The following is a 184,697-nucleotide window of genomic DNA, read 5'->3' as shown; positions in this document are numbered from 1 at the left end:
TGCCGGCGTGCTCCAAGATCTCCTTCTTCCATTGCCCAACTTGAACCGGGTGCACACCGTGCTCCTGGCCAATCTCGTTGACGGTTTTCACCCCACGGATGGCCTCCAAGGCCACTTTGGCTTTGAACGCGGCGGCGTAGGTTTTGCGCTTTGCTTCACCCATTGTGATCAACCCTTTCGTGCCGGCCTGACAACTTAAATGACTGTCCGATTTTTAGGGTCCACTTTAATGCGCCGACTATCGGCGTGCAATTAATTGTACAACTACGATTAGAAGGCCAGGCCAATGAACACAATGACGTACTCCGAAGCCCGCAGCAAGTTGGCTGATACGATGGAAAAAGTATGTGATGACCATGCGCCGATGATTATTACTCGGAAAAATTCCCGCTCGGTAGTTATAATTTCCCTTGATGATTACCAAGCCCTTGAAGAAACAGCTTATTTGATCCGTAGCCCAAAAAACGCACGGCGCTTGCTGGAATCTATTGCCGAGCTTGAGAGTGGTGGTAGCTCGGAGAGGAATCTCCGTGAATGAAGCTGATTTTTGCAGAGAACGCGTGGGACGATTACCTCTATTGGCAATGCGCCGACAAAAGGCTACTGAAACGGATCAATTTGCTCACTCAAGACATTCAGCGCTCCCCGTTTGAAGGGATTGGCAAACCGGAACCTTTGAAGCACGCGCTGTCTGGCTACTGGTCGAGGCGCGCAAACGACGAACACCGCATTGTTTACAAAGTCGAAGATAACTCCCTTTTCATCGCTCAACTTCGACATCACTACTGATTCTGTCTGCACATAAAGAATAAGAGGTAGGGTGTCAGGCGCAAGCCAAGAACCGTCCCCCACGGCCACCGCGCCTGCGGCGGCTACACGTTGAAGGTGATTCGCAAGCACTTCGGCCTTTCGCATCGGCCGACTCGAGCATCGCCTGACCAAACCCAGAACCCCACAGACCAATGGCACGGTTGAGCGTTTCAATGGGCGCATCGCCGAGGTGCTGGCCACCACACGGTTCGACTCTTCACAGAGCCTGGAGCAAACCATCACCCGCTACGTCCAGGTCTACAACCAACACATTCCGCAAAAAGCACTCAGGCACATCGCCCCGATTCAAACCCTCAAGGATTGGGCCAAGAAGCGCCCAGAACTATTCAAAAAACGGGTATATAATCTTAGGGGACTTGACATTCTAGATCTAGAAACTTTGGCTGGGCGGCTGCGCCGTCCATTGCATGTTAAGCGTTGAACAATGCTGTAATCGGCGAACCTTCTCAAACTAAGCGAATAGGAACCTTGATGATGCGAAAGAGCAACGTTTCACTTAGTCTTCTCGCCTCCGCCATCATTTCTAACATGGCGCCAGCGGACTACTTAGGGCCATCACCTTATCTATCATTCGATGACGTATCTGCTGGCGCTTCGATTAGCCCCTTTTCCGATACCACTTTCCTGAACTTCTATATAGAAAATTTTGAAGACGGCAATCTAAATACACCTGGTGTAACTTTGCGTGAGTTTGCAAGCACCAATATTACTACTGCGTATAGTGATTCCGTCGATGGAGATGACGGGACAATTGATGGGCTCGCAACTGGCTCGACTAGAAGCCTCTTTTCAGATTTCAAAACCAGTAGTCTTACCTTCGATTTTTCTGCTAGCGCGCTTGATGGCTCGTTGCCTACGCATGCCGGCATTGTTTGGACTGATGTAGGCAGAAACAATGGTGGAACACCTCTCTCATCGGATTTAAGCGAAAACACTATATTCGAAGCATTCGACCAATTCGGAAACTCCTTGGGAGTATTCGGCCCTTTCTCCCTTGGTGATTCGAGTATCTCACGGACGACAAGTGAGGATCGTTTCATTGGAGTTGTTAACATAAACGGTATTTCGGCAATTAGAATCTCAATGCCCGGAAAGAACAACTGGGAGGTGGATCATCTACAGTATGGGACCGTATTACTGCCAGATACTAGCAGCAAAAAGCCCGAAATCAGCGTTAAGGGCGGCTATATCAAACTTGATGTTATAGATGGTCGTTCTCCACCTGACGAGGACTGCACGGCTACGGATCACTATGGAAGAATGATATATGATCCAACCAACAACGCGCTGTTTCTTTGTGACAAGTTTGGGTGGCAAGAGAAGTAGAATTGAAGTAACCATCCCCCGGCAGAGCCGGGGGATGGTTACTTTCTGGCCCGTTAGATTCCGGGCTCGTCCAATAACGGTTCAGCTCATAGCTCGCTTCACTCGAACGATCACCTTATTCGTTCGCGAACGGCCCGAGCAGCATCGGGATGCTGTTGATGGCGGCATCGCGGGTGCTGTCGTTGGTGGTCACTCCGTGCAGGATGTTGCTGCCGATTTCGCGCAAATACTGCTGGTTCGCTCCGCTCATTTGGCTGTAGACAATGCCGTTCTCCGCCTGATAACGGGCGAAAGCCAAGGCGACCTCAATACGATTGGCAAAACGCTGCATGTCTGAGAGGGCGTCCGGGCTAGGATTCTCCCAACCGCCGTTAATCATAGCGATGATCATGTGCTGACGAGCGATCTGTCCGGTTTCGAGCTGCTGGAGCCAGTAGGTGTAGCCTTCTTGATCGGCGCCGCGACCGAACAGGTTGCGGTAGAGGGCGTCGATGAAAGAGCCATAGCCGGCCTCGGGCGGGTAAACAGATTGGACCAGAGGTTGGTCGAAGAAGCTCCCGGCGACGGTTTCTGGTGTCCATTGCGGCAGGGTGTCGATGTTGGTGACCCAGTATTGCAAGCCTTCGTTGTCGGGGGCATAGCCCATGGTGGCCATGTAGATTTCCGCGACTTTCCAGGCGGTGGACTCGCCGCGCGTTGCTGAAGAGCCAAAGGCGGCAACCGCTAGAAGAGTCTCGTCCATACTCAGGGTACAGGTAGCGGTGGTACTGCTGTCGATGCAGGCGCCACCCCAACCGATGAAGCTACTGCCGCTGGCAGGCGTGGCGGTGAGCGTGACACGGGTGCCCTGGATGTAGCTGTCCTGGCAATCGGTGCCGCAGTTGATATCACCAGGAGTGCTGGTGACCGAGCCGAGACCCACCACGACCACGTCGAGCGTTTCCTCGCCCTGAACGGTCTGGGGCTCGAAAGTGGCGATGGCCGTATTGGGGCTGGTCAGGCTCAAGGTGCAGGTGGAGGAGGTGCCAGCACAGGCGCCTTCCCAGCCTGCGAATGTCCAACCCTCTGCCGCAGTGGCGGTCAGGGTCAGACCGGTGCCGTTGGCGAAACGACTCAGGCAGAGTCCGGTGCAGTTGATACCATCTGGGCTACTTTGGACTTGCCCCTCGCCGACGATGTTGACGACCAGTGGCAGATCATCGGCCGAGACGGCCGTGAACTGAGCCAGGACGTTGCGAGCCTGATCCATGGGTACGATACAACTCGCGTTGGTAACGCTGCAGGCGCCGCTCCAGCCGCTAAAGCTGGCCCCAAGATTCGGCAAGGCGGTCAGCGTGACTTGAGTCCCGGCGGGGAAGTCCTCCTGACAGTCAACTCCGCAGAGGATGCCGGCCGGGGCGCTGGAGACGGAGCCGGGACCGGAGACGCTAACGCTCAGTGATTGCATGCCGACGGGCTCTTGGATGAAGGTCGCGGAGACGCTTTGATCTTCGGTCATGCTCAGACGACAAGCGCCAGTGCCCGTGCATGCGCCACTCCAGCCGTTAAATTCCCAAGCAGTGTCAGGGGTGGCTGTAAGGGATACACTGGTGCCTTCGTTAAACTGTGCACTGCAAGTCGTGCCGCAATCAATACCAGCTGGATTACTGGTGATGCTTCCATTTCCGATTGTTGAAGCCGCTAGGTCATAGGTGATACCAGCGGGCTCATTTCCATTCAGCGTAAGTTGGTAAGCATCATTCGTTAATTGACCACCAGCAACTACTGTGATCTGAATGTTTCCAACTATATTCTGATCCTGAGTTAGGATAACATCCTCATCGATGATCAGTTCGCCTTCACCAACTATTCCTGATGTCCAATTTGAACTGACATTGTAATAATCGATAAAAGGAGTCGCAGAGTAAGCGACCCCTGAAACCGTGAATAATAATAGACTGACAATTAGTTGTTTCATTTTACAACTCCGCTTTTGGTATCCGCATTTAACAGGTTTAAGGTTACAATTTAACAGCTTGCCATGCTTTTAGTTTTAAATGCGTCTAGAATATTAATGTAGTGGCTATAATGTGCTTACTTGAGTGGATCCGCCAAGCCCTATGATCTCTCTAACAGCATCTGGCGAAGCGTCCACATTACCGCCGACATATATGCTTTCAGGATTACAAAGATTAGATGCGCCATCTATATTTGTATTTCCAGCAACCTCTACCGAATAGCTTATAGCAATGGAACATAATACTCCATAAGCCTCATCTGGACTCCCTAAATGAGCTTCATTTTAGTCAAGCCATAAAGTTTCTCCATATACTATTGAGGTTACCGCAAGAGGTAATAAATTAGTAAGAAGAAAGGCGATAATAACATCCTCTTCCATAACGACCTCCTATTGTTTTGGACGTAAGTCGTTTAACGACAAGCAGCAGCCGCCCACAATAAGCGGAGCGAGGAACGAGCGGCGCTTATTGTGGGCGGCTAGATGCGCTTGTTAGGCTTGCGATGCTTACGTTTTCAAACCGGCTCATTTTCAATTTTCATTTAACCCTTTTAGCCGTTTTGATATTTTTGACTAATGAATATCCCATCCTGCTTGGGTACAGATATAAAGGATGGAATTTACCTCATCAACAACCAATCGGCCATAATGATGGTCATCTTTACAGTATGAGGTATCTGGATGTAACCCATTTGTAATATCTAAATCCACAAATCCTTTTCCTATAGTAATGCCGCCTCCTGTAGAAATCTCTGGTGGATCTATGACATCTGTAAGACAAGGCCCTCCAAGACACGACAAAGAGAAGCTATATTGATTGCCTCTGTTATAGTTGTTAGTAACTATCGCAGTATATAACCCAGTAGTGGAGGCAGAACTTTCAAAGACCGCAGTTGTATCGCGCTCAAGCCAGTCCAGTACTTCCGTGCCATCGGGGGCTATAACCTTCAAAAAGATACTAAAACTGCCTGTAAGTTGAGTGGCTTCTATACGAAATTTATCTCCCTCCTGAAGGTAAACGCGATAATAATCAGACTCAAGTGCTGGATAGGTCGTGCAAATCACATAATCTCCATAACGTAGAGTTTGATCGGTTGGCTCTGGCTCACAAGTATCTTCCACAGCCAATGAAACCCCCCCATACATCAAAAAATAGCTGGCCAATAATCCAGGCAGTATTGTCTTTAGTTTACATTCTAAGTAACATAACGCCCCAAATTTCATCGCATTTATCTCCACGCCCTGTTGAAGAAATTGGCTAGGCACCGGGCGTTGATGTGCCTAACCGTTGAGTTAAGCCGCCCCTGGCAGGGCCAAAAAAATCCGCTCCGTGCTTTGGCTTTGGGCTGGCCGCTCCTGCGTCAATGGGGCGGCTTGAACTCCTTGTTGAACAGTGCCACCGAGGTTGGAACAGGCCGTATTCCTTAGATAGGAAATTTGACGGCGGACGCTGACCCGATGAAATAAGGGGTGCCCGCAGTAAGGGCACTGACGGGATTGAGGTTCGGTGGCCGGCGGTTCCTGCTCGGGCAAGCCGAGCTGGTCTCTGACCTCTTGGCGCTTGTGGGCGGCGCCCGTGCTGTAGAGGCCGTAGTAGCGCACGCTGTGCTGGCCTTTGACCGGCACGTGCCAGAGCACGCGGGATAGGAACTGCTCTTGGGTGAGCGCCAGGGTCTTCTCGTGATTGTCGTGATGATCGCGGTAGCGAAAGGTCACGCGCTCGGACGAGGCCGACACGATGCGGTGATCTTTAATGGGACCACCCCGCAGGTAGCGCGAGAGGTAGTTCGCGACTCCATGACCATGACGATAGGCGCCCTGGATGCGGACATTCCAGTCCTTGCGCGCGATCGTTCGCAGGATCTGTCTCCAGCGCTCCAGGGTCCAGTCCGGTGGCAAGGTGAGCGCACCGGCGGCGTAGGCGTGATTGAGCCAGGTGAGCCATTTGCCGCGAAATTTGGCCTTGATAACCCCGACGGGAACCAGGTAGTCCTTCTTGGCCGGACGCCACGATTCACCCTGGAGCCCCCCGCCCGTGACGAGGACATGCACATGGGGATGTGAGCTCAAGGTCCGCCCCCAGGTGTGCAATGCACTGAGCAGACCCACTTCAGCCCCCAGATAGCGCGTATCGGCCAGCAGCTCTTTCAGTGTTTCTGCGGAGGCCTTGAACAGGTGATCACTGCTCCATTCGCGGTTGTATTGCCACAGCGCATTGAGCTCATGAGGCAGCGTGAAGATGACATGAAAGTGGTCGCAGGGAAGCAGCTGTGCCTGAGTGCGCTCCAACCAGTCATGCGTCAGGGCACCATGACAGCGCGGGCAACTGCGATGACGACAGGAGTGATTCTGCTGTTCCGTATGTTTGTCATTCAAAAAGATCCATTCTTCATAGCCGAGCGCTTCACTTTGGCACAGCATGATGGCCTGCGCGGCGCGTCGTTGATCGACGCTCAGGCCATGCGTTTTCTGATAGGATTCAAACCCATATATGAAGATGCCTTGTACTGTCGCTTCCATCGCAGCCATCACCATTTCATTCCTGGTTCATTGGTCACATGTCCGCACCAGACCTATGCTTACCGCCGTTTTTCCTTTTATTTGTTCAACCATGATTAGCCTCTACGATCTTGCGTTACTTCGAAATCCAACCAAACGGACCACAAATGTATAGAATGCCGTTCAATTCATCAAACATCGCTCTACCGTAATCTCTCTCAAGTTGGCAATCTTGGTTTTCTGGTAGGTTTCCCGATAAAGTAGAAAAGTTAAAATATCCGCCTTTAATGGCAATTTCGGGTTTTTCCACTCTTTCACCCTCAACATTTGCAAAAGAAAAACTTAGATCATTGTAATCAAAACCGTCGGGAATGCCGTCATACAGGTCCTCGAAACTCACAAGTGCTTCGTTTGGCTGCCAATCATTTTGGACCCTGGCATGCGTATGATCATCTGGATTTCTCCCAGAGGGCCCAGTATAAAAACTATCGCCGTTGCAATATAGAGAGCTACTCGAATTGACAAAAATTCTGAATATTAGCTCTGTACCGACTGGGAACTGACCAAGATTAACTTGGCTTCCAAGTTGGGATCCGTGATTGTTGAATATAAATAAATCGTTCGAAAAATCTCCGTCATCGCCGGGGGTTCCATTCTCCTTTAGCATAAGATATAGATCATTACTACATGTCGCACTATTTCCCTGGTATGTGGCGATAATATTTGAATTTGTGTTTACAATAACTTTAAACCCTTCGGTTACTTGTTCTGCAATAGGAAATGATAACGCGGAAAAGCTGGAGAATAATCCAGCAATTAAAGCAATGAAGTTACAAGTTTTTTTCATCGCGCCATCCTCTTATTAGGGGCTAACGTGTTGCCTAGTCGGCCCAATACTGCGCTGGCACGACCTTGAAGTCCTGCGCTGAATTTGATGCGCAGTATTGGGTCGGCGCTGAGGCAAGTGTTATGTTCCGAAAAACAAGTTTGCAAATGACAAACCCTGCAGATCCGCTGCTTCGATAAAGCCAAATGCCACTAGCGCAAGCGAAGAATAGCCGAGGATAAAGATGTACGAGCCGCCAAATAGAACAAGATCAGTAGCCAATACCCCGCTATGTCTCGTATGCCGTTGAATGGGCTTGCGGAACGGCTTACCTTTACTGAATCCCCACAAGGTCATAAACACAAATGCTATCGAGGCAATTTCTTCCGGATAGCTACTTGTTATTGCAGTCGTAGCAATTGTAAAGCTCAACACCCCGATTGCACCATTAAGAACACTCACCCATTCTTCTAGCTCTTTTTCTGCTCTAGCCCAAGGATCCATGTTGTTCTTCTATTCTCCAACATAACGCCAGCCTCAGACGCCGCCTAAAGTGGCGCGAGCGGCACTTTGGGCGGTCGGCTGGAGGCACTCGTTATGCGCATTTACTTTAAGACCCAGCCTGCCGGAGAGCATATATACAAAAGCTGATTAACTTCATCAAACACCATGCGCCCATAATCATTTGAAGCCGCACAATCAGCTTCAGGAGGGTTGTAACCGCCTGTAACAGAGAGATTAAAATAACCGTTATTAACTTTAATCTCAGGCTTTTTGGTAGATTCAATCGAGCTTATAGCGCCTACGGCATCAATATCAGCACCTTCGTATGGATAGCTAGATTGGTTAGGTAATAGGTCAATCAATTTAACGTACGAATATCTTTCTCCTTCAATAATTCCTCCCCCAATGTAGTAATCAATATCTATTCCATAAACGCCACCTGCAGTACTACCCACATAAATCCATTCTCCTCCCTCTTGCTTGACATATACATCAGTAGGCTCAACAGCACCGCCAATTTCAAATATCCATAAGTCAGGACTATAATCGCCGGATGTAGTTAAAGAATTGTCCGCAAACTTCAAAGTCAATACACCTTCATCACCTAATGCAACGTCATCTGAATCTGGTATACCTAACGCACTATTTGGATCGTCATAAGGAGAAGCAACATTGTTACTAGGTAAATATTCAATTACCTCGTCTGCAAATGAACTTGCCCCTCCAGGGAATTCAACACCGCCAAATTCTTCCGCAAAAATTGGCGCTGAAAAAATGATTAGCGTCATCATTAATGCAGGAATACGTATTAAGCAATTCATAAATACCTCTACAATTTCAAAATGAAGCACGAATTCTGCTACGCATACGCATAACGTCACGCATCACCGGCGCGAACGCAGTGAGCGTCGGTGCGAATGCGCTTGTTGGGCCATTTATGTATATCGATAGCACCGATGGTTGTGTAGAAACTAGGTCAAGTGCTTCCGGAGCTGTTTAACGTGGTTACAGGAAATGGAAAAATCTTGAAGTAAACGAGTTGAATTCTTTCATTCTCCGAGCCTATGTTTAGCTGGGCTTTGAGCTTTGGTGCACCTACAACGCCTTCCAGTTCATACGCTTGCTTAATAGTCAGCTCTCCATAATATGCGGCGACAAGTTGAAACACTCTCTCGGTCGATACCATTGGCAGGTATTCTTTCCTGCATATCGGACCGTTTGCGATAAGTCGCCGCATTTCTTCTGCATCGTCCACGAAGATTTCCCTCTTACGCGGCTTCTTCAACTCCAATTCGAACAGATATTTCGCCCCACTTCGTGCCGTAATTCCTACGAACTTAAGAAATTCCACATCGAGCGATCCATCAAGGACGAGCTTCCTTCGCTCGCTTGTAATCCCAGAAGGCTCGTCAGCTATTAGAACGTCATCTAAATTGTGACCATCAACTGTCGCACATAACTTCTGTATAATCTTGGCAGACGTATTCGGGGAATTGTATGCTTCGGGGATGTAGTATAGAGCCCCAAGCTCTAGCTCAGGAGTAATACGTTTGCCGGTAATGGAGCGCTCCACAAAATCACCGACTTTCAACCTCGTCTCCTCCTTGTCGACAACCTTTCGCACGTTCGGAACTCGCACGTTCCCGAACCAGCCTTTGTCGACCACCCCGATAATAAGCATTCCACCTTGGTCACCAAAATCCTCCAGGGAAGACAGCTTCTGAGCCTGCGGAAGATTTACCGGAGCGGAGTTCTTAGTGGTGGTAAGTAGGCATCCAGCTAATGACAAGGAAACTAGAAATGTTGCAGTACTTCGTAGCATTCTCTCGATCCCCTTCTCGTGGCTATATATTTCCTGCGCGCCAGGATCTAAACAGATCAGATTTGCTTTTCGCGCGCAACGCAGCAGTTCCATATACAAGCAGAACATACCGGAGCTGGCTGAGTTGCACCCGCTCTTCGACTGGCGTCAAGTGTCATTTTGTGCATCGGATTCCTACGACATTGTTCACCACGCCTGCAGGTGAATCTGCCGCACGCCAGCGAAATATACCCGGGGCAATGAAGATCAGCTGCCAAGTTTCTGGATGGTTCTGAGGGAGTTCGCCGGCATCTGCGTTGTATTGAATAGTAAAGGTATGATCGGTAAGATTGATAACGGTCGCGGAATAGTCCTCCACTTCACGTCCCGTAGCAATCTGCGCCGTGCGATCAAGATGAAAGGTTAGTGTCCTTTCGTCGTCGCTTAATTCAAGCTGAAAATGTGTGTTCTCTTGCCTGCACGCTAGCTGGTCGTTGCTGCTCTCAGCCCAAACGCCAGCGAGAACTTACCGAGCAGTCTGTTCCTCGGTACATCCGCCGCAAAGAAGAAGTATCGAAACCAGTTGCAAGAGTCTCACGCTCATACTCCGTACACCCAACGTTTGGATCAGCCGACCGCCCAAAGCGCTGCCGCGCTTTGGGCGGTCGGCTGTATCCATTTGTTGGGCAATTTCATTTTGTTATCGGTAAATTCCTACAATTAAGCAAACTGTTCCCTTAGCTCATGGGATAACGTTCAACTCTAGGTTCTAAGGCGTTCTGCAAACTCTTTCGCCGTCGTCATTCTATTCTTCTCCCCGGCGATCGCATCCTTAATTATCGGATCGATCCAGCGAAGTTCCGGACGTGATTCACCAACATCCAAGTAGTTCGCTGGGTCGGGCCTACGCCCGCATACAGCCTCGTACAACATTACACCGCAAGCATAAATGTCTTGAAGCGCACTTCTTTTCTTTGGGTCTGCAAGTACCTCGGATGGAATATAGCCTATTGTCCCGACCACGGCTGTTGTTAGACTGGCAGAACTCAGGTGATCAAGAAGATAGGCCGAACCAAAATCCAAAATTACCGGCTGCGTATCGGTGGTGCGTACTAAAATATTTGACGGTTTAAGGTCACGATGTATAACGCTGCTCGCATGAGCATACGACAAGCCCGTTAGAACCTCAGCAAATAACTGAACAATTAGATCTGCACCAGCCTGCCCACACCTAGTCCTGATGTCCAAGCCCCGAATAAGCGGCATCAATAGATAGGGCTTGTCTTGGCTTGTTACTCCAGCCTCCACATATTGAATAATAGCCCTGTGATCTAATGCTTGGATTGCCTTTACTTCACGCTGAAATCGCTTTAATGCCTTGGACCTATCAGAAACAAACGGACTCGGATCAAGAAGTTTGACTGCGAACTCGAACTTTGAAACGCTTGTTGATCTTGTTGCTTTAAAAACAACTCCGTACCCTCCCTGTCCTAGTTTGTCACCAATTTGCAACCTCTGTATATTCTCTTCGGAATTACTTCCTTGGTCATCATCAGCGACAATAAGCGTGTCGATATTCGTTTGCTCTAAGTTTCCTTCTTCCGAAACGCTTAAAGGCACCTGATGTTTTTGAAGAATCTTGTTGAGTGTGGAATACGGCGGCACCTGAGCCCCGCTATTTTCAGATGTTCGGAGCGCAAGCCAAAGAGAATCCATGAAAAAAGCTGCGTCGTTGGAACGTTCTCGCATGTTCTGCTGCAAATCGCTGGTTGCCCAACCATAGTCTGAACTCTGTCCAACTCCATTAAAGGAAATTTGAAAAGACTCGATTCGTCTCTTCGAACCACCAGCGATTTTCTCAAGAAGATCAAAGAAATCGTTGACCGCTCCGACCGGAATGTCGAAACCGATGCCCTCGAACTTCGAATCTCCAGGCAGACCTAGATTCTCTCTGTACTGTTCATCCATTCGTCGTACTAAGCCTTATTTGCCCAACCATGATTATCTGAGCCATTCGGCCCGGATAACCCGATATTACCCCAGTTTTCAGGCGTTTCCGCCCAGATTTTCGCGCCTCAGTCACTTGTCAAAGCACCCACGCCCTGATACCCAGATATTTCCGGCTAATCGAGGCGAATTCGCTTGATAACCCTGTCGAAAAGCACATATCAGGGCGTGCGTGACAGGATAAGTTGATATTGCCGGGATTTTCGGGCCAGAATCCGACGAATAGCCCGACCCAGCGGGCATCGCACGGACAAGGGAGCGTAGCCATGGCGGGACCCAGACTGATGGATGAGGTGCGGAGCACGATGCGCCGACTTCACTACTCAATCCATACGGAGCGGAGCTACTGCGATTGGATCACGAGGTATGTCCGGTTTCATGGGATGCAGTCGCGCGAAGCGCTGCTGAAGGCCGGAGCACCGGAGGTCGAGGTGTTTTTGACGCACCTCGCTGAGGATGGAAAGGTGGCGGCGTCGACGCAGAATCAAGCGATGAATGCCCTGATCTTTTTCTACAAGCGCGTACTGGAACGCCCGCTGGAAGGCCATATCGACGCTGCACGATCCAGCAAAGAGCCGCGCGTACCGGTTGTGCTGACCCGCGAGGAGGTCGCACGAATCCTGCCGATGATAGAAGGTCAGGCGGGGCTCGTGGTGCAGTTGCTTTACGGCAGCGGGTTGCGCATCACGGAGGCGGTGCGGCTGCGGGTGCTGGATGTGGATTTCGGCTACAAGCAGATCACGGTCCGGTCCGGCAAGGGCAACAAGGATCGCGTGACGACCTTCCCGGAGAGGCTGACGGACCCGCTGAAGTTACACCTGGCGAAGGTGCGGGAGATCCATGAGCGGGATCTGGCGGATGGATTGGGTGAGGTCTATCTGCCATTCGCCCTGGATCGCCGCTTCCCGAACGCCGCGACCGAGTGGCGCTGGCAGTATGTCTTCCCGGCGGCCTCTCGTGCCGTAGACCCTCGGAACGACTCGGGCAAGGTTCGGCGCCATCATGTCGACCAGAGCGTGATCAACAAGGCGATCAAGCGGGCGATCAATCTGCTCGGCATGGACAAGCGCGTCAGCGCGCATACCTTCCGTCACAGCTTCGCGACCCACTTGCTGGAGCGCGGAACGGATATCCGCACAATTCAGGCGCTGCTCGGGCACAAGGACGTGCAGACGACCATGATCTATACCCATGTGCTCAAACAGGGTGCGCAAGGGGTGCCCAGCCCTCTGGACGATCTGTTATAGCCCGCGAGGAAGCAGAGGCGGAAGAAACTCAAACTCGCAAATGCAAACGTCGTGGCCCAAAACGTCGGGCGGAGGTCGCAAAATGGCACCACGCCGCACAGCCTCTCCCCACTCACATTGCGACACCCATTCCCCAAGACGCAAACACCATCCCCACACCAAGCGCAAGCGGATAGCAGATCAACATCAGCATCAGCGCGCGTCTGAGATCGTTCCCATCCAGATCAGCCGGCCAGTCGGGGTCGCCGATATAGTCATTGGTCAACAATTGACCATTACGCCAGACCGGCCCCAGCAGACGCACCCGCAGCGCTCCGGCGCAGGCGGCCTCGCTCCAGCCGGAGTTGGGGCTCGGCAATCGGTCGCGATAGAGGAAGGGTGCCTTGAGCGCGAGCCAGGGATGACCTCGGAGTGGAATCGCGGCGATGGCGATCAGGGGGACGGACAGACGCGCCGGCAGCCAGTGCACCAGGTCGTCGCTGCGTGCGCCGGCCCAGCCGAAGCGGGCGTAGCGTGCGTTCTTGTAGCCGACCATGGAGTCCAGGGTCGAAACGGACTTGACCAGGATGAGCCCCGGCAAGCCGAACAGACAGAGCGCCCAGAGCGGTGTCAGCACGCCATCGGTCAGGTTTTCCGACAGGCTCTCGATGGTGGCGCGCACCATGCCGTCGCGTTGAAGCGGCTTGGTATCCCGCCCCACCAACATCTTCATGTGCTCGCGCACGGCGCCCAGGTCGTCGAGATCGCGCAGCACGCGCCAGCCCTGCTCGACCAGACCGCGCAGACAGAGCAGGCTATAGGCGATGTAGAGATCCCAGACGAAGGCTAGCCCTGGATGCAGCGCCTCCAGCCCGAGATGGACGCCGAGCCAGACGGCGAAGGCGGAGCCGACGACCAGCACCCAGTGCAGCACGCCGCCCAGACGTCCATCGAGCCCGAGGGCGAACAGGGGACGCTCGAACAGGCTGCTGGCATCCCCGATCAGCCGCACCGGATGCAGACGATAGAAGGGATCGCCGAAGACCGCGTCGAGCACGCAGGCCCCGACGATCAGCAAGAGATGCTCGGTCACGGCCGTCGGTGTCCGTCATACGCCAAGACGCGAGCGATCATGTCAGTTGGCATCCGAAGCGGAATCCTCGGCAGCCTCGCCAGGCAGTCGCTCCGGGCGGAACCGACGCGGGAAGGCGGCATCGTAGAGCTTCGAGGTCTGGGCGCCGATGCGACCGCGCGCACCCAGGGCGGGGCTGACCAGAATGAGGGCCTGACGGTCGATGCCCTCGGCACGACAGCGCGCGGCGATGTCCTTGAGGGTGCCGCGCAAGATACGCTCCTCGCCCGGCCAGGTCGCCTTATGCACCACCACCACCGGCGCCGTCGACGACCAGCCTGCCTCGCCGAGCTTCTCGACGACCATCTCGATCCGCTCGATCGAGAGAAAGATGCAGAGCGTGCAGCCGTGGGCCGCCAGCGAGACGAAGGACTCGGTCTCCGGCATCCGGGTGCGTCCCGAGAGCCGGGTGAAGATGACGGTCTGGGTGACCTCCGGCAGGGTCAGCGATTCGCCGGCCACAGCGGCCGAGGCCATGGCTGAGGAGACGCCGGAGACGATGCCGACCGGAATGCCGGCGGCATCGAGCGGTTGGGCCAGCTCGGCCACCACGCCGTAGAGCGTCGGGTCGCCGGTTTGCAGCCGCACCACCGTCTCGTGACGACTCGCCCGGTCCAGCAGCCAGTCGGTGATCTGATCCAGGGACATCGACTTGGAGTCGGCGATATCGCAATCCTCGGCGGCCCATTCGAGCACCGTCTCGGCGACCAGCGATCCCGTATAGAGGATGGCGCCGGCCTCGGCCAGCAGACGCGAGCCGCGCACCGTGATCAGATCCGGCGCGCCCGGCCCGGCCCCCACGAACCAGACCTTACCCATGACAGCAGCTCCGATAGGAAGCCGAACGGCCGAGGCATGGAAACGGATGCTGTTGCATACTGGATAACCCTTTCGTATGGTTGCGAACGCAAAGTTGAGCATTTTTGTAGCCAGCTTTGAGGATTGTCAAACGCCGACCACGCCCGCGTCCATTGACCCACGCTCGCCGCCGCTCGCGGCCATCCAGCCCAGGACAGACACGCATGCATCGACCGGATGTCCTCATCATCGGCGGCGGTACGGCTGCGCTCTGCGCGGCCATCGCCGCGCGCCGAGCCGGCGCCTCGGTGCTGCTGGCCGAAGCCGCGCCTAGGACGCTGCGCGGTGGCAACACACGTCACTCGCGCAACCTGCGTTTCATGCACGAGAGCTCGACGCCGCTCTCCTCCGGGATCTATCCCGAGCAGGATTTCCGCTCCGACCTCGATCGGGCCACCGGTGCGAGCGGCGATCCAGCCCTGTCGCAGCTCCTGGTGCGCGCATCGGCCGACGCGACCGATTGGCTGAGCGAGGCGGGCGTCCATTTCCAGCCGACCGCCGGCGGCCTGTTGCCCGTCTCGCGCAGAACCGCCTTCCTGCTCGGCGGCGGCATGTCCATGCTCAACGCGCTCTATACGACGGCCGAGCGCCTCGGGGTCGAAATCCGCTATGGCTGCGCGGTCGGGGATCTGCGGATCGGCGCGCAGCGCCTGGAGCAGGTCCAGCTCATGGAAGACGGTGCCGGCCATTGGATCGAACCCCGCGCCAGCGTCGCCTGCTGCGGCGGCGCCCAAGCCAATCGCGACTGGCTGCGCCGTCACTGGGACTCAGCTGCCGACGGCTTTCTCAATCGAGGCACGCCGTTCGCCACCGGAGGGGTGCTGGAGTCTCTATTCGCCCAGGGCGCACGCCGAGTCGGCGATCCCACGACCGCCTATCTGGTCGCGGTCGACGCGCGCTCGCCGGCCGACGACGGCGGCATCGTCACCCGCATCCGCTGCATGCCGTCCGGCATCGTAGTGGATCGCCATGGCCGGCGCTTCCGCGACGAAGGCGGCGACACGGCCTCGACCCGCTACGCGGTCTGGGGTCAGCGACTGGCACACTGTCCCGATCAGATCGCCTATCTGATCCTGGACGCGCGGGCGCTACGCAGCGCACCGCCCTCGCTCTATCCGCCGATCCAGGCCGACAGCCTGGCGTCGCTCGCCGAACGACTGAAACTCCCGCCGAGCGTGCTGGCCGCGACCCTGGCCGACTACAACGCTGCGACCGAGCCGGGCGAGGACGCCCAGGATCCGGTCGGCTGGCACACCCGCGATCTTGATCCACCCAAGACGGCATACGCATTGCCGCTGACCGAGCTGCCATTCGCCGCCTATCCCATGCGACCAGGGATCACCTTTACCTACGAAGGGGTCGCGGTCGATCGGTACGCGCGTGTGCTGCGCGAGGACGGCGACGCCATCCCCAACCTCTTCGCCGCCGGGATGATCATGGCACCCAACATCGTCCCGCGCGGCTATGTCTCGGGTCTGGCGCTCACCATCGGGATCGTGTTCGGGCGCATCGCCGGAATTGAGGCGGCACGTCATGCACTCCAGTGAACACCGCGACGAGGCGCGTCGCGTCCTCGGCATCTGCGATGCCTGCGGTTACTGCAACGGCTTCTGCGATCTGTTCGAGGCAGCCAGACGCCGTCCGGCACTCGGCGACGGTGATCTGGCCCATCTCGCCAATCTCTGCCACGCCTGCCGCAACTGTCTCTACGCCTGCCAGTACGCGCCGCCGCATGTCTTTGCGGTCAATGTCCCGCGCACCCTGACCACCCTGCGTCAAGACACCTATGTCGAGCATGCCTGGCCCAAATGGCTCGCCCTGCTGCTGGAGCACAGTCGGCTGTCGACGCTGATCGTCACGCTCGTAGCAACCGGAATCATGATCGCGCTGATCCTGGCCTATGCCCCGCCCGATGCCCTCTTCGACCGACACCTGGGCGCGGGCGCCTTCTACCGCGTCCTGCCCTGGGGAGCGATGGCGGCGATCGGAGCCATCCCGCTCGCCTGGTCCTGCCTGGCGATCGGCATCGGGTTGCACCGCTACTGGCGCAGGATCCGAACAGCCCCCGTCCCGCTGACGACACGCGCGCTCGCCGACGCCATGCGCGATGTCGTCCTGCTGCGCAATCTGCGAGGCGGAGGTCCCGGCTGCAACGACCTGGACGACCGTCTCTCCCACGCACGCCGCCGACTGCACCAGACTCTGGCGGGCGGTGTCCTGCTGAGCTTCACTGCCACGCTCGTCGCGACCCTGTACCACCATACATTCGGCTGGGAGGCGCCCTACCCCATCCTGAGCCTGCCCGTGATGCTCGGCGCTCTCGGCGGAATCGCCATGACGCTCGGGGCGCTGGGATTTTTATGGTTGAAGCAACGCGAAGACCCCGAACCCACCGCCCCCGAGGCACGCCGTTCCGGCGCGGCCATCCTGGGTCTGCTGCTCTGGGTCGCGCTGACCGGACTCGCCCTGCTGATCTGGCGTGCCAGCGCGGCAATGGGCCTCCTGCTCGCCCTCCACCTCGGCAGCGTCCTGGCGCTCTTCCTGCTGCTGCCCTACAGCAAACTGGTGCATGCCGGATACCGGTTCCTCTCGCTCCTGATCGAGGCGATGGAACAACAACACAAACGAGCAAAGTAGCCTGAGCGAAGCGCAGCGACACCCAGGCGCAACGCCAGACCGCGAGGCGATGCCCTCTGGACCAAGATTTGCTATCTCATTCCACCCGCATTCATACAGGTCACCGAACATTCGATGGGCGAACACATCCTCTTTCTGACCGGCCAGCTCGCGGAGAAACCGCTCACACGCATCCTGACCGAGATGGATCTGCCGGAGCGCACCTGGTCGATACGCCAGATGGGGGTCAAGGTAGCGGCATTGATGACGGCCGAGATGATCCAACGCCGCCTGACCGACACGGAGCATGCGGACTGGATCATGATTCCCGGACGCTGCCGGGGGGATGTGGAAGCACTGAGCCGGCACTTCGGAATCCCGGTCCGGCGCGGCCCTGAGGAGATGATGGACCTGCCCCGCTATTTCGGGCTGGAGGGCAAGCCGGCGGACCTAGGTCAATACGATGTGCGCATCTTCGGCGAGATCGTCGATGCGCCGCGCCTGACGGTCGACGCGATCCTCGATCGGGCCGAGCGCTTCGCCGCCGACGGAGCCGATGTGATTGATCTCGGCTGTCTCCCAGACACCCCCTTCCCGCATCTGGAACAGTGCATCCAGTATCTGAAGGAGGCCGGACACCGGGTCAGCGTCGATTCCATGAGCCCGAACGATCTGCTGCTGGCCGGCAAGGCCGGTGCCGATTATCTGTTGAGCCTGAACGAGCAGAGTCTCTGGGTGGCCGAGGAGGTGGACGCGGTCCCCATCCTCATCCCCCACCCACAAGACGATTTGGCCTCGCTGGAGCGCGCGATGGCGCACATGGATCGGCTCGGCAAGCCCTATATCGCCGACCCCATCCTAGACCCCATTCATTTCGGTTTCGCAGACTCCATCGTGCGCTACCACAGCCTGCGGCGTGCCCACCCGAATGCCGAAATCCTCATGGGCGTGGGCAACCTGACCGAACTGACCGAGGCCGATACCGCCGGCATCAACGCCCTGCTCATGGGGCTCATCTCGGAGCTGGGCATCACCAACATCCTCGCCACCCAGGTCAGCCCCCATTGCCGCACGGCAATCCGCGAGGCCGATCGGGCACGGCGCATCATGCACTGGGCGCGACGCGAGAACAGCCTGCCCAAACAGATCGACGGCGGCCTCACCGGGCTGCACGAGCGCGATCCCTTTCCCTACGGGGCCGACGAGATCCGCGAACTGGCCGGAGCGATCCGCGATCCCAATTTCCGCATCCAGGTGAGCGACGAGGGCATCCACGTCTACAACCGAGACGGACTCCACACCCACACCGACCCCTTCGAGCTCTATCCCTATCTGGGCGTGGAACAGGACGGCGGGCACGCCTTCTATCTGGGCGTCGAGCTGGGGCGCGCCCAGATCGCCCATCAGCTCGGCAAGCGCTATGTACAGGACCGCCCGCTCGATTGGGGCTGCATGGTCGAGCGCCCACCGGAGGACATGACCAGCTACGCGGAGCCGGCTACGACGAAACGCAAGGCGCGCAAGGAGTGAACCATGGTTTCATGGAAACGCGGGGAGAGATGCCCCCGCCCGGATCGATGGAGTTCAGCCAGGCTTGACTGCGCTCGTCATGATGTAGTCGAGACCCGGATAGACGCTGGCCGCGTCGAGTCGAAGTGCCATGCGGGCGAAGCCTCGGGCGAGCGGATGCAGCCGGCGCAGCGACTCCGGATGTGCCCGCAGATAGTCGTGCAACGGCGCGTAGACCCGGTCGCGGATCGATTCGATCCGGACCGATTCGAAACCCTGACGCGCCAAGCGCTCGCCATAGCCCTCGACGCCGTAGACGTTCTCATCCGGCACCGCGAACTTGTTGGCCATCAGGCGCCAGGACAGCCGCTGCAGCAGACGATCCCGCCAGCCACCGGTCAACGGCATCGGCAGGATGTCCGCAGTCACCAGACGCCCGCCGGGACGCAGCACGCGCCATGCCTCGCGAAAGAAATCCTCGCGGCTCACGAAGTGGAAGGCGCATTCGAGCGCCAGCACCTTGTCGACCGAGGCATCGGCGATCGGCATTTGAGTCGCCGACCCCAGGCGCAGATCGACCCGGTCCTCAAGCCCCTGCTCGGCGACACGGCGTTGGGCCACGGCGACCTGCGAGGCGGTGCGGTTGAGCCCGACGATCCTGCGCGGACTACGGCGCTGCGACCAGAGGATGTCCTGGTCGCCGAAACCGTAACCGACGTCCAGGACCTGATCGGACTCGGAGAGGTCGGCCCAGTCCGCCATAAGCATGACCAGCGCCTCGCTCGCCTCGTCGGCATCGCCGGCGTCGGGCCAGTACCCCAGGTTCAGATAGAAGGTGCGCTCGGTGACAGACCCCATCGAAAGCAGGTCGTAGATCTGGGGTACATCGAGTCTCTGAAAGGGGTTGAACAACCAATTCAGATGGCCAAGCACCCTCCCTCGGGGAGGTGTCGACGCAAGCGAGTCTGAAGTCACGGGATGCGGTTCCTGTTCGTTGGCGGATCGAGGATCCGAGCTGACTTCCAATGGTGGCTGAACGCAGCCACATCAACCACATATCGAAAGGGACAATATGACGAAATGATGTCGACCAGACCCTTGAGGTCTTAAGATAGCGCCTCGCCACGAGGCCCGAAGATCCTGTCTCACACACCCCAGCATCGATCGCAAGGAGAGAATTTAGGAATGAACCGATATACACTATTGCAACGGCTAATCCATTGGCTGGTCGCCCTGATGGTCCTCGGACTGCTCCTCGGCGGCCTCGCCTTCTGGGCGCTGGATTACGAGGGATTGTCCAAGCTGCTTGGAGAGGACACGACCAACATGCTCTTCATGGTGCACAAGAGCGTCGGCATCCTGATTTTGGTACTGACCCTGCTGCGCATCTGGCTGCGTAAGCGCACGCCCGCGCCACCCTACGATCCACCGCTCGGCCTGATCGAGCGCATGGTCGGCGGTGGAGTCCATCTGCTGCTCTATCTGTTCCTGATCGCACTCCCGATCGTCGGCTGGGTCGCCACCGCCGCCTCCGGATATCCGATCCAGTTCTTCGGCACCCAGTTGCCGGGACTCATCGGCGAGAACAAGGAACTCGGCGCGATGCTCTTCACCTATCACGGTATCGGCGGTCTGATCGTCGCCGGCCTGCTGCTGATCCACATCGCAGCCGGACTCAAACATTGGCGCCTCAAGGACGGCATCATGACCCGCATCTCGCTGCCCTGAGATCAGCCGGCCAGGGACGGCCGATGAACCCAGTCGACATCACATTCACGAGAACATCCAGCATGAAGGAACGAATCCTGATTCTCGGCGGTACCACGGAGGCCTATGTCCTCGCCGAAGCGCTCGCCGCCCATGACGATCTGCGGGTCACCAACTCGCTCGCAGGCCGCACCACCGACCCGCGTCTACCAGCCGGCGAAACCCGCATCGGCGGTTTCGGCGGACCCGAGGGGTTGATCGACTATCTGCACGAGCAGCGCATCCGCGCGGTCTTCGACGTCACCCACCCCTTCGCCGCCAGCATGGGCTGGAACGCCTATCAGGCCTGTCATGCGGCCCGCGTGCCACTGCTCAGATTGGAACGTCCGGCATGGACACCCGAAGAAGGCGATCGCTGGGACCAGGTCGAAGGCTGGGACGAGGCGGTAAACACCCTGATTCAGGGTGGACCGCAGCGGGTTCTGCTGGCCGTCGGCCGGCAGGAGCTCGTGCCCTTTGCCGGACTCGATGACATCTGGTTCCTCATCCGCGCGGTGACGCCTCCGGACCCGATGCCCGAATTTCCCTTGGCCGAATTGCTGCTCTCGCGCGGCCCGTTCGATCTGGACAACGAGCGCAAACTGCTCGACGAGCATCGAATCGACACCATCGTGTGCAAGAACAGCGGCGGCTTAGCAACCTCGGCCAAACTGATCGCCGCCCGTGAACGCGGAATCCGCGTCATCATGCGTCAACGCCCACGACGACCGGAGACACCCTTGGCGACCTCGGTCGAAGGGGCACTCAACTGGCTGGAAATGCGCAAGACGCAATGGCGATGCGAACGCGAGCCAGCGCGGGCGGCCGGCTGAGCTCAGAACGAGGAATCGAACCGCGAAGGCGCAAAGCGCGCAAAGGACGCCGAGAGCGTGCTTGTCTTCGCGTCCTTTGCAACTTTGCGGCTCAAATATCCCGGTCAGCTGCCCGGAGCCTCCGGGTACCAGCGCGGGGTGTAGACCCAAGCACCGCCGTCTCTCCGTGGGAACTGGCGGGTCAGCGAAGACCCGACGATGACCATCGTGCGCATGTCCACCTGATCGGGACGCACCTCGGCCAGCGTCGTCACCAACACCCGCTCGGCCGGACGCCCCACATCCCGCCCCAGCACGACCGGCGTCTCTGGAGCGCGATGACGACGCAGCAACTCCAGCGCCTCTCCCAGCTGCCAGGGACGCGCCTTGGAGATGGGGTTGTAGAGTGCGATGACGAAATCGGCCAGCGCGGCATGCTCCAGACGCAACAGGATCTGCGACCAGGGCTTGAGGTTGTCCGAGAGTGAGATGACACAGAAGTCGTGCCCCAATGGAGCACCGATACGCGCGGCCGTCGCCTGGGCCGCCGAGATGCCGGGCAGGATCGCCAGATCCACGTCCTTCCAGCTCGGATCGGAGGACTGATCCAGCGCCTCCATCACCGCCGTCGCCATGGCGAAGACCCCTGGATCGCCCGAGGACACCACCACCACGCGACGCCCCTGAGCGGCCAGCTCGAAGGCCAGCCGGGCACGATCCATCTCGCACCGGTTGTCCGAATCCAGGGTGCGCTGATCGGGACGAAAGGGTCCGGCCATCTCGACATAGGTCGTATAGCCGACGATGTCCTGCGCCCGGTCGAGTTCCTCGCGCACGGCCGGCGCCATCAGTTCGGCGGCACCTGGACCCAGACCGATCACGGCCAACCGTCCTGAGTGCGATGCGCTCACCGTACCGGCCGTGTCATTCGGTGACCCGACCATCTCAGCCCTGCCACCGTTCGCCGGGGATGAGGACCATCGAGAAATAGGGCACGGTCTCGGGCGCAATCTCGGTGAAGGGACGCACGCATTCGCCGTCCATGGTCGCGCGCTCGACATAGAGTGCGCGCTTTTCGAGCCCGAGCTTGGTGATGACGCGTCGGATCTTCTCGAAGTTGCTGCCCAGCTTCATGATGGCCGCCGCCTCGACGCCGTCGAGCATCTGGGTCAGGGTCTCTTCGGGAAGCGTACCGGGCAGCACCTGGAGACGCTGATCGCGATAGACCAGCGGGGTGCGCAGCACCGAGGCGCTGGCGACCACCGAGCAGACGCCTGGGACCACCTCGGTCTCGAAGCGGCCGGCCAGGCGGTCGTAGAGATACATGAATGAGCCGTAGAAGAGTGGATCGCCCTCGCAGAGCACGGCCACGTCGCGCCCTGCCTCGAGATGCACGGCGATCGACTCGGCGGATGCATCGTAGAAGCCGCGCATCGCCCCTTCGTAATCGAAGGGCGGCGGCGGCTTCTTGCCGGTGACCGGATAGATCAGCGGTAGACGCAGCTGCTCGGCGCCGAGATAGTCCTCGACGCTGGTCAGCGCGTTGCCGCGCTTCTCCTTGGCCGCGTAATAGGCCACCACCGGCGCCTCGCGCAGATAGCGCAGGGCCTTGAGGGTGATGAGTTCCGGATCGCCCGGGCCGACGCCCAGGCCAAATAAACGCCCTTGTGCCATATGGATCAGTGGTCCCGCCCGAGTGCGTTGACAGCAGCGGCGGCCATGGCGCTTCCGCCACGACGACCACGGACGGTGACGAAGGGCACGCCGCGACTATCGGCCGCAAGCGCCTCCTTGGATTCGGCCGCACCGACAAAGCCCACCGGGAAGCCCAGAATCAGCGCCGGCTTGGGCGCCCCCGCGTCGAGCATCTCGAACAGCCGGAACAGCGCGGTCGGGGCATTGCCGACCACCACGATCGAACCCGCGAGATGCGGACGCCAGAGTTCCAGGGCCGCTGCGGTGCGGGTATTGCCGAGCTGCTTGGCAAGCTCGGGAACACTCGGATCCTGCAGGGTACAAATGACGGCGTTCTCGGCGGGAAGACGGGCGCGGGTGATGCCCTCGGCCACCATGCGGCTATCGCACAGAATGGGCGCGCCGGATTCGAGCGCCGCGCGACCGGCGGTCCCGGCACCCTCCGAAAAGACCAGATCCTCTACGACATCGGGCATGCCGCAGGAATGGATGACCCGCACCGCCAGCGCTTCCAGATCGGCCGGCAGACGATCGAGCTTCGCCTCGGCACGGATGATGGCGAAGGATTGACGATAGATGTCGTGAGCATCGCGATTGTATTCGATCATTGTGGGTCTCTAACGCGCGGTGATACCGATCGACACGGACTCGGGCGAGCCCAGACGGAGGCGGGACGAATAGGGTGGCCGACAGGTAAGCGTAAGCGGTGGATGTACTCTCTGGTGAAGAGCGGGATTATAATGCCGCCCAAAGAGATATACCACTCTAGCCACGCCCCTCCCCCACTCCGATCGAGTCTCCGACGCATGACCCATCGCCGCCAACCCGCAGATACCGAATCCCCCCCACCCTGGCTGACCATCGTCGGGATCGGCGAGGACGGACTGACCGGACTCGGCGAGGAGGCCCGGCGCGCGCTCTCCGAGGCGGAGATCCTCTTCGGCGGCGAGCGTCATCTCGCCCTGGTTCCGGAACGGCCGGGACAAGACCGCCACCCCTGGCCGAGCCCATTCAGCGCCGCCTATGAACGACTGCTGTCGCATCGGGGCCGTCCGGTCTGCGTGCTGGCCAGTGGCGACCCCATGTTCTACGGCATCGGCGGCAGCCTCGCGCGCCGGATCGCGCCCAGTGAGATGCGCATCCTCCCCGGCGCCTCCTCGGTCTCGCTGGCTTGCGCCCGACTCGGCTGGCCGCTACAGGACAGCCGCGTCATCCCCGCCCACGGACGACCGCTGGAACGGGTCAATCTGCATCTGAGCGAGGGTGCGCGCCTGCTGATCCTCTCGGCCGACGGCGAGACACCCGCCCAACTCGCCGCACTGCTCTGCGAGCGCGGATTCGGCGCCAGCCGGCTCGATGTCTTCGAGCGCGTCGGCGGACCCGAAGAGTGCAGACTGAGCGGCATCGCCGACGCTTGGACTCACCCGAGCTGTGCCGCGCTCAACCTGATCGCGCTCGAATGCCACGCCAGCGCGAACGCCCGCCCGCTGTCGCGCCGCTGCGGACTGCCGGACGACGCCTTCATCCACGAAGGCCAGATCACCAAACGCGATGTCCGCGCGGCCTCGCTAGCCCGATTGGCGCCACTGCCCGGCGAGCTACTGTGGGACCTCGGTGCCGGCAGCGGCTCAATCGGCATCGAATGGATGCGCGCCGAGAGCGGCTGCCGCGCCATCGCCATCGAGCCCGACGCCAAGCGCCGCGACCTCATCGACCAAAACCGCAACCGGCTCGGCGTGCCCGAACTCCAGATCGTCGCCGGACGCGCACCTGAGGCACTGGAAGGGCTCCCGATGCCCGACGCCATCTTCATCGGCGGCGGGCTCACGGCCGAAGGCGTCGCCGAGCGCTGCTGGGCGGCACTGAAACCGGGCGGACGCCTGGTCGCCAACGCCGTCACCCTCCAGAGCGAGGCCTTCCTGGTCACGCTACGCGAACGCATCGGCGGCGAACTCGCCCGTCTCTCGGTCGCGAACGCGGCCCCTCTCGGCCGCTTCGACGGCTGGCGCACCGCCATGCCCGTCACCATCCTGAGCGCCGAAAAGCCGGCATGAGCTCAGCCTCCGAGCTGAGACTCAATCCCCATCCGGTCGCGTCCTGAAGCGCGGCAGACCGATATCCCAACGGATGGCGACGACGCGCAGCAGAAAAATAATAGCGCCGGCCGCGACGGCGGCGAACCGGGGATCGATGTCGAGCAGGGAAAGCCCGATGAACACCAGTGCACCAACCCAGGCGGCGGTGGCGTAGAGCGATCCCTGGAACACCAGGGGCTCTTCATTGCAGAGCACATCGCGCAGGATGCCGCCCACCACGCCGGTGATGACGCCCATGAAGCTGGCCACCAGCCAGGGCGCGCCCCAAACCAGCGAAACCTTGGTGCCGGCGATGGTGAAGAGCGCCAGTCCGGCGGCGTCCGGGATCAGGAACAGCCGCGCCGGGAGCACGAAGCGCCGGGCGAGGAAGAAGGTGGCCAACGCGGCCAGGAGCGCTGCGATCAGGAAGGTCTGATCGGCGACCCAGAACACTGGCCGATCGAGCAACACATCGCGCAGCGAACCGCCGCCGAGCGCGGCGGACAGGGCGACCACGACCATCCCGAAGAGATCGAAACGCTTGCGCCCGGCCTCCAGCACGCCGGCGGCCGCCATCGTGGCGACGGCGCCGAGGCTGATACTGTGCATAACCTGATCGAGAGGAAGATCCATCGAGGGCTCGGAATGTGGTTCGTGAAACGTGAAGGCGAGGGAAACGGCATCTTACTCAAGCCGACAGGAGACGCCACGCCCAGCGCCGAACGGTTACCATCGGCGCCTTTCCAGTCAACGCCACGCATTTCAGGATCGCCCCCATGGCACTCAAGGCAACCATCTTCAAGGCACAGGTCCAGATCTCGGATCTGAATCGACACTATTACGAAGGCCACGCGCTCACCCTCGCCCGTCATCCGTCCGAGACCGATGCGCGCCTGATGGTGCGGCTGCTCGCCTTCTGTCTCTACGCCAACGAGCGCCTGGTCTTCACCAAGGGAATTTCGACCGACGACGAGCCCGACCTCTGGCAGCACAGCCTGAGCGGCGAGATCGAGCGCTGGATCGAGCTGGGCCAGCCGGACGAGCGCCGTCTGCGTCAGGCCTGCGGACGTGCGCGCGAGGTCATCGTCATCAACTATGGAGGGCGCAGCTCGGACATCTGGTGGGACCAGAACCGGGACGGACTCAAGCGTCTGCGCAATCTACGGGTGCTGGATCTGGATAGCGACACGGTTCAGTCGCTCTCCGAGTTGGCTGGACGCAACATGGAACTGCAATGCACGCTCGACAGCGGACAGATGTGGCTCGGCAATGCCGACAGCACGGTCGAGATCAGCCCCACGGTGCGCCAGGAGATCGAATCGAACTGACGGCGTGCGTTGAACCGGGAAGGACTTACAGCCCCCGCGTCCAGGCCGCACGCAACGGGGCGGCGTCGGGGCGCTCGATCGCAGACCGCACCTGCGCCAGCAGACGTTCCTTGTCGGCACCGAGCGTGCCCTTGAGCACCAGCCAATTCGATGAATGATCGGCGCGAAAGATGGTCTGACGCAGTTCGAGCGCGGACAGGAACCGCTCCATCTCGCGGAACAGACCGTCCGGCGACAGAGGACTCCACTCAGGCCAGGACGCGCGATAGCGCGCGCCGCCATCGTTCAGCATGAGCACCAGAGTCGAGAGATAGTCGGGCTGGGTCGCGTTCATGAGACGCGCCGAGTTGTCGGCATGCTGGTCGCTCAACGACTCGCCTCCGAGTCCGTTGATGATCATCACCGAGCGACGGATCCCGGCCTCGCCCAGCTTGTCGAGCGCCTCGCGGGTCGACTCGAAGGTCTCGCCCTTGTCGATCCGTTCCAGCAATGCGTCGTCGCCCGACTCGGCCCCCAGATAGGCGAGCGTCAGACCGGCATCGCATAGCTCGCGCAGCTCGGCGACGCTCTTCTTTTTCAGGTTGCGTGCCAAACAGTAGCTGGAGACCCGATGCACCGAGGGCAGATGGGTACGGATCGCCTCCAGATAGACCAGCAGACGCCGCGTCGGCAACACCAGCGCATCGCCGTCGGCCAGAAAGACCCGCCGCACCTCGTCACCGAACCGCTCGCCGACCTGGCGGATGCCCTCAAGCACCTCGTCAGTCTCACGCGCGCGAAAACGCTTCTGCGGCGGCCGGTACATGTCGCAGAAGGTGCAGCGATTCCAGGAACAGCCGTCGGTGACCGGCAGAATCAGCGACTGGGCCTCGCTCGGCGGACGGTAGACAGGCTCGACGTAGCGGATGGGTGACTGAGTGCTCAGAACGAAATCCTCCTCGAAAAGCGTGCGGTTGGAGGCTGAAAGCGCTACACGAACAAGGCCGCAGCCGCCTCGGGCGCCGACGGGAAATAGAGGTGCAAATAGCTCGCGCGCACCGCGCCGTGCCGGTAGAAGGGCTCGCCGGCGCGGCCGTCGCTCTGGCGCCGGCCAAATGCGATCGGCTCCACGGGCGTCTCCATGGTGGAATGATGAAAGCTGTGACCGCGCAGACAGCCGTGCGGCGTGTCGAGCGACTGCATGCCGAGACCGGCTAGACGCTGACGCATCATCCCATCCCCGGGCAGAAGGCCGGTCATCTCCGCCGAATCGCCCGATTTGTCGGTGAGACGGTCGAGCAGATAGAGCATGCCACCACATTCAGCGAAGAGCGGCCGCCCCTCGGCGACATGCCGCGCCAGAGAGCCCTTCATCGCCCGGTTGGCCGACAGGGCCTCCAGATGCAGCTCCGGATAGCCGCCTGGGAGATAGACGGCATCGGCGTCGACCTGGCTGTCGGCGATGGGGGAGAAGAAATCCAGCTCCGCTCCGAGCCGCTCCAGCAGCCGCAGATTGTCCCCGTAGATGAAGGAGAAGGCGGCATCGCGCGCGACCGCGATCCGCCGCCCGGCGAGCGGCCGCGGCATCTCGGCGGTATCGTCCGACGGAACGAATTCGACCGGTTCCGGCAGCTCGGCGAGCGCCGTCTCGCCCAGCCGGTCGGCGATCCGGTCGAGCCGGGCGTCCAGATCCCCGACCTCCTCGGCCTGGACCAGCCCCAGATGCCGGCTCGGCAGCTCGGCGTCGACGAGTCGCGGCATGGAGCCCAGATAGCGCAGATCCGGCGGGAATCCGCTCCGGATCATCTCCTCGTGACGAGGACTCGCGACCCGATTGGCCAGGACACCGGCGAAACGAAGAGCCGGACGATAGGTCGCGAGCCCCAATGCCAGCGCACCGAAGGTCTGACCCATACCCTTGGCGTCGATCAGGGCCGCGACCGGGATGTCGAAGGTCTCCGCCAGATCGGCGCCGCTCGGCGTGCCGTCGAACAGCCCCATGGCGCCCTCGACCAGGATTAGATCCGCCTCTCCCGCCGCCTCCCACAGCTTGCGTCGGCACTCCGCCTCGCCCACCATCCAGAGATCCAACGGCCCGACCGGCGCACCGCTGGCTCGGCTCAGGATCATGGGATCGAGAAAATCCGGCCCCGTTTTGAATACCCGCACCCGCCGCCCGAGACGCGCGTGATAGCGCGCCAAACCGGCGACCAGGGTCGTCTTACCCTGCCCCGAGGCGGAGGCGGTCAGGAAGAGCGCCGGACAGCGGCGAACGGCGGATGGGTTGTTTGAGGCATTTTCTGACATGAAGAGATCGACCGACTCGATGAATCTTAAAACGCTATCGCACTCTTGGCGTCTTTGGCACCTCTGCGGCCCCAATCCCTGGATCCCAAGATGACACCGAGAGGACGGGCTTTCCATATCCGGCTGGATGCGTAAATGAAGATGTTGGTCAGCACTGGCGCTGCGGCGAGCGCCTCGCGCAGCGCACGCCTAGTCGATGAAGCACCGCTCATGATACTGACCACCCACCAGACAACCGGCCATCCGATCAGGACAGGGCGCGTCGAAAAACAGGTCGTATAGATCGCCCTCACGGTCGGCGATGTCGATCAGGCGCGTCCGGACAACTCCTCGGCCAAGGCTTTGACCTGAGCGAAGGCGTCAACCAATCGTGAACTACCTTTCGTTTCGAGCGGATGACTCGCCAGAGGATTGGTCTATTCTAAAGGCGTGTCGATCAAAACTGCGTTAGACAATTACCCGTCGACACGACTCGCCCTAGATCAGCATTTCTCGCATTTACGGAGCTACTCGACATGGCAACACAAAGACCGGCCGACTATGGATCCTTCGAGCGCGTTCTTGAGATCTATACCGGCCTATTCAAGGCTGCCGCCGACGCTCAGGGCACCGATTATTGGGTCGGAAAAGTGGAAGACCCGGAAACCCCCTGGACCTACGATCAGGTCGCCGACAGCTTCTTCGATCAGGCATACGTCCAGGCTCTGTACCAGAATGGCGATGGCAGCCCGCTGGCTGGGAATGCATTCCTCTTGGCCCTTTATCAGAACATCTTCAAGGTCGAGACTCCGGATGCCGGCGGTTTTGAATACTGGCAGGGTGTCATGTCCAACATGGGCATCACCGATTACACCAGCGAAGGCGTCGGCAGCCTAGTCCTACAGATGCTCGACGGTATGTGGGAAGAGCCTGGCGCGGACGATACGCCCGAAGAGATCGCCCTCAGAGCTGACACCCAAGCATTCTATTCGAACCTGATCGATGCGTCCGTCGCCTTCTACAACTCGCAAGAAGGCATGACCCCATTCGATGAACTGTCCGCAGAAGATCAGGCAGCGTTCCTCGCGGCGTCTTCCAGTCTGTTCGACGCCATCACCGCCGAGTCGACGCCGGAAGAGATCGACGCGGCTGTTCAGGATGCCACCGACGCCATCACTCCGCTGTCCTTCGAGCTGACTCAGGACGCGAACGCCGGCCAAGCCCTTGAGGGCACCACGGTGACCTACAGCGTGACGGCAAGCAAGGCGGTCGACGCGGACACCACCTTTACCTACTCCCTCTCCAGCAGCAATTCCAACGTCACCGGTGATGACTTCACCACCGCCACCGCTGGCACGGTCACGATCCTCGCGGGCGAAACCTCTGGCACCTTCGAGATTGGCCTGGCTACGGGCGACAGCCCCGAGTTGGCCGAGAGCTACACCATCACCCTGAGCGGCGCGAGCACGAGCACGACCATCGCCACCACCATCGTCGATACTTCGACCGCTGATACCGAGGCCCCGGTCGTCACCGTCGACCAGACCTTCGACTATGCCGAGAATCAGGAAGCTGGCGCCCTCATCGGCACTCCAATTGAGGCCAGCGACAATGTTGGTGTCACAGGATTCGGGATCGCCAGCGGCAACGACGAAGGTTACTTCGCCATTGATGCCATCACCGGTCAAATTTCTCTGACTGCGGCCGGTGCCGCCGCCGCCAGCAACGATTATGAGACCACGCCCAACAGTTTCACCCTAGCTGTCACCGCGACCGACGCCACCGGCAACACCTCCGCAGCGACCGATGTGGTGCTCAATGTCACGGACGTCGACGACGTCGCACCGCAGTTCGATACAGCAACTCGTGCCTCCTCCAGTATTACACTCTTCTTCGATGAGACGATGGACCCTGATTCGGTACCGGCCGCCTCAAGCTTCATCGTCATGAAGGGTGGCAGTACCGCTGTCACTGTGAGTACGGTGACCGTATCCGGGAATACTGTCGTCCTTGGGCTGGCGGCTCCGCTAGCCGATGCGGATGTAATCGATGTGACCTATACGCCACCGGCAACAACACCGCTGCAGGATGTGGCGGGAAATGATGCAGCCACTTTCGCCGTGACGGGTGTCGAGAAGGATGTCACACCGCCAACCATTGCGGCCCAAACCTTCGCCTATCAGGAAAATGCGACAGCCGCAGGTGCCGTCGTGGCGAGCGTGGTTGCGGAAGGTGGTGATGTGGCTTCGTTTGCCATTACCTCGGGAAATGGTAACAACTTTTTCGAGATCGACAGCGCGGGCAACATTTCGCTGACGACCGCAGGCTTGTTGGCAACAGCGGCCTCGAACGATTTCGAGACCACGCCTAATACCTTCGCGCTAGGTGTGACGGCGACCGACAATGCTGGCAATACATCCGCTGAGGGGACGATCACTCTCGATGTCACCGATGACGCGAGCGACAACCTGGACGCACCGATCATCGCCAGCCTGACTACCGGCGCGGATCCACAGCCAGGTGTTGTGCTGGGCAGCAACAATGATGACATCATCAGCGGCTTGGTGTCCGCTAACCCGGGTGAGACCACCTTCTCGTCGGCCGACTTCATCAATACCGGCGATCAGGGCACCAATGGGGATACGCTCAATATCGAGCTGCGGGGCGCCAACTACACTGGCGGCGCCACACTGCAGAATATCGAAAACCTCCAGCTGACGGCATCGACCGCTGCCGCGACGTTCAATGCCTTAGGACTCACATCTTTCAATAAAGTGATCAACAACGCGAGCCCCTTCGCGCTGACAGTCACGAACCTGGGCAGCAACATCCTGAACTTCGATGTTGGCAACATCGCTTCAGGGTTTGGCGCTGGTATCTACACCTATGTAGCAGGCACACTGACAGGCTCGGAAGTCTCAACTTTGACAGTCACCGCGAACGTTGGACTCGCCACTGCCTTTGAAAATATCACCTTCAATGACGCGGTTGCGACGAGTCCCAACAGCTTCGGAGAGATCGTTGTCGATGCCAAGAACGGTGCGGGTTATTTCAACATCATCAGCGATGCCCAGCAGACCAGCATCAATACAATCACTGTCAAGGGAACCAATGCCGTTGGCTTGAACGTCGCGGATGTAGCCGGTAATTTGGAAGTCACGGCGTCGACCATCGAAGCGAGTGCCAACTCCGGTGGCGTGTGGGTGACCGGCCTGGGAGCAACGGGGCACACCGTGACCGGCGGTGTGGGTAACGATCGCTTCGACTTCGCGGCCAATCTGGATTCGACTGACACCATTGATGGCAATGGGGGCATGGATACCCTCTCGGCCAACGGCGCCCAACTGGCAGCGGTGACCTCTGCGGTGAAGCCAACCGTAACGGAGGTCGAGACCCTGATGGTCGCCGACGACGTGGGGGCTGTTGCGACGACGGTGAATGCCGCACTGTTCGGCGGGGCCGTGAACAATGTCCGGATCGCGGATCAAGGGGCTGCAGGCGCCGCTGTGACTGTCTTCAATGGCCTCAAGGCAGCGGCGAGTGGTAGCGCCAACAATATCCGCTTTGATGGCGACTTAGGTGCAAACGGTGGGTCCTACACATTCAATATCCTCAACGCCTCGGATGCCGGAACCGATAACTCCGTAAACCTGGATATGCGCGGCGGGGCGACAACAGCAACCTCCACAGTCGTGCTGAACGGCGTCGAACACATCAGTATCGATACCAGCAAAGCGACAGGGATTCAGACCTTCAACATCACGGATACCGCTCTAACCGACTTAACGGTTACAGGTGGGCAAAACGTCGTGATCAATGGCGCTGCGCTCGATGGCGCTGTTTCTTCCATTGATGCATCAGGACTCACCGGAACCGCGTCTCTAAACGTTCAGCTGAATGCCGCAGCGACCGTTGGTGCCGCCGTCACCACCGCAGGCGGAGCGGACACCATCGTTGGCTCCTCCCTAAATGACAACATCAGCACCGGCGGTGGTATCGACACCATCACGGGCGGTACGGGTGCAGATAAGCTCAACGCGGGTATTGGTAATGACACCTTTATTTGGGCTTCCGATACCGATTCCGGAGTGATGACCGCAGGTACCACTTCTACCTCCACCTCAACGCTGGACATCGTGACGGTGAACGCAGGCGATACCATCAACCTCGCTGCGAGTAACGTCACGCTTGCAACACTCGGCACCCTACAGGTCGCTGGCAATCTCACGACAACGGTGACAGCATTTACCGAGCTCCAGCGCGTTGTCGGCGTGTTTGATGAGACTGCCAACACCTTTACCGCAGGAGCAACCGGTGCCAATGCAGTCATGCTGAGCTGGGATGCCGCAGCGGCGGACACGACGGTCGATCAATCGATCGTCCTGGTGGGCGTCACGGATGTCAGCGCCATCGCGGCGGGTGTGGTGACGGTCTGACCTGCCGATTTGGCGGAGCTGCTTGAGTCTGCGTAGCAATCTTGAACGCCCGCGGGACACCGAGGGCGTTTTTCATTGGGGGCAAATCCAAAGTCGATCCTAAATGACTCTCACAACACCTGTCGTCATCGGGATCGGCTGCCAGCGCGGAACCGCGCTCGAAACGCTCGAAGGGGCCATCGCCGAGGCGCTGCGCGGACTGGGCGCGGTGGAGGTACGCTGTATCGCCAGCCATGCCCGCAAGGCCGACGAGCCCGCACTGCTGGCGCTTGCCGAGCGGCATGGCTGGCCATTTCTCACCTACCCCGCCGAGCAGCTTGACGCAGTCGGGGTGCCCAATCCATCCATGCGAGTCGCCGAGGAGGTGGGTACCGCCAGCGTCTGCGAGGCTGCCGCCCTGCTCGCCTCGAATGCATCCCAGCTCCTGGTCGAGAAGCTCCGCCATATCGGACCCGACGGCAAGGGGGCGACGATCGCCGTCGCACGCTGGCACCCCAGCAAGACCGACTGACCGAACGGACACTCCCTCATAAGTACCATGCCAGAAATGACGTATTCCAGACTGGATGAGGTTTAGACGGAAGATGAGACGGGTCGGGCCAGGAAGGTGCGCCAGCCACCATAGTGGCTGATGTCTTCGGCCTTCGCCACGGCATGACCCTCGCAGATAAAGCCAGTCTCCCAGGTGCCGTCGGCCAATTCCACCTTGCCCAAGCCCAGGGGTGCGGGGATACCGACCAGGAACGAGCCCAGTTCGGAGCTGGGAAGCTCCCAGACCTCGACCTCGATCGCCGTGCCGCCGCAGTCCACACGCACCAAGCCGGGGCGCTGCGGTGGCCCGCCGGCCAACGCATGCAGACGGTATGCCGGCGCGGTCGTGGTCCTTTGGAGCAGCCGGCCGCCGCGCGCGCGCAGTTGCCAGTTCAGCGGCAGGCCATCCATGTGGGCACCGCAGACGACAACCCGTGCGCGGTCGTTGCAGCCGCTGGCAACCGGTGCGGGCGTGTTGAACGTGCGTGCGCCTGCCAGCGGCAATGCGTGGGCGCGCTGCAGCGCATCGGCCAGGCCGAGCAGCCATTGGTCGGTGAAGGCCCGACCGAACAAGGTGACACCCCATGGCAGGCCGTTGGCCATGGTGCCGGCCGGCACCGCCACTGCGGCATAGTCCAGAAGGTTCATGAAATTGGTATACCAGCCCAGGTCGGCGTTGCGGCGCACCGGGTCTTGAGCCAGCTCGATGAGCGTGACGGGCCGGGGGTAGGCCGGCGTGAGCACGCAGTCGAGGCCGTCGAGAACAGGGTCGCACTCTGCCTTGATCGCCTGCAGCCGATACTGCGCGCGGAAGGCATCGACCGCCGTGGCTTGCGGCGCCGCGCGTAGCACATCCCGGATCACCGGCAACACCGCGTCAGGCTGCTGCTCGATGAGTTCGCCCGCCACGCTGTAGCGTTCGGCCACCCACGGGCCTTCGTACAGCAGCCGCGCCGCTTCGAGAAAGCGATCGAAATCGATCTCGACCGGCTCGCCGCCCAACGACCGCAGATACTCCACCGTGCGCTCGAACAGCGCAGGACTCTCTGGACAGCCGAGGAATTCGAGTTGGCGCGGCACGCCAAAGCGGAAGCCGGCGCGCGGTGTGCCGAAGGCGTCGGCGTCGTTCCACATCGGGTTGGCACGACTGTAAGCGTCGCGCTCATCGAGCTGGGCGGTCAACGCCAGCAGCCGGCTGGCCTCTGCGGCGGTGGCCGTGAAGAAGGTGGTGCAATCGAGCGTGCGGCAGGCGGGCACCACGCCGGCGGTGGACAGCAGACCCTTGGTGGCCTTGAGTCCGACCAGGTTGTTCAACGCCGCTGGTACGCGACCACTGCCGGCCGTGTCGGTGCCTAGAGCGAAGCTGGCCACGCCCAGCGCCACAGCCAACGCGGAGCCGGCGCTCGAACCGCCGGACGGGTAGTCCGGATGCACGCTGTTGCGGCAGGCACCATACGGGGAGCGGGTGCCGTTAAGGCCGGTGGCGAATTGATCGAGGTTGGTCTTGCCGAGCGGCACCGCGCCCAGCGCGATCAAGCGCTCCACCAGCGTGGCGCTGCGTTCCGGCGTGTAGGCGTAGGCCGGGCAGGCAGCGGTGGTGGGGACGCCGGCCAGGTCGATGTTGTCCTTGATGGCGAAGGGCACGCCATACAACGGCAGATCGGCCGGAGAGCAGTCGTCCAGAGCGGACAGATAGGGTTCCAGCTCGGTTTCGCTCAGTACGTGGATGAACAGGTGGAACTCAGGGTCGAGCGCCAGCGCCGCCGCACGCAGCCGGGGGATCAGGGTGCGCGGCGTCAAGTCGCCCCGGGCATAGGCGGCGGACAGGATGTCCAGGCGCAGGTCGATGGGGTGTTTCATGGCATGGATCCTCAGACTTCCTCGATCACGACGACGCACTGGCCGGCGCGTACCGGCGAGCCGGGCTGTACGCGCACTTCGCGCACGATGCCCGCGCAGGGCGCGTCCAGGGCGATCTCCATCTTCATGGACTCCAGAACCACCAGCACATCGCCGGCACCAACCCGCTGGCCGACCTCGACACTCACCTGCCAGAGGTTGCCGGCGATGTGGCTTTCGATGGCGTGCTGGCCCGCGCTCAGGGGCTCGTCCGCGCCGATGTCTGGGGCGACTTCCTCGCTCTCGAAATGTGCCTGACCGGTGGCGATCCAACGCTGACGCTCAGCGTCGAAGGCGGCGCGCTGCTGCGCCCGGAAGGCGGCAATGCCCTCTGCCTCACGCGTTAGGAAGGCCTGGTAGTCGGCCAGGTTCAGCGTGCTGTGCTCGATACGCAATGGATGGCGGCCCAGCGGAAAGTCGCGGCGGATGCGTTGCAGCGCGTCGGCGCTGACCGGGTAGAAGCGGATCTGATCGAAGAAGCGCAGCAGCCAGGGATTGCCCTCGAAGGCATCGACGGCGCGGTAGCGGTTCCACATCTGCAGGGTGCGGCCGACGAACTGGTAGCCGCCAGGGCCTTCCATGCCGTACACACAGAGGTAGGCGCCGCCGATACCGACCGAATTCTCCGCCGTCCAGGTGCGCGCCGGGTTGTATTTGGTGGTGACCAGGCGGTGGCGCGGATCCAGCGGCGTGGCCACCGGCGCGCCGAGGTAGACGTCGCCCAGCCCCATCACCAGGTAGCTAGCCTCGAAAACCGTGCGATAGACCTCGTCAAGGTTGGGCAGATCATTGATGCGGCGGATGAACTCCAGGTTGCTCGGACACCAGGGCGCGTCCTTGCGCACCGTGGTCATGTACTTCTGGATCGCCAACTGGCAGGCCGGATCGTCCCAGGACAAAGGCAGATGCACGATGCGCGAGGGCACGCTCAGGTCGTCGGTCGCGCAGACGCCATCCCACAACTCGACGATGGCGGCCAGCAATTTCGCTAGCGGCAGCACCTGCGGCTGGTAGTGGACCTGCAGCGAACGGATGCCTGGCGTCAGGTCGATCACGCCGGCCAGCGCGCGGGACTCCAGCGCCTGCATCAGGGCGTGGGCGCGAAAGCGCAGCACCAGGTCCAGCTCAGGTTCACCGATCTCCAGCAGCAGGTGGGTGTCGCCCGACAGCCGCGCCATCAGATGCTTGCTAGCACTGCCGATGTCCAATGCCACGGGCGAAGCCAAGGCGGCCGGCCGCCAGTCCACCGGCGCGAGCGCCAGACTGTTCACCTCCTGCGCACGTGCCTCTGCCAAACGACGCGCAGTGGCAATGTCCACTGGCACGAAGCGCACCTTGTCGCCAGCTTTGAGCTGGCCGAGCTGCCACAGATCGGCCTCGATCACGGTCACCGGGCACACGAAACCACCCAGGCTGGGTCCGTCCGGCCCCAGGATGACCGGCATGTCGCCGGTGAAGTCCACCGCGCCGACGGCATAGGGGTTGTCGTGGATGTTGGAGGGATGCAGACCGGCCTCGCCGCCGCTGTCGCGCGTCCAGTCGGGCTTGGGGCCGATCAGGCGCACGCCGGTGCGGCTGGAGTTGAAATGCACCTCCCAGTCTGTGGCGAAAAAGGTCTCGATAGAGGCCGGGGTGAAGTATTCCGGTGCACCGTGGGGGCCATAGATCACGCGCAGTTCGCGCACGGCCGGCAAGGGCAGACACAGTTCGTCCCTCAGTGCCGCGCCGGCCGTATCATCGACCAGCGGCGCCAGATGCAGAACGTCTCCGGCGCGCAAGGCGCGGCCACCATGGCCGCCGAATTGGCCGAGGGTAAAGGTGCTCTTGCTGCCCAGGTAACTCGGCAATTGCAGTCCGCCGCGCAGCACCAAATAGCTGCGTGCGCCAGCGCCGACGATGGTACCCAACGCCAGGGTACTACCAGCGGCAACGAACAGCGCGGTGTGCAGCGGCTGCTCCACACCATCCACGCGCAGCGGGATCTCGGCACCGGTCACAGCCACCACGGCGTCGGCATTGAAGCGCAACGTCGGGCCGCTCATGGTGATCTCCAGCCCAGCGGCGCTCTCCGGGTTACCAACCAGGCGGTTGCCCAGGCGCAGCGCACGATCGTCCATCGGACCGGACGGCGGCACGCCCACCGCCCAGTAGCCGAGCCGGCCCGGGACGTCCTGTACGGTGGTCTGGGTACCCGCCGACATCACCTCGACGGTGTCGGCCCGGTAGACCAGCCCTTCGAGGCAACGCGTCCAGGGCGCCCCGACGACGAACGGCATGTGGGACAGGATCTGCCGCAGGTAGTCGCAGTTGGTCTCCACCCCATACAGCACGCTATCGGCCAGCGCCGCGTCCAAGCTCAGGCGGGCCTGCTCGCGCGTGGGGGCCCAGGCGATCAGTTTGGCGATCATCGGGTCGAAGTACGGCGGAATTTCGCAGCCGGCCTCGACCCAGGTGTCGATACGCAGGGCCCGGCCGACGGCTTCAGGGAAAGCCACTGCAGTGAGCAGCCCCGGACTGGGCTGGAAATCACGGCCCGGGTCCTCGGCGTACAGCCGCGCCTGGATGGCATGCCCACTGGGGTGCAGGTTCTTGCTCAGCTCGGCCAGCGGCGCCAGCGTACCGGCCGCCAGCTCGACCATCCAGCGCACCAGGTCCACGCCCCAGACCTGCTCGGTGACGCCATGCTCGACCTGCAGCCGCGTATTCACCTCCAGGAAATAGAAGCGCTCAGCCTCGCTATCGTAGACGAACTCGACCGTTCCGGCGCTGCGGTAATTCACCGCGCGGGCCAGCTTGACCGCAGCGGCGCACAGCGCATCGGCCATGCCCGCGGGAAGGTTGGACGCCGGAGTTTCCTCCAACACCTTCTGGTTGCGCCGCTGGACCGAGCAGTCGCGCACGCCCAAAGCGATGACTTCACCATGCCCGTCGCCGAATACCTGCACTTCCAGGTGGCGAGCACGTTCGATGTACTTCTCGATGAACACACCGGCGTCGCTGAAGTTGTTCTGGCCCAGACGACGCACGGTGTCGAAAGCGTCGGTCAGTTCCTCGGACGAGCAGCACACCCGCATGCCGATACCACCGCCGCCGGCGGTACTCTTGAGCATGACGGGATAGCCGACCTGCGCGCCCGCCGCCAGCGCAGAGTCGAGGTCTTCCAGTAATTCGGTGCCTTCGAGCAAGGGTACGCCTTGTTCTCGGGCCAGCGCGCGGGCGGTGTGTTTGAGACCGAACACCCGCAGCTGAGCGGGCGTAGGGCCGACAAAGGCGATGCCTGCGGCCTCGCAGGCTTCGGCAAAGGCCGCGTTCTCCGACAGGAAGCCGTATCCCGGATGGATGGCTTGCACGCCGCTATCGCGCGCGGCGGCGAGAATTTTGTCCACCGCCAGATAGGTCTGCGAGGCGGGACCGTCGCCCAGACTGATGGCGTGGTCCGCCTGCTGCACATGCAGGCTGGCCACATCGGCTTCGGAGTAGACGGTCACACCCTGGACCCCGAGGTTGCGCAGGGTACGCAAAACACGGCAGGCAATGGCACCGCGGTTGGCAATAAGAAGTTTGTTGAACATCAGCTGACTCTCAGCATGCAGGCCGTCCCGCGTTGGTCAGTAAGCGACGCACCGTGGTCGTCCACGGCGGGAGGTGCTGGATCCGGCAGCCCATCGCGGACCGCCAGGGCGGCCCTTTCCGGCCTGGATCATCACCTCATAGAGATTGGCGCGTACGTCCTACAGCGCGGACGCGACATGCAACCGCCTTCGCCAGGAGTGTCCCCATGCACCGGTTCTGCCGACGTCTGTCAGTTCCATACCAGCACCTCGGCAGGTGTCGGGTTCCAGCCGTTGCATGGGTTGTTAAGCTGCGGACAGTTGGAAATCAGCACGATCACGTCGGTGTGTGCCTTCAGTTCCACGTATTTGCCGGGTGCAGAGATGCCGTCTTCGAAGGTGAGCCCGCCCTCGGGCGTGACCGGGACGTTCATGAAGAAGTTGATGTTGGCGCCGATGTCGCGCTTGTCCAGCCGGCCGTCGTGCAGGCAGGCGCACAGGAAGTTGTCACGGCAGCTGTGCATGTAGCGCTTGTCCAGCGCATAGCGCACGGTGTTGCTCTCCTGCGCGCAGGCACCGCCCAGCGTGTCGTGGCGACCGCAGGTATCGGCGGTGATGGTCAGCAGCGGGTTGCCCAGGTTCGAGTACAGCACGCTGCCGGTGGTGAGATAGGCATTGTTCTGGCGGCGCAGGGTGCGCTGCGGATCGTAACGCTCGCGCGGGTTGGGCGCGCTGTAGAAGAGCGTGTCGATGGCCTGATTGCCTTCGAGGTCGAGCAGGCGCAGGATCTGCCCGGCCTTGATCTCGAACAGGTAGGGCTCGCCCGCCGGGATGACGTGGCGAAAGGTGGCGTCTGCCGCTGCCAGAGGACTGGTCGTCAGTGTCATGGCCGTCTCCTTATAGGTAGAAACGTTCGGTGTTGTGGAAGGCACGCGCGTTCTCCGGGCGGGAGGTGCGACATACGACGCTGATGCCGTCACTGCGCTCCTCCCGCCAGGACAGCTGAACCGATCGCGGGGCGTATTGCGGATTCGGGTCCAGCGGGTGCTGCAGCGCGGTCAGGATCACCAGGGTGTCCATCGGTGCATACAGTTCGACGTAATCGCCTGCCTGGCCGTGATCCTCTTCGAAGTGGAAGCCGCCGTCGGCATCGACAGTGACCTTGCTGAACAGGTTGACCACCATGAGCAGGTCCTCCAGGCCCAAGTTCCACTTGCCCATCTCCACCAGCAGGTTGTCGGTGCCGTTGCGAAAGAACCCGTTGTGCAGTTCCTGATAGCGGCCCTCGCCATATTTCTCGCGCACCTCCTCGGCGTTGAGCACGCCGCCGAAGCTGTCATGCCAGCCACGGGTATCGGCAATAATCGCGGCCAGCACTCGGCCCATGTCGGAGTAAAGGCAATGGCCGGCGGTCAGACGCGCGGTGTGCTGCCCCTTAAGGGTGTCGGGCAGGTTCAGCCGCTCGCTGGGCTGGCTGGCATTGAGCAGCATCAGACTGACGTTGGCACCGCCTTCGATGTCGGTGAGGCGCAGGGTTTGCCCGCGCTTGAGGATGAAGGACGTATGCCCGCCGCCGGGGACGGTTTCTTCGTACAGTGCGCTCTGTACTGCCATGGGATCAGCGCTCATCATGGTTCTCCTGAGAAACGGGGTTGATGGCATCGAGGACATGCGGCGGCAATGCGGCGATGGCCTCTCTTGTCTGCCGACGGTCTGAGTTCAATGGGATGTCGTAGGTGATGCGTGCGCCGTAAGCCTGTGGGGCTTGCGGGTCAATGCGGACCTTGTCGAATACCAGCAGACGCGTGCCGAGATGAAAGCCCTCGTAGAGGTCGTGGGTGACCATGAACACGGTCAGCCCGCTCTCGCGCCACAGCTCCAGCAGCAGCGCATGCATGTCCTTGCGAATGCCCGGGTCCAGCGCGCCAAAAGGCTCGTCGAGCAGCAGCACCCGCGGACGAGCGATCAGGGCCTGCGCGATGGCCAGACGTTGCTGCATACCACCCGACAACTGGCTGGGGTATTGGTGAAACGCGGCCCCCAAGCCCACTTTTTCAAGCATCTGCGCCGCCTCTTCCCGGGCGCGCCGTTTGGCGCTTCCCCATAACCGCCCGGTCAGATGAGCACGCGGCAGCTCCAGGCCGATGGTCACGTTGTCCAGTACCGTCAGATGCGGAAAGACCGAGTAGCGCTGGAAGACGACGCCTCGGCTGGCATCCGGTTCGGCGGGAAAGGGCTTTCCTTGCAGCAGCAGCTGACCCTTGCTGGGACGCTCCTGCCCCAGCAGCAGTCGCAGGAAGGTCGACTTGCCGCAGCCCGATGCGCCGACCAGGGTGCATAATTGGCCTTCTTCCACCGTGAGCTTCAGACGTTCGAGAACGACATGGTCGCCATACGCCTGCCATACGTTGCGGATCTCGATGAAGCTCATGCGCGTCCCCCTTCCGACCAGGGGAACCAGTAGCGGTGAAGCCGGCGTAGGCCCCAATCCATGGCCCAGGCCAGCAGCGTGATCCAAACGACGTAAGGCAGGATCACGTCCATCGCCATGTAGCGACGCACCAGGAAAATGCGATAACCCAGGCCCGCCGTGGCCGAGATCGCCTCTGCTGAGATGAGAAACAGCCACGCGGAGCCCAGCATCAACCGCAGCGACACCAGCAACCGGGCCAGCAGTTGCGGCAGGATCACCCGCAGCACCAGCGTCCAGCTGGTGGCGCCCAACGTCTGGGCTTTGATCAGAACCTCTTGTGGGATCTCGCGGGCACGCTGTTCCAGATCGCGCGCCAGCACCGGCGTCAAGCCAATAACGATCAGCATGATCTTGGATAGCTCGTCGAGCCCGAACACGATGAACAGGATCGGCAAAATGGCCAACGGCGGCACCATGGAGGCAATCGCCAGCAACGGTGATAACGAGGCCCCGAGCAGCGGAAACACGCCTGCCGCCGTACCCAACGCCAGACCAGCCAGGGACGCAATGGACAGCCCGAGCCCGAGGCGCTCCAGGCTGGCGAGGGTGTCGCTCCACAGCAGGTACTCACCGGTGCGCTTATCCTCGGTGAAGCCCAGGCGTACAACCGCGTCGGCCATTTGCGGCAGGCTGGGCAGCAGCCGATCATCAGGGTTGTCCGCCAGCCGCAATGTAGAAGCGGTGCCGTAGATCAGCGCGAGCAGGATCAGCGGCAGCAGTGCAAGCAGCAGCCGACCTCCCAGGCCAGGGTGGCGATTGATGAAACGCATGAAGGCCTCCTGGCGCTCAGAGCTGGCCGTCAGCGGCTTGGCGTAGGTAGGTGGCGTCGAAGCGCAACTTGATGTTCTTTGCGTTGCCGTTGACCGAGCCGTCCGGGAACGCCACCCCGATTGCGTCCGCACTGCGCGCGCCTTCGCCCAGTAGTCCCTTGTCGAACGAGAATTGCGCAACGCGCTTCATCGTTTCCGCTAGGTTTGCGCTGGTGACAAAATCCAACGCTTCGGCGGGCGTGTGCAGCAATGCTGTGGTGTTGAGTTGGGCTTCGTAGCTTGGGAGTGTGGTACCTGCGCTCCGGGCCATGGCATCCAGGACCTCGGCATCCTTTGCCTTCATCAGCGCCATCACCTCGAACCAGGCGCCAGTCAGCGCCTTGCCCAGCTCGGGGGTATCGCGCAGCGTCTCCGTGTTGACCACCATCAAATCGATGATTTCTCCAGGTATTTTGCTGGAGTCGAATACCTCGGTGATATCGGGCATCGCTACGAGCGTCGACAGCTGAGGGTTCCAGGTTACGGCAGCCTGCACCCTCGGTGCGTTGAAGGCGCCGACGATATCGGCGTCAGACGTGTTGACGACTTTGATGTCACGCTCGCGCAGGCCCACGCTGTCCAGAGCACGTGCGAGCAAATAATGCGAGACGGAGAATTGGACCAGATGAACGTCCTGGCCCTCAATGTCGGCCAGCGTCTTGCCCTGACCCTTGAGCACGACGCCATCGTTGCCGTTGGAATAGCTGCCGGGGATCAATGCCGTGCTGTCGACACCGCTTGCCGCTGGCACCGTCAGCGCATCCATGTTGGTCATGGTGCAGCCGTCGAACTGGCCGGCCGTGTACTGGTTGATGGACTCGATGTAGTCGTTGAGCTGGGTGACCTTGATCTGGATGCCGTATTTCTGTGCCCACTTGTCGACGATGCCCTGCGTTTGGGCATAGCCCCAAGGCATCCAGCCGGCATAGATCGTCCAGCAGACGTTGAATCGTTTTTGGGGAGCGGCGTTGGCCACGCTTGCGAGGCAGAGGGCGAGGGCGAAAGCGCCCAGAATGCGGCGAGTAGTCATGCGGATCTCCAGTCGAGGTGAACAAAAGGCGGGAGCAGCGCAGCACCATAGGTGCGGCTATCTCCCGGGCTTTTGTCCCGCCGTGTAACCTCTACTGGAGGTCGCCAGCTCTCGGACCAGACATCCATTTGCGATGGACCGGAACCCTAGCCAGCTTTTTCAATGACTCGCAGCACGTTGGCCATGCTGCTCCGCCATCGAGAAAAAGCAAACCTCATGCCAGCATCTTTTCTTCCAGGAAAGCCGCTAGATGCCGTGTTCATCCGGAAGAGTGACATGCATCTGACGCGCCAATGTTGTGCAGAATTGACGCGGGCGCACCGAAATGGTGCTTAAAACGGTGAGTGGGTGGTCAGCTGACTACGCTTGTCAGAACAGCGTTGTCCGATACCAGCGACCCATCAGGATCGCAACGGCTCGGACGTGTCCCAGGGCACGACGTATCCCTGCCCATCGTGTTCGCCCATGACGGCTCGCACACCATAGGTTCGAGCGAGATTCTCCGCCGTCAGCACCTCGGTGGGCGTGCCGGTCGCAATCAGCTCACCCCGATCCATCATCACCAGACGATCGCAGAAGCGGCTGGCGAGGGTCAGGTCATGGAGCACCACCAGGACACCCCGCCCGCTCTGACAGGCCGAGCGCAGGAGCTGCATCACCTGCAACTGATGCCTGGGATCCAACGCCGCCACCGGCTCGTCGGCCAGAATCAGCGGCGCCTCGACGACCAGCACCCGGGCCAGACGGGCACGCGCCCGCTCACCGCCCGACAGCTCGGTGACGCGACGCTCGCGCAGCCGCCAGACATCGGTCAACCGCATGGCCGACTCGATCGCCTCCAGATCGCCCGTCCCCGACCGACCGGCGCCACGCCACCAGCTACCGCGATAGGGATGACGCCCGAGCCCGACCAGATCGCGCACCGAGATGGGCCATTGAACCGGATCCTCCTGGCTCAGATAGGCCAGACAGCGAGCCCGTTCGCGCGCCGAGAGGGCATTCAGCGGCCGTCCCTGGAAACGGATCTCGCCGCGATACTCGAGCAGTTGGGCGACGGCCTTGACCAGCGTGCTCTTTCCCGCACCGTTGGGACCGACCAGACCCAGCAGTTCGCCCTCACCGATCTCGAACGAGAGCCCGCGCACCAGCGATTTGCCGCCCAGCACTACATCGAGCCCGGCGATATCGAGCAGACTCACAGCATGTCCCTCCGCGAGCGCAGCACCAGGGCCATGAAGAAGGGCGCACCGATGAGCGCCGTCACCACGCCGAGCATCAGTTCCTTGGGTGTGTCGAGCAGACGCACGGCGATATCGGCGGCGAGGATCAGCACCGCTCCGCCGAGCGCGCTCGGCAGCAGCAGACGGCCCGGCCGATAGTCGACGAAGCGCCGCAGCAGATGCGGCACCACCAGACCTACGAAACCGATCGCGCCAGACACCGCGACCGTGGCCCCAACGCTCAACGCCGATCCCAAAATGATGAGCCCGCGCAGACGCCCCAGATCCACACCTAGAGTGCGTGCCTCGCCCTCCCCCAGCGCCAGCACATCGAGCGATGGCCCGGTCAGCAGCAGGAGCGCCAACCCGACGATGACGAACGGCAGACAGAGCCACACATCGTCGAAACTGCGGTCGGCGATCGAGCCGAGCAGCCAGAGCACGATGTCTTGGACCCCACCCGGATTCGGCGCCAGATTGAGCGCGAGCGAGGTCAGAGCCGTGGCCAGCGAGGAGAGCGCGATGCCGGCGAGGATGAGCGTCAGGTTGGTCGATCCGGCGCGGGTCAGCGCGTAGAGGACAGCGGTCGCCAGCAAGGCGAAGCTCATGGCGGCCACAGGAAGCGCCCAGAGACTCAGGGCGGTGAGACCGAAATAGAGCGCCACCACGGCGCCCAATCCGGCGCTCGCCGAGATGCCGAGCAGACCCGGCTCGGCGAGCGGATTTCTCAACAGACCCTGCAGCGCGGCACCGGATGCACCGAGCGAGCAGCCGACCAGCCAGGCAAGCAGCACGCGCGGCAGTCGAATCTGCTGGACGATGAGACGCTGTTCCTCGGTCCCCGTGCCGAGCAGTCCGCCGACCACCTCGCCGAGCGACAGGGGCGCCTCGCCGAAACAGAGCGAAGCCAGACTGAGCCCCAACAGGGTCAGCACCAGAACGAGGGTCAGCGAACGCGGTCGAATTTGAAACATGGATGGAGTCAGGGCTGACCTACAGCGATAGGGCCGGATCCGGTGGGAAGCGCTTCGATCTGGGCGACGATCCGCTCGGCGGCACCAACCAGCTCAAGCCCGCCGCAGCCCCACAGCGTTCCGGACACACGCACGGCCGGGGTGCGTTCCAGCATAGACCGCAGCAGCGGATGGCGACCGTAGGCCGAGGCGACTCCCGGTCGGACCCGATCGAAATAGCCCAACAGAAAGAGATCGGGTGGTGACGTCACCAGTCGCTCCAGCGGGAAGCGTCCCCAACCGGACAATCCCTGCTCGGCGGCGACGTTGCGCAGACCCAGCAGGCGCAACAGATCGTCGACATAGGTCCCGGACCCCGCCGTACCGCCGCTCGGTCTCAAATAGAGCGCTCGATAGGGCCGGATACGCGCACGCAGCTCCCGCATGCGCTGCTTGGCCTCGGCGATCCGTATCTCACCGGCCTCGACGCGTCCGATGCGTGCCGCGATCTCGCGGGTCGTCTTCAGCGCATCCGACCAGGTCGCCGGATAGGGAAGCGGCAGGATCTCGATCCCCCGCCCGGCCAGCAGCTCGGCATGGCCACGCCCGTTCCAGCCGGTATAGACGAGCGCGATATCGGGCTTCAGATACAGCAGATCCTCCACCCCGCCGCGATTCTCCGGATAGGCACGTGCAACCTCCACGATCGACGAAACGCGGGGGTCGCGGCTCTGATAGGACAGCGAAACGATCTGGGCGGGATCGGCGATCTGCACCAACATCAGATCGGCGCAGAGATTGGTGCTCGCAACCCTCGGCAGAGACGCCGGATCGGCCATGGCGGTGCCCGAAATCAAGATTGGAACCGCAAAGGCGCAAAGAAGGAGCGCTGTCAGCCTCCAGCGACCAGCCTCCAGTTTGAGAACGTTAGGCACTGAGATTCGTTTTCCACTGAACAGCCCACCCATTGGGCGAGAGGCAAAGCACCAGAAAGTCGCTCCAACACACAGCTTCACGCTGACAGCTGGCGACTGGTAGCTTTTTCAAACCGGCTTACCGAGGAGCGAGAGATCGAGCGCATACCCACCGGTCACCAGATAGTTGGACGCGCAGCGCGGACCGAGTCGACGAATCAGGTTGCCGAGCCGGTCGCGGAAGGTCCGTCCGATCGGATAGGCCGGGATCACACCCCAGCCGGTTTCCTCGGCGACCAGGATCAGAAGGGCCGGACAGGCGTCGACAACGGCCTCCAGACGCTCGACCCGTTCGCGCCACTGCGCATCCTCGAGCTCGATCAGGTTGGCAACCCAGGTACCGAGCGAGTCGATCAGCAGACAGCGATCCGATCCGCCGTGCTCCACCAGGGCCGCTTCCAGCTCGGTCGGTGCGCAGACGGTCGACCACTGCTCGGGACGACGGCAACGGTGGGCCTCGATCCGGGCGCTCCAGTCGGCGTCCTCGGGATCCTCCCTAGCGGTCGCGATATAGACGACCGAGCGGCCCGATTGATGGGCCAGACGCTCGGCCCATTCGCTCTTGCCGCTACGGGCGGGACCGCAGACGAGAACCGCCGAGGATTCCGTCGATGGATTTTGCTGTGCTCGACCCATCCTACGCGGGATCGTATCCGAGCACGGGGGCGAGCCAGCGTTCGGCCTCGGCCAGGGTCATGCCCTTGCGCGCGGCATAGTCCTCGACCTGATCCTTCTGGATCTTGCCGACGCCGAAATAGCGCGCATCCGGATGCGAGAAGTAGCAGCCCGAGACTGCGGCGGTCGGCAGCATGGCGAAGTTCTCGGTCAGACTGATGCCGACCCGACGATCCGGCTCCAGGAGCTCCCAGAGGATGCCCTTCTCGGTGTGATCCGGGCAGGCCGCATAGCCGGGCGCCGGACGGATACCCTGGTATTTCTCGGCGATCAGCTCTTCGTTGCTCAGGGCCTCGTCCGCCGCATAGCCCCAATAACGGGTACGCACCAGCTGGTGCAACCGCTCGGCGAAGGCCTCAGCCAGGCGATCGGCCAGGGACTTGAGCATAATGGCGCTGTAGTCGTCGTGATCGGCCTCGAAGCGGGCCAGATGCGCGTCGATCCCGACACCGGCGGTGACGGCGAAGGCCGCGATCCAGTCGTCCTGGCCAGTGGGCGCGATGAAGTCCGACAGACAGAAGTTGGGCTGATTGCGCGAGGCGTCGCGCGGCATCTGCTGACGCAGATGGTGCAGCATGGCCAGCGTCTCGCCACGCGAGGCGTCGGTATAGAGCGCGATATCGTCATCGCCCACCGCATTGGCCGGGAAGAAGCCGAACACGGCACGCGCCTCCAGCCAGCGCTCGCTGACCAGACGCTCCAGGAAGGACTGGGCATCGGCGTAGAGCTTGCGCGCCTCCTCGCCGATCACGTCGTCGTCGAGGATATCGGGGAAGCGTTTGTGCGCCAGCTCCCAGGCATGGAAGAAGGGCAGCCAGTCGATGCAGCCGACCAGATCGTCGAGCGGGAAATTCGCGATGGTCGCCACCACACCGCCACCGACCGGCTCCAGCTGGAGCGACCAGGGGCCCGAATCACTGAAGCCCTCGTCGAGCAATGCCGGACGTGGCGGCACATAGCTCGACCAGTCGATCGGGACCCGATTGGCGCGTGCGGCGGTGATCGGCATGAATTTGCGAACCGTTGACTTGCCCTCGCGCTCGGCACGAACACGGGCATAGTCCTCTCGGATCGAGGCGAGATAGGCCGGGCGCAGATCGTCGCTGAGCAGGTTGGAAGCCACGCCGACCGCCCGCGAGGCGTCGGGCACATAGATGACCGGCGCCTCGCGCTGGGGCGAGATCTTGATCGCGGTATGGAGCTTGGAGGTGGTGGCGCCGCCGATCATGAGCGGCATCGCCATCCCGGAGCGCTCCATCTCCTTGGCGACATGGACCATCTCGTCGAGCGACGGCGTGATGAGACCGGACAGACCGATGATGTCGACATTCTCCTCACGCGCACGCTGGAGGATGGTGTCGGCCGGGACCATGACCCCGATGTCGATGACCTCGTAGCTGTTGCACTGCAGGACCACGCCGACGATGTTCTTACCGATGTCGTGCACGTCACCCTTGACCGTCGCCATCAGGATGCGGCCGTTGTTCTTGGCGGCCTCGCCCGAGGCGGCCTTCTCGGCCTCCAGATAGGGGAAGAGATAGGCAACCGCCTTCTTCATGACCCGCGCCGACTTGACCACCTGGGGCAGGAACATCTTGCCGGCACCGAAGAGGTCGCCGACATGGTTCATGCCGGCCATCAACGGCCCCTCGATGACCAGCAGCGGACGCCCGAGCTCCAGGCGTGCCTCCTCGGTATCCTGGTCGATGTAATCGGTGATGCCCTTGACCAAGGAGTGCTTCAGACGCTCCTCGACCGGCCAACTGCGCCATTCCTGTTCCTCCGGGCGCGCCTCGACCGCACCGCCACCCTGATAGTTGGGCGCGATATCGAGCAGACGTTCGGTCCCGTCGTCGCGGCGATTGAGGATGACGTCCTCGACCGCCTCGCGCAGATCCTCGGGCAGATCGTCATAGATGGCGAGCTGGCCGGCGTTGACGATGCCCATGTCCATCCCGGCATGGATCGCGTGATAGAGGAAAACGGCGTGGATCGCCTCGCGTACCGGGTTGTTGCCGCGGAAGGAGAAGGAGACGTTGGACACGCCGCCTGAGATCTTGGCGTGCGGCAATGTGCGTTTGATCTCGCGCACCGCCTCGATGAAGTCGACCGCGTAGTTGTTGTGCTCCTCGATACCGGTGGCGACGGCGAAGATGTTGGGGTCGAAGATGATGTCTTCGGCCGGAAAGCCGACCTGCTCGGTCAGAATCTTATAGGCACGGGTGCAGATCTCGATCTTGCGCGCCTGGGTGTCGGCCTGACCGACCTCGTCAAAGGCCATGACGATGACCGCCGCGCCATAGCGTCGGCACAGATGCGCCTGGTGCAGGAACTTCTCCTTGCCTTCCTTGAGCGAGATGGAGTTGACGATCGGCTTGCCCTGGACGCATTTGAGCCCGGTCTCGATCACCTCCCATTTGGAGGAGTCGATCATGACCGGAACCTTGGCGATGTCCGGCTCGGCCGCGACCAGATTGAGAAAGCGCTGCATGGCGGCGACCGCGTCCAGCAGACCCTCGTCCATGTTGACGTCGATCACCTGGGCGCCGTTCTCGACCTGCTCCTGGGCAACGCTCAGCGCCGTGTCGTAGTCCTCTTCCTTGATCAGACGCTTGAAGCGCGCCGAACCGGTGACGTTGGTGCGCTCGCCGACGTTGACGAAGAGTGTCTCGGCGCCGATGTTGAAGGGCTCCAGCCCGGACAGCCGGCAGGCCGGTGCGATGTCCGGCAGCGGACGCGGCGCCATGCCCTCAACCGCCGCAGCGATGGCGCGGATGTGGTCCGGCGTGGTACCGCAGCAGCCGCCGATGATGTTGAGGAAGCCGGAGCGCGCCCACTCGGCGATCTCGGTGGCCATCTCCTCCGGCCCCAGATCGTAGCCGCCCAGCTCGTTCGGCAGACCGGCGTTCGGGTGCGTCGAGACCCGACACTCGGCGATCCGCGCCAACTCCTCGACGTACTGGCGCAGCTCGGAGGGACCCAGCGCGCAATTGAGCCCGATCGAGAGCGGATCGGCATGACGCAGCGAGTTGTAGAAGGCCTCGGTGGTCTGGCCAGTCAGTGTGCGTCCCGACTGGTCGGTGATGGTGCCCGAGATCATGATCGGCAGCTCGACACCGTCCTCGTCGAAGACCTTGCGCACGGCGAAGACGGCCGCCTTGGCGTTCAGGGTGTCGAAGATGGTCTCGATCAGGATGATGTCGGCGCCGCCCTCGATCAGTCCCCGGGTCGAGTCGGCATAGGCCGTGACCAGGGTGTCGAAGTCGATGTTGCGGTAACCGGGATCGTTGACGTCCGGCGAAATGGACGCGGTGCGGTTGGTGGGACCGAGCACGCCAGCGACGAAGCGCGGCTTGTCCTCGGTGCCGATCGCATCCGCCGCCTGGCGGGCCAGACGCGCGGCGGCAACGTTGATCTCGTAGGCCAGCGCCTCCATGCCGTAGTCGGCCATGGCGACGCTGGTTGCGTTGAAGCTGTTGGTCTCGATGATGTCGGCCCCGGCCTCCAGATACTGGCGGTGGATGCCTTCGATCACGTCTGGTCGGGTAAGCGCCAGCAGATCGTTGTTGCCCTTGAGATCGCTCGGCCAATCCACGAAACGCTCACCCCGATAGTCGGCCTCGGTCAAGCCGTGACGCTGAATCATGGTGCCCATGGCGCCATCGAGAATCAGAATTGAGCGTTCGAGACGCTCGCGGATGAGAGCGGTGGAATAGGTCATGACTTCTCGCGGATAGTGTCTGTGGGGCGTACCCGAACGGGCGAACACGCGAACAGGCGGCGGACATTCACTCTGTGCCGACCTAATGAGGATCCTGGCAACTCGAAACAGCAAACGGAACGCAGAGGAATCACAGAACGCAGCGTGTCCATTAACCTGCTTCGGTCAATGGGAAACGATAACAGAAATAGCCGCTGGCTTCTCGCCCGAGAGCAGCGGCTTCAGATCGGAGGGACGGTGTTTCTCACCCTGCCAGCAGCTGAGCCCGCTCTTGGCGCAGCTTCGCAACCTTGGGCGAAATGACGACCTGGCAGTAGCCCTGGCCTGGATTGCGACGGAAGTAGTCCTGATGATACGCCTCCGCCGGATAGAAGGGCGGCGCCGGCTCGACGAGGGTAACGATCGGATTCGGCCAGATCGCAGCCTCGTTCAGCTCTTGGATCACCTCATTGGCGGTAAGCCGCTGTGCGTCCGAGTGGTAAAAGATCACCGAGCGGTATTGGGTGCCGACGTCCGCGCCCTGCCGATTGAGGCTGGTCGGGTCGTGCATGCCGAAGAAGACCCGCAGCAGGGTAGCAAAGTCGATCTGGTCGGAATCGAATTCGACCCGCACCACCTCGGCATGACCGGTGGCCCCGGTACAGATCTGCTGATAGGTCGGATTGGCGCGTTCGCCTCCGGCATAGCCGGAGACTAGAGATCGCACCCCCTTCAGCTCGCGCAAGACGGCATCCAGACACCAGAAGCACCCGCCACCCAAAGTCGCTGTTTCGATCCCCATCGCATTCTCCCGTCACCTCGTGAATTCCGAACCACGGCCGTCGTCCCGAATCTGACCAGAGACCGATGCCGTGCGCTGGAGATAGGGTCGGAAGAGGCCGCGCGAAAGGGCGCCGGGCGAATCAGCCCTCTTCGGTCGACAGCTCCGTGCCATTGGACGGAAGCAGGCCATAACGCTCCAGCTTGGCGCGCAGGCCGACCCGCGACAGGCCCAGCTCCTCGGCGGCCTGGGTCTTGTTCCAGCGGTGACGGATCAGGGTCTCGCGCAAGATGCTGGACTCCAGCGCCTCCACGCGCGCCTTGAGCGACACGGCCTGACCGCCCGCTCCAGATATGCCGGAAGCGCCCATGTCGTCGAAAGTGCTCGCGCGCAGGATGCGGGGATCCAGCAGATCGGCGCCCAGCATGCGCCCGGCGGGCGCCAGCACCAGCACCCGCTGGATCTCGTTCTGCAGCTCGCGCACATTGCCCGGCCAGGCGTAACGGCTCATGCAGTCCAGGGCCTCCTGGGTGAAACCCTCGACCGGCTTGACGAAATCGCGCTGAGCGGCGTCCAGTATATGCCGAGCGATGGGAACGATATCCATTGGACGATCGCGTAACGGTGGCAGATGGATGCGCACACCGGCGAGTCTGTAATAGAGATCCTCGCGAAAACGTCCCGCGCGGATCTCATGCTCCAGGTTCCGGTTGGTCGCGGCGACGACACGCACATTCACCTTTCGGCGGCGATTGGATCCGAGCGGACGCACCTCCTGTTCCTGCAGCAAACGCAGCAGCTTGACCTGAAAGGCGGTCGAAACCTCGCCAATCTCGTCGAGAAAAATGGTCCCGCCGTCGGCCTGGTCGAAGAGTCCGACCCGAGGGTTCACGGCACCAGTGAAGGCGCCCTTCTCGTGTCCGAACAGCTCGCTTTCGAGCAGTTGGTCCGGCATGGCGCCCGTATTCTCGGCCACAAACGGATTGTCGGCGCGCGGACTGTTGTAGTGCAGGGCGCGCGCAAACAGCTCCTTGCCGGTCCCCGACTCGCCGGTCAAGAGAACCGGGATGTCATAGGGGGCAATGCGCGCGATCTGATCGCAGACCTGGTTGATGGGGCTCTCCGGGCTGCGCACGATGCCGTCGAGACGAAAGTTGCGCTTGAGCCGCTCGCGCTGCTGGGCGATACGCTGCTCCAGCGTCTGAGCGGTCATCTTCATCTCGAGCGCCAGCAGGGCGTTCTCACGCTGCAACTGGACCAACCGGCAGGCGTTGCGCACGATCAGCAACAGATTGTCCGGATGCCAGGGCTTGGTGATGTACTGATGGATACCGCCCCGATTGATGCCGTCGATGATGTCCTCGGCATCCGTGTAGCCCGAGATGATGATCCGTGCCAGGTCGGGCCAGCGCTCGCGCACCCGCGCCAGGAACTCGACCCCGGTCATCTCGGGCATGCGCTGGTCCGAGATCACCACCTGGATCCAGTCCTCATCCAGGATGCGCTCGGCATCGACCGTGTTGGTGGCGGTGCGGACCTCGAATTCCTCGTCCAGGGTACGCGCCAAGGTGTCGAGCGAGAGCGGCTCGTCGTCGACGACCAGGATGCTCGGTCGACTCATTCCTCGGCACCGTGCAACGGCGACTCGTCGTGGATGGTGATGTGCAGACGCGGCTCGTCTCCCGTATCGCGCACGATATCCCCACTGCGCATCTCCCGATCTCCCGTCAACCGATCACGGAAGAAGAGCTTGAGCGTCTCGCGGATGGGGTGAAAGGCCAGTTCGTCCCAGGGGATCTCGCGTTCGGCAAAGAGCCGTACTTCGAGGCTCTCCTCGCCCGGAGAGAAATCGAGATCGAGCAGGCGCGCCCGAAAGAGCATGTACACCTGGTCGATATGGGGCAGATTGAACAGGCCATAGAGCCGCCCGACCTGAACGCGGGCATTGGCCTCTTCGAGCGTCTCGCGCGCAGCGCCATCGCGGGTGGTCTCGCCACGCTCCATGAATCCGGCCGGCAGGGTCCAGAAACCGAGACGGGGTTGAATGGCGCGTCGACAGAGGAGAATCTTGTCCTCCCACTCGGGGATGCAGCCCACCACCATTTTCGGGTTCTGATAGTGGATGGTTCCGCATCGGCTGCAGACATGGCGCTCGCGGTTGTCGCCCTCCGGCACCTGCAAGGTCACGGGCGCGCCACAGTCGCTGCAATAATTCATTGGGTGTCCTTCCGGATCTTCTGCCAAATCAGCCCTCAGATAGACAGAATCGGCAGCAAATTTCAAGCCATGAGGAAGCAAACGCATGCACGGCGAACGGATACGGGTACGCGGACTGGTACAGGGTGTCGGGTTCCGACCGACCGTGTGGCGTCTGGCACGCGAATGTGGACTGATCGGCGACGTCTGCAACGATGGCGAAGGGGTGCTGATTCGGGCGCAACCAGCCGCAGAGATCGATCCGAACGCTATCGAGCGCTTCTGCGAGCGCCTGCGCGCCGAATGCCCGCCACTGGCCCGCATCGACGCGATCGAGCGCCAGACGCTGACCGAGCCGATCCCACACGATGACTTTCTGATCCGCGACAGTCAGATCACCCAGGCGCGCACCGCTATCGTCGCCGACGCCGCAACCTGCCCGGACTGCGCCCGCGAGATCGGCGACCAGCAAGACCGACGCCACCGCTACGCCTTCACCAACTGCACCCATTGCGGACCGCGACTCACCATCGTTCGAGGTATTCCCTACGACCGCTCGCGCACCAGCATGTCGGTCTTCCCCATGTGCCCGGCCTGCCGTGCCGAATATGGCGATCCGGCGAATCGACGCTTCCACGCCCAGCCCAACGCCTGTCCCGACTGCGGTCCGCGACTCTGGTTGGTCGACGCCCAGGGACGGGAGGTCGACACCAACAAGACGGGCGATCTCGACCCCATCGCCGCCGCCAGCCGTCTGCTGCATGAGGGCCGCATCCTGGCGCTCAAGGGGATCGGCGGCTTCCATCTCGCCTGCGATGCGGCCAATGCGGACGCGGTCAGCGAGCTGCGACACCGCAAGCGCCGTTACGCCAAGCCGTTCGCGCTCATGGCCCGCGACCTGGAGGTGGTCGAACGCCATTGCGCGGTCAACGAAGAGGCGGCGCGAATCCTGACGACAGCGGCGGCCCCCGTCCTGCTGCTGGACAGGATCGAACCGGATCCCTGCCGCGAAAGGACACTTGCCGAGGCCATCGCGCCCGGCCAAACCAGCCTGGGCTTCATGCTGCCCTATAGCCCGCTCCACCATCTGCTGCTCGAAGACTGGGATCGGCCCTTGGTCATGACCAGCGGCAATCTGAGCGAGGAACCCCAATGCATCGACAACCAGGACGCCGTCGCGCGTCTGAGCCCACTGGCCGACTTCGCGCTCCTGCATGACCGCGCCATTCTCAACCGGGTCGACGACTCAGTGGTCCGCGTCATGGCCGGCGCGCCACGCATGATCCGGCGCGCGCGCGGCTATGCACCCTCCCCCATCGCGCTGCCGCCAGGCTTCGAGACGACCCCTGACGTGCTGGCGCTGGGAGGAGAGCTGAAAAGCAGCTTCTGTCTGCTGCGCCAAGGGGAGGCGATTCCCTCGCAGCACCTGGGCGACCTCGAAGACGCCCGCACCGCGCGTGAGTACGAAGCCACGTTGGATCTCTATCTCGATCTATTCCAGCATCGCGCCCAAATCCTGGCCGTCGACCGGCATCCGGACTATCGCTCGACCCTCATCGGCCGCGACCGCGCGGCCCGCTGGCAAATCCCCATGGTCGGCATCCAGCACCACCATGCCCATCTTGCCTCCACGCTCGCGGACAACGCCTGGCCACTGGACGGGCCTGCGGTCCTCGGCATCATCCTCGACGGACTGGGATACGGTGACGACGGCACACTTTGGGGCGGCGAATTCCTGATCGGCGACTATCGCGACGCTCGCAGGGCCGGCCACCTCAAACCGGTCGCCATGCCCGGAGGAACGCAGGCGATCCTCGAACCCTGGCGCAATCTCTTCGCCCAACTGGAGAGCGCCGGCGGTCTGGATGCGATGAGAAGACACCATCCGAATCTGACGACGCTTGAGGCACTTGCCTCACGCCCGCTCGGTGTGCTGAGAACGATGCTAGAGCGCGGAATCAACGCACCGCTGTCGAGTTCGGCCGGACGTCTGTTCGACGCCGTCGCAGCAGCAGTTGGCATCTGCGATGAACGCATCCTCTATGAGGGACAGGCCGCGATCAAGCTGGAGTCGCTGGCCGCCAGATGCCCAACCGGCGCCGAGTCCGGCTACCCGTTCCAGGCCAGCGAGAGCCAGTTCGGCATCCAACTGGACGCCGCGCCCATGTGGCCGGCACTCTTCCTGGATCTTTCCCAAGGTGTGGAGATCGCGCGCATCTCTGCGCGCTTTCATCGCGGATTCGCCGCAGCCATCGTCAAGCTCGCGCTGGAGCTCGCTCGCACGCACCAGATCGCGGCGATCGCGCTCTCCGGTGGCGTCTTCCAGAATCGGCTGCTCTTGGAGTCGGTTTTCAAGGATCTGTCGGATACGGGCATTCAGGTCCTGCTGCAGCGCCAGGTTCCATCCAACGATGGCGGACTCTCGCTCGGGCAGGCGTGCATCGCCGCCGCCCGAGCAATACGTCCGTAGTCCGCAGCCCGGATGGGGCAATGTGCCATCCGGGGCACTGGACCGACCGAAGGGGATCAATCCTCCGACAGTGCCTCGGCGAGTTCGTCGGCATTCGCAATCGGTCTGGAACGACCCGTTTCGTCGACGGCAACATAGGTGAAATTGGCAGTCGCGACCTGTTGGCGGCTATGGGGATCGGGCTCGCGTTGCGCCCAGATCTGAATCTCGATCGTCATCGAGCTGGTGCCGATCTTGACCAGGCGGGCGAAGCCCTCGACCAGGTCTCCAACCAACACCGGAGCCATGAACTGGAACTCCTTCACAGCGATGGTCGCGACCCGGCCTCGAGCGACTTGGACGGCGATGACACCGCCCGCGAGATCGGCCTGCGACAACAGCCAGCCGCCGAAGATGTCGCCATAGGCGTTGGTGTCCTTGGGCATGGCGAACAGCCGCGCGGTCAGTTGCCAGGCGCGCGGATCGGTCAGGCGCGGCATTGCGGGGTCGACTCTATCCATTTGTTAACGCTCCTCAGTGGGTTGAATACGGACGTTTTAAGATGATGTGAGCGGTGGCGGCTGGCGCCCAAGACGATTAGCCGTCAAGCAACCCAAGCCAGCGCAGTAGGCCCGGCAACAGCAAGGCGCTGACGATCGCCGACAGCGCCATCGCGAGCCCGGACATGGCGCCTTCGCGATTGCCGAGCTGGAAGGCGCGCGCGGTACCGATGCCGTGCGCAGCGGTCCCCAAGGCGATCCCGGTGACCGCCGGGTCGCGGATCCCGATCCGGCGCAGCAGATCGACACCGAAGAGCGCGCCGACCAGACCCGTGAGCACCACCAGCGCGGCGGTCAGTGCCGGAATTCCGCCCAGTTTCTCCGAAATACCCATGGCGACCGGGGTCGTAACGGACTTGGGGGCGAGCGAAAGCAGAATGGTGCGATCCGCGCCGAACAGAGAGGCCAACTCCACCGCACTGACGGCGGCAACCAGGGCGCCGACCAGCAACGCGGCCAGGATCGGAATCGCCAGTGCGCGCAGGTCCATACGCAGCCGATAGAGCGGGATCGCCAACGCGACCGTGGCAGGCCCGAGGAGGAAATGGATGAACTGGGCGCCATCGAAATAGACGCCGTAGGGCGTTCCGGTGAGCGATAAGAGCCCGATCAACAGACCGATGGTCATGACCACCGGATTGAGCAGAGCGCGACTGCCGCTCAACCGGTGCAGCTTCAGCGCCCCGATCCAGGCGAGCAAGGTCGCCGTCAGCCAGAACAGCGGCGCCTCGGCCAGATAGACCCAGAGCGTTTGGAATGGCGCCTCGTTCACGACGGATCGCCCCCGCGCAAACGACGCAACAGCCACTGGGTCCCGCTCATGGTCAGGGCCGTGACCACCAGAGTGATCAGGGTTCCGAGCAGAAGCGCTACCGTCAGGGCTGGCCAGTTATCCCGCAAGAGATCCCAGTGCGCCATGACACCCACCCCGGCCGGAACGAACAGCAGCGGCAAATGACCGAGCAGTGTGGCGCCGGCCCGCTCGACCTCGCTCGGAATGCCGCCACGCACCGCCAGCCCGAGAAAGAGGATGAGCATCCCGGCGACCGGACCGGGCAGCGGCAGACTCAAGAGACGCACGAGGCTCTCGCCCAGCAGTTGGCAGAAAAAGATGAGTGTCAGCGCTTCAAGCATGGATGATTCTCGCTGATCGATCGGCGGAGGGACGGATTCGGCGTCTCGACATCAGGGTTCGCGTCGCCGGGTCTTGGCGTATGGCTCGCGCTGCGGGTGACCGCTCCAGATTTGCGGGCGTTCCAGCCATTTCTGGATGAAGGCCCAGGAGGCGCTGTGGCCATCGTGCGGAAGACGGCAGTCGGAACAGTCCTTGCGCGTAAGACCGTTCTTGTCCGTATAGAGACGATAGGGACCTGGACATTCGTAGGCGATGAGCGGGCAGTAACAGAAGAGGCAATTGAACGCGCGCTTCACGCCCCGGTGGCAGGGATAGAAGGGACAGGCGTCGTTGGTGAATCCCTTGAAGGACTCGTCGTGAGTGGTGTCTTTCGGCTGCATGGCATCAACTGAAACAGGGCGGAGATGATAGGGGCACTCGATGCGGCATCGCCGTCATGGCGTTGTCGTCTGACGCCGACTGCACCCACACAGTCGGCGGTTATACTGGACACAGAATTCGACCTGGCATCCGAGGTATCGACATGAGTCTGGCCGCGCACATCCTTGACATCGATCCAGACGACTATCTGACCAGCGAGCAATCGAGCGATATCCGGCACGAATATGTGGCCGGCCGACTGTTCGCCATGGCCGGGGCCGGAGAGGCGCACAACCGCATTGCCGGCAACGTCTTTTTTCACCTGCGAGGCGTAACACGCGGAACCACTTGCGCCGCCTTCATCAGCGACATGAAGGTTCGCGTGCTTAAACACGACGCCTTCTATTACCCCGATGTGCTCCTGACCTGCGACCGAGACGATAGTGCCTCGCTTTACAAGCAGGCGCCCTGCCTCATCGTCGAGGTGCTCTCGCCCTCCACCGAGGTCATCGACCGTCGCGAAAAGCTCATCGCCTACCGCACGCTCGGCTCCTTGCGGTACTACATGCTGATCAGCCAGGAGCGCCGCCAGGTCGAGCTCTACAGCCTGGGAACGGACGGGCTGTGGCGACACCAGGTCTTCGATCAGGAAGGAGACCTGAGGTTCCGGTGCGGCGACCTCGACATCGCCTTCTCGCTCACCGATATCTACGAGGATGTCGCGTTGGCGCAACCGGAATAGCGTCCGACGCGCATCGGTCGCCGGGGAGCGAGCCGATCTTTTTGGTTACCGCGCCAACTCCAACAGCGCATCCAGATCCAGATTGGCCTCGAAGTGCTCGGCAAGTTCGTCCAGGGCGGCCTCGATGCGGGCCTCGAAGTCGATCCGCGCGGCCTGGGCGCCGACCTGCTCCAGCCAATGGGTGCGGAAGGCGTCGGCACCAAAGATGCCGTGCAGATAGCCACCCATGACGCGACCGTCGGCCGAGATGGCGCCCTCGTGTCGCACCGCGCCCTTGCCATCGTCGAGCACCAGCCAGGGGCGCTCCAGTCCCGGCCCGGTCGTGCGGCCCATGTGCATCTCGTAACCGCTGACGTGGCAACCGCTACGCTGGTCGGTGACTTCGAGGTCGATCAGACGCTTCTCGCCGCCGATCTCGGTCTCGATGTCCAGCAGGCCCAGTCCGGGCGTCTCGCCCGGCTCACCCTCGATACCCTGCGGATCGCGCACCATGCGGCCCAGCATCTGATAGCCGGCACAGAGTCCGACCACCCGACCGCCACGGCGCACGTGGGCGAGGATGTCGATGTCCCAGCCCTCGCGGCGCAGAACCCCCAGATCGGTACGAGTCGCCTTGGATCCGGGCAGGATGACGACGTCGGCCTCGGCCGGGATCGGGTGCCCGGGTTCGATCCAGCGCAGATTGACGCTCGGCTCGGCAGCCAGCGGATCCATGTCGTCGAAGTTGGCCACGCGCGACAGGCGCGGGATGACGACGTTGAGCGTGCCGCCGCTGGTCTCGGCCGGACGCTCCAGGGCCAGCGAGTCCTCGGCCGGCAGACGGCTCGCGCCTTCGAACCAGCGCACGACCCCTCGAAAGGGCCAGCCGGTGATCTCGGTAATGGTCTCGCAAGCCGGCTCGAACAGCGAGAAGTCGCCTCGGAACTTGTTGACGAGATAGCCCACGACCCGGTCGCGGTCGGCCTGATCCAGCAGCAGCCAGGTGCCGACCAGGGAGGCCATGGTACCGCCCTTGTCGAGATCGCCCAGTATCACCACCGGGATGTCGGCACGCTCGGCGAAATGCATGTTGGTGATGTCGCACTGGCGCAGATAGATCTCGGCGCCGCTGCCCGCACCCTCGACCAGCACCAGATCGGCCTCGGCGCAGAGACGCTCGAAGCTGTCGAGCACCGCCGGCATCAGGCCCTGGCGCATCTCGTGATAGACCCGCGCCGGACAGTTGCCGAGCACCCGTCCGCGCAGCACCACCTGGGAGCCGATATTGGTCTGGGGCTTGAGCAGGACCGGATTCATGTGGATCGAGGGCCGCACGCCACAGGCGCGCGCCTGCAGCGCCTGAGCACGCCCGATCTCGCCGCGCGGCTGCTCGCCGTTCGGTCCAGGGGCGGCGTCGGTGTCGAGCGTCACGGCCGCGTTGTTGCTCATGTTCTGCGCCTTGAAGGGGCGCACCACGAGCCCGCGGCGATGATAGGCGCGGCACAGTCCGGCGACCAGCATGCTCTTGCCGACGTCCGAGGCGGTACCCTGGATCATGAGCACGCGGGCGCGACGCGGCCCGTGCTCGACGAGGGGCGGCATATCGATGGAGATGGAGGGAGCGGGATCGGTCATGCGGTCAATCGTCCTAAACGGCAAGACCCGCATCCGTCATCGAACGAATGCGGGCCAGGATCAATGGATAAGCTATCAGCCTCCAGCGGCCAGCTTTCAGCGTGTTGCAGTCACCCCAATGCTTCGCCCAGACATAACCGAAGAAGCGAAAACCTCGGCAAACAACAGCTGGAGGCTGAAAGCTGGTAGCTGACAGCTAACAATCAAGCATTGTCGTACTGCTTGATCTGCTCCTCGGTCATCTGCTGATCGCCACCACCGCATGCCTTGGGACCGCCACAGGCCTGAGGCGCGGCGCCCGCGACGCTGACCGCCGGACGCTTGGCCGGAGGCGCCTTCTTCCAGGCATTGTGATCCGGCTCGACGATCTTGGACTTGCTCTTGTCGTAGTCGAACTTGATGAGCTTCTTGAACAGCGGCCCCCAGTAGTTCTGCTTGCCCAGCTGATAGAAGCGACGCTCCATGGCGCTCTTGAGGAAGGCCTTGATGCAGCCCATCAAATAGCGACGACGGAAGGGGTCCTTCACCCAGGGATACTGGAAGAACATCCGCTTCATGTAGAAACGCCGGTAATTGGCCATCACGCCGTCGAGCAGCTCGGCACGGTCGATGTTGTCGGGCTTCATGATCGGCGAAACGAAGTTGTACTTCGAGTAATCGAAGACCTCGACCCGATCGCCCATCTCGGCAAACATGTCGGCGAACGGCCAGGGTGTGTACATCGACCAGTTGGCCATGTCCGCGCCCCAATCCATGACCATGTTGTAGGTCTCTTCGAGCGTTTCGCGGGTCTCGTTCTCGAGACCGACGATGAACTGCGCCTCGGTGACGATGCCGTTCTCCTGCAGGAGCTGGATGGCGCGCTTGTTCTGGGCGACCGTGGTCTCCTTGACGAAGCGATCCAGATTGAGCTGCGCCGCCGCCTCGGTGCCGAGCGAGATGTGGACCAGACCGGCCTTGCGGTAGAAGGGCAACAGCTCCTCGTCGCGCATGACGTCGGTCACACGGGTATTGATGCCCCAATGGATCCCGAGATCGCGGTCGATCAGTTCCTGACAGAACTCGACGAACTTGTTCTTGTTGATCTGGGGTTCTTCGTCGGCAAGGATGAAGAAGCCGACGCCGTGGACCTTCACCAGCTCCTCGATCTCGTCGACCATGCGCTTGGGATCGCGCACGCGATAGTCGCGCCAGAACTTCCACTGCGAGCAGAAGCTGCAGGTGAAGGGACAGCCGCGCGCCATGTTGGGGGTTGCGACCGGCACGCCGAGCGGGATGTAGATGTACTTCTTCCACTCGAGGATGCCCCAGTCCGGCCAGATGGAGTCGACGTCCTTGATGGACGGCTCGGCCGGGGTGGCGACGACCTGCTGGTTCTCGTCAAGATAGGCGATGCCCTGAACCTTGGCGCGATCGCCCGGCCAGCCGGTCTGGTCGATGCTGCGCACCAAATTCAGGGTGACGGCCTCGCCCTCGCCGCGGATGATGGCGTCGATCCAGGGGGCCTCGTGCAGCACCTGATCGTACATGAAGGTGCCGTGGATACCGCCAAGCACCGTGATCGCGTTCGGACACTCTTCCTTGGCGATCTGCAGCAGACGCTGCGAGGCGTAGATCATGGGCGTCATCGCCGTGGTCGCGACGATATCAGGCTTCGCCTCTCGGATGGCCACGCGCAGCTGATCATCGTCCAGCTTGTCCACCATGGCATCGACGAATTGATAGTCTTGGTAGCCTCCCGACTTCAGATAGCCCGCCAGATAGGCGACCCAGGCCGGCGACCAGTTGCCAGCGATATCGGCGGCACCGGCGCTATAGTTCGGGTGGACAAAAAGGATTCGCATTGTCAGCTCCGGGTAATCAAGAACAGTCGGTCAGCAGGCGCACCACAGGACGGCGACAACGAGGCATCAGCGCATCGCGGCCAGGAGACTGCATCAATTCTGCTGACCCAAGCAACCTCTAACCGAGTAGGGGCATTCGTTGAACAGGCGCATTCGCCCCGCAAACAGCACAGCAGGCGAAATCCGAATCAAGTTGGCGATCATACCAACGACTCATTAGAATCGCCACGCTATCGGTCCACGTCCGGACCCCGCCCGATGACAAGCGGGCAGCCCATCCCGCCCGAGATCGCGCGCGTATCCACGCATCGCGGCGGAATCCCCGAATCACCGCACTCCACGGCACCGCGACGACGCCGAGCGAGCGCCCAACTGTCTGGCACAACAATGAAGAAGCTGTATCTGATCGGCATGGGTCCCGGTCTCCCCGAATTCCTCACGGTTCAAGCGATCGAAGCGCTCAAGCGCATCGACGTCTTCTTCATGCTGGAAAAGGACGGACGCGGCAAGGAAGAACTGCTGCAAATGCGCCAGGACATCCTGCATCACTATATCGGCGAGAGCGGCTACCGCGTCGTGGTGGCGAACAGTCCGACACGACGCATGGCGAGCGGCGATTACAAGGAAGACGTCAAGGTCTGGCACGAGGAAAAGCACGCACTCTTCCAGCGTCTGATCGACGAGGAACTGGAGGACGGCCAGAATGGCGCCCTACTCCTCTGGGGCGATCCGGCGATTTACGACCAGACGGTCTCGCTCGTGTCCGATCTCGTCGCCCGATCCGAGGGCCAGCTCGATTTCGAGATCATCCCCGGCATCACCTCCGTTCAAATGCTGGCCGCCCAACACAAGATCCCGCTCAATCGGATCGGCGAGAGCATCACCATCACCACCGGCCGTCATGCCGAGACATGCGACCCGTCCGAGATCGACAACGCCGTGGTCATGCTCGACTACAACGCTTCCTTCCAACGCTTCCGCAATCAGAATATGGATGTCTACTGGGCCGGCTATCTCGGCTGTCCGGACGAGATTCTGTTCTCCGGACCAGTGGACGAGGTCACGGACGACCTGCTCCGCCTCAAGGCCGAGACGCGCGAGAAAAAGGGCTGGCTGATGGACATCTATCTGCTGCGCCGACGCAGGAACGAAGCCTGACCCATGCCACCCGTTCGGGCCGACTCGACCCCGAGGGACGCATATCGCATCATTGACTGCATCATGATCCTGTCAGCCATCGATTCTGCCATGAGACGACTCCCGTCACTTGCCCTCTGCCTGCTCCTCCTGACGAGCCAAACGACGCTCGCGGGAGAGAACGCATTCGTCAACGACCCCGAACCACCGGGGCCGTCGAATTTCAAGGAAGGCACGCCCTGGACCGAGATCCAGCGCCCGCTGCCGCCCTGGCCGAAGGATTCCGATCTCGTTGAGTTCCAGGTCGACAGCCCCACCAAGCAACCCTTCCGCTTCTATATCGACGCGGCCCACCTGGAGATCGGCGCGGACGAGGTGGTGCATTACACACTGGTCGCCGAAGCGAGCAATGGGGCACGCAATCTCTCGGTCGAGGGCCTGCGCTGCACACCGAGGGGGAAATACAAGATCTACGCCTTCGGCGCGGCGAAGCGCTTCACTCCCATCGAGGGAGCGGACTGGCAGCCGCTGTCCTTCGAACCGTCCGAGCACTACCGCGCGGATCTGTGGCGTTATCATTTCTGTATCCCTCGCGCATTCAAGCCCAGACCCAAGAAGGACATGCTGCGCTCCCTGCGGGGGCATATCGCCCCCCGACAGAACAGCGGCTTTCTGACCGACTGACCGTGCCCACGCCCCATTGAAGATGCAACCGAACCCCGCATCTGATTGGAAAGAACAATCGGGTGGCACACAACCATCGACTGGAGGGCGAACAGAAACGGTTCCACGCCCACCGCGTTCCCGCAACACGCGGGCCCGGCGCCGACGCGGACTGTGCACATTCAGCCCAGCCGCCGCCCACACCATTCATTCAAGACCCGAGATCCATTTCATCACGCCATGTCCAATCCATTGCTCGAACAGGCCGGCTTACCAGCCTTCAGCCTCATCCGCCCCGAACACCTCGAACCGGCTATCGATGCCCGCCTCGCCGCTTGCCGCGAGCAGATCGAGCGTCTGACCCAGAACGCGGAACTCCCGACCTGGGAGAACTTCATCGAGCCGCTCGAAGAGATGGACGACACACTGAATCGCACCTGGTCCCCGATCGGACATCTCAACGGGGTCCTCAACAGCGACGCGCTGCGTGCCGCCTACAATGCCTGCCTGCCCAAACTCAGCGAATACGGCACCGAGGTAGGACAGAACGAGGCGCTGTTCCGCGCCTATCAATCCGTCGCCGCCCAGGAACATCTGGACGCGATCCAGCGCAAGCTGCTCGACAACGCCTTGCGTGACTTCCATCTATCCGGGGTGGACCTTCCGGCCGAGAAGAAGACCCGTTACAAGGAAATCAGCCAGGAGCTTTCACGGCTCACCAGCAAATATTCGGAAAACCTGCTCGACGCGACCAACGCCTGGAGCAAGCTGGTTCAGGATTCGGCCCTACTGTCCGGGCTTCCCGAATCCGCGCTGGGGCTCGCCCGTCAAAACGCCGAGAACCAGGGCAAGGACGGATGGCTGTTCACGCTCGACATGCCCTCCTATCTGCCCGTCATGACCTACGCGGACGATCGCGACCTGCGCTTCGAGTTCTATCAGGCCTACGGCACCCGTGCCTCGGACCAGGGACCGCACGCGGGGAAATGGGATAACGGCGACCTCATGGAGGATATCCTGGCGCTGCGACACGAGCTGGCCCAGCTGCTCGACTTCCCCAATTACGCCGAACGCTCGCTGGCGACCAAGATGGCGCGTTCGCCCGAGGAGGTCCTTCAGTTCCTCAACGACCTGGCCGAACGCTCGGTCGAGCAGGCCCGCCAGGAGTTGCGAGAGCTTGAGGCGTTCGCCCAGGAACAGCATGGCGTGACCGGGCTCGAACCTTGGGACATCGGCTATTACGCGGAAAAGCTGCGCGTCCATCGCTATCAGATCAGCCAGGAAGAACTCCGTCCCTACTTCCCCGTGTCGCGGGTACTCTCCGGGTTGTTCAGCGTGGTCGAGCGTCTGTTCGGCATCCGCATCCAGGAGGCAGAGGGCTTCGAGACCTATCATCCGGACGTGCGCTTCTTCGAGATCCGCGACCTGGAATCGGGCGTGCTGCGCGGCCAGTTCTATCTCGACCCCTTCGCACGCCAGAACAAACGCGGCGGCGCCTGGATGGACGTCTGCACCAACCGCATGCACATCACCGGTTGCGACCAGATTCCGGTCGCCTACCTGGTCTGCAACTTCACCCCGCCGGTCGGCGACACACCCTCGCTGCTGACCCATAACGAGGTCGAGACCCTCTTCCACGAGTTCGGCCACGGCCTGCATCACATGCTGACCAAGGTCGACTATCCCGCCGTCGCCGGAATCAACGGCGTTCCCTGGGACGCGGTCGAACTCCCCAGCCAATTTCTGGAAAACTGGTGCTGGGAGCGCGAGTCTCTGGATCTGTTCGCCGCCCACTGGGAAACCGGCGAGCCTATTCCCGAAACACTCTATCAGCGCATGCTCGCCGCCAAAAATTTCCAGTCGGCCATGCAGATGGTGCGTCAGCTCGAATTCGCACTGTTCGATTTCCGCATCCATCTGGAATACGACCCCGAACGCGGCGGACGGGTCTACGAGATCCTGGACCAGGTCCGCGACCAGGTTGCAGTCATCCGACCGCCCGCCTTCCACCGTTTCGCCCATGGCTTCTCGCACATCTTCGCGGGCGGCTACGCGGCCGGCTATTACAGCTACAAATGGGCCGAGGTACTCTCAGCCGACGCCTTCTCGCTGTTCGAGGAAAAGGGCGTATTCGACCCTGAAACCGGCCGTTCCTTCTTGGAGAACATCCTGGAGAAAGGCGGATCGGAGGAGGCCATGGATCTCTTCGTCCGGTTCCGCGGCCGCGAGCCCAACACCGACGCCCTACTGCGTCACACGGGCATTGCCGCCTGATCGAAAAACAATGACGCAGACATGAAATATCAGGATCTACGCGACTTCATCGACCAACTCGAACAGCGGGGAGAGCTCAAGCGTATCCAGCTGGAGGTCGATCCCTATCTGGAAGTGACCGAGATCTGCGACCGCACCCTGAGGGCCGGCGGTCCGGCACTTTTGTTCGAGCGACCGAAGGGGTCTGACATTCCGTTGCTGGGCAACCTCTTCGGCACGCCCCGCAGGGTGGCGCTCGGTATGGGCGAAGAATCAGTCGAGGCGCTGCGCGAGGTCGGCAAATTGCTGGCCTTCCTCAAGGAACCCGACCCACCGAAGGGCATGAAGCAGGCCTGGGAGACCCTGCCTATCTTCAAGAAGGTGCTGGACATGGCCCCCAAGGTCCGGCGCAACGCACCCTGCCAGGAGGTCTCCTTCACCGGCGACGCGGTCGATCTCGGCCGCCTGCCCATCCAGCACTGCTGGCCGGGCGACGCGGGGCCGCTCATCACCTGGGGCCTGGTGATCACCCGAGGTCCCGAGAAGTCGCGCCAGAACCTTGGCATCTACCGCATGCAGGTGCTCGGACCCAACCGCGTCATCATGCGTTGGCTGGCGCATCGCGGCGGGGCCCAGGACTATCGGGACTGGCAACGCGCCCATCCGGGCAAGCCGTTCCCGGTCACCGTGGCGCTCGGCGCCGATCCGGCCACCATCCTCGGCGCGGTCACGCCGGTGCCGGACTCGCTCTCTGAATACGCCTTCGCCGGCCTGCTGCGCGGCAGCCGCACCGAATTGGCCACGTGCATGGAATCGGACCTTCAGGTCCCGGCCAGCGCAGAGATCGTCCTCGAAGGCCATATCCATCCAGACGACATGGCACCGGAAGGTCCCTTCGGCGATCACACAGGCTATTACAACGAGGTCGATCACTTCCCGGTCTTCACCATCGACCGCATCACCCAGCGCCGCGATCCCATCTATCACAGTACCTACACTGGGCGCCCCCCGGACGAACCGGCCGTTCTGGGCGTCGCGCTCAACGAGGTCTTCGTCCCGATCCTGCAGAAGCAGTTTCCCGAGATCCAGGACTTCTATCTGCCGCCCGAGGGCTGCTCCTACCGGCTTGCCGTGGTCAGCATCAAAAAGCAGTATCCGGGTCACGCCAAGCGGGTGATGATGGGCGTCTGGTCATTCCTGCGCCAGTTCATGTACACCAAGTTCGTCATCGTGGTGGACGAGGACGTCTGCACCCGGGACTGGAAGGATGTCATCTGGGCCATGACCACGCGCATGGATCCGGTGCGGGACACGGTGATGATCGAGAACACGCCGATCGACTATCTGGATTTTGCCTCACCCGTCTCCGGGCTGGGCTCGAAGATCGGTTTCGACGCCACCAACAAATGGCAGGGCGAGACCACTCGCGAATGGGGACAGCCCATCCGAATGGATGATGCCGTGAAGGAACGCGTGGACCGAATCTGGAGCCTGCTCGGAATCGGCCCAACCGCCTAGCGAATCATACCGCTCGAAAGAATGCAGGCTCCCGAGGGAGCCTGCATCTACATCATCGAAGTAAACTCAGTAACGACCGCCACCACCGCCTCGCGGACGCTCGGCCCGTGGACGGGCCTCGTTGACGGTCAGCTTGCGCCCCTTCATATCGGATTCGTTCAGGGCCTTGATAGCCGCATCCGCGTCTGAATTGCTGGGCATGTCCACAAAGCCGAAGCCTTTGGATTGACCGGAAAATTTATCCTTAATGACCTCTGCGGCCGCCAACTCCCCGAATTCGGAGAAGATGGTCCGCAAATCGTCGTCTGTCACGCTATAGGGCAGATTGCCTACGTAAATCCTCATCTCTCATTCTCTCGCGCTCTTGTGCATTGATCGAACCAATGCCGTCGCTGGCCAACACACAAGCCGACACGACGGCCACGACACCGATCCCGGGGGACGCATCCCGGCAACATCAATCGCGGGCGGAACTTGGACCAACCGACAAACGCGCGTCTGGCTCACGAAAATACCCGTGACAACCGGAGACGAGAACAAGGGGGTGGATAGGGAGGTCGTCCAATTCCTCCAACCGAAACACGCATCAGCGATCGATTTCGGCGAATCTGTGGGCGGGCTCGGATCCCCAAGTCAAACCCCGGAGACACTCCGGAGAGGCATTGGCGCTTGATACTCGCTCGGGCGGTTAGGGATCCTGGCAGTTGCCGCGATTAGGTCTGAAGGAAAAGCTAGTGGATCAGCCGCATTGCGTCAACAGCGCGAGAGAGAAAAAACCCAACAACCCTAATGACATTCATTGGCTCTCGGCATCCGCAGATTTAGCATCGAATCCCGCCTTGCGAATCGCCTCGACCAGCGCGGCCGCGTCCAGGCGGTCGTCGCGCACACGCACCAAACCCGAACCAAGCTCCGGCATCGCCTCATCGACCGCATCAATCGCACGCCTCACACTGAACACGAAATGCTGACGAGTCATACCCTGAACCTTGAGCACCAGAGCGGCACTCGGCGCTTTCGCGGGATACAGACGCCGCAGCACGCGCCCTGTCGATCAGACCGCGATGCACGAATCCGGTCGGCAGACAGACATGCATCAGACCGGCGACCAGCAGACCCAGCAGCAGTGAGGGAGAGAGTTCGACCAGCACCTGCCAGAAGGCAGGCAGAAAGGATTCCACGAACATAATTCGACCTCGACGAACTGAAAATCGTCAGGCGAGACCGCAGGCGCAGAGCCCTTCAATCAGGGTTGGGTAACGCAGCTCGACGCCCAGTTCCTCGCGCAACTTGCGGTTGGACAGACGTCGCGACTCGCCCATATAGGACATCATGCCGGCCGACAGTTGGCCATCGGCCTCGGCTAGCGAAATGAGCGGTGGAGGCTCCAGACCGGCCGCCTCGGCGACTTGCATGAAGTAATCCGTCATGCTGCTGGGATGGCCGTCACTCACGTTATAGATGGCACCGTCAACGCCATTGTCCATCGCCGCCACACAGACCTCGACCAGATCCTCGACATGGATGCGGTTGGTATAGGGGGCCTCATCCGCGCGCACCATGGGCACGGCACGACGGATACGGTCCAACGGCAACCGTCCCGGCCCGTAGATCCCACCCACGCGCAACACCACCAATTCAGCGCCGCTCGAACGGCTCCAGGCACGTAACCGATCCTCGGCATTCAGACGCCGCCGCGAGCGGTCCTGGGTGGGTTCGGTCGGATGGGTCTCATCGACCCAGGCGCCCTGGCAGTCACCATAGACGCCCGTGGTACTGAGATAGAGAACGCGCTTCGGATGGCCGACACGCTCGAAGGCATCCACCAGACGACCGAGCGAGGAATCCTCGACGCCCTGATTGGGCGGCGGCGCGAGATAGAATAGCTGAGCGCCCTCGAACGGCAGAGCGTCCGGTTCATCCCGGGCGAGATCGCAGCGCCGAGCCGGAATACCTTCAGCCACGAGACGGGCGACCCCGTCCTCGCTCCGAACCACGCCGGTGACGCCCAATCCCCGATCGAGATAGCGGCGCGCGAGCCGGCTGCCCACATATCCACAGCCGACGATGATGGTATCTGTCATGGTATGTGCCCGTCTTGAGTCCTGGCGGATGTGCTCAAGGCGCGAGCCACGAGCGCACTCCAGCCAATGGAGCGCCCTTGCCGCGCCGATATCGTGCCGGCAAAATCCAACGTCCGATCAGAATCTCCGTGGTTTCAGAGGAACCCATCCATGGCTCCAAGCCTGCGCGCGCTGGCGCTCGGGACGCTCATCCTGATCACGATGGCGTCCTGTTCGACCGGACAGGTCAACTCGGTCTGGAGCGATACCTCTCGCCCCCCCACACCCTACCGCAGCCTCGTCCTGTTCGGACTGACCAACAGCGCCAAGGTGCGACAGGCCATGGAAGACAACTTCATCTCGGCGCTGGAATCACGCGGCGTCGATACGCACTCAAGCTATCACCTGATCCAGAATTCGAGCCTCAGATACATAACCCGGGTCCGGCGCGCTATCCGCATGTCGGGCGCGAAAGGCGTCGTCGTGTCCCATCTGATTGCCGAAGAGACAGCGTCGAGCACGCCGCCCCCGCGTCTGAGCGTGATCCCCGACCACTATCCGAGCCTGAAGGATTACTTCAAGCGCACCTACCGTGAGGTCTGCGCGCCCGACTATTACACCGGTTATCGCGCCCTGCGCCTGGAGAGCAACCTCTACGACGCCGAGAGCGGAAGGCTGGTCTGGTCCGGACGCTCCCGTCGACTCGATCCCCACTCAGAGGAGACCACCATCGGCGAGGTCATCGCCACACTGGTCTCTCGGATGGGAGCGGACGGATTCCTGCCGGCCTCAACCAAGTCCGGCGGCCAGTTCGCTGAGTGAGTCCAGGATCGCACCGTCCTCGGCGCGCTCGGCGACCTGCACGACCTCGAACCCGAGCCGCTTGGCGGTCTCACGGGTCCGCTCGGCGATCACCACCAGAGGCGTCGCGATCAATGGATCGCGCCCCTCCGGACCCAGCATCTCGGCGAGATTGAGCAGGACCTCGTCACTGGTCGCCATGACCAGATCCACATCCCGCGACCAGGAGGCCAATAGCGGCGTCGGATCCACCGTGGGACGCACCCGTCGGTAGACCTCGGCAAAGCGCACCTCCGCCCCGCGCTCGACCATGGCCTTGGCAAAGAGCCCACGCCCGCCCTCCCCGCGCACGATGAGGACACGACGGCCCCGCATCTGCGCAAGCTCGGGCATCTCCAGCAGCGCCTCGCTCTCGAAACGATCACTCGGCACCAGATCCGGCGCACGACCGGCCGCGCCCAACGCCAGCGCCGTCCCGCGACCGACCGCAGCCAAACGGGCCACATTCGGCCAGGTCCCACCCGGAACCAGCGCCAGCGCCTGCTCGACCGCGTTGCGGCTGACGAAATACATCAGATCCCAGGACTCGGCCAACAGGGCCTCCGCCTCCGGGTCCCGTGTCGGCTCGATGTCGATGGTCGGAAAGCGCAGCGCACGCCCTCCGGCGGACTCGATCAAACGACAGAGTCCATCGGACTGACCCGCCGGACGGGTCACCAATACACCGCGACCTGCCAGATCAGAGTGGGCGTTCATTCAATGCTCCATCAAGGCGCTCAGAATCTCATCGGCGCCCTGGGACAGCAGATCGTCGGCGACGCGAGTCCCGATGGATTCAGCCTCGGAGCGCGGCCCCTCCAGCTCGGCACGCAGGATGCGGCTGCCGTCCGGGCTGCCGACCAGACCGCGCAGGAGAAGACGGTCGCCGTCGAGCACCGCATGCCCGGCGATCGGAACCTGGCAGCCGCCGTTCAGACGCGCGTTCATACCGCGCTCGGCCAGCACCCGGTCGGCGGTGTCGAGGTGGTGGAGCGGCGCGATCAGATCGTTGACGCGCGGGTCCTCGCTGCGGCACTCGATGCCGATCGCACCCTGACCGATCGCCGGCAGACTGAAATCGGTCGCGATGCGGCTGCGGATGCGGTCCTCGAACCCGAGACGCACCAGTCCGGCCGCAGCCAGGATGATGGCGTCGTAATCGCCTGCGTCCAACTTGGCCAGACGGGTATTGACGTTGCCGCGCAACGGCTCGATGCGCAGATCCGGACGCCGATCGGCGATCTGGCACTGGCGACGCAGACTGGACGTACCCACGCAGGCCCCATGCGGCAAGGCATCAAGATCCTCGTAGTTGTTGGATACGAAGGCATCGCGCGGATCCTCGCGGTCCATGATGACGGCGAGATGCAATCCTTCCGGGAAATCGACCGGAACGTCTTTCATGGAGTGCACCGCGATATCGGCATCACCGTCCAACATCCCCTGCTCCAGCTCCTTGACGAACAGGCCCTTGCCACCAACCTTAGCCAGCGGCGCGTCGAGGATCTTGTCGCCCTTGGTGGTCATCCCGATGATCTCGATCTCGAGATCCGGATAGCGCGCCTTCAGGAGTGCGGCGGTGTGTTCGGCCTGCCACATGGCCAGAGGGGATTTGCGGGTGGCGATACGAATGCTGTTCGACATGTTGAATCCTGGAACTCACTTCAGAAAAAAACGCCCTCTGCGCAGCGCTAACGCGCTGGCGAGGCGAGATTGTGTCACATGACCGAGCAAAACGCCTCACTATCCGGCCACCTCTCGGCGTGCAACCACACAATGTGACGCTGAAAACCCGGATAGGCCGGCACGGCGATCAAGGCGCTGGAGCGGGTTCCGAAGCCATCCTCGCGCTCCTCCAGCCACATGGCGGATTCCGGTCTTCCAGGCTCGGCTCCCGTTCTGGATCCCAGCAAGGTCCGCCATTCGGCCCAATCCCCGGATTCGGGATCCGGCACCGCAGCGGCCGCGAAACGCGCCTGGTAGACCGCGATGCGTGGATGGGCCGCATCGTCGAGCTCGGTGCTACTGAGCATGTGTAACCCGGAAACGATCGGATGCACCTCGATCCCGCGCTCGCCGTCATGTCGGATCCAATAGGCCGAGCGCGGATCCGCGACCACCAGGTTGAATGGGCGATAGGCGTCGGGATGCAGATCGGCCAGCGCCTCGGCGGCCGCCTCCGCCTCTGCGTGATCCAGCGCCTCCAGTACCAGTTCACCGCGCGAGCGCTTGCCCTCCAGAGGGCCGAGCGTCCCTTCGCGATTCATGACGGCGGCCAACAGACCATGGTCGTTGATCCCGAGCCAGCTACCGCCCCCGAGCAGATCGAGACCGGCGAGCGTCTCGGGGCGATCCGGCCAGTGGCGGGCGGGCTCGCGCGCCGGGCGCGCACGATGCTCGTCGCGATTGGCCGCGACCACGAGTGGCCAGGAATGATTTGGACGTCTGAGGATGACGAGTGTGCACATGAATTTAAGCCTCCGGCCGCCGGCGAGCAGCCTCAAGCTCGTGTTCTCCCAAGGGTTTCAAAGAGGGTTAAGACCTAGCGGGCGTCACGCCATAACCCGCTATCCGACCCCAAAAGCTGGCCGCTGAAAGCTGGAGGCCGGCAGCTAGATAAGGCACTCAATTCAATTCGGCGAAACGCCGTTTGACCTTGAGGATTTTGGTCGCGACCGTCTTGTGCAGCAGGCCGAAGACCTTGCGCTGTGCGGCGCGATTGTTGCTGTTTGGCTCGCCGAGCAATTCGAGACGGGCCTGGAAATAGGCCATGTCCGCCTCCAATCGAGCAAGGCGGATACGCTGACGTTTGCGCTCGTCGGCCTCGGCCGAGGTGTCTTTATTATCCATTTGCCAGCGCGTGCTCGCAGGCGGATCTGGAACCGGATTCGATCATGGACGGTCTCGGGTTCGGCGAAATCCAGAAGGGGCGTGCTTGGAGCCGGCAGAAATCGCGAAGACAACTACCGACAGGCCCAGACGCGGTCGAGGCTCCCACTTCGGCCTCGCGCGCCTTATATCTAGTATGCGGGAAAGCGTCCCCTTGTGCGCGCCTTCTACCCACTCCGGTCTATTGGGGCATCGTGCCCAGAAATCGTAAGATTATGTTATAAACCGACGCCTTACCGGCGAGATCCACCAAAGGAAAACCAATACATAGCATGAGCACCATTCTGGAATTGTTTAGGAATTCCGGCGCCCTCTATGGGGGTAATGCGGATTTCATCGAAGATCTTTATGAGCGTTATCTGATCGACCCCGACAGCATCGATCTGGCATGGCGCGCGCGATTCGACGGCATACGCCAGGAAGCGGCCAACGAGGCGAGCGGTGCCGAGGCGCCCCACGGACCCGTCCGCGAGAATTTCCTGCGGCTCGCCCAGGAAAGCCGCTCGCGCGCACGCACACGGTCCGTCGCACACCTGGAGCCCGCCGCTGCAGAGAAACAGTCGGCGGTTCTGAGCCTCATCAACGGCTACCGCTACCGTGGCCACCAGGTCGCGAACATCGATCCGATCCAACTGCGCCAACCACCAAAGATCGCCGATCTCGACCCGGCCTATCACAACCTCGGCACCGAGGACATGGAGCAGGTCTTTCATACCGGCTCGCTCTACGCGCCCGACCGCATGCCGCTGCACGAGATCATCTCGATGGTCGATGAGACCTACTGCGGCACGGTCGGCTCCGAGTACATGCACATCACCAACACCCAAGAGAAGCGCTGGATTCAGAAGCGCCTGGAGGGCTATCGCGCCAAGCCCGAGCTGGACACCGCCGACCGCCGCTGGCTGCTGACCCTGCTGACCGCCGCCGAGGGCATCGAAAAGTATTTGCACCAACGCTATGTCGGCCAAAAGCGTTTCTCGCTCGAGGGCGGCGACGCGCTCATCCCGATGCTCGACGAACTCATCCAGCGCGCCGGACGCAAGGGCCAGAAAGAGATCGTCATCGGCATGGCCCACCGTGGCCGCCTCAACGTTCTGACCAACATCTTCGGCAAGCCGCCACACGACATCTTCGACGAGTTCGAGGGACGCGTGAAGATGGACTGGCGTCAGATGGCCGGCGACGTCAAATACCACATGGGCTTCGCCACCGACGTCGAGACCCCCGGCGGGATCGTCCATCTGGTGCTCGGCTTCAACCCCTCGCACCTGGAGATCATCAATCCGGTGATCGAGGGCTCGGTGCGTGCGCGCCAGCGCCGCTGGCGCGACCACACCGGAGATCTGGTGCTGCCGGTCCTGATCCACGGCGACGCCGCCTTCGCCGGCCAGGGCGTGGTCATGGAGACGCTACAGCTCTCGCAAACCCGCAGCTACTCCACCGGCGGCACGGTCCACATCGTCATCAACAACCAGATCGGCTTCACCACCAGCCACCCGCTCGACACCCGCTCGACACCCTATTGCACCGACGTCGCCAAGATGGTCCAGGCGCCGGTCTTCCACGTCAACGGCGACGACCCCGAGGCGGTCATCTTCGTCACCCGCCTCGCACTCGACTTCCGCAACCAGTTCCATAAAGACGTCATCATCGACCTCATCTGCTATCGCAGACTCGGCCACAACGAGGCCGACGAGCCCTCGGTCACCCAGCCGATGATGTACAAGAAGATCCGCCAACATCCGACCCAGCGCGCCGTCTACGCCGAACGCCTGATCGCCGATGGCCTGATCACCCAGGAGCAGGCACAGGGCATCGTCGAGGACTATCGCGATTCGATCGAGCAAGGCGTCGTCATCGCCCGCCCGGTACTCTGCGGCCTGGACCACGCCTCGCGGGTCGACTGGTCTTTCTGCCGCGCCACCACCTGGGACCAGGACGTGGATACGGGAGTGCCGATCGAAAAGCTACAGGATCTCACCGAGCGCATGCTGCGCCTGCCCGAGGGCTTCGAACTCAATCCGCGCGTGGAGAAGATCTGGGACGAGCGGCGCAAGATGATCCATGGCGATCAGCTGCTCAACTGGGGCTTCGCCGAGAATATGGCCTATGCCAGCCTGGTCGATGCCGGCATCCCGGTGCGACTCTCCGGGCAGGACGTGGGACGCGGCACCTTCTTCCATCGTCACGCCAAGACCCACGACCAGGTGAGCGGCGACTCCTACACCCCGCTGCAGCACATGGGCGAGCATCAGGGCGCCTTCATCGCCATCGACTCCATCCTCTCCGAGGAGGCGGTGCTTGGCTACGAGTACGGATTCGCGACCGCCGAGCCGCACGCGCTCACGCTCTGGGAGGCCCAGTTCGGCGACTTCGCCAACGGCGCCCAGGTCGTCATCGACCAGTTCATCACCTCCGCTGGCACCAAATGGGGCCTGTGCTGCGGGCTGGTCATGCTGCTGCCGCACGGACTCGAAGGCCAGGGCGCCGAGCACTCCTCGGCGCGACTCGAACGCTTCCTGCAATTGTGCGCCGATCACAACATCCAGGTCTGCGTCCCAACCACGCCCGCGCAGATGTTCCATCTGCTGCGTCGTCAGATCGTCCGCCCCTACCGCAAACCGCTGATCGTCATGACGCCCAAGAGCCTGCTGCGTCACCGGCTCGCCGTCTCTTCGCTGGAAGAGCTGACCAGCGGTCAGTATCAGGCTATCCTGCCCGAGATCGACCCCATCGATCCAGCCGGTGTCGAGCGGCTCATCTTCTGTAGCGGCAAGGTCTATTACGATCTCCTGGAGGCACGTCGCGCGCGCGGTCAGACCAACGTGGCGATCCTGCGCATCGAACAGCTCTACCCCTTCCCGAAGGAGCAATTCGCCACCTTCATCGAACAGTACGCCGCCACAGAGGAAATCGTTTGGTGCCAGGAAGAACCCCAGAACCAGGGGGCCTGGGACCAGATCAAGCACCGCTTCCATACCCTCATCCAGGATGGAAAGCGTCCCTACTACGTCGGTCGTCCCGCCTCGGCGGCTCCGGCCGTCGGACATCGTGCCGCACATATCGAACAGCATGAGTGCCTGATCGATGAAGCTCTGAGCGGCCGCTACAACCCGAGCATGAATAAAAGGATCCCGCCCCAATGACCTGTGAAGTCCGCGTACCCGCCCTCCCCGAGTCTGTCTCCGATGCCACGGTTCTGACCTGGCACAAACGGCCAGGCGACAGGGTCGAAGAGGCCGAGAACCTGGTGGACCTGGAAACCGACAAGGTGGTTCTGGAGGTTCCCGCGCCAACGTCCGGCGTGCTGAGCGACCTCCAGGCCAAGGAAGGCGATCTGGTCCAGGCCGACGCACTGCTCGCCCTGATCGAGGAAGGCGCAGCGGCCAGCGCCCCCGCTAGCCCCAAGGCATCCTCCGCTCCAGCGGCAAAGACCCCCGCGCCCCAGCCGACGAGCGAAACCCCGCCGCAGGTGACACCCTCGGCACGTCGGCTGGTCAAGGAAATGAACCTGGATCCGCAGCAGATCCATGGCAGCGGTCGGGACGGCCGCATCCAAAAGGCCGACATACTCGCCTTCCTCGACGAGCGCGAGGAGACGACGCCGCCAAGCCCGTCGACAGAGATGGATCAAGACATCCCCGCCCTGCCACGGCCCAGTCTGTCCGGCGAGGCCGGCCGGCCCGAGCAGCGGGTCCCCATGACCCGTCTGCGCGCCCGCATCGCTGAGCGCCTGGTCCAGGCCCAGCAGCACGCGGCCATGCTGACCACCTTCAACGAGATCAATCTGAGCGCGGTCATGGAGCTGCGGACCAAGTACCGCGACCAGTTCGAGGCACGTCACGGCGTGCGTATGGGCTTCATGTCCTTCTTCGTCAAGGCCGCGGTCGAGGCACTGCAGCGCTTCCCGGCCATCAACGCCTCGGTCGACGGCAGCGACATCATCTATCACGGCTATTACGACATCGGCATCGCCGTCAGCTCGCCGCGCGGACTGGTGGTCCCCATCCTGCGCAACTGCGACCAGCTCAGCATGGCCGACATCGAGCAGGGCGTCGCCGAGTTCGGTCAGAAGGCCAAGGACGGAAGCCTGAGTTACGAAGAACTCACCGGCGGCACCTTCTCCATCACCAACGGCGGCGTCTTCGGCTCGCTACTGTCGACGCCCATCCTGAATCCGCCGCAGAGCGCCATCCTCGGCATGCATAAGATCCAGGAACGCCCCATCGTCGAGAACGGCCAGATCGTCGCCGCGCCCATGATGTACCTGGCGCTGACCTACGACCACCGCATCATCGACGGTCGCGAGGCGGTCCAGTTCCTGGTCGCCATCAAGGATGCACTGGAAGACCCGGCGCGCCTGCTGCTGAAGGTCTGATCCGGATCCCGGGTGCCCCAATGTCGGGCACCCGCCCCATACCGAATCGAACCGCTTGTCATCGCAGCCCTTTTCGGTGACACTCGGATCATGAGTCACCCCTTCCCCAAACCCATCCACCTCGACGTCCCGAGCCGCGTCCGCCGCTGGCCCAGTCGTTTCCGCGTGCCCTGGTGACCTAGAGCCCCTTCCGAGCGCTCAGCAGATTCTCCCCCAAGGCCGCGGCATCGAACCCGCGGCCTTTTTCGTTCCCCAACCACCTGCAGGAGGTATCAAGTGTCCGTACCGGCGGCCTTCATCGGCGTGGTGCTCATCTGGGCCACCACGCCACTGGCGATCAAATGGAGCGGCGAATCCGGCGGATTCCTGTTCGGCGTCACCGCGCGCATGCTGATCGGCGTCTTCGTCTGTCTGGTCCTGATCGCACTCATGAGCCGCCGCATGCGTTGGCACCGGAACGCGAGCCTCACCTATGCCGCCGCCGGCTTCGGCATCTGGGGCGCCATGACCAGCGTCTACTGGGCGTCGCAGTTCATTCCGTCCGGGCTGGTCTCGGTGCTGTTCGGACTAAACCCGGTAGCAACGGCCCTGATGGCGGCACTCTGGCTCGGAGAACGCGCGCTCACCCCGGCTCGGCTGCTCGGAATCGGACTGGGCATCGCCGGACTTACGCTGATCCTGAACCAAGGCATCACGCTCGGCGCCCAGGCGATATTCGGCATCACGGGCGTACTGATCTCGGTGCTGATCCATTCGGCGAGCGCGGTCTGGATCAAGCGCATCGGCGCGCGGCTGCACCCGTTGGAGACCACGACCGGAGCGCTGCTGATCGCCGTGCCGCTCTTCGTCGCGACCTGGTGGCTATTCGACGGCCAGCCACCGACCACGCTGAGCCCACGCGCCTTCTGGGCCATCATCTACCTGGCGGTGTTCGGTTCGGCGATCGGCTTCGTGCTCTACTACTTCGTGCTGCACCGCATCCAGGCCAACCGAGTCGCGCTCATCACGCTCATCACCCCCGTGCTGGCACTGCTGCTGGGCCAGACGCTCAATGACGAGGTCCTGATGCCGAGCACCTGGATCGGCAGCGCCCTGGTCCTCTTTGGGCTGGCCTGCTTCGAATGGGGAGAGACTTGGCAACGTCGTCTGATCCAGTCATAAGTCACGCGAACCGGGCGGCACGCGTTGCCGCCCCGTCATTCCGTCGGTCGATACAGGAGCAGAATCAGGCAGGATGCGGCGCCGAGCACAATCGCATGCCCGGACTCGCCCCCGACGAAGACCAACACCAATCCCAGTATCGCCGGCAGATCGGCCAGGGCAAATAGGATCAGCCAGCGCACGAGCGAAGGTGGGGTATCGCGGGTCCCGTCCGTGAGTCCCCGAATCTCGCGCACCCGGACGTCACGCCGCCGACCGAGTCCCAAAAGACGACCGATGACGATAATCGCAAGAGCACTCGCGCCACCCGCGATCAAGATCGGCATCCGCAGTTCGGGGAGGGACTCGACCACATCCAGAGAAGGCAGGTAGAGCGCGATAGCCGTCAGCAACAGGACGGAGACCAACTGAGCGAACCACAGCATCCAGAGGTTCACAGTTGGAGCGGTATTGGGTATGACCATGTGCTCAACCTCGTTGATAGAATCTCGATCTTGAGTGGACAAACACACGCCCCTTGCGGGCTCGACGTGAACTCAGAAACGCCGCAAAGCGAAGGGCCGCGGCCACATCTCCAAACCGCCAAGAGGACTGCGTCATGCCCAAAACAGACACCCAGGCCAAGCGGCTGCGCGCACTCCTCGCCGAAGACCGTCTGCGGATCATGCCCTGTTGTTTCGACGCACTTTCCGCCCGACTGGTCGAGCAGGCAGGATTCCCCCTGACCTTCATGAGCGGATTCGCGGTCTCGGCCGCGCGCCTGGCCGTGCCCGACACGGGACTCATCTCGGTCACGGAGATGATCGACCAGGGACGCAACATCTGCCAAGCCGTCGATATCCCGGTGATCGGCGACGGCGACACCGGTCACGGCAATCCAGCCAATGTGCGCCGCACGCTGGAGCAGTATGCGGCGGCAGGATTCGCCGGGATCATGATCGAGGATCAGGTCGCCCCAAAACGCTGCGGTCACACCGGCGTCAAGGAGGTCGTCGAGCGCGCCGAGGCGCTGCGCCGCATGCGGGCTGCGGTCGATGCACGCGAGGCCGGCGCCGATCTGGTCATCGTCGCCCGCACCGACGCCCGCAGTGCGCTCGGCCTCGACGAAGCGCTCTGGCGCCTCAACGCCTTCGCCGACCTGGGCGCCGACGTCCTCTTCCTCGAAGCACCGCGCGATGAAACGGAAATGGCCCGTTTTTGCGACCAGGTCCCCGGCATCCGCATGGCCAACATGCTGGAGGACGGCATCACCCCCCTGCTCCCGCCCGAGCGACTGAACGCGCTTGGCTATCGCATCGCCGCCTATCCGCTGACACTCCTGAGCTGCGCGGTACGGGCAATGCAGACGGCACTCGACGACCTCGCCCAGGGCCGCACGCCGACGAACCGAACACGCTTCTCAGAACTGCGTCAGCTGGTCGGTTTCGACGCGTACGACGCCTTACTCGACCGCTACGCCGATTCGGATTGACCGCATGCCCCGCAAACGCGCATATCGCCCTTTTAGGTCAAACGGGCGCCACCATCCACGACCGAGACCGTGCCCGTCGTATAGGGATTGGCCATGAGCCATAGATAGGCCGAGGCGACCTCCTCCACGGCGGCCAGCCGCTTGAGCGGAAACCGGTTGGCTTCCTCCTCCAGGCGCGCCGGCTTGGGCGCCACGAAGCCGGGGCTCACGCAGTTGACCCGCACGGGGGCAAGCTCGACCGCCAGGGTCTGGCAGAGCGTCTCGGTCGCACTATTGATGAGCGCCATGGTCGAGGCACCCGCATAGATCTTCTCGCCCGCGATCCCGCTCGTCAGCGTGATGCTGCCGGATGCACGCAGATAGGGATGCGCGGTCTGAATGAGTCGGTAAAGCCCCCAAAACTTGGTCTCAAAGGCACTTTTCGCCTCATCGACAGGGATCTCAAGAAAGGCGCCCGAGCGCACATCTGACCGCACCGCCACGACCAGATGATCGAACGCCCTCAGCGCCTCGAACAGCCGCACATGGTCCGCTGGAGCAAGAATGTCGAAGGCATGGGCCTCTATCGAGTCCAGCGGGGAGGGCAAAGCGGCCATCCGCTCGGGCGCGCGGCGGGAGGCGACGACGACACGCGCACCTTCACGCCGGGCAAGCTCCGCCACCGCAAGTCCGATGCCCGAACTGCCACCGACGACCAGCACGGTCGCCTGCTTCAAGGTCGATTCGATCATGGTCAAGGACTCCGAACCCAACTGGTTACCCTGGATCTCGTGCCGTCAACACACCGACACGCCCTCACTTCGAGAGAAGGATGCGGATAAGTCACCGCACCCACAGACAGATAACCACGCGCAGACATTCGCGTCTACCGGAGCGAGCGCTTGAGCCACCTCAACCCGGCGCCGGGTCGGAATGGAACGCAAGGTCTACAGAGACCGAAGCCAGGATTCGCGCGCAAGACGGTACAGCACGTGCTCGCGAAGCGGGCTGCCGAGGGGGACGGCAGGATGCTCGAAGGTAGCGTTGGATGGCTGCATTCCGAGACGATGCATGACACCCCGCGATCGCGCATTGTTCACCGCCGTGAACGAGACGATCTCGGTGAGACCGATGTGCTCGAAGCCAACCCTCAGAGCCGCCCTCGCCGCCTCCGTTGCCAGACCGCGCCCCCAATGCGAATACGCAAGCCGCCAACCGATCTCGACGCAGGGCGAAAAAGGAAGCTCCAATTCGGGCACATGCAGACCCACGAAACCGATGAATCGCCCGCCCTCCTTGGCTTCGAGCGCCCAGAACCCCCATCCACGACGTGCGATCAAGGCTTCGCAGCGATCGGCCATCGTATCGCTCGCGCGCCGATCGAGCGTCGATGGAAAGCAGGCCATCACCCGTGGGTCCGCATTGAGCGCGGCGAACGGCTCGCGATCTTCCGCGCGCCACTGACGCAAGCGAAGACGCTTGGTTTCCAATTCGATTGGATTGACCATTCTCAAGGCACCGTGACCACAGACAACCAAAATCGCAGCCAGACCGACTGTACTTTGAAGGACTCAGACGCTGCAGGCGGGTTCGACGACCACTCCTTTCCGCCAATCCCGCCTAACTCGCCTGGCCCCCATTCGCCGCTCCCATGGAGCGACCGGAGAACTGCCGCTCAAGCACAGCCGAGAGCACGAGGCTGGCGAGGACAAAGGACAAAAAGAGATAGAACCCCAGATCCAGCGTCGTGCCGTTCGTGGTCAGGACGGAGGTGCCGAGCGAGGCGGAGGCTGAGCCCGGCTCGGCACCGACCTTGGTCAGCCCGCGCAGTTGACTGGCGACCAGGCCGTCGAAGCCGATGTAGGCCATGAAGAGCGCGACGACCATGACATCGGCCATCGACCACTTGCCCGAGCGTAGGGCGAAAAAGCCGATGACGGGATTCTCCCGCGCGCCCCTACCCCGTCTCCAGCCGATATCGAAGTAATAGAGATAGGTCGAGACGAGTTTCAGCGCCGGGAAGAGGATACTGAAGAGCGTGATGAGCACCGCCACCAGGGCCATGTCGGGCTTGCCGGTCTCGGTCAGGATATGGACCACATCGAAGATGCTCTTGCTCTGGAAATAGAGCACCTGATTGCTGAAGATCACGGGCTCGCCCCAGAATTCGAGCCGCAGTTCGGCGATACGCGCCTCGATCTCCATCATGGGCGTCAGGATGCCGCCAGCGAGCAGGGCCAGGGTCGCCCCGGTGAGGATCAGTAGCGCAAAGGCGTCCAAGGGGCCGTGCCGCGATGGAGACATCCCCTCGGCCACATCGGGTCGCACCTTGCCCGATCGCGCCCCGTTCCCAACCAGACAGATCGGGAAGAGCACAACAAGCAACCCGATCAGAATCCAGAGCCGCTGGCGCAAGGGCGCCTCCGCGACCTGGAGCTGGGTCTCCAGTTGACGCGAGCAGGCCTCGGTCTCCGTGCAGCCATGACGGTCGAGCACAACCGCGAGCGCGGTCCGGTCCATCTTGGCGAAGGTGGAGTTGGAGGTCTGACGGATGAGTTCGGTCAGCTGTTTTTTGATCTCCTCCTTGGACTCCGGTTTGCTCAGTTGGTCGACCACCGCCTCGGCATATTCGGGGACCTTCTTGCGCAGTTTGTCGAAGTCGATGAGCAGATCCTGTAGTCCCTGCTGCAAGGCCCCCTGGAGCTGATCCATCCAGCTGTTCCCGCCGCGCAGATTGCGTCGGCGCAGATAGCGCTCGATCTCGGACAGCATGCTGTCCAGAACCTGGGAGACCGCCTTGACGACCTGAGGCCGGTTGGCCTCGGTCAGCTCGAAGGTGTCGATGCGCTTGGCGACGATGCCAGAGAGGCGCTCGACCCACTGATCCGCATCCAGCAGGCCGTAGCGGACGTGATGTATCTCGGCGAGATCTGTCTTCAGCACCTGAGTCCGCTGCGCGTCCTCGATCAGCTCGACCAGGAGCAGGAGCGCTGCGGCAAACACCAGCACGGCCGTGACGCGCCGCAACAGACGAACCAGAGAACCGGAGTCTACATCGAACATAGCTGCCATCCTGTTTACCTGGGCTCAGGACACGGCCATGAGCTGTGGCATCTGCGACTCGCTCGGCGGCGCAGGCAGTACCGGACGCTCGTAGGACACGACCACCTGATCGGCGCCCAGCAGTACGCGCAGCTGTTTGAGCAAGGCATCGGTCGGTCGCACCCGCCAGGTATCTGAGAACACCAGATCCCCCATCGCCCCTGGACGCAGATAGCGCAGCCGGACCGGGAGATCGCCGTCGCGGAAGGCATTGAGCGTCTCGCGCAGGGCCGCGACTCTGGCCGCGCCCTGGGCGTGATCGGCCGGTTTGGAGAGATCCAGCGTCAGGGCCAAGTGATCGGCCATGGTCTCGCGCGCCTCCTCGAAGGTGCGCACGCTGTCGGCGCGCAGCGACCAGGCGTCGCGGAATTCGTCGAAATTCAGGCTGCCGGTGATGCTCAGGATCTGATCTGCAACCAGGAGCTGACGCACCTGATCGTAGAGCTCGGAGAAAACGGTCGCCTCGATCCGCCCGGTGCGATCGTCCAGAACCACGGAGCCCATGCGACCACGTTGGGTCTTACCGTGCCGCACGCCCATCACCAGCCCGACCACCGTGCGCTTCTCGCGGTCGCGGCGATCGCGCCGGCCCTGCTCGCGATCCGTCTCCAGCAATTTTGCGATCCGCGCACCGCCCATGCTTCGAAGCTCGGTCTCATAGCGGTCGATGGGATGGCCGGTGAGATAGAGCCCCAGGGTGTCCTTCTCGCCCTGAAGGCGTTGTTCGTCCTCCCAATCGAGATGCACGTCACTGACCAACTGGGGATCGGGCTGCGGCGCCGAGGTCGGCTCCAGCGCGCCGAAGAGATCCACCAGACCCGCCGCCTGGCTGGCGTTGTGCTGCTCGGCCGCCTTGAGCGCAAGCGGCAGATGGGCCATCAGGGTCGCGCGGTTCGGGCCGAGCTTGTCGAGCGCGCCGGCACGCACCAGCGCCTCCAACACACGACGATTGACCTTGTGCAGATCGATCCGAGAGCAGAAATCCCAGAGGTCCCGGAAGGGACCGCCCGACTCGCGCGCCACCACCATGGACTCGATCGCCGATTCGCCCACTCCTTTGATCGCACCCATGCCGTAGATGACGGTGCGCTCGTCGGCGATGGTGAACTGGTAGGAGGAGCGGTTGATCTCGGGCGGCTCGACCTCGAGCTTCATCGCCCGGCACTCGTCGATCAGGGTCACCACCTTGTCGGTGTTGTCCATATCCGCCGAGAGCACCGCCGCCATGAAGGCCGCCGGATAGTGCGCCTTCAGCCAGAGGGTCTGATAGCTGACCAGAGCATAGGCGGCACTATGGCTCTTATTGAATCCATAACCCGCGAATTTATCCATCAAATCGAAGATATAGGTCGCCGTTTCCGGCTCGACGCCGCGCTTCCCGGAGCCCTCCATGAAGATGGCGCGCTGCTTGTCCATCTCGGACTGCTTCTTCTTGCCCATGGCGCGGCGCAGCAGGTCGGCGCCGCCGAGCGAGTAGCCGGCGAGGACCTGGGCGATCTGCATGACCTGTTCCTGGTAAAGGATGATGCCGTAGGTCGGTTTGAGGATGGGCTCCAGGTCGGGGTGCGGATAGGCGACGTCGGCGCGTCCGTGCTTGCGGTCGATGAAATCGTCCACCATGCCGGACTGCAGCGGGCCGGGACGGAACAGAGCCACGAGCGCGGTGATGTCGCCGAAACTGTCGGGCTGGAGCTTTTTTATCAGCTCCTTCATGCCGCGCGATTCGAGCTGGAAAACGGCGGTGGTCTCGCAGCGTTTGAGCAGGGCGAAGGCATCCCCGTCGTGCGGATCGATCAGATTGATGTCGAGCGGGTCCTCGCCCTTGAGTGCGCGTCCTTCATTGATGGTCTTGAGCGCCCAGTCGATGATGGTGAGGGTCCGCAGTCCGAGGAAGTCGAACTTGACCAGGCCGACCTGTTCGACGTCGTCCTTGTCGTACTGGGTGACCAGGTTGTCACCACCCGGCTCGCAGTAGAGCGGTGCGAAGTCGGTGAGCAGGGTCGGGGCGATGACCACGCCGCCAGCGTGCTTGCCGGCGTTACGGGTCAAACCCTCCAGCTTGAGCGCCATGTCGATGAGGACGCGCACCTCCTCGTCCGTGTCGTAGGCGCGCTTGAGGTCGTCGCTCTCCTGGAGCGCCTTGTCCAGGGTCATGCCCAGCTCGAAGGGCACCATCTTGGCGATCTTGTCGACGAAGCCGTAGGGATGCCCCATGACGCGGCCGACGTCGCGCACCACCGCCTTGGCGGCCATGGTGCCGAAGGTGATGATCTGCGAGACCGCCTCGCGTCCGTATTTGCGCGCCACATAGTCGATGACCCGGTCGCGGCCCTCCATGCAGAAGTCGACGTCGAAGTCGGGCATGGAGACGCGCTCGGGGTTGAGGAAGCGCTCGAACAGCAGATCGTGCTCGATGGGGTCCAGGTCGGTGATCTTGAGGGCGTAGGCGACCAGGGATCCGGCGCCCGATCCGCGCCCGGGGCCGACCGGGATGCCGTTGTCCTTGGCCCACTGGATGAAGTCGGCGACGATGAGGAAGTAGCCGGGGAAGCCCATCTGGAGGATGACGTCGAGCTCGATCTGCAGACGCTCGTCGTAGACCTTGCGCCGCTCGGCGAAGTCGGGCGCATCGCGGTCGAAGGTGCGGTCCAGGCGCCATTCGAGACCCTTGCGCGACTCCTCGGCGAAGAAGCTGTCGATCGTCATGCCCTCGGGCACGGGGAAGACTGGCAGATAGTTGTCGCCGAGCTTGAGTTCCAGATTGCAGCGCTTGGCGATCTCGACCGAGTTCTCCAATGCCTCGGGCAGATCGGCGAAGAGCTCCGCCATCTCCTGCGGTGTACGCAGATACTGCTCCTCGCTGTATCCGCGCGGCCGGCGCGGATCGTCCAATGTGCGACCCTCGAAGATACAGACGCGCGCCTCGTGGGCCTCGAAGTCGGAGCGGGCGATGAAACGGACGTCGTTGGTGGCGACGACCGGAACGCCGTGGCGGATCGCCAGGTCCACGCTCTTCTCGATCAGCTCGCCCTCCTGCGCGCGTCCGGTACGGAGCAGCTCCAGGTAATAGCGATCGCCGAAGACCTTGAGCCAACGGTCGAGCCGGCGCTCGGCCTCCTCGTCCGCCCCCTTGAGCAGCGCCTGCGCGACGTCGCCGCGCGGACCGCCCGAGAGCGCGATCAGGCCCTCGGCGGACTCGGGGATCCAGTCCGGGTCCACCTGCGGCATGCCCATATGCTGCCCATCGACATAGCTGCGCGAGATGAGCCGGGTCAGGTTTCGATAGCCGAGATCGTCCTGGACCAGCAGCACCAGACGATGCGGGTGATTGGGATCGCCTGGATCGCGCACCCAGAGATCGGCGCCAACGATCGGCTTGACCCCGGCAGCGATCGCCGCCTTGTAGAAACGCACCAGCGAAAAGAAGTTGCCCTGATCGGTCACGGCGACCGCTGGCATGCCAGCAGCCACCACGGCCTTGGCGAGTGGCTTGATCCGGACCAGCCCATCGACCAGGGAATACTCGGAATGAAGGTGCAGATGAACGAAGCTTGGATCCACGGGAGCCCTGCGTGTCAGTGATCGGGGAGAAGACAGTATCGTGCGAGGGGGATTAGTCTAACCAGCGCGCCGGTCCGCGCCGAGTTGGAAATTCCCATCGTCGGACGCCTCGGGATAGGCGCCCGGACACATGGAGCGCCGATCCCGCTCAGGGACGCTTCAATGCACGAATCTGGTCGAGCACGGCTGGTGCGTCCCATTGCAGTTCGCCGGTCGCGATCAGCGCCAGCCGGCCATCGGGGTCGATAACGAAGGTGGTCGGCAGACCGACCAGCGGATAGCCTTGAGCGACCTGAGTATCGTGATCCATCGGCAGCGGAAAGCGAACGGGCGAGATGGAGAGAAAGCGGGCGATGGCCTCGGGCTCCTCGCCGACATTGATCGCCATCAGGCCGATCCCCTCCGGTGCGAGCTGTTCGTAGGCGCGCTGCATGGAGGGCATCTCGGCACGACAGGGCGGACACCAGGTCGCCCAGAAGTTGAGCACCAAGGGCCTGCCGCTGTAGTCCGACAGACGGTGAACCTCGCCATCGATCCCTGTCAAAGCGAATTCGGGCGCGCGCGGCGTTCCAGGAACCCGCGTCAGGAGATCCTGCGCCTGGAGGGCGAGCGGCAAGAGACAACAGATCGACACCAGGATTCGGCGAATGGTCGGTGGCATGGCGTCACTCCAATGCAACGGAAACAGGGGGCTCGGCACATGAAGCCGAGACAGGGAACGATCGAGAACGAGGTCATGACATGAACGCGCATTCGAGGCTATCCGAACGGTTGCACATCGCACTCTGGGGGCAACCGCTCGACGGACTCCCGGACTGGAAGATCAAGCTCATCTGGTCCGGGCGACTCCTGTACGCCCTGGCGCGGGACATGACGCGGAGCAATCTCTCACTGCACGCCATGAGCCTGGTCTATACCACGCTCTTGTCGCTGGTCCCGCTACTTGCGGTCAGCTTCTCGGTGCTCAAGGGGTTCGGCGTTCACAATCAGATCGAACCCCTGCTCGGCAACGTCCTGTCACCGCTCGGCACCAACGGACGCGAGATCACGACCAAGATCATCGGCTTCGTCGACAATATGCAGGTCGGAGTCCTGGGATCCGTGGGTCTGGCGATGCTGCTCTATACCGTCATCAGCCTGATCCAGAAGATCGAGCAGGCATTCAACTACGCCTGGCGCGTCACCGACGTACGTCCCTTCGCCCAACGCTTTCCGCAATACCTGAGCCTGCTCACGCTGGGCCCCGTGCTCTTCTTCAGCGCGCTGGGGCTTTCGGCCTCGCTCGGCAACAACCAGTTCGTCCAGTCGGTGATGCACATGGCGCCGATGGGCGTGCTCATGGAAACGTTGAGCCTGGTTGCGCCCTATCTCATGATCTCGCTCACCTTCGCCTTCGTCTATCTGTTCGTGCCCAGCACCCGGGTCCACCTTTCATCGGCCATTCTTGGCGCCCTGATCGCCGGACTGCTGTGGGAGAGCGTAGGCTCGCTGTTCGGCAAGGTGATGGCGGGCTCGACCCAGTACACCGCCATCTATTCGAGCCTGGCGATCCTCATTCTCTTCATGATCTGGGTCTATCTGGGCTGGCTGATCCTGCTCATCGGCACCACGATCGCCTTCTATTATCAGAATCCCGAGTATCTCGCCACACGGGATCGCGACGCCCGGTTGAGCAACCGGGTACGCGAGCGTCTGGCGCTTGCGATCGGCGTCTCGATCGCCGAGCGTTATCTCAAGGGCGAGCCTCCGCCGAATGCCGAAATGCTGGCGAAACAGCTACGTCTGGCGCGCAACCAGGTCGCCTGCATGCTGGAGATGCTGCAACGGACCCATACCATCCTGCCGACACTGCCGGACGACCCGCCATCCTACGTGTTGGCCCGAGCGCCGGAGGGAATCGGGATCAAAGACCTGCTGGACGCGGTCCGCGCCTTCGAGGAAGGGAACGGCCGCTATCAAGAGCCAGCTCAGAGCGAGGCGGTTCGCGAAATCGAGTCCAGAATCGATGCCGCGCTCGCCGATTCACTGCGCGGCATCACGCTCCGCGACCTGGCCGTAGCAGAGACAACCGCCACTCCAGTGTCACCTCACCCCTGAGACTGCGACTGGCTTTCCATCCCGAACGGCGGCGGAAACCAGGTACGGGCGATCTCGTCGTGCAGTTCGCCGATGCCGACCTGCAGATCGTCGACGAAGAGCTTGAGCTGCTGCTGATTGAGCCGGCGCGGCTCGACCCCTTCGAGCGTGCGCTTGAGACGTCCGGCCACCCGCAGCGCACCCTCGTTGCGCGGCAGCTTGGTGAGGTTGCTCTGCAGCGAGTCGACGCAGAAGCACACCGAGCGCGGAAACTCGGGACGCTGGACCAGAAAGCGCAGCACCGGACCGCGCTGCACGCGCACCTGCTCGCTGCGCCGATAGGCCTGATAGCCGGTGAGCGACTTGAGCACGCTGACCCACTGGATGGTCTCGAATGGACGCAGTTCGGTGGTCTCCTCGGGCAGCAGATTGGCCGAGCGCACGTCGATGATGCGGGTGGTCATATCGGCGCGCTCCAGGAAGCGCCCCAGATGCAGGAAGTCGTAACCCTGATCGTGCAGCATGGTCCCCGAGAGCATGCCGGACATCGTCTGAATACTCTGCACCAGATGCTTGAGATAGGCATGGCGACCACTCTTGGTCGTCCCTTTCGAGACCTCGCCACGGGCGAAGAGGTAGAGCTCGTTGAGCAGCTCCCATGCCTCGCGCGGGACGAAATCGCGGATGGTGCGACAATTCTCGCGGGCGGCGGCCAGGGCGGACAGGATGGAGCCGCTGTGACGCTCGTCGCCGATGAGGAAACGCACCACCTGGCGCTCGCCATAGTCCTTGTAGTGCTCCTCGAAGAGGGGATTGGCGCCGGTGATATCGACCAGCGGACGCCATCCGGGGGCGATACCCTTTGGCAGGTCCATCAGCAGATTGGCATTGACCGTAACGATACGGGCCGTATTCTCGGCGCGCTCCACGTAACGGGACAGCCAGTAGATATTCTCAGCGACACGCGACAGCATGGATCCGCTCCTCAGACTCTAGGAAGATGCCGATCAAAGACCACCATGGCACTTGATCGGCTCGCAACTCTAAAACCGCTTTTCGAGTCGCTTCATTTTCCACGACCGACAGCCATGGGAAATGTCGGGGCATCCCTGCCCCGCAAGGGAAACGCGATAGATCAGCATTTCTCTAGTTGCCTTCCGACTGTTCGGGCAGGATCCAGGTGTCCTTGCTGCCGCCGCCCTGGGATGAATTGACCACCAGGGATCCCTTGCGCATGGCGACCCGCGTCAGACCGCCCATGGTGACCTGCTGACGATCAGAGGAGAGAATGAAGGGTCGCAGATCGACGTGACGCGGCTCCAGCTTGTTGCCGATAATGGTTGGCACGGTCGAGAGCTTGAGCGCCGGCTGGGCGATATAGTTGCGGGGGTCCTTCTTGACCAGCTCGGCGAAGGTCTCGCGCTCGGCCTTGGTCGAGGCCGGACCGACCAGCATGCCGTAACCGCCCGACTCGTTGGCCGGCTTGACCACCAGCTTCTCCATGTTCTCCAGGGTGTAGGCAAGTGCATCGACCTCCATGCAACGGTAGGTCGGCACGTTCGGAATGATGGGCTCGGCGTCCAGATAGTAGCGGATGATCTCCGGCACGAAGGCGTAGACCACCTTGTCGTCCGCCACGCCCGCGCCCGGCGCATTGGCCAGGGCCACCTTGCCCGCCTGCCAGGCCCGCATCAGCCCGGGAACACCCAGAGCCGAATCGGGATGAAACGCCTCCGGATCCAGAAAGAGATCGTCGATACGACGATAGATGACGTCGATCCGTGCCGCACCGTCGACGGTGCGCATATAGACGCAGTCGTCGTCATCGACGAAGAGGTCGCGTCCCTCGACCAGCTCGCAGCCCATTTGCTGCGCCAGATAGGCGTGCTCGAAATAGGCCGAGTTATAGATGCCGGGCGTGAGCACGACCACCTCGGGATAGTCGGCCGGACGCGGCGAGAGCGCCGCCAGGGTATCGAAGAGCTGCGAGGGATAGTCGTCCACCGGCAGCGGGGCATAGTGCTCGAACAGCTCGGGGAAGACCCGCTTGGTGACCAGCCGGTTCTCCAGCATGTAGGAGACCCCGGAGGGCACGCGCAGATTGTCTTCGAGGACGTAGATGGTCCCGTCTCCGTCGCGCACCAGGTCCGAGCCGCAGATATGGGCCCAGATCCCGAGCGGCGGAGACACCCCGACGCACTGAGGCCGGAAATTGACCGACTTGGCCAGCACCTCATGCGGAAAAACGCCGTCCTTGATGATCTTCTGATCGTGGTAGAGATCGTCGATGAAGAGATTGAGCGCCTGAACGCGCTGCTTCAGCCCGGCCTCGACACGATCCCACTCGGACTGGGGGATGATGCGGGGAATGATGTCGAAGGGCCAGGTACGGTCGATGGTGCCCCCTTCCTCCGAATAGACGGTGAAGGTGATCCCCATCTCCTTGATCGAGACATTGGCCGCCTCCTGGCGTGCGACCAGCTCGTCCGGCCCGAGCGCTTCGAGATCCGCCAGCATTCCGGCGACGGCCGAACGCCCGCGACCCGGCTCGGCGACCAGCTCATCGTAGAAATCGTCGCAAGGATATGTATTCCAATCGATACTCATGGCACCTACTCGCTCGCTGAATCCCAATCCCAGCCGGAAGACGAAACGCTTCGGAGATACTTGAGAGGATCCGGCATGCCCAAGGCAGCGGGACGATCCCGAGGTTCTAGCGACCCTGATCGGTCGCGATCTGGAGTTCCAGTATGCTGGACAGCGACCGATCAAGTCTATCCCGAACGCCCGACGCAACGCGGTCCAGGCGATACGGAACTCTCACTCGGAGACGGACTCGACGGCGGAATACTGTCCCCAAGGCGCCTTCTCGCGCCCGAGCAGAAAGGACTTGGCCGGATCCACCAACGCTCGGCCCGCGACCGCCGTTCGTCCCAACAGCATGCGAAACAGCATGGTCTCGCGGTTGGTCAGGGTCACCTCGATCGGCCAGCCGTTTCCGCCCAGCATCAGGCGGGTCTGAATCAGGTAACGCACCTCGCGATGACCACCCGAATCCGTCACCTGGCGCTGGTCGATCACCGGGGCCTCGCAATGGACCACCAGATCGTCCCGATGCTGCAGTGGATGCACACCAAAGCGCACCCATAGACGACCCTCCACCTCGAAGGGCTCGACATAGAAGGCGTGCAATGTCGAGCTGCGCGCCCCGGTGTCCACCTTGGCTTTGATGCAGGGCAGCCCCAGCTCGGGCAGCGCCAGCCATTCGCGCCAGCCCAGGCACAGAGACGCGGTGTTCGTCGATGTCTCAATCATCCTTTTACCGCTCCCAAAAGACCGTATCGAACATCCCATAGAACCCATTTTTCAACACGTAAAAGAACGCCTCTAACCAACCGAAAACACAGGGATCAAAACGCCTTTCGTGCTCGGCCCGCATGCTGTCGAATAGACGTCGACGCCACACCGGACCCGGCCTAGAATCGCGGCCACTTCAACCCCCTGCCTCTTATTCGAGCACCCTGGAGCCATCCATGCGCAGCCTGACCTTGCCTCAGGTCTGCTCGGCACCGGCCCGGGTCAACCGAGCGATACGCAGCCGGATAAGTCAGAGGCACCGCGCTGAGTCGCGGATCGACCGGGACGCCCAGACCGGCGCATCAGGGACTCTCTGACCCGGGCTCGAAATCGAGCGACACCGAGTTGATGCAGTATCGTAGCCCGGTCGGACGCGGGCCGTCGGGAAAGACGTGTCCGAGATGGGCGCCGCAGTTCGCACACTGGACCTCGGTGCGGCGCATGCCGTGACTGTTGTCCTCCTGGGTGGCGACGGCGTCCGCCCCAACCGACTCCCAGAAACTCGGCCAACCGGTTCCCGAATCGAATTTCTCATCGGAGCGAAACAGGGGCTCGCCGCAACAGGAGCAGCGGTAGAGTCCCGCCTCCTTGAAGGCGTGATAACGTCCGGTGAAGGGCGGCTCGGTGCCCTTTTCTCGGCATACCCGATATTGTTCGGGGCTGAGTTCGTCGCGCCACTCGGCGTCGGTCTTGTCGGTCTGTCGAGACATGCTGCCCTCTACCAGAGAGGCGATGGGATCGAGCGCGTATTGCCTTGAGCCGCGCTGGGCACGGACTCTATACTCGACCGTTCATCGCGAAAAATTCGATCGAAACCCAGCGATCGACTGGGATCGCCATTACCACCGACAGAATTCCGGAAGGCAACATCATGATCCGTTCCTTCAACCCGCCGGTCCGAACCCTAATGGGGCCGGGCCCAGCCGATGTCCACCCCCGTGTCCTGGCCGCGCTGGCCCGCCCCACCATTGGCCATCTGGACCCCGCGTTCGTCACCATGATGGACGAGCTCAAGGACCTTCTGCGTCTCGCCTTCCGTACCGAGAACGCCCTGACCATGCCGGTCTCGGCGCCGGGCTCCGCCGGCATGGAGATCTGCTTCGTCAATCTGGTCGAGCCAGGTGACGAGGTCGTGGTCTGCATCAACGGCGTCTTCGGCGCACGCATGAAGGAGAACATCGAACGCACCGGCGGCATCCCGATCGTCGTCCAGGGGCAGTGGGGACGCGCGGTCGACCCGAACCAGGTCGAGGAGACCCTGAAGGCCCATCCGAACGCCCGTCTGCTCGCCTTCGTCCAGGCCGAAACCAGCACCGGCGCCAGTTCGGACGCCCAGACGCTCGCCGAGATCGCCCACCGGCACGATTGCCTGACGATCGTGGACGCGGTCACCGCGCTCGGCGGTTCGCCGCTGGAGGTCGACGCCTGGGGGCTGGATGCCGTCTATTCCGGATCGCAGAAGTGTCTCTCCTGCACCCCGGGGCTGGCGCCCGTCACCTTCGGCGAACGCGCACTGGAGAAGGTCCGCCAGCGCAAGACCAAGGTCCAAAGCTGGTTTCTCGACCTCAATCTGGTCATGGGTTACTGGAGCGGCGAGCAGAAACGCACCTATCACCACACGGCGCCGGTCAACGCACTCTATGCACTGCATGAATCTCTGGTGATGCTGGCGGAGGAAGGCGTCGAGCAGGCCTGGGAGCGCCACGCCCATCACCATCGCGCGCTGCGCGCCGGATTGGAGGCGTTGGGGCTGGAGTTGATCGTGCCCGTGGACGAGCGCCTGCCGCAGCTCAACAGCGTGGCGGTCCCCGGCGGCATCGACGAGGCGCTGGTTCGGTCCCGACTGCTCCAACACTACAACCTGGAGCTCGGTGCCGGCCTTGGGGACCTGGCGGGCAAGATCTGGCGCATCGGACTCATGGGCTACAGCAGCCGCCCGACGAACATCCTGCTCTGCGTGGGCGCGCTGGCCAACGAACTGTCGGCGCTCGGACATCGGACCGACGCCGGGGCCGCGCTCGAAGCGGTCCGCACCGTGCTCGATCAGAAGACACCGGCCCCTTAGCGAAAACACCGACCATGCTCCTTCGCAACAGACATCGCCTCTGGATCCGCCTGCTGATGGCGCTGGGGGCCATGTCGCTCTTTCTATTCGGTTATCAGTGGGGCAACCAGCGCCAACAGGGAGACGCCGAGATCCCCATGATCAACGGCGTCCTGCTGCAACCGCCGAGCGACCTGCCCAGCTTCAGCCTCCATGATGCACTCGGTCAACCCTTCGACCATCAACAACTCGCGGAGCAATGGACCCTGCTCGGTTTCGGCGACCTTGCCCAGGCGTCCGGACAACGCGGTGTCCAGCGTCTGATCGAGGTCTACAACCGCATCGCCGACCAGAACACACTGCGTAAGCAGCTGCAACTCGTCCTGGTGACCACGACCGACCAAACCCTGCTGGCCCGGCGCTTCGCCACGCTCTCACCCGCACTCCACATCCTCGGCGGTGACAGCGACGAGATCGCCCGACTGCAAGGCGCGCTCGGCGTCAGCCCCGACGCCCCGCTGACGCTCTTCGTCCTGGGTCCGGGCGGCTATCTGCTGGCGCTGTTTCCAGATCGAGAGGATGGCGCAGCAATGGCCGAGGACCTCAAGGCGCTCGTCGCCAACGCCAGGGCACTGCTCCCACCGGAGAATTCATGACAGACTCGAACGCCCCGACCCCGACCCAGCGTCTCTTCGTCGGGCTCCAGCACATCCTGCCTCAGCGCACCCTCTCGCAGCTCATGTATCGGCTGGCCCGGGTGCGCTGGAAACCGCTCAAATCACTCCTGATCCATGGCTTCGCACGACTCTATCGGATCGACATGAGCCAAGCGGTCGAGCCGAGTCTCTCCGCCTATCCGCACTTCAACGCCTTCTTCACCCGTGCGCTCCGACCCGATGTGCGTCCGCTGGATCCAGATCCGCGCGCGATCCTCTGCCCCGTGGATGGGGCCATCAGCCAGATCGGGGCCATCTCCGACGGCCGGCTCATCCAGGCCAAAGGGCACGATTACCGTGTTCAGGATCTGCTCGGCCTGGACCCCGAGGCATTGCACCCGTTCGACGGCGGACAGTTCGCGACCATCTATCTCTCGCCGAGCGACTACCACCGCATTCACATGCCGCTCTCGGGCGACCTGAGCCAGATGATCCATATCCCCGGACGTCTATTCAGCGTCAACGCGACCACGGCCAAGGGCGTTCCCGGACTCTTCGCCCGCAACGAGCGGGTGGTCTGCCGCTTCGACAGCGAGGCTGGCCCCATGGGGCTGGTGCTGGTCGGCGCCATCTTTGTCGGCGGCATGGAGACGGTTTGGGCGGGAGAGATCACCCCGCCCCATTCGGGCAGCGCCATCCTGAGCTGGGACTACCCGGACGACAGCCACCACATCCATCTGGAGCGCGGCGCCGAGATGGGACGCTTCAATCTGGGCTCGACGGTGATCCTGCTCTTCCCGCCCGACCGGATCGACTGGGATCCAGACCTGCGACCCGGCCACAAGGTACGGCTCGGCCAGCGGATCGGAGGTCTGCGCTGACCGAACCCAACCACCCCATCGCCTGCCGCCCCGGCTGCGCCGCCTGCTGTATCGCACCCTCCATCAGCAGCCCCATCCCTGGGATGCCGAGCGGCAAGCCGGCCGGCGTACCCTGCACCCAGCTGACTTCCGAGCTTGGCTGCCGATTGTTCGGACGCCGCGAACGGCCGCAGGTCTGCGGATCGCTGGTCCCGATGCCGGAGATGTGCGGGGCCGACCGCCATGAGGCTCTGCGGTATCTGGAGGAGTTGGAGCGACTCACCGGGCCGGCGTGAGCGACACATTCGACGCGCCGTGCAAAAAAGGGATGCCTGGCGCCATTCCACGACACCCCAAGGAGCCCATATGGAGGCCGCGAATTTCGACCTCGATCGCTACTGTCAGCGCATCGGTTATAGAGGCCCGCTCGCACCCGACCTGGCTACGTTGGCGGCGCTGATGCGCCATCAACTCTTCAGCGTCCCCTTCGAGAATCTCGACGTCCAGGCCGGTAAGGTCGTCTCGCTGATCCCAGAGGAGATCGTCGATAAGATCCTCGTCCATCAACGCGGCGGCTACTGTTACGAGGTCAACGGACTCTTCGCCATGGCCCTGCGGGCGCTCGGCATCCACTACCAATTCGTCGCCGCCCGACCGATGTTCTACCCGGTTCGTCGCCCCAGAACCCACGCCGCGATCGTCGCCCAGCTCGACGGGCGCGAATGGCTCTGCGACCTGGGATTCGGCAGTCACGGAATCCGCGCGCCAATCGCACTGGACGACCTGGATCGGGAGATCGAGCAGGACTTCGATCGTTTCCGACTGACCAAACTCGACGAACGGGGATATCTGCTCCAGGCGCTGGTGGAGCAGGAATGGCTGAACCAATATGCCTTCGATCTCTGGCCGCAGGAATGGATCGACTTCACCCCCGCCAACTATCTCAACTCGACCCACCCGGACACCATCTTCGTGCAGAAGCTTCTGGTCGTTCTGCACCATCCGACCGGCCGGGACACCCTCCTCGGCGACCGCCTCAAACAGGAACGCGAAGGACGGACCACAACCGAAACCATCGCCCCCGAACGCCTGGACTCGGTCCTCAGCGCACGATTCGGACTGAAGAGGGCCTGAACCGAAACGCCCCTCAGACCCCGGACCGGGTCACCATGACAGCATTCAGGACGGCGCAATCCCGCCCGCTCGACTTGGCCGCATAAAGACACTGATCGGCCGCCGACAAGGCGGTGGCGACATCGGCCGACGACGGTACCCCCTGATAAACGCCGATGCTGATCGTGACATGATGCCCGGCCTCGGACCGGGCGTGCGGAATCGCCAATGCCTCGATATTGGAGCGTATCTTGTCGATCATGCTCCGCGCGCCCTTCTCATCCGTATCCGGCAATACCACCGCGAATTCCTCGCCACCGTAGCGCGCGACCAGATCGGCCTTGCGTCCCGCCGCCGCATCAAGGGCGCGGGCGACGCCGACGAGGCACCGATCTCCATCCAGGTGCCCGTAGGTGTCGTTGTACTGTTTGAAGTAGTCGATATCGCAGAGGGCGATGACCAGAGGCAGCCCATGTTTGAGGTGACGCCTCCACTCGCGCCGCAGATAGTCGTCCAGATAACGGCGATTCGCCAGCTGGGTCAGTCCATCGGTCGTGGATAGCTGGCGCAGCTCTTCGTTCGCCCGCCGCAGCTGATCGTTGACCTGGCTCAGCTCTTCGGTGCGCTCCGTGACCAGGGATTCGAGGCGGCGATAGAAGTCCGCGTTCTGGATCGAGATGGCGATCTGAGTCGAGAGCAGACCCAGAATGCGCAGCAGCTTGTCCGTGAAGGCATCCCTGACGAGGCTGTTCTCAACGTACAGCAGACCGGCCAGCTCGCCACGCAACAGCAAAGGCACACAGAGCGCCGAGCGCATAGCGCTCGCCACGAAATAGGGATCCTGGCTGTAGCCATCCTCCTCACGGGCATCGGCGAGCACGACTTGCTGGCGGGTTCGCGCGCAATACTGGATCAGGCTCAAGGGAAGCCGGTCGCCGGCATCCTCGACCGCCAGATCCTGCGGCATGGACACCTGTCGCCGATCGGCCTGCGTCTCAGCCCGGAGGTATAGACGGGCGTCCTGAACCGCGATGAGCAGACAGCGGTCAGCCCCTGCGTGCTCCATGACGATCTCCATCATGCGGACCAGAAGCCCGTCCAAATAGATCTCGCTGGCCAGGCTCTGAGATGCCTCGACGATGGAGAAGACCTCCAGGGTCTCGGCCTGCTCGCTGATCTCGAAGGTCCCGGTCTCCAGGATCGTGGTCCCCATCGAAAGACGATCGCCCCGCCGCGAATCATCCCAGGCATGCGCGAGCAGCGCCCGATAATCCCGATCGAGCTGCGCGATCTTCGCCGCCGCTCCCCATTTGAGATAGGCGTAACGGGCCTCCCGCATGTAGAAGGCGGCGGACCGATCCAGCCCCCGGTCGAGATAGAAGCGGGCGAGTCGTTCGTAGGCAAGCGCCTCGTTGTTCAGATAACCACCCTCGCACGCCGCGTCGATCGCCCGCTCATAGAGGACCAAGGCCGTCCAGGGGTCCCCATCGACCCGGGCCAGCTCGGCCTCGACCAGATATCGTTTGTGCCGGAAATTGGCCGGGCTCTCCTGCGCCCAGCGCAACATCCGCGCCTGATACCCCTCGATCTTCTCGCGATAGCCCGCCCTCTCGTCGAACGAGATCTGCGGATACTGTTCCAGAATCGTCAGACAGGCGAAAAAATAGATCTCGGGAACCTTGGCCTGGGCCAGGGCGACGCCGGCGACGAAGTCGGCCTTGTCGACCATAGCCAGGGCGGCATCCAGATGGCCGAGCCAGTAGAGCGCACGCAGTTTGGCCGTGTAGAAATAGGATAGGGCGAGCGGGTTGTCGCGATGAGAATCGAGAAAAGCGGCCTCCGAGAACGTCCCATCGTCGAAGGTCGCGTCGCTCTGCGTCAGGGCCATCAGGTGCAGCAGCGGATTGAGACAGGCCGGACGGAAGAAGGAATCGAGAACGACGGGCGCGTTGGTCTGCAGGAAGGGGATATAGCGTTGGGCCTCTTCGTAGAGGCTGTGACAGGAGTGTCCGCAGATCATGGGATCCGAGATCACGAATTCGGCGCAATAGCCGGCGTAGGTCCAGTCGCCGCTCTCCACCAGCAGCGGAAAGGACTTGAGGCTGTAGTCGAGCGACTCGATGAGCGGCGCACGCCAGTGATTCACGAAGACGGCGAACAGCAGATAGACCTTGCCACGAATCAGCCGGTCTTCGTAGCGGTCCGAGAGACGGATCGCGACCTGACCGAAGCGATGCCCCCGCGCATATTCGTCCAGCAGGGCGACACACACGAACCCGTAGTTCATGTAGGCATAGGAGGTCAGGTGATTGTTTCCATGCTCCAGCGAAAGATTGGTCATGCGGCACGAGGCCCAGGCGACCAGTTCCGGCTGTGAATCCAGATAGGCGCTGGTCCATAGGCCCATGAGGATGTCCATGACCGTCTGATGATGGCCCGAGCGCATCGGCCGCGCATCGACGAGGCTCTCGATTGAGCGCTCGCCAAGCAGACGCGAGACATCCTGGATCTCACGCTCGAGAAGCGCCTGCAAAGACGCGGCCTCCTTCGGGACATCGATTCCGAGCAGGTGCAACGCCTCCCTCTGGATCTCGACCGCACGGGCATACTCGCCGCGCAGGTGGTAGTGCTCCATCCGGATGCGGTGCACGGCGACCTCCTCTTCCGGACCCCGCGCCCACTCCAACAGCCGGGCGAAGAGCGGCTCGATCTCATCGGTTTCGCCGGCGAAACAGAGACAGACGGACAGCTCGCAGAGTAGCGCGAAGGCCAGATCGCGCTGTTCGCTCCAAGACGCGGGCGAAAGCAGCTCGCAAGCGACGCGGAGATAGCCGACGGCCGCGGCAAAGGCGGCGGCATCCTTGGCCTTGGTGGCGGCCTCACGATTGAGCCGAGTCAGCTCCAGACGCTCCTCGGGATCGAGGATCAGACGCCGACCCGCATTGAGCTGGTCGACGATCTCGAAGATCCGCCCCGAACGATCGGACGTATCGCAACCGCGCAACAGCAGACGCCCGATCTCAAGGTGACGGGACGCGCGCTCGGTCTCGGCGATCAGCGAATAGGCGGCCTGCTGGATTCGGTCATGCGAGAATCGGTAGAGCCCCTCTCCATGCCGAATCAAGAGCCCCTCGGTCACGCCCTCGTCGAGGGCGCGATCCACCCCTGGTCCCTCGGACGCGGCGATCAGGGAGAGCGTCCCCTGGTCGAAGCGGTTGCCGATACAGGCCGCGAGTTCGAGCATCCGACGCGTCTCTGGAACCAACGACCGGATCTTCGCGGCCATCAACTCCACCACGTTGTCGGTGATATCGCGCCGCTGGATCGCCGCCAGATCCCAGGTCCAGGCGGTCGCGGCCTGATCGTAGCGAATCAAGCCTTCCGCGTGAAAGGCGCTCAGACATTGACTCACGAAGAAGGGGTTTCCGAGCGTCTTGCGCTGAATCAGCGTCGCCAGCTCTTCGACCGAGTCACTCTCAGAGTGCAACACATCACGCGCGAGCAGGGTCACATCCGCGAGCGAGAGGTTCCCAATCCGGATCCCTGTGGGCTCGAACCCACCTTCGCTCATGCGATCGATCATGAGCGCCAGCGGATGCGACGGATCGACCTCGTTGTCGCGATAGGCGCCGATCAGCAGCAGATGCCGGATGTCGGGATCCGTGATGAGTGCGCCCAACAGATTGAGCGAGGCCAGATCGGCCCATTGCAGGTCGTCGATGAACACCACCAGCAGATGTTCGGCGGCCGCCTTGAAAAAACGACGGCAGACGAGGCTGAAGCGGTTCTGGGATTCCATCCCCGACAGGGCCGGAACGGCCGGCTGAGGTCCAAGAATCAATTCGAGATTCGGTGCGACCTCGAACAGCACCTGCCCAAGATCGCCGATCGCCTCCAGGATTTCGACTCGCCGACAGGCGAGTCTTTCGTCCGAATCCGCGAGCCAGACGTCCACGAGCCCGACGATCGCCTGACGGATGGCCGAATAGGGCGTGGCACGCTGGTATTGATCGAACTTGCCCTCGATGAAATAGCCCCGCAACCGCGCGATCGGCTTGTGGACCTCCTTGATCAGCGAGGTCTTGCCGGTTCCCGAGTAGCCGGAGACCAGGAGCCAGGCACCCTCGCCCTGCGCGCAGCGCTCGAATGCATCGAGCAGGGTGGCAATCTCCCGGTCTCGGCCATAGAGCTTCTGCGGCAGATAGAAGACCTCCAGCCGATCGCGCTGTCCGAGGACAAAAGGGCTGATCTCGCCGCAGCGCTCCAAACGGCTCAGGCACTCCTCCAGGTCGTGCGCGAGCCCGGCCGCGCTCTGATAGCGCGCCTCGGCCGTCTTGGCCATCAACCGATCGACGATGCTCGACAACACGCAGGGAAGCTCTGGCCGAATCTCGCGAACCGGGCGTGGGCTCCTGGCGATGTGGGCATGCACCAGTTCGAGCGAATGGTTGGCACTGAACGGCAGCGACCCGGTGAGCAACTCGTAGAGCGTAACTCCGAGCGAATAGAGATCCGAGCGGTAGTCGAGCGAACGGTTCATGCGGCCCGTCTGCTCGGGGGAGATATAGGCCAGGGTACCTTCGAGCAGACCGGTGTCGTCGCGATGCGGATTGCTCGGGGACACCATCGCGGCGATCCCTAAGTCGATGAGCTTGGTCTGTCCGGACGCCGGATTGTGAACGATATTGGACGGATTGATGTCCTTGTGGATGATCCGAGTCCCATGCAACTCGCTCAGCCCGCGCGCCACGTCGATGGCAATGCGGAGCAGATCCGGGAGCGCAAAAGGACGGACTTGAAGCAGGGATTTGAGGGATTGGGCACCAAAATCCTCAAGCACCAGAACCAGCGTATTGCCATACTCGATCAGGCCGATGGAACCGATGATGCGATCGCTGCGGAGCTGACCCAGCATCGCGTATTCGTGCCGATAGCGGGCCAGATCGCGCGCGCTCGGATAGGCGTTCTTGAGGATCTTGAGGATGACCGAAAGCCCATCCTCCTGTCGGCGAGCCCTCAGCACTAGCGATACCTGGCTCTCGTAGATACGAACCGCCTGATCGTATCCGGGAATATCGATCATCTACCTCATCTCCGCCTCGCTCGCGCTGCCCAATCGAGCGCCCTCAAACGTTCCAGCTTTTCGCGGATACGGATCTCCAGACCACGCTCGACCGGCTGGTAATAGCTACGCTCGCCCATCTCCTCGGGGAAATAGACCTCGCCGGCGGCGTAGGCGTCCGGCTCGTCGTGGGCATAGCGGTAGGCACGGCCGTGGCCCAGTTCCTTCATCAGCTTGGTCGGAGCGTTGCGCAGATGGACCGGCACGTTCAGCGAACCCGAGGCATTGGCGTCGGTCAACGCGGCCTTCCAGGCGACGTAGACGGCGTTGCTCTTGGCCGCGCTGGCGAGATAGACGACAGCCTGGGCGAGCATCAGCTCGCCCTCCGGAGAGCCGAGTCGCTCCTGGGCCTCCCAGGCATCAAGCGCTAGGTGCAAGGCGCGCGGATCGGCGTTGCCGATGTCCTCGCTGGCCATGCGTACGATCCGTCGGGCGATATAGAGCGGATCGCAGCCGCCGTCGATCATGCGTGCGAGCCAATAGAGCGCCGCGTCCGGCGACGAGCCGCGCACCGATTTGTGCAGTGCCGAGATCTGGTCGTAGAAGATATCCCCGCCTTTGTCGAAGCGTCTCACGGACGCCGTGGCCACCTCGGCGACCACCTCGGGTTCGATGCGACCAGCCTCGGCCAGTTGCGCGGCGAGGTCGAGCAGGTTGAGCGCGCGACGCGCATCGCCGTCGGCGGCCTGGGCCAACAACCGGGCGCTCTCGTCCGGCAATTCGAGGCCCTGTCCACCCAGGCCACGCTCCGCATCACTCAGTGCCCCGACGAGCACCTGACGGATGTCGTCGGCCGTCAGGGATTTGAGGACGTAGACCCGTGCCCGCGACAACAGTGCATTGTTCAGCGAGAAGGAGGGGTTCTCGGTGGTGGCACCGATGAAGGTCAGGGTGCCGTTCTCGACATGCGGCAGGAAGGCATCCTGCTGGCCCTTGTTGAAGCGATGAACCTCGTCGATGAAGAGGACCGTGCCACGCTGCTCCAACCGGCGCACGTTCTGGGCCTCGGCGACCGCCTCGCGAATCTCCTTGACCCCGGACAGGACCGCCGAGAGCGTGATGAAGTGGGCGCCCGAGTTGCGCGCCACCAGACGCGCGACGGTCGTCTTGCCGGTCCCGGGCGGCCCCCAGAAAATCATCGAGTGCAGACGACCCGACTCGATGGCCTTGCGCAGCGGCTTGCCGGGCGCGAGCAGTTGCTCCTGACCGACGAAGCCATCCAGATCCGCCGGGCGCATGCGGTCCGCGAGCGGTGCCTCGTCGAGCTCCGAGGTCATGCGCGGATCAATCTACCTGGAGGAAGTCGTCGACAGCGCGCGGGTCGATCTTGAACAGATCAGGCTTGAGCGGAATGTTGCGCTGCGCGTTCGAGAAGTTCAGCCGCGTCTCCTGACCGAAACTGTCCTGCATGATGAGGCTGTCAAGCGTCTTGCCACTGAATCCGACCTCGATCTTGACCACGTCGGTATCTTTCTGCTTGGGGATCAGCTGGACCCAGTCGCGCCCGTCCGTGCTCGGGATCGATTTGGCCTCGAAATAGGTCTGAATCGGCTCCTCGTTGGCCAGTATGAGGGCTGGGGTTCCGCGCAACGCATCTTTCTGATTCTGGTGAGAGACCTGTTTCAGATCCAGATCGTGCAGATAGACCCGCTTGCCGTCCGCGATGATGACCTGCTTGTTGGGTGCGTCGTATTCCCAGCGAAAGCGTCCGGGACGCTGCAGATAGAGGGTTCCGTGGCCCTCCATCATCTGGGTGTGGTCGGCGTTGAAGGTGTACTGCTGGAAGCTGGCCTTGAGACTGTTGAGTCCGGCGAGATAGTCATCGATCCGCTTGGTCGCATCGGCGGCCGATGCGCCAAGACTCCAGACCAAGACTATGAAGACGACTGAGATCAGAGACAGCGGGCGAACGAACAACGAAGCGCGAAGCATGGTTAGGACACCGAAGCGAGTGAGATTGATTGCGGAGACCCTGGATTCAGGGGCAGAGACAGCGGTTTCGCGCCGAAGTGCCCGAGCATCCCGGCATGATGCCGCAACGCGTCATGCCACTCAATCGTCGATCGGCGGCGGAGCCAGCACCTCGCGATTGCCGTTGGTCTCCGCCGCACCGACGATACCGATCCGCTCCATCTCCTCGACCATGCGGGCGGCCCGGTTGTAGCCGATCTTGAAGCGGCGCTGGACCCCCGAGATGGAGGCGCGTCGGCTCTCGACCACAAACTGAACCGCCTCGTCGAACAGCGGATCCGTGTCCTCGGTATCGCCGCCGCGTGGCTCGGGATCGATGCCGGGCAGCATCTCGGTCGGCTCGCGCAGCACGTCGTGGATGTAGTCTGGCTCACCATAGTGAGTCTTGAGGAAATCCACGACATGATGCACCTCATGGTCGTCGACGAAGGCGCCATGGACGCGCTGCGGGATATTCCCGGACGGCGGCAGATAGAGCATGTCGCCGTTCCCCAGCAGTTGCTCGGCACCCATCTGGTCGAGGACGGTGCGCGAGTCGATTCGCGAGGAAACCTGGAAGGCCATGCGCGTGGGAATGTTGGCCTTGATGAGCCCCGTCAGCACGTCGACCGACGGACGCTGGGTCGCGAGCAGCAGATGGATGCCCGAGGCGCGCGCCTTCTGGGCGAGCCGCGCGATCAGCTCCTCGACCTTCTTGCCGACCACCATCATCATGTCCGCCAACTCGTCGATGATGACGACGACATAGGGCAGATGGGTCAGCGTCGGCGGTTCCATGTCCGGGTCGATGGCATCGGCCGGATTGAAGGTCGGATCGGGAATCGGCGTCCCGGCCTGTTCGGCCTCGGCGACTCGACGGTTGTAACCGCCGATGTTGCGCACCCCGAGCTTGCTCATCAAACGATAGCGACGCTCCATCTCGCCAACGCACCAGCGCAGGGCGTTCGCGGCCTCCTTCATATCGGTGACGACCGGGGTGAGCAGATGCGGAATGCCCTCGTAGACCGAGAGCTCCAGCATCTTGGGGTCGACCATGATGAGACGCACGTCCTCTGGCTTGGCCTTGTAGAGCAGGCTTAGGATCATGGCGTTGATGGCGACCGATTTACCCGAGCCGGTGGTTCCGGCGATCAGGGCATGCGGCATGCGCGCCAGGTCGGCAACCACGGGCTCGCCCGAGATGTCGGTTCCCAATCCCAAGGTAAGCGGCGAGCCGGCATTCTGATAGGCTGGCGAACCGAAGACCTCGCGCAGGAAGACCGTCTCGCGCTGCTTGTTCGGGATCTCGATACCGATCACCGACTTGCCAGGAATGATCTCGACCACACGCACGCTGACGGTGGTGAGCGCGCGTGCCAGATCGCGCGCGAGCCCCGTAATCTTGCTCGCCTTGACGCCGGGCGCCAACTGGAGCTCGAACAGGGTCACGACCGGCCCTGGATAGACCGCGACCACCTCCACGACGACCCCGAAATCGGACAGGGTCTGCTCGACGTCCCGCGAGAGGTCCTCGATCTGCTCGGGCGAGTATCCCCGACCGCTCTTGCTCGGCGGATCCAGCAATTCGAGCGGCGGAAGCGGACTGTCGCCCCAGTCCGCAGACCGCAAGGCGGGACGCAGTGATGGTGGCGGTGCCGGCTTCGATGCGGGAACCTTGGGCGGCGGCGCCTCGAATGGCGCCTCGAATAACTCCTCGTCCAGAGGAGGCTCGGGGACCTTGGGCGCCGTCCTTTGAGCACGCGCGACCCGAGGTGCAGGCTCCGGTCGCTGAGCGCGTATAAGGTCGGTCAAGGGCAGGGTGTCGTCGGTGGTCTGCTCCGAATCCGGGGCGAAAGGCGCCGGATCCGTCATGGCATCCTGCAGCGCCTGAGGGAGGCGCCCGGAGGGTTTACGCGAGCGGCGCGCCGAAGCGCGAGGCCGGCGCGTCTCCAGGTTTGGAACGGACTCCGGATCGATGAGATTCAGCGCTGCGGGCAGACCCTGCACGCCCTCATCGCTGGAATGCGATCTGTCCGCGCGCGAGAAGGACAGTTGCGCGCCGACGCCGCTCAACACCGACCAGAGTTGACGTCCGCCAGTCAGGGCGGCCGCCCCTAGATTATCGAGCAGCTTGAGCCAGGAAATCCCGAAAAAGAGCGTGAGGCTGACCAGAAGTGTCCCACCCAGCAGCAGATTCGCGCCCGTAAAATTGAAGGCGGCGAGCATGCGCTGACTGACCAGGAGCCCAATGCCCCCACCGGGGCCATTCGGTAGCTTGTCCGCCAGATCGGCGAGATGAATCGACGCAAAGGCGCAACCGGCGGCCAAGGTGACCAGGAATCCAATCCAGCGCAATGACAGCATCCAGGTTCGCACACCGAGATCTTCGGCGCGCCCCCGAAACACCAGCCACGCGCTCCAGGCCACCATAAAGGGCAACAGATAGGCGAAATAGCCGAAGAGATAGAGCGCCACATCGGCGAACCAGGCACCCGTGCGACCGCCTGCATTGGTGACCTGAGAGGCATCTCCGACATAGGACCAACCTGGATCGGTCGGCGAGTAACTCAGCAGCGACAGCGAGAGATAGATGGCCACGCACACCAGAGCCCACATGGCTCCTTCGCGCAGAGCGCGCTCCACGTAATCGCTGAATGTCAACTGCCCGTAACGTGTTGCCTGTGCCATGCGCCTCTCCAAATGTTGCAGCGCATTATAGCCTTACAGAAGATTTTTCGTGCGATTTCAAGACGCCGAGACCCCAACGAGGAGGGGGCCTGGAGACAGAGATCGATCAGTGCCAACCAAGGAAGGAGGGTGACGCCATCGATATCCAGCGCGGAATCCGATACGGCGAACGCCCCGAAAACAGGACGCTCACCGATCAGAATACGACGGCCGATGCACGACAACCGTGCCCGACCGAAGACTCGATTCAATTCGGAGTCACATTCTCCGCTTGCGGACCCTTCGGACCCTGCGTGACCTCCATGGTGACGTGCTGACCTTCCTGGAGGGTCTTCCGACCCGCGCCATTGATCGCACTGTAATGAACGAAGACGTCCTTACCGCCCTCACGTTCAATGAAACCGTAGCCCTTCTCGTCGTTGAACCACTTCACTGTGCCGGTAACCAAATCGCCTGCCATATCAACCTCATCACAAAAAACGCACCAACCTTGGTTGGCAATACTCGACCCAGCCTCTTCATTGAGGCCGGTATCGCTTTCCACTCCCAATCGAGCGGAAATTCTCGCAAAAATCCAAGGCCCCCCTAATTAACCGACCATTCGAATCAACATCATTCGAAATGAATCCGTAGACCCTGGGTTCACTTATTGTCGCAGCGCATCACGCTCGATCGTCAGACGCCAAATCAATCGGCATCGATACCATCGATCTTCAATAGATATACCCCACCCTAAGCCTCCGATACCACGCACTCAGACATATCGGCTCTAACCGATCTGACCAAAACACCATCCAAAGAATGTGCTTGACGTCTGAATTTATATGGAAAACAAAAAGGTGGGAAACGCTATTGCGGAAATTACGAATCTAATAATGCTAATCAGTGCAAGAACCTGTACTGCGAAACGCTCCAAAACTCGCTTAAAACGGGCCAGTCCGATTGTCCGTTCTCTCTCGCGCACCATTGTACAGCAGAGCGAAACCAGGTGCGAGAGGCGAATGATCAATCAGCGTCATGCGCATGCGGACCCGTTTCGATATGTCGCACGCTGGGGTACACGAGATCGGGATTCGGCATACTCATGAAATTACCCTGGATGGCATCGACCCCGGCCGCAAACAGCATTGGCATCAATTCCGCATTATCCACGGCCAACGCAATGACTCGAACCCCCTCTTTATGCGCACAGCGGACAAAAGCATTGAGCGCGCTCTGCGAGGCTCGACCCTCGACCAGTCCTTGGGTGATGGCGCGGGAGAGCTTCACATGGGTGATGAGATCGCTGTTCGCTTCCAGAAAGGCACAATCCTCGAGCTTCAGATCCTCGACCAGCAGACCATGCTGGCGCGACCGAAGCAGTGCCGCCAAACGCATCAGGCCATCCCTCGCATCGTCAAAGGCCGCCTTGCGAACCTCGGCCACAACCGAGCCTGGGGACAGGTGGGCTGCAGAGGCGAAAGCGCCCAGCGCACGCACGGTCTGCTCGGAATGCAACGTTTCCGTCGCCACGTTGACGAATAAAATCGCGTCCGGAGCGCCCCCCGACTGCATCTCCTCCAGTACCGACAGTGCCTGACGAAAAATCCAAAGATCGATCTTATCCATCCAACCAGCCCCAGCCAGGGTTGGAAGGAAGTTGTCCGGCATCAAGAGACCGCCCGACTCGTCCTTGAGACGAACCAGGGTTTCAAACATGTTGCGGTGATCCTCATTCGTCCTGAACGACACGATCGGCTGATACTCGAGCGTCAGCCCACCCGCATCAATGAGCGCGCGGAGCCGATCCTGGTCCAACACAGGAGACGACAGGGCCTCCGACGCCCCCGCTGCTGCGGCCTCTTCCGCGTGCCGCAGCCTCATCGACCGGCTGAGGTCGTTGACGGTCGCGACCGAGAAGCCCGCCTTGAGCTCAGGATCGAAAACGGCGGCCGAATAGCGCACCTCCCGGAGCTGCTTGCGAACGACCGCGTTCCGGATCTCGCGCTCGCAGACCATCAGCAGATGATCCGTATCCTCCCGATCGACCAGATCGCAGGCGCCGCGCCTGTATCCCTCGGCTGGGGCGAGCGTGAGATCGGATGATTTTAGGAGCACTAGCGAGGCGTCGATCTTCTCCCTGACCGCATCGATCTCGACCGACACCTCACTGCCGAGATAGGTGGCGGCATCGCAGAGGATGAGATCCCACCAATGCGGCTGCTCAAGCGCGGAATGCAATGCATCTGCCCGAGACACCTCGGTCAGATCGACCACGATGCCATGCCGGTTCAATAGCGCACTGATCCTCAACTCGGCAGGTTCAGGATAGATGCAGAGTATCTTCTTGACTTTGCTCATCCGGCGTCGACGGTATCGAGTTGTGATACGCAATCCTATTCGTAGCCGAACCTTACGTCGAGGCAGGGAAAAGCGCAAGCACTCGAAAAGCCGCGTTGCAGGAGCAATGCCTTGAGGTCGAGCAGGAACCGAACGCGCATCTCAACACGCGTGTTACTGACATCTGCCCGTGCCCGATCGCAACCAAAAGCCACGGCAAACGCCCACCTCCGCCATCAATCGAGATGAAAGCAACGGGCCGAGTGCGAATCGCTCAAGCCAATCTCGGGGGGATAGGCGCGCGCGCATTCGGAGCTCGCCAAGGGGCAACGTGGATGGAAGTGACACCCCTGGGGAGGGTGACTTGGAGAAGGCATATCGCCCTCCAACCGGATCACGGCCCGGCGCTTGCCGGGAGCGACAGAAGGAACGGCGGAGAAGAGCGCCCGGGTGTAGGGATGCCTTGGATCGTCCAGGACCTCGTCGACGCTCCCCCGCTCCACGACCCGCCCCAGATACATGACCGCCACCTCCTGCGCCAGGTAGGCCACGACCGCGATGTTGTGGGTGATGAAGAGATAGGAGAGGCCGAGACGGACCTGCAGATCCTTGAGCAGATTGAGGATCTGCGCCTGGACCGAGACGTCGAGCGCACTGGTCGGCTCGTCGCAGACGATGAGGCGCGGCTCGACCGCCAACGCCCTGGCGATACAGATCCGCTGACGCTGACCGCCCGAAAACTCGTGCGGATAGCGTCTGGCTGCCTCGGGATCCATGCCGACCAGTTCGAGCAGTTCGGCCACCCGACGCGCCCGCCCCGCCCGACTCGGCTCGATCCCCAGCGCCTGAAGCCCCTCCCCGACCACATCGCCGACCAGCATGCGCGGATTCATGGAGGCATAGGGGTCCTGAAAGATGACCTGTAATTCCTTGCGGTACGCGCGCATCTTTCGATGCCCAAGCCCGACCAGATCGCGATCCCGATAGAGGACCGAACCGCCCGTCGGTCGAATAAGCTGCAGAATGCCCTTACCGGCAGTCGTCTTGCCACAACCCGATTCACCAACCAGGGCCAGGGTACGACCACTGTGCAGATCGAGCGACAACCCATCCACGGCCTTCACCTGCCCCACGACCCGACGGAAGAGACCGCGATGGATGGGAAAATGCACCTTGAGATCGATCGCGCGCAGCAAGGGCTCACGCGCCTCGTCCCGAGACATCGCCGCCACACCGGAATGGCCGGATGCCGACTCGTCGTCAACGGACGTCTCGAAAGCGGGCGGCACATCCGTATCCCAGAGATGGCAGCGCACCCTGCGCCCGCGCTCCAGCAGGTGCCATTCCGGAACCGTCTCGCGGCAGATCGGCATGACTGAATCGCAACGATCGGCGAAGCGGCAGCCCTGGAAAGCCTGATCGAGCGTCGGGACACGACCGGAGATCATGGCGAGACGACCGTGACGCTTCTCCGCCGAAGGCAGGCTTTCCATCAGCTTGCGGCTGTACGGATGCGCAGGGCCGGCGAAAAACTCGGCGACCTCGGCTGTCTCCACGATCTGGCCAGCGTACATGACCGCCAGACGATCGGCGGTCTCCGCGACAACCCCGAGGTCGTGGGTGATGAGCAGCACCGCCATCCCGGTCTCACGACGCAAATCCTTGATCAAGCTCAGCACCTGGGCTTGGATGGTGACGTCCAGTGCCGTCGTCGGTTCGTCGGCGATCAACAGCCGAGGGTCGCCGGCCAAGGCCATCGCGATCATGACACGCTGCTTCATGCCGCCAGAGAGCTGATGCGGATACGCCTCGACCCGTCGCTCAGGCTCGGAAATACCAACAGACCGCAGAAGGTCGACCACGCGCTCGCGAATCCGCGCCTGGGAGATGCCTTCATGCACGCGCACCGCCTCGGCGATCTGAGCTCCGACGGTCAGCACGGGATTGAGCGAGGTCTGGGGCTCCTGAAAGATCATCGCCATCCCGCCACCGCGCACCCGCCGCATCTCGGCCTCGGTGAGTCGCAACAGGTCGGTCCCGGCGAACCGAACGCCCCCGGACAGGATGCGTCCGCCTGGCGGCAGCAGTCGCATCAGCGACAGCGCCGTCATCGACTTGCCGCAGCCGGACTCGCCGAGCAAGGCGAAGGTCTCGCCGGACGCGATTTGCAGATCCAGGCCATCGACGACTCGCGACGGACTCGCTTCGTCGCCGAGCTGAGTCGTCAGCCCTTCGACCTCCAGAAGGGGTTCAGTCATGAGTCGGCTCCGAGCAAGAACAGGGCACGCGCGCATGCATTCCGATCATCGCGTGGCGCGGATACGCGGATCGAAGGCATCGCGCACCACATCGGCGAAGAGATTGGCGGCGAGCACCAGAACGAACATAAACAGGAAGGCCGCCGCCAGCGACCACCAGACGACGGGGTCGCGCGCCAATTCGAGCCGGGCGCTGTTGATCATGTTGCCCCAGCTATTCATGGTCGGATCGACCCCGATGTTGACATAGGAGAGCACGGCCTCGGCCAAGACCAGACCGCTGAAGTCCAGCACCAGGGTGATGATGACGATATGCATGACGTTAGGCAGGATGTGGCGTGTAATCAGGGTGAAATGCCCGACCCCGAGCGCCAGCGACGCCTGAACATAGTCGGCCTCGCGTAGCTTGAGCGATTCGCCGCGCAGTAGCCGACAGAGCCCGGTCCAACTGGTCACGCCCAGAATCACGCAGAGAAAGAGCAGACGCAGATCCGCCCGCTCCACCAGGCTGGAGAAGGATTCGGCATGGTTGCTCATGTAGACCTGGAGCATGAGGATGGCGGCGGCGATGAGCAGCACGCCCGGGATCGAGTTCAGCGTGGTGTAGAGATACTGGATGAGATCGTCCACCCAGCCGCGAAAATAGCCTGCGGCAATCCCCAGCAGAATCGCCGCAGGCAGCATCACCAGCGTGGTGAGGGTGCCGATCAGCAGCCCGGTACGCACGCTCTTGAGCGTCTGGTAGAAGACGTCCTCGCCAACCTTATCGGTCCCCAGGATGTGATATTCGGCCGCCAACTCCCCGGCCACGCACCCGAGCACCAGCAGCCCACCAAGCACGGCCAGCGCCGTCGTCCAGGGAATCTCCGTTCCGGGGGAGCGCCATCCCGCCCAGGTCACTCGCCAGGACTCAGCGCGCCGCCGTCCGCTCAGCCATAAGAGCGCCCCCACGACCGCCATCCAAAGCAGCAATCCCTTCAGCATACCGACCAGGACGCGCGTCAGGATATCGCCCACACGATCTGCAGCCGGATCGGCCAGATGGGCACCGCCATGAATCAGCCTCGGATAGGCGCGGGTCACACCGCCGCCAGGCAGGTCGACCGCCTCCTTGACGTACAGATGGGTCGCGAACGGGGCCGAATAGGTCACTTCCTGGCGTTCGCGTAGACCGCTCAGGGCTAGGTCGAACAGGCTCAGCACCTCAGGGGCATAGACCGGCTCGCCACCCGGCCGATCGACCTTCAGCCGAAAATGGACGCTGTCCAGCACGGCGATCGAGGCATAGCCCGCCAGCACGATAAGGGTCGCCATCCCAATCCGAGATCTCAGGACACGCCGCCAGGGCGCTCGCAGATGCTCGTGACGCGCTGCATAGAGACCGAAGGCGATCGCGATGACGAGCAGCAGATAGATCAGCGCATCCGTCCAAAGCAGAACCGGGGTCATCGAATTCTCCCCTTGCCGTTCATTGCAACCGAACCCTCGGATCGACCAGCGTGTAGGAGATGTCGGTCAGGATCAGTCCCAGGATGTAGAGCACGGCGCCCAGAAAGACCATCGAGCGCACGATCGCGAAATCCTGATTGCTGATGGCGTCGATGGTATAGCTGCCGAGTCCGGGGATGCCGAAGAAGGACTCGCTGATGAGGCTGCCCATGAAGAGCAGGGGCAGCACCACCACCACGCCCGTGAGGATGGGGATGAGGGCGTTGCGCAGCACATGGCCGAAGAGCACACGTCGCTCGCCGAGACCCTTGGCCCGCGCGGTGCGCACATAGTCCTGGGCGATTTCCTCCAGGAACAGCGTCCGATACCAGCGCGTTCCCGAACCGATGCCGCCGATAACGCCGACGATGACCGGCAGAATCAGAAACTTCCAGGCATTCAGCCCCGTGTCATAGCCTGAGATGGGCACCAGATGAAAGAGCTTACCGAGAACGAACTGGCCGCCGATGATGTAGAAGAGGCTCGAAATCGACAGCATGGCCACCAGCAGGACCACGCTGGCGAGATCGACGTAGGTCGCCCGGAAGAAGACGATGAAGAGCGCAAAGCTGATATTGAAGGCCAAACCGACGATAAGGACCGGCACTGCGATCGCCAGACTCGGCCACATACGCTGCGAGATGTCGTAGCCGATATCCCGCCCTTCGTCCGAGGAACCGAACTGGAAGACGAACAGCTTGGCCGATTTTTCGAAAAAGATGGTGTCGGTGAACCGGGCCAGTCCCTCCCCGCCCGCGTTGTAGAGCAACGGCTTGCCATAGCCATGGTCATCTTTCCAGGCCTGAACCGCCTCCTCGGTCACCCGCTTCTCACCGAGCTGCATGCGGGCCATGTCGTCGGGGGAATTGACCACGAAGAAGAGCAGGAAGGTGATGAGATTGACCCCGACCAGAATCGGAATCGCATAGAGCAGACGACGAACGATGTAGGCGATCACAGCGCGGTACTCCGTTCGCGTCGGCGCACCATCCACCAGGCAGGAATCACCAGCAGCGTAACCAGAGCACCCAATGCCCACAGCGGCCAGGTGACGGGGCGATTCCACTCATCCCTCAGATGCGCGCGCAGAACCGGATCGATGCGGCGATATTTGAGCGTATTGTTCGCCATCTGATTCGGATGGGCGTTCATGAGCCAGCGATGATGCAGACTGAATGCCTTGGGATAGAAGCCCCAGCTCCAGGGGGCATCGGCACGGACGATCTCCAGCATGCGATCCACCACGGCCTGACGCTCGGGCCCCGATTCCATGTATTTCATCTGATCGAAGAGACGGTCGAACTCTGGATTGGCGTAGTTGGAGGTATTTTCGCCCTGATGCGCCACCTTGCCGTTGGGGCCATAGAGCAGAAAGAGGAAGTTCTCCGGATCCGGATAATCGGCATTCCAGCCCCACATGTAGACCTGACCAACCCCAGTGCGCATCTTTTCCTGGAAGCGGTTGTAGTCGGTCGCGCGGATCACCAGCTCGATACCGAGCTTGGCGAACTGCTTGCGCAGCCAGTTGAGCCGCGCCTTGTCGTCCGGGCCGGTCGCCACCTCCTCATAGTTGATCGCAAGCGCGCGACCGGTTTCCGGATCCACTCCCCCCGGATAGCCCGCCTCCTCCATCAGCCGTTTGGCCTCGTCGAGACTCCGACGCACCGCCCGGCCATTGCGCCACTCGTAGACATAGTGGTTGATCCCTGCCTCACCCTCGCGATACCCGAAGATTCCCGGAGGAATCGGCCCCTGCGCGACCGCCCCCCGGCCATTGGTGAAGATCGAGACGAATTCCTCGAAATCGACCGCAATCGAGATCGCCCGCCGCAGCAGTCGCGCACGCTCCGAGTCGCCCCCGACGACGGGGTCGAGCATATTGAAGCCCATGTAATAGACGATGGGCTCGACGCTCGTGAGGAGCGAAATCCCCCGTTCGCGGATCTGAGGCGTGAGGATCGGCTCGCCCCGCGCATCGATCTGCACCGCCTGATCGAAGGCATCCGAGGTGATCCCAGAGCTGTCGTAATAGCCCTGGAGAAACTTGTTCCAGCGCGGAACATTCTCCTTCTCCAGGCTGTAGATGGCCCGATCGATGAAGGGAATCGGTTTACCGGCATCCGCAAGGATGCCCGACTCGGCGTCGCCCGGCATACCCTCGACCGGATAGCGCTCGCCGTGGAAATTGGGATTGCGCTCCAGCACCATACGCAGACTCGGGTTGTTCTCGGTCAGCATATAGGGACCCGTGCCCACCGGGCTCCAGTCGAGCAGAATATTGCGCTCGGCCAGCCCGGGCTGGGCATAGAAGAGATCGGCCTCCCACGGCATGGGTGCAAAAAAGGTCATCGCCAGCCAGTAATTGAACTGCGGATACTTGCCATTGAGGCTGATCCTGAAGCTGTAACGATCGATCACCTCCACGCCCGAGATCCGCGCACGACGCAACGCCTCGACATGCTCCAACGCGCCCTGCCCTTCAACGGCACCCAATTCATCCGCGAGGACACCGAAGCCGCGAATGTGCTCGCGCATCAGGCCGGTGATCGGCGAATGCAGCCAGGGCGCGGCCAGCCGCTTGATCTGATAGAGGAAGTCGTCGGCCGTCAGTTCGCGCGTACCCGTCTCTCGAAAGTCGGTGACATGCGCGATGCCGTCGAGGTCGGCCCGAGTCAGGGCATGGTAGAGATAGCGGCCCTCGGCATCGCGCGCGAAGGCCGGATGCGGCTGGTAGCGGATGCCGGGCTTGATCCGAACGAGATAGTCGCTGCGCGCGATCATGTCGAGCGGCGCATCCTGCGGCAAGGGATTTCCGGCGGCATCGAAGTAACGGGGCACCGGCACCTCGGCTGCCGACAGAGGCACCAACCGATAGGGCTTGAGCAGGAAATGGTATTGCAGCGGTGGCTCGTAGATCTGAGCCAGAAAGATGGTCTCGTCCGAGCCGTAGGAGCGCGCCGGATCCAGATGCTTTGGACGCTCGTAAAAGGAGCTGTAATAGGTGTTGGAATCGACATCCGAGGACGGGTAGGGAGAATTCCAGGAGGAATCGCCGCACCCAACCAATGCAAACAGCACGATCACGAGGATCGCGGTCTGGATCAACCTGATCAATGACTTTGGCTCCCACCCACACGTTTAGCCCAAATCCGACAACAGACACCCCAGCCGCACAACAGAGTGAAATCCTTGGCGCCCTGTGTGCGCGTTAGGGTTCGACTGCTCTTTTGAGGTTTAACCAAATAGCAAGATTGGGTACTGTAACCGCCCGGCTGGGCTTGCTTGTTCGGATTCTATCCCGAGGCTCGCGCCAAGCGCATTGGGGACAACCCCCGGCATCCCGCATCTGCGTTGCGCCTGAACGTCAGTCCGCGACCGCTGCACATCATGGAGTTCGAAGCTTCGGTTCTCCTACCGAGCGCAGGCAGAGCCGCGAGGTCGAAAACACCTGCGGCGGTTCCAGCCCAGAACACGACCGGCGCCGCGATGCGCCGACAACAGAATGGAAAGAGACGAAACACCATGGGTTTTCTAGAAGGCAAAAAGATCCTCGTCACGGGCGTGGCAAGCAATCGCTCGATCGCCTGGGGCTGCGCCGAGGCCATGCACAAGCAAGGCGCCGAAATTGCACTGACCTATCAGAACGAGAAGCTGAAGTCGCGCGTCGTGGAGATGGCGAGCAAGTGCGGATCCGATATCGCCCTGCCGCTCGACGTCGGCAAGGACGAAGACATCGAGGCGCTGTTCGCCTCCTTGGCCAAACGCTGGGACGGTCTCGACGCCATCGTGCACTCCATCGCCTTTGCGCCGCGCGAGCAGCTTGAGGGCGACTATGTGGATGCCGTCACCCGCGAAGGCTTCGCTACCGCCCACGAGATCAGTTCATACAGCTTCGCGGCTCTGGCCAAGGCCGGTCGCGCCATGATGGAGGGGCGCAACGGCGCGCTGTTGACCATGTCCTATCTGGGCGCGGTGCGCGCAGTGCCGCACTACAACGTCATGGGCGTGGCCAAGGCCAGCTTGGAGGCCAACGTCCGTTATCTCTCGGCCTCGCTCGGCCCACAGGGAACACGCGTGAATGCCATCTCGGCCGGCCCGATCCGGACCCTCGCCGCAGCCGGTATCTCCGACTTCCGAGATATGCTGAAGAAGGTGGAAGAGCGCACGCCGATGCGCCGTAACGTGACGATCGAGGAGGTCGGCAACGCCGCTGCCTTCCTCTGCTCGGATCTGTCATCGGGTATCACGGGCGACGTGCTCTACGTGGATACCGGATACCACATCCTCGGGCTGGGCTGACTCCGGTCTAGGCCGGTCTCGGATCGGATCGATCCGCTGAGACAGATGGCGCCGAATCGTTCGGCGCCATCATCTGGAAGGGCTTTCGAGCGAACGGGAGTGGCCTCATTGCGACGCCATCCCGCCCGGATATCGGATCAGGGCGTCTCTTCGGCCCCGGTGGTATTGCGCTCAATGTCGGCGCGGCGCTCGATGTCGTCCATCATCGCCGTATAGAGCTGGCGCCCCATCAGCTGAGAGAGCATGGAGGCATCGGGAGACGGCTTACCCTTCTCCGCCACCTTAGCCTCGCCATCCTGAACGGCGGTGACACGCACGACAGCCGCATCCCCTTCATCCAGTGAGGCCGTCCCGACGCTGGCCTGCCCGGCCTCAGGCGCCGGGAGCTTGAAGGCCGCATCCAGCACGGAGGCCGGAACCTTGGGATCACTCCGTCCGACGAGCGCCGGAGCCTCGGCCTTTTCAGCCAAGGTCGCCCAGTCGCCACCCTCTTGGAGTTGCTTGGCCAACGCATCGGCCGCCTTGGCCGCCTTGGCCTCGGCACCTTCCTGCTTGAGTCGAGCGACGATCTCATCGCGCACTGCGTCGAGCGGCTTGGTCGCTACCTCGCGATGATCCGCGACACGCAGCACGATCGCCTGAAGCTGATCGCGATCCGGCTCGATCATATCGCTATTGGAGCCAGCGTTGAGCACCTCGTCGCTGAAGGCGGCGGCCATCACTTTGGGATTGGCGAAGATACCCGTACCGCCCTCACGGCTCATCCAATCGCTGTGCTGCACACTGAGCCCCAATTCCTCTGCCGCTGGCTCAAGGCTGTCTGGGGACTCGTACACGATATTGGCCAGACGTTCGCCCAGATCGTAATAGAGCGAATCCGTTTTCTGCTTGGCGACCTCCGAACGAAGGGTATCCTTCACCGCCTCGAAGGGCTGCACCTGCGCGGGAATGATCGAGGTCACTTCGATCAGATGGTAGCCAAAGGGCGTGCGCACCGGCTCGCTCACCTGATCGACCGGCAAATCAAAGGCAACGCGCTCGAAGGCAGGATCCATCACACCCTTCTCGACGGTCCCCAAATCCCCGCCCTTGGCCGCGCTTCCAGGATCCTTCGAACTTTCCTTCGCCACCTCCTCGAAGGACTCACCGGCCAGGATGCGCTCACGCAGCTTCTTGATCGCTTCGAGCACCCCGTTCGCGGTCGCCTCGTCGGCGTCCTTAGGCACCGTCAACAAGATGTGGCGCATCTGGCGACGCTCCGGCACAACGAAACGCCCCTTTTCGGACGCATACTGCTGACGCAACTCGTCATCGCTGACCGACACCTTGGATGCAAGGGTCGTGGAGTCGAGCAACAGATAATCCAGCTTGACCTGTTCGGGGGTCTGGAAGTCGTTCGAATGCGTCTTGTAATAGGCGTCGATCGCAGCATCGTCGACCTTGACCCCATCGACGTAATCGTCCGAGGCGAAACGCAGGAAGGAAATCTCGCGCTTTTGATCCGCGAGCCTTTGATAATCAGAAAGTTCGGAAGCGGTTACGAACGCGCTCGCACCAACCGCTCGCACCAACTGCATGCCCGCCAATTGCTGCCGCAACTGGTGCTCGAACATCGCCGGCGACATTCCTTGCAGCTGTAGGACCCGATTGTAGGCATCCTGATCGAAACGCCCGTCGCGCAGAAAGGCCCGCTCGGACAGGATTTGCATCTGGACCTCTTGGTCCGAGACGCGCAAACCGAGCTGTTGAGTCGTATCGAACAGCAAGGCATCTCGGATCATCTTGTCCAAGACCTCGGAGCGTAACGTCTTGTCGTCGAAACCCGCCGTGTCGTAGGCGGCACCGAGACGCTCGCGCAGTTCGTACCTTGCCTGTTGCACGCGTTTGTCGAGATCTCTCTGCGAGATTTCAGCCCCGTTCACCGTCGCGGCGATCGGCGCGCCCCCGATGTCGAGATAGGACTGAATACCCCACAACGCGAATGGAATACTGATGAGAATGACGATCACCCAAGCGATCCACCCTTGAGCACGGTCACGGATAGTCTGAAGCATGGCGAGTACGCAGAAGTGTATGGGATTCAGAAAAAAGAAAGGGGCATCCAATGGATGCCCCGATTCTAATCAAGATGGCGGAGCGGACGGGGCTCGAACCCGCGACCCCCGGCGTGACAGGCCGGTATTCTAACCATCTGAACTACCGCTCCAAATTTTGGTGGGTGCTGCAGGGCTTGAACCTGCGACCCTCGCCTTGTAAGGGCGATGCTCTCCCAACTGAGCTAAGCACCCTTGCAATGAGCAGTTATTGTACTGCATCCTTCAGTGCTTTACCAGCTTTAAATGAAGGATTTTTCGAGGCCTTAATCTCGATGGCCGCACCCGTTTGAGGATTACGGCCAGTCCGGGCGGCACGCTCCTTAACAGAGAAGGTTCCAAACCCGATGAGCGATACAGTATCGCCGTTTTTCAGCGCGATTGCAACCTCATCTGTAAAAGTATCCAGCGCACGTGCTGCAGCGGACTTGGAGATATCTGCGGCATCAGCCATCTTTTCGATGAGTTCCGACTTGTTCATCTGTTTCCCCTGTTGATAACAGCTTTCTTTATTCGCTAATTGAACTGCGGTGTCGCTTTCGGCTGGACCACCGTCTCGCAACCTGAGAGGCGACCACACCACCCTGCCACGAACCCCTTCAGTAGTCGATGCATGCTATGACGGAGACATCGGAAGGGCAACCCGCATTTGATCATGTAAAGCGAGCCGGACGACCAGAAAGAGCACTATGCCCCCAAGGAACGCCCTGCCAATCGCTCAACGCAACACAATTTCCGCTGAAAACCTCGGAAAGAACGAACAGAGATCCGCAGCCCCCGAAAAACGCCCGAGGAACTGCGGATCGAAGAGGGCTCGAACGATGCCCTAGTGATGCAAACGCGCATTCTGATCGCGCGCGGCATCCGTCCCGGAATCATGTGCCTCCTTGTCGTCCGTCCTGGGCTCACCGCCATCCATAACGGCCTCCTTGGGCTCCGGACGACCGACCAGCGCGAGATCCAGCACCTCATCGATCCAACGCACCGGGTGGATCTTGAGATGCTGCTTGATGTTCTTCGGGATCTCGGTCAGATCGCGCTCGTTCTCCATCGGAATGATGACGGTCTCGATACCGCCACGATGCGCTGCGAGCAACTTTTCCTTGAGCCCACCGATCGGCAACACCTCGCCGCGCAGGGTGATCTCGCCCGTCATGGCAACGGTCGACCGTACAGGAATTTTGGTCAGAGCGGACACCAACGCAGTGCACATGGCAACACCCGCGCTCGGACCATCCTTTGGGGTCGCCCCTTCCGGCACGTGAATATGCACATCGAACTTGTTATGAAAGTCGAGCGGAACGCCGAGGGCATCGGCGCGAGCGCGCACTACGGTCATGGCCGCCTGAATCGACTCTTGCATAACATCGCCAAGCTGCCCCGTGTAGGTAAACTTGCCCTTGCCCGGGACGAGCGCCGATTCGATACGCAACAATTCGCCGCCAACCTCGGTCCACGCCAAACCCGTAACCTGTCCGATCTGATCATGTTCGTCGGCGCGTCCGTAGCGGTAGCGCTGGACACCGAGATATTTCTCCAACGATTTGGAGGTCACGACCGTCGGCGTATCGCGCTTCTTGAGCAACACCTCCTTGACGACCTTACGGCAGACCTTGGAGATCTCGCGCTCCAGATTGCGCACACCCGCCTCACGCGTGTAGTGCCGGATGATGTCACGCAACGCCGCCTCGCGGATCACCAGTTCGCCCGACTTGAGGCCGTTGTTCTTGACCTGCTTGGGCACCAGGTAGCGCTCGGCGATGGCGACCTTCTCATCCTCGGTATAGCCGGAGAGACGAATCACCTCCATGCGGTCCAGCAGCGCAGGCGGGATGTTGAGCGTGTTGGCCGTGCCGACGAACATCACCTCTGAGAGGTCGAAGTCGACCTCCAGATAGTGATCCGCGAAGGTGTGGTTCTGCTCGGGATCCAGCACCTCCAGGAGGGCCGACGCCGGATCGCCGCGGAAGTCCATCGCCATCTTGTCGATCTCGTCGAGCAGGAAGAAGGCGTTGCGCGAGCCAGCCTTGGACAGGTTCTGGATGATCTTGCCCGGAAGCGCACCGATATAGGTGCGGCGATGCCCTCGAATCTCGGCCTCGTCGCGCACGCCACCGAGCGACATGCGCACGAACTTGCGATTGGTCGCACGCGCAATCGACTGGCCGAGCGAAGTCTTACCGACACCCGGAGGTCCGACCAGACAAAGAATGGGCCCCTTGAGCTTGCGCACCCGCTGCTGCACGGCGAGATATTCGAGGATGCGCTCCTTCACGCGCTCCAGACCATAGTGATCCTTGTCCAGAACCGACTCGGCGACCTTGATGTCGTTGCGGATGCGGGTGCGCTTCTTCCAGGGAACGTTGACCAGGGTATCGATGTAGTTGCGCACCACCGTGGCCTCGGCCGACATAGGCGACATCAGCTTGAGCTTGTTCAGCTCACCCTGGGCCTTGTCCTTGGCCTCGCGCGGCATGCCGGCGGCCTCGATCCGGTTGGCGAGATCCTCGATCTCATTCGGCGCATCCTCGAGTTCACCCAATTCCTTTTGGATGGCCTTCATCTGCTCGTTGAGATAGTACTCGCGCTGGTTCTTCTCCATCTGACGCTTGACGCGCCCACGAATGCGCTTCTCCATTTGCAGGATGTCGTTCTCGGACTCCATCAGCCCCATCAGATGCTCGAGACGCGCCTGAACATCGACCATCTCCAGCACATGCTGCTTCTCGTCGATCTTGAGCGACATGTGCGCGGCCATGGTGTCGGCGAGACGCCCCGGGTCATCGATGCTGGCCAGAGACGACAGCACCTCAGGCGGAACCTTCTTATTGAGCTTCACATACTGATCGAACAGCGCCATCGCCGAGCGCATCAGAACTTCCTGCTCACGCTCATCGACATCCAGCGTTTCCGGGAGCGGCTCGATCAAGGCCGAAAACGCCTCTTCCGTCGTGAGGAATCGCTCGATATGCGCGCGCTGATTGCCCTCGACCAGAACCTTGACGGTTCCATCGGGCAGTTTCAGCAATTGAAGAATATTCGCCAGGGTGCCGATCTGATGGAGATCCTTAACCGCCGGATCGTCGACTTCGGCGCTCTTCTGCGCGATAAGCAGGATCTGCTTGTCGCTCGACATCGCGCTGTCGAGGGCGTGAATGGACTTATCACGCCCGACGAAGAGCGGGATCACCATGTGTGGATACACGACGACATCCCGAAGCGGGAGCACCGGCACTTCCTGGAGGTTGGAGGTATCAGCCGTGGAAACAGTATCGTGTTGCGACATGAAAACGTATCTCGTCAAAGCAACAGTCCACGCACTGGCGACGCGAGTATCCACCGGCCTACTCGCCGAATCGCCACCGTAGATGTCGGTGTGGTGGGAATAATGACAGGGTCGGGGCGAAGGTCATCGAGTTCAACGATGACCCGAACCGCCCAACCTGGATCTATCCAGACGACCTCACCAGGACTGCATGCCAAGGTCCGAACGTGCGAAGATCAATCCGCAGCAGCGGCTTGTTTCTCGACCCCGTCATAAATCAGGAAGGGTTTGTTTTCACCGGCGATGACGGAGGCATCGATCACCACCTTGCTCACATGTTCCATTGAGGGCAGATCGTACATGGTGTCGAGAAGGATCTGCTCCATGATGGTGCGAAGGCCACGAGCACCCGTCTTGCGTTCCATCGCCTTGCGGGAGATTTCACGCAGAGCGTCTTCGCGGATCTCGAGCGTCACACCTTCCATTTCGAACAAGCGCGCGTACTGCTTGACCATGGCGTGCTTCGGCTCGGTCAGGATGAGCATCAGCGCGGCTTCGTCGAGTTCCTCCAAGGTCGCCATGACCGGCAAGCGGCCGACGAACTCGGGAATCAAACCGTACCGGATGAGATCCTCCGGCTCGACCGCACTCAACAGCTCGCCGATCTGACGTCCATCGCTCACGCTGTGGACCTCGGCCGAGAAACCGATCCCCGTCTTGCGCGAGCGGTTCTGAATCACCTTATCCAGCCCCGCGAAGGCGCCACCCACGATGAAGAGGATGTTGGACGTATCGACCTGCAGGAACTCCTGCTGTGGATGCTTACGCCCGCCCTGCGGAGGAACGGAGGCAACCGTCCCTTCTATGAGCTTCAGCAGCGCCTGCTGAACGCCCTCGCCCGAAACATCGCGGGTAATCGACGGATTGTCCGATTTGCGCGAGATCTTGTCGATCTCATCGATGTAGACGATGCCGGTCTGCGCCTTATCGACGTCGTAGTCGCACTTCTGCAGCAGTTTCTGAATGATGTTCTCGACATCCTCGCCCACATAGCCAGCCTCAGTGAGAGTCGTGGCATCGGCGATGGTGAAGGGCACATTCAGCAATCGTGCCAGCGTCTCAGCCAAAAGCGTCTTACCGGAACCGGTCGGCCCGATCAGGAGGATATTGCTCTTGGCGATCTCGATGTCTTCCTTGGCCTCGGCCACCTCAAGACGCTTGTAATGATTGTAGACAGCGACGGACAGGACCTTTTTCGCCTTCTCCTGACCGATAACGAACTCGTCCAGGCGCGCATTGATCTCACGCGGCTTGGGCAGGTGATTGGTCGTTTCACCGACACTTTCCTGCATTTCCTCACGGATGATATCGTTGCAGAGTTCGACGCACTCGTCGCAGATGAACACGGAAGGGCCGGCGATGAGTTTGCGGACTTCGTGCTGACTCTTACCACAGAAGGAACAATAGAGCAGCTTACCTTCGTCGCTCTTGCCGTGGTTGTTTCCGCTCATCGGGGGTAGATCTCCGGGGGGGCTATGAGGGACGCACATCCAGCAGTCCCGACTGAGGCAACCTCAATCATAACCGTTTAGGCATATATGGCAAGACGGTTAAACACAGGGTTTGCCGGGTGTCACAAATCTGGACGCGAATCACTTTGAGGTGTGCGTCGTCGGGCGCTGGCACCCGACGACACGTCGTGCGAGATTCAGCTTTTTGCCGCCGGGCCGCGCTCGTTGATGACCTTATCGATCAACCCATACTCTTGGGCCGCGTCTCCACCCATGAAGCGGTCGCGCTCGGTGTCCTCGGCGATCTTCTCGATCGGCTGCCCAGTATGATCGGCCAGAATTTGATTGAGACGCTCACGGATGTAGAGGATTTCGCGCGCGTGGATATCGATATCCGACGCCTGCCCCTGAAAACCACCCAAGGGCTGATGGATCATCATCCGCGAATGCGGCAGACAGAAACGCTTACCGGCCGCGCCGCCTGCGAGCAGCAGCGCGCCCATGCTCGCCGCCTGACCGATACACATGGTGCTCACATCGGGACGGATGAAACGCATGGTGTCGTAGATTGCCAGGCCAGCCGTCACCGAACCACCCGGCGAGTTGATATAGAGATGGATGTCCTTGTCGGGATTCTCGGATTCGAGAAACAACAACTGGGCAACCACCAGGTTCGCCATGTGATCCTCGACCGGACCGACGAGAAAGATCACACGCTCTTTGAGCAACCGGGAATAGATGTCGAACGAGCGCTCGCCACGGGCGGTCTGCTCGACGACGATAGGGACTAGGCCAAGCCCTTGGGGCTGCCAGTCAGTACGACTCAGAGGATTGCTCATGGATTGGACTTCACCTGTATCTGGATACTTCGCTCCGAAGAGACGATCTCCGGAGCGACCTTTGGACCAGAGCCGCGCCTATTAGGCGTCGGACGACGGATTGGTCAGTTCCTCGAACGACAGCGGTTCGTCCTCGACGGTCACTTCTTCGAGTACCAGGTCGACGACCTGACCCTCAAGCGCAAGACTCTCGAACGAACTCAGCAGCTCCTTATTGCCATAGTAGTAATCGACCACCGCCTGTGGTTGCTCGTAGGTGGATGCCGCCTGCTCGACCGCCTCGCGCACACGATCCGGGTCCGCAGTCAGCCCCCGATCATTGACGAGCTTACCAAGAATCAGGCCCAGCGCGACTCGGCGGTGGGCACCGGCCTCGAACAGCTGAGGGGGCAGCTCCATATTGCCAGCGCCACCCAATGCCTGACGCATCTGGTCGGCCATCGCCTTCACTTCGGACTCGATCAGCGCCTTCGGCACATCGATGCTGTTCGCATCGAAAAGCAGATCCATCACACCTTCTTTAGTGCGGGCGGTGAGACGCTGCTTCAACTCCCGTTCCATATTGGCGCGGACGTCGGACCTGAAGCGTTCGATGTCGCCGTCTTCGACCCCAAACATCGCGACGAATTCCGCATCAACCTCAGGCAGCCGAGATTCGGCGACCTCATCGACGGTCACCTCGAAGCGCACAGGCTTACCAGCCAGGTGCTCGGCCTGATAGGGATCGGGGAAGGTCAGATCAAGCGTGCGCTGCTCGCCTGCAGAGGCACCGACCAAACCGTCCTCGAAACCGGGAATCATACGACTGGTACCGAGCTCGATCTTGAAGTCGGAGCTGGACCCGCCCTCGAAGGGCTCGCCATCAACGTTACCGGAGAAGGAGATGGTCAACTGGTCGCCGCTCTGGCAGGCGCGATCCACCGCTACCCAGGTTTTGCGCTGCTCGCGCAAACGCTCGATCATAGCGTCCAGATCCGCATCGGTCAGCTCGCTGACCGGTCGCTTGACGGTCTTTCCGTCGAGCGAGGCAAGCTCAAATTCGGGCATGACCTCGAAGATCGCGGTGAAACCGAAGTTCTGACCCTCAAGATCAATATCGGGCTCGATGGACGGCATGCCGACTGGACGCAAGTCCTCCTGCTTCAAGGCATCCATGAAGCTGGACTGCACCAGCTCGCCAAACACCTCTTGCTGGATCTGGTCGGCGAAACGCTTCCGCAACACCTTCATGGGAACCTTGCCCGGACGGAAGCCGGGCAATCTGGCGGTACGCGCAAACTGCTGCAAACGCTTTTCGACCTCACCCTCGATCTGCTCGAAAGGCAGATCGATCTTCATGCGCCGCTCGAGCCCTTCGCCCGCTTCCACCGAAACTTGCATTGACTGTCTCCCGTCGGTACCGCCAGTTTTGGTTCGGACCGCCCGTTACGTGAATCTTGACACAGGCATTCCGCCCATATCTTCAAAAGCCGTTCAGTATAGCTTGACGCAACCCGAGGATCCAAGCGCCATCAATCGACGCATCCCGCCCTCCAGCACTCACTCGGCGAGGTCCCCGTCCGAGGCGACCGATGACGGCCTCACGCCGCGTTCATGCTCGCCAGTCACACGCAACTCGCGCTTGAGGATCTTGCCAGCCGCATTTTTCGGCAGGGATTCCCGGAGCAAGATGCGGCGCGGGAGCTCGTGCTGACCCAGATGCTGACGACACCAGGCCCGCAGATCCGCCAACTCGATCGTGGCGTCGGCGCGCAACGCGATATGCGCGACGGGCACCTCGCCATGCCGTGGGTCCGGATCGCCCACCACAGCAGCCTCCACGACGTCGGGGTGACGATAGAGCACCTCCTCGATGACGCGCGGATAGACGTTCATTCCATTGGTGATGATCAGATCCTTGAGTCGGTCGACCAGATAGAAATATCCATCCGCGTCCCGATAGCCTAAATCCCCAGTCCGGAACCAATCGCCGAAGAAGCTCTGGCGCGTCGCCTCGGGCTGCTTGAAATAGCCCTTCATGACACTCGGCCCGCGCACGCAAACCTCGCCTGTTTCGCCATCCGGAAGCGGTCGACCGGCGGCGTCCAAAATGCGCATCTCCACGCTCGGAATCGGCACCCCGATCGACGCAGGACGGCGATCGCCACCGAGCGGATTGACACAGGTCACGGGGCCGCATTCGGTCGGTCCATCGCCCTCGTGAACAGGGACAGCGAAACGCTGCTCGAAGGCCGACATCAGAGCCACGGGCATGGCCGCCCCTCCGCTGACGCACAGACGAATGCCCTTCCAGCGCGCAACCCATGTCTCGTCGAGCCGAAGCAGCACGCCGTACATGCTGGGCACACCGAGAAAGATGGTCGCGCCATGTGTCGCAATCGCAGTGGAAACGAGACGCGGGTCGAAACGCCCCACCGGGATCACCCCGCAACCTTCGAGCAAAGAAGCCAGAATCCCGACCGTTGCCGCAAAGGCGTGGAACATGGGCAACACGACCAGCAGCCGGTCTTCATCGCCCAATGCCAATGCCTGCGCCACACCGCGCGCGTTGGCGAGCAGATTCGCATGGGTCAGCATCGCCCCCTTCGGGTGCCCCGTGGTCCCAGAGGTATAGAGGATGACCGCGACCGCATCCTGCGGATCCAGCTCGACCGCAGGAGCGACACCGGAAGACGCTAACAGGTCGCCCAAACGAACTTCGCCTTGAGCGGAACCCTCGCCAATGCACACGCGCATCGCGACGGCGGACACCTCTTGAAGCGCTGCGTCAGCAACCGTCTCGAAGGCATCCTGATAGAAGAGGCCACGCGCCTCGCTGTCGGCGAGGATATAGGCCATCTCCTGGTAGTTGAGCAGGGTATTGATCGGTACGACGGTGGCGCCCGACTTGAGAATGCCGAGATAGGCGACCAGAAATTCGGGACAGTTGCCACAGAGCAGCGCAACCCGGTCCCCTAGGGCGATACCTGCATCGGCGAGCGCGGCCGCGACGGCATCGCTCGCCCGATCCAGTTCGTCAAAACTCCAGGACTTATCGTCAACAAAGACGCAGCAGGCATCCCCGCGCCGCGCCGCCGTTTCGCGGAACCGCGCGGGGATGTCGATGGAAGCGATGGCGGGAGCCACGCGCGAAGGAATCAGATGACCTTCGAGAAGCCGATCGGGCCGGTCTTGGCCGCGAGATAGGCATCGAAGGCCATGCAGATATTGCGGACCAACAGACGACCAGGCGCCAGAATCCGAATCTGCTCCGAATCGACAGCGACCAGACCGTCTTCCGTCATCCCCTTGAGCGTCTCAAGACCATCGGCGAAATAGCTCGCGAAGTCGATCCCCCACTTGGCCTCGATCGAACGCATGTCCAGCTGGAAATGACAGATCAGCCGGGTGATGACGTCGCGACGGATGAGGTCGTCCTGGTTCAACGCGATACCACGGAAAACAGGAAGACGCCCCGCGTCGATATCCGCGTAATACTCGTCCAGGCCACGACGGTTCTGACCGTAGGTATTGTCGATCATGCCGATCGAGGTCACACCGATCCCAATGAGATCGCAATCGGCATGAGTGGAGTAACCCTGGAAGTTGCGATACAGGGTCCCTGCCTGTTGAGCCAGAGTCAGCTCGTCGTCGGGACGAGCGAAGTGGTCCATACCGATATAGACATAACCCGCATCGGTGAGACGCTGAATGGTCGCCTGCAGGATGTCGAGCTTCACCTGCGGTGCAGGCAGATCCGCATCGTTGATACGGCGCTGCGGCTTGAAACGCTCAGGCAGGTGCGCGTAGTTGAAGATCGACATGCGCTGAGGATTGACCTCGATCACGCGATCGAGGGTCTTGAGGAAACTGTCGACCGACTGGAACGGCAAACCGTAGATGAGATCGATACTGACCGAGCGGAAGCCCTCGTCAAGCGCCGCGTTCAGCACCTCCATGGTCTGCGCCTCGGTCTGGACGCGGTTCACCGCCTCCTGCACCCGAGGATCGAAGTCCTGCACACCCAGACTCATGCGATTGAAACCGATCTGACGCAGCACCTTGACGGTCTCCGCATCCGCCTCGCGCGGATCGATCTCGATCGAATACTCGCCAACGTCGTCGCCAGCCAGCTTGAAGTGACGGCGCGTCACATCCATCAGCTCGGTCATCTGCGCGTTGCTGAGGAAGGTCGGCGTGCCGCCGCCCCAGTGCAACTGCTCGACCTGACGCGACGAGTCGAACAGCGCCGCCTGCATCTCCAGCTCTTTATAGACGCGATCCAGATAGGGCTGCGCCAGGGAGCGGTCCTTGGTCGCGATCTTGTTGCAGGCGCAGTAAAAGCAGACCGTGTCGCAGAAAGGGATATGGAAATAGAGCGACAGCGGCCGACCGCTCTCGTTGCTACGCGCACAGGTCGCCTTATAGGCCGTCTCATCGAAGGCCTCGTCGAACTCCACCGCGGTCGGGTATGAGGTATAGCGCGGACCGCTTTGGTCATACCGACGAATCAAATCAAGATCAAAGGAAACGCCTTGCTCCACCGTTCAATCCTCCAGCCGCAGGGCGCGCGTCTGGCCCCCAAACGGCACCTTTCGAAAAGCCTGTTCAGGCATCATCCCCGTCCACATCGAGCCCATGACGATGGGCCTCATTGATCTGTTTGGACAGGGAATGGAATGGAATCTCTTCCGCGTACTTGCCGGCCAGGTCCATGAACGGCAGATCCTCCCGACCGAAAACGTAGGTTTCGTCCCGCATGGCCGAGCGAATGGCCTTGACACCTGCCTCGAGCGGATCGAGTCAGGCTGGGAACCGGGCCACATCTTCGACATCGTTGCACTCCAGGCAGTCGCGCAGACTCTCGACTCCGAAGACCGCCTGAGGCACCTAATCGACATACTGTTCAACACCGCGCACACACCGAAGCGTCATCGCGCGAGCGCCTCCTCGAACTGTGCTCGGTGCTCGATCAGTTGCTCGCGAGTCAGCAGGAATACGCCCTCCCCGCCTCGCTCGAATTCGAGCCAGGTAAAGGGGATTCCAGGCAGACGGCTGTCCAGATATTGAGCGGAATTTCCCACCTCGACGATCAGGATACCTTCCTCGGTCAGGAAGTGGGCGGCACCTTCCAGGATGCGGATGACCAAATCGAGACCGTCATCGCCCCCCAAGAGCCCGAGCCCGGGCTCATTGAGATACTCGGCCGGAAGGGAGTCGTATTCCGCCTGGGACACATAGGGCGGATTGGAGACGATCACGTCATAACGATTGCCCGCCAGGACATCGAACAGATCGGACTCCAGAACCCGGACGCGATCGGCCAGACCGTGACGCTCGACATTGAGTCGAGCCATCTCCAGCGCATCGGGGGAGATATCGACCAGATCGACATCCGCGTCGGGAAGATAGGCGGCAGAGGCAATGCCGATACAGCCGCTGCCGGTACAGAGGTCGAGCACCCGTCCGATACGCTCGGCGTCGATCCAGGGATCGAACCCCGCCTCCACCAATTCGGCGATCGGCGAACGCGGCACCAAGACATGCCGATTGACAGAGAACTCCATGCCCGCGAACCAGGCCCTCCCGGTCAAGTAGGCACCGGGCACCCGCTCGACCAGGCGACGCTCGATCAGCTCGGAAACCAAGACGCGCTCGGCCGGGGTGAGCCGACAATCGCGGAAGCCCGCCGGCAGACCAGGATCGAGGTTGAGCCCACTGAGCACCAGATGGGCCGCCTCATCGATGGCGTTGTCGGTTCCGTGCCCGAAAAAGAGCTGAGCCGCATTGAAGCGACTGGCCCCCCAACGCACGAAATCCTGGATCGTTATCAAGCCGTCCGGCTGTTCTGCCATAGCGCGTCAATTCTTAGGTTGGTGCCATTGGGATCCGGACAAAGACTACGAGCCGGACACCCGAAATTAAGCGCCTAAGCATAACACCGCAACGACGGCGTTTCAGCACGGGCTTGGCATCGGACCACCAGCGAAGCACATGCCGACGAGACAACGTTCTCAACGAGGACCTGAACGGAGAGACCTGACGGCCCTCATCACCGAAACGGAGTGCTAGAAATCAGGCCGCGCGCCGCTTGGAGACCTGACCGACCTCGGGTACCGGCACATCAACGCTGCCGCGCTCGACTAGATCCTGCAGGGTGATATTGCTGAGAAAACGGAAGATCTCGTCGCTGAGCTGATCCCAGAGATGATGGGTCAGACAGCGCTGGCCGTCGCGACAGTTTTCACGCCCGCCGCAGCGCGTAAACTCAACCCATTCATCAACCGCGCAGATGATGTTCGCGATCGAGATGTCCTCTGCCGACTTGCCGAGATAATAGCCTCCGCCTGGCCCCCTGACCCCACGCACCAGACTCTTGGCGCGCAGCGCGGCGAACAATTGCTCGAGATAGGACAGCGAAATCCCCTGGCTCGACGAGATATCCGCGAGGGTTACAGGCCCCTTGCCAGCATGCAGCGCAAGGTCAAGCATGGCTGTCACGGCATATCTGCCTTTGGTCGATAGTCTCATAGTTCGGATGCCTTTAGCCGATTGACGGGACACGGGCGAGTCGGCATGCCTTAGCGCCTGACGCCCAATGACTAAATTAGTCAACAAATACCCCATTTCAATGGTCGGCAATAGGGAAAATTATCCGAAGCACGTCCAACCGAGCGAACGCCAACGACCGACTCCTGTGCCAAAGGCACGAGGACGTCGATTCAGAGAACCATCAGGAGCGGACCAGACAGCCCGAATTGCGGATATCCGAGCCGAGCGACTGCGGGCAGGAAGGATCAGAGTGAAGCCGATGGCCGGCCCTCAAACAAAATATCAGCCACTTGGAGAGAAACAGGTTCGCTTGCCACTTGTCGGCGAGAGCAGGATGCGCGTAATGGGTCCGCAGCGGCAAAACCCCCTGGCGCAGATCGAGAATCTCCACCTGACGCGCATCGTGATAGACACGCAGATGGGCGTCGGGATCGGCACACATCCGTTCCGCCTCATGGCTGTCGAACAGATAGGTCAGACGAACCTCGCTGGTATAGCGAGACTGCGCAAGCACATGGAGATAGAGATCCATAGTGCCGCTCTGACGCGAGACCAGACTCCCCTGGGCCTGATGCAGACTTGGGGCCAGACGCGACAACCGTCCGTAATTCTCCTCGCACAGCGCCATCAAGGCCCCGACATTGAGGCGCCCCGAACAGAGCTCGGAGACGTAACGCGAAGGGTTGGAACGCTGCATGAAGACTAGCCGGGTTACCACGATGAGGGAGCAAGATCGCTCGAACGGATACCAAACCATCGGTATCCAGCTGGACAGGATCGACGGACTGCATTGCTGCGAAGACAGCAGGCCCCGCTGTGACCAGGCAGGATTTTTGAATCCAGCCTCGATCCCGACAAGAGGGTTCTGGAATCGATCAACGCGAACGGGCCGGGAACGCGAAGGATCGGCCGCACCGAGCCCGTGGAGGCGGCCGACCCGACACGCTAGGCGTTATCCGACGCCTGCTCCGCAATCTGGCGCTTCACATCGGCCATATCCAATTCCTTCGCCTTGGACAGCAGCTCACGGAAGCCTCCCTCCGGCAGGGCACCTGCCTGAGAGAAGATGATGATCTGTTCGCGAAAGATCATCAGCGTTGGAATGGAGCGAATCTGGAAGTGCGCCGCGATCTCTTGATGCTCTTCCGTGTTCAGCTTGGCGAAAACGATATCGTCGAAGTCGTTGGAGACCTTTTCGTAGACGGGAGCAAAAGACCGGCAGGGACCACACCAAGGTGCCCAATAGTCAACGACCACGAAATCGTTGTTCTGAATGGTTTGTTCGAAAGTATTGGTATCGAGCTCAACGACGGCCATGCCGACTCCTCTGTCTAATTTTGTGCGGGGATGGTACCAAACATGGCTGCTCCCCGCTGTATTTCCAGGACCGACACGGGCTTGCGATGCGATGGCAAACCTGTCGATGGATATCAGAGCGACTCGAGCTCGCCGATGATACGCGCGCGGATATCCTCGACGGCGCCGATTCCCTGCACGCGGATATAACGCGGAGCGCCCTCGCCTCCCTGATCGGCCCAGGATGAGTAGTAACCGACCAGCGGCTCGGTCTGGTCGTGATAGACCTGGAGACGCGCCTTGACCGTTTCCTCGCGATCGTCCTCGCGCTGGATCAGCGGTTCGCCGGTTTCGTCGTCCACACCCTCGACCTTGGGCGGATTGAAGACCAGGTGATAGGTCCGACCCGAGGCGAGATGTACGCGACGGCCGGACATGCGCTTGATGATCTCCTCGTCCGGCACGTCGATCTCGACCACGGCGTCGACGAAGACGCCCGAGTCTTTCATGGCATCCGCTTGCGCCAGCGTGCGAGGGAAGCCATCGAACAGGAAACCCTTGCGGCAATCGTCTTCCGCGATACGCGCCTTGACCATCCCGATGATGATGTCATCGGAGACCAGGCCGCCCTCGTCCATAATCTTCTTCGCGGCCTTGCCCAGCTCGGTTCCCTGCTTCACGTGTGCGCGAAGCATGTCTCCGGTCGAGATCTGGGGAATGTCGAAGTGCGCCTTGATGAAGCCGGCTTGAGTGCCCTTTCCGGCGCCCGGCCCACCTAACAGAATGATGCGCATTGTCAGTATTTCCTCTTCAGTTCGGTACGTTGTCGGCGCAGTGTGCCATAGCCGCCTTGCCGAGGACCACCGATCGGCGATCGGGGAAATCCTCGAGCAGCCACACAGACCACGCGAATGCATGGAAGGTCCGGCACGCGCGGGCCAAGCCCGCGACAGGCCGGAGGATTGAAGGGGATGGGCGTCAGCCGCCAGCCATCATCATGTTCAGCATCAGCTTGTTCAGACGACCGACGAAGGCCGCCGGATCGTCGAGCTGACCACCCTCGGCGAGCTGAGCCTGGTCGAAGAGCACCAGACTGAGGTCCTCGAAGCGCGAGTCGTCAGTCTCGGCTTCAAGACGCTTGACCAGCGGATGATCGAGATTGACCTCGAGCGTGGGCTTGGTCGCGGGGGCATCCTGACCGACCGCCTTGAGCACGCGCGCCAGGTTGGCGCTCATGTCGGTCTCGCCGACGACCAGACAGGCAGGCGAATCGACCAGACGGGTACTGGGACGCACCTCCTCGACCCGCTCGCCGAGCGACTTCTTGAGGTGTTCGATCAGCGAACCGTGCTCGGCAGCCGCCTTCTCCTTCGCCTCCTGCTCATCCTTGTCGGCCAGGTCACCGAGATCCAGGTCGCCCTTGGCGACCGACTGCAACGACTTGCCCTTGTACTCAGTCAGGTGGCTGACCAGCCATTCGTCGACGCGGTCGGACAGCAGCAACACCTCGACGCCCTTCTTGCGGAAGACCTCCAGATGCGGGCTGTGTCGCGCCGCCGCCGGGCTGTCGGCCGTGATGTAGTAGATCTTGTCCTGCCCCTCCTTCATCCGTTCGAGATAGCCGTCGAGCGACTCGCGCTGCTCCGTGCCCTCGCTATGGGTGGTAGAGAAGCGCATGAGGCCGGCGAGACGCTCCTTGTTGGCGAAGTCCTCGGCCGGACCTTCCTTGAGCACCTTACCGAACTCGTCCCAGAACCCACCGTACTTCTCGGCGTCGTCCTTGGCCATGGTCTCGAGCAGACCCAGGATGCGCTTGGTGTTGGCCTGACGGATGGTGTCGATCTTGCGGTTGTGCTGCAGGATCTCGCGCGAGACGTTCAACGGCAGATCGTCGGAGTCGACGATGCCCTTGACGAAGCGCAGATAGTGCGGCATCAGCTTGTCGGCCTCGTCCATGATGAAGACGCGCCGCACATAGAGCTTCACACCGTGTTTCTGATCGCGGTCCCAGAGATCCCAGGGAGCCTTCTTGGGCACATAAAGCAGCGTGGTGTATTCGTTGGTGCCCTCGACCCGGTTGTGGGCATAGGCCAGCGGCACCTCGAAATCGTGCGAGACGTGCTTGTAGAAATCGTGATACTCCTCCTCACTGATCTCAGACTTGTTGCGCATCCAGAGCGCCGTGCCACGGTTGACCTGCTCGAACTCGGGCGGCGCGTCCTTTTTCTCCTCGGCCTCCTCTCCATACGCCTCCTTCGCCATCTCGACCGGGATCGAGACGTGATCGGAGAACTTGCCGATGATGGAACGCAGACGCCAGCTATCGAGGAACTCCTTTTCGTCCTCCTTCAGGTGCAGCGTCACCGAGGTTCCGCGATCGGCCTTCTCGACCGTCTCCAGCGAATAGCTGCCGCGACCGTCTGACTCCCAGCGCGCACCGTGATCCGCCGCAAGTCCGGCACGACGCGAGACCAGGGTCACCTTGTCGGCAACGATGAAGGCGGAATAGAAACCGACGCCGAACTGGCCGATCAGTTTGCTGTCCTTGGCCTGGTCCCCGGAGAGGTTCTCCAGGAAGCGGCGGGTCCCCGAACTGGCAATACTGCCGATGGTCTCCATGACCTCCTGGCGACTGAGACCGATGCCGTTGTCGGAAACGGTCAGGGTTCCCGCATCCCGATCGACCGTGACGCGGATCCGCAGCTCGCTGTCGCCCTCGTAGAGCCCGTCATCGCTCAATGCCTCGAAACGCAGCTTCTCGGCCGCGTCGGAGGCGTTCGAGACCAGTTCGCGCAGAAAGATCTCTTTGTTCGAATAGAGCGACCGGATCACCAGATCCAGTACCTGACTGACCTCAGCCTTAAACTCCAACGTTTCCTTATGCGCTTCTACTGTCATCTTTCTATCTTTACCCTGATGGTTTAGGTTATTGATTCGCGTGTTTTAAGATGCCACGGCCGGACTGGCCAGAACAGCCAATCTGGTATTGTCGCATGGGCTCGGGGGGATACAATGCCCGATCTTGGTCCGCGTCTCTGCGGCGCGCTCCGGGAGCAAACCCCGGACCTCGGCGGTCCAACGCCGACACCCCTCCGGTCTAGACCGCCGTCACAGCCGCTGTCCGCACTCAGCCGCTCAGTGAAGTCCATAAGACTACAAATCAAGGGCTTGAAGATGGAACCGCATATTATCGCCACGACGCCATTCGACGGGCAACGCCCCGGCACCTCCGGACTGCGCAAGAAAGTGAAGGTCTTCCAGCAGCCGGGCTACCTCGAAAACTTCGTTCAGGCAATCTTCGACACACAACCCGACCTTAAGGGCGGCATCCTGGTCGTCGGCGGCGACGGTCGCTATTTCAACCGCGAGGCCATCCAAACCATCCTGCGCATGGCCGCCGCCAACGGGGTCAGCCGCATCCTGGTCGGACGCGGCGGCATCTTTTCCACACCGGCGGTGTCCTGCGTCATCCGCAAATACAAGACCCAAGGCGGCATCGTGCTCTCGGCCAGCCACAACCCTGGCGGTCCCGACGAGGATTTCGGCATCAAATTCAATGCCGCCAACGGTGGTCCCGCGCCCGAGTCCGTGACCGACGCCATCCATGCACGCACCCGCACCATCGACCGCTATCTGACCCTCGATGTTCCGGCCGTCGATCTGGACGAAATCGGGTCCTTCCAGCTCGGCAACGCACAGATCGAAGTCATGGATCCGGTCGCGGACTACGCCGAGCTCATGGAGTCGCTGTTCGACTTCAACGCCATCCACCAGCTGTTCAATTCGGGCCTCTTCCGGATGCGGTTCGACGCCATGCACGCCGTCACCGGACCCTATGCGATCGAGATCCTGGAGAACCGTCTCGGCGCCGCACCGGAAACCGTGATGAACGGCGAACCCAAGGAAGACTTCGGTGGCGGTCACCCGGACCCAAACCTGGTCCACGCCGAGGAACTGGTCAAACTGACCAAGGGTCCGGAGGGACTGGACTTTGGTGCCGCCTCCGATGGCGACGGCGACCGCAACATGATTCTCGGCAAGGACGTTTTCGTCACCCCGAGCGACAGTCTCGCCATTCTCGCCGCCAACGCCCACCTGACCCCCGGATACCGCAGCGGCATCCGCGGTGTCGCCCGATCCATGCCCACCAGCCAGGCCGCGAACCGGGTCGCCGACCTCATGGGCATCGAGTGTTTCGAGACCCCGACCGGCTGGAAGTTCTTCGGAAACCTGCTCGATGATGGCCGCATCACGCTCTGCGGCGAAGAGAGCTTCGGCACCGGATCGGACCACGTGCGCGAGAAGGACGGGCTCTGGGCCGTACTTTTCTGGCTCAACCTGCTGGCCGTCCGCCAACAGTCGGTCGCCGAGATCCTGCAGGACCACTGGCGCCGCTTCGGACGTAATTTCTACACCCGTCATGACTACGAAGGCGTCGATCTGGCCGCAGCCGAAGCGCTCATGGACCATCTGCGCCTGCTGGTCCCCGGCCTCGCCGGCAAGGAGATCGGCGGCATGCGCGTCAGCTACGCCGACGACTTCGCCTACACCGACCCCATCGACGGCAGCGTCTCGGAGCACCAGGGTATCCGCATCGGCTTCGAGAATGGCTCACGCATCGTCTACCGACTCTCGGGAACCGGCACCGCCGGCGCGACGCTTCGGGTCTATCTCGAATTCTTCGAGGCCGATCCGGCGCGTCACGAACAGGACACCCAGGAGGCGATGCAGCCCCTGATCCTGATCGCACGCGAGTTTGCCCAGATTGAGACGCGCACCGGACGTCAGGAACCAGACGTCGTTACCTGAATCGACATGATCCAAGCCGATTCTTGAATGACTCGGAATCGGCGGGATTCCCAAAATTCCGTCGATTCCATTCGCCAGCCCAACCCAACCCCATGCGACTCAACGCGGAAAATGCGAGGCGTATTTCTGGATCCACTCCATCGCCGCCTCCTCGCCCGTGAGAACCCGACCTTCCCGAACCAGCATCTTCCGCCGATAGTGCTCGATCTGACAGACCTGCTCGACCATGCGGAGACCGTATTCGACATCGACGCTATCGAATCGCACACCCACCTCGTGGGCGCCCTCCACGTCCCGACACCAGACCACAACCCCCTCGGCCTCGAAGACGGGCTTGGCGATCGGAATCTCGATATGGATCCCAGTGCCAGGCGCAATCGCAATCCGCGACCTGAAGCAAAGACCGCCCTCGCCGATATTGCGAAGATAGTCGCTCCTGTCGACGACCAACTCGCGCAGCGAATAGCTGATGGGGACGTCCGACGGATGACGAAGAAACTGACGTTCTGCGTTAGTCATAGGCCTCCGGCGACGAAAAGTGCACTGGACAGAAGAATAGCCCAGAGATCGGAGCTGTCTTCCCCGCCGTTTTCACGCATTGGCGAAGCAACCCCCATGGCAAACCTCGAACTCGCCCTGACGCCCTGGGTCATTCATGATGGGAGATCATTCCACCCAGATTCTCGGACCTGCGCCAGACCATGACCGCGCATTGGACACGACAGATCGCCAAATCGCTCGAAAGCGGCCGCCCCTCGCGCGCGATCGAAACACATCTGGACGCGCTCCTGCTTTGGCTCGCCAACCCGGACAACTCTCGCGCAAGCGATCTCGACAAAGCGATCGAGGCGAGTCGGCTGGATCGAGGCCGGGCCGCGACCCGTGCCTATCAATTGCTCGACCAAGCGCTCTTCCCGACCGACCAACAACCCTCGGCGGCCACGCTGGGACTCCCCCAGGACGCCGATCAGAACCTAGCGAAACAGCGCTATCGGAGGCTGATCCAGGTCTATCATCCAGACCGGCACCCGGACAAAACGGCCTGGGCCACCCAGCACACCGAACAGATCAACCGGGCCTTCGACGCCTTCCGCCGCGCCGAAGCGAGCGACAAGGGCGCCACGACGTCCTCGACCCAGTCCGAGGAAACGCCACCCGGACCATCGACACCCGGGGACAGGATCACGCATGCCCTCGCATGGATTCAGTCCTGGACGCGCCCCCAACCCTGGCGCGAACTCATCGCCCGCCCCAAGGCTCGTCGCTGGGCCGGCGCTATCCTGGCGACGGCTCTGATCCTGGCACTCGCGCCGCTATTCCACGAGACGCCCAAGCCGCGACCGAAGATCATCCACCACCCGCTCGGCGAGGTGCACAAGACGCCACCCAAGGAGACCGTCGCCCCCGAACCCCGACCGCTCGCCCAAGCCGAACCGGACTCACACCCCGCGCCCGAGGAAACGGACGCGATCCCACCCGCGCCGCCAAAGCCAACCCGGACAAGCGACACGCCGACCGAACCGGAAGCGCCGCTCCAGATCGCACAGGCGACACCCGAGGTACCGCCTACCCCGGAGCCAGCGCCTGCCCAGGAAACGACTGCCCCCCCCGAAGAGACGAACGCGACCGACGCATCATCGAACCAGACGAGCACAGCGCCCGCCGCCTCGCCTTCGCTCACCGAGACAGAGCCCCAACAAGAGACGGCACCGGCCGAGCCGTCCCCGGAATCCACGGATACGCCGAAGGCGTCCGAGCCCGCATCGCCCCCAACCGAGCCGAACGGACTCGAACCAGAAACGACCTGGGAACCGCTGGTGCCGCCGATGCCTTCGATCGGCCAGGAGCCCCCAAATCTGGCCCCGATCATTGAGCAGCCGTCAATCCAACCGGGGCTTGCTCCAGAGCCGGCTCCCCCGCTCCAGCCTGAGCTCCAAATTCCCTCGACCCCGGCCCCGACACCGCCGACACCACCCCAGTCGCCTCAGCTACCGCTGCGTCTGGGCGCCGCCCCGGCAATCACCTCCAGCACCAGGGGCCGCGCCCAAACGGCCGCTATCTGCAGCCAGGTCCCAGCACGGATGCAGGCGTTCCAGCACAACTATCAGTCGGGCTCGCTGGACGACTTCATGGCCCTCTACAGCCCGCTGGCCAAAGAGAACGATCTCGGCACCTGGTTCGCGATCCGCCAGACCTATCGGCAATGGTTCGCCACCACGCGCGCGCGCCGCATCGACTTCGACCAGCTCCGTGTCAAGCCGACCGCCGACGGCAAACGCTGCGCCGCGATCGCCACATTCGAGGTCATCTTTCTGAATTCGGACTCCAAGCTAGAGCGACGCAAAGGCGCCATCCAAATCCTCTTCGAGCAGCGTGGAGCCGAGCTGCTCATCCTGCGCGTGCGCTACTGAGAGGAATCCCCCAGTAGAGGAACAACAGAAGTCCCGCGACAGCACAGCTGTGCCAGCGAAACATCGCAAGCGCCGGTGAATGGACGAAACGGGATCAAGCGTAGAGATCGACACCCATGATCGCGCGCAGATCGTCGCGCCGCTGCAACTGGAGCACGTCCTCGTAGGCCGCTACCGCCTGATTGGCATAGCGCCCATCGACCGACATCCGAACCGGCAACGGGTAAGGGCGTGGCGACCGGGCCTCGGCGACCTCCTCAACCCGAGGAGACGCCTCGACCTCAATGTCTGGCTCAACCGCAAATGCCTCAGCCCCCCTCGCCTCGACTGCCGGTGCTGGCGCCTCATTGGCGGACCGGTCTCGCGAGGGTTCGGGCCGAACAGGTGACAGGGTTGTGAAGGAACCGGCGATCTGCATCGAGAGTCGGTCAAATATCCGATGTCATTGGAGAGAGTTGGCACGCCGAGTCAGAATGTCGAACGCCGAACCAAGCCCAGGCTGTTGCGTTACTGTCTAATTCTGTTGCTCAAACACCGTCCACGTTATGCAACAACGCGTAACGCGCTGTCAATCGTTCTTGCGCGCACCCTCGATGACGCAACACCCAGTATCCACCAATTTCAGAAACGCCTCATCATTCTAAGCCGCGCTAAACCATATAGATATTAGTGATTAACGCATTGCGGCAGTCTGATCGCGACTCGCAAGGTTCCGTCAACACGCATTTAGACATCCCCATTCGCGGATGAAGCGAAGGTCCCCGCATTCACATTACGTAAACACAGCGAACCTCAAGTCGGTTGCTCCCGAACAGCTTGACGCGGGTCAACCCAGACTCACGGATGGCGCTCGCGAGGACCATGATCGGCGAATTCCTGGCAAACCACTAAGGCAAGCACCGTTGAGGAGGGCATCGCAGACAGCGCTGGAATCGGCACAACAGATCAAACAGCAGAAATGAGAAGCGATTCTCGTTGTTTACGCACGATTTAGGGAACAATAAAACTAAATTGAAACAATCGCCTGACCCAGACCCGACTTGGCTCAAAAGGCGAACACAAATGCCAGCTGAGACTGGACACACAGCAAGGAGTGACTCGCAATGAATGACAAGCCCCTCGATGCGCTTCGCTTCCTAATCGTGGAGGACGAGGAGTTCCAACGCGACGCGCTGGAACTCCTGCTCGGCAACTTCGGCGCCACCAAAATAATGAAGGCGGAAAACGGGCGTGTCGCGCTCGATCTGCTGGATACCACCGACACACCGATTGACATCATCCTGTGCGACATCAATATGCCGGACATGGATGGAATGGCCTTCCTGCGCAACCTCGCCAATAGCGACTCAAACACCTCGGTCATCCTGGTCAGCGCGTTGGGCAATGCCCTGCTGGACTCGGTGGCGGCCATGGGTAAGGCATACGGCGCCAAGATTCTCGGCACCATGCCATATCCTCCATCCAGAAGCCGCATGAAGACGCTCATCGCCAACCGCGAGGTCGGCGCGGTCACGCGCAAAGCACACAGCAAACGCGATCCCATTCCGGAAAGCGAGATCGTTGCAGCCCTGAAGCTGGGCGAATTCATCCCCTATTTCCAACCGAAGGTAGAGGTCGACAGCGGCAAGGTCGTCGGTATGGAGGCGCTCGTGCGCTGGGCCAGCCCGTCGCGGGGTCTCTTAGCGCCAGGCGCCTTTCTGGACGACGTCGAATCGGCCGGCCTGATGGACGCCATGACCTTCGTGATGCTGACCAAATCGGCTGCCGTCTGCCAAAGCTGGCGGGATCGGGGGTTGCCTCTTTCCGTCTCGGTCAATCTCTCGTTGAGCAATCTGGGACATGCCGGACTGGCCGAGCGACTCCACGAGGCGGCGACTCACTGTGACCTCGCGCCCTCGTCGATCCTGCTCGAAATCACCGAGTCGGCGGCCATGAGTTCCGTCGGCCCCTGCATCGAAAATCTAGCGCGGCTGCGCCTCCTCGGCTTCGGCTTATCGCTGGACGATTACGGAACCGGCTATTCGTCGTTGCAGCAACTGACCCGCGTGCCGTTCACCGAACTCAAGATCGACCAGTCCTTCGTCCAGGATGCGCTCCACCACGAAACCACGCGCATCGTCATCGAGTCGACCATGGATCTGGCCCGCAGATTGGGGCTGAAGGTTACGGCGGAAGGCGTCGAGACCGTCGAACACTGGGAGATGCTTAGCCAGTTGGGCTGCGATCTCGCGCAAGGGTACCTGATCGCCAAGCCCATGCCACACGAAGCCATCGCCGATTGGCTGGGCCAATGGCGTATCTCGGCCCTCAGGTCGACGACCCAACGCCACAATTCGGAGCGACAGAAGTTAGACATCCTCTTGGTGGAGGACGAGAACTTCCAGCTCGAGGCCTATGGCGAACTGTTGGCCCAGTTGGAATTAGGCCTGGTGCATACCGCGACCAACCTGGACGGCGCATTGAAGATCCTGGCGGAAAACCCAGTCGATCTGGTCATCAGCGACGTCAAACTGGACCGCCACAGCGGATTGGATCTGGTCAAACTCATACGAACCCAGCAAACACAGGCAGATCCCGCGACACGCATCATCCTGCTGTCCGCCCATCGCGACCAAGACATCGTCCTCAAGTCCATCGTACTGGACATCAACGGCTTCCTGGCCAAACCAGCCCGAAGCAGCACCCTTCTGGACGCCATCCAGAACGCCATGTCGGAGGATTACCAGCCCCAGCCGCCCAGCCATTACCGGGAACTGAGCACCGCCGCCCTCTCGAACGATCGCCTCGTCTCCGACTTGACCTCCACATCAGAGGAAACTTGGGACGATGCGGGCGGCGCACCCATCGTTGTAGAGCACATTTCCCTGACATTCCTGCGCGCAGGCATGATCCTCGCGGAACCACTGTTCAACCGCCAAAATCTGATGATCCTGACTCAGGGCTCGCGGCTGACAACGAGCATCATCAATCGTCTGCAGGATCTGCGCGAGAGTCTCTCCGCGACCCGCATCAAGGTGATCCGACCGGAGGCGCTTCTGGACCAAACACCGAACGAAGTCGCCACCGCCCAAGACCACCGCCCACCTATAGACCGTCGAGTATCGACCTCAAGCGCCGGTAGGCCTTGAAATAGCACCCCTGTATCGCCTCGATCCGACCCCAATCCGCGTCCCGCCCCGCCAGCTCCAGCGCCTCGCAGGAGCAAGACAGGGCGCGCGCACCGATCATCGAGGATGCCCCCTTGATCCGATGCGCGAGGCTGGCGATCGCCTTCATGTCCCGATCGGCGAAGGCGCGCTCGATCGCCTCTGCGTCCGTTCGGTTGGTAGCGTCGAAGCGCGCGAGGAGCCTCCGCTCCATGTCCGAATCACCGCCGCTCAGCTCGCGCAGCACGGCGGGATCCAGCACCTCGTCGAGATCCGCCGGACGTTCCTGCCGCTGGCCGCTATCGGGAGCGACACCGGTCGCCCCCGATAGCGGCAGCAACTGCTCCAGCTTGGCGGCCAGACTGCCGAGATCGGCCGGTTTGACCAGCAGATCGTCCATACCCGCCGCCTGGCATTCGTCGATCGCATTGCGCATAGCGTTCGCGGTCCAGCCCAACACCGGCATCCGCCGCCGGCCTGTCTCGGTCTCCAGACGACGGATCTCGCGGGTGAGCTGATAGCCGTCCATATCCGGCATGTGACAATCGGTGATCAGCAGACCATAGTTTCGACTTTTCCACCGTTCCAGCGCCTCGGTGCTGCTCACCACCTGTTCCGACGCATAGCCCAACAGCTCCAGCTGCTGGGTCAGGACATCGCGGTTGGAGGGATGATCGTCCACCAGCAGAATCAGAGTGCCGGCCACCTGGGCCTGAGTCACCGTCGGCGGCACTTTCGACTCTCGAGTATGCATGGCGCCCACTTGCCCGAGATGCGGCTCGGGCAACGAGGCGTCGTCCACCAGGGGCAAATCCAACAACAACCTCATGGTTGTGCCCTGCCCGGGCGCGCTACTCAACTCGATACTCCCCCCCATGATCTCGGCCAAGCGGCGACAGATGGCGAGGCCCAGTCCAGAACCACCGAAACGGCGAGTCGTCTCGGCGTCCGCCTGACTGAAGGGTTGAAACAGACGCGCCTGCGCCTCTGGCGCGATCCCGATCCCGGTGTCGGAAACGCTGAAGCAGACGCGGTCCAGGCCCGGAAGATGCTCCAGCAACTCGGCCCCGAGTTCGACCTCGCCCTGCTCGGTAAACTTGATTGCGTTGGACAGGAAATTGTTCAGGATCTGTCGCAAGCGCAACCGATCCACGCTCACCACTGGGCTGATCTCTTCAGACACCCAGCAACTGAGCCTCAACCCCTTGCTGCTTGCCAATCGCTCGAAGAAACTCGCCGTCAGCTGCACGACCTCCGAGATGGAGGCCGGCTCAGGAGAGACGGTCAACTTTCCGGCCTCGATCTTCGAATAATCGAGGATGTCATCGATGAGACGTAGCAGCACCTGCCCTGAATCCCGCGCCAGGTCGAGCATCCGCGCCTGCTCATCCTCGAGCCCGCGCATCGCCACCAATTCCATCATGCCCAGCAAGGCGTTCATCGGCGTGCGAATCTCATGGCTCATGGTGGCCAGGAAGGTATCCTTCACCTTGGCCAGCCGCTCGGCCTCCAAGAGAGCCTTGTCCAGATCGGCGGTCCGCTCGGCGACCAGAATCTCCAGACGCCCATGTTGCTGCGCAACCTCTCGCTCGGCACTCTCCCGACTGATGTAGCCAGCCAGAATGTCGGCGGTCGAGGCCAGGAACTGCGCCTTCAGCGCGTCTTGCTGGACATCCTCATCCAGATGCAAGACCAGCGCGCCCAGCAGTTCGCCTTTAGAAATGAGTGGCAGACCGTAGTGATCCCGGTCCAGCATGCACGGCGCGCTGAGTGCCCGCGCCTCGTTCGGCTCGTTGGAATGGGCCGCCTTCCTGTCCGGAGAATCCCGACCGCATCCGCGCGGAACCCAGACGCGATTGACGCACAGATCCGCAATTCCCGGATCAAGGTCGCAAGACACGACCAACAGCAATCCACGCTGGGGCTCATCCATCAGGAAAACACCGCCGCTGGGTCTTGATCTGAGCCAAGACACATCCAGCAGTCGGCTCAGACACTGCTCCAGCGTCTCCTCCAGCGCGGCCCCGGAGACGCTGATCTCCAACAGCGCGCGCAGCGTTTCCTGCTGTTCCCGCTCGTTGCGCAGACGCTCATCGGCCGCCTTGCGCTCTGTGATGTCGCGGGTGATCTTGGAGAATCCGATCAGGGTTCCGCGCTCGTCCCGCATGGCCGTAATCAGCACGTCGGCGAAGAAACGGCTGCCATCCTTGCGCATCAGCCACCCCTGGGTCTCGACGCGCCCCTCTGAGGCCGCCTCCACGAGCAGCGCTGACGGCCGGCCCGACGCCGCCTCCTCGGGCGGATGAAAGCATGCGATGGACCGCCCTATGATCTCCTGGGCCTCATACCCCTTCATCCGCTGCGCGCCCGCGTTCCAGGAGGCCACCCTGCCGTCCGGGTCCAGCATGAAGATGGCGTAGTCGCGGACGCCGCTGGTCATCAGCCTCAGCCGCTCCTTGCTTTCGCGCAGCACCCGTTCGGCGGCCTTGCGTTCGCTGATGTCGGCGACCGACACCACCAGATGCCCCTCGTCGCTGCCGGGCAGCGGCGCCAGACCGACCTCCACCGGGAATTCGCGCCCCCCGCCATCCAGGGCGAAGAGTTCCCGGCCCTTTCCCATTCTGCGCAGCGATCGCTCGGACTCGAACCGCTGGCGCAGAATCGCATGGCCGGTGCGAAAGCGAGCGGGCATGAGCGTCTCGACGGACGCCCCCAGCAACTCGCGGCTCTCATAGCCGAAGATTCGCTCCGCGCCGCGGTTCGCCTGCTCGATGCAGCCATCCGAATCCACGACCATGATGGCATCGGGCACGGCGTCGATGATGCGCCGGACCCAGGATTCCCGCTCGACCAGTTCGAATTCCAGAGCCTTCTGCCGGCTGATGTCCTCGACGGTTCCCAGCGATCTCAGGGGGGCGCCCGATTCGTCGTACTGGGTATCGCAGCGTTCCAGTACGTGCTTGACGCTGCCGTCCGGCAGCAGCAGCCGATGCTCCATCCGATATGGAAGCCGCTCCTCCAAGTGCGCCAGGAACGCCTTGCGAACCACCGCACGGTCTTCGGGATGGACGATGCTGACGAAGAGGTCCGTGCTCGCCTCGACCTCCTGGGGATCGATTCCGAAGATCCGATAGACCTCCTCCGACCAGGTCATACGCTCGGTGCCCAGCTCCAGACGCCAATGCCCCAATTCGGCGATCCGCTGAGTCTCGGACAGATCCCGCTCCATCTGGCGCAGCTCGCTAACGTCCATGTTAGTTCCGGCGAAACGCACGGGAACGCCCTCGGCATCGCGCACCAAGATGCCGAGCGAAAGCACGTCGACCCAGTGACCATCCTTGTGACGCATACGAAAGCCGGTGGAAAAGCTCGGCTGACGTCCGGTCAGACAGTCTTGGAAGAGCGACTCAACCCTGGGCTTGGCGTCCGGATCGACCAGATGGACCCAGGTATCGTAGCCCTCTTCCAGTTCATCGTCCCGGTATCCCAGCATGCTCTTCCAGCCAGAAGAGTAATAGACGCGATTTGTTCTCAGATCCCAGTCCCAGAGACCGTCTTGTAAGGCGTGCATGGCAGATCCACTCGATCGTCGATAACCGCTTAGATCTTACGATAGCGAATGCGAAAACCAACCGGACCGGCCACTCCCTTAATGAGCGGCTAGGTTTCCATGCACCATTCCGCGAACGGCTCAGGGATGGCGCAATTCGGCGCGGATGAGTTCGGCCATGGCCTCGGCGGCTCGCGAGAGTGCTCGATCCGCCGGCCAGGCGAGCACGGTCACCCGCTCGACCTCGGGCGAGATCACGGGCGCCGCGCACAGCCGGCCGGAGGCCAACTCGGCCTCGATCGCTCGATACGGCAGCAGGGTCCGACCAAGGCCGAGCGCGACCGTCTCCAGCATGATGCGCAGGCTGTCAACCTCGACCGTCACGTCCAGCGCCAGCCCCAGGCCGGCCGCCTGACCCTCGACCAGCACCCGCAAACCATGACGCGATCCGGTCAGCACCAGGGGACCGGCCAGCGCCTCACCGAGCGGAACCGGAGTCTCGGGATCGAGCCCAGCCGCAGACTCCGCGACCAGCCAGAGACGCTCGCGCCACAGCGTCTCGTGCAGAAGTCCGGCGCTGGTCAGTGGATGATGGACGAGCCCCAGATCCAGCCGTCCGCGCAGCAGTCCGTCCTGGATGGCGCCGCTCAGGGCCGAGACGACCCGCAGACGCACCTGGGGATAGAGATCGCGATAGCGACGGATGAGATTGGCCGGTGCGGCAACGCCCACGCTCGGCGGAACCGCCAGGGCCAACGCGCCGGTGACGCCCTGTCGATCTGAAGCGATGTCGGCGGCCAGACGTTCCAGCTCGGCCATCAGCGGCCGGGCACGACGCTCCAACTGACGGCCCGTCTCGGTCGGGATCAGACCGCGCCCGGTGCGCTGGAAGAGCGCGACACCCAGATCCGATTCGAGCTGCTTGAGCTGACGGCTCAGCGCGGACTGGGTGAGATGCAGGCGCTCGGACGCCGAGGTGAGACCACCGGCGTCCAGGACATGCAGGAAGCATTTGAGGAGCTTGCTGTCCATCTATGCAAATCCGTCATAGCTGACATCAGATCTTTCAAATTGAATCATGGCGATATCTGTAGCACAAAGAGGTCTCGCACTTCCGGCAGGACATCTTCATGCACGACGACCGACGACCGACAGCCGCACTCCACTCACCTGCACTCATGGTGTTTTTCGCCAATGTCGGCTTCGCCTTCAAGGGCGTCTTCGCCAAGCTGGCGTTCGCGACCGGGATGACGGTCGCCGGGGTGCTGATGCTGCGCATCCTGCTCGCCATGCCGCTCTATTGGCTGGTGGTGCGCCTGCTGCCGGACGGACACAGCACCTCCTGGCGAGACTGGCGCGACACCCTGCTCATCGGCACCCTCTTCACGGTCGCCACGATCGCGGACTTCATGGCGATCGACCATCTGGGCGCCGGACTCTCGCGCATGCTGCTCTTCACCTATCCCTTGGTGGTCCAGGCGCTCACTGCCGTGCGCGAGCGGCGCGCGCCGACCCGGCGCGAATTGCTGGTCTTCGCGCTCGCCTATCTCGGCTTGATACTGCTGTTCGCGCCCAAGGGATTCGGCGGTCATCTGGATCGCAGCGCATGGATCGGCATCGCCTGCGGCGCGACCGCCGCAGCCAGCTACGCACTCTTCCTGGTTCTGGGGCAGGATCTATCCAAGCGCGTGGGCGGACCACGCCTCACGGCCATGATGAACAGCACCACCTTTCTGGTGTTCCTGCTCTATGGGCTCTTCTGGGCGAGCCCCGAGGACTGGACTCTGCCGATCGAGGGCGTCGGCTGGATCGCCGTCATGGTCGTGGTGGCCACGGTGGTGCCCTTCCTGCTGCTGTTCGAGGGTATCCGACACACCGGGGCCGGACGCGCCAGCCTCATCGCCCTGAGTGGACCGGCAGTGACCCTGCTCGCGGCCTGGTGGATCCTGGGCGAGGAGATCGCGCCGATTCAGGTGCTCGGCTTCGCCCTGGTGGTCGCCGCCATGGGGCTGCTCCATTGGTGCCCAGGGCTGCGACTCGATCGGCGCTCGGTGGCCGGGGCATCACGCGGGCTACGCGCACTGAGATACAGGCTCATACCGTCGCGGGCATCCGCACCCGAAACCAAAGCGCATAAAGCGCCGGCAGAAACAGGAGCGTGATGCCGGTCCCGACGATGACGCCGCCGATCAGCACATAGGCGAGCGGTCCCCAGAAGGTATCCGTGGTCAGGGGCATGAAGGCGAAGACGGCGGCAGCGGCGGTCAGCACCACCGGCCGCGCCCGCCGCACGGTCGCCTCGATCACGGCCACCGACGCCTCCATGCCCTGCTCCCGGTTCTCCTCGATCTGCTTGGCCAGGATGAGGGTGTTGCGCATCAGGATGCCGGCCAGCCCGATCAGACCGAGCAAGGCGACGAATCCGAACTGCTGCCCGCCGACAAGCAGGGCCAGGGTCGCGCCGATCACCCCGAGCGGTGCCGTGGCAACCACCATGAAGGTCCCTGAGAAGCTGCGCATCTGGAACATGATGACCGTAAGCATCAGCACCAGCATGATGGGCTGAACGCGCTTGATGGAGGCATCGGCCTTTCCGGACTGCTCGACGGAGCCGCCCACGTCGATCCGGTAATCGAGCGGCAGGGCATCGCGGATGGTAGCGAGCCGTGGAATGATCGCTGCGGTCACGTCCGGCGGCTGGGCACCGACCACCTCGGCGTTGACGGCAATAAAGGGCTCGCGGTTGTAGCGCTTGAGGACCGGATCCTCGAACTCGACCTTGAGCGTCCCCGCCTGCGACAGCGGAATCTGGCGACCGTCGAGCGTCTTGATGGTCAGATCCGCCAAACGACCGGAGCGCCCGCTGCCCTCGGGCAGCCCGCGCAAGACCAGATCGACGTGACGGATATCCTCGCGGATCTCGGTCGCGGTGATCCCAGACAGCTCGTACTGGAGCTGCCCCGCGATCTCGCGCGGGGTGAGACCGATCGAACGCAACCGCTCGGGATCCAGTTCGAGCTTCAGCACCGGGACCCGCTCGCCCCATTCGAGATGCGCATCGCGGGTATTGGGATGGCGCGCGATCTCATCGCGCACCTGCTCGGCGATACGCCGCAGCACCAACGGATCAGGCCCCAGCACGCGGAAGGTCACCGGCCAGATCACGGGCGGGCCATAGAGCAGCTTGTGGACCCGCACGCGGGCCTCGGGGAATTCGCCGGCCTCGATGTGGGCGTTCAGATGCTCGATGAGCGCGTCGCGCGCGGCCGGCCCTTCGGCGACCAGGATCAGTTTAGCGAAGGCCGGATTGGTCAGCTCCGGATTGAGCGCCAGGAAGAAGCGCGGAGCGCCGGCACCGACATAGGTCGCGTACGAACGCACGCCCGGCGCCGACTGGATCAGCTGCTCAACGCGCTCGGCCACCGCTTGGCTCGCGCGGATGCTGCTGCCCTCCGGCAGAGTGATGTCAACCAGCACCTCGGGCCGATCCGAGGTTGGGAAGAACTGCTTCTGTACCGGACCGGCGAGTCCGGCGATGGCCAGCGCCAGCGCACCGAAGGTCATCGCAACCACCAGCCGCTTGTGCCGCACGCACCAGCGGATGACCGCCCGTAGACGCCGATAGAGCCGCGAGTCGTAGAGCGTCTCTTCATGGCTCTCGGATTTCAGCTTGGGCGGCTTCAGCAGCAGTGTGCCCAGATAGGGCGTGAAGGTCACGGCCACCAGCCAGGACACTAGCAGGGCGAAGGCCAGGACCCAGAAGATATTGCCCGCGTACTCGCCGACGCTGGAGCGGGCGAAACCGATGGGAACGAAGCCGACGACCGTCACCAGGGTTCCGCTCAGCATAGGCGCGGCCGTGACCGTCCAGGCATGGGCTGCGGACCTGAGCCGATCCCAGCCCTCCTCCATCTTCACCAGCATCATCTCGATCGAGATGATGGCGTCGTCCACCAGGAGCCCCAGGGCGATGATGAGCGCGCCGAGCGAGACGCGGTCGAGATTGACCCCGCGCATCAGCATCAGCAGGAAGGTCAGCCCCAAGGTCAGCGGAATGGCGATCCCGACGATGACCCCGGCGCGCCAGCCAAGCGCGACGAAGCTCACCAGCATCACCACCGCGACGGCCACGAAGAACTTGAGCTGGAACAGCTCCACGGCATGGGCGATGGCATCCGATTGGTCGGTCAACTGCTTGAATTGGATCCCCAATGGCAGATCGGAGCGCAACCGGGTCTGGAACTCAGCTAGACGTTCGCCCAGATCCAGACCGTTCTCACCACGTTCCATGACCACGCCGAGCAGGATGGCGTCCTCGCCGCCAGCACGGATCAGATAGCCTGGCGGATCGGCGTAGCCGCGCTCGATCGTGGCAACGTCCCCCAGACGCACGAGCCGATCGCCAACACGCAGCGGAACGGCCGCGATGCGCTCCGGATCGTCCAGCTCCTGATCCAGACGCAGATAGACCCGAGGCCCCGAGGTCTCGACCAGACCGGTCGGCAACAGACGGTTCTGGGCGTCGAGCGCATCGGCGACGCCCTCCGGCGTCAGGCCAAGCGTGGCCAGACGCGCCTGATCGAACTCGACGAAGAGACGCTGCGGACGCTCGCCCAGGATGCGCACCTTCTGCACCCCCTGGATGCGCGCCAGCCGATCGCGAATGCGCTCGCCCTCGCGCACCAACAGACGCTGCGGCAGATCCGGCGCGGTCAGCGCGTAGAGCGCGAAATAGACGTCGGAAAACTCGTCGTTGACGAAGGGACCTTGCACGCCCGAGGGCAGATTGGGCGCCTCGTCCTGCATGCGCTTGCGAACCTGATAGAAGAGCTCGGGCACCTGGGACGGCGGCGTGTAGTCGCGAAACTCGACGAAGAGATCGACCCGTCCGGGTCGGGCCGTGGTCTCGACCTTATTGAAATAGTCGACCTCGGAGATGCGTTTCTCCAGCGGCTCGGCGACCAGATCCTGCATCTGCTCGGCGCTCGCGCCAGGCCAGACCGCCGAGACCACCAGGACCTTGACGGTGAATGCCGGATCCTCGGCCCGACCGAGTTCGAAGAAGGAAATCAGACCGGCGACGGCCGTCACCAGGATCAGAAAGAGCGTGATCGAGCGCTCGCGCACGGCGAGCGCGGACAGATTGAAGCCCGCCCCCTGATGTGGCGTTCCAGCACCCTGCGACTTCATGGCCGCACCCTGACCGTCTGTCCGGGCTGAAGGCGGTCCACGCCCAGCGCGACCACCTGGGTACCGACCGGAAGCCGGGTGCGGATACGGGCATGTTCACCCTCGATCCCGAGCAGGGTGACGGCTTCGGCCTCGACATGACCCTCGACCAGACGCCAGACGAGCGGCCCATCGCCGCGCTCCAGGACGGCACCGAGCGGAACCCAACGGATCGCTCCCTCTCCCGGACCCTCGGCCGGGCGCTTGAAGCGCAGGGTCAAGGTGGTCCCGAGCGCAACTCCCTGGACTCCGTCGGACGCAGCCGGATCGATCGTGAACCGAGCGCGCCAGGTGCGCGTCGCCGGGTCCACGGCACCGGCGACCTCGCGCAGCGACACAGGAATCTGCGGTTCGCCTCCGATCGGATCGGCCACGGCCCGCGTCGGCAGTTGGGCACGGCGGTCCTCGGGGACATAGACCTCGGCCTCCAGCGGCCCCTTCTCGGCGAGCGTCGCCAATGACTGACCGGCGGTTACAACCTGACCCTGCTGCCCGGTCACATCGAGCAAGATGCCCGAGGCCGGCGCCTTCAACACGGCGTATTCGGTGGCATTGATCGCCTGAACCAACTCGGCCTCGGCCGCCACCAGCTGTTCCCGTGCCGACTGGGCCGAGGTCGCCGCCCGATCGTACTCCTGCTGACTGGTCAGCTTGCGCTTGAGCATGTCGGCGAGACGCGCCCGCTCGCGCTCGGCATTCTGGGTCTCGGCGCGCGCGCTGGCGACCTGGGCCTCGGCGGCGATCCGTTGTTGGGAAACGTCGCGCGGATCGAGCCGGAACAGCACCTGGCCCATCTCGACGCGCGCACCGGCATCGACCAGACGCGCAGCGACCTTGCCGCCGATCCGAAAGGACAGTGGGATCTCATGGCGCGCCTGCCAGGTGCCCGTGAGACTCCAGGTACTGGCGTCGGACGCCTGGATACGCGTCGTCACCACCAATGGCGCCACCTCGTCCAAGACGGGCTCGGCACTCGGCTGACACCCTGTCAGAAGCACCAAACCACCGAACAATAGAGACGGGGATATCTTGAATCGCCGCACGCACGCATCCTCAGGATTGTGACTCATGCTCCATTATTACTGTACGCTTTCGTTTAGTAAATAGAGAACCCGCCCACCGGCCCCTGAAGAAACCCCGTCCCGACGGACGAATGGCCTCTACCGAGGCATCGGAGCTGAAGCAAAACCTTCCGTCCTGGTACCCTTCCCCAACGAGAGAGGCACCACATCGAGCCCGAGCCACCACATGCCCGAGCAAGTCCCAGCAGAAATCGACGACCAAACACCCCGTTCGACCCGAGGCAGGCCGCCCGACGAGGGCAAGCACGAAGCGATGCTCGCCGCAGCGCGCGCGCTTTTCTACGCCGGGGGACTCAAAAGCCTCACCATGGAGGGAGTGGCGCGCACCGCCGGGGTCTCAAAGGTCACCGTCTATGCCCACTTCAACGATCTCCCCGGATTGATCCGAGCGGTCATTCTCGCCCAACGCGACCATATGACCGCCGTTCTCGAAGCGCTTGCGACGGACCCGACCCAGTTGCGCCAAACCCTGATCGAGTTCGGCCTCTGTCTCATGGATTACCTGACCAGCGATGAATTCCTGACCCTGCAGCGCATGCTGGCCTCGCAGGCCATGCAACACCCCTGGTTAGGCCCGATCATCCATCAGGAGGGCGCCGAAGCCACCTGCGACAAGCTGGCCGCACTGCTGGGGGACGCGGTCCGATGCGGCGATCTGCGGGAACACGATTGCCGGCTGGCCGCCGAGCAACTCCTCGGAATGTGGCAGGGCTTTCAAACCACAGGGCTCATGATCGGCGGATGCGCCAAACCCGCGCGCAAGGCGCTACGGCATCGGATCGAATCCAGCGTCGACCTCATCTTGAGCACACACGCACCGGAGAACGAGGCATCGTGAAGTTCGATCCGATCGGTTTCATCCGCTCGCCCTACAGGGACAAATTCGGCATCCCGCGTCAGCCCGGACTGGTGACGGCGGCCGAAGCACGACTGGAGCTTCTTCCACCATTCGCACGCCCGGAGGCATTCAAGGGCATCGAGGGTTTTTCACACGTCTGGGTGATCTTTGTCTTCCATGCCGACTGCCCCGAAGCGGGCTGGAGACCCACCGTCCGCCCTCCTCGTCTCGGCGGACGCGAAACGGTCGGCGTCTTCGCCAGTCGCGCGCCCTATCGCCCCAACCCCATCGGGATCTCGGCGGTCGAGCATCTGGGCCTGATCGAAGAGGGCCGGGGACTGAGCCTGCGCCTGCGCGGAATCGATCTGCTCGACGGCACCCCGGTGCTCGACATCAAACCCTACGTACCCTATGCCGACGCCTTACCTCAGGCGAGCAACGGATTCGCGACCCCGCCGGAGACGGTCGCGCTGACGGTGCGCTTCTCAGAACAGGCCCTGAACGACCTGGCTCAGGCCGATCCCAAGGGCGAGCTGCGTCTGCGCGAACTCATCGCGCAAGTGCTGTCGCAGGACCCGCGACCGGGTTACATGGACCGCTACCCGAACCGGCGCAACTTCGGCATGCGCCTCTATGAATTCGATATCCGCTGGCGCTTGGAGAACGGCGAGGCGACGGTGACCACCATCGTTCAGGCGAATGACTTGTCATGAATCAGGAACTGGGCATCAAGGCCGGGGTCTCCTAAAGACATAACCCCACAGCGCTGCGTAGAATGATCGACTCGCCCCCTGCAGACATTCGCACGAACGCATCCCCACCAACATCGAACCTCATGACAACCACGGATTCCCCACTCCTGCTGATCGTCGACGACAGCAAGATGTCCCGCATGATGATCAGTCGGATCGTCGCCAACCTACGCCCCGACTGGCGCATCGCCGAAGCCGCCAACAGCGCCGACGCGCTCGCCGCGATCGAGCGCGAGGCGCCGCACTACGTGAGCATGGACGTCAATATGCCAGGCATGAGTGGACTGGAGGCCGCCGGACGCATTCGGCTACACAACCCCGAGATCAAGATCGCCCTCTGTACGGCGAACATCCAGGATGCGGTTCGCCAAGCGGCCGAGAGCGCGGGTGTCAAGTTCGCCGCCAAGCCGATCACGCCGGATTCGATCGCCCGCATGGTCGAACTGTTCGAGGAATGAGTCTTGATGGCATTCGATGAATCCGGGCACGACGAACCCACACTCGACGAGCTGCAACTGGACGCACTGGGCGAGCTCTTCAACCTGGGTGTCGGACGGGCGGCCAACAGCCTGAGCCTGATCGTCAAGGACGAGGTGGAATTGTCGGCGCCGAGCATCAGCTTCGCGTATCCCTCCCAGATCACCCAAGCCTTGCTGGACTCCGAATTCAAGGAACTCAGCATGGTGGCCATGGACTTTTCCGGCCCGTTCGAGGCGCGTGCCGTACTGCTCTTCCCGGAGCGTAACGCCCTGGCAATCCTCAGCCACATGCTCGACCCCAACATGCCGCCGGAAGAACTGTCGGAGTTCGAGCAGGAAGCGATGTGCGAGATCGGCAACATCATCCTCAATGCCTGCATGAGCGCGCTGGCCGACGAGTTCGGCGTCGAGTTTATGGGCAGCCTGCCCGAGCACCATTTCAGCGATACCGAATCGCTGCCACTGTTCGGCGGCGACCAGAAAGAGGTGCTGCTCATCCTGCAGATTCACCTCTCCATACGTCAGGAACGCATCAATGGCCACCTGCTGTTCCTGCTCAGCGTCAGTTCGCTGCACGCACTACTGACATGCGTCGACAGCTATCTGACGCGTCTCGGAATACGCTAACGGCATGGATCGCGCGGCAAACGCCCAGCTGATGGACCAGCTGCAAACCGGCGTCGTTCTGCTCGACGATCGAGGCTGCCTCCTCTCCTGGAATGCCTGGATGACGCGCCACAGCGGAATCGCGCCTGAGGATGTCGCCGGAAGGCCCATAGAGGACGTCTTCGTCGAGATGAAACACTCCAGACTGCTGAACTGCATTCAGCAGGCACTGCGATTTCGGCTTTCCTCCGTCCTCACGCCGGGACTCAACCCGTCGGTACTCCCGCTTTACCAAAAACCCGGTGACCGCGAGCTGGATCAGCGCATGCAGCAGCTCGTTTATGTCACCCCGACCTGCAGCGATCCTTACGCCTGCCTGATCCAGATCCAAGACATGACGGCCACCGTGCGCCGGGAACGCAGGCTGCGCGCCCAGTCCTCGCAGCTGATCGCGACCACTTACCGCGATTCGCTCACCGGGGTCGGCAATCGTCGCCGATTCGATCAGGACCTCTCGGAGCGGTTCAGAGAGGCCCGGTCGAGACAGATCCATATAGCGCTGCTCATGATCGACGTCGACGACTTCAAGGCGTTCAACGATCGATTCGGACATCAGAAGGGCGACGAAGCTCTGATCATGGTCGCCTCGGCCTTGCAGGAAGGACTACGCCAAGAAGGGGATTGCATCTCTCGCTACGGCGGCGAGGAATTCGCTCTGACGCTGCTGGGCGCCGACCAGGAGGCCGCGAGCACCGTCGCCGAGCGCCTGAGACTCAGAGTCGAGGGACTGAGGCTACTGCACCCAACCTCGCGAACCGCTCGACATGTGACCGTAAGCATCGGGATATCCGCCGTCGTGCCGAGCATGGAACTGCCGCCCCAGACTCTCGTCAGCCAGGCCGACCTGGCGCTCTATTCCGCCAAGGATCGGGGGCGCAATCGGTGCATGTGTTTCGATCACACCGTCACCGAAGTACGCGCCTGCGTCTGATAGAGCGAGCCACGCAAGCCTTTGCAGGCTGAGCGAAGCGCAGGAACGGCGATCAAAGATCGGCGTCGAGCACGCGCTCGGCCCAGTCCGCCAAATCCTCCAGAATGCGCTCTTTGGAGGAATCTCCTCCCTCGGACTCCCAGAGCTCGGCCAGGCGAGTCTCGTAGCCATCGATCTGAATGCTGCCACCAGCGTCCGGATCGGTCAGGCGCGCCAAACGATAGGCATCCCAGTCCTCGGTCTCCTCTGGACTCAGGGTTTCAGGCCAGTTGCGGGCACGATAGCGGAACAGCATCTCGCGCAGTCGACCATCCTCGAACCGGGGCGACTCCTCGGCCAATTCGGACGGCGTCAACGCGCGCAGACGATCCAGGGAGCGCCGATCCCTGTCGGAGAGGAAGCCGCCCGAATAGATCATGAGATCCGGATCGCGCATATCGGATGCCTCGGGCGGTCGATGAACGGCCTCCACCTTGGCCTGGATCTCGGTCGCATGCTCGACCAGGAAGCGGGACCGTTCGGCGACCAGATGCGGATCGATACCCCAGCGCTCGGCCGCATCCGAACTGAGCGTCTTCATGGGTGCCAGCATCGGGGATCGATTCACATGAATGGTCTTCAGTGGAACCCGGTCGACACCTTCCGGCAACTCGGCAACAGGCGTGAAGAGACGCCGACGAATCGCATCCTCGGAAAGATCCAGGAGCTGTCGTGGATCGGCCCGCAGATCGAAGGCAATGACGCCATTGGCATTGCCCGGACGGGACGCCAACGGAAACACGGGGGCAATACAGCCCAAGGCAGCCGGATAGCGCGCCGAGGCGTGCAGCAATGGCTGGCGCTTGCCCAACATCTCGCGCACGCGCCGTTTGTCGCGCAGCGTCAGTCCATAGTCGAACAGCTTGGGTTGGACCCGACGCAGCAGACGCGCCATGCCAATGGTTGCCCTGACGTCGGCCAATGCATCGTGAGCACCCACATGGGGAATGCCGTTCGCTTCGGTCAACTGCTCCAGCTTGAAGGAGACGGAGCCATCCTCATGAAGCGGCCAGTCGATTCCGTCGGGCCTCAGTGCGTGAGCGAGACGCAGAACATCGATTAGATCCCAGCGGGAATTCCCATTTTGCCATTCGCGGGCATAGGGATCGTAGAGATTGCGATAGAAGAGATTGCGCGTGACCTCGTCATCGAAACGCATGCTGTTGTAGCCGACACCACAGGTGCCGGGCTCGCTCAACACGGAATGGATGGCGGCAGCGAACTCGGCCTCGCACAGACCTTCGCGCTCGGCGTCCTGTGGCGTGATGCCGGTGACGAAACAGGCGTCAGGATGGGGCAGGATATCGGCCGCAGGGCGGCAATAGAGGACAAGCGGCTCACCGACCTCGACCAGATCGAAATCGGTACGCACACCCGCAAACTGACAGGCACGATCACGCTGGGGATCGGCTCCCCAGGTCTCGTAATCGTGCCAGTAGAAGCTTTGAGCCAAGTCTTGAACGACTGTTTGGCCTATCGCGGTCGCCACGCCGACGACCGCCAAGGAACTTAGATCTTTTCCTTGATACGGGCTGCCTTGCCGGTCAGGCCACGCAGATAGTAGAGCTTGGCGCGACGCACATCGCCCTTGCGCTTCACCTGGATCGAGGCGACCGTCGGGCTGTAGGTCTGGAAGACGCGTTCCACGCCTTCGCCGTGGGAGATCTTGCGCACGGTGAAGGCGGAATTGAGACCGCGATTGCGGATGGCGATGACGACGCCCTCGAACGCCTGAAGACGCTCACGGGTACCTTCCGTCACCTTGACCTGGACGACGACGGTATCGCCTGGCGCGAAAGTGGGGACCTCACGGGTCATTTGCTCTTGATCGAGCTGCTGAATGATATTGCTCATGGTTTCCTTGGCTCCTGTTCTCAACCGGCGCCACCTTCGCGATGGGCCAGGACAAATTCATCAAGTAAGGCTTGCTCCGCCGCGCTCAGACCGCGCCGCGCCAGCAGATCCGGGCGACGCAACCAGGTTCGTCCAAGCGCCTGCCGCAGCCGCCAGCGTTCGATCGCAGCATGATCGCCGCCGATCAGCACCGGTGGAACCGAGCCTTCCTCGATCCGCTCCGGGCGAGTGTAGTGTGGGCAATCCAGTAGCCCGTCCATGTGCGAGTCCTGTCGCGCAGAATCTGCATGCCCCAATGCGCCAGGCAACAGCCGAATGACGGCATCCATGACCACCATCGCGGGCAGCTCGCCACCGCTGAGGACATAGTCGCCGATCGACCATTCCTCATCGACATGGGCCTCGATCAGACGCTCGTCGACCCCTTCGTAGCGTCCAGCGAGCAGAATCCAACCCGGCCGAGCGGCCATCTCCATCATCGCCGCCTGATCGAGCGGACGCCCCTGCGGCGAGAGATAGGCGACCCGACTCTCGCCCGCCTGGGCGCGCGCCGCCGCGATCGCATCACGCAACGGCTCGACCTTCATCAGCATTCCGGGACCACCGCCGTAAGGACGATCGTCCACTGTCCGATGCACATCACGGGTGAAATCCCGTGGATTCCAGAGATGCAGATCGGCAATACCACGCGTCAGGGCACGCCCCGTCACACCCTGATCCGAAAGGATCCGAAACAGATCCGGAAACAGCGTGATGACATCGAATCGCATGGCACGAAATCTCGGGCGTCGACAGGGAAACTCGTTCGGACCTGCGATCGGGGAAATCATTCGAGGCGCCGATTCGGCACCGAGCAAGACCCAGAACTAGAAATCAGGATCCCAGTCCACGTCGATCCGGCGCGCGGTGAAATCGACATCCTTCACGACCTCATCCCAAACGAACGGGATCAGTCGCTCACGATCACCCTTGACGACCAGCACATCGTTCGCGCCCGTCGGGAAGAGATGATCGACACGGCCCAGATCGACTCCGCTCACGGTGAAGACCGCCAGCCCCTCGAGATCGACCCAGTAGAACTCGTCGGAGTGCGGCGGAGGTAAGCGATCACGAGGAACGGAGATCTCTTGACCAACCAGGACGGCTGCTTCATCACGATCCTCGCAGCCATCAAGCCTGACAATCAGTCCCTTGCGATGGACTTTGCCTTCGGCCACGCGACACGGGGAACCCCCGGAGCCGATCAGCCAAGGCGAGTAGCCAAGGATGCCCTCGCGAGGAGCCGTTTCGGAGAAGACCCGAACCCAACCCTTGACGCCGTAAACGCCAACGATCTTACCGAGAACCACCCGAGAAGGGTTGTACTCCTTCATCGCCGCAGCCCCGGCCGCATGAATCAGGCTGCAACGGCCTCGCGGGCGGCCTGCTTCAGCAACTGCTTGGCGCGATCGGTCGGCTGTGCGCCCTGGCGAATCCAGTGATCGGCACGCTCGCGATCGAGACGCAACGACACCTCCCCACCCTTGGCAGTCGGATTGTAGAATCCGAGGCGTTCGATATAACGACCGTCGCGCTTGGAGCGGATATCCGCAACGACGATTTTATAGAAGGGGTTCTTCTTGGAACCACCTCGAGACAAGCGAATCGTGACCATGTGCTGTCCTGGCTCAGAACTGAGATTAGGCGTTGCGGGTGGCCCCGCAGGTAAACCGCCAAATATACAGAATCCGAGGAAAAATGGAAGAAGGAATTCAGTCTCGCGTGACAGGGCGCCCAAACTCCCGTCGACCGTGCACGAAAAATGGCGTAAACCGGATGTGACGCGTCATTCACGCACCAAATCCGCCCCTCACCCTGCGGAAAACGTCACAAGCCAAACCGACCCAGATCGACCAACCAGCAAACCGGCCAACAAACAACCACACGAAAACAACGGCAAACCACTAAATTAAAAAAACAAAAAACACAGAAGCCAAACGCAAAAAAACACCCAAACAACACATAAAACCACAAAAAATAACGTCTCCTATCCGATACTCAGTACTCGATTTGTGTTGACCGGTTCACAGTTCAGCAAACGTAGCCCAGAAAATCGTCACACAGGGGTGACATCGGATGTCCCAGAGTTGATATGCTAACCCCCAGTAAATCAACGACGCGCCCATACTCGGCTCCGACACATTAGGGAAGCATCGGACCGTTCGCATAGCCGACACCGAACGCGTACAGAACCCCTTAAAGAGATCCGACGCCATGCGTAAGCTTCTTGTCGTTTCCCAGGCCCCGCTGAACAACGAAATCGCCGAAACCCTGAAGGCCAAGCAGTGGGACGTCCACGTGGCCACGGATCCGGGGGCCGCCCGACGGCTCGCCGAAGAGCAACAGTTTCTCGTCGCCCTAGCCATCTTTCCCGAAAAGCAGAACACAAAAGAGGAGGCAGGCATTAGGGAGCTAGTCACCTGCCTACCGGAGATCAAGTGGGTTGCTGCGTTTGCGGAACAACAGATCGCAAGGCACGGAATGAAACACTTCATCGCCGAGCGGCTGTACGACTTTCACGTATTTCCGCTTGAAGGAGACCGCATCTCAACGGTCCTAGGACACGCCTTCGGGATGGCACAAATCGAACAGGACTTGATCACAATGGAGCCATTAACGGCTCCGAATCGCTTCGGACTGATCGGAGAGAGCGAGGTTATGCTCGCCCTGTATCGCATGCTGCAACGCGCTGCGGAATCCGATGTTCCGGTGCTCATCACCGGACCGACCGGAACCGGCAAGGAACTGGCCGCACGTGCCATACACGACCATTCGTCCCGATCCAAGGCCCCTTATGTCGCAATCAACTGCGCGGCCATTCCGCCTTCATTACTGCAATCGGAACTCTTCGGACACGAGAAAGGCTCCTTCACCAGCGCCAATAACCGCAAAACCGGTTACATCCAGAGCGCGTCCGGCGGAACCCTATTCCTCGACGAGATCGGCGATATGCCGCTCGAGTCTCAGGCAACCCTGCTGCGCTTTCTCGAAGACAAGATCGTCACACCGATCGGCGCCACGCGCGGCGTGCGTGTCGATGTTCGGGTCATCGCCTCGACCAATGTCGATCTGGAGCAGGCAATCCAAGACAAGGCATTCCGAGCCGACCTCTATTACCGTCTGGCATTTCTGACCATCCAAACCCCGAACCTCAGCCAACGCGAAGACGACATTCAGCTACTGGCCGGCCACTTCCTCGAACAGGTCGCCACCGAGGCGGGTATACGCAATCTGAAATTCAGCAACGAGGCCATTGCGGCGCTACGCCTCTATCACTGGCCCGGCAACGTCCGAGAACTCCGCAGCGTCATCTTCCAGGCGGCGCTGAGCTGCGACGGAACCCTGATCCGCCCGGAGCATATGAAGATCCATCTGGAGACACCTCTCGCCGCTGCGCCACCGACACCTGTGCCTCAGGAACACCCCACCGCCCCCAGCGTTCAGCCTCATGCGATGGGAACACTGAAGAACGCGCGCGAACAATCGGAGAAGCACAATCTGGAATTCGCCCTGGCTCGCAATGCCCGCAATGTCACCAGAACCGCGCAGGAACTTGGTGTCTCGCGCATGACGCTCTATCGACTCATGGCGAAGCACGGCGTCGCTCGCAACGCCTCGAACTGACCCGAGATCGGGAGGCGATGCGCCTGCGGACCAAAGCAGGCGATGGAGAATCCACATTGCCGACACGGGTCCAGGTTCCGTATCCTCGTCGTCCCAAGATCGATAGAGTCCTTCCTGGAACGGCGTCACATGTCTGTCAATGCCTGGCTCAAATCCCAACGACCGCTGGCCGGCAAATCGCTCGGCCTGGCCATCTGGCTCAATACGACGAATGGACTGCTCGCGATCGTTCAGGCCTGGTGCCTAGCGGTCATCCTCGACGACGTTATCTTCGAGGGTTCCGGGCTGGACACTGTCGCCCCCTGGCTGTGGGGGCTGCTCGCCCTCTTCGCCATTCGCGCCCTGATCCTATGGCTTGCCGAACGCTCGGCCTTCGAGGCCGCCGCCGGGGTGCGCACCACGCTGCGCAACCAGGTCTACCGTCACCTACAGCACCTCGGCCCTGGCTATCTTGCCGATCATCGCAGCGGCGCGCTGGTCGAGACCCTGACCAAGGGCATCGACGACCTGGAGGGCTATTACGCCCGCTTCCTGCCGGCCATGACGCTCACCATGATTCTGCCGCTCGCCATTCTCGCAGTGGTGATCCCGGTCGATTGGCTGTCGAGCCTGGTGCTACTGGTCACCGCGCCCATGATCCCGCTCTTCATGATCCTGATCGGATCGGGCGCCGAGGCGCGTAACCAGCGTCAATGGAAACAGCTCGCGCGCATGAGCGCGCATTTCCTCGACGTCATCCAGGGCATCACCACGCTCAAACTGTTCGGGGCCAGCCGGCGCGAGGTCGACATCGTCGCCCGCGTCTCCGATGATTACCGCATGAGCACCATGCAGGTACTGCGAGTCGCCTTCCTCTCGTCGGCGGTGCTGGAGTTCTTCGCCACCGTCGGCATCGCCATCGTCGCCGTCTTCATCGGTTTCCGACTCTACGACATGGCCATTCCCGTTCCGCATTGGCTCCCGGTGCCCGACATCAGCTATATCCAGGGGCTCTTCGTGCTCATGCTGGCACCCGAGTTCTACGCGCCCCTGCGCAATTTGGGCACCCAGTACCACGCCCGCATGGCAGCGGCCGCCGCCGCCGAGCAGCTCATCGGCGTGCTCGAAACCCAACCGGCCCAGCTCGAACCCGGCACCGAACCGCTCGCCGTGACACGCCCGCTCGGGGTGCGCTTTGAAGCGGTCCATTTCAGCTACGAGGAAGGCCGAGACGCGCTCAAGGGCATGAGCTTCGACATCCCCCCAGGCGAGCGCATCGCACTGGTCGGCACCAGCGGCGCGGGCAAGACGACGGTCATCAACCTATTGCTCGGCTTCCTGACCCCAGGCGCGGGCCGAATTCTGGTCGGCGAGCAGGATCTCTTCCGCATCGACCTGGACGACTGGCGCCGTCACCTGGCCTGGGTACCGCAACAGCCAAGGTTGTTCCAGGGCAGCATCGCCGACAACATCCGACTCGGCGTACCCGACGCCGATCTGGAGTCGGTCCGCGAGGCAGCCCGCCGGGCGCGTGCCCAGGGCTTCATCGAGTCCATGCCGGCCGGCTACGACAGCCTGGTCGGCGAGCGCGGCGCCGGACTCTCCGGCGGTCAAATCCAACGCATCGCACTGGCTCGCGCCTTCCTGCGCGACGCACCCTTCGTCGTCCTCGACGAGGCGACCGCCAATCTCGACCCCGAGAGCGAGCGCCTGGTCCAAGAGGGCATCGACGAACTGGCACGCGACCGCACGCTTCTGGTCGTCGCTCACCGCCTGGCGACCGTGCGCGGCGCCGACCGCATCCTGGTCCTCGACCAGGGCTGTGTCGCCGAACAGGGGACCCACGACGCGCTGGCCGCAGCCGGCGGCATCTACGCCCGCATGATCGCCGCCTACGGCGAATCGGGATCGGACGTCACCGACACGAACCCGGAGGACGACCCGGCATGAACGAGCTACTGCGTCTGTGGCGACTCTTCCGCCCCTATCGAAGCTGGATGATCTTCGGCACGCTCGCCGCCAGCCTGACACTCATCGCCAACGTCACACTCATGGCCGCCGCTGGCTGGTTCCTCACCGCCATGGCCGCCGCAGGCATTGCCGGCGTGGCCATGAACTATTTCACCCCGGCCGCCATGATCCGTGGCAGCGCCATGATCCGCACCGCCGGACGCTACGGGGAACGCCTCATCAACCACGAGGCCACCTTCCGGCTCATCGCCAGCCTGCGCGTCTGGTTCTATCAGCATCTGGAACCGCTCGCCCCGGCCCGGCTCCAGCAATATCACAGCGGCGACCTGCTCAGCCGCATCCGCTCCGATATCGACGCACTGGACAACCTCTATGTCCGCGTGCTGGTTCCCGTCGTCGTCGCCCTCATCAGCGTCACGCTATTCACGCTCTTTCTCTATCTGCACGCCCCACTCCTCGCGGCGTCCGGACTCTTCTTTTTCCTGCTCGCCGGGGTCGCGTTACCCATCTGGTCGCGATCGCGCGGCCAGGCACCGGGACAGCGCATCGCCGACGACGAGAGCACACTGAGAACCTCCGTGATCGACGGTGTCCAGGGGATGGCCGAACTCACGGTCTACGGGGCGACCGAACGCCAGGCGCAGCGCATCGACGAACTCAGCCACCGACTGATCGCCGACCAGGCCCGGCTCGCCAGCGACCACGGACTGACCCAGGCGGCGGTCGGCATCTGCACCAGCCTGAGTCTCTGGGCGTTGCTCTGGCTCGCCATCCCCATGGTGCGCTCCGGCCAGCTCGGCGGTCCCGAGCTGGCCATGCTGGCCCTGTTCACACTCGCCAGCTTCGAGGCCGTCGCCCCCCTGCCCCAGGCCTTCCAGCTCCTGGGACGCTCGCTCGCCGCAGCCCGGAGACTCTTCGACATCGTCGACACCCAGCCGGCGGTCTCGGACCCGGCCGGTCCATCGCCCCGCCCCGAACGCTTCGACATCGCCTTCGAGAGAATCGGCTTCAGCTATCCCGACGCCGGACGTCCGGCGGTCTCGGACATCCAACTGCGGATCCCCCAGGGCAGCCGTGCGGCCATCGTCGGGGCAACCGGATCGGGCAAGAGCACGCTCTTCAACCTGCTGCTGCGGTTCTGGGCGCCGGACAGCGGGACCATCCGCATCGGCGGACACGACATCGCCGACTTCAGCGGCGACGACCTGCGCCGTCATATCGCCGTGGTCAGCCAACACACCTATCTGTTCGATTCGACCATCCGCGAGAACCTGCTGATCGCCAATCCGCAGGCACCGCAGGCCGCCATCGAGCAGGCCTGCCGCGTCGCCCAGATCCACGACTTCATCGCCGAGCTGCCCGAGGGCTACGACACCTGGGTGGGAGAGACCGGGGTCCGGCTGTCCGGAGGACAGGGACGGCGCATCGCCGTCGCCCGCGCACTGCTGAAGGACGCCCCCATCCTGCTGCTCGACGAACCGACCGAGGGCCTGGACGCCGCGACCGAGCGCGACCTGATGCGGGCACTCGACCGCCTCATGACCGGGCGCACCGTCCTGCTCATCACCCACCGCCCAGCCGGGCTCGACTGGGTCGATCAGGTCCTGGTGCTCGATCAGGGGCGCGAACTGGCACGCGGCGACGTCTCGGTCGTACCCAAGGCGATGGCCGCCGAGCTGCTGGTCACGGCAGCGGAGAGGGCGACCGGCCTCCAGACTCCAGCCGCCAGCCACTCTTCCTGAGTCCTCAGTCCTCGTGATTGCGTGCCAGACACCGCCGATAGCGACCCTCCACCCGCTCGGCGAACCAGCGGGTGGTGAGCTTGCGGGTGATCTTGGGACTCTCCAGCGCGATGTCCGGGACCGAGGCCGCCGGGGTCGGCAGACCGCGACGTTCGGCCAGCTCACGTACGCGCCGATAGAGCCTGGTCCGTTCGAAGGCGAAGGACTTCTCCTGCAATAGATCGCGCCGGACCGCCGTCTCGTCCATGCCCAGCCCCTCGATCGCCCGCACGGCGCGCTCGGTCTGACTGGTTCCGGACGGCTCGCCGTCCTGGTAGCGCAGCAGATCGCCATCCGGGGCCAGATCGATTCCGGTCAGGCGGGCCACCAGACGCTGGAAGGCGGCGTTGCGACTGGCATAACGCCCGGCGTTGAAGTCGGCGAAACGATAGAGCATGCGGTTGTAGCTGACCGGATAGTCGAGCAGCATCGCGGTGCCGAAATAGACCCCGCCACGACGGCTGAAAACCTCCTCGCGCGCGCTCCCGGCGTTGCGCCAGGGATAGCGACGCTCGCGCATCGTCTGCTCGGCGAAGGCGACGCTGACCTGCATGGGACCGCCGGTGTGCACCGGATTCATGTCGCCGAACAGACGCTGCCCCTGAGGAACCTCCGAGATCATCTCATCGTAGAGCTCGGACAGCTCGCGCTCGGTGCGCAGATGGGCGATCCGTTCGGCATAGGTCTGACCATTGGACGAGGTCTTGCGCAGCGCCAGATCCAGCACGGCGCCCGGAATCAGATACCGTCCCAGCTTGCGCTCCATCTCGCGGCGGGCGATTCCACCCAGATCTGGCACCACCGGATCGGCGCGCCAACCCGACTCTTGCTCGATGACGGCGGCGACGGCGCAAACCTTGCGCGGCAAGGCCGGAATCGAAAGTGCCGTCATGCTGGTGGCGATGTCGCGCGCCCAGCCGGAACGGTCGCGCAGATCGGGCGGCAGGAGACGCTCGGCCAGATCCAGGACCCGTGCATGATGCTCCTCGGGCGTGCGGGGCGGCGCCTGCGGCCTGGACGGCGAACGCGAATTGGACTCGACGACCGGCGCGCCTCCGCCCTGGCGCTCCGGCACCACCGGAGAGCCGGAGCATCCCGCCAACGCCATGGCCAGACATCCGACCAGACTCGCCCACTCAATCCGGCGCCAACCGCCGATCCCCTTCGATGTCACGGCCCGCATCCTCACCCACTTCTGTCAGTTTGCCCCGTAAACGGTCGCAGCGACGCTCGCGATCCGCCCCAGGCGGAAGTCCGAGCGCCAGCTCCAAGGCTAGCGTCAGATCCCGCGTCCGGTGCTCATGGTACTTGGCCAGCGCGAGACGCGCCTGCTGATCTCCAGTGGCCGAAAGCGACTCCCAGAGCCGGAGGGCCGAGTCCCAGTCGCCCCGGCGCCGATAGAGCCGCGCCAGATCCAGCAGCGCCTCTGGACCCAAACGACCTCGCTCGGATTCGAGCAGACGCAGTGCCAGCGCCTCACGCCCCTTCGATCGATGGAAAGTCGCCACCGCGTGCGGATCGGCCCCAAAGGCCGTCGGATCGTCAAAGCTGCGCGCCAGGGCCGGCAGGAGACCGGCCAGCGACAGCAAATCCCAGCGGTTGTGACGCAGCACCCCGGACAAGGGCGCAATCTCGCCCCGCCTCAGCCATCCGAGCCAGGCGGCTGGAGCCTCGGAGCCTGGCAGATCGCCCTCGCGCACAAAGCGAAGCAGACGGGTCTCGGCCGTCGTCAGCCGGCAGTTCGGCCAGACCCGACCGAACGCCCGCCGTGTCGGACCCAGTAGATCCAGATGATGCAGATCGTGCAATGGATCAGGAAAACCGGCGAGTCTGAAACGGGTGGTCAGCAAGGGACCATCGAAGGCTCGACCGTTGTAGGTCACCAGCGTTCCGGCATCGGCCAGCTCATCGCGCACCGCCTCCAGATAGACCGGCTCGGCATCGAGTCGGGCAAGCAGATACTGACGCAGCCGCCAGCCATCGCCATCCTGGCGCAGCACCCCGGTCATAAAGGCCCAGGTTCCCGTCCCGCCAGCGAGACCGCTGGTCTCGGTATCGAGAAAAACCGCCGGCCACCGCAGACCCTCGTCATCCTCGCACGCTGGACGACTGCACATCTCGACCAGCGGTCGCTGAAGGCCGGGATCTGCGTCGAGGACAAAACACGACAGCGGCGCACAGCCGTGCCGGGTCCGACCATCCAGAAGCCGTTCCAGTCTCAACACCCCTGGAGCGATCCGCTCCGCACCGATCGATTCGGCCAGCGACGACTCGTCTGGCGCGCCCGGCGACCGAGCGGACGAACCGCCCATAAGCCGTTGCACCCGGTCGGCGAACGAGTCCTGAGCGACCGTCCCTGCCCGGACCAGCGGGGCCGGATCGACATCCCCCGACGCCGTAGGACTGCCATCGACGCACGCGCTCGCATCCTTGGTCGGTCCTCGTAAACGCCCCAGGCGTCCGGCAAGCGATCGATCGGCCATGGACGATCTCAGCGCAGCCTGCGCGCTTGACTCCGAGCCTGGCCAGCGCCTCGAAATGCGGCGACGATACCGATCAGCAGACAGCTCAACGAGGCACCGAGCGCGAAGGCCGAATAGAGCGCGGATTGCAGGAAGGCAGCCCGAACCGACGGCCAGTTGTTGACCAGAACCGCGACGTCTTTGGGCTCGACATGGAAGGCCAGCCCCTCGCGGCCCAGCCCGGTAAGCGAACCGTTCTGCATGTGCGCCTGCAGAGAGGTATTGTCGATATAGAGACGAAAGGCGCTCGCCGTCTCGTCGAGCGACAGCGGACTCGAATCGGGCGTCCACCAGATCCCCTCGTCCCCCTTGAGCACGGGACCGTATTGGGTGGCGAGCAGACCTCCAGAGACACCAGACCCGATGAGACCGATCGCCAGAAGGGCGATGACAGATGACTTCATTTCAATAACTCCAGAACCGCCAGCGCCGTCTGGCGTGGCGTCCATGCAAGATCTTCGTCGCCCGCCAGGATGGGTCCGACACAGGCCGGACAACCGCCTCGGCAGGCACAGCCCGCCACCAAATCGCGGGCATCGCCCAGCAGCCGCTGGGCATCGTCGTACAGCGGCGCGGAGAGCCCGACGCCGCCCGGATAGTTGTCGTACAGGAAGAGCGTGGGCTCGAAACGCCTCGTCCCGTCGATCTCCAAGGGTTCATTGTCCGGGCCGCGCATCTGACCGCGCCCATCGTTTCCCACCACCGCGAACCAGGTACCCTGACCGTCGCCGACCGCCCGCCCCAGATCCTGCAGCTCGGCCATCACCCGCAGGGCCGCGACATGATGCAGCGCATAGGCCGCGCCGAGAAAGCCCTCGATCGCCTTCTGACGATCGGGCAAGACCGCCTCCAGCGCCGCCGGTTCCGCCTGCCACCAGACCGAGGTGGTATGCATCTCCTGATCCGGGAGCGCGATGTTGCCATAGCCGACGTTGTCGTGGCTGTAATAGCGAATCTTCTTGTAGCCCGGATAGCGATGCACCAGATGCACCTCGCCGTTAGCCACGGCGCCCCGGCCCTGCAGCCGCCCCTCGAAACGATCCAAGATCTTGAGCCGGGTGTAATCGATGGCGTCGGTGTAATAGTCCGCCCGAGTACGCGTGACGAAGGCCTTGCGCCCGACCCAATCGAGTTTTTCGACCTGATAGGGTTGCGACTGGACCATGTAGATGGCCCCTTCGTAGAGCGTACCGGGCGCGCTGCCGTAATCCACCTCGGCGATGATGGTCTGGGCACCGTCGGTCGTATCGACGACCACGAAATTGCCCTCGGCCACCGAGCGCAACGAGACGGCGTTGGCCGGATAGCTATCGGCCACCCAGTACCAGCGTGCGCCCTGGCGCTGAAGCACACCCTCGTCGCGCAGATAGGACAGCATCTCGCCCAGATCCTCGGCACCGAAGGTCTCGCCGTCGCCGAAGGGCAACTCGAAGGCCGCGCAGCGCACATGATCGAGCAGGATCAGCAGCTGATCCGGATGGATGCGGGCATGCTCGGGCGAGGCGCCGAACAGGAATTCAGGGTTACGCATCAGATACTGGTCGAGTGGATCGCTGCTTGCCACCAGAACCCCAAGCGAGGGCCTCAACCGCCGACCGGCACGCCCGAGCCGCTGCATCGTAGCGGCCACCGTGCCCGGATAGCCGTTGAGGATGGCGACGTCCAGGGCGCCAATGTCCACCCCCAGCTCCAGCGCCGAGGTCGCCACCACCAGATCCACCGTACCGGCGCGCATCGCCTGTTCGCCCCGGCGGCGCTCGCTCGGCAGATAGCCGCCGCGATAGGCCAATACACGCGGCGGATTGCGCGGATCCTGGTCGAAGACGTCCTTCAGATACTTGGTGATGACCTCGACCATGAGACGCGAGCGGGCGAAGACGATCGCCTTGAGCCCGAGCTTGGCCGCCATGCGGGCGATGCGCGTCGATTGCGAGCGCGCCGAGGCGCGGATGCCCAGATCCGGATTGATGACCGGCGGATTCCACAGCAGCAGATGACGCTCGCCCTGGGGCGCACCGCTCTCCAGGATCGCCTCGACCGGCGCGCCGCACAGACGCTCGGCCAGCTCGGCCGGATTGGCGATGGTCGCCGAGGCGAAGATGAAGGCCGGCTCGACCCCGTAGAAGCGGCAGATGCGCCGCAGACGGCGGAAGACGTTGGCCACGTGCGAGCCGAAGACGCCGCGATAGCTGTGCAGCTCGTCGACCACCACATAGGCCAGCCCCTCGAAGAACTGGGCCCATTTGGTGTGATGCGGCAGGATCGCCTGATGCAGCATATCCGGGTTGCTGACCACGATGTCGCCCCGGGTGCGCACCGCCTTGCGCGCGTCGCCCGGCGTGTCGCCGTCGAAGGTGAAGGCCCGGATGCCCTCCCCGCCCGACTCGGTCAGGGCCCGGCCGAGCTCCATCAGCTCCGCCACCTGATCCTGGGCCAGGGCCTTGGTCGGGAAGAGATAGAGCGCCTTGCGCCCCTCGGTCAGCACCGATTGCAGGACCGGCATGTTGTAGCAGAGGGTCTTGCCCGAGGCGGTCGGGGTCGCCACCACCAGATGCCGGCCGGCGCGCGCCAGATCCCAGGCCGCGCGCTGATGGCTATAGAGCCGCTCCAGCCCGCGCGCCCGCAAGGCAGAGTCGAGCGCGGGCGTCAGATCGGGCGGCAGCTCGCGCCAGACCGCCTGCGTGGCCGGCTGGACCTGACGGGCGCTGATGCGGGCGGCGTACTTGGCAAGCAGCCGAGACTTGAGGCGTTCGACCGGCAGGGCCGTCGAGCTGGAATGACGGCTGGCTGTGGAGGCGTCGTTCGATGTCGGGGGCGTCACGTGAAGAGGGTCCGCGTCCAAATGATCCAAGTCGGATTGGAACAGATTGGACGCGACAGGTTCGACAGGCAATGGCTAGTTCAGACCCAGGTCAGGCTCGCTCGGCCGTCCCTGAATCAGAACAAGAAGGGTAGCCCGGACCCTGGCGACTGGATCGCCACCTCCAGCGCCTGATCCAGATCGCGCCAGAGATCCTCGGCATCTTCGAGCCCGATCGAGAGCCTCACCAGCCCTTCGGTGATGAGGTGCTTGGCCCGCTCCTCGGGCGCATAGGTGCTGTGGGTCATGCTGGCCGGGTGCTGGGCGAGGCTCTCGGCATCGCCCAGACTGACCGCGCAGGTGAAGAGCTGCAGCGCGTCCATAAAACGCGCGCCCTCTTTGACACCACCGGCGAGCTCGAAGGCGATCATGCCGCCGGGCAAGCGCATCTGGCGCTGGGCCAGCTCGAACTGCGGGTGCGACTCCAGACCTGGGTAATGCACCTGGGCCACGGCCGGATGCTGGGCCAGACGCTCGGCGATCAGTTGGGCGCTCTGGCAATGGCGGTCCATGCGCAGCGGCAGGGTCTTCAAGCCACGCAGGACCAGATAGGCATCCATGGGCGACAGACAGGCACCGGTCAGTTCCTTCAGACCCTGCATGCGAATCTGCTGCATCAGCTCGGCCCGACCCAGCAGCGCGCCGGCAATCACGTCGCCATGACCGTTGATGTATTTGGTCAGCGAATGGATGACGACGTCGGCGCCCAACGCCAATGGTTGCTGCAGATAGGGCGAGCAGTAGGTGCTGTCGACCGCAACCAGCGCCGGGCAGTGTGCGCGGACCTGCGCGGAGACGGCCGCAATGTCCACTAGACGCATGTTGGGGTTGGCCGGCGTCTCGAAGAGGACCAGACGCGTCCGCTCGCTGAGATGTTCCGACAGCGCTTCCGGTCGGGTGAAGTCGGCCGAGCGCGTCACGATGCCGAACTGCGGCAGCAGATGGTTCACAAGCGAGTGAGTGCAGCCGTAGAGCGTGAGGTCGACCAGCAGCTCGTCGCCCGGTCGCAGCAGGGTCCAGATCAGCGAGGTCATGGCGCCCATGCCGGAGCCGAAGGCCAGGCCGGCCTCCGCGCCCTCCAGCTCGGCCAGACGCTCTTCCAGGGTCTGCACCGTCGGGTTGGTAACCCGGGTGTAGATCATGCCCGGCTCGATCCCGGCGAAGCGCGCGGCGCCCTGGGCGGCGGACTCGAAGGCGAAGGTCGAAGACCAGAACACCGGTGGATTCAGTGCGCCCTGATTGGCCAGCGCATCGTAGGCGGCATGAATGGCGCGGGTGGAGAAGTCCCTGTCGGTCTGACTCGGAAAGTCCTTGGGGTCGATGGCATGGGTCATGGCGTTACCCGGTCCGGATTGGATGAAAGGGATAGAATGCCGCAAAGGTCGGGAAATCTCTTGACCGATCTCGCTCAAGGCGGTCAAGGACGGCCGTCCGACCCCCAATTGACTGACGATCGATTCCGGCGCCGGCTTTGATCACCGTTTCGATCCACCTTCGCCGCTATCGATCGCACCCATCAAGCGACCCAAACCACGCATCATGCGCAGATTGCAAGCCTCATCGGAGCGCGGCTCTGAGTCGCGTTAGGTCAAGACGAAGGTCCGCGTCTCAAGCCCGCGCCGGCTCGGCCACACCCCTCGGCTCTCGGTTCAAGCGCAGATCCGGCAGGAAGACCGCAATGAGTCCGATCAGGGGCAGGAAGGCGCAGATGCGGTAGACGGTCTCGATGCCCCAGTGGTCGGCGACTAGGCCCAGAACACTGGCCCCAACGCCGGCCAGGCCGAAGGCAAGCCCGAAGAAGAGCCCCGAGATGGCACCGATGCGGCCAGGAATGAGTTCCTGTGCGTAGACCACCATCGCCGGAAAGGCCGAGGCGAGCATGAAGCCGATGATCATCACCAGGACCGCCGAGGTTCCCAGTCCCACATAGGGCAGCATCAGGGTGAAGGGCGCAACGCCGAGGATGGATGCCCAGATGACCTGACGTCGGCCGATGCGATCTCCGATGGGTCCGCCCAACAGGGTGCCTGCGGCAATGGCGAAGAGATAGAGGAAGAGATGGAATTGGGCATCGCGCACGCCGATACCGTAATGCTCCATCAAATAAAAGATGAGGAAGCTGCTCAGACTGGCCGAGTAGAAGAACTTGGAGAACATGAGCGCCAGCAGCACCCCGAGCGTGGTCCGTACCTTGCCCTTGGGCAGAGGGTTATGGGTCGACTTGGGCGCCGGTCGCGGCTGGCGTTGCTGATGGCGATACCAGAGACCAACGCCGATCAGCACCAGCATGGCAACCAGCGCGAGCAGTGACATGAAGGCGAGGCTGCCTTGGCCGTGCGGCAGGACGACCAAGGCCGCGAGCAAGGGTCCGATCGCCGCGCCGGCGTTGCCGCCGACCTGAAAGATGGACTGGGCCAACCCATAGCGTCCGCCCGAGGCCATGCGGGCCACCCGCGATGCCTCGGGATGGAAGACGGCCGATCCGGTGCCGACCATGGCGGCGGCCATCAGCACCAAGGGAAAACTGTCGGCGATGGACAGCGCCAGCAGACCGGTGAAGGTGCAGCCCATGCCGGCGGCGAGCGAGAAGGGCTGAGGACGGCGGTCGGTGTAGAGCCCGACCAGCGGCTGCAGCAGCGATGAGGTGAACTGAAAGGCGAGCGTGATGAGACCGATCTGAGCAAAGCTCAGATGCAGCCCGGATTTGAAGAGCGGGTAGATGGCGACCATCAGCGACTGCATGGTGTCGTTGAGCAAATGCGAAAAACTGATGGCGCCCAGCACCCGAAAACGGGGCTGGAGAGTCATGTGTGTGGTCATGGACGTCGAGCGGTACGGAGGTGGTTGAACAGGCTGGCCCGGAAACAGATTCCATCGCGCCCGCAGCGGATGCATGGGTGTACATCATCGAAGAGCGTACATCCTCGCACACTCGGACCAGGTGCCCAAGGATCGAGCGACGACCTCCGAGGAACGGTATGAGGACAAGAATCGCCGCACATCGCCGACCGATTCAACTGAGGCAAACCCAGACCTGTACAATGGCCCATCTTGATCTCTCGAACAATGGAGTCCGCATGGCGAAATATCAGATCTACGGGATCGGCAACGCGCTGGTCGACATGGAATACGAGGTGGCGCATGAGGATCTTGGCATCCTCGGCATCGACAAGGGTGTGATGACCCTGGTCGACGAGCAACAGCAGACCGGCATCATGCATCATCTGAAAGACCGGCAGCATCAGCGCGGATCCGGCGGATCGGCGGCCAACTCCATCATTGCCTTCAGCCAGTTCGGCGGCACGAGCTACTACTCCTGCAAGGTCGCCGACGACGAACTGGGCTACTTCTATATGAAGGACCTGGTCGATGGTGGCGTCGACACCAACCAGCATACCGAAAAGGATCAGGGCCACACCGGACGCTGTGTCGTACTCGTCACCCCGGACAGCGACCGCACCATGTGCACCTACCTCGGCGTCAGCGGCAATCTGTCCACCAACGAGCTGGTCGAAGAGGCGCTGACCGACTCGGACTGGTTCTACACCGAGGGCTATCTGGTCACCTCGGACACGGCGCGCCACGCCTCGATCGAGGCCAAGCGCATCGCCGAGGCGGCTGGCGTCAAGACGTCCATCTCGCTCTCCGACCCCAACATGGTCAAGTTCTTCAAGCCGGGACTGATGGAGATGATCGGCTCAGGGGTGGACCTGCTCTTCGCCAACGAATTCGAAGCCATGGGCATGGCCGGCTCGGAAGACCTGAACCAGACGCTGAGCTATCTCAAGTCCATCGCCAAGAGCTTCGCCATCACCCGAGGCCCACAGGGTGCCCTGGTCTGGGACGGCAGCGCGCTGATCGAGATCGATCCGGTCAAGGTCGAAGCCGTCGATACGGTCGGCGCGGGCGACATGTTCGCGGGCGCCTTCCTCTACGGACTGAGTCAGGGCTGGAGCCACCAGCGCGCCGGCGATCTGGCCTCGGCCGCCTCGGCCAAGCTGGTGACCTCGCTCGGCCCGCGCATCTCGACCGACGAGACCCAGGCCATCCTCAAATCCTTCGGCTGACCGACGCCCCGACCCAAGGGCTGAGCTGGATGTCCCGAAGTGCGAACCATTCGACATCCCCGCTCCGCCCGTGACGTTAGCATGTAGCCCAAAGGATCGGAATTGGTAGATAACGGTCGGCGGGCATCGCCCTCCACATCCCATGGAGGGTGTCCTATCGGTGTGCGTCGAATGAAGGATACGTGATGATCTCGAGCTTCAATGCCCCTTCCCTACCCTCGCCGCTGGCGGTTCGGGAATGCACGCGTCCGCGTTTCGACGGCAATCTGGACAAGCTCAACGAATGGCTATCCGGGCTGCGCGGCGCCGGGGTACGACAGGCTGGACCGGCGTTGATGATGGCGCTGGAGAACCTACGCAAGTCGGACCTGACCGCCAATCGGCGGATCTCGGTGCTCTCGGCGCTCAAGGTGCCCATCCTCAAGACCTGCGCCGGGCTGCCAAAGCCCTATCAGGAGGATGAAGGCAACGGAGACAAGCCGCTGCACGGCATCACGCTCGAACAGCGCCTCTACCGACTCATGTGTCTCAACCTCGACCAGACGCTGCACCAGCTCGACCAGCAATACGGATCGCTCACCGCCCGCCAGGTTCGCAAGCGCGACTGGATGATCCGCAATCTCTTCCGTTTCGCCTCGCGCCAGATCCGTTATGGCGCACTCTGGAATATCCCGGTCCCCGCCGGAACCTGGCGCGATCTGCACGAGCTGCACCATTACCTCTCCACGCGACGCGCCCGCTCGCCCTGGGATGAAGACAAGACCTCCGGGACGGGGTTCGACCATGAACTGGAATACAAGCGCCTCTTGCTGTTCGGCCTGGCGGCACAGCTCAAGGAGTCGGCACTGAGAAGCGAGTACTTCATCGACGGACTGGAAGGCTGGGCCGTCCAGACCCAGCTGACGGATCCCCTGCGGATGCTCGGGCGCATCCGGCTGTTCCTGGTGGAGGTATCGGAGGACAGACCGCCTCGCCAACAGGAGGGCGCGCTCGAATCCAGCTTCCACGGCTGGGTTCTGCAACCGCCCTACCCCTTCATCCATGAGCTGGAGGACGCAGGATATGGAATCGGCACTTTCGGCTTTCAGCCGCTCGATCTCGCCTTTTTGGCCTGATCACTACCCATTCGCCATTATATGAAGCTGCTTGCGATCGATACCTCCAGCGAAACCTGCTCCGCCGCCCTGCTCATCGACACCTGCATCGAGCAACGACTGGAGCACGCACCACGGCGCCACGGCGAACTCATCCTGCCGATGATGCAGGATCTACTCGAACAGGCGGGACTCGCCATCACCGATCTGGACGCCATGGCCTTCGGGTGCGGGCCCGGCTCCTTCACCGGCGTACGCATCGCCACCTCCGTCATCCAGGGCGCTGCCTTCGGCGCCGAGGTTCCCGTGGTTCCGGTTTCGACGCTCGCTGCGATGGCCCAGGGCCACTACCGGCGCACGGGCGAGAAGCGCCTGCTCGTCGCGCTCGACGCCCGCATGGACGAGGTCTACTGGGGGTGCTTCGAGATCGACCCGCACGGACTGGCGGAGCCCTGCTGCGACGAGCGCGTTTGCCCCCCAGAGACCGTCTCGGCTCCGCCGGGCGCAGGCTGGTTCGGCGTCGGTCCCGGCTGGTCTGCCTATCGCGCGGCACTGATCGAGCGCCTGGGAGAGAGCGTCACCGAAACGGACCCAGAGGCCATCTGCGAGGCCCGCGACATCGCCACGCTCGCCGCAGCCGCCTACGCTGCAGGCCAGCAGATTCCAGCCGATCAGGCCATGCCGGTCTATTTGCGAGACCGGGTCACCCGCACCGCCTGATCGAAGGGCGACTCCGCGTCAAGACCGCCCGAGACGACGCCAACGGAGGGCGTCGGTAGGCGACCGACCGCACCTCCTAGCCAGCGAGACCATCTCGGTCCGCCAAACTCAGCCCAATGCCTCGCCACGCCCCGCTGTGGCATCATCCTTGTGCCGACAATGGCGGCGCAGACAACTGACGACATAGTGCAGCAGGGTTCCCCCCACCACCAGGAAGACAGCCACGGCGATTGCCACCCGTGCCAGCGGATCCAGCGGCGACAGTCCGAGCACCAGCCAGGTCAGAAAACCGATCACGCTGGTGATCACAAAAATCATGGCGAACGGCCACGGCGAGTGACTGCATTTGGGACAGAGATTCATCATGAGAGCGTCTCGAGTCGCCCGTGGGCGCCTGGCAGAGCCATCGCGACCGGGGCGACAGCGAGAGTGAAGGACGGAATCGGGATCCGGGCAACGCGCCCGCAAGATGTAGTCAACTGTGCGCGTGCCTCGCGGATAGTGCATTGAAATCAGTCAATATACCGAGAGCCATGCCCAATCCTCGCCCAATGCACACCGCTCTGGACACACCCACTCAGACCGCGCGCGCCAGAATTCTGGACTGTCTCGCCGCGGCCATTGCGGCGGTCGACGGGCGCGAGGCCACCCGGCGCGCCCTGGCACGACACCCCATCGAAGGTCCGATCTGGCTGTGTGCGATCGGCAAGGCCGCCGCGTCCATGGCGCTTGGCGCGACGGAGATCTGTGGAGATGCCTGTCTCGGCGGACTGGTCGTCACCAAGCCAGGTCATGCCGATCCGACCGCACTCGCCGCGCGGGGAATCGCATGCCTCTTCGGCGGACATCCGCTCCCCGACCGAGCCAGCCTGGATGCGGGCGCGCGACTGATCGCGGCACTCGACGACATTCCGAGCCAGGTAACGCCGCTCTTTCTCATCTCGGGGGGCGCATCCAGCCTGGTCGAGGCCCCAATCCAGGACATCGATCTGCCCGAGCTGCGCCGGATCAATGCCTGGCTGCTCGCCAGCGGACTGCCGATCGGACAGATCAACCGGGTGCGCAAATGCATCTCGCGGATCAAGGGCGGGGGGCTGCTCTCAAGAATCGGCGATCGACCGTTACGGGCACTCGCCATCTCGGACGTGCCGGACAACGACCCGGGTGTCATCGGCTCCGGACTCCTGTCTCCCGAACCCGATCTTGAATCGCATGTCCTGGAGCTTCCCTTGCCCGGCTGGCTAAACGACCAGGTGCATCGGGGGCTCGCCGAACGCGGTCAATCGCCCGCCCCTGGACCAGAGATCGAACTGATCGCCGATATCGCTACCGCCATGCAAGCGGCCGCAGAGCGTGCGTCACAGCTCGGCCTCTCTGTCCGGCTCCATCCACCACCGATCCAAGGCGATGCGGCCGAACAGGGCCGCACCTTCGCCCGTATCCTGATCGACTCCGAGCCGGGACTGCACATCTGGGGCGGAGAAACGACCGTCGCCCTTCCCGACGCCCCTGGACGCGGCGGACGCAACCAGCATCTAGCCCTGGCTGCGGCAATCGCGCTCGCCGGCCATCCCGACTGTCTGCTGCTCAGCGCCGGAACCGATGGCACCGACGGACCGACCGAGGACGCGGGCGCGCTGGTCGACGGCTGGACGCTGGAACGCGCAGCGCTGGAGGGGTTCGATGCCGAATCGGCCCTAATCGCGGCGAATTCGGGCCAACTGCTGGAGGCCAGCGGCGACCTCATCCGTACCGGACCAACCGACACCAACGTAATGGATCTAATCCTGGGACTGAAGCTGTGACGGAACAATCGACGACCAACCTATTCGACAGCGTGGCGCGCTGCCTGGCCGAGCCGGATCCGGAGCGCAAGGTCGCCGCGACCCTGCAGACCGCTGAGGATTGGGAAGCGGGACGCCTGAATGCCGATGCCGCTCTGGCCGGACCCATCCGCGACCAACCGGGCCGTCCGGAAAGACTCGAATTGGTCGCACCGCGCCAATTGGTGGCGCGCAAGCTCACCAGCCGCGACGGCCGGGCGGCCATGATCCATGCCGTGGCCCATATCGAATTCAACGCCATCAACCTGGCCCTGGACGCGGTGCAGCGCTTCCGCGACATGCCGCTGGAGTTTCACACCGATTGGCTGCGGATCGCCGCCGAAGAGGCGCGGCATTTCATGCTCATGCGCGAGCGCCTGAACGATCTGGGCCGCGACTACGGCGACTTCCCCGCGCACGACGGGCTCTGGGAGATGGCACGACGCACCGCCGCAGACCCGCTGGTCCGCATGGCGCTGGTTCCGCGTGTGCTGGAGGCCCGAGGGTTGGACGTGACGCCAGGCATGATTGCGCGCTTCGAGGGCGTCGACGACACCGAAACAGGAGGCAGACTCGGCGTCATCCTCGCCGAAGAGGTCGGGCATGTCGCCGCCGGATCGCACTGGTTCAAAACGCTCTGTATCGAGCGCGGACGCGATCCCGCGCACCATTACTTCGAACTGCTCGACGACTACATGACCGGCGAGATCCGAGGCCCCCTGAACCGCGAGGAGCGGCTCAGAGCCGGCTTCGACGACTCGGAACTCGACCGTCTCGAAGCGCTCTGTCGGCGATCATGAGCTCTCGCGGATTCAGGGTGTCCAGCCGAGCCACATGCACCCCGTAGCCCGGATGCAGCGCAGCGGATCCGGGAAGCCTTCCGGCCCGCGGCCTCTCGACCGACGATCGCTCAGAGATAGCCGAGCTGATCCACGCCGAAATGGGTCGGCGTCAAACCGAGACGGGCAAAGCTGTCGTTCTCCGAGCAGACATTGCCCTCAAGCAGCATCTGCAGCTGATCGCGCGAGATGGGGAACCAGGCATAGCGATCGAGCAGACTGGCGGCAGCCTGGATGGCCATGGCTGGCGCCGGCACCATCACCTTGGTCTTGCCCGAAGCGGCGGCGATGATGCCGAGAATCGCCTTCCAACTCAGACGCTGCGGGCCGCACAGGCTGTAGGTCTGAGACTCGGTGCGCGGTTCGCTCAAGGCCAGCACGAAAGCCTTGGCGACGTCGGTTACCGACACCGGCGCCAGCTCGAACTCGCCCGCCTTGAGCGGTAACAGCCCCGCGTAGAACAGCGGTGCCGGCAACGGGCTGTCGATGATGTCCTTCTTGAGCTGGGAGCAGAACTCCATGCGCCCCTGGGGATCGCCGAAGATCACGGAGGGACGAAAGATGGTCCAGCGCAGACCCGAGCCCTTTAAGGCCGCCTCGGCCTGATATTTGGTGCGCTGATAGGGCGTACCGTCGGCGCGGATGCCGTTGGCGGTCATCAAGAGGAAGCGCTCGACCCCCACGGCCTTCGCGGCCGCGATGGTATTCACCACCCCCTGATACTGCAGCGCCTCGAAGGTGATGCCGCGCGAGGGGAACTCGCGCAGGATCCCGATGAGATAGATCACTGCATCGGCGCCGGTGAGGCATTTTTCCAGCGTCGAGGCATCCTCGACATCACCCTGAATGATCTCGCAGGCCGAGGGATTCTCGACCTTGGTCTCGCTTCCGGGACGCACCAGCAGCCTTGGGATGTGACCCTCGGCCAGCAATTGGCGCGTGACGTGAAAACCGACGAATCCGGTGCCGCCAATGACTGCAACCTTCATGGAACACTCCTCATCGATGAATGAATTTGAATCGAAAGATCGGATGAACCACTAGATTGGTGCCGACCGACCCTGGTCAAGGCAAAACCTGAACATCGTCCAGAAAGACGAGACGTCCCAACCTCGATCAGTGACCGGCCTGTGCCAGTTGCGTCACCTTGGGAGGCACGGAGGACAGGGCAACAGAGTGCTGACGACGCAAACGACGCATGCTACGTCGCGCCGATACGAACACCTCTTCGATCGCCTCGGCGGCATTCTTGCGTGCGTCGCGGACCAGCACCTGACGCCCGGAACAGAGCTTTGCACTCAATTCACAGCGGACCCGATGTCCGTGTAGTGGATCGAATTCTTCCTTGATCGTGACGTGAGCGTCGACCCGTTCGTCTGGAAATCGATCGGCGAACTTCTTAGCCTCGGACTCGATCTGCCGACGAATGTCGGCATCCAACGCGAGCGTGTCGCCGCCTATCTTGATGGGCATACTTGACGTTCTCCAAAGACTCGGCAGATCCTTGCGCTTTAGGGCGCCTCTCGAAAGCCGAGTGGAACAGATATGAGGGCAAACGCCTCTTATTGTGAGTGATTCCGTCGCTGGGGTGTCTCTAGGGCGGGGGGGACGCGATACGAGACTTGCGGCGGTGATCGAATCATGGCGATCGAACGGCCGAAAAGCAAGACCAGAAGCGCTATTTACACCGATTCATCGCCATTTCACCCCCTCCAGATCAAGATTTGACGCCTCTTTCGAGCAACGAGCAGGACCACTTGACCAATTCTTCACGTCGCCTGACGACGTCTGCGTCCCTCGCGATCATCCAAACGCCCCTGGCAGAAGGCCAGGGCGCGACCTTCACTGACTCAGACACCCAGTCTCACTCGAACAGGTCGCGATAGGCCTTGGCGAAAGCCTTGTAGGCCTCCCAACCGTCCTTGTCCATCACCTGATCGATGACCCAGCGGTTCTCCTGCCCGCCGCCCATCAGCGTCTGGATCTCGAATCCCAGGTGCCGAAGCATGGCGTAGCTGGGACCCTCATCATCAAAGCTGAAATCGGCATACTCACCCGAACGTACGTTGAGCAAGGCGATGAAAGGCGAACCATAGTCGCCTGGACCGAGCAGATCCTGACTGTTGTCCTGAACGTGGGCAAAAACCTTCTTGGCGAACTCGGTGACCAGGATCCGCCGCCCCTCGTCGTCGATCATGCCGTGCGAAAGCCGATCGGCGACCTGGATGAGAAAGGCCAGATATTCCTGGATGACGGCGAGCCGCTGAGCGTCGTCCCGATAGACGAAGCGCTCGCAATGCAGATTGATCGCCTTGTCGAGCGCGACGCGCCAGGCGATGTAGGCCAGCGCGCTGGCGACCTCGGGAAGCGAGCGCTCGCGCGCCTCATCCTGCCAATGACTCTTGATACGAATGGCCACACAATCCTCCTGCGTCGTTGATGGACGGACGCCGAGCGCATCGGACCCGCCGCCGAATGCTCAGTATTTTACTCGGAAATCCGCCAGCGACGTAGATCCCGGAAAGCCCATCACCGCCTCGCCCCCAGGTCGGCGAGACCGGCAAACGGGGTGTCAGCCGCGCAGAACGGCCCGATTGCGGCCTTCGTCCTTGGCGCGATAGAGCATCCTGTCGGCCTCATTGAGCACGGCATCGAGCGAAACGTCTCCTTCCGCGACGCTGAGGCCGATGCTGATGGTGCACCTCAAGCCGCTGCCCTCGACCTGGGCCAGATCGATCGAGGCGACACACTCGCGAAGCCGATCCGCATAGACCATCGCCTCCTCGGCATCCCGCACGCGAACCAGCAGGGCGAACTCCTCGCCGCCGAGCCGACCGAAGAGCGCCCCTTGCGGCAAGGTCGTCTCGATGGTCGAAGCGATCTGCCTCAGGACGGCATCGCCCACCTGATGACCATAGGCATCGTTGATGCGCTTGAAATGATCGACGTCGATCATCATGGCGACCAGCTCGCCACGGAACTCGGCCAGCATGACCGAGCCCAGCTCGAAAAATCGGCGACGGTTGAAGACACCGGTCAGTGAGTCGCGTGTCGCCAGAAATTCGAGACGCTCGATCAGATCCAACTGACGCAGCTGGACCCGAACCCGCGCCGCCAGCTCCCGCGTCCTGAAGGGCTTGGACACATAGTCGATCCCACCGACCTCATAGGCACGCTCGATACTTTCCTCATCCGTCCTGGCCGTCAGAAAGATCACCGGGATCCCGGCCGTGCGCGGATCCTCCTTGAGCCTGGAGCACACCTGGAAACCGTCCAGCCGGGGCATCATGACATCGAGCAAAATGAGATCGAACGGCGTCTCACGCAATCGGTTCAGCGCCTCCTCTCCGGATTTGGCGAATCCGATGACCACCCCCGTGTCGTTCAGCGCATTGGCAGCAACCTTAATGTTCCGCGCATCGTCGTCAACGATGAGGATGCGTCTCTGTTCAGGCATCGGCAATCTCTCCCCAGCTCTCGATCATGCGGATGAATCCGCTCAGCACCTGCTCAAGATCATCGGTGTCGAAGCCCGCGACGGCCTGCTCCACCTCGTCCGCCAGCACCAGGAGCGCATCGACTCCATGACCTAGGGCCTGTCATCAATTAAGCAGGACGCATGCTGAGGCTAAGTGCACACCGGCGAGAAAGTTGCGAGACAACTTGTCATATCGGGTGGCAATCGCTCTGAACTGCTTGATCTTCGAGAAAAAGTTTTCAATCAGATGGCGCGCTTTATACAATTCCTTGTCGTAAGCGCGTTGGACCAGGCGGTTGCGCTTCGGTGGAATCACCGCTATCGCCCCGCACGCTTCCAACACATCAAGC

General features: G+C 62.4%; 153 protein-coding genes, 2 tRNA genes, 1 pseudogene and 1 riboswitch. Of the genes and pseudogenes, 49 read left to right on the top strand and 107 right to left on the bottom strand.

Translation table 11 applies throughout. From position 1 onward, the window contains the following. The coding region (locus tag THIDRDRAFT_RS06735) for an IS3 family transposase (RefSeq protein WP_007040070.1) at positions 1-163 on the bottom strand (163 nt) is incomplete at its 3' end. Between the two features lie 123 nt (positions 164-286). Between THIDRDRAFT_RS06735 and THIDRDRAFT_RS24455 the strand changes: the two genes are divergently transcribed. From THIDRDRAFT_RS24455 to THIDRDRAFT_RS25505, 4 genes and pseudogenes are all read left to right on the top strand, one after another. After that, positions 287-538 (top strand): type II toxin-antitoxin system Phd/YefM family antitoxin, encoded by a 252-nt coding sequence (locus THIDRDRAFT_RS24455; RefSeq protein ID WP_083827444.1) that lies wholly within the window; start codon positions 287-289, stop codon positions 536-538. After that, positions 535-789 (top strand): Txe/YoeB family addiction module toxin, encoded by a 255-nt coding sequence (locus THIDRDRAFT_RS06730; RefSeq protein WP_007040069.1) that lies wholly within the window; start codon positions 535-537, stop codon positions 787-789. Before THIDRDRAFT_RS24455 ends, THIDRDRAFT_RS06730 begins: the two co-directional genes overlap by 4 nt. A gap of 133 nt (positions 790-922) precedes the next feature. Further along, a pseudogene (locus THIDRDRAFT_RS24450) lies at positions 923-1,252 on the top strand (integrase core domain-containing protein); the annotation flags it as partial. A gap of 53 nt (positions 1,253-1,305) precedes the next feature. Then, positions 1,306-2,157, top strand: a complete 852-nt coding sequence (locus THIDRDRAFT_RS25505; RefSeq protein ID WP_159105395.1) for a hypothetical protein — start codon at positions 1,306-1,308, stop codon at positions 2,155-2,157. Positions 2,158-2,272: 115 nt separating this feature from the next. Here the strand turns inward: THIDRDRAFT_RS25505 and THIDRDRAFT_RS06725 are convergent, their stop codons facing one another. From THIDRDRAFT_RS06725 to THIDRDRAFT_RS06705, 8 genes are all read right to left on the bottom strand, one after another. Then, positions 2,273-4,114 (bottom strand): InlB B-repeat-containing protein, encoded by a 1,842-nt coding sequence (locus tag THIDRDRAFT_RS06725; RefSeq protein WP_007040066.1) that lies wholly within the window; start codon positions 4,112-4,114, stop codon positions 2,273-2,275. A 612-nt stretch (positions 4,115-4,726) separates the two neighbouring features. Then, entirely contained in the window at positions 4,727-5,377 is a 651-nt protein-coding gene (locus THIDRDRAFT_RS25500) for a hypothetical protein (RefSeq protein WP_007040065.1), read from the bottom strand. Between the two features lie 69 nt (positions 5,378-5,446). After that, positions 5,447-6,673, bottom strand: a complete 1,227-nt coding sequence (locus tag THIDRDRAFT_RS06720) for an IS91 family transposase (RefSeq protein ID WP_425358430.1) — start codon at positions 6,671-6,673, stop codon at positions 5,447-5,449. Between the two features lie 115 nt (positions 6,674-6,788). After that, a complete protein-coding gene (locus THIDRDRAFT_RS25495; RefSeq protein ID WP_007040063.1) occupies positions 6,789-7,499 on the bottom strand; it encodes a hypothetical protein in 711 nt (236 codons plus the stop codon). Between the two features lie 120 nt (positions 7,500-7,619). Next, the gene (locus THIDRDRAFT_RS06715) at positions 7,620-7,982 is read right to left on the bottom strand and encodes a hypothetical protein (RefSeq protein WP_040844105.1); all 363 of its coding nucleotides are present in this window, start codon (positions 7,980-7,982) and stop codon (positions 7,620-7,622) included. Positions 7,983-8,083: 101 nt separating this feature from the next. Continuing rightward, positions 8,084-8,833 carry a hypothetical protein gene (locus THIDRDRAFT_RS24440; protein ID WP_245535789.1) on the bottom strand — a complete coding sequence of 250 codons (750 nt, stop codon included), beginning with the start codon at positions 8,831-8,833 and terminating at the stop codon, positions 8,084-8,086. Between the two features lie 125 nt (positions 8,834-8,958). Continuing rightward, on the bottom strand, positions 8,959-9,804 hold the full coding sequence (locus THIDRDRAFT_RS06710) for a hypothetical protein (protein ID WP_007040061.1): 846 nt from the start codon (positions 9,802-9,804) through the stop codon (positions 8,959-8,961). 741 nt (positions 9,805-10,545) lie between these two features. Continuing rightward, complete coding sequence (locus tag THIDRDRAFT_RS06705; RefSeq protein WP_007040060.1) at positions 10,546-11,751, bottom strand: serine/threonine protein kinase; 1,206 nt, start codon at positions 11,749-11,751, stop codon at positions 10,546-10,548. 305 nt (positions 11,752-12,056) lie between these two features. Between THIDRDRAFT_RS06705 and THIDRDRAFT_RS06700 the strand changes: the two genes are divergently transcribed. Continuing rightward, positions 12,057-13,037 (top strand): integron integrase, encoded by a 981-nt coding sequence (locus THIDRDRAFT_RS06700; RefSeq protein ID WP_007040059.1) that lies wholly within the window; start codon positions 12,057-12,059, stop codon positions 13,035-13,037. Positions 13,038-13,149: 112 nt separating this feature from the next. Here THIDRDRAFT_RS06700 and cbiB read toward each other — a convergent pair whose 3' ends face one another. Both cbiB and cobM read right to left on the bottom strand, forming a co-directional pair. Beyond that, on the bottom strand, positions 13,150-14,109 hold the full coding sequence (gene cbiB, locus THIDRDRAFT_RS06695; RefSeq protein ID WP_007040058.1) for an adenosylcobinamide-phosphate synthase CbiB: 960 nt from the start codon (positions 14,107-14,109) through the stop codon (positions 13,150-13,152). A gap of 42 nt (positions 14,110-14,151) precedes the next feature. Further along, positions 14,152-14,967, bottom strand: a complete 816-nt coding sequence (gene cobM / locus THIDRDRAFT_RS06690; protein WP_007040057.1) for a precorrin-4 C(11)-methyltransferase — start codon at positions 14,965-14,967, stop codon at positions 14,152-14,154. A 203-nt stretch (positions 14,968-15,170) separates the two neighbouring features. Here cobM and tcuA point away from each other — a divergent pair, with 203 nt between their 5' ends. The 3 genes from tcuA (at position 15,171) to THIDRDRAFT_RS06675 (ending at position 19,152) form a co-directional block, all read left to right on the top strand. Then, positions 15,171-16,553 (top strand): FAD-dependent tricarballylate dehydrogenase TcuA, encoded by a 1,383-nt coding sequence (gene tcuA, locus THIDRDRAFT_RS06685; RefSeq protein WP_007040056.1) that lies wholly within the window; start codon positions 15,171-15,173, stop codon positions 16,551-16,553. Beyond that, entirely contained in the window at positions 16,540-17,643 is a 1,104-nt protein-coding gene (gene tcuB / locus THIDRDRAFT_RS06680; RefSeq protein ID WP_007040055.1) for a tricarballylate utilization 4Fe-4S protein TcuB, read from the top strand. Before tcuA ends, tcuB begins: the two co-directional genes overlap by 14 nt. Positions 17,644-17,757: 114 nt before the next feature. Beyond that, complete coding sequence (locus tag THIDRDRAFT_RS06675) at positions 17,758-19,152, top strand: DUF6513 domain-containing protein (protein ID WP_007040054.1); 1,395 nt, start codon at positions 17,758-17,760, stop codon at positions 19,150-19,152. A gap of 54 nt (positions 19,153-19,206) precedes the next feature. Here THIDRDRAFT_RS06675 and THIDRDRAFT_RS06670 read toward each other — a convergent pair whose 3' ends face one another. Further along, positions 19,207-20,064: an SAM-dependent methyltransferase gene (locus THIDRDRAFT_RS06670; protein WP_040844101.1), complete on the bottom strand. Its 858-nt coding sequence runs from the start codon at positions 20,062-20,064 to the stop codon at positions 19,207-19,209. A 252-nt stretch (positions 20,065-20,316) separates the two neighbouring features. On the opposite strand from THIDRDRAFT_RS06670, the gene THIDRDRAFT_RS06665 reads away from it, so the two are divergent. Together THIDRDRAFT_RS06665 and THIDRDRAFT_RS06660 are read left to right on the top strand one after the other, a co-directional pair. Next, positions 20,317-20,859 (top strand): cytochrome b, encoded by a 543-nt coding sequence (locus tag THIDRDRAFT_RS06665; RefSeq protein ID WP_007040052.1) that lies wholly within the window; start codon positions 20,317-20,319, stop codon positions 20,857-20,859. 62 nt (positions 20,860-20,921) lie between these two features. Next, positions 20,922-21,710 carry a cobalt-precorrin-6A reductase gene (locus THIDRDRAFT_RS06660; protein WP_040844100.1) on the top strand — a complete coding sequence of 263 codons (789 nt, stop codon included), beginning with the start codon at positions 20,922-20,924 and terminating at the stop codon, positions 21,708-21,710. Positions 21,711-21,814: 104 nt separating this feature from the next. Here THIDRDRAFT_RS06660 and cobJ read toward each other — a convergent pair whose 3' ends face one another. Genes cobJ through THIDRDRAFT_RS06645 form a run of 3 tightly spaced genes read right to left on the bottom strand, consistent with a single transcriptional unit; the run spans position 21,815 to position 23,992 of the window. Next, positions 21,815-22,633: a precorrin-3B C(17)-methyltransferase gene (gene cobJ, locus THIDRDRAFT_RS06655; RefSeq protein WP_007040050.1), complete on the bottom strand. Its 819-nt coding sequence runs from the start codon at positions 22,631-22,633 to the stop codon at positions 21,815-21,817. A 1-nt stretch (position 22,634) separates the two neighbouring features. Then, on the bottom strand, positions 22,635-23,363 hold the full coding sequence (locus THIDRDRAFT_RS06650; RefSeq protein ID WP_007040049.1) for a precorrin-2 C(20)-methyltransferase: 729 nt from the start codon (positions 23,361-23,363) through the stop codon (positions 22,635-22,637). 5 nt (positions 23,364-23,368) lie between these two features. Next, positions 23,369-23,992: a precorrin-8X methylmutase gene (locus THIDRDRAFT_RS06645; protein ID WP_007040048.1), complete on the bottom strand. Its 624-nt coding sequence runs from the start codon at positions 23,990-23,992 to the stop codon at positions 23,369-23,371. Positions 23,993-24,190: 198 nt separating this feature from the next. Between THIDRDRAFT_RS06645 and THIDRDRAFT_RS06640 the strand changes: the two genes are divergently transcribed. Beyond that, positions 24,191-25,438: a bifunctional cobalt-precorrin-7 (C(5))-methyltransferase/cobalt-precorrin-6B (C(15))-methyltransferase gene (locus THIDRDRAFT_RS06640; RefSeq protein ID WP_007040047.1), complete on the top strand. Its 1,248-nt coding sequence runs from the start codon at positions 24,191-24,193 to the stop codon at positions 25,436-25,438. Between the two features lie 21 nt (positions 25,439-25,459). Here THIDRDRAFT_RS06640 and THIDRDRAFT_RS06635 read toward each other — a convergent pair whose 3' ends face one another. Beyond that, positions 25,460-26,092 (bottom strand): trimeric intracellular cation channel family protein, encoded by a 633-nt coding sequence (locus THIDRDRAFT_RS06635; protein ID WP_007040046.1) that lies wholly within the window; start codon positions 26,090-26,092, stop codon positions 25,460-25,462. A gap of 143 nt (positions 26,093-26,235) precedes the next feature. On the opposite strand from THIDRDRAFT_RS06635, the gene THIDRDRAFT_RS06630 reads away from it, so the two are divergent. Then, positions 26,236-26,787 carry a YaeQ family protein gene (locus THIDRDRAFT_RS06630; protein ID WP_007040045.1) on the top strand — a complete coding sequence of 184 codons (552 nt, stop codon included), beginning with the start codon at positions 26,236-26,238 and terminating at the stop codon, positions 26,785-26,787. Positions 26,788-26,812: 25 nt separating this feature from the next. Here THIDRDRAFT_RS06630 and THIDRDRAFT_RS06625 read toward each other — a convergent pair whose 3' ends face one another. Further along, the gene (locus tag THIDRDRAFT_RS06625) at positions 26,813-27,694 is read right to left on the bottom strand and encodes a radical SAM protein (RefSeq protein ID WP_281054760.1); all 882 of its coding nucleotides are present in this window, start codon (positions 27,692-27,694) and stop codon (positions 26,813-26,815) included. Between the two features lie 62 nt (positions 27,695-27,756). Continuing rightward, positions 27,757-29,073 (bottom strand): cobyrinic acid a,c-diamide synthase CobB, encoded by a 1,317-nt coding sequence (locus THIDRDRAFT_RS06620; protein WP_007040043.1) that lies wholly within the window; start codon positions 29,071-29,073, stop codon positions 27,757-27,759. Positions 29,074-29,588: 515 nt separating this feature from the next. Here THIDRDRAFT_RS06620 and THIDRDRAFT_RS06615 point away from each other — a divergent pair. Continuing rightward, a complete protein-coding gene (locus tag THIDRDRAFT_RS06615) occupies positions 29,589-33,488 on the top strand; it encodes a beta strand repeat-containing protein (RefSeq protein WP_007040042.1) in 3,900 nt (1,299 codons plus the stop codon). Between the two features lie 103 nt (positions 33,489-33,591). Beyond that, entirely contained in the window at positions 33,592-33,999 is a 408-nt protein-coding gene (locus THIDRDRAFT_RS06610; protein ID WP_007040041.1) for a cobalamin biosynthesis protein, read from the top strand. 62 nt (positions 34,000-34,061) lie between these two features. Here THIDRDRAFT_RS06610 and atzF read toward each other — a convergent pair whose 3' ends face one another. The 15 genes from atzF to THIDRDRAFT_RS06535 all read right to left on the bottom strand — a co-directional run bounded on the left by atzF (position 34,062) and on the right by THIDRDRAFT_RS06535 (position 54,301). Beyond that, positions 34,062-35,879, bottom strand: a complete 1,818-nt coding sequence (gene atzF, locus THIDRDRAFT_RS06605; RefSeq protein WP_007040040.1) for an allophanate hydrolase — start codon at positions 35,877-35,879, stop codon at positions 34,062-34,064. 11 nt (positions 35,880-35,890) lie between these two features. Beyond that, complete coding sequence (uca, locus tag THIDRDRAFT_RS06600; RefSeq protein WP_007040039.1) at positions 35,891-39,490, bottom strand: urea carboxylase; 3,600 nt, start codon at positions 39,488-39,490, stop codon at positions 35,891-35,893. A 230-nt stretch (positions 39,491-39,720) separates the two neighbouring features. Next, positions 39,721-40,356, bottom strand: coding sequence for an urea amidolyase associated protein UAAP2 (locus THIDRDRAFT_RS06595; RefSeq protein WP_007040038.1), 636 nt, complete (start codon positions 40,354-40,356; stop codon positions 39,721-39,723). 10 nt (positions 40,357-40,366) lie between these two features. After that, a complete protein-coding gene (locus THIDRDRAFT_RS06590) occupies positions 40,367-41,098 on the bottom strand; it encodes an urea amidolyase associated protein UAAP1 (protein WP_007040037.1) in 732 nt (243 codons plus the stop codon). After that, positions 41,088-41,900, bottom strand: a complete 813-nt coding sequence (locus THIDRDRAFT_RS06585; protein ID WP_007040036.1) for an ABC transporter ATP-binding protein — start codon at positions 41,898-41,900, stop codon at positions 41,088-41,090. The genes THIDRDRAFT_RS06590 and THIDRDRAFT_RS06585 overlap by 11 nt, the downstream gene beginning before the upstream one ends. Further along, on the bottom strand, positions 41,897-42,712 hold the full coding sequence (locus THIDRDRAFT_RS06580) for an ABC transporter permease (RefSeq protein ID WP_007040035.1): 816 nt from the start codon (positions 42,710-42,712) through the stop codon (positions 41,897-41,899). The genes THIDRDRAFT_RS06585 and THIDRDRAFT_RS06580 overlap by 4 nt, the downstream gene beginning before the upstream one ends. Positions 42,713-42,728: 16 nt before the next feature. After that, entirely contained in the window at positions 42,729-43,781 is a 1,053-nt protein-coding gene (locus tag THIDRDRAFT_RS06575) for a putative urea ABC transporter substrate-binding protein (protein ID WP_007040034.1), read from the bottom strand. A 59-nt stretch (positions 43,782-43,840) separates the two neighbouring features. Then, positions 43,841-43,942, bottom strand: a riboswitch (guanidine-I (ykkC/yxkD leader). A gap of 240 nt (positions 43,943-44,182) precedes the next feature. Next, entirely contained in the window at positions 44,183-44,980 is a 798-nt protein-coding gene (locus THIDRDRAFT_RS06570; protein WP_007040033.1) for an ABC transporter ATP-binding protein, read from the bottom strand. Beyond that, the gene (locus THIDRDRAFT_RS06565; protein WP_007040032.1) at positions 44,977-45,975 is read right to left on the bottom strand and encodes a FecCD family ABC transporter permease; all 999 of its coding nucleotides are present in this window, start codon (positions 45,973-45,975) and stop codon (positions 44,977-44,979) included. Before THIDRDRAFT_RS06565 ends, THIDRDRAFT_RS06570 begins: the two co-directional genes overlap by 4 nt. Positions 45,976-45,983: 8 nt before the next feature. Continuing rightward, a complete protein-coding gene (locus tag THIDRDRAFT_RS06560; protein WP_007040031.1) occupies positions 45,984-46,793 on the bottom strand; it encodes an ABC transporter substrate-binding protein in 810 nt (269 codons plus the stop codon). Positions 46,794-46,997: 204 nt separating this feature from the next. Beyond that, positions 46,998-47,564: a bifunctional adenosylcobinamide kinase/adenosylcobinamide-phosphate guanylyltransferase gene (gene cobU / locus THIDRDRAFT_RS06555; RefSeq protein WP_007040030.1), complete on the bottom strand. Its 567-nt coding sequence runs from the start codon at positions 47,562-47,564 to the stop codon at positions 46,998-47,000. 1 nt (position 47,565) lies between these two features. Further along, entirely contained in the window at positions 47,566-51,324 is a 3,759-nt protein-coding gene (metH, locus tag THIDRDRAFT_RS06550; RefSeq protein WP_007040029.1) for a methionine synthase, read from the bottom strand. 244 nt (positions 51,325-51,568) lie between these two features. Next, entirely contained in the window at positions 51,569-52,105 is a 537-nt protein-coding gene (msrA, locus tag THIDRDRAFT_RS06545; protein WP_007040028.1) for a peptide-methionine (S)-S-oxide reductase MsrA, read from the bottom strand. A gap of 121 nt (positions 52,106-52,226) precedes the next feature. Then, positions 52,227-53,705 (bottom strand): sigma-54-dependent transcriptional regulator, encoded by a 1,479-nt coding sequence (locus THIDRDRAFT_RS06540; RefSeq protein ID WP_007040027.1) that lies wholly within the window; start codon positions 53,703-53,705, stop codon positions 52,227-52,229. Further along, a complete protein-coding gene (locus THIDRDRAFT_RS06535) occupies positions 53,702-54,301 on the bottom strand; it encodes an NUDIX hydrolase (protein ID WP_007040026.1) in 600 nt (199 codons plus the stop codon). The genes THIDRDRAFT_RS06540 and THIDRDRAFT_RS06535 overlap by 4 nt, the downstream gene beginning before the upstream one ends. 85 nt (positions 54,302-54,386) lie before the next feature. On the opposite strand from THIDRDRAFT_RS06535, the gene hypF reads away from it, so the two are divergent. Beyond that, the gene (gene hypF / locus THIDRDRAFT_RS06530; protein ID WP_007040025.1) at positions 54,387-56,750 is read left to right on the top strand and encodes a carbamoyltransferase HypF; all 2,364 of its coding nucleotides are present in this window, start codon (positions 54,387-54,389) and stop codon (positions 56,748-56,750) included. Positions 56,751-56,806: 56 nt separating this feature from the next. On the opposite strand, the gene THIDRDRAFT_RS06525 is transcribed toward hypF, so the two are convergent. From THIDRDRAFT_RS06525 to THIDRDRAFT_RS06510, 4 genes are all read right to left on the bottom strand, one after another. Next, the gene (locus THIDRDRAFT_RS06525) at positions 56,807-57,250 is read right to left on the bottom strand and encodes an acyl-CoA thioesterase (RefSeq protein ID WP_007040024.1); all 444 of its coding nucleotides are present in this window, start codon (positions 57,248-57,250) and stop codon (positions 56,807-56,809) included. A gap of 76 nt (positions 57,251-57,326) precedes the next feature. Then, complete coding sequence (locus THIDRDRAFT_RS06520; RefSeq protein ID WP_007040023.1) at positions 57,327-58,061, bottom strand: LrgB family protein; 735 nt, start codon at positions 58,059-58,061, stop codon at positions 57,327-57,329. Then, entirely contained in the window at positions 58,058-58,423 is a 366-nt protein-coding gene (locus tag THIDRDRAFT_RS06515) for a CidA/LrgA family protein (RefSeq protein ID WP_007040022.1), read from the bottom strand. Before THIDRDRAFT_RS06515 ends, THIDRDRAFT_RS06520 begins: the two co-directional genes overlap by 4 nt. A gap of 51 nt (positions 58,424-58,474) precedes the next feature. Further along, positions 58,475-58,804, bottom strand: coding sequence for a cysteine-rich small domain-containing protein (locus THIDRDRAFT_RS06510; protein ID WP_007040021.1), 330 nt, complete (start codon positions 58,802-58,804; stop codon positions 58,475-58,477). Between the two features lie 143 nt (positions 58,805-58,947). On the opposite strand from THIDRDRAFT_RS06510, the gene THIDRDRAFT_RS06505 reads away from it, so the two are divergent. Next, the gene (locus THIDRDRAFT_RS06505; protein WP_007040020.1) at positions 58,948-59,526 is read left to right on the top strand and encodes a Uma2 family endonuclease; all 579 of its coding nucleotides are present in this window, start codon (positions 58,948-58,950) and stop codon (positions 59,524-59,526) included. A 45-nt stretch (positions 59,527-59,571) separates the two neighbouring features. Here the strand turns inward: THIDRDRAFT_RS06505 and THIDRDRAFT_RS06500 are convergent, their stop codons facing one another. Next, positions 59,572-61,140 carry a cobyric acid synthase gene (locus THIDRDRAFT_RS06500; protein WP_007040019.1) on the bottom strand — a complete coding sequence of 523 codons (1,569 nt, stop codon included), beginning with the start codon at positions 61,138-61,140 and terminating at the stop codon, positions 59,572-59,574. Between the two features lie 203 nt (positions 61,141-61,343). Beyond that, positions 61,344-62,984: a magnesium-protoporphyrin IX monomethyl ester anaerobic oxidative cyclase gene (gene bchE / locus THIDRDRAFT_RS06495; RefSeq protein WP_007040018.1), complete on the bottom strand. Its 1,641-nt coding sequence runs from the start codon at positions 62,982-62,984 to the stop codon at positions 61,344-61,346. 387 nt (positions 62,985-63,371) lie between these two features. Between bchE and cobF the strand changes: the two genes are divergently transcribed. From cobF to ubiD, 4 genes are all read left to right on the top strand, one after another. Beyond that, positions 63,372-64,142, top strand: a complete 771-nt coding sequence (gene cobF / locus THIDRDRAFT_RS06490; protein ID WP_007040017.1) for a precorrin-6A synthase (deacetylating) — start codon at positions 63,372-63,374, stop codon at positions 64,140-64,142. Positions 64,143-64,232: 90 nt separating this feature from the next. After that, positions 64,233-64,805 (top strand): CNP1-like family protein, encoded by a 573-nt coding sequence (locus THIDRDRAFT_RS06485; RefSeq protein WP_139058655.1) that lies wholly within the window; start codon positions 64,233-64,235, stop codon positions 64,803-64,805. A gap of 219 nt (positions 64,806-65,024) precedes the next feature. After that, positions 65,025-67,058, top strand: a complete 2,034-nt coding sequence (gene prlC / locus THIDRDRAFT_RS06480; RefSeq protein ID WP_007040015.1) for an oligopeptidase A — start codon at positions 65,025-65,027, stop codon at positions 67,056-67,058. Between the two features lie 21 nt (positions 67,059-67,079). Continuing rightward, positions 67,080-68,555: a 4-hydroxy-3-polyprenylbenzoate decarboxylase gene (ubiD, locus tag THIDRDRAFT_RS06475; protein WP_007040014.1), complete on the top strand. Its 1,476-nt coding sequence runs from the start codon at positions 67,080-67,082 to the stop codon at positions 68,553-68,555. A gap of 66 nt (positions 68,556-68,621) precedes the next feature. Here the strand turns inward: ubiD and THIDRDRAFT_RS06470 are convergent, their stop codons facing one another. The 4 genes from THIDRDRAFT_RS06470 to THIDRDRAFT_RS06460 all read right to left on the bottom strand — a co-directional run bounded on the left by THIDRDRAFT_RS06470 (position 68,622) and on the right by THIDRDRAFT_RS06460 (position 70,639). Continuing rightward, positions 68,622-68,900 (bottom strand): RNA recognition motif domain-containing protein, encoded by a 279-nt coding sequence (locus THIDRDRAFT_RS06470; protein ID WP_007040013.1) that lies wholly within the window; start codon positions 68,898-68,900, stop codon positions 68,622-68,624. A gap of 451 nt (positions 68,901-69,351) precedes the next feature. Further along, the gene (locus THIDRDRAFT_RS27080; RefSeq protein WP_281054758.1) at positions 69,352-69,474 is read right to left on the bottom strand and encodes a hypothetical protein; all 123 of its coding nucleotides are present in this window, start codon (positions 69,472-69,474) and stop codon (positions 69,352-69,354) included. Between the two features lie 16 nt (positions 69,475-69,490). Continuing rightward, the gene (locus THIDRDRAFT_RS06465; protein ID WP_007040011.1) at positions 69,491-69,742 is read right to left on the bottom strand and encodes a hypothetical protein; all 252 of its coding nucleotides are present in this window, start codon (positions 69,740-69,742) and stop codon (positions 69,491-69,493) included. Between the two features lie 27 nt (positions 69,743-69,769). After that, positions 69,770-70,639, bottom strand: a complete 870-nt coding sequence (locus tag THIDRDRAFT_RS06460; RefSeq protein WP_007040010.1) for an SDR family oxidoreductase — start codon at positions 70,637-70,639, stop codon at positions 69,770-69,772. A gap of 150 nt (positions 70,640-70,789) precedes the next feature. On the opposite strand from THIDRDRAFT_RS06460, the gene THIDRDRAFT_RS06455 reads away from it, so the two are divergent. Next, complete coding sequence (locus tag THIDRDRAFT_RS06455) at positions 70,790-71,440, top strand: hypothetical protein (protein ID WP_007040009.1); 651 nt, start codon at positions 70,790-70,792, stop codon at positions 71,438-71,440. On the opposite strand, the gene THIDRDRAFT_RS06450 is transcribed toward THIDRDRAFT_RS06455, so the two are convergent. From THIDRDRAFT_RS06450 to THIDRDRAFT_RS06435, 4 genes are all read right to left on the bottom strand, one after another. Continuing rightward, positions 71,408-72,175, bottom strand: coding sequence for a uroporphyrinogen-III synthase (locus THIDRDRAFT_RS06450; RefSeq protein ID WP_007040008.1), 768 nt, complete (start codon positions 72,173-72,175; stop codon positions 71,408-71,410). The two genes, THIDRDRAFT_RS06455 and THIDRDRAFT_RS06450, sit on opposite strands and share 33 nt — an antisense overlap. Further along, positions 72,176-73,102 (bottom strand): hydroxymethylbilane synthase, encoded by a 927-nt coding sequence (gene hemC / locus THIDRDRAFT_RS06445; protein ID WP_007040007.1) that lies wholly within the window; start codon positions 73,100-73,102, stop codon positions 72,176-72,178. Positions 73,103-73,176: 74 nt separating this feature from the next. Next, positions 73,177-73,926: an NRDE family protein gene (locus tag THIDRDRAFT_RS06440; protein ID WP_007040006.1), complete on the bottom strand. Its 750-nt coding sequence runs from the start codon at positions 73,924-73,926 to the stop codon at positions 73,177-73,179. 157 nt (positions 73,927-74,083) lie between these two features. Further along, positions 74,084-74,308: a hypothetical protein gene (locus THIDRDRAFT_RS06435; protein WP_007040005.1), complete on the bottom strand. Its 225-nt coding sequence runs from the start codon at positions 74,306-74,308 to the stop codon at positions 74,084-74,086. 311 nt (positions 74,309-74,619) lie between these two features. Here THIDRDRAFT_RS06435 and THIDRDRAFT_RS06430 point away from each other — a divergent pair, with 311 nt between their 5' ends. The 3 genes from THIDRDRAFT_RS06430 (at position 74,620) to THIDRDRAFT_RS06420 (ending at position 79,886) form a co-directional block, all read left to right on the top strand. Next, a complete protein-coding gene (locus THIDRDRAFT_RS06430; protein WP_007040004.1) occupies positions 74,620-77,493 on the top strand; it encodes a 2-oxoglutarate dehydrogenase E1 component in 2,874 nt (957 codons plus the stop codon). Continuing rightward, positions 77,490-78,725, top strand: a complete 1,236-nt coding sequence (gene odhB / locus THIDRDRAFT_RS06425; protein ID WP_007040003.1) for a 2-oxoglutarate dehydrogenase complex dihydrolipoyllysine-residue succinyltransferase — start codon at positions 77,490-77,492, stop codon at positions 78,723-78,725. The genes THIDRDRAFT_RS06430 and odhB overlap by 4 nt, the downstream gene beginning before the upstream one ends. A 276-nt stretch (positions 78,726-79,001) precedes the next feature. Next, positions 79,002-79,886, top strand: coding sequence for a DMT family transporter (locus THIDRDRAFT_RS06420; protein ID WP_007040002.1), 885 nt, complete (start codon positions 79,002-79,004; stop codon positions 79,884-79,886). A 35-nt stretch (positions 79,887-79,921) separates the two neighbouring features. On the opposite strand, the gene THIDRDRAFT_RS06415 is transcribed toward THIDRDRAFT_RS06420, so the two are convergent. Then, on the bottom strand, positions 79,922-80,350 hold the full coding sequence (locus THIDRDRAFT_RS06415) for a hypothetical protein (RefSeq protein WP_007040001.1): 429 nt from the start codon (positions 80,348-80,350) through the stop codon (positions 79,922-79,924). Between the two features lie 134 nt (positions 80,351-80,484). On the opposite strand from THIDRDRAFT_RS06415, the gene THIDRDRAFT_RS06410 reads away from it, so the two are divergent. Further along, the gene (locus tag THIDRDRAFT_RS06410) at positions 80,485-81,357 is read left to right on the top strand and encodes an isocitrate lyase/PEP mutase family protein (protein WP_007040000.1); all 873 of its coding nucleotides are present in this window, start codon (positions 80,485-80,487) and stop codon (positions 81,355-81,357) included. Between the two features lie 32 nt (positions 81,358-81,389). On the opposite strand, the gene THIDRDRAFT_RS06405 is transcribed toward THIDRDRAFT_RS06410, so the two are convergent. From THIDRDRAFT_RS06405 to THIDRDRAFT_RS06385, 5 genes are all read right to left on the bottom strand, one after another. Beyond that, positions 81,390-82,088 carry an SDR family oxidoreductase gene (locus THIDRDRAFT_RS06405; RefSeq protein ID WP_007039999.1) on the bottom strand — a complete coding sequence of 233 codons (699 nt, stop codon included), beginning with the start codon at positions 82,086-82,088 and terminating at the stop codon, positions 81,390-81,392. Between the two features lie 195 nt (positions 82,089-82,283). Further along, positions 82,284-82,844 (bottom strand): GNAT family N-acetyltransferase, encoded by a 561-nt coding sequence (locus tag THIDRDRAFT_RS06400; RefSeq protein WP_007039998.1) that lies wholly within the window; start codon positions 82,842-82,844, stop codon positions 82,284-82,286. A 112-nt stretch (positions 82,845-82,956) separates the two neighbouring features. Further along, positions 82,957-84,399 carry a paraquat-inducible protein A gene (locus THIDRDRAFT_RS23650; protein ID WP_007039997.1) on the bottom strand — a complete coding sequence of 481 codons (1,443 nt, stop codon included), beginning with the start codon at positions 84,397-84,399 and terminating at the stop codon, positions 82,957-82,959. A 24-nt stretch (positions 84,400-84,423) separates the two neighbouring features. Beyond that, complete coding sequence (gene dnaE, locus THIDRDRAFT_RS06390; RefSeq protein ID WP_007039996.1) at positions 84,424-87,999, bottom strand: DNA polymerase III subunit alpha; 3,576 nt, start codon at positions 87,997-87,999, stop codon at positions 84,424-84,426. 148 nt (positions 88,000-88,147) lie between these two features. Further along, entirely contained in the window at positions 88,148-88,660 is a 513-nt protein-coding gene (locus THIDRDRAFT_RS06385; RefSeq protein ID WP_007039995.1) for a peroxiredoxin family protein, read from the bottom strand. Positions 88,661-88,740: 80 nt separating this feature from the next. Here THIDRDRAFT_RS06385 and THIDRDRAFT_RS06380 point away from each other — a divergent pair, with 80 nt between their 5' ends. Then, positions 88,741-90,096 carry a YhjD/YihY/BrkB family envelope integrity protein gene (locus tag THIDRDRAFT_RS06380; protein ID WP_007039994.1) on the top strand — a complete coding sequence of 452 codons (1,356 nt, stop codon included), beginning with the start codon at positions 88,741-88,743 and terminating at the stop codon, positions 90,094-90,096. On the opposite strand, the gene THIDRDRAFT_RS06375 is transcribed toward THIDRDRAFT_RS06380, so the two are convergent. From THIDRDRAFT_RS06375 to msrB, 4 genes are all read right to left on the bottom strand, one after another. Continuing rightward, positions 90,087-91,049, bottom strand: a complete 963-nt coding sequence (locus tag THIDRDRAFT_RS06375; RefSeq protein WP_007039993.1) for an alpha-E domain-containing protein — start codon at positions 91,047-91,049, stop codon at positions 90,087-90,089. The genes THIDRDRAFT_RS06380 and THIDRDRAFT_RS06375 overlap by 10 nt on opposite strands. A 172-nt stretch (positions 91,050-91,221) precedes the next feature. Next, positions 91,222-92,682 carry a circularly permuted type 2 ATP-grasp protein gene (locus THIDRDRAFT_RS06370; RefSeq protein WP_007039992.1) on the bottom strand — a complete coding sequence of 487 codons (1,461 nt, stop codon included), beginning with the start codon at positions 92,680-92,682 and terminating at the stop codon, positions 91,222-91,224. A 213-nt stretch (positions 92,683-92,895) separates the two neighbouring features. After that, positions 92,896-93,390 carry an ATP-dependent zinc protease family protein gene (locus tag THIDRDRAFT_RS06365; RefSeq protein WP_007039991.1) on the bottom strand — a complete coding sequence of 165 codons (495 nt, stop codon included), beginning with the start codon at positions 93,388-93,390 and terminating at the stop codon, positions 92,896-92,898. 344 nt (positions 93,391-93,734) lie between these two features. Next, positions 93,735-94,142, bottom strand: a complete 408-nt coding sequence (gene msrB / locus THIDRDRAFT_RS06360) for a peptide-methionine (R)-S-oxide reductase MsrB (protein ID WP_007039990.1) — start codon at positions 94,140-94,142, stop codon at positions 93,735-93,737. 158 nt (positions 94,143-94,300) lie between these two features. Here msrB and THIDRDRAFT_RS06355 point away from each other — a divergent pair, with 158 nt between their 5' ends. From THIDRDRAFT_RS06355 to THIDRDRAFT_RS06335, 5 genes are all read left to right on the top strand, one after another. After that, positions 94,301-95,497: a pyridoxal-phosphate-dependent aminotransferase family protein gene (locus THIDRDRAFT_RS06355; RefSeq protein WP_040844133.1), complete on the top strand. Its 1,197-nt coding sequence runs from the start codon at positions 94,301-94,303 to the stop codon at positions 95,495-95,497. A gap of 14 nt (positions 95,498-95,511) precedes the next feature. Beyond that, the gene (locus THIDRDRAFT_RS06350; RefSeq protein ID WP_007039988.1) at positions 95,512-96,132 is read left to right on the top strand and encodes an SCO family protein; all 621 of its coding nucleotides are present in this window, start codon (positions 95,512-95,514) and stop codon (positions 96,130-96,132) included. Continuing rightward, complete coding sequence (gene asd / locus THIDRDRAFT_RS06345) at positions 96,129-97,013, top strand: archaetidylserine decarboxylase (RefSeq protein WP_007039987.1); 885 nt, start codon at positions 96,129-96,131, stop codon at positions 97,011-97,013. Before THIDRDRAFT_RS06350 ends, asd begins: the two co-directional genes overlap by 4 nt. A gap of 83 nt (positions 97,014-97,096) precedes the next feature. Continuing rightward, a complete protein-coding gene (locus THIDRDRAFT_RS26495) occupies positions 97,097-97,288 on the top strand; it encodes a hypothetical protein (protein WP_007039986.1) in 192 nt (63 codons plus the stop codon). A gap of 70 nt (positions 97,289-97,358) precedes the next feature. Further along, entirely contained in the window at positions 97,359-98,126 is a 768-nt protein-coding gene (locus THIDRDRAFT_RS06335) for an arylamine N-acetyltransferase family protein (protein ID WP_007039985.1), read from the top strand. Between the two features lie 13 nt (positions 98,127-98,139). On the opposite strand, the gene THIDRDRAFT_RS06330 is transcribed toward THIDRDRAFT_RS06335, so the two are convergent. From THIDRDRAFT_RS06330 to THIDRDRAFT_RS06285, 10 genes are all read right to left on the bottom strand, one after another. After that, the gene (locus THIDRDRAFT_RS06330; protein ID WP_007039984.1) at positions 98,140-103,188 is read right to left on the bottom strand and encodes a diguanylate cyclase domain-containing protein; all 5,049 of its coding nucleotides are present in this window, start codon (positions 103,186-103,188) and stop codon (positions 98,140-98,142) included. A 5-nt stretch (positions 103,189-103,193) separates the two neighbouring features. Continuing rightward, on the bottom strand, positions 103,194-104,504 hold the full coding sequence (locus tag THIDRDRAFT_RS06325) for a replication-associated recombination protein A (protein WP_007039983.1): 1,311 nt from the start codon (positions 104,502-104,504) through the stop codon (positions 103,194-103,196). Positions 104,505-104,511: 7 nt separating this feature from the next. Continuing rightward, positions 104,512-105,159 carry an outer membrane lipoprotein periplasmic chaperone LolA gene (gene lolA, locus THIDRDRAFT_RS06320; RefSeq protein ID WP_007039982.1) on the bottom strand — a complete coding sequence of 216 codons (648 nt, stop codon included), beginning with the start codon at positions 105,157-105,159 and terminating at the stop codon, positions 104,512-104,514. A gap of 120 nt (positions 105,160-105,279) precedes the next feature. Beyond that, positions 105,280-107,865: a DNA translocase FtsK gene (locus tag THIDRDRAFT_RS06315; protein WP_007039981.1), complete on the bottom strand. Its 2,586-nt coding sequence runs from the start codon at positions 107,863-107,865 to the stop codon at positions 105,280-105,282. 247 nt (positions 107,866-108,112) lie between these two features. Beyond that, positions 108,113-108,325 carry a cold-shock protein gene (locus THIDRDRAFT_RS06310; protein WP_007039980.1) on the bottom strand — a complete coding sequence of 71 codons (213 nt, stop codon included), beginning with the start codon at positions 108,323-108,325 and terminating at the stop codon, positions 108,113-108,115. Between the two features lie 545 nt (positions 108,326-108,870). Continuing rightward, entirely contained in the window at positions 108,871-110,205 is a 1,335-nt protein-coding gene (locus THIDRDRAFT_RS06305) for an EAL domain-containing protein (protein ID WP_007039979.1), read from the bottom strand. Between the two features lie 215 nt (positions 110,206-110,420). Beyond that, entirely contained in the window at positions 110,421-112,442 is a 2,022-nt protein-coding gene (locus THIDRDRAFT_RS06300; RefSeq protein ID WP_007039978.1) for an ABC transporter ATP-binding protein, read from the bottom strand. A gap of 45 nt (positions 112,443-112,487) precedes the next feature. Continuing rightward, positions 112,488-113,891: an ABC transporter permease gene (locus tag THIDRDRAFT_RS06295; RefSeq protein WP_007039977.1), complete on the bottom strand. Its 1,404-nt coding sequence runs from the start codon at positions 113,889-113,891 to the stop codon at positions 112,488-112,490. Positions 113,892-113,910: 19 nt separating this feature from the next. Then, positions 113,911-114,888 carry an ABC transporter permease gene (locus THIDRDRAFT_RS06290; protein WP_007039976.1) on the bottom strand — a complete coding sequence of 326 codons (978 nt, stop codon included), beginning with the start codon at positions 114,886-114,888 and terminating at the stop codon, positions 113,911-113,913. Beyond that, positions 114,885-117,044, bottom strand: coding sequence for an ABC transporter substrate-binding protein (locus THIDRDRAFT_RS06285; protein WP_007039975.1), 2,160 nt, complete (start codon positions 117,042-117,044; stop codon positions 114,885-114,887). Before THIDRDRAFT_RS06285 ends, THIDRDRAFT_RS06290 begins: the two co-directional genes overlap by 4 nt. A gap of 408 nt (positions 117,045-117,452) precedes the next feature. Here THIDRDRAFT_RS06285 and THIDRDRAFT_RS06280 point away from each other — a divergent pair, with 408 nt between their 5' ends. Then, positions 117,453-118,229, top strand: coding sequence for an enoyl-ACP reductase FabI (locus THIDRDRAFT_RS06280; RefSeq protein ID WP_007039974.1), 777 nt, complete (start codon positions 117,453-117,455; stop codon positions 118,227-118,229). A 137-nt stretch (positions 118,230-118,366) separates the two neighbouring features. Here THIDRDRAFT_RS06280 and THIDRDRAFT_RS06275 read toward each other — a convergent pair whose 3' ends face one another. The 17 genes from THIDRDRAFT_RS06275 to htpG all read right to left on the bottom strand — a co-directional run bounded on the left by THIDRDRAFT_RS06275 (position 118,367) and on the right by htpG (position 136,662). Continuing rightward, positions 118,367-120,283: a SurA N-terminal domain-containing protein gene (locus THIDRDRAFT_RS06275; protein WP_007039973.1), complete on the bottom strand. Its 1,917-nt coding sequence runs from the start codon at positions 120,281-120,283 to the stop codon at positions 118,367-118,369. Between the two features lie 75 nt (positions 120,284-120,358). After that, a tRNA-Asp gene (locus tag THIDRDRAFT_RS06270) sits at positions 120,359-120,435 on the bottom strand. 6 nt (positions 120,436-120,441) lie between these two features. Then, positions 120,442-120,517, bottom strand: a tRNA-Val gene (locus THIDRDRAFT_RS06265). 13 nt (positions 120,518-120,530) lie between these two features. Further along, the gene (locus THIDRDRAFT_RS06260) at positions 120,531-120,902 is read right to left on the bottom strand and encodes an HU family DNA-binding protein (protein WP_281054757.1); all 372 of its coding nucleotides are present in this window, start codon (positions 120,900-120,902) and stop codon (positions 120,531-120,533) included. A gap of 246 nt (positions 120,903-121,148) precedes the next feature. After that, positions 121,149-123,608, bottom strand: a complete 2,460-nt coding sequence (gene lon, locus THIDRDRAFT_RS06255) for an endopeptidase La (RefSeq protein ID WP_007039971.1) — start codon at positions 123,606-123,608, stop codon at positions 121,149-121,151. A 215-nt stretch (positions 123,609-123,823) separates the two neighbouring features. Further along, positions 123,824-125,098 carry an ATP-dependent Clp protease ATP-binding subunit ClpX gene (clpX, locus tag THIDRDRAFT_RS06250; protein WP_007039970.1) on the bottom strand — a complete coding sequence of 425 codons (1,275 nt, stop codon included), beginning with the start codon at positions 125,096-125,098 and terminating at the stop codon, positions 123,824-123,826. A 197-nt stretch (positions 125,099-125,295) separates the two neighbouring features. Continuing rightward, positions 125,296-125,937: an ATP-dependent Clp endopeptidase proteolytic subunit ClpP gene (clpP, locus tag THIDRDRAFT_RS06245; RefSeq protein ID WP_007039969.1), complete on the bottom strand. Its 642-nt coding sequence runs from the start codon at positions 125,935-125,937 to the stop codon at positions 125,296-125,298. Between the two features lie 81 nt (positions 125,938-126,018). After that, a complete protein-coding gene (gene tig, locus THIDRDRAFT_RS06240; RefSeq protein WP_007039968.1) occupies positions 126,019-127,317 on the bottom strand; it encodes a trigger factor in 1,299 nt (432 codons plus the stop codon). A gap of 159 nt (positions 127,318-127,476) precedes the next feature. Then, entirely contained in the window at positions 127,477-129,063 is a 1,587-nt protein-coding gene (locus THIDRDRAFT_RS06235) for a long-chain-fatty-acid--CoA ligase (RefSeq protein ID WP_007039967.1), read from the bottom strand. 11 nt (positions 129,064-129,074) lie between these two features. Then, entirely contained in the window at positions 129,075-130,460 is a 1,386-nt protein-coding gene (gene hemN / locus THIDRDRAFT_RS06230) for an oxygen-independent coproporphyrinogen III oxidase (RefSeq protein ID WP_007039966.1), read from the bottom strand. 64 nt (positions 130,461-130,524) lie between these two features. Then, a complete protein-coding gene (locus THIDRDRAFT_RS26675) occupies positions 130,525-130,677 on the bottom strand; it encodes a hypothetical protein (protein WP_007039965.1) in 153 nt (50 codons plus the stop codon). A 170-nt stretch (positions 130,678-130,847) separates the two neighbouring features. Then, positions 130,848-131,771, bottom strand: coding sequence for a 50S ribosomal protein L3 N(5)-glutamine methyltransferase (prmB, locus tag THIDRDRAFT_RS06220; protein ID WP_007039964.1), 924 nt, complete (start codon positions 131,769-131,771; stop codon positions 130,848-130,850). Between the two features lie 220 nt (positions 131,772-131,991). Beyond that, positions 131,992-132,447 (bottom strand): Rrf2 family transcriptional regulator, encoded by a 456-nt coding sequence (locus tag THIDRDRAFT_RS06215; RefSeq protein WP_007039963.1) that lies wholly within the window; start codon positions 132,445-132,447, stop codon positions 131,992-131,994. Between the two features lie 202 nt (positions 132,448-132,649). Then, positions 132,650-133,165 (bottom strand): DUF1249 domain-containing protein, encoded by a 516-nt coding sequence (locus THIDRDRAFT_RS06210; protein WP_050984656.1) that lies wholly within the window; start codon positions 133,163-133,165, stop codon positions 132,650-132,652. Positions 133,166-133,413: 248 nt separating this feature from the next. Continuing rightward, positions 133,414-133,785 carry a thioredoxin gene (gene trxA / locus THIDRDRAFT_RS06205; protein WP_007039961.1) on the bottom strand — a complete coding sequence of 124 codons (372 nt, stop codon included), beginning with the start codon at positions 133,783-133,785 and terminating at the stop codon, positions 133,414-133,416. A gap of 113 nt (positions 133,786-133,898) precedes the next feature. Beyond that, positions 133,899-134,558, bottom strand: a complete 660-nt coding sequence (adk, locus tag THIDRDRAFT_RS06200; protein ID WP_007039960.1) for an adenylate kinase — start codon at positions 134,556-134,558, stop codon at positions 133,899-133,901. Between the two features lie 184 nt (positions 134,559-134,742). Further along, entirely contained in the window at positions 134,743-136,662 is a 1,920-nt protein-coding gene (htpG, locus tag THIDRDRAFT_RS06195) for a molecular chaperone HtpG (RefSeq protein ID WP_007039959.1), read from the bottom strand. 276 nt (positions 136,663-136,938) lie between these two features. Here htpG and THIDRDRAFT_RS06190 point away from each other — a divergent pair, with 276 nt between their 5' ends. Continuing rightward, the gene (locus tag THIDRDRAFT_RS06190; protein ID WP_007039958.1) at positions 136,939-138,573 is read left to right on the top strand and encodes an alpha-D-glucose phosphate-specific phosphoglucomutase; all 1,635 of its coding nucleotides are present in this window, start codon (positions 136,939-136,941) and stop codon (positions 138,571-138,573) included. Between the two features lie 99 nt (positions 138,574-138,672). Here the strand turns inward: THIDRDRAFT_RS06190 and THIDRDRAFT_RS06185 are convergent, their stop codons facing one another. Continuing rightward, complete coding sequence (locus THIDRDRAFT_RS06185) at positions 138,673-139,092, bottom strand: PilZ domain-containing protein (protein ID WP_007039957.1); 420 nt, start codon at positions 139,090-139,092, stop codon at positions 138,673-138,675. Positions 139,093-139,274: 182 nt separating this feature from the next. On the opposite strand from THIDRDRAFT_RS06185, the gene THIDRDRAFT_RS06180 reads away from it, so the two are divergent. Then, positions 139,275-140,984, top strand: coding sequence for a J domain-containing protein (locus tag THIDRDRAFT_RS06180; protein WP_007039956.1), 1,710 nt, complete (start codon positions 139,275-139,277; stop codon positions 140,982-140,984). 94 nt (positions 140,985-141,078) lie between these two features. Here THIDRDRAFT_RS06180 and THIDRDRAFT_RS25485 read toward each other — a convergent pair whose 3' ends face one another. Continuing rightward, a complete protein-coding gene (locus THIDRDRAFT_RS25485; protein WP_007039955.1) occupies positions 141,079-141,402 on the bottom strand; it encodes a hypothetical protein in 324 nt (107 codons plus the stop codon). 685 nt (positions 141,403-142,087) lie between these two features. On the opposite strand from THIDRDRAFT_RS25485, the gene THIDRDRAFT_RS23645 reads away from it, so the two are divergent. After that, on the top strand, positions 142,088-144,112 hold the full coding sequence (locus THIDRDRAFT_RS23645) for an EAL domain-containing protein (protein WP_007039953.1): 2,025 nt from the start codon (positions 142,088-142,090) through the stop codon (positions 144,110-144,112). Here the strand turns inward: THIDRDRAFT_RS23645 and THIDRDRAFT_RS23640 are convergent. Next, complete coding sequence (locus tag THIDRDRAFT_RS23640) at positions 144,069-147,701, bottom strand: PAS domain S-box protein (protein WP_007039952.1); 3,633 nt, start codon at positions 147,699-147,701, stop codon at positions 144,069-144,071. The two genes, THIDRDRAFT_RS23645 and THIDRDRAFT_RS23640, sit on opposite strands and share 44 nt — an antisense overlap. Before the next feature lie 120 nt (positions 147,702-147,821). After that, positions 147,822-148,712, bottom strand: coding sequence for a LysR family transcriptional regulator (locus tag THIDRDRAFT_RS06165; RefSeq protein ID WP_007039951.1), 891 nt, complete (start codon positions 148,710-148,712; stop codon positions 147,822-147,824). A 98-nt stretch (positions 148,713-148,810) separates the two neighbouring features. Between THIDRDRAFT_RS06165 and THIDRDRAFT_RS06160 the strand changes: the two genes are divergently transcribed. Then, entirely contained in the window at positions 148,811-149,842 is a 1,032-nt protein-coding gene (locus THIDRDRAFT_RS06160) for an EamA family transporter (RefSeq protein ID WP_007039950.1), read from the top strand. Here THIDRDRAFT_RS06160 and THIDRDRAFT_RS06155 read toward each other — a convergent pair. Further along, positions 149,775-152,870 (bottom strand): efflux RND transporter permease subunit, encoded by a 3,096-nt coding sequence (locus THIDRDRAFT_RS06155; protein ID WP_007039949.1) that lies wholly within the window; start codon positions 152,868-152,870, stop codon positions 149,775-149,777. The genes THIDRDRAFT_RS06160 and THIDRDRAFT_RS06155 overlap by 68 nt on opposite strands. Beyond that, on the bottom strand, positions 152,867-153,979 hold the full coding sequence (locus tag THIDRDRAFT_RS06150; protein ID WP_139058653.1) for an efflux RND transporter periplasmic adaptor subunit: 1,113 nt from the start codon (positions 153,977-153,979) through the stop codon (positions 152,867-152,869). The genes THIDRDRAFT_RS06155 and THIDRDRAFT_RS06150 overlap by 4 nt, the downstream gene beginning before the upstream one ends. A gap of 178 nt (positions 153,980-154,157) precedes the next feature. On the opposite strand from THIDRDRAFT_RS06150, the gene THIDRDRAFT_RS06145 reads away from it, so the two are divergent. The 5 genes from THIDRDRAFT_RS06145 (at position 154,158) to THIDRDRAFT_RS06125 (ending at position 157,657) form a co-directional block, all read left to right on the top strand. After that, complete coding sequence (locus THIDRDRAFT_RS06145) at positions 154,158-154,829, top strand: TetR/AcrR family transcriptional regulator (RefSeq protein WP_007039947.1); 672 nt, start codon at positions 154,158-154,160, stop codon at positions 154,827-154,829. After that, positions 154,826-155,542 carry a tRNA (N6-threonylcarbamoyladenosine(37)-N6)-methyltransferase TrmO gene (gene tsaA, locus THIDRDRAFT_RS06140; RefSeq protein ID WP_007039946.1) on the top strand — a complete coding sequence of 239 codons (717 nt, stop codon included), beginning with the start codon at positions 154,826-154,828 and terminating at the stop codon, positions 155,540-155,542. The genes THIDRDRAFT_RS06145 and tsaA overlap by 4 nt, the downstream gene beginning before the upstream one ends. Positions 155,543-155,664: 122 nt before the next feature. Next, the gene (locus tag THIDRDRAFT_RS06135) at positions 155,665-156,039 is read left to right on the top strand and encodes a response regulator transcription factor (RefSeq protein ID WP_007039945.1); all 375 of its coding nucleotides are present in this window, start codon (positions 155,665-155,667) and stop codon (positions 156,037-156,039) included. A 6-nt stretch (positions 156,040-156,045) separates the two neighbouring features. Beyond that, positions 156,046-156,687, top strand: coding sequence for a chemotaxis protein CheX (locus tag THIDRDRAFT_RS06130; protein ID WP_007039944.1), 642 nt, complete (start codon positions 156,046-156,048; stop codon positions 156,685-156,687). A gap of 4 nt (positions 156,688-156,691) precedes the next feature. Next, the gene (locus THIDRDRAFT_RS06125) at positions 156,692-157,657 is read left to right on the top strand and encodes a GGDEF domain-containing protein (protein ID WP_007039943.1); all 966 of its coding nucleotides are present in this window, start codon (positions 156,692-156,694) and stop codon (positions 157,655-157,657) included. Positions 157,658-157,709: 52 nt separating this feature from the next. Here the strand turns inward: THIDRDRAFT_RS06125 and sbcB are convergent, their stop codons facing one another. The 5 genes from sbcB to rpsP all read right to left on the bottom strand — a co-directional run bounded on the left by sbcB (position 157,710) and on the right by rpsP (position 161,204). Beyond that, complete coding sequence (sbcB, locus tag THIDRDRAFT_RS06120) at positions 157,710-159,149, bottom strand: exodeoxyribonuclease I (protein WP_040844116.1); 1,440 nt, start codon at positions 159,147-159,149, stop codon at positions 157,710-157,712. A gap of 56 nt (positions 159,150-159,205) precedes the next feature. Further along, positions 159,206-159,550, bottom strand: coding sequence for a 50S ribosomal protein L19 (gene rplS / locus THIDRDRAFT_RS06115; RefSeq protein WP_007039941.1), 345 nt, complete (start codon positions 159,548-159,550; stop codon positions 159,206-159,208). A gap of 20 nt (positions 159,551-159,570) precedes the next feature. Further along, positions 159,571-160,320, bottom strand: a complete 750-nt coding sequence (gene trmD, locus THIDRDRAFT_RS06110) for a tRNA (guanosine(37)-N1)-methyltransferase TrmD (protein WP_007039940.1) — start codon at positions 160,318-160,320, stop codon at positions 159,571-159,573. 96 nt (positions 160,321-160,416) lie between these two features. Then, entirely contained in the window at positions 160,417-160,923 is a 507-nt protein-coding gene (gene rimM, locus THIDRDRAFT_RS06105) for a ribosome maturation factor RimM (RefSeq protein ID WP_007039939.1), read from the bottom strand. Positions 160,924-160,946: 23 nt separating this feature from the next. Continuing rightward, positions 160,947-161,204 (bottom strand): 30S ribosomal protein S16, encoded by a 258-nt coding sequence (gene rpsP / locus THIDRDRAFT_RS06100; RefSeq protein WP_007039938.1) that lies wholly within the window; start codon positions 161,202-161,204, stop codon positions 160,947-160,949. A gap of 599 nt (positions 161,205-161,803) precedes the next feature. On the opposite strand from rpsP, the gene THIDRDRAFT_RS06095 reads away from it, so the two are divergent. The 3 genes from THIDRDRAFT_RS06095 to cydC all read left to right on the top strand — a co-directional run bounded on the left by THIDRDRAFT_RS06095 (position 161,804) and on the right by cydC (position 166,905). Then, positions 161,804-163,213 carry a sigma-54 dependent transcriptional regulator gene (locus tag THIDRDRAFT_RS06095; protein WP_007039937.1) on the top strand — a complete coding sequence of 470 codons (1,410 nt, stop codon included), beginning with the start codon at positions 161,804-161,806 and terminating at the stop codon, positions 163,211-163,213. 129 nt (positions 163,214-163,342) lie between these two features. Beyond that, a complete protein-coding gene (cydD, locus tag THIDRDRAFT_RS06090; protein WP_007039936.1) occupies positions 163,343-165,142 on the top strand; it encodes a thiol reductant ABC exporter subunit CydD in 1,800 nt (599 codons plus the stop codon). Beyond that, complete coding sequence (gene cydC / locus THIDRDRAFT_RS06085; RefSeq protein ID WP_007039935.1) at positions 165,139-166,905, top strand: thiol reductant ABC exporter subunit CydC; 1,767 nt, start codon at positions 165,139-165,141, stop codon at positions 166,903-166,905. Before cydD ends, cydC begins: the two co-directional genes overlap by 4 nt. Positions 166,906-166,909: 4 nt before the next feature. On the opposite strand, the gene THIDRDRAFT_RS06080 is transcribed toward cydC, so the two are convergent. The 6 genes from THIDRDRAFT_RS06080 to THIDRDRAFT_RS06055 all read right to left on the bottom strand — a co-directional run bounded on the left by THIDRDRAFT_RS06080 (position 166,910) and on the right by THIDRDRAFT_RS06055 (position 175,134). After that, a complete protein-coding gene (locus tag THIDRDRAFT_RS06080) occupies positions 166,910-168,127 on the bottom strand; it encodes a DUF1615 domain-containing protein (protein WP_173364680.1) in 1,218 nt (405 codons plus the stop codon). Continuing rightward, a complete protein-coding gene (locus tag THIDRDRAFT_RS06075; protein WP_007039933.1) occupies positions 168,081-169,427 on the bottom strand; it encodes a ribonuclease H-like domain-containing protein in 1,347 nt (448 codons plus the stop codon). The genes THIDRDRAFT_RS06080 and THIDRDRAFT_RS06075 overlap by 47 nt, the downstream gene beginning before the upstream one ends. A gap of 8 nt (positions 169,428-169,435) precedes the next feature. After that, positions 169,436-169,870 (bottom strand): hypothetical protein, encoded by a 435-nt coding sequence (locus THIDRDRAFT_RS06070; protein ID WP_007039932.1) that lies wholly within the window; start codon positions 169,868-169,870, stop codon positions 169,436-169,438. Then, the gene (locus THIDRDRAFT_RS06065) at positions 169,867-172,287 is read right to left on the bottom strand and encodes a DEAD/DEAH box helicase (protein ID WP_007039931.1); all 2,421 of its coding nucleotides are present in this window, start codon (positions 172,285-172,287) and stop codon (positions 169,867-169,869) included. The genes THIDRDRAFT_RS06070 and THIDRDRAFT_RS06065 overlap by 4 nt, the downstream gene beginning before the upstream one ends. Before the next feature lie 116 nt (positions 172,288-172,403). Then, on the bottom strand, positions 172,404-173,660 hold the full coding sequence (locus tag THIDRDRAFT_RS06060) for a trans-sulfuration enzyme family protein (RefSeq protein WP_007039929.1): 1,257 nt from the start codon (positions 173,658-173,660) through the stop codon (positions 172,404-172,406). A gap of 274 nt (positions 173,661-173,934) precedes the next feature. Next, positions 173,935-175,134, bottom strand: coding sequence for an MFS transporter (locus THIDRDRAFT_RS06055; RefSeq protein ID WP_342610819.1), 1,200 nt, complete (start codon positions 175,132-175,134; stop codon positions 173,935-173,937). A gap of 269 nt (positions 175,135-175,403) precedes the next feature. Between THIDRDRAFT_RS06055 and THIDRDRAFT_RS06050 the strand changes: the two genes are divergently transcribed. From THIDRDRAFT_RS06050 to tsaB, 3 genes are all read left to right on the top strand, one after another. Further along, the gene (locus THIDRDRAFT_RS06050) at positions 175,404-176,393 is read left to right on the top strand and encodes an adenosine kinase (RefSeq protein ID WP_007039927.1); all 990 of its coding nucleotides are present in this window, start codon (positions 175,404-175,406) and stop codon (positions 176,391-176,393) included. A gap of 185 nt (positions 176,394-176,578) precedes the next feature. After that, a complete protein-coding gene (locus THIDRDRAFT_RS06045; RefSeq protein WP_007039926.1) occupies positions 176,579-177,508 on the top strand; it encodes a hypothetical protein in 930 nt (309 codons plus the stop codon). 21 nt (positions 177,509-177,529) lie between these two features. Further along, positions 177,530-178,207 carry a tRNA (adenosine(37)-N6)-threonylcarbamoyltransferase complex dimerization subunit type 1 TsaB gene (tsaB, locus tag THIDRDRAFT_RS06040; protein ID WP_007039925.1) on the top strand — a complete coding sequence of 226 codons (678 nt, stop codon included), beginning with the start codon at positions 177,530-177,532 and terminating at the stop codon, positions 178,205-178,207. Between the two features lie 108 nt (positions 178,208-178,315). Here the strand turns inward: tsaB and THIDRDRAFT_RS06035 are convergent, their stop codons facing one another. Further along, positions 178,316-178,573: a hypothetical protein gene (locus THIDRDRAFT_RS06035; RefSeq protein WP_007039924.1), complete on the bottom strand. Its 258-nt coding sequence runs from the start codon at positions 178,571-178,573 to the stop codon at positions 178,316-178,318. Positions 178,574-178,740: 167 nt separating this feature from the next. Here THIDRDRAFT_RS06035 and THIDRDRAFT_RS06030 point away from each other — a divergent pair, with 167 nt between their 5' ends. Both THIDRDRAFT_RS06030 and THIDRDRAFT_RS06025 read left to right on the top strand, forming a co-directional pair. Then, the gene (locus THIDRDRAFT_RS06030) at positions 178,741-180,012 is read left to right on the top strand and encodes a glycerate kinase type-2 family protein (protein WP_245535788.1); all 1,272 of its coding nucleotides are present in this window, start codon (positions 178,741-178,743) and stop codon (positions 180,010-180,012) included. Further along, entirely contained in the window at positions 180,009-180,830 is an 822-nt protein-coding gene (locus tag THIDRDRAFT_RS06025; RefSeq protein ID WP_007039922.1) for a ferritin-like domain-containing protein, read from the top strand. The genes THIDRDRAFT_RS06030 and THIDRDRAFT_RS06025 overlap by 4 nt, the downstream gene beginning before the upstream one ends. A 110-nt stretch (positions 180,831-180,940) precedes the next feature. Here THIDRDRAFT_RS06025 and THIDRDRAFT_RS06020 read toward each other — a convergent pair whose 3' ends face one another. The 5 genes from THIDRDRAFT_RS06020 to THIDRDRAFT_RS06000 all read right to left on the bottom strand — a co-directional run. Further along, complete coding sequence (locus THIDRDRAFT_RS06020; protein WP_007039921.1) at positions 180,941-181,858, bottom strand: SDR family oxidoreductase; 918 nt, start codon at positions 181,856-181,858, stop codon at positions 180,941-180,943. Positions 181,859-181,985: 127 nt separating this feature from the next. Further along, entirely contained in the window at positions 181,986-182,342 is a 357-nt protein-coding gene (locus tag THIDRDRAFT_RS06015) for an HPF/RaiA family ribosome-associated protein (protein WP_007039920.1), read from the bottom strand. Positions 182,343-182,733: 391 nt separating this feature from the next. Continuing rightward, the gene (locus THIDRDRAFT_RS06010) at positions 182,734-183,288 is read right to left on the bottom strand and encodes a hypothetical protein (protein ID WP_007039919.1); all 555 of its coding nucleotides are present in this window, start codon (positions 183,286-183,288) and stop codon (positions 182,734-182,736) included. 153 nt (positions 183,289-183,441) lie between these two features. Then, positions 183,442-184,326, bottom strand: a complete 885-nt coding sequence (locus THIDRDRAFT_RS06005) for a diguanylate cyclase (RefSeq protein ID WP_007039918.1) — start codon at positions 184,324-184,326, stop codon at positions 183,442-183,444. A 145-nt stretch (positions 184,327-184,471) separates the two neighbouring features. Next, the coding region (locus THIDRDRAFT_RS06000; RefSeq protein WP_007039916.1) for an IS5/IS1182 family transposase at positions 184,472-184,697 on the bottom strand (226 nt) is incomplete at its 5' end.

The sequence above is a fragment of the Thiorhodococcus drewsii AZ1 genome (genome assembly GCF_000224065.1).
Lineage (GTDB): Bacteria > Pseudomonadota > Gammaproteobacteria > Chromatiales > Chromatiaceae > Imhoffiella > Imhoffiella drewsii.
Note: the sequence above shows the minus strand (reverse complement) of the source record. Positions and strands in the feature narration are given on the sequence as shown.

Coding starts and splice junctions, on each gene's coding strand:
- THIDRDRAFT_RS06455 (WP_007040009.1), top strand. CDS start 70,790: ATGGCTCCAAGCCTGCGCGCGCTGGCGCTCGGGACGCTCATCCTGATC.
- THIDRDRAFT_RS06595 (WP_007040038.1), bottom strand. CDS start 40,356: ATGACACTGACGACCAGTCCTCTGGCAGCGGCAGACGCCACCTTTCGC.
- THIDRDRAFT_RS06725 (WP_007040066.1), bottom strand. CDS start 4,114: ATGAAACAACTAATTGTCAGTCTATTATTATTCACGGTTTCAGGGGTC.
- THIDRDRAFT_RS06160 (WP_007039950.1), top strand. CDS start 148,811: ATGCACGACGACCGACGACCGACAGCCGCACTCCACTCACCTGCACTC.
- lolA (WP_007039982.1), bottom strand. CDS start 105,159: ATGCTTCGCGCTTCGTTGTTCGTTCGCCCGCTGTCTCTGATCTCAGTC.
- rimM (WP_007039939.1), bottom strand. CDS start 160,923: ATGAAGGAGTACAACCCTTCTCGGGTGGTTCTCGGTAAGATCGTTGGC.
- THIDRDRAFT_RS25505 (WP_159105395.1), top strand. CDS start 1,306: ATGCGAAAGAGCAACGTTTCACTTAGTCTTCTCGCCTCCGCCATCATT.
- THIDRDRAFT_RS06135 (WP_007039945.1), top strand. CDS start 155,665: ATGACAACCACGGATTCCCCACTCCTGCTGATCGTCGACGACAGCAAG.
- THIDRDRAFT_RS06610 (WP_007040041.1), top strand. CDS start 33,592: ATGACTCTCACAACACCTGTCGTCATCGGGATCGGCTGCCAGCGCGGA.
- THIDRDRAFT_RS06630 (WP_007040045.1), top strand. CDS start 26,236: ATGGCACTCAAGGCAACCATCTTCAAGGCACAGGTCCAGATCTCGGAT.
- ubiD (WP_007040014.1), top strand. CDS start 67,080: ATGAAATATCAGGATCTACGCGACTTCATCGACCAACTCGAACAGCGG.
- THIDRDRAFT_RS06620 (WP_007040043.1), bottom strand. CDS start 29,073: ATGTCAGAAAATGCCTCAAACAACCCATCCGCCGTTCGCCGCTGTCCG.
- uca (WP_007040039.1), bottom strand. CDS start 39,490: ATGTTCAACAAACTTCTTATTGCCAACCGCGGTGCCATTGCCTGCCGT.
- THIDRDRAFT_RS06410 (WP_007040000.1), top strand. CDS start 80,485: ATGCCCAAAACAGACACCCAGGCCAAGCGGCTGCGCGCACTCCTCGCC.
- THIDRDRAFT_RS06165 (WP_007039951.1), bottom strand. CDS start 148,712: ATGGACAGCAAGCTCCTCAAATGCTTCCTGCATGTCCTGGACGCCGGT.
- THIDRDRAFT_RS06020 (WP_007039921.1), bottom strand. CDS start 181,858: ATGAAGGTTGCAGTCATTGGCGGCACCGGATTCGTCGGTTTTCACGTC.
- THIDRDRAFT_RS06005 (WP_007039918.1), bottom strand. CDS start 184,326: ATGCCTGAACAGAGACGCATCCTCATCGTTGACGACGATGCGCGGAAC.
- asd (WP_007039987.1), top strand. CDS start 96,129: ATGACAGACTCGAACGCCCCGACCCCGACCCAGCGTCTCTTCGTCGGG.
- THIDRDRAFT_RS06050 (WP_007039927.1), top strand. CDS start 175,404: ATGGCGAAATATCAGATCTACGGGATCGGCAACGCGCTGGTCGACATG.
- THIDRDRAFT_RS06075 (WP_007039933.1), bottom strand. CDS start 169,427: ATGGCCGATCGATCGCTTGCCGGACGCCTGGGGCGTTTACGAGGACCG.
- THIDRDRAFT_RS06535 (WP_007040026.1), bottom strand. CDS start 54,301: ATGAATTATTGCAGCGACTGTGGCGCGCCCGTGACCTTGCAGGTGCCG.
- tig (WP_007039968.1), bottom strand. CDS start 127,317: ATGCAAGTTTCGGTGGAAGCGGGCGAAGGGCTCGAGCGGCGCATGAAG.
- THIDRDRAFT_RS06400 (WP_007039998.1), bottom strand. CDS start 82,844: ATGGTCAATCCAATCGAATTGGAAACCAAGCGTCTTCGCTTGCGTCAG.
- THIDRDRAFT_RS06565 (WP_007040032.1), bottom strand. CDS start 45,975: ATGTTTCAAATTCGACCGCGTTCGCTGACCCTCGTTCTGGTGCTGACC.
- cydC (WP_007039935.1), top strand. CDS start 165,139: ATGAACGAGCTACTGCGTCTGTGGCGACTCTTCCGCCCCTATCGAAGC.
- THIDRDRAFT_RS06710 (WP_007040061.1), bottom strand. CDS start 9,804: ATGCTACGAAGTACTGCAACATTTCTAGTTTCCTTGTCATTAGCTGGA.
- THIDRDRAFT_RS06505 (WP_007040020.1), top strand. CDS start 58,948: ATGAGTCTGGCCGCGCACATCCTTGACATCGATCCAGACGACTATCTG.
- THIDRDRAFT_RS06375 (WP_007039993.1), bottom strand. CDS start 91,049: ATGCTGTCGCGTGTCGCTGAGAATATCTACTGGCTGTCCCGTTACGTG.
- THIDRDRAFT_RS25485 (WP_007039955.1), bottom strand. CDS start 141,402: ATGCAGATCGCCGGTTCCTTCACAACCCTGTCACCTGTTCGGCCCGAA.
- THIDRDRAFT_RS26675 (WP_007039965.1), bottom strand. CDS start 130,677: ATGCGGGACGAAACCTACGTTTTCGGTCGGGAGGATCTGCCGTTCATG.
- cobU (WP_007040030.1), bottom strand. CDS start 47,564: ATGGGTCGAGCACAGCAAAATCCATCGACGGAATCCTCGGCGGTTCTC.
- THIDRDRAFT_RS06645 (WP_007040048.1), bottom strand. CDS start 23,992: ATGATCGAATACAATCGCGATGCTCACGACATCTATCGTCAATCCTTC.
- THIDRDRAFT_RS06510 (WP_007040021.1), bottom strand. CDS start 58,804: ATGCAGCCGAAAGACACCACTCACGACGAGTCCTTCAAGGGATTCACC.
- THIDRDRAFT_RS06325 (WP_007039983.1), bottom strand. CDS start 104,504: ATGACCTCGGAGCTCGACGAGGCACCGCTCGCGGACCGCATGCGCCCG.
- THIDRDRAFT_RS06330 (WP_007039984.1), bottom strand. CDS start 103,188: ATGATCGATATTCCCGGATACGATCAGGCGGTTCGTATCTACGAGAGC.
- THIDRDRAFT_RS06715 (WP_040844105.1), bottom strand. CDS start 7,982: ATGGATCCTTGGGCTAGAGCAGAAAAAGAGCTAGAAGAATGGGTGAGT.
- THIDRDRAFT_RS06675 (WP_007040054.1), top strand. CDS start 17,758: ATGGGCGAACACATCCTCTTTCTGACCGGCCAGCTCGCGGAGAAACCG.
- THIDRDRAFT_RS06305 (WP_007039979.1), bottom strand. CDS start 110,205: ATGAGCAAAGTCAAGAAGATACTCTGCATCTATCCTGAACCTGCCGAG.
- THIDRDRAFT_RS06150 (WP_139058653.1), bottom strand. CDS start 153,979: ATGAGTCACAATCCTGAGGATGCGTGCGTGCGGCGATTCAAGATATCC.
- THIDRDRAFT_RS24455 (WP_083827444.1), top strand. CDS start 287: ATGAACACAATGACGTACTCCGAAGCCCGCAGCAAGTTGGCTGATACG.
- tsaB (WP_007039925.1), top strand. CDS start 177,530: ATGAAGCTGCTTGCGATCGATACCTCCAGCGAAACCTGCTCCGCCGCC.
- THIDRDRAFT_RS06500 (WP_007040019.1), bottom strand. CDS start 61,140: ATGACCGATCCCGCTCCCTCCATCTCCATCGATATGCCGCCCCTCGTC.
- THIDRDRAFT_RS06030 (WP_245535788.1), top strand. CDS start 178,741: ATGCCCAATCCTCGCCCAATGCACACCGCTCTGGACACACCCACTCAG.
- THIDRDRAFT_RS23645 (WP_007039953.1), top strand. CDS start 142,088: ATGAATGACAAGCCCCTCGATGCGCTTCGCTTCCTAATCGTGGAGGAC.
- clpX (WP_007039970.1), bottom strand. CDS start 125,098: ATGAGCGGAAACAACCACGGCAAGAGCGACGAAGGTAAGCTGCTCTAT.
- THIDRDRAFT_RS06190 (WP_007039958.1), top strand. CDS start 136,939: ATGGAACCGCATATTATCGCCACGACGCCATTCGACGGGCAACGCCCC.
- THIDRDRAFT_RS06560 (WP_007040031.1), bottom strand. CDS start 46,793: ATGGCCGATCCGGCGTCTCTGCCGAGGGTTGCGAGCACCAATCTCTGC.
- THIDRDRAFT_RS06155 (WP_007039949.1), bottom strand. CDS start 152,870: ATGAAGTCGCAGGGTGCTGGAACGCCACATCAGGGGGCGGGCTTCAAT.
- rplS (WP_007039941.1), bottom strand. CDS start 159,550: ATGAGCAATATCATTCAGCAGCTCGATCAAGAGCAAATGACCCGTGAG.
- THIDRDRAFT_RS06450 (WP_007040008.1), bottom strand. CDS start 72,175: ATGAACGCCCACTCTGATCTGGCAGGTCGCGGTGTATTGGTGACCCGT.
- THIDRDRAFT_RS06080 (WP_173364680.1), bottom strand. CDS start 168,127: ATGCGGGCCGTGACATCGAAGGGGATCGGCGGTTGGCGCCGGATTGAG.
- clpP (WP_007039969.1), bottom strand. CDS start 125,937: ATGAGCAATCCTCTGAGTCGTACTGACTGGCAGCCCCAAGGGCTTGGC.
- THIDRDRAFT_RS06015 (WP_007039920.1), bottom strand. CDS start 182,342: ATGCCCATCAAGATAGGCGGCGACACGCTCGCGTTGGATGCCGACATT.
- THIDRDRAFT_RS06185 (WP_007039957.1), bottom strand. CDS start 139,092: ATGACTAACGCAGAACGTCAGTTTCTTCGTCATCCGTCGGACGTCCCC.
- hypF (WP_007040025.1), top strand. CDS start 54,387: ATGCACGGCGAACGGATACGGGTACGCGGACTGGTACAGGGTGTCGGG.
- THIDRDRAFT_RS06380 (WP_007039994.1), top strand. CDS start 88,741: ATGAACGCGCATTCGAGGCTATCCGAACGGTTGCACATCGCACTCTGG.
- trxA (WP_007039961.1), bottom strand. CDS start 133,785: ATGGCCGTCGTTGAGCTCGATACCAATACTTTCGAACAAACCATTCAG.
- THIDRDRAFT_RS06720 (WP_425358430.1), bottom strand. CDS start 6,673: ATGGAAGCGACAGTACAAGGCATCTTCATATATGGGTTTGAATCCTAT.
- THIDRDRAFT_RS27080 (WP_281054758.1), bottom strand. CDS start 69,474: ATGCCGGAGCTTGGTTCGGGTTTGGTGCGTGTGCGCGACGACCGCCTG.
- THIDRDRAFT_RS06210 (WP_050984656.1), bottom strand. CDS start 133,165: ATGCAGCGTTCCAACCCTTCGCGTTACGTCTCCGAGCTCTGTTCGGGG.
- THIDRDRAFT_RS06705 (WP_007040060.1), bottom strand. CDS start 11,751: ATGGATGAACAGTACAGAGAGAATCTAGGTCTGCCTGGAGATTCGAAG.
- THIDRDRAFT_RS06275 (WP_007039973.1), bottom strand. CDS start 120,283: ATGCTTCAGACTATCCGTGACCGTGCTCAAGGGTGGATCGCTTGGGTG.
- THIDRDRAFT_RS06315 (WP_007039981.1), bottom strand. CDS start 107,865: ATGGCACAGGCAACACGTTACGGGCAGTTGACATTCAGCGATTACGTG.
- cydD (WP_007039936.1), top strand. CDS start 163,343: ATGTCTGTCAATGCCTGGCTCAAATCCCAACGACCGCTGGCCGGCAAA.
- THIDRDRAFT_RS06405 (WP_007039999.1), bottom strand. CDS start 82,088: ATGATCGAATCGACCTTGAAGCAGGCGACCGTGCTGGTCGTCGGTGGC.
- THIDRDRAFT_RS25495 (WP_007040063.1), bottom strand. CDS start 7,499: ATGAAAAAAACTTGTAACTTCATTGCTTTAATTGCTGGATTATTCTCC.
- THIDRDRAFT_RS26495 (WP_007039986.1), top strand. CDS start 97,097: ATGCCGAGCGGCAAGCCGGCCGGCGTACCCTGCACCCAGCTGACTTCC.
- THIDRDRAFT_RS06665 (WP_007040052.1), top strand. CDS start 20,317: ATGAACCGATATACACTATTGCAACGGCTAATCCATTGGCTGGTCGCC.
- THIDRDRAFT_RS06310 (WP_007039980.1), bottom strand. CDS start 108,325: ATGGCAGGCGATTTGGTTACCGGCACAGTGAAGTGGTTCAACGACGAG.
- THIDRDRAFT_RS06125 (WP_007039943.1), top strand. CDS start 156,692: ATGGATCGCGCGGCAAACGCCCAGCTGATGGACCAGCTGCAAACCGGC.
- rpsP (WP_007039938.1), bottom strand. CDS start 161,204: ATGGTCACGATTCGCTTGTCTCGAGGTGGTTCCAAGAAGAACCCCTTC.
- THIDRDRAFT_RS06365 (WP_007039991.1), bottom strand. CDS start 93,390: ATGATTGAGACATCGACGAACACCGCGTCTCTGTGCCTGGGCTGGCGC.
- trmD (WP_007039940.1), bottom strand. CDS start 160,320: ATGCGATTCGATGTCATCACGCTGTTTCCGGATCTGTTTCGGATCCTT.
- metH (WP_007040029.1), bottom strand. CDS start 51,324: ATGACCTATTCCACCGCTCTCATCCGCGAGCGTCTCGAACGCTCAATT.
- THIDRDRAFT_RS06585 (WP_007040036.1), bottom strand. CDS start 41,900: ATGAGCTTCATCGAGATCCGCAACGTATGGCAGGCGTATGGCGACCAT.
- THIDRDRAFT_RS23640 (WP_007039952.1), bottom strand. CDS start 147,701: ATGCACGCCTTACAAGACGGTCTCTGGGACTGGGATCTGAGAACAAAT.
- hemC (WP_007040007.1), bottom strand. CDS start 73,102: ATGTCGAACAGCATTCGTATCGCCACCCGCAAATCCCCTCTGGCCATG.
- THIDRDRAFT_RS06385 (WP_007039995.1), bottom strand. CDS start 88,660: ATGCCACCGACCATTCGCCGAATCCTGGTGTCGATCTGTTGTCTCTTG.
- THIDRDRAFT_RS06540 (WP_007040027.1), bottom strand. CDS start 53,705: ATGAGTCGACCGAGCATCCTGGTCGTCGACGACGAGCCGCTCTCGCTC.
- tcuA (WP_007040056.1), top strand. CDS start 15,171: ATGCATCGACCGGATGTCCTCATCATCGGCGGCGGTACGGCTGCGCTC.
- THIDRDRAFT_RS06180 (WP_007039956.1), top strand. CDS start 139,275: ATGACCGCGCATTGGACACGACAGATCGCCAAATCGCTCGAAAGCGGC.
- adk (WP_007039960.1), bottom strand. CDS start 134,558: ATGCGCATCATTCTGTTAGGTGGGCCGGGCGCCGGAAAGGGCACTCAA.
- THIDRDRAFT_RS06415 (WP_007040001.1), bottom strand. CDS start 80,350: ATGGTCATACCCAATACCGCTCCAACTGTGAACCTCTGGATGCTGTGG.
- THIDRDRAFT_RS06465 (WP_007040011.1), bottom strand. CDS start 69,742: ATGTTCGTGGAATCCTTTCTGCCTGCCTTCTGGCAGGTGCTGGTCGAA.
- THIDRDRAFT_RS06590 (WP_007040037.1), bottom strand. CDS start 41,098: ATGAGCGCTGATCCCATGGCAGTACAGAGCGCACTGTACGAAGAAACC.
- THIDRDRAFT_RS06045 (WP_007039926.1), top strand. CDS start 176,579: ATGATCTCGAGCTTCAATGCCCCTTCCCTACCCTCGCCGCTGGCGGTT.
- THIDRDRAFT_RS06430 (WP_007040004.1), top strand. CDS start 74,620: ATGAGCACCATTCTGGAATTGTTTAGGAATTCCGGCGCCCTCTATGGG.
- THIDRDRAFT_RS06370 (WP_007039992.1), bottom strand. CDS start 92,682: ATGAGTATCGATTGGAATACATATCCTTGCGACGATTTCTACGATGAG.
- THIDRDRAFT_RS06635 (WP_007040046.1), bottom strand. CDS start 26,092: ATGGATCTTCCTCTCGATCAGGTTATGCACAGTATCAGCCTCGGCGCC.
- THIDRDRAFT_RS06730 (WP_007040069.1), top strand. CDS start 535: ATGAAGCTGATTTTTGCAGAGAACGCGTGGGACGATTACCTCTATTGG.
- THIDRDRAFT_RS06615 (WP_007040042.1), top strand. CDS start 29,589: ATGGCAACACAAAGACCGGCCGACTATGGATCCTTCGAGCGCGTTCTT.
- THIDRDRAFT_RS06580 (WP_007040035.1), bottom strand. CDS start 42,712: ATGCGTTTCATCAATCGCCACCCTGGCCTGGGAGGTCGGCTGCTGCTT.
- THIDRDRAFT_RS06660 (WP_040844100.1), top strand. CDS start 20,922: ATGAAGGAACGAATCCTGATTCTCGGCGGTACCACGGAGGCCTATGTC.
- THIDRDRAFT_RS06485 (WP_139058655.1), top strand. CDS start 64,233: ATGAGACGACTCCCGTCACTTGCCCTCTGCCTGCTCCTCCTGACGAGC.
- THIDRDRAFT_RS25500 (WP_007040065.1), bottom strand. CDS start 5,377: ATGAAATTTGGGGCGTTATGTTACTTAGAATGTAAACTAAAGACAATA.
- prmB (WP_007039964.1), bottom strand. CDS start 131,771: ATGGCAGAACAGCCGGACGGCTTGATAACGATCCAGGATTTCGTGCGT.
- THIDRDRAFT_RS06145 (WP_007039947.1), top strand. CDS start 154,158: ATGCCCGAGCAAGTCCCAGCAGAAATCGACGACCAAACACCCCGTTCG.
- THIDRDRAFT_RS06300 (WP_007039978.1), bottom strand. CDS start 112,442: ATGACTGAACCCCTTCTGGAGGTCGAAGGGCTGACGACTCAGCTCGGC.
- THIDRDRAFT_RS06335 (WP_007039985.1), top strand. CDS start 97,359: ATGGAGGCCGCGAATTTCGACCTCGATCGCTACTGTCAGCGCATCGGT.
- cobM (WP_007040057.1), bottom strand. CDS start 14,967: ATGGGTAAGGTCTGGTTCGTGGGGGCCGGGCCGGGCGCGCCGGATCTG.
- THIDRDRAFT_RS06035 (WP_007039924.1), bottom strand. CDS start 178,573: ATGATGAATCTCTGTCCCAAATGCAGTCACTCGCCGTGGCCGTTCGCC.
- THIDRDRAFT_RS06525 (WP_007040024.1), bottom strand. CDS start 57,250: ATGGATAGAGTCGACCCCGCAATGCCGCGCCTGACCGATCCGCGCGCC.
- THIDRDRAFT_RS06435 (WP_007040005.1), bottom strand. CDS start 74,308: ATGGATAATAAAGACACCTCGGCCGAGGCCGACGAGCGCAAACGTCAG.
- cobF (WP_007040017.1), top strand. CDS start 63,372: ATGAAGAAGCTGTATCTGATCGGCATGGGTCCCGGTCTCCCCGAATTC.
- THIDRDRAFT_RS06060 (WP_007039929.1), bottom strand. CDS start 173,660: ATGACCCATGCCATCGACCCCAAGGACTTTCCGAGTCAGACCGACAGG.
- bchE (WP_007040018.1), bottom strand. CDS start 62,984: ATGCGAATCCTTTTTGTCCACCCGAACTATAGCGCCGGTGCCGCCGAT.
- THIDRDRAFT_RS06470 (WP_007040013.1), bottom strand. CDS start 68,900: ATGAGGATTTACGTAGGCAATCTGCCCTATAGCGTGACAGACGACGAT.
- odhB (WP_007040003.1), top strand. CDS start 77,490: ATGACCTGTGAAGTCCGCGTACCCGCCCTCCCCGAGTCTGTCTCCGAT.
- THIDRDRAFT_RS06575 (WP_007040034.1), bottom strand. CDS start 43,781: ATGACTACTCGCCGCATTCTGGGCGCTTTCGCCCTCGCCCTCTGCCTC.
- cobJ (WP_007040050.1), bottom strand. CDS start 22,633: ATGGTCGGGTCACCGAATGACACGGCCGGTACGGTGAGCGCATCGCAC.
- THIDRDRAFT_RS06460 (WP_007040010.1), bottom strand. CDS start 70,639: ATGACAGATACCATCATCGTCGGCTGTGGATATGTGGGCAGCCGGCTC.
- THIDRDRAFT_RS06215 (WP_007039963.1), bottom strand. CDS start 132,447: ATGAGACTATCGACCAAAGGCAGATATGCCGTGACAGCCATGCTTGAC.
- THIDRDRAFT_RS06295 (WP_007039977.1), bottom strand. CDS start 113,891: ATGACCCCGGTTCTGCTTTGGACGGATGCGCTGATCTATCTGCTGCTC.
- msrA (WP_007040028.1), bottom strand. CDS start 52,105: ATGGGGATCGAAACAGCGACTTTGGGTGGCGGGTGCTTCTGGTGTCTG.
- THIDRDRAFT_RS06350 (WP_007039988.1), top strand. CDS start 95,512: ATGCTCCTTCGCAACAGACATCGCCTCTGGATCCGCCTGCTGATGGCG.
- lon (WP_007039971.1), bottom strand. CDS start 123,608: ATGTCGCAACACGATACTGTTTCCACGGCTGATACCTCCAACCTCCAG.
- msrB (WP_007039990.1), bottom strand. CDS start 94,142: ATGTCTCGACAGACCGACAAGACCGACGCCGAGTGGCGCGACGAACTC.
- prlC (WP_007040015.1), top strand. CDS start 65,025: ATGTCCAATCCATTGCTCGAACAGGCCGGCTTACCAGCCTTCAGCCTC.
- THIDRDRAFT_RS06095 (WP_007039937.1), top strand. CDS start 161,804: ATGCGTAAGCTTCTTGTCGTTTCCCAGGCCCCGCTGAACAACGAAATC.
- THIDRDRAFT_RS06055 (WP_342610819.1), bottom strand. CDS start 175,134: ATGACTCTCCAGCCCCGTTTTCGGGTGCTGGGCGCCATCAGTTTTTCG.
- THIDRDRAFT_RS23650 (WP_007039997.1), bottom strand. CDS start 84,399: ATGTTCGATGTAGACTCCGGTTCTCTGGTTCGTCTGTTGCGGCGCGTC.
- atzF (WP_007040040.1), bottom strand. CDS start 35,879: ATGAAACACCCCATCGACCTGCGCCTGGACATCCTGTCCGCCGCCTAT.
- THIDRDRAFT_RS06650 (WP_007040049.1), bottom strand. CDS start 23,363: ATGGCACAAGGGCGTTTATTTGGCCTGGGCGTCGGCCCGGGCGATCCG.
- THIDRDRAFT_RS06440 (WP_007040006.1), bottom strand. CDS start 73,926: ATGTGCACACTCGTCATCCTCAGACGTCCAAATCATTCCTGGCCACTC.
- THIDRDRAFT_RS06280 (WP_007039974.1), top strand. CDS start 117,453: ATGGGTTTTCTAGAAGGCAAAAAGATCCTCGTCACGGGCGTGGCAAGC.
- htpG (WP_007039959.1), bottom strand. CDS start 136,662: ATGACAGTAGAAGCGCATAAGGAAACGTTGGAGTTTAAGGCTGAGGTC.
- THIDRDRAFT_RS06700 (WP_007040059.1), top strand. CDS start 12,057: ATGGCGGGACCCAGACTGATGGATGAGGTGCGGAGCACGATGCGCCGA.
- THIDRDRAFT_RS06130 (WP_007039944.1), top strand. CDS start 156,046: ATGGCATTCGATGAATCCGGGCACGACGAACCCACACTCGACGAGCTG.
- tcuB (WP_007040055.1), top strand. CDS start 16,540: ATGCACTCCAGTGAACACCGCGACGAGGCGCGTCGCGTCCTCGGCATC.
- THIDRDRAFT_RS06640 (WP_007040047.1), top strand. CDS start 24,191: ATGACCCATCGCCGCCAACCCGCAGATACCGAATCCCCCCCACCCTGG.
- THIDRDRAFT_RS06070 (WP_007039932.1), bottom strand. CDS start 169,870: ATGAAGTCATCTGTCATCGCCCTTCTGGCGATCGGTCTCATCGGGTCT.
- THIDRDRAFT_RS06515 (WP_007040022.1), bottom strand. CDS start 58,423: ATGCTTGAAGCGCTGACACTCATCTTTTTCTGCCAACTGCTGGGCGAG.